We start from the raw sequence: 230,686 nt of genomic DNA, 5'->3' as shown, positions 1-230,686 counted from the left end.
GACTGTGGCCTACCAGTGCACCTACCAATCAACCCTCAACAACCCCGATGGCGGAGCTCTGGTAGGCGACATGATCACTTTCACCGACACCGCACTCGCAGATCTCACTAAGTCGTTCAATACTGCCGGTCAACCCAGCATGAGTTGCCCGCCAGATCGAGAAGACCAACTAGTCCAGAACATGCAGTTCAATTTCGTTTACCCCGACGGCGGTTCCGCCATCGTGGACCAGCTAGGAGCAAACTGCTCAACGATTACAAATGGCACGCTGACGAAACAGGCACCAAACATGCCGTCGTCGACCCAACCAACCCCCTGATATTCCGCCCGGGCGGCGAGCCATCCTGTGCGAATGGGTGATCTCGTGGCGATTTGTTCAAACATTCAGCACCAGACAGACATAGACAGAGGCGCCCGGACAACGAAAAGCGGCCAGGTGCCGATATGGTCGTCTGGTGTCGATTCCCTCACCGGTCAGTGCTGCTGTATTCGATTGCGACGGCCTACTCCTCGACACCGAAACGTGTTGGTCCCGGGCTGAGGCTTCGCTATTTGCCGACTGTGGTTTCGGTTTCGGCGCTGCGGAAAAGGACCTGCTCATCGGACGAACCCTGGAGACCGCGTGCGCCAACATGGCGGACTACTTCGGCCGGCCGGGGACAGGACCCGAGTTACACGTGCAGCTGCTCCCGGGGGTGGAAGCCGAACTGTCGGCGACGGTCGAGTCGATGCCCGGTGCTCGCGAGTTGCTCGAACTCCTGTACGGGAAAGTGCCTCTCGGGGTCGCAACCTGTCTATTACATTCGACCAGCGCCGTGGAGTTTCCCTGGTTTTGTTCGCAGCAAATGTCGTACTTCGCGCACACGAGCCACGGAAATCTGCGTTGTCACTCACCGGAGGAAATTCGTCTGGCGAGTTGGTGCTGGGTCAGCACTGCGGCAAGACCTGCTGCGCCCACTGCGTGATGTGCGGATCGGCGAGTGTTGTTGCGACATAGTCCGGTGCCGCGCCCATTGTGCACCATCACCTACCCAGATCCCGCGGAGCCGACCCGCGTCGAGCGATCGATCGTCACCACCGCTCCGACCGGTGCCGGGAAGACCACCTTCAGGTTCCATACCCTTTCCACCACCCGTGCGGCCTACAAACAGGACGCGAGTGTGATTTGGGCGAACCTGGACACCGGGCTCAGCGGCGGCGGGTGGGATTCCATCCGGTCGGCGTCGGTGGACCGCGGCTACACCCAGATCACGCTGCCGGTCCAGAACGTCGGCAAGGGCCGCATCACGGTGGTCGCCTCGGTCACGAACACCGCCCCCAACGGTTGGATGAGCACCCTGGACTGCACCAACGAATACACCGCTCGCTAGCACCTGCCCGCTCCCCATCCGGTCGTCCCGCATCGCCGCGCATTCGCATACCAGACCCTGACCAGCGCGCCCTTTAAACCACTGCGGGTCAACAATTTTTCGAACATTGCGGATAGGAACTGTTGGCCGCGACCGGAATTGGCGATCGTGGCGATCTGGTCGCGTTGATCAACAGCGTTCTACAGCACTCGTCATGTCAGGACAGACTGACAGCGATTCGGGGCGGTCGATGCAGATTTGCCGGCCACCGAACCAAGCACCCCGACGTTCAGTGGAACAGCGATAGCGTCCGATGAAACACCGCCAAAATGACTGCGTAGCCGGTGTTACCGCCGGACTGTGCGAGAACTATTGCAGCACAATCAGTTTTGTCGTGAGTGACAAAACGTAAATTGAATTCCGCCCTACCAAGACCTCCGATCATTCACCCAGCACGGGTTAATTCCGCACAACCAACGCCGTTGAAATGACAGACTGAACGCCGTGATCAACTTCGTCGAACTGGAGCCCCGAGAGCAAGTCTTGACGGCCATGTGGACACCCAAACGGGGCGTTGAGATCGTGTCGTCAGATCTGCCGGATGCGTGGATCGGGGCACTGCTTCGGCTTGGACGCGATCTGCGCGTACGTCACTACGGCGGCTCAATAGAGCAGATCGACTGGGTCGCAGAGTATGAGGTGAACACCGGCGGAGTGGTGCTGCTGAGCGCTGTCACCGTCGCTGGATACGGCCGCGACGGTTTCGGCATCAACGGCGGAGCCCCTCAAGTCGACGACGACGAAGAGTCGATCCTCGCCTGCATCGCCGACCTTGTTCAAGATCAGGTAGCCCGAGCGCATGTTGCGTGGCCGTGGGGTGATTCCGGGGGCTTTATGTCACCCCGACTTGAGGACGGGCTCGCAGCGTGGTGCGACAAGAGCCGTCGAACTTCGATCGGAACACTCTGACCAGTGCCGTCCTCGCACGCCGGTACACCTCCCCCACCAGCAATACAGGGTCGACACCCGACGTAATCTCCAGCATCGACGAAATTGATTGTCGTACAATATATTTTCGCCACCGGTAACAAAGCGTCGCCTACTCTAGTGCCTTCGCGCTTGATCGCTGCCTCGGTCAACTCAAGTCGGGAGGCTCTCGCCCCAGGTCACTCCAACATAGAGTTGCTAGTGCGGGTGGCGCGCCTCGCACCGCACGGGGCCCGATGGTCTTCTCGCGCAGCTTCTTCGGCACCGGGCCATCGAAGGGATCGGCTTTTCACGAACTACGGACCGCAGGCGCCTTTGACGGGTACCGTCACGCATCGTGACTTCTTCAAAGGTTATCGTGGCGATCCGAAGTGGCGGATTGTCGCGGGCGAGCACCGCCGACCTCGTCAATCGGTGTGCCGCGTCGGGTGCCACTCGTGTTCAGGTCAACATCAGCGACGAACCGGTATCACCGGCCATGCGAATCGACCAGCTCGATCCCCCGATCCAAGCCGTGGTGACATTCTGGGCCCCAGACCCCGACAAGTTGCTCGCCGCCCTCTCTGAGGACATCGACGGGCCCATCGCGGCCTGGGAAGTCGAGGCCCGCACACCGCTTGACCCGCCACTGCCCGCCGACGGATCGCGGATCGACGCGTTGTCCAACATCGCGTTCCTCCGTCGGCCGGCCGAGCTCGATCACGCCGAGTGGCTCGAGCGGTGGCTCGGACACCACACACAGGTGGCGATCGACACCCAGGCCACCTTCGGTTACGTCCAAAACATAGTCACTCGAGCGCTGCTCGACGACACCCCGCGCGTGGACGGCATCGTCGAGGAGCTCTTCCCAATGGCGGCAGTGAACGACATACACGCGTTCTACGGCAGCGGCGGCGACAAGGACGACCTTGATCATCGAATGACCCTGATGCTCAACAGCGTTGCCCGTTTCGGTGCCGACCGGAACCTCGACGTGGTGCCGACGTCGCGCTACGACTTCGACCTCACCCGCGGCGCCTGACAAGATCAGAACTGCACAGCCACCACCTCGCATCAGTACAACCCACACTGCGCCGTCCGCCGGCCAAAGTTGAAAAAAGCTCAACCCGTGTGGCGGGGCGGACTATATTGCAGAGTGAGCCAACTGGGGAGGGTTGTGTCCATGGGGAGATCGTTGCCGGATTCGCTAGCGGGAGTGGGGCTATCGGCAATCGGGGTGGCGCTGATTCGCGCTCGCGAGTCGGTGCGCGAGGATGCGTTGTTCGACGATCCGTACGCGCAGCTTTTTGCGCAGGCGGCCGAAGAGGCGTTCCACGCCGAGACCGCTCCGGAGGGCGCGGTCAGCACGTGGGAGCAGATGCAGCACCTGGTCGACGACTTCTACGACGACCGCGTTCTGGCTACCAGGTATTTCGATGACTACCTGGTCGCAGCGTGCGAGCGCGGGTGCGAGCAGATCGTGATCTTGGGCGCCGGGCTCGATACGCGCGCTCTGCGATTGCCGCTACCGACGCACACACCAGTCTTCGAGATCGACCTCCCGCCGATGTTCGACTTCAAAGAGCAAGTGTTAGCGAATGTCTCGAAACCCAGGCCTATGCCTCGGCATGTCGTCCGTACCGACCTATGCGGGCCGTGGGAGCAAGACCTGCGCGCATCCGGGTTTCGTGACGACACACCGACTGCGTGGCTCGAAGAAGGCGTGCTCCCCTACCTACCCGACAACATCGTCCAACGGGTGTTGACGACGATCACCGAACTCTCCACTCAGGGCAGCCACCTCGCACAGATCGCCCAACTCGCAGCGACAACCTCTCAAACTACGCCTGAGCGCTACCGGAAACTGAAAACGCTCGTCAGCACGAACGAAGCCGCAACCACCGGACGAAGCAGCCGCGGCACCTCCAACCAACTCGACCCCAACTGGCAAACCACAATCGCCAGCCAATCTGATCTGCAAGACCGTTACGGCCGACTCACTCCACACCCCGACGGCACCCACTACCTGACCGCAGTCCTCAAGCCATCGCCCTCGCACCACCCGCGCAAAACACAGCAACCGAACATGACGTAGTTGGCACGATCGGCTGCTGTTCCTGTCTAGCAGCACTGTCCCCTGGCACGCAGAGGGTACGCAGCGGCACCTGAGCCACGATTTCACTTGCATTGAATAGCGACATTTTCCGCTGAATGCCATACTCCGCGACGACTACAGGATGTCGAACTGCACATGCTCTGCGATCACCGCTGCCTCGGACAGCTGCGCGCTCGCGCCGTCTCAGGGCAGGGTCGGCGCGGGTTGCGGGAGAGGATTGGCGCCTTCGGGGCGGAGGCCATCGAAGATGATCGCGAGGTATCGCTTCCATAGCTCGGGATCGGGATGGGAGAGATTGCTGACGACATGAATCGGTGCGCACATCAGCAGGAAAATATCTGCCCCAGTCACATCAGGGCGGATAGTGCCGGCCTGACGGGCACGCTCAACAAGCGAATCGATGGCCAGGTGCAGGCGGTCTCGTAGCTGCGTCACCCTTATATCGCCGTCGCTGACCGCCCACAGGAAGTCGACGTCATGCTGTTGCCGCTCGTCGGCCGCCACGGTCAAGAATTCCAATAGCGCAGCCCCCGGGTCGGTCGCACCTGCCAGCTGTTGCGCATGTGCGATGAGAATGTCGAGATGGCCGGTAACGATTGCAACCATGAGATCCTCTTTGCTGGCGAAATGCCGAAAAACCGTACCTTTACCTACGCCCGCCCGACGAGCAATCTGGGCGACCGAGGCCGACAATCCGCGCTCGGTGAACTCCTCTTCGGCTGCGGCCAACAGCAATTGCCGATTTCGAGCAGCATCTACGCGCAAGGGTCGGTCAGTTGGCATCTCTCAATGCTAGCAAGGTGACCGCCCGGTCCGATTCGTGCTAGCTTCACAGATGTAAGCGGACCGATGGGTCACCTTATCGGCCCGGAACAAGCACCTGGAGGACAGATGGAACTTTCGACCGCAACAGCCCTTGTCACCGGCACCAACCGAGGACTTGGCCACGCCTTGGCAAGCGAGTTGGTGCGCCGAGGCGCGAAGGTTTACGCGACTGCACGGCGGCCAGAACTGATCGACATTCCCGGCGTCGAGGTTCTCCGCCTAGATATCACTGACCAGGCGTCGGTCGATGCTGCCGCAGCGGCCGCCGGCGACGTCGATGTGCTGATCAACAATGCTGCTTTCACCGGCGGCGGAAACCTGGTCACCGGTGAACTCGACGCCATCCGCGCCGTGATGGATTCCAATTACTATGGCACCCTTGCCGTTATCCGAGCGTTTGCACCGATCCTCGCCCGCAATGGTGGTGGCGCGATCCTTAACGTCCTGTCCGCCGCGGCATGGAATACCGTCGACGGCAATACCGCCTACGCCGCCGCCAAGTCCGCGGCATGGGGCCTGACCAATGGCGTACGAGTTGAACTAGAGGGACAGGGAACACAGGTCACCGCGCTGGTGCCCGGCCTGATCGCCACCCAGACCCTGCTCGATTACGCAGCACAAGCAGGCATGACATTGCCTGAAGAACTGCTGAACCAGCCGGCCGATCTGGCACGTATTGCTCTCGATGGATTGGTAGCAGGAGACCTGGAGGTTCTCGACGATTTCGGCAGACAAGCCAAAGCCAGCCTTGCAGGACCCCCGCAAGCTTTTGCGCTGTAGTCAAACAGTGCGCAAAAGAGCTGTTCCACAACAGGTTGAAGGGGCCGCGGGCAGAGCTTGGGGTGGGGACAACGCGTCCATGGAGTCATTTACCGCTTCCCTTCAGAAAGACGTCCCCGGTCGGTAACGCTGGCCCACCCCGCGGGAGGCTCACCTTCCGAATCGGAAGGTGTACCGGATTGGTTCCGCCGCAACCGATCCGGTCGGCAGCAGACCGGAGAGCCCCAGTGCGCCTGACGCCTATTGGCAACGCCACGAAGTCCAGGACCTCAGCGACGTTGCCGCCCTGGCACGACTCTTGTTCCGGCAGTGGGTGTCCCACCACGATTCGCGACTCAACAGTCGCTGTCAGGTCAGGAGCGCTGGGCTGGCCCGAACTCCGGGATCACCTGCTGCTGCAGCTGATCCATTGCGCGATGTAACACCACGAGCACCAGTTCCGACATATGACGCACGTTACAAAGGCGTGGCGACCACCCAGCCCAAACTGCGGGCCCGAAGATGTCTTCGGGAACACTTCCGCGAACGACGAAATAGGCAGCGTCCACCGCCAATCGGAGCGAATGTGTTGCAATCAGCGGCACATTTACCCCTCACGTCCTTGTCAAAGGATCAACCCGAAGCGACTGTATCCAAGCGACCCGCAACCGCAAGAGGTTCTAAGAACGATGAAGTGGACGGAACGCGCAACAGATAGGACTGTCGGTGAGGGCCGCGGGTGTCAATGTCGATCCGCCGCGTGGACAACTTCAGATTGCGTAGGGTCGAAGTGTGGATGTCATCGCGTCGAAGCAACGCAATCAGCCAGCGCCACCAGGAATTCTCTATGACGATCTCGTCGAACCGAACCGCCAGCCCAGTCGACCTTGGCTGCATCTTCTGACAGACGAGGTACCACCCGTCGTCCTGGAATCCGACGAGCCCTCACGTGTGGTCTGGTCGTCGCTGTGGATCAAACGCCCTGATGCACAGATCGCATTCGACCTACCCGCCGGCGGCGGCGGGACAAACCTACGGTGGACTCTGTTGATCCAGCCGCCAGCTCCCGACGACCGACAGTTCCGCCACATGTGTCAACGCATCGGCACCTTGATCAACGCCAACCTGCGTTACACCTATGGGCAGTAAGTACTGCCCACTATTCGACTGCAGCACTGCTGTTTTCGTGTCCCCCCAACGCCACCTACCGATGAGATTCATTGGTTTACGTTCGAAATGTTAAACCTCGGGAATACAACATCGTCGCCTCGGCATTACCCATGAGTTGCGGGAGCAATCTGAGCAACCATGTCCTGATATCCCTCTCGGACCCTGTACGGGCGCGGGACGGCGCTGAGGGGCAACAGAATTCGGATGCGGCTGATATCCATCAATGGCATTGCCCCACGACTACAATCGGTTTCAATGATCAACAGCAATCCCGGCTCATGGCAGCTCGGCCATACCGACGGCATCTCGAACCAAGCCCTCTTCGGCCCCGCCGGCAACACCGACCTCGAGGTGGTGCTTGCCGGAGCCGACACCTCGAAGGTGGTTGCCGGTCTCCTCGACCGCCTACCGACCCAGCGATGGCGACTGGTGAGGGACGAGGGCGTGCCCCACGGACGCGCAACACGTAAAGAAGTGTGGATCGCGCCCACGGAGACAGACACTTGGTGGGTCCTGATCACGACCCACGTCGACGGTGTGCGCCACATTCTGGTTCATCCCGAACCGCACACCCCCGTTCCCTCACGAGAGGACCGCCGATCTGGCCTAACGTTCGATTGGGTAAGCAACGCAGTCACACTCGTCGAATCAGCAACAACTCAACATGAGTTTGAGTTCATCGTGCGAAACACCAGCGGGACCGAATGGTCCAACGTCGCGAACGACACCAAGGTCATCACGATCGTGCCGCGTGCCGAACCACGCTTCTACACCGACAACGGCGACGACCGGCAACTTCCACGACTGCCACCCGGCGCCGCGACCACAATCCACGCGCGCATGGCCGAACCCCTGCCGGTCGGCACCTACGAAGCAAGCGCGGTTCTCCTTGACCTCAACCTCGCCACATCAGCGACCGCCACTCTGACGGTCACCGCCGGCTAACCTCGCTAGACAGGAACCAAAAAGCAGATCCGCCCGTTCTGAAGGTCCCTGCCAGCGTTCCGTCGAAATGGGATTATCACCGTTGCGGCACAACATAGTTGGCTACGATGCCGGAATGTTGTTTTGGAAGTGTTCGCCAGCAATGGATTTCAGACCTGAGATTCGCCGCCGTCGACGAACATCTCGCTGCCAGTGATGAAGCTCGCCTGAGGCGACGACAGGAACAGGACGGCGTCGGCGATCTCCGAGGGCCGCCCGAGCCGACCAAGCGGGACGCGGCTTGCCTCCCGCTCCAGCAAGGCGCGAGACTCCTCGGGATCAGAGGCCAGGCCGGCAAGCCCGGGAGTTTCGGTAGGTCCCGGCGTCACGGTGTTGACCCGAATTCCTCGCTCGGCGAGCTCGACCGCCCACACTCTGCTGAACTGACGTATCGCGGCTTTACTCGCCGAGTAGACACCGAATGCCGGCGTTGCCCGAGCCGCCGAGGTCGATCCGGTGACCACGATCGACGCTCCGGGATTGAGCAGCGGCAGAGCCTTCTGCACCGTGAACACCGTCCCGCGGACATTGATGCCAAACGTGTGGTCGAAAGCCTCGGCCTCGAGGTCGGCCAGGGCGGCAAACGTGCCTCCCCCGGCGTTGGCGACGACAACATCGAGGCCACTTCCCCGTTCGGCGATCATCGCGTACAACCGGTCGAGGTCATCGAGATCGGACACGTCACTGCGCACACCGGTGATCCCCTCGCCCAATTCGGCGCCGAGCGCGTCGATTTCGCCCTGGCGGCGACCGGTCACGAAAACATGCGCCCCTTCGTCGACCAGCCTCGTGGCGATCGCTCGTCCGATACCCGAAGTTCCTCCGGTCACCAATGCGGTTCGCGAATCCATCTGTCCCATGACTTCTCCTCAGCTGAGTTATTGACTTTCTAGTCCAAAATACACTTATGGACCAAAACGTCAAGAACGGCTAATGTAGATCGGGTGGCGCGTCCCAGAAAGTTCAACGAAGACGAGGTCATCGCATCGGCCGGCGAAGTATTCGCGCACAACGGGTACGGCGGCACCACGATGGATGACCTGGTCAAAGCGACGGGACTCGGAAAGCAGAGCCTGTACAACACCTTCGGTGGCAAACACGAACTGTTCCTGAAGGCGCTGTCGGCGAGCGCCATCGACGCGGTCGCCGCCGTGGACCAGGCATTGGGCGGCCCCGATTCCACCCCGCTCGAACGGATCAGGGCGCAGATGCTGAAAGTCGCCTTCGCGCTGACTCAAGAGAAGCGCCAAGACTCGCTTTTCACCAAAGCCATCGTCGAACTCGGCCACCGAGACACTGACGTAGCCACATCAGCGCTCGAGGGATTCACCAGACTCGAAGCGATCTACTGTCAATGCATCATCGACGCCCAGGTCAGCGGAGAGATCGACGCCGCGGCGGACCCCCATACCCTGGCCGCCTATTTTGTGGCCGTCACACGCGGGATGGAAGTGCTGGCCAACGGTGGCGTCGGCCGACCCGAGTTGACTGCGATCGCGACGACCTCGCTTGACGCGCTTCCCCTTTCGGGCTGATCCCTCCCGAGAGTCGCGCACCGTCTCCGACGGATTCAACCAAGTGCCAAATCATTTTGAGCACTGCAACTTTCGGAACCCTCAGGTACCTCATCGGCGATAAACCAGAAAGTAGAAGTCCCGGGAACGCTATGTATCGTCGCCGCTAAGGCGCAGGGAATCGATCATGCTCCGCAAGATCCGAAATGCACCGGACCGCTCGGTCTCAGTCATGCCGGCCAGCATTCTGACCTCGACGGACCGGACGGCCACGGTCGCCTTTTCAAGACTCCGTCGACCGCGAGGCGTGAGCCGAGTGGGAAGAACCTTCCCGACGGCCGCCTCTGCAGGCCTGGTCACATAGCCATCTCGTTCCAGGGCCTGAAGCAGCACGTTCATCGACTGCCGCGTCACGAACGCACCCCGCGCGAGCTCGGAGTTCGACAAGCCCGGTCGCTGAGCCAGCAACTCGAGGCACGAGTAGTGCGTCACGCTCATCCCCAACGGCCGCAACACTTCCTCCATCGCTGCACGGAGGGCGCTCGAAGCCTCTTTCAGCAAGTAGCCCAGCGAAGTCTCCAGATCAACACCGTCTTGACTCATGTCAGTATTCTGACATATTGTTCTCCGTGTCAGCTAACTGACACGAAAATAAGGAGCATCATCATGCCCGCCACCGGCCCCGATTTCCTCTCGCTCCAAGCGCGTGACCTAAGCGTTTCGCAGGCGTTCTACGAGCAGTATCTCGGCCTCGTCCGCTCGCAGGTCGGACCCCCGCACGCCGTCGTCTTCGAGACGAAACCGATCGCGTTCGCACTGCGCGACGTCATTCCCGGCACCGACCTCGCATCCGTTGCCCAGCCCGGCATCGGTGCCGCGATCTGGCTCCACGCCACAGACGTCCAGGCCATTCACGATGCTCTCGTCGCCGACGGTCACACCATCATTTCTGCACCGATCGACGGCCCCTTCGGTCGGACATTCACCTTCGCCGACCCCGACGGCTACCAGATCACCCTCCACGACCGCGCCTGATCGCCTAACGCCACCGGCCTACGCTCACCTTCCCAATCCCAACACCAGGTGAAGAAAACCGGCCCCCACTCTCACCACCACAACCGCGCTGAGGCCTCGAGTGACCTTCTGACTGGTATGACGGCTGAGGAAGATCGGATGGCCATTCAGGAAAACAGGTACATCACTACGGCTTCAAACGACGCCAGTTGCGACAACGTTGATGCATGGCTGCTCGGTCGTGGTACGGATGATTGAGCCAACGGGCCATCGGCAACTGCTCACCGTCATCGAACAACTTGCGTTGGAGGACGGATCCCATTCGCCACCTATTGCACTGTTGGACAAGGTATTTGAGATCATCGTTGACCCGGAAGTTTCTGCGAACGAGAAGGTAGCGTTGTTGGAGGACACCGCCGCCCTTGGCCCGCCGCCCAATCCGTTCAGCGACATCACGTCGGATTACCGATTACCTGCCGCGCCCACGAAGTCGACGTCTTTCTACCTGAGTAGTCGACTACTCAGGTAGAAAGCGCCGCGACGGTATAGCGTACATAGCATCTCGAATAGTCGTCCGGTCTTTCACGCCAACGATCGAGGAACCCGATGGGATACTTGACCGCATTCCAGGTCACCGAGGCGCTCACTGCTCTCGCCACCACGTTCCCTACGCTCTGCACCATGAGTCAGCTGACCGCGACGGTCGGCGGCAATCCGGTTAATGTTGTCGTACTTCATGATCCAGCTGTTCAGGACCGGATTCCCGTCCTGGTGATCGGCGGCGCACACGCCCGCGAATGGGCACCGCCGGACGCTCTGATCGGACTGGCTACGCGGCTGCTCAACAGTCGGGCTTTGAATACCGACATCGTCTATCCCGAGTTCGTCAGCGGCGGTGTCCCCTACAGCGACCCCAACTACACGATCGCGGCCGCCGACGTCGCCGGGATGTTCGACAAGCTCGAGTTGATCTTCGTGCCGCTGATCAATCCTGATGGCCGCGACTTCAGCCTCCAGGCGAGCACCCCCGCCAGCCAGCTGTGGCGGAAGAACCGCCGGGTATCACCGACGAACGCAGCGTGCGTCGGGGTCGACCTCAACCGGAACTTCCCCATCGCCTGGTTCCATCGTGATTTCTACAATCCGGCAGCAGCAGCAAAAGCCGCGGTCTCGGAGAACCCGTGCGAGCTCCAGATATACAAGGGTCCGAGCCCCGCATCCGAGATCGAGACGCAGAACATCGTCACCCTGGCCACCGACCGCAAAGTGCAGGCATTTGTCGATGTGCACATGAGCGGGCGCAGCATCACCTACCCATGGGGACTCGACCGCAACCAAGAGACAGATGCAACCCAGCGGTTCGACGAGGCCGCACTGAATCACTTCCCGAATCAGCCGACGAGCGGTCGCGACGGGCTACTCGGCTCCGTCTACGGCGAGTTCATCCCGACCCAACTGCATCAGCGACTGCGCACCTTGGCGGGCATCATGTCTGCCGAGATCCTGGCGTCAGCGGGAAGTTCGCCGATCGCAAAGAATCGGTCGAAGTATGCGGTGTCGCAGACACTGGACACCGGTATCCTGCCGAAGGAGACCTTTGTCGGCTGCGCAGACGACTTTGTGTTCAGCCGACAATTCGTCGATCAAGACATGCCCGAGTGTGTCGCGTTCACGATCGAATGCGGTCTCGATGCCGGCCAGAATGAAAACAATCCGGACGAATCCGACGGTGGATTCTTTCCGCATTTCACCAAACAGTTTCCGAAAATCGAGCGGGAGATCCACGCCGGCTTGTTCGGGCTGTTCCGAGCCCTCCTCTGAGGAGCACGCCATGGAGAAAGTGATCGTTCGCGGCACCGACGGCCAGCTCGCGACGCTGCGTGGGCGATCCGGGGTGAACCTCATCGGCGGGCAATCCGATGATTCGGGCACATGGTTTGTGGTCGCATATCTCGACGACAACATCCGCGCGGCGCTCACCGCCGAAGGGATGCAGGTGACCCTGCTCGCCGATGCCGCAACCACCGGAACGAAACTCGAGGCCGCTCGGGGTCAGGTCGGCACCGGACCGATACCAGCCGATGTCCGGATCCGAGGCGAGTTCTCTGCCGAGTTACTTCAATCGGCCCTTGTTTTCGTTCGAGCGCGGCTGAACGCCTTCGCGATCGACGCACTCGCCTCGGCAGACAGCCTGGCCGCAAAGCTCGGTGCTGCCGGTGGCGGCGCGACCATCGCCGGGGACCATTCCAGTGCACTCCTCTCGATCGACAAGTTCTCCGCAGTCCTCGAAGACGGCCTACTCCACCCGAATCCCAATTTCATCCGCGCCGCGATCGCACCTTTGGCCTCGGCGATCGGTGCACTCGACACCGCTGCCATCAAACTGGGAGGAAATCTCGCGGCCCTCCTGACCGAGACCTTCGCCGTCGCCCTCCCCGGCTCCGGCATTCTCAGCCAACTCGGCCTGCCTGCCGGCCCCGGCGCACTCACCGCAAGCAGCGGCACGCTCGGGTATTCGGTGCGCGCCAACAGCCCCGAGATTGTCGGGATCGGCGTCGACTCGGTGGAACTCGCTGCCGGACTGCGGTTTCGGGGAGCAGCACCGGCGCTCGGTGTGACCGTCACAGTGACCGGGGCGCATATCTCGATTCCGGGCGCAGGTGAACTGCTGTCGGCCATCGGCCTGGCCGGAAGTGGCGTGACCGCCGATATCGCGGTCACGGTCGACAGCACATCCGGCGTCACGATCGGCGGCGCGACGCAGGGACGAATCGCCCTGCCCGCGCGTCCGCAAGCCGGGCCGATCAAAGTCAAAGGGCTCGCACTGGATTTCGGGCGTGACGGGGAACGGCTGGTGTTCGACCTGGTCGCAATGATCCAGGGCAACCTCGGACCACCGCTCCAGCTCACGGTGGACGGGGCCGGACTGCGGTTTGTCATCGACCCCGCGAACCCGCATCCGCTGCAGGATGCGACGGCCAAGCTGCCGACCGGATTCGGTGTTGTGCTCGATGCCGGTCCGGTGCGAGGCGGCGGATACCTCGACATACGCAGCGTCCCCGGACGTCCCGACTGGACTCGCTACGGCGGTGCGTTGCAGTTGCGGATAGGTCCGGTGGACGTCAAGGCATTCGGCGTGATCACCGACAAACCCGGCGGATTCTCCATCGTCGTGGTGATGTCGGTGGAAATCAACCCACCCGTCGAACTGGGACTGTTGTTCACGCTCAACGGGGTCGGCGGCATCGTCGGTATCGAGGTGGCTGCCAATACCGAGGCCTTGCGTGCCGGCCTGCGAACCGGCGCGCTGGCCAATCTGCTGTTCCCGAGTGATCCGGTCGGCGCCGCACCGACAATCCTGGACACCTTGTCCTCGGTGTTCCCGCCCACCAAGGACGGATTCGCGATCGGTCCGATGGTGAAACTCGGTTGGGGCCGCCCGATTTCCTTTGTCACCGCCGAATTGGCGCTGATCCTCTCGCTTCCCGACACGAAGGTCCTGCTCCTTGGTCGTTTGCGGATGGCGATTCCGCTGCCCGAACTGGCGCTGATCGACCTGCGGGCGGAAGTGTACGGCGAGTTCTCGGCAGACCGAATCCTGGTGATCGCCAGCCTGTCCGGATCGCGGATCGGGTTCTTCGGCATCGGCGGTGATGTCGGCTTGCTGCTCCGGTTCGGAGACGACGCAACATTCGCTCTGTCGGCGGGTGGCTTCCACCCACGCTATGACCCGCCCAGCGAGCTGGCATCACTCCAACGTCTCAATGCCGAGCTCTCCCCTCCCGGGCTGCAATTGCGGCTCGAAGCCTATGTGGCGATCACCAGCAATTCGGTGCAGTTCGGCGGGCATCTGCAGGTGGCCATCGCGATCGGCGACACCGGCGTGTTCGGGTATGTCGGACTCGACGCGCTGATCCGGTTCGCTCCCCGATTCGGGTTCCTGGTCGATGTGGAAGCCGGAGTGTGCGTTCGGGTCTTCGGGCTCACCCTGGCGTCGATCGACCTGCACCTGCACCTCGAAGGACCCGGTCCGTGGAAGGCCTGGGGCACCGGAGAGGTGTGTCTGCCGTGGCCGCTGCCCGACGTGAGCCTCGATGTCGGCCCGATCACCTGGGGTGACGACCCGGCCACCGAACCGGCGAAGGTATCGCCGCGCAAGCTCGTTCGCGACGCACTGGCGAAGGAAGCGGCGTGGCGGGCCGCCCCGGCACCCGGTCGGGAGCAACCGGTCCACCTGCACGAATTACCGGCCGGCCCCTCCGACGGTCTTCCGGTCGAACCGTGGTCGCTGCTTCAAGGACTGCAGTCGGCGGTGCCGTTGGATACGGACATCGCCCGCGTCGGTGCCAGCCCGGTTGTTGACGGCGAACATCGAATCAGTTTGGGCGAGCCAGTTTTCGAAGATGTCAGTGGAGGTGGCGCACTCACCGGGGCGGCCCGGTCACCGGTCGCCGATCGGTTCGCCGCAGGCCAGTATCTCGATCTGTCCGACGACCAGCAGCTGCGCCGGCCCTCGTTCGAGCAGTTCCCGGCGGGGCTCAGGATCGATCCGCAGGGTGTGGCCGATCCGGCGGCGGGAGCAGTCGAGGCGGATCTGCGATACGAGACCTCGTATCCGCATCGGCCACGCAAGCGGTTCACGACCGAGCTGTACACCTTGACCGGCGCCGACGCCGTGCTCGCGGCGTACGCAACCGCGGCCGGACACAGCAATCTGCGGGCCGGCGACCGCTACGCCACCCTGTCGCCCGGTCTGCCCATGGCAGGGTCCGACCAGGCCGTTGTTCGCAGTCGCAGCGACCTCACTGTGGTGGCGGGGGTTTCGAGTGCGGTCATGACCTGGACCCATGCCGAAGCGGCGGCGGCCGCCGCCCCCGCAGCCCTGCAAGTTGTCGCACTCGGAGGCGCCTGATGGCCGGAAAAATCGTGGCGGACGCCTTTCGCGTACACCTGCCGATCGAACCCGAAAAGCTCGTCTTCGACTCCTACACGCTGCTGCCGCACTACCGCACCGGTATCGCCGCCGCATTGCGCCATCCGTTCAGTCCCACCGCACCCGCCACGGCAAAGGTGGCCCTGCGGGTGCCGGTGGTCGCCGCGGCCGGGACCGACAACGCCGAAGTGACGCTGCGCCTGCGTGGTCCGGGCGCGGTGGCGTCGCTGATCGGAAAGCAGGTGATCCGGAGGTACCCAGAACCCGGCACCGCCAATGCCGAACCGAGCGACCTCGCGCACATCGAATTCGATGCGCCCGACCTGCCGTGGCAATTCACGCCGGCTGGCCCGGACGCGAGCGGGTACCTGCCGCCGTGGCTGCGCCTGGTGGTCGTCGATGCTGCAGTCTCCAAGGTTGTCGCCACCACATCGGGTGGGCTACCGGTGTTGACGACTCCGCGTTCCGAACTTCCGCCGACCGGCGAGGCCTGGGCCTGGGCGCACGCGCAGGTGATCGGCAAAATCGCTGCGGCACAAACCATTGCGCAACGCCTCGCGCCCGCCACACCGTTGGCAAATCTGTCCCGTCTTGTCGCCCCGCGTCAGTTACCGGCATTCCGGAACTGGATCGCCTGTGTGGTGCCGACTTTCAAGGTCGGCGCGCAGGCGGGGCTCGGCAATGAACCCACTGAACAAACGCTGGCGTACGCCTGGGGCGACGGCGCGGGTGGTGTGGTCACACTGCCGGTCTACGACCATTGGACCTTCTCGACGGGCCCGAACGGTGACTTCGAAACCCTCGCCGAACGATTGTGGCCGGTGATGGCGACAGGCTCGGTCGGCGAGCGCCGCGTCGATGCCACTCACCCCGGAAACGGCATTCCTGTTGTCCCCGCCGATGCGGAAGGCGGCGACCGGCGGGTCCGGGGCGCGCTCACCCGGCCCAACGCGCCCAACTCCGACGGCAAGCACTGGCCGACCGGCACCACCGACCACCTGCGCCACCAACTCGAAGCCGCCGCCGAGCACAAGTTCGGCGCCCCCGCCGCTGACGACCCAGCTGTTGGTCCCCCGATCTACGCGGGCGCGCACACCGCACGCTCGCGGGTCCCGGACGCACCGGCGTCCTGGTTTCGCGATCTCAACCTCGACCCGGCCGACCGCATCGTGGCGGGCCTGGGCACCCGTGTCGTTCAGATGGATCAGGAATCCCTGATGGCCAGTGCGTGGGCGCAGGTGGCCGGGGTCGAGGACGCGAACCGCGCGCTGCGGTTGGCCCAATTCGCCCGCTACACAGCCCAATCGCTGCACCGTCGCCACCTCGGCGGCTTCGACGCGGCAAACCTGCTCGCCGTGACGCAGCGGGTGTCGAGCCGGATTCTGGCTGAACCGGGCACAACGCTGAGCGCGCACATCGGGGCGAGTGTGCTGCCCAGCGGCGCGGTGGCCGGGACCTTGCGGCGACTCGCGGCACCACGCGGCAAGATCACCCGGTTCGTGCGGTCGCCCGACGGCGAATTGCCCGCGGTATCCCGTGCGCGGGCAGTGCGCCGCCTGGTCACCGACGATGAAGGCAACGCCCGCAATTGGGTCCGCACCTATGCCGATCCCGACGGAGTGACTGACCTGCACCCCGCCGGTCTGGAACTCCTCCCTCCCGGTCTCGGCGACCTGGTCGCCGCCGGGTTGGCCGAACCCGCCCTCCCCGACGCGCTGACCGCCGCCGCCGACGACGGATCACTGTCGGACCTGCTCGAAGGCGACCCACCCGACATCGCCCGAGATGTTGTGGCCACCATGCTCGATGCCCTGCTCGCCGCACTCCCGACCCGCGACGAGATGGAGCGGAACCGTGATGCGGCCGCCGGTGTCGGCGACATCCTGCGTCAACTGTTCGCAGTTCTCGACGTCGGACAACGATTCGGCCAGACCGACTGGATCGTGCAGGCATCGACTGCTGCCCGCACCGGCATCGGACGTTCGGTGGGTGACGGTTTGGCCCTGGTCAATGTCAACGAGGTGGAGTCCTACGCCCGCGCGGTGGCGGAATGGGCCCGCGAGGCCGGTTTCCCGGTTGAAGTCGCCGCCGACCCCGAGGTGATCGATGTGCTGCTCGTCGCCATCCGCCACAGTGAGCCGCGTGGCCTCGCCGACGACTACCGGTTGTTGTCCGACGGCCTGACCCGTCCCGGCGGATTGCGCGACATCGACCGCAGCAACTTCGCCGTGGGCAGCCTCGACCTGCTGGGCAAGCTCGACCCGAAGGAAACACTCACGCGACGCGTACTCGCCCGGCTACCTGCGCCCAACCTCTGGCCGCCATGGCTACCGCGAGACTGGTTCGGGGACAAAAGAATCGAACAGGTGCTGGCCGCACCACGCTTCGACCACCCGATGTATGAGGCGCTCGACCGGTATGACCGGGAATGGTTGATGCCAGGTGTTGGCGCGATGAAACCGCACGAGATGGTGACACTGCTACAGACCAACGCCCGCTTTGCCGAGGCATTCTTGGTCGGCGCCAACACCGAATTCGCTCGCGAACTGGTGTGGCGGGGGTACCCGACCGACGGGCGCGCGACGTCCTTCTACTCGTTCTGGACGCCGGCAGCCGAACTTCTGGCTCCCGTCCACGCCCTGGACGACCAGTCGCTCGGCGAGCACATCGACGAAAAGTTCGCCGGCGCACTCGTTCTGCTCGTGCGCGGCGAACTGATCCGGCGGTATCCGAATGTCCTCGCGCATGCCGTCAAGCAGACAGCTGATGCCGATCCGCCCACGGTGTTCGCCAAGGATCCGGCGAAGACGCTGTTCCGCCTCCACCTCGACCCCGACCTGCTGCTCATCGGTTTCGATCTCAAAGCAGCCGATGTGGCCGCGCCGCCACCCGGGAAGGCCGGCGCCTACTGGTTCACTCTCAGCGAGCACATCGGTGAGCCACGATTCGGGCTCGACGAAGTGGACGAACCGGCCGCCAAACATCCCGACGGGGCCTTGGTGAAACGCGACGACCTGCAATGGGGTGATCTCATGCAAGACGCCAACGGGTTCCTGCTAACCACCACACCTCGGGTGAAGATCGATGTGACTGGCGGCTATCGGCCCGATGCCGCGTTCCTGGCATGGTTGCTGTTCCAGCAACCATCGCGGGCGGCGTTCGCGGCCACCGACATCATGGACAAGGTGCGGTGATGGACAACTGGGAAGCCGTGGATCCGGCCGTACCAATGCTGTTGCTGCCAGTGCGAATCGAAACCCGTTCAACGCCGGATCGCACCGCGCTGCGCGTACGGATCTATCCCGACGACGTCCATGTCGACATGCTCGATACCGCAGTGAACCCCGACGAACGCGTGGCAGGCGTCCGTTACTGGCAAGAACGTTGGCCTGTCGATCGACCGGTCGATGCCTCCGACCCGTGGACCGGACTGGTCGGTGCAATCGGTGCGCGGCGGGCGGCCTGGGTCGCGGCGGCCCTGACGCCGGTGAATCTCGCTGCCCGGCCGGACGATCCGCCGGAGTTCCCGGATGTCCCCGATGCGCCGGACGTCGACGGTGTGTGGGCGCGGTTGCTGCCGGACTGTTTTCGCGTCGTGGTTGATCAAGCCGGTGTCCGGACGTCGACTCCCGGCGCACCGATCGCACGCGAAGGCCTCGCGCTGGGCCCCGGATTGGATCTGCGAAAGCCCGGCGCGACAGAGAAGCTCGGTGCGATGGTCGACAGCCTGCGGGGGCAACCGGGCATCGAGCCGGATCCCGACATCGCTTGGCTCACCGACTACGACGCCGCCGAAGCCGCAGGTATGGCCGTGACGGTGCCGCTGACCGATCCGTTCGCGCGTATCGACCGGCTGTACGTGATCGGTGTACGTGCTGCAGAATCACCCGAGACGACGGCCGACGAGCTCGCACATCTGTTGCGTGCACACGCATTCGGCGACGGACTCGCGTTTGTCGCACCGGGGACGGTCACCAACAACACCGCCTCCTCGAAGTCGGCATGGAGTCGTGCTGCCCGGGCGCCGGGTGAACCATCGATCGGCGTCGCGTCGCCGGATCCGGCGGCCAACGCCCAGGTGCTGGCCACCGCGTTCGGCATCAGTCCCACCGACCTGATCGGACTCGATGACGCGAACCGCACCGACCAGGCGACGGCGGCGGCGTTTGCCACCGCACTGTGGCCGGTCACGTGGGGAACGTTCCTCGACAAATCCCTGACCCCGAATGCGGCAGGCGGCGCGGTACCCGCGGCAGCTCGCGAAACCGTGCGTGAGCATGCAGCCGCACATGTGCGGGGGCTCGGTCCGCTGCCGACGATGCGAATCGGCAAGCAGCCCTATGGAATTCTTCCCGCCACCACACACGGGGCGTGGTGGAAGCCCCGAGCAGGCGACTACATCGACCAGTCGCTGGCTGCGCTGCTGTCACGAATCCGGCCGCTGTGGACGCAGGCCGCTCACTCGGTGCCGACGGTGACCTCGGGCGATCTCGAGAAGGACCTACCGCACATCCTCGGTCACGCGCCGCTCTCGCGCGGCCTACGAGTGCGTAGCGCCGTCGACGCGCAGACGGCCAAACCGATCACGCCCAACCTCGGGACCGCAGCCAACTCGGCGGCGCAACATGCGGTCACCGTGGCCATCGAGACTCTTATCGGCACCACCCCCGGTGTTTTTGTGCCGCCCGACCTACTCGGGAAATCCACCCGCAACCTGGCGTTGCCGATGGCACATGACAGCGACGCCGACTTCTGTTCAGCGATCCTGCGGATCGAACAGCTCCCCGAGGTACACAGTGTCCTGCAGGCACTACTCGGACTCGCCGAGGCAAAGGCCCGCCACGAGGTAGAAGAGTTTTTCGAGCGGGAACGGCTGCAGCAGTTACAAATCCGGCTGGGTGCCGCCCAAGATTTTGTCAGCCAAGACGCGATCGACCTGGGACTTGCTGCTCTACAACGCCTCTCGGATCGGTCCTGGGATGAGCGTGAGCTCTACCGGGATGCTGCGTCTGCCCTGGAAAGTTACGTCGGCCCGTTCGAGCCGACACGGTTCGCGGCCCGCTTCCCGATCGTCTCGCTGCGCCCGCACCTCACGGAGGCCATCGGCGATGTCATCGAAGGTGTGCGTGCAGCGGCCGCAGCACTTCGGGCTGCCCAGCGGTTCAGCGAAATTCGCGCTGCCATCACGACCATTGCCGGGATCGAGAGCATCACCGACCGTACGCTGTTCCTGTCCGGCACCCTTGACTGCACCTCGCACCGACTCGACGCCTGGCTGACTTCCCTGGCCGCTCGTCGGCTCACTGCCGCCCGCACGAGTGGGGTCCGGGGAATCGTCGTCGGCGCCTACGGCTGGGCCGACGGATTCGACTTGGCGCCGCCGGTTGATGTCGACGTACCCGGCCTGGAGGGACCGGTGTTCCAGGCATCGCGCGACGGCGGCCACATCCTTGCCCCGAGCCCTGCCCACGCGGCAACGGCCGCCGTACTGCGCGGCGCGCATCTCACCCACGATCCCGGCGACACGGGCCGTTCGGCATTGAACATCGACCTGTCCAGTACCCGGACGCGCGCAGCGATGTCGGTGCTCGACGGAATTCGGTCCGGTCAACCGATGGGGGCACTGCTCGGGTATCGGTTGGAGCAGTGGCTACACATCCGGACGCCGGAGGGTCACGCACTGGATCGGTTCATCTATTGCCTGCGATCGCTTGCACCGATTGTCGCCGCGAAGGCGACCGACCGGGCTCCCGCGGGTACCCCGGTCCCGGAATCGCTGGAGTCGATCGCCGCCTCCGAGGTGACCGATGGGCTCCGCCTGCTGGAACTGTTTCGGGCCGACCCGGATTCGGTACTCGCCCGGCTCAACACACCTCCCGCCGCCTACAAGAACTACATCGTGAACTGGGCACTCCCGACTCCCGACGAGATCACGGCGGTGAGCGCCGCGATCGAGCGGCTCGACCGGTTGCACGACGCGATCGCCGACCTGCTGCTCGCCGAGTCGGTGCATCAACTCGTGCTCGGGTCTGCGCCGCGGGCGGCCGCCGCGATGGATGCACTCTCCGGCGATGGCATGCCCCCGATCCCCGATGTCGTGAAGACACCGCGCTCGGGTGTCGGCCTGACACATCGAATCCTTGTGGGGGTGCCCGATGGTGCTGTTAGCGTTGTCGATGGCTGGGCGGTCGCGGCCCGCGCAAAAGCCCACCCCGCCTGGGAGATGTGGGCCCGCGAAGGGTTCGGGCGAGCCGATCTGATCGTGCTCGGGCCCGGAATCACCCTCGCGGACGCACACCTCTGTGCCCTCGACTTCCTTGTCGCAGCAGGCAACAACCCTGCACCGTTCTGGGCACTTCTTCGTCGGCGCCTACCCGGTCTCGCTGTCGAGCCCGAACCGGTCCGTCCGGCCGGACTCCCCGCGAACGCCCTGATCTTCACGGAGGCATGGTCGCTCGCCGGTTCGCTCCGGAATCTGATCGTGGGAACCCGCGCCCTCGGGCCCGAGGACCTGGTGCCACCCGGGGAGGCCGGATCGACGAGCACCACACAACGTCGGACCATTGATCTCGCCGACCTTCATACGCGCGCCGAGGCCGCGGTGACCGCGCTCGGGGCGCTCATCGACGCCGTTGAAGAACCCATCGCCCGAGTGGACGCCTTCGCCCTGTTCGGACTGGGTATGTCTGGTGACCCGACAATTCTGCCGGACAACGAACTCGCGGCACACATAGCTGGGTTGAACGCCGGAGCGCAACGACGGTTCGCGGCGGCCGATGCACTGCTCACCGCATTCAACGGAGAGCCACCAGAAGATGATGCCCGAGCGCAGGCCGCGCTGGCCGAAGTGATCTCGCAGGTATTCGACGACAAGCTGCCGGTATTGCCGGTGATCGAGCAGGGCCCCGACCCGGTTGCAGTGAGCCTCGCCGCCGGAGTCCGTGTGCTGCAGGAGAATCGTGAGGTATCCGACGGCCGAGACGTGCGGCCCTGGCTCACCCGGATCGCCCGGGTGCGACCCGCAGTGGCCCGCTACACCGAGACCTTGCTCCTACGAGAAGCATTGGGGCAGCGGGTACCGCTGCGCGTGGGACAACTACCGGACGGCGCCTTCGGCACCTGGATCGGCCTCCCGTTCGGCAAAGATACTCTGCCTCCGGATGTTTCAGTGACCGGGTTTGTTGTCGAGACGACTGCGGATGCGGTACCGGGACGGCTTGCCGGGTTTGTCGTCGACGAATGGACCGACGTGGTGCCCGGACGAGTATCCGTGCGCGACCAGGCCACCGGAGAGCCGACCGGTGCGCTGCAGGAAGTCGGCACCGCCGGACTCGCGGTCAATGCCAACGGCCCCAACGCCCGTGCGCCGCAAGTCCTGTTGCTCGCGGTGAGTCCGGACGACGCGCCGTGGTCGCCGGAAAAGGTGATCGATCTGCTGCGCGATACCTACGCGCTCGCACAGGAGCGCGCGGTCACCCTGGAACGGCTTCCGCTGGCCGGCCGGCTGCTTCCGGCCGCCTACGTGCAGGACTGGTCGCTGCAGGGCGAACCGGTGCTGGACGTCGCCCGGCTGGTGATGAACGCGGGCGTCAAAGAAGCCATACTGACCCACGTCGCAGAAAAGAGCTGAGATGGCCGATCTGATCGCAACGAAGGCCTGGACCGCGACGATGGCGCCGCTGCTTCTGCGACCACCATCCTGGACTCGGCTCGAACCGCAGTCATTCTCGGGTGATCCCGGGCCGGGTTTGTCTGCGGCCGTGAGTGATCCGCTGTGGTTGTTGACGCGACAGTGGCAGTTCGGCGAGTTCGCGGGCGAGGATGCGGGAACCCCGCTGGCCGTACGCGTGGACGCGACAATTGCACCGGTGACGCGGTGGCAACCCGGCGATTGGACGGCAACCGAACCACAAGCCGTGCGGGACCTGACCAACGAACCGCTGGACGTGTCGGTCGAACGCGAGCCGATCGCCGGCCGCCCGGGCCTGCGAGTTCTTGCCCAAGCAGGTGCAGCCCTGCTCACCGCCCTGCGCGACGCCGGGCTGTCCGCAAGCGCCGACAGTCTGATTCGTGAGGCGCCCCTGCCGTTCGGTGACAAGACGGGTCCCGGCTGGACCGGCCCCGACCTCCTCCTGCGTGGACGGGCCGTCGACGCCGAAATTGCCGCCGTCGCACTCGAACAAGCAAGTCCGAACCTGCCCGCCCGGCTCGACGGACCGCAGCGCACGGAGATCCTCGAGGTCACCAACCGATGGCGGCAGTGGTACCGCAGCGAGATCGCACCCTCCACCGACGCGTCGTCCTGGGTCGGCCGTCGACTCGAACACCGTTACAGCGTGGGCATTTCGACCGGTACAGCCCTGCGCGCCCCGGAAGCCGCCGGCGGCGCCGCCGACTGGTGGACATTTGACAGCGACCCCACCGACCTCGGCCCACGCACCGACCCACAGTCGTTCACCCACCGCTCGGTGGCAATTCCACTGCGGTTCCCTGGCATGCCCGCCGACCGATTCTGGGAATTCGAAGACGCCCAGATCGACATCGGCGCACTCGAATCCGACCCGCACGACCTGGCCCGCCTGCTCGTCGCCGAATGCGCACTCATTTTCGGCTGCGACTGGCTCGTCGTTCCGATCGACCTGCCCACCCGGTCGCTGGCCACAGTCACAACAGTGACCTACCGCAACACCTTTGGCGAAACGTATCTCGCGGCGAACGCGCCGGACCGCGATCGGATCCTTCCCGAGGATCCATGGCGGATGTTCACGATCACCGGACCGGACAAGGCTTGGGAGAACCGCAGCGGTACACCCGGGTTCGACGGTCTGTTCGTCCCCCCCGCCTCGATCAGCTGCCTAGAGGGGCCGGCTGTCGAAGAGGTCCTTTTCCTGCGTGACGAAGCCGCCAACCTGGTCTGGGGTGTAGAGCGGATCGTCGAAGATCTCGCGGGCGACCCCCACCTCCGAGAAGCCGACCACCATACCGTCGAACCCCCTCTCTCCGGGCGTATCCCCGATGCCGAACTCGACTATCTGCTGCAGACGTCGGTCCCCGAATGGTGGATTCCTTATGTCGCCCGCATCGAAGTCGACGGACCGGTCCGACTGGCCCTTGTTCGTTCCGCGCTGCTGCGATTCGGTGAAGGTCTACCGCCCGATGGTGTGCCGATACGCGGAATCGGTCGTCTGCTCAACGAACCCGGTCACGCTGTACTCGATGATGCCGAGGTGCCCCGCGAAGGTGTTCGAGTACAGCGGGTGCCCGTGCTTGCACGGCGGTCCGACGGGTCCTATGACAATTGGACTGCTCGCCGAGTCTCTGTGGGGCGCGGCGAAGGGCGCAGTGGGCTCGAATACGACTCGGCCACTCCACGACGAAATGTATGACCCTCGGAAACCTGACACGACTTCCGCTCGCGAAATCGCAAGTGCGTAGATACTGGGCAACGTCCCTGCCGACTGCCCAGTGAGCTATGCGCCCAAGGGTTTACAGGGTCCTCGTGGCGTACATCGTTTCTTCCAGCTGCCACGTGTGTCCGTCGTCCACCGAAACCTCGCCAGTCCATGTGAACGAGCGCGCGGTGATTTCAGTGAATCGCCAACGCAGTAGCGGATCTTCATCGCGACTGATGAGTTCGATGCTGCCGCCGCCGCCGTTGTGTCCGATGAACTTTCGCACTCGCGAGTTGATTGGCTCCACCCAGGTGGATCGCCATGCATCGATCGCTGGATCGTAGAACCGGATCGTGGAACCGTGGAACGCACGGACACCTCCCGTCATCGCTGTCGCCCCGGTTCTGGGCACGATCCATACATCCTGAATCGCTCGACCGCCCAGCACCCAGCCGAAGTGCAACTCCCCGTCGAGTGTGTCCAGCTCAGTTGCCGCCGAGACCCACCGCAAGTGCCACGAGCCGATAAATTGCCCGAACGTTTGCAGCTTGTCAGCGAGATCCTCATCGGGTGCAGGCGCATGCAGGTTCGTTCTCAACGCTTCCGCATTGGTCAACATGCTGACAGGCTGTCATGGCAGCAACAGATTGTCAGCCCATTGACATAATTTGTGTACTATCGCCATGTGGACAGGGCCGAGATGTACCGACTTTTGCTCGCCGACGTCTACGAATTAGCTGGTACATCTCGTCGTACCAGCGAGTCGATCGCGCGGGGCGCGAACCAGACAGTTGCCCGGTGGCATGCCTTGAGCGTGTTATCCGAACCAGCCACCGCGGCCACCGCGGCCCGGCGTCTGGGACTGTCTCGCCAGAGCGTGCACCGGGTCTGCAGTGGCCTGATCCGAGACGGTCTCGTGGAGACCGTGGACAATCCCGACCACCAGACTTCGCCGCTCCTGCAACTCACCCCCGAAGGTCACCTGGTGCTTGAAGAATTGGTCGAGCGGGCAGACACCGATCGGGCGCGTCTCCTTGACCGCGCCGCTATCACGGCCGAACAACTCGCCAGTGCACGCACAGTGATCCAGGCTGCAATTTCGGCTCTCAACGAAACCTGAGATCACCGACCCAGCCAGCCGCACTAGCAGTGCAAGGTCATGGAGTAGATATCGCGTAAGTGTCTGTACTTCAACACATTTCGTAGACACCGAAATTATCGACCCGACTGGGCAACGCGCGCACGCAATGGCATCGATCCTTCGATGCCAACGGTGAGCGGACCCACTAGCCGATTGCGCTCAGAGCGTCTGCGCCGCGACCGATATTTCTGCCAGGAGCTCGGCTTTGCGGGCATCGTCCGCGAACGAACCTGTGACCGAGTTTCTCGCCAATGTCACAAGATCTTCGGGATTCAGGTCGAGCGCGTCGCGGACCCCGTTCAGGTTGTCGTCGACGTACCCCCCGAAATAGGCGGGATCGTCAGAGTTGACGGACACATTGAGACCCTTGCGAAGCATCGTTCGCAGCGGATGGTCAGACAGCTGATCAATCACTTTTAGGCTGACATTCGACAGCGGACACGCGGTCAACGGAACACGGTCCTCCACCAGGCGTTTGACGAGCCTCTCATCCTCAAGGCACCTGATGCCATGGTCGATGCGTTCGACACCGAGCAGGTCCAAAGCCTCCCAGATGTACGCCGGCGGGCCCTCTTCACCCGCATGCGCGACGAGGTGCAGACCTTCGGCGCGCGCCTTCGCGTACACATCCACGAACTTCGACGGCGGGTATCCGACCTCCGCGGAGTCGAGTCCGATCCCGAGCATCGGAGTTCCGAGCGCAAGCACGTCGTCGAGGACGGTCATGGCCGACGCCGCACTATGGTCACGCAGCATCGAAACGATCAGGCCGGTGCTGACACCGTGATTTTCAATGGAGCTACTGAGCGCCGAGGTGACTCCCTCCATCACTTCTTCGAGTGCAACACCCCGAACCAGGTGGGCCTGTGGGTCAAGGAACACCTCCGCATGTCGTACACCGGCGAGCGCTGCTCGCGCCAGGTAGGCATTCGTCATCTCGGCGAAATCGGCCGCGGTCCGCAACGTCGACATGTTGGCGTAATACAGATCAAGAAATGACTGCAGATCCGCAAACTGGAACCGGCTCCTCAGTTCATCGACGTCGGCGTAGGGCAGGGTGATCTTGTTTCGTTCGGCGAGACTGAAGATGGTCTCGGGCTCGAGGGTTCCCTCGAGGTGGAGGTGAAGTTCGGCGACCGGTAGGGACGTCATTTGCGGTCCAATCATGTTGTGCAGGTGTCGAAGTGGCTCAGTGAGCGAAGTCCAGGGCGTTCGGTCATCGCATTCCTACTCGGACCCGACGAACGGTCCACACTACCATTCGTGGTGTCGCCGGCCGGCCGGCCGGCTCGCACATGGACTGCTCCCCGATACGTCGCCTACTAACACGACGAATTCTGTCGAAAGGGGCGTGCTCGCCCTGTCAGTGTCACGGGGCACTCGGCGACCCAGACGGGGCCTCTATGCTGGCATTGTGTTCTTCATCTTCGGTTACGGCATCAAGCGGCAACACCTCGGCCCGGGTCAAACCCGAACGTGCCCGCACTGCCACAACACCACGCAATGGACACGCATCCAGCAATTCAAACAATTCACGCTGTTTTTTCTTCCGATCGCACGTTGGAAGCATCGTCAACTCGAGCAATGTGGCATCTGCGGCACCATCACCGAGGTTTGAGCGCCTGGCCCGCGCTCTGCACGACCGACAGAGTCGAACGCGTACACGGCGCTCTCCTGTACAACTTGACCATGACAAGCCGCCGCGTATTCCCGCTCGCGCGCATCACGGGCCATGTCGCGTGGTGGATCTTTGTGGTCGCAACACTGTTCGCCGGCGGCATCAGCTGGACGGGCGCAAGCAATCGCTTGAACGGCAGCTTTATTGACGCCTCTTTCACCGCGCGATCAAGTCGGTGGACCGCCTACACCCCGCTGACCGACTCGCCGGTGGGCATTGCCAACTTCAGCGCTTCGGCGCCATATGACCGATGGACCGATCCGGAGTTCTGGTCGATGGTTGCGTTTGTTGTGGTGCTCATCGCCGCTGTGGCCGAAGCAATTTCGGCTCGTCGGTTGCTACCGGGGCTAGTTACGGTAGCCGCCCCGTGTGTGGCGTTGGGGCTACTGCTGCTGGCTACCCCAGGCATCCTCGACAGCGTCGAACTCGACACCATGTCCGCGATGGGTGTTGTGCTGGTCGCGATCGCGGCCCGAGAAGTATGGGCACGCCAATTCGCGCCCCGCCCACCGCTACCCGACTGAACGAGTTGTCTCAAGCTTCATCTGGCAGGGGCATCTCAACTCGATAGACGAATGACCGTCGGATAGTCGATTGCGGCCCAGAAATTTACGTCACCACCGAAGGATCGCAGTTCTGGTCAAATGTCCAGGCATCGGTAAGCTTGCGCGATGGATCTGGTCACGCTTGTTCTGGCGTCACCTCGGGGGCGTTCTTTCTGCGCCGCCATCGCGTACTTGTGCAGCCCAGATCAGCGAGTTGCGGCCAGACGCCGACCCCAGACAGCGGCCAACGTTCGCGAAGTCATCGAGGCGGTTGATCTTCAAGCGATCCCCAAACTGTCCGAACTCGAGTTGATCGAGGCTCTGGAGTTCGCCGCGAACTGCGCTCACTACTGGCAAGAACCAGACGATGAAGATGTGATCTTCGCCCGCCCGGAAATAACTGCCGCTCTACGCCCGGTAGCCGCCACTGTCTTGGCCGCGGCGCATACCGCTTGATGGGGGGATGCTCCCCACTTAGTCAAGGAGTGCTGTCATGGCCGCTGCGCAGGGTGCTGGCCCGAAGTCGCCCCGTCCCATGCGCGCCGATGCCCGGCGAAACCGCGACGCCATCCTCAACGCCGCCCGCGAAACATTCGATGACGAGGGTGTTCTCGCATCTCTCGATGGCATAGCCCTGCGCGCCGGTGTGGGCAATGCAACGCTCTATCGCAACTTCCCCACCCGCGATGATCTGCTCGCGGCCGTCATGGAGACGAACACGGAAGCAGCGCTCAACGAGGCAGTGGAGCTGTCTCGATCGTCCACTCCACGCGAGGCACTTGCCGAATGGCTATTCCGTCTGACGTGGCAGATGCGCATCTGGCACGACCTGCCCTACTGCATTTCCACAGCCCGCGAAGACCCGTCATCATCGATGAACACGGCCTGCAATCCCCTATTCACCCAGACAAGCACCCTTCTCGATGCAGCGAAATCCGCCGGCGATGCGGTCGAGTCCATCACTGCGGACGAGGTGTTCGAGTTGATCACCGCACTGTCATGGGGTGTGGATCGCTTCCGTGACGACACCGAAGCCGCACGCCGCCGCGTTGCCATTGCGACAGCGGGCATCTTCACCCGACCTGGATAGTGGCGATGTTGCCTAACTGGGCCGGTGCGTAACGTGTGTTACGGTCACACATAACGCATGTTACGTATCACCGGGACGGGATCATCTATGACCGACGGGCCGACACAAGCTGTAGTCGACCGGATCTCCGCCGCTGTGTGGGCTGTGGCGGCCGACTGCGGCTTGGAGAACGTTTCGCTGCGTGCGGTCGCTGTCCGCGCAGACTGCACCACCGGCCTGATTATGCACCACTTCGGTTCGCGCACAGACGTTTTAGTTCACGCCTGTCGGACGATGTACAGCCGCGTCGTCACACGCGCCGACGCAATCCAGGAAGGCCGCAAGCCGAGCATCGACGTGCTTGTGGACGTCCTATCGGCCGTGCTGCCACTGGATCACGACCGGGTCGACGAGGTCCGCGTGTGGGCAGGCTTCGCCGCGACCGCCCTGGCGGAGCCGCAACTCAAAGAGGTCCACATCAACCACCACCGCCAGTGGGTCACACGCATCACCGCCCTGGTCCAGGACCTGCGTTCAGACGCCACCGAAAACGACGTCGAAGATATCGCGAAGTCGCTGTCCGCCACAGTCAATGGTCTCGCCTTGACGGCCATCTTGGACACCGAGACATATCCGCCGCGAACGCAGCTACGCCTACTCACAATGTGTGCCGCCGAGGCGCTCAACTCGCTGACAACAACGGACTGATCCACATCCGAAAAGCCCGGCGAAGCAGAACCATTCCGCGTTTCGCCCTCCGATCGAAAAACGAGTTCAACGATGATTGACCCCCACTTCGTCCTGTTCGGCGCGCTGCTGAGCCTGGTCGGCTGTTCCTTCTACATCCGCGCAGTGCTGACAGGCTCGGCCAGTCCGAACAGGGTCTCGTGGTTCCTCTGGGCTGCAATGCCCGTCATCGCTTTCCTCGCGCAGATCGACGAAGGTGTCGGACTATCCTCAGTCCTCACCCTGTCCGTCGGCCTGGGACCGGCGTTCGTCTTTGCCTCGTCGTTTGTCAACCGGGAAAGCTACTGGCGCATCACGACGTTGGACGTAGTCTGCGGCGCGATCTCGGTGGCCGCCATCGCGGCATGGCTCCTACTGGACAGCGCCACGATGGCGCTCGTCATGGTCGTGATCGCAGATTCTGTCGCCGCACTGCCCACCATCGTGAAGAGCTGGAGGTCACCGCACACCGAGAGGTCGGACTACTACGTGCTCGCCGGACTCAACGGAGGGATCGCGTTGCTGACTCTGGACTCGTGGCGCATTGTCGACTGGCTGTTCCCCGTCTACGTTGTCGCCGTGACCACCACCATCGCTGCCACCATCGCGATCCGGCGCCGAGCGAACGCCACTCCGGTTGCTGTCACCAACTGACCGGCCCCGGGAGCACTCGCGGCAACAACACGATCAAAGGCGACCGGTCACCGTGGACCGAAGACTTCTACTCGTTCCACATCACATCCCCCGCTGCCGAGTGAATAGACCCTCGAGGAGGTGAGAGACAGAATCGGATAGTCCAGCGGCACACGCACCGAAGGCTGCTCGAGCTATTTCGGGATCGAAATGCTCACCGCGCCCGTACTTTCTGCGGCGTCTCCCACCCCGCGCCGGTCCCGTCCACGTGCTGCACGTCGGCTTCCCATGGCAACCGGTAGTCGCCCGCTACGAGATCCTGCATGAACGTGTAGGGACAATCTGTGGCCCCTCCGTCGACTGCTGTGTAACCGCGGTGCCCGAGTTGGTAAATGTTGTTCTCGACACCCCAACCCCGGCGCGCCTCATCTGCCCGGGCGGGGACGACCTCGGCGGTGACGACACGATCTGGCGATCCGTCACCCCGCACCAGCACGGTGCCATCGATGTCACACACCATCGCCTCACCCTGCGACCAAATGTTGTTCTCGTCCGGGCCGGCGAGCGCCACCGAGGCCGTATAGGCGAGGTTGTGAAAGGCGTTGGTCTGATTGGTGATTCGCCATGACTGCTGAATCGGGTAGGTGTATCCCGCCGTGCGCAGGATGACGTTGGCGCCCTTGTACGCTGCCTCCCGGGCCATCTCGGGCAACATTCCGTCGTGGCAGATGATGAGCGCGATCCGGGAACCGGACGGGCCGTCGCAGACCGGGATCCCTAGATCTCCGGGCGCCCATGGCTCGGCGGGCACCCACGGATGCATCTTCCGGTAGTAGAGAACCTCCTCGCCCTTGTCGTCGATGATGATGCCGCTGTTCCACGGCGCACCGGACGGATTGCGTTCCATGATCGAAAAACACCCCCAGACCCCGGCCTCACGGCAGGCATCGGCGAGCAGCGCCATCTCGGGTCCGTCCCGGTCACAGAGCATCTCGTTGTCGAGCCAGGTGTCCGGGTCAAGACCGTTTATGCTGTACTCCGGCATCACGACCAGGTCGAGCGTCGGCATGCCCTTCTTCGCACCCTTGACGACACTGGCGAGTCGTTCGGCGGTCGTCTTCAGGTCTGCCGGGGTCTTGATGATCGGCACCCGGGCCTGCACCAGTCCCAGGACCAGCGCCCCAGGCGTCGGATTGAGTCCATCGAGTCCACTCATGGTTGTTGGTTCCTTACTGTCGCGGTGGAGAGCGACGACAGTTGTGGCCATCGCCCTCCGAATGGTCTGACACTCACGAAAGTTGCTGCAGCATCGCCCAGATGCGGGCATCTGCGCGGTGGTCAGCCTTCGGCGGACCATGGACTAGCGCAGCATCGACCGCAACGGCCTGGGCGCGAGCGGCGTCGTCGGTGCGTTCGACAAACGCGTGCAGATGATCGTCGAGCCTATTCATCTGTGCAAGTGCGGCTTCGGCGATCTCGACAGCGGTCACCGACGGGGAACGGACCGCTGCCGAGACCGCGGTGGCCGTCATTCGGGTCAGGTCGACGTCGGCCGGGAGCGTCATACAGCGACCTCGATCTCCGCCGCGACATCGTCATTCACCTTGGCAGGAGCAGCCGTCGGCACGAACTTGTCGATGATCAGATAAGCAATTGCGGCACAGACCATTCCGACGATCGCTTCGCTGAACTGCGGAGCCCAGTGATGCACGGCGTAGGCGCAAACGGCGCCAATGATCCACGCCGCGAAGGGTTGTACGCGGAACGCGGTGATGCCCCGTGTGGCGGCCCGGCGGGTGATGAGCTGATCCACGATCAGCACCGCACCGATCGACGGCACGAAGATGCCGAGCAGATTGAGCCAGGTCGAGAAGTGACTCCACACACCAGCCAAAGCGATGACCAGGCCGATTGCGCCGAGGATGAGCGTGAGCACCCGCATTTTCGAACCGGTGAGCTGGCTCCACCCCACTGCGCCGTTGTACAGGCAGTGTGAGCACACCGAACCGAGGTTGACGAACACGAAGAACACCGCGAGCGCAGTCAGGAAAGCGCCATGATCGACGAGGATGGGCATGAAGTCGCCACCGTCGGTTGCCGGGTTGAGTGCTCCCCCCGCGGCCACGATCACCGCCCCGGTCACCATCGCGATGAGGTTGGCGACCGGAAAGGCGCTGAAGGTGGCGATCACGGCTTCTCTGCCGCCGCGTGACCACCGCGTGAAGTCCGCCGCCATGGTGCCCGAGTCGATGAAGGTGGCCACGACGATCGTCACTGCCGCACCGATCGAGAGAACGGTCGCGTCACTGGCACCGCCCTCATAGGAGGTGATCGCACCCCACCCGTTGCTCCGGGCTACCAGGACGATCGACACGACGCCTAGTGCGATGAACAGTGGTGCGGCAATCATGCCGATGACGGTCAATGCGCGGATCCCGATGAAGGTCACACCGATGTACAGCAGCCCGCCGATCAACGCGACCAACGTTTCGTTCCAGCCCAGCGACGTGTTCAGGGTGGCGCCAGTCAAGCCGGTCTGGAAAGCGAACCAGCCGATGACGACGGTCGCGAGAAAGCCGGTGACAATCTTGGATCCGTGATGCCCGAACGTCTCAGCAGCGCTGAGTGCGAAGTTCTTCCCGGTTTTGCCTGCGATGAATGACAGTGCGCCGACGTATCCGAACAGGACGAGGTTGCCGATGATAATCGCCGCGATGCCCTTCCAGAACCCGAGGCCATAGACGATGGTGCCACCGAAGATGGCACAGGTGAGGACCATTGGGAACCCGAACCACACCGCGGAGACCGACAGCGTCGATCGACGGTGCGAGTCAGGAACTGGCGAGTTCTCGAACTCTGAGTCGAGATGCAGTGTGCCGTGGTCGGGCTCTGCATTGGATTTGGCGGAGGTTGTCATGAAGCACCTTCTGGCATGGTTGCCGGCAACTGTGAATGTGCCGTGATGGATTCCCTGGGCACCGATGACGAGGGAGAAGTGAATGAGTAGCCCGCATCGACGAGGGCTGTTCGCAAGTCAGCGAGTAGTGTTGGCGCGCTGTGTGAGTCGCTGTGTACGCATACCGATCGGGTGCCATGATCGCTTGGCCTGGCCAGTTGCGCCAGCGTGCGGGCGATCACTTGATCGACACCACCTATGCGATCAGCGGTGCGTTGGTACATCTGCACCTGGCCATCGCGATAGGGCCGGTCTGCGAAAGTCTCGCTGACCGTACCTAGACCGAGTTCTGCCGCCCGGGACTGCAATTCGGAACCGGGCAGCACATAGACGAGCAGTGACGGATTGAGTTCGGTAATCGCAGCGCACACCGCATCGGCCAGATGCGGATCACGATTGACCATCATGTAAAGCGACCCATGGAGTTTCACATGCTGCATGGTGCAGCCGCGGACCCGGACAAACGAGTCCAGCGCACCGACCTGGTACAGGCACAGGTCGTACGCCTCCTGAGGTGTCGTCGGGATCTCGCGACGCCCGAACCCGATTCGATCCGGGAGTCCGACATGGGCACCGATCGCAACTCCATGGCCTGCTGCCAGATCAACACTTCGCCGCATGACCGCGGGGTCGCCGCCGTGAGCACCGCACGCGATGTTCGCCGAGGTGATCATGGGCATCATCTCGGTGTCGGCGCCGTACTCGTAGACGCCAAAACTCTCACCGAGGTCACAGTTGAGGTCGAGGACCGGCATTGATCATCCCTCCACGTCTGCGGTCAGAGCCGCAGGTCGCCGAGGGTTCACTGCCAGTTCCCACGCACGCGCGAACCTCAGCAGACTGCGCTCGGACAAGGGGCGGCCGAGTACTTCGAGTCCGACGGGAAGTCCACCGTCGGTGAAGCCTGCGGGGATACTCATGGCGGGCAGCGACGTCTGTGAGGCGATGACGGTGTTGGTCGGGAAATCCAGGGCAGTCCAGCGCTTTGCAGCAAGCTCTTCGCGGGTGGGTGCCGGTACCTGGACCGTCGGGTAGATCAGGAAATCTACATCGGCATCGGCCATCATCGAGATCAATGTGCGTCGCCATTCGTCTTGACGCAGACGGCGCGGGAAGTATTCGGGATCTTCCTCGGGCACAGATGGACCATCAGCGATGTCGGCGATCAGGTCGGTGAGCGGATGGAATCCACCGTCAACGATCTCGCGGAGCGTGGTGACGGGCGCACCCGTCCGTGCCTGCAGAAACTCTTCGATGTCGGTTTTCGACTGGATCGTGTACAGCGAAGTACCTGCCACCCATGCCGGCAGATCACCGAGTTCCAAACCGTCGACCACGGCAACCCCCCGCTGATTGAGCTGGGTGATGGCGGCTCGCACAACAGAATTGGTGAGATCTTGATCTACACCCTCACCAAAACCGTCCGTAAGCACGCCGACCCGGAACGACGAGAGGGAGTCGGCGTCGACGTCGGCGATCGCCTCGCGGTAGTTCCCGACATCCGAGGTTGTGGTGGCGATGGAGGTGTAGGCATCGGCCGGGTCGTACCCGACGATGACGTCAAGGATCGCGGCAAGGTCGGGCACATTGCGCGCCATGGGTCCTGGCGTGTCCTGGAAGTGCAACAGCGGCGAGAAACCAGTGCGCGGGATGAGCCCGGTGGTAACGCGGAGACCGAACAGATTGGTGAACGAGGACGGCAGGCGAATCGATCCACCGGTATCTTCCCCGATCCCGACGAGGCAGAGGTTTGCGGTCACGGCTGCGGCCGTCCCAGCACTCGATCCCCCGGTCTCGCGATCGAGATCGTAGGGGTTCTTGGTGTGCTCGGTCCGTGACGAGAACGAGAACCACCCCGCGGCAAAGTCGCACATCGCCGTTTTACCGAGGATCACCGCGCCGGCCTTACGGAGCCGATCGATGACAGTGGCGTCGGCCTCGGGGATGTACTCAGCGAATGCTTTGTTACCGAACGAGGTTGGGATACCTTTCGTTTCCCCTTGGTCTTTGACTAGAATCGGCACACCGTGCAATGGGCCGACCAGAGTACCGGTGCGTGCGTACTGGTCATCGATCCGTGCGGCGTCCTCGAGTGCCGCCGGGTTCAGTGTGACCACCGAATTGATCTGCGGTCCGTCGGGGTTATCGGCTGCGTCGAGGGCCGCGATCCGGTCGAGGTACCACGCGGTGAGACCGGCACTGGTCGCATCGCCCGTCTCGATCATTCCGTGGAACGAACTCACTGACAGCTCTTGGTAATTCACCTGTTTCTCCTTGCCCGTACCGGCATCTGTTCCCAGTGCTCCGACGATGGTTTCTGCCGTGTGTTCGAGGTGATCTCGGGTGGCATCGAGGAGTGCGTCGAGGTCGCGAGCAAGCATCAGTTGATACATACGCTCGTGCTGGCGGTCGGCTTCCTCGAAGTTGTGCATGGCTGTCGCATAGATCGCCATATAGGGCTGGATACGATCCCAGATGTTGTGGATGAGCTCCATCAGGTAGCGACTGTTGCCACCGGCATAGAAGGTCTGATGAAACTTGCGATTCAGCTCGCGCCACTCGTGAGGGGTGATATCCGGATCGGTCATCTGATCGAGAACCGAACGCAGGGCCGCGATTCCGTCGTCGTCGAGTTCGTCTAGCGCCCACTCCGTGGCAAGGGACTCGAGTGCCAACCGGATGGTGAAGAGTCTCCTGATCTCGCTCGGCGTCAGCGTGGTGATCGTGACAGCTCGGCGATCGAACGCCACCAGACCCTCAAAGTTCAGCCGTTTCAGAGCTTCTCGTGCCGGCATGGTCGAAACCCCGACCGATTGGGCGAGTGAGCGGATGGACACACGTGTCCCCGGAGCTATTCGGCCTTCAACTATGTTGCGGCGGATCTGTTGATAGACGCTTTCCGCCAACGTCGGCGGCGGCAAGACCTCGACTGCCATGTGATATCAACTCCATCCCTGATCCAACTGTGATCACACATGAAGGTTTCCGGTTGCCGATGACGGCTACGTTGTTGATTTGTTGCGGCTGTATGACGTCATCGCGGTCTCGTTACGTCCTGATGACGAGGTCTCAAAAGGGGGGAGAATGACTACGCAGTGCGTAGGTCTTCTCGGGCGGGAACCGAAGAATCATGGTCAGCCCCGAACTCGTGCTGGACGAGTTTCTCGGACGTATCCACCACCCAACCCTTGCAAATCGGTGAAGCTGCCGCCGAGACCATCGGGTACGCAGGAACTTCCCGACGTCGCCATCTGGCCGGGATACACGCCTACGAGTGCGACGAACACCGAACAGCACTGTGTGGGTCGCATGGCTGAGCTCAACGCCGTTACGTTCGGATATGAGCCTTGTCTCCATGCGGGCCGAACAGATGGAGTATCTCGATCACCTGATCGTCAGCAGGCCCAAACCAGTGCGGCTCATTGGTATCGAACTCCGCTACTTCACCGGGGCCTAGTAGAACTTCATTGGCGCCGAGAATGAGCCGCACGCTTCCCGCGAGAACGTAAAGCCATTCGTATCCGGCATGAGTGACCAGCTTCTGAGGGCGAGGACCGATCACCTGCTTGAAGACCTGCACGCGCCCCGGATAACGCGTCAATGGAACCACGGCGCTCCCGTTACCACTGCGCCGCGGCGTGAGATGGACTCGGGGATCGCCGGTGGCAGGTGCACCGACAAGTTGGTCGAGAGCCACTCGATGCGTTCGAGCCAGCGGCACAAGCAGATCGAGAGTTGGGCGGCGCTTCCCGGACTCCAACCGCGACAACGCGCTGACAGATAGACCAGTGGCGTCGGCCAGCGACTCGAGCGTCATACCGCGATCACGACGAAGTGAGCGCAAACGCGGCCCTATGTCGGCGAGCATCTGTGCAAGTTCGGCGTCCATAGCGTCCATTTTTGCACTTTTCGCAAATTCTCTATCGGGTTCGGCGGAGCGACTGCGACTATTCGCCCGACGAAACAGCCCACGACGATAGGAATCGATCATGAGTCCGCCAATCCGGCAATCCAAAACCAGCACGGCGCCCATCGATTACGCGGGAAACACCCAACGCCGCTGGGGAGTGCTCGCAATCTGCTCCGTTGGCATTTTCGTGGTCGGTCTCGACACAACGATTGTGAATGTTGCCCTGCCGTCAATAGGCGAGGATTTCGACGTCGGAACCAGTGGTCTCGAATGGGTCGTCAACGCGTACACACTTGTACTCGCGAGTTTGTTGATTTCATCCGGTGCGATGGCCGACCGTTTCGGGCGGAGACGGATCTTCCAACTCGGGCTAGTCGTTTTCGGTGTGGCTTCGGCGGCCTGTGCACTCGCGCCGTCTATCGGCGTTCTGGTCGCAGCACGTGTAGTTCAAGGGATCGGTGGATCGATGCTGAGCCCGGTCGCACTCGCCATCGTGGTCAACGTGATGACCGAACCCAAGGAGCGGGCCAAGGCGATCGGCGTGTGGGCTGCGGTATTCGGAATCAGTATGGCCGCAGGGCCGGTCACCGGCGGCCTCCTCATCGAGAATTTCGGTTGGCGGTCCGTGTTGTGGATCAACGTGCCGGTGATCGTTGTAGTCCTGGCCCTTAGCAGAGCATTTGTTCCGGAATCGCGTGCCCCACAGCCGAGAAGACTCGACGTACCTGGTCAACTGTTGCTGACCATAGTGATCGGCGGGATGGTTGCGCTCCTCATCGAAGGACCACAAATCGGGTGGACATCACCGGGTTCACTGGCCGGATACCTCCTCACGGCCGTGGCGTTGGCGGCGTTCACGCGGATCGAGTCACGGCGTAGCGAACCGCTCATCGATCCCCAACTATTCCGGCACACAGCGTTCTCTGCCGCCGTTGCAGGCGCCGTGGTGGTGTTCGTGTCTCTCAATGCGACATTGCTTCTCGGCACTCTCTACCTACAACACGCGCGAGAAATGACCCCAATGGCCGCGGGCGCCATCACTCTCCCGATGGCGATCGGCGCAACCGTCTGCGCGCCGTTGTCCGGGATGCTCGTCGGTCGTGTCGGCGCGCGAAGGCCACTGTTGATCGCCGGTGGTTTCACCACCCTCGGCGGCCTGTGTCTGGTCTCGCTCGACAACACCACGAGCACAACGACATTGCTCGTCGCCTACCTGTTTCTCGGCATAGGATTCGGCTTCTCGAATGCACCCATCACCACTACCGCTGTCAACGGCCTACCGTCTTCGCGCGCGGGTCTAGCTGGTGGAATAACCTCCAGCGCCCGCCAATTGGGAGCAGCGCTAGGCATCGCATTGGCCGGCGCAATGATAGCCGGCAGTGCACCGACTGACCTGGCACAAGCATCTCGGTTGGGGTGGATGCTCGTCGTGGTGTGCGGACTACTGCTCCTCCTGATTGCCCGCATTTCACCAACATCCGGCACGCAGAACTGACCAGCCGTCGACCGCGCCGATCCGGGTGAACCACGTGTCCCCAGACGCTCACACTCGTCGTCCAACGAGAACCACTCGTGTCACCCAAATCCTTACAGGGCATGGGTTATGAACTCCGGATCGACGCCAATCCATCGCACTGTTGATGGTGACCAGGCTCGCGACGCCCAGCAGGTCACCGAATACCGGTCACAGCCAGCAACATCTGTTCCCAGTGCCGCAGCGGTAACAAGTGCCCTTCGTCCTTGTAGAGGACCAGTTTGGCATTCGACAACTGCTTTGCGAGCCATTCGCCGTTGTTCTGAGGCGCCATTTCGTCTCGGTCGCCGTACCAAAGGTGGACCGGTGCAAAGACGTCGGCGAGGTCGAAACCCCATGGACCGACGAATGCAACGTTGTCCCAGGCAATCGCCATGGGGCCCTGCCGCAATGCCTCTTGAAAGGAAACGAAGATCGCTTGTCTCGCTGCGGGATCGGCGACCACCTCAGGATCACTGGCTCCCCACATCCAGTCGATCCACGGCGCCTTCTGGTCATCCCGTACCGACATCATGGCATCGAGGAACTTCTCGTTGCCGGCCAGGAACTGTTCGGCTGCACGGGTAGGTTCGGCAGGCAGGTAAGAAAGCGCAGAGAGGTCGTTCTCGGTTAGAGCATCCATCGCACCAGGCATCTGCTGCACGGGCCCGAGTCCACCCGACACACCGACCCGGGTCACACGATCGGGCATCGCGGCTGCCGTCGCCAAGGCGAACGGTCCGCCCCCCGACCAACCCAAGGTGGCGAACCGGTCGACTCCGAGTTCGTCAACGATGGCCTCGACGTCCGCTGCAACCCGCCCGAGGCTGCTCGCAGCGGCATCGGACCGGCCGTAGCCGGGGCGGTCGAAGCTGATCACGCGTATGCCCATCCGGTGGGCGCGGTCGGCTCCGAAATCGACCTCTAGCCGCGATCCAGGTGTGCCGTGGAAGTGCACAACAGGCGCACCCGTCGTATCCCCGGTGTCTCGAACCATGACCGAACGGCCACCGACTACGACTTCGAACTCCATCATGGTGGCAGCGTACGGTGCAGCAGAGAGTTGCTCAGCTTGTCGAACCGATAGCCGAGTCCGAAATCCGTTCTTCTCCAGGTGAAGTGAATGAGCGCCGGGCACGTCAGATTCGATCCGCGCCTGCAGCGGGCGTTGTTCACTTGACCTTTGATTCGGCGACCATCAATATAGATCTATGTCGAAACAGAGGTTGCCAGTCACCGATGTCGCCAGCGAGGAGTGCTGCTCACCGTTGATTCGCGAACCGTTGTCCGCACCGTGGGCGGGTGATCTGGCGCGGATGTTCAAGGCGCTTGGCGATCCGGTGCGCCTGCGGCTGCTCAGTTTGGTCGCCAGCCACGCCGGCGGTGAAGCCTGCGTCTGTGACATTTCAGATTCGTTCGATTTGTCCCAGCCGACGATCTCCCATCACCTCAAGGTGCTGCGTGAGGCCGGCTTGCTCGATTGTCAAAGGCGCGGAACCTGGGTGTACTACTGGGTGATTCCAGCTGCCCTGCAGCAACTCTCATCGGTGCTCAGCGCAGCTGACCCCACCTGTGACGACGCCCCGCTGGTCACCGCGTGAGTACCGCCGCAAGTACCGCCGAGCATCCGGCAGTCGTCGGAAAACTATCCACTCTCGACCGTTTCCTACCGGTCTGGATCGGCGTGGCGATGGTTGCCGGCCTCCTGCTCGGACGATTGATCCCCGGCCTGAACGACACTCTGTCGGCAATCTCTGTCGACGGCGTTTCCCTACCCATCGCGATCGGGCTGCTGATCATGATGTACCCGGTGCTGGCGAAGGTCCGGTACGACCGCCTCGACACCGTCACCGGCGACAAGAAGCTGCTCATCGGGTCGCTGGTACTCAACTGGGTGCTGGGGCCTGCTCTGATGTTTGCCCTGGCGTGGATCTTCCTGGCTGACCTTCCGGAGTACCGGACCGGTCTGATCATCGTGGGTCTTGCCCGCTGCATCGCGATGGTCATCATCTGGAACGACCTCGCCTGCGGCGATCGCGAAGCGGCTGCGGTCCTGGTGGCCATCAATTCGGTGTTCCAGGTGATCATGTTCGCCGTCCTCGGCTGGTTCTACCTGTCAGTGTTGCCGGGCTGGCTTGGCCTCGAGCAGACCGAAATCGACGCCTCTCCATGGCAGATCGCCAAGTCCGTCCTGATCTTCCTCGGCATCCCTCTGGTCGCCGGATTCTTGTCGCGCTATTTCGGTGAGCGGTCCAAGGGTCGCGACTGGTATGAAGCGAAGTTCATCCCAAAGATCAGTCCGTGGGCTCTCTACGGTTTGCTGTTCACCATCGTCATTCTCTTTGCGCTACAGGGTGATCAGATCACCTCCCAGCCCCTCGACGTGGTCCGCATCGCGATCCCGCTTCTGATTTACTTCGCGGTGATGTGGGGCGGTGGGTACGGCCTCGGCGCGGCAATGGGGTTGGGCTACGAACGCACCACCACCCTCGCGTTCACCGCGGCCGGAAACAACTTCGAACTCGCCATCGCCGTCGCCATCGCCACCTACGGCGCCACGTCCGGCCAAGCACTCGCCGGCGTCGTCGGCCCGCTCATCGAAGTACCGGTCCTGGTCGGCCTTGTCTATGTATCTCTAGCCCTGCGTAAACGGTTCACCCCACAACCATCGGTGACGGCAGCGACAAAGGGGTCTTGATGTCCGAATATCCCGGGCGGGTACACGTCAGGTCTGCCGGGTCTGCACCGACACACGAGATCAATCCCACCGTCGTCCACGCGATGGCCGAGATCGGTCTCGATCTCGGTGCGGAGTATCCCAAACCGCTCACCGACGATGTGGTCGCTGCCGCTGATGTAGTGGTGTCAAAGGGTTGCGGCGACGCATGCATCAGCCGACTCCTCACCGAGTTGACCTCCACCATTTCCGCCTGACCACCAGCCTCCGACTCACGAAGGGCCTTCATGTCCAACACTCCCAGCGTGCTGTTTGTCTGCGTCCACAACGCCGGACGATCGCAGATGGCTGCCGGTTTCCTCTCTCACCTCGCCGGCGACACCATCGAGGTCCGCTCTGCGGGCAGCGCGCCGGCCGCGACGATCAATTCCGCCGCAGTCGAAGCGATGGCCGAAGCGGGCATTGACATTTCGGCCCAATCACCGAAGATTTTGACTCCCGCTGCAGTGGAAAGCTCGGATGTCGTCATCACCATGGGATGCGGCGACGCATGCCCGGTCTTTCCTGGCATCAGCTACCGCGACTGGGCACTGCCTGATCCAGCAGGCAAGGGCGTCGAGGCAGTACGCCCGATCCGGGACCAGATCAAGATTCTCGTCAAAGACCTGATCGCCGAACTCGTTCCAGCACGATCAGATACCAGCCGATGAGCACACCAAGCGTGTTGTTCGTGTGCGTGAAGAACGGCGGCAAATCGCAGATGGCTGCCGGTCTTATGCGCAAGGCAGCCGCAGACGCAGTCGAAGTCCACTCGGCGGGAACCCGGCCCGGCGGCTCGCTCAACGCATTGTCGGCACAATCACTGATCGAGGTCGGCGTCGACATCACCGCCGAACAGCCCAAACCTATTGATCCCGCCCTGCTGGCCCGGATGGACTATGTGATCACTTTGGGCAGCGAAGCCACCATCGACCGGATTGATGGTCCGAGGTTCGAGAACTGGGACACCGACGAGCCTTTCGAGCGCGGTATTGACGGTATCGAGCGGATGCGCCTGGTCAGAGATGATATCGCTGCCCGCGTCGACGAACTCGTAGCGAGACTGCGTCGCTGATCCGTTGAGCGCAAGCAACAGCGAGGTTCCAATCTCCACCACCTCGACCGATGTGGTCGTCGTCGGTGGCGGTCAAGCTGGATTGGCCGCCGGGTACTACCTGCGCCGAACCGGGCGCGACTTCGTCATCCTCGATGACCAACCTCGGCCCGGTGGTTCATGGCAACAGTATTGGCCGTCGTTGCATCTGTTCTCCCCCGCCGAGTACGCACGGCTGCCAGGCTGGCCGATGCCGCCCTGGCCCGACGGCTTTCCACCAGCATCACACGTCGTGAACTACCTCACCACGTACGAAAAAAGGTACGCGCTGCCCGTGCAGCGTCCTGTCACCGTGACCGGCGTCCACCGCACCGCCAACGGATACCGTGTGGACAGTGCCACCGAATCCTGGACCGCCGCAGCGATTATCAACACCACCGGAACATGGTCACGACCGTTTTGGCCCAGCTATCCCGGAATGCGCGACTACCGAGGTACTCAACTGCATGCCAGCAACTACCGCACCCCCACTCCGTTCGCCGGCCAACGCGTGGGCATCGTCGGCGGCGGCAATTCCGCCGCACAGATTCTCGCCGAAGTCTCCACCGTGGCCGACACCGTGTGGTTCACCGCGCATCCACCAAAGTTCCTACCCGACGACGTCGATGGACGGGTCTTGTTCAAAGTCGCCACCGAGCGAGCCCGTACCCTCGCCGCCGGCGGCACCGATTCCGGTGGCGTCGCCGGGCTCGGCGACATTGTCATGGTCCCGCCGGTCAAAGAAGCCCGCGATCGCGGCGTGCTCCACGCACGGCCGATCTTCACCACCCTGACCGCTGACGGGGTCAGCGACGGTACCAGCACCGAAAAACTCGATGCGATCATCTGGTGCACCGGCTTTCGTCCCGCACTGCGTCATCTCCAGCCGCTGCATCTGCGCTCGGACGGCTCAGCAGGCATCACACTGGATGGCAATCACGCGCACGGCGAGCCGTCGTTGGTGTTCCTGGGCTATGGCGATTGGACCGGCCCGGGGTCTGCCACGCTCATCGGTGTGGGACGCACCGCCCGCGCCGCCGTCATCGACCTGGTACACGATGTCCTCAAGTGACCATCGTCGGTGGTACGAACAGATACCGAAACGGTCACGACCACGCTATATCGATGACTGTCAATGTTGCTTATATTGATAACTGTCGATACAGTGGGCCGCAAGTACTGATCCTCGTCAATGGAAGGTTTCCCATGAGTTCCGAGTACCCCGTCGCAGTGGTAGGAGCCGGCCCCATCGGCCTGGCCGCCGCCGCACATCTGACCGAAACCGGTTCTGACGTCATCGTTCTCGAACGTGGACAGTCCGCCGGCAGCGCTGTCGCGGAGTGGAACCACGTGCGTCTGTTCTCTCCGTGGTCCGAAGTCATCGATCCCGCCGCAGCCCGCCTGCTCGCTCCCACCGGATGGACCCCACCCGAGGGTGAAACCTATGCGACTGGCCGGGAATGGGCTCGCGACTACCTCGAGCCACTCGCCTCTTCCCTTGGTGAGCGTGTCCGGTTCGATTCCGAGGTCATCGGCGTCGCCCGCCGCGGTCGCGACCGTGTCGTAGACGCCGGCCGCGATACCGAACCCCTCTCGGTCCACGTCCGCCACTCCGACGGCAGCGAGGAACGCATCCTGGCCCGTGCGGTCATCGACGCCTCGGGAACGTGGGGTTCACCCAATCCACTGGGCAGCGAAGGACTTCCAGCAATCGGCGAACGTGCTGCCGCCGTCCGGATCAGCTACCGCGTCCCCGACCTCACCGATGAGGCGACCCGGGCCCGGTACGCGGGCAAGCACACCGTCATTGCCGGCAGCGGGCATTCAGCCCTGACCGCCATCATCACCTTCGCCGAGCTGGCCGCCGAACATCCGGGCACCACGTTGACCTGGGCGGTACGCCGGCCCGTCACCGATTCTGTCTTCGGTGGCGGCGCCTCCGATGAACTCGCGGCGCGCGGAGCGCTGGGTCTGCGGGCCAAGAAGGCCGTCGATGACGGATACCTGCAGATCGTGTCCGGATTCCGGACCGAAGCCGTTGATCGTCAGGGTGAGCAGCTCACCCTTGTCGGGGACACCGCGGCCCGTATCGACGGTGTTGATCAGGTGATCGCCCTGACCGGTTTCCGGCCCGACCTGTCCTGGCTGTCCGAGGTGCGGCTCGATCTTGATCCCACGCTGCAGGCACCCAAGTTCTTGGCGGAGTTGATCGATCCGAACATGCATTCCTGTGGAACCGTCTACCCCCACGGCGTCGATGAGCTCACCCAACCCGAACCTGGCCTCTACCTGGTCGGAATGAAAAGCTATGGCCGCGCACCGACGTTCCTGGCGATGACCGGCTACGAGCAAGTGCGTAGCATCGCTGCAGAACTCGCCGGAGACCACGACGGCGCGCGCAAGGTCGAGCTGACCCTGCCCGACACCGGAGTCTGCGGCGGCGCCGGACTGTTCGACGATCCGAGCGCCGAAAGCTCTGCCGGCGGCGGCTGCTGCGCCGCGCCCTCCGCCGAGCCGGAACTGATCAGCCTGAGCTCGCCCACCTCGGGTGACTGAGTCGATCACCGATCCAACGTCACTACGGGAAATACCTCACCCCGGGCGACGCCGGGTCCTGTCGGTTCTGTGTGTCACCGAGATCACCAGCTGGGGCATTCTCTACTACGCGTTTCCTGTTCTGTCCCCATCGATTTCGGCCGATACCGGGTGGTCGACAAGTGCCGTCGTGGCCGCGTTTTCGATCAGCCAACTCGTCGCGGCCCTGGTCGGAATCCCGGTTGGACGGATCCTCGACCGGCACGGCCCGCGCTGGGTCATGACTGCCGGCTCGGTCATCGCCGTCCCCGCCGTGGTCATCATCGCCACCGCCGAGCACCTGGCTACCTTCTATTTCGGTTGGATCATCGCCGGAATAGCCATGGGCGCAGTGTTGTACCCACCGGCGTTTGCAGCATTGACCCGATGGTGGGGCTCCGACCGTGTCCGCGCGCTCATGATCCTCACCCTCGCCGCAGGATTGGCCAGCACCGTTTTCGCGCCGCTGACCGCACTATTGGTCGATCACTTTGATTGGCGGCAAACCTATGTCATCCTTGCCGCAATCCTGCTCGCCATCACGGTCCCAGCCCACTACCGCGGCCTCCGCGGCAGCTGGCCCCTCATCCCACACCAAGATCCCGCCACCTCCCCCGCCGACACAAATGACACCACCCGCAGCCGGCCGTTCATCGCACTCACCGTCGCCCTGAGCCTGGCCGCATTCGTCGCGTTCGCCGGGGTCTTCAACCTGGTACCGCTACTCCTCGAGCACGGTGCCGATCCCACCGTCGCTGCCACCGCACTCGGCCTCGGCGGTGTCGGACAAGTCCTGGGCAGAGTCGGATACCTTCCGTTGCAACGCCTCACCGGAACCAAGGGACGAACCGTCGGCGTCATCGCGGCCGTCGCGACCACCACGATCGCCCTGGGATCTACCACCTCGGTATTCGCGCTGGTACTGGTTGCCGTCGGCGCTGGACTCGCGCGCGGCATCTTCACTCTCATCCAGGCCACCGCCATCACCGACCGGTGGGGGCCGGCGCGCTACGGGCACCTCAACGGCGTCATGTCCGCGCCCATTGTCATCACCATGGCCTTCGCACCATGGGCAGGGGCACTACTTGCAGACTGGACAGGAAGCTACTCAGGCGCTTACCTCATCCTCGGCATTCTCGCCCTGGCAGCCGCCGCTCTCTCCGCAGCAAGCATGCCCCGCCGATCCAACGACCAAGTCACCGCGAAATAGACCAACAATCGTGCACACTCGCCGTCAACTCGGCTTCGCGCGATACTCGCCACCAGGCTCGTCGACAACCCCACCGCGACATTCACCGACGACGGCACAGTCGCCTGGTGACAGGCGAAGATTCGACCCACCCACGTTTAATCGTCAGCTGCCCTCCTCGGCAGTGTCGAACTTCAAGCGAGCTCGTTCGATGTCCGGCATGTGCGCAGTAGCCCATTGAAGGATCACGTCGACCGGTGGCCGGAGCGTCTTTCCCAGCGGCGTAATCCGGTACTCAACCGCGACCGGACGCGACCTGAGTAGGTTCCTTTCGATGATTCCGTTCCGCTCGAGCTTGCGCAATGTGGCGGTGAGCGACTTCTGAGTCACGGTCGGGATTGCCCGCCGCAGTTCGTTGAAACGGCAGGGGCGCTCACAGAGTTCGTTGAGGACCGCCAACGACCACTTGTCGAGCACCTGATCCAGCAATTCGCGGTGTGGTGCGCTGACCGTGAGCTCAGCCGGCGTCCTATGGGTTTCGGTCATGAAACCTAGTCTCCTTGAAGTGTCCTTGATATACCAGGTATCAGTTGTATACCCACTCGATTTCATTTGAAGGAGAACATCTTGTCCGTCAACTACTCCACCCCCGAAGGCATGATGCAACCCACGCCCTACCACCACGTCGCGGTGGGTACGGGGTCGCGCCACGTGCACGTCAGTGGCCAGATTGCGCGATTGGCCGATGGAACACCTGTGGCCCCAGACGACCTGGCCGGACAGGTCGCGCAGGCTCTGCGCAACACTTCGACCGGACTGGCCGGCGCAGGTGCCACGTTCGCCGATGTACTCAGACTGACGTTTTTCGTCACCGACTGGACGCCGGAAAAGATCACCCCGTTCATGGCCGGCGTCGAACGCGTTGCCGCTGACATCGGACTGCCACTTCCGATGCCCCCCGCCTCATTGATCGGCGTCGACTACCTCTTCGAACCCGACGTACTCGTGGAAGTCGAGGCCACAGCGATCCTCGACTGACCGGGCCCACCCCGCGCTCTACGCGCGGGGTGAACCAACCGGACGCTTCCCCTCGAAGGACAGTTGGCTCCCGCACCGCTCACTTGTCGGGCGGCTACTTTTCGATTTCGACGACGAAGCAATACGACAATGGTTCGGAGCCGACATGCTCGCCAATGTCGTGACCGCACTTAACCTCTCCGAGGTTGACGAGCCATGGGCACGAACTATGAGCGGTGCGTGATCGGGAGACCGACTCGGTCTTGACTCGAGGCCAAGTGCGTTTTTCGCGGCGGCGTGGGTGCGGGTGCGTTCGATATCACCCGGTTGCAACCCTCACTCGTGAAATCAGTTTTGGAGGATGAGGCTCACCAAGGCAATGTGCCCGCTTCGTCCTGGAACGTCCCGGTAGGGCCTTCCGGTCCGAGTGTCGCCCAACGCACGACGACCCGTGCGCTCTCGTCAGCAGGCCGGCCGATCCCGAAGGCGGCGGTCAAGTCCGTTGCGGTGGGTCCCGGCTCGACGGCATTGAACTTGATGCCCGGCTGCGACTTGGCGTACTGCACTGTCAGCATGGTCGCGGCAGATTTGGACGCCGAGTAAAGCGCGAGAGGCAGGTTGAACTCCGCCCGCTCGGGGTTGTTCACCGCCCAGAACGATCCAGCGCTGCTGGATACGGTGACCACGGTGGGATTGGACGACTTGCGAAGTAGCGGCAAGGCCGCCTCGGTTACTCGCACGATGCCGACCGCGTTCGTGTCGAACGATCGTAGCGCCGCAGGTCCGTCGAGCTCGGTCTCCAGGATGCCCGCATTGTTCACCAGAACGTCAAGGCTGCCTTCGGCCTCGTCGATCACCGCCAGTGCGCTGCGCACCGAGCTTTCGTCAGTCACATCGAGCTGAACGAATCGTGCGCCGATCGATTCCGCCGCCTTTTCTCCTCGCTCGACATCACGCGCGCCGATGTAGACGACGTGTCCGAGGTCGAGAAGCTGCTTGGCGGTTTCGAACCCAATGCCCTTGTTGGCGCCGGTAATCAAAGTGACGGTCATGATTTTCCCTTTTTCGAGATCAGTTGCGTGGGGTGGTCAGGCGGCGAGCTGGGTGCTCAAGGCGTCGGCATCGTGCAGCGCCGACATGTGCAGAAACTTCCCGTCTCGGATTGTGTAGATCGCGAACTCGGCAAGTTCGATGGACTTTCCGGTGGGTGCGACACCGAGCCATTCCTTCACAGGTGTGCCCGTGTTGGTCAGACGTGCAGCCAGCCGATCGCCATAGGCAACGAGTTCTTGTACCTCCCAGTGGAAGTCAGGAACCGCGTCAACTATTCCGTTCAGGTCGGCGACGAGAGCGTCTCGGGAGCCCGGTTCGCTCTGCAACGTGACGTGATCGTGAACGAACTCGTGCATGCGGTCGAACCGATGAGCGTTGAGCGCCTCGATATAGCTCGTATAGAACTCGCGGGAGTCAAAAGACATTGGATTCCTTTCTGGGCGAGGCAAAAGCCGGGCAACCCGCCCGAGCCGACTCTCCGAAAGTTATGCGCGGACAAGTCCTTCGACCAGAGTCCCGTCGTGCCCAGGGTGTGACAGGACCCCCTCTGACTGTGTCGCAGCGACCTATGCTGATCCGTATGAGTGAAACGACAAATGCTCTCGGTGCGTACCTGCGTGCTCGACGCGAATTGGTGACGCCGCAGCAGGCGGGTATTCCCGACGGCGGTGTGCGACGCGTGCCAGGGCTGCGGCGTGAGGAAGTCGCCATGCTTGCCGGCATCAGCGCCGACTACTACCTGCGACTGGAACGAGGACGCGACCGCAACCCCTCACTACAAGTGCTCGAGTCGATCGCACGCGTACTGCAACTCGACGACGAGCATCTGGCCCACCTGATGACGCTGGTGGCGGAGGTTCCCCGTCGCCGCAAGCGCCGCAAGCGTTCGGTGACGCCGCCGGCCGGTGCACTCAAACTGCTGCATTCACTGGTGCAGCCCGCGTTCATCGAAGATCGGTACTTCGACATCGTCGCCGCGAACAGCCTTGCGCAAGCCCTCTCGCCCGGTCTGACCGTCGGAGGAAATCAGTTGCGAGGCATGTTCCTCGACCCCGCCGAGCAGGCCCTCTACCCGGAATGGGAGGCCGTCACAGAATGCTTCATCGCGAACCTGCGGCAGGCCGTCGGCAATGACGTCGATGATTCTCGGTTCATCGAGCTCACCGGCGAGCTGTCGCTGGCGAGCCCAAGGTTCCGACAGCTCTGGGCTCGGCACGAAGTCCGGGGACAGCGTGGGGTGCCCGTCCGGTTCGATCACCCCCAGGTCGGTGAGATGACGCTCAACCGTGAACGGCTCGCCATCAGCGGAACCGAGGACCTCATGCTGGTCGTATATCACCCGGACACCGGTTCCACTGCTGCGGAGAAGCTTTCACTACTGGCTTCAGCCGGGCTGCCCGCTTCGGGTGCGGTACACACTGTAACGAGCCAGCTGTGACGACCATAGGGATCATCGGCGCAGGAGAAGTCGGAAGCCAGATCGCCCGCGCCGCAATCGCTCACGGCTACACGATCGTCATCGCCAATTCGCGTGGACCGGAAACGCTCGCGAGCCTTGTCGCCGATCTGGGACCAGCGGCCCGCGCCGCACGCGCGGATGAAGCCGCAGCAGCAGGCGATTTCGCCGTCATTGCCGTGCCGCTCACGCTGGTGAACAACATGCCCGTCGACGCACTCGCCGGAAAGATCGTGCTGGACACGAACAACTACATGGCCTGGCGCGACGGCCACTTCCCCGTCATCGATTCCGGCCAGAAGACGATTCACGAGCTGCGGCAGGAACAACTGCCCACATCGAAAGTCGCGAAAGCCTTCACCCACATCCAAGCACCGAGCCTGTTGAAGTTCGCACGCCCCACCGGCGCCCCCGACCGTATGGCATTGGCCGTCTCCAGCGACTACCCCGAAGCCATTGAGCTCGTCGCGCGGCTGTACGACGAGTTCGGCTTCGACACTGTTGACAACAGCCCACTGCGCGAATCCTGGCGATCCGCACCCGGAACACCCATGTGGAACTTTCACGACACAGGGCAGACCCGCGAAGAGCTCGTGCTCAATCTGGCCCGAGCGCAGCACGTCAACAACTCGTGACGCCGGCGGTCATCCAGGGAGCATCAAAACATCTGTTGTTGAGTGTATTTCAACACTTGTGACATCCACAGCCTCAACGCAGGTCGCTCATGTCGAGTACGAAGCGATACCGAACGTCGCCGCTTTCGAGACGTTGAAGAGCGGTCTGCACCGCGGCCGATGGCATCACCTCGATGTCGGCGGTGAGGTCGTGCTCACCGCAAAAGTCGAGCATGTCCTGGGTATACCGGTGTCCCCCGCTGCCGGCCGAACTCAGCGACTTGCGACCACCGAGAAGTTCGAGCGTGTCTACTGAGATGGGTCCCAGGAAACCAACCGAGCACAACGTTCCGTCCAGCGCGAGGCATCTGAGGTAGGGAGCAAGTTCGTGCGTGACGGGTATGCAGTCGATGATCAGGTCGAGCGTCCCGAGTTGTGCATCCATGGCGCTCTGGTCGGTAGACAAGACTGTGGAATCCGCACCCAGAGCCTTGGCCTGATCTGCTTTCTCTGCCGACGTCGTGAACACCGTCACCTCTGCGCCGAGTGCGTGCGCGAACTTCACAGCGAGGTGACCGAGACCGCCGATTCCAGCGACGCCCACCCGCACTCCCGGTCCGACGTCCCAGCGCCGCAACGGTTCCCAGACCGTGATCCCCGCACACATCAGCGGCGCGACCGCAGCGGGATCGAGACCGGGCGGGCGGTGGTAGACGAAGTGATCGTCGACGACGTACTCACTCGAAAATGCCCCGAGTGTCGTCGTTCCATCGATGCGATCGCGTCCGCCGTAGGTAAGTGTCGGGAACTCGCGACAAAAGTTCTCTTGACCTGCCCCGCACATATCGCACCGACCGCAGGAGTCGACGATGTTGCCGACAGCCACGGGGTCGTCTATCGCGAACCCGGTGACGGCATCGCCGACAGCGGTCACCACGCCGACAAACTCGTGGCCGGGCGTGACAGGGAAACTACCCGCCGGGTCCTTCATCGCGTGCAGATCGCTGTGGCACACCCCGCAGTGCGTTACCTGCACCGCGACGTCATGTGCACGTAGATCGCGCCGCTCAAAGTCCCACCGTTCCAGTGTCGATCCGGCGGAAAGTGCTCGATATCCGGTTGTCGGCCTCATGTGTCTCCTTCACCCTTCATTTTCCAACCAACTAGTTGGATACTGACTGTAGACGATGTGGGACGAGATGCAACCAACTGGTTGGTTTGCCGATATGCTGGGCCGATGGGAGACGCAGCGGCCACAAAAGTGCGGATACTGGCAGCAGGAACGACCGAGTTCGCTCAGTACGGCATCGCGGGAGCCCGGGTGGACCGGATCGCAGCACGTGCTTCGATCAACAAAGCCCAGATCTATAGCTATTTCGGCAGCAAGGAGCAACTGTTCGACGCAGTTTTCGACCATCGGGTCGACGTCGACGTTTCCACCGTCCCCTTGGACGCAACCGATCTCCCCGGCTATGTGACAGCGCTGTACGACATGTACCTCGGTGACCCGGACTTGGTCCGCTTGCTGACGTGGGCACGATTGGAGCGCACTCCGACCGGCGCCCTGTTCGGCCAACGAGGTGACCACGATCGAGACAACCTCGCAGCGCTCGCGGACGCACAAGAACGCGGTCTAGTGGTCAATGACATTGCGCCACAGGATATGTGGGCAATGATCATCTCCCTCGCCGCGACCTGGGCGCAGGCCGCGATCGTTCATGTCGCCGACGCGGACGAACCGGCTGCGGTCCACGAACGACGGAAAGCCGCCCTCGCCGCCGCGGCTCGGCGTGCTTTCTGCCTACCGTGACCGTCCGCCTCGCACAGCAGCTGACCGCATCGCGCTAACTTCGGGGTTCTCGGTGTTCCCTGCCACACGGCACGGCAAGAGGTTTCCGTTCTCGACCAACGGGCTATGCCTACCGGCGACGAACACCTGAAAGCACGGCCGATCCTCACCGAGAGTGACCAGCAGTGCTTTCGGGCCTGCAACCAGGAGACGTGAATGACGGCCGACGCCGATTCGGGAACACAAGCAACAGGCGATGAGCCCGCATCAAAACTGAAGCGAAAGATCACCGGCCCTCTGCTCTTCTTCTTCATCTTGGGCGACGTGCTCGGGGCGGGCATCTACGCACTGATGGGGGTGCTCTCTGAAGAGGTCGGTGGCGCACTCTGGGCACCGCTCCTCGTCGCACTCCTGCTCGCACTACTCACCGCGGGTTCTTACGCCGAATTGGTGACCAAATATCCGCGGGCAGGCGGCGCCGCCATCTTCGCCGAGCGGGCATTCAAACGACCGATCGTGTCGTTCCTCGTGGGCTATTGCATGCTGGCCGCTGGGGTGACCAGTGCGGCCGGACTTGCCCTCGCGTTCTCCGGCGAATATCTCAGTACGTTCATCGATGTGCCGGCCGTCCCGGCCGCCATAGTATTTCTCGCGCTGGTGGCCTGCCTCAACGCCAGGGGTATCAGCGAGTCGGTGAAGAGCAACGTCGCGATGACGATCATCGAGCTCAGCGGACTGGTCATCGTCATCGTCGTCGTCGCGATCATGCTCGGCGACGGAAACGGGGACATATCCAGGGTGGGCGACTTCCCGGACGGATCAACCCCCGCAATGGCCGTCCTCAGCGGGGCCATCATCGCCTACTACTCGTTCGTCGGGTTCGAGACCTCCGCCAACGTCGCCGAGGAGATCCGCAACCCGAGCCGGGTGTATCCGTTGGCACTCTTCGGCTCGTTGGCCACGGCCGGAGTTGTCTATGTCCTGGTTGGGCTCGCGAGCTCGATCGCCCTGCCGGCGAGTGACCTATCCGCTTCGTCTGGTCCTCTACTCGCCGTGGTCGGGGAATCCGGCGTCGGCATCCCGGACTGGGTTTTCAGCCTGATCGCGCTCATAGCAGTGGCCAACGGCGCTCTGCTCACGATGATCATGGCGAGCCGATTGGCTTTCGGCATGGCCGAACACAAGCTTCTGCCGGGCGTGCTGGGAAAGGTGTTGCCCAACCGCGGCACTCCATGGGTGGCAATCGCCGCGACAACGCTGGTCGCCATGTTGCTCACGCTCACCGGCGACCTGTCGACATTGGCCGAGACAGTGGTGTTGTTGCTGCTCTTCGTCTTCATCTCGACAAATATCGCCGTACTGGTCCTCCGGCGTGATCGAGTGGAACACAAACACTTTCGTATCCCTACGGTCGTGCCGGTACTCGGGGTGGCGTCATGCGTGCTACTGCTCACCCAGCAGAGCGGTGAAGTATGGCTGTTCGGCGGCATTCTCCTTGCGGTGGGCGTGGTACTGCACTACAGCGCAACGTGGGTACGGCACCGCGCGTCCTGACGTTTCATCGAAGGCCCATACCCAAATATGCGGATGGCAAACGTTGCCGCATTGCCGAACTTCCGGCAGTGTCGAGGTATGAGCGACAATACGAAGGTCACAGTTGAACGCACCATTGAGGCGCCCGTCGACGCAATTTTCGATGTCCTCTCCAACCCCGAACGACACCAGGAACTCGACGGCTCCGGGTTCATCCGCGGCGTGGACCACGCCGATCGGATTCAGAAAGTCGGCGAGGTGTTCACGATGAACATGCAAGGCGATCACATGGGTGGCGAGTACAAAACCGACAACCACGTTTCCGGTTACGCGAAAGACAAGCTGCTGGCCTGGAAGACCGCACCCGCCGGCACCGAGCCTCCCGGATGGGAGTGGCTGTGGGAGTTGGAGTCTCAGGGACCCAATGAGACGTTGGTTCGCCACACCTATGACTGGTCGAAGGTCACTGACAAGAAACTGCTCGAACAGGTGAAGTTCCCTCTCGTCACCAAAGATCAGCTGGAAGATACGCTCGGTCGCCTTGCCGCCGCGGCTGCTTCCTGATCAACCCTCCCGACTCCGCCGACATCGCGGCTCCACCACGACCATCGACATGATCGGATGGACCGCGGTGCCGGCGCAGGGGCGGTGGCCCGTCGCTATGCCGGCTCTCTCATCACACCGACATGGCGCACCGTCCCGGAAAGACCGGGAAGCACTTGCACCGGTGACCAGGTGCGCAGCCCGTCGCTGCTGTCGGTATAGAGATATTTTCCTGCGCGATAGGCGTCGAGATATAGCCGCCAGGAACCGTTTGGCAACTGAACCACGGCTGGGCCCTCCACCATCGAACCCCAATTACCAGGTGGGACAAATGAATAGGGCCCCGTCAGCGACGGCGCGACCGCATGTTCGACGACCTTCTTCGTCTCGTTCTTGGTGAACGCATGATAGGCCGATCCAACCTTGACCACGGTGGTGTCGATGTGGTCCGCACCGATCCCGGCGAGCGGAGTAGGCAGGTCCCACAACCGCAGCGATGGTTCCAGCGCCGTCATCAGATACGGCACAAATCCCCCGCCTGTCGACATCGACAGGATGACGTGGACACGGCCGCCGTCCACAAACCATTCAGGCGCCCAGGCTTTCGTGGTGAACGGCGACAACGACGGTCCGTCCTCGAACCCGGCCGACCCCGAGGAGCCCGGTGGGCTCGCAGGACCTGTGCCGGCACCGGTGCCCGGTAGAAATGCACAGCAGAACGGAACCGGGTAGGTCGCCAGGAACGTCCAGTTGATGCGGTCGCTGCTGCGCGCGAAGCCGATATTCGCCCCGTTGGCCGTTGTGTAGGTGAGGTAGTACAACCCGTCTGTGTGCCGGAAGATGCTCGGGTCACGCACAACCCCTGACGGGGGCCGATACGCCGAAAACCGGACGGGTTCGAATTGAGTGGCGTCCCCCGATTCGTACACGTCCATGTCCCGGTCGCTGGTGTTGCTGAACGCCACCATCGTGTATCGCCAGGCGGGCGGTGCGGCACCACTGCTCCCCGGGACAGCGACCAGTAAACCTGCGACCGCGAGCACCACGAACGAAATGACGGAAACGCAGGTTCGTTTGGCCAGCATCATTGGTGCAGTATCTGTCATAGCCGCCGTACGATGCGTAACTTTGGCAAAAGAGCAGCGGATTGGTTGGCGTTGGCGGTGTATTGACGCCGTACATGAGTGCGGGGAAGCCCGCTGTACTCAGGAATTCAAAAGGACATTCCGGGCAAGAGCACATACTGCGCGAGATGGCATGAATGCCTCTCCCCCACTGGGCAATTCACACATCATCCAGAATCACTGCAATCATGCGGGCTCGAATTGCCTTTGCTTATCGAGATACCGGCCCCCGCACGTCTGACACCGGCAAGACAACCATCTCGACAAGGCCATCGCCGAGGTCCGACAGAGCCTGCTGCACCTCGGTGAGTGACTGTGCGGGAGTCAAGATCTCGAGGCGGACCCGAGGCGTCATCGTCACCCGGCGGGACTGCCCCCGGACCTTGTGGTCGACCGGGCTCGCTGACGTCACGAACACCTCTGACACCACGGCGCGACGGGCTCCGGCGGCGAGTACCTCCTGCTCCGCACCTTCGGTACCCGCAGAAGTGATGACTGCGGTGACGAGATAGAGCCCCTCACCGGCGACGACCGGTTGCGCTGCGACGGGCGTGGCGGCGGGATCACCGGAGGGAATCGGCAGAACCGGATCATCGGTGTACGCCGACATCCCCTGCTGGACCTCATCGAGACGTTCTTCGTCGTCGGGGTCCACGCGAAGTCCGATCGTCTTCTCGATCACGATTGCGAGCACGAGAGTAAGCACAAACGCGTAGGCGATGGCCGAGGCAAGGGCGATGACCTGTTCGCCCAGCAACCCCCACCCTCCGCCGTGGAAGACGCCATCATTGCCGATCGAATTGATCGCTTTCTCACCGAAGAACCCGACGAGAAGAGTACCCAGGATGCCGCCGACGAAATGAACTGCGAGAACGTCGAGTGCATCGTCGAGACGGGCGAGGTCCTTGAGTCCGAGCGCGCTTTGACAGACTATTGCGGCGAGAACCCCGATGATGACAGCCGCGTATGTGTCTACGTAACCGGCTGCGGGAGTAATGGTGGCCAGGCCCGCCACCGCGCCGGTCACCCCGCCGAGCACGGTCGCATGCCCCTCTCGGAAGCGCTCGATCACCAGCCACACCACCATCGCACCTGCCGCCGCCACCTGGGTGTTGACCAACGCCTGAGCCGCAACTCCGTTGGCCTGCAGACTATCTCCGGCATTGAACCCGAACCAACCGAACCAAAGAATGCCCGCACCGACGATGACCAGTGGGATCGAGTGTGGCAACGGCGCCCTGTCGGGCCACACCTTGCGTCGTCCGAGGACAATCAGCAGCGCCAGCGCGGCCGCGCCTGCCGTTGAGTGAACGACAATTCCGCCGGCCCAGTCCTGAGCTCCGCGCTCTGTCAACCATCCAGTCGGCGCCCACAACCAGTGGGTGACCGGTGCGTACACGATCACCGACCAGATGGCGATCAACACCGCCCAGCCGAAAGGCTTGAGCCGGCTGGCGACAGCACCGGTGGCCAAAATAGGGGTGATGATCGCGAACATCAACTGATACGCGAAGAATGCCAGTGTCGGTATCGCGACCGTCCCGGTCACCACATGGAGGTTCGGATCAGGTGCCTCGGCGATGTCCTTGAGTGCGACGAAGCTGAAGTCGGCGATGAATCCATTGGCGCGATCGTTACCGTACGCAAAGGTGTAACCGAAAAAGAACCAGGTGAGAGTAATGATCCCGAGCGCCACCATGTTGCGCTGGAGCATTGCCAGGGTGTTGCGTCGACTGACCATTCCGGCGTAGAAGAATGCGAGACCCGGTGTCATGAACAGCACAAGGGCCGCACATACCAGTACCCACGCGGTGTCGCCGCTGTTGATCGTTGCCGTTTCGGCCAGCGTCGTCGATGTCATCGGAATTACCTCCGTGTGCCTACTGTGGATCGGCTTTCGTGGGAACCTCTGGTTCGCGGGGGAAGATACGGTAGGCCAGAATCGTTCGCGCAGAACCCGAAGTGCCCACTTGTCCGGCGCCACTGCACTCGGTCTCGGCAAAGCGCAGGAGACCGTGGTTGGAAATCAGCGAGGACCACGGCCTCGCAGGGTCAACACGCATCGCGACCTCCGATCGTGACGCCGATCCGGTCCACTGTCGTTCGCGGCACGCAAAGCAGTCTCGGCTCGTTGCTGAAAGGCGACTGTTGCGATCCGAATCGACACTACGCGCACGATTAATCATCGGTTGCGGAATTGCAAGACTTGATTGGTGGCTGAACTCGCGCGTTTATCGATGTCAGCTTCGGACGATGAATCTGCACACACCAAAGTGGGCTCCGCTAAGCGCTTGTGGTCTATCTGATCTCTATCGGAGCGAAGTTTCATGTCCTAGTTTCAGCGGGGGGCAAACGCAGATGTGGAGACCGAATACGGCCGAGTTGATTCACTCCGGCACTGCCTTCCCACTCTGAAGCTGAAAACCACAGCAAACAAACCAGATTCAGTCGCTGCCATGCACCCAGCGACGCCTTCGGGAGCCTTTCGCACCCGAACCCGAGACGATCGATCTCAAAGGAGAACAGCCATGTCCTTGCCACCCGATCTACCCCCGCCGCCGCCCGAGTACTCACAGCCTCAATATCTGCAGTCTGCGCCGAAGAAGGCGAAGAAGTGGCCCTGGATTGTTGCTGGAATCGTCGTGTTGCTGGTCATCGTAGGCATCGCCGGCGGAGGAGGCGAGGACGACTCGAAGACCACTACCGCTGCAAAGACTTCGACCGCCACTGCCACCACGACGCCCGCAGCGATCGCACCACCTGCCGCGACGACGCCCACAATTGTCGCACCACCGGCAGCTCCCGCCCCGACATCCACCAAGGCGGTGGTGGTGCCGCCCGCACCTGTGGTCACCAGGGAAGTCGCACCTGCCCCGGCCAAGCCGCAGATCAGTTCCAGTCAGCGGAATGCCGTCCGGTCCGCCGAGCAGTACATCGACATGAGCGGCTTCTCCCGCAGCGGACTGATCGATCAGCTTGCATACGAGGGCTTCTCCACCGAGGATGCGACGTACGCGGTGGACAGTTTGAACGTGAACTGGAATGAGCAGGCTGCGCGAAGTGCCGAGCAGTACCTCGACATGACGTCGTTCTCCAAGTCAGGCCTGATCGAGCAACTGGAGTACGAAGGCTTCACGAGCGCTCAGGCCGAATACGGTGCCAACGCAGCGTACTGATCGGTCCGGCCTGAACGTCGCAGGCACTTGCTCCGTGAACCTCCGAAACATGTGAATGCCGCGGGTTCTCGTCCTCGGTCATGGGTCGTCCCATCATCCCGACACTCGGGCTGATGGGACGACAGTGCACTCCTTTTGGCGGGGAAGGTCTGTCTACACCCTCCGCGGATGGTGTCGGTCAGTCGCGGAGTTCACAGAGCCGTCGCAACCTGCCACGCAGTGTGGATCGCACCCTCGATGTAGTCGACACTCACCGCGTCACCGACTACGTGCACGTCGGGTACAGAACCAATCAGTGCCTCGGCGAGTGGCGCCTTGGCCGATACGCCCGAGGCCACTACAACCATGTCGGCCGGTGCTGTCATCGACTTGTCGCCGACGCGGAACTCGACGTGCCCCTTCGTGATTCGCTGCACCGACGCATTGCGGTGGATCTTCACACCCTTCTCGTTTGCGTGCCGGACAGCAGTCCAACGCCGAGGCATCGCCATCGGTACACCAAGTTGCTGCCCCTCCTCGAGCAACGTGACGTTGCGGCCCCGCTCGGCAAGGAACTCTGAAAGCTCGAGTCCGACAAGGGAACCACCGATCACGACGACATCTTTGCCCATCGGCAGAATTGTGCGGGTGACGGTCCTGATCGCCGCGGGGCTTTTGGTGATGCCAGACAGCTTGCCCAACCGGCCCATGGTCCGCAGGAACCAAGGCACCTGGGAGACATCACCGGACCCGGTCATCAACGCGCGCAGCGTATCCCCCGTATGTACGTGCGGCAGATCGCCGCCGGGAACACTGGGACGGTCGCGGACGGCGCCGGTGGCCAGGACAACCACGTCGGGATCGAGTGCCTTGATCGATGCAACCGTGGCTTCGGTCTTCAGTCGGATCTCGACGCCGAGGCGCTCGACTTCCGCCTTCAGCCACCTCAGAAGTCGCTGGTTGTCCGGCGTCGTCAGGCTCGAGAACCACAAAGTTCCGCCGAGACGATCGGACTTGTCCAACACGGTGACTCGGTGTCCACGTTCGGTGGCCACACGTGCGACCTCGAGGCCGCCCGGACCCGCTCCGACGACAACCACGTGCTTGGGGGCGGCCGTTCGCACAAACGGGAGCAAGGTCTCGTTGCCCAGCGCAGGATTGACCGCGCACAGCGGCGTCGCGTCCCAGAAGTTCTCCTGAACACAGACATAGCAATTGATGCAGGGGCGGATGCGCTCCGGCTGGTGGGCTTTGAGCTTCGACACCAGGTCGGGGTCGGCCAGCAGCTGTCGGCCCATCGCGACAAAATCAGCTTTGCCCTCGGCAAGTGCCTTCTCGCCGACATCGGGGAGCACACGGCCCACGGTGATCACCGGGACCGACACGGCTTTCTTCACCTCACCCGCCAACTCGGTGTACGCGCCAACCTTGTCCGGCAGCGGTCCGTCGGTGAAGTTGGAAAACGGGTTACGCCCCCAGCCGGTGACGTGGATGCCGTCGGCGCCGGCGGCCTCGAATAAGGCGGAAGCCTGGGCGGCTTCCTCGGTGGTGAGGCCGTCATCCTCACCGAATTCTCGGCCTGCCACGCGGACGAGGATGGCCAGGGAGTCGCCGACCTCAGCCTTGACCGCCCGGATGACCTCGCACGTCAACCGCGCGCGATTCTCGAGCGATCCGCCGTATCCGTCGGTGCGCTTGTTGTCGGCGCGGCTCAAGAATCCACCGAGGACGTAGCCGTGAGCGCAATGAATCTCGACAGCGTCGCCGCCGGCGGCCTTCACTCGTCCCGCTGCCTCCGCGAAGCAGCGCACCAACCAGTCGATGTCATCCTGGGTGGCCTCGTGATAGGTGGCCTGCTTGCCGCCGGACACAGCAGCCATCTTCTTCAGTTCTTCAGGTGTGTTGTCAGCCAGCGCAGACATATCGCGCGCACCGCCCGGCGTCGAGGCGACCAGAAGCGGGCGCTCCTCGATCGTGTCGATCCGAGCCACCTTGCCGTGGTGCGTCATCTGCACGCACAACTTGCTACCGGTCGCATGGATGGCGTCGGCAAGTGCGGCCAACCCCGGAATGAACCGATCTTCGGACAGACCTGGTTCCTTGGTGCTGGCGCACCCGACCGGGTAGGCGACAGCGCAGCACCCGGTGATGATCAGCCCGGTGCCACCGGCCGCACGGGCGACGAAGTGGTCGATGTCGCCCTGTTCGATTTCCCCGTCTTCACACAGGTTCATGTCCATGGCAGGCAGCACCACCCGGTTCGGAACCGTCATCGGGCCGATGGCCCCTGGTGCGAGTAGGTGCGGAAAGGTCTGGCTTCGGATCGTCACCTGAAGACAGTAGATCTCGAGGGCACTAGTTCGTCGGCGCGTTCCCAATCATCGAGACCTCAGGGTGACTCCCGGTTGGCCGCCGGCGCGGTTTCTACCGCGTGTAGTGGCCGACGAGCAGTGTGAACAACGCAGCTCGCCGCTCACGAGCAAGCTCGGCATCGGGCTCGATCAGGCACTGCACGAGGGTGCCGTCGTGCACTGCGACCAACGCCGGCCCCAATGCCGCAGGATCAGTGATCACAAGCCCGACCTGGGCGAGTAACTGCTCGATCAGCGGCATGAGCGTGGCAAGGATCGCCTGTTCGCGCGCAACAAGCACCGGCTTGAGTGCGGGATTGCGCAACGCGTGGGCAGTGAACTCGGCGCTCACCCGATACCACCCGTCGTCGACGGGCACCACTGCCAACACACAGTCGACAACATCGCCCAGCGAGCGCACTCGCGGTTGATTTTCCGGAGAGAGCAGCGCCTCGACGCCGGCCAGCATCTGCGCCGAACGCTGCTCCCACACCGCGAGGAACAGCTCGTCCAATGAGGTGAAGTTCGAATAGAAAGCACCTCGGGTGAAACCCGCACGATCGCAGACATGCTCGATACTGCTGTTGCCGAAACCTCGCTCCACGTACACCTCGAGCGCCGCGTCGAGCAGTCGCTGCCTGGTCACGCTGCGGCGACGTTTCGCTCGATCTGTGGCGTCGGCCATGTCCACACCCTAATTGTTTCGATGCACTTGTGTATTCAATGCGATACCGTATCGATTTGAGTTTCACATCTCACCAACTCGCGAGACTGATGCACGTCACACCGACGGTGGAAACGACAGGAGCGGCGCAGTGGCTGTAGAACGGCGAGTATTTCGGGTGATCCGGTCGGCCTTGGCAACGGTCTGCCTGGTTGGCGCGCTCGGTGTGAGCATGGCGGCGCCAGCCGTTGCTGAACCCGTTGGCCCCGCATTGTCAGTGCCGCAGGAAACACTCGATCAATCGGTGCACTGCACTCCTGACGTGACCCCCACGTCCGGTAAGAAAGCCGTGCTGCTCGTGCAAGGAGTGGGCTTCGATCCCGCCGATGCGTGGAGCTGGGGGTATGCAAAGGCGTTGCCGCGCGCCGGTTTCGGCGTGTGCGAGGTGGTGGTCACCAACCACGGCCGCGGCGACGCCACGATCGGAGCCGAGTACGTCGTCAATGCGATCCGTTATGCGCGAACACAGTCCGGGCAGAAGATCGACGTCGTCGCTCACAGTGGCGGACCGATCTTGGCAATGTGGGCAATGAGGTTCTGGCCGGACGTGGCCGACTCCGTCGACGACATGGTCTCCCTCGCCGGGCCCATCCACGGGGGCATCTTTGTCAACGCCGCGTGTGCCGTGGGCATCTGTCCAGCGCTGGCCCATCAACTGTCCGTTGGGTCCGATTTCACCGCGGCGCTCAACAGGGTCCCGCTGCCGTCCTCGATTTCGGTGACCTCGGTTTTCAGCCTGCTCGATGAGGGCATTCAGCCTGCTCGCGAAGTCAGCAGCTATCCGGGTGGCGCGAACATCGCCTTGCAGGACCATTGCCCGGGCCGACTGGTCGAGCACGTCGGACAGTTGTACGACGCCGCGGCATACCGCCTGGTGCTCGACGCGCTCACCCATCCCGGCCCCGCGGTACCTGCGCGGATCGCGCAGTTGTGCGATGACATCACCCTGCCAGGCTTCGAGCTCCCCGGATTCGCGTCTTCGACCGTCAGCGGCGCGATCAAGTACCTGGGAATCCTGGGCGAACCCTTCCTGCCCACCGCTCCGCCCCTACCCGCATACGCGCTGCATGGCTAGCACGCGAAAGTGCCTGCGCCGCAAATCCGTTCCCGTGAGGTGCACATGAGAATGCCCGACCAGTTCCCACAGCTCGCGTCCACGTCCGATACCACCGCAATGCGGTGCGCCTTCCTCGGCACGTCCAGCGTGGTTCTGCGCGACCACGACACCACGGTGCTGACCGATGGGTTTGTGACCAGGCCGCGGATCGCCCGGGTAGCACTCGGAGCGCTACGCCCTGATCGCCAGCTCATCGCGAGCACCTTCGCCGGGCTCGGTATCGCAAATGCGGCATCGGTCGTGGTGACGCATTCCCACTACGACCACGCACTCGATGCGCCGACGGTCGCGACCACACTCAACGCTGACCTGATCGGTTCACACTCCACACAGGAAATCGCAAGCGGCTACGGCTTCGACCTCGGCCGCTATAAACTTGCCGACCCCGAACTGCCGTTGAGTTACGGGGATTTCACCATCTCGATCCGAGAAAGCGAACACAGTCCGGGCGACCGATGCCCGGGCGAGATCTCCGGACCGTTGACGCCGCCTGCGAGGGCCGGCCGGTTCCGAACCGGAGAGACGTACTCGGCGCATTTCGCCCACCCGGCCGGCGACGTGATCGTTCACGGTAGTGCCAACTATCGCCCAGATTGTCTGGCCGGACTACACGCGGACGTGATTTTCCTCGGCGTCGGGTTGCTGGGCCGGCAAGACGATGCGTTTCGGCGGCGCTACTGGAATGAAACCGTCGTAGCCGTTGGCGCCCGCCGTGTGGTCCCAGTGCACTGGGACCGATTCTGGCGACCGCTGACTGCGCCGATGTTGCCGATGCCGCGTCTGGTCGACAACCTCCGATCGACCGCCCGATTCCTACGCGATCGTGCCGAGGCAGACGGCGTCGAAATCGCCATCGCCCCCGCATCAACCTGGTGCGATCCGTTTGCGCCACTACTCGACCCATGAGATGGCCCAGGCCGTGCCCACCGGGAATCAGTCGCCTCGGTGGATGCGGGCCCGGGCAGATCCGAGCGCGAAGAGATTCGTCGGCGCTGGATAGGACGAAATCGACACACCGGCAAAAGGACAGTGCCACAGTGAAACCATGGCCTCGACACCTGCGACGCCGATCACGGTCCGTCAGCTGACCGCTGACGAGCGAAAGCTGATCATCAACTCAGACCCCTGGAAGTTCTGGAAGACGGTCAACGCGATCGAGTACACCGGCGGACGCGGCGAACATTTCTACATCGAACCCGGGTTTCAGACCGATTTTGCGTCCGTACCAAGAGTTTTCGCATGGTTCCTGCCACGCTACGGTCGCTACACCCGGGCAGCGATTTTGCATGATCATCTGGCGGCCCGCGCACGCAAGACCGAGTTTTCTTGGCGCGACGCCGATGGAATCTTCCGCCGCGTGATGCGCGAGGACGGCGTCCCGTTTTTGCAGCGCTGGGTGATGTGGGCCGGCGTCCGATGGGGTTCGGTCACCCAGTTCCGCACCGGCGGGCTGCTGGATTGGTGGCGCGATGCGCCCCTGATACTGGTGACCTCAATCGTGGCCCTACCGGTGTTGTTGGGTCCTGTCGTCGCTATTGCCCTGTCCTACTTGCTATTTCTCATCTACGAGACAACGGCATGGGTCGTACTGCGCGTCGGTCGACTCATGAAGAGGGCCATTGGCCGCACTCCCGAGAAACCACTGAACAGGCCACTATTCAGTAGTCATACCTGAGCTGCGGTCAGCGTGATACTCGATGCCCACGTACGGCATCGGGTATCTGGACCGCGACTAGTCGGGAGGTTCACTGGTGCCGGCTCCCCCATCAGCGATGTCGTCGGTCCCATCGTGGGTCGCAGAGGCTGGGTCTATCTCCGGTGCGGGATCCGGGACGCTGACGTGTTTGTCTTCGAGATCGTCGACTAGTTTTTCAAGATCTGTGCGACTTTCTGAACGATCTTTCTCAGACAATTCTCCACCTTCCAGCGTCGACTGCTCACCGCGCCGAAACAGCCGGTACCGCAAAAATTGCGGTACCTGACTCATACCCAACTCGGCGCAGAGGAAACCCCCCGATGACGCGAGAGGATGCTGGAGTCGCTCATGTCGTCCGCGAGTGTCCACCTTCGGGCTCTGTCCAGCGTTGCGTTTGTGTCAGCCGCAACAGGTAAGCAAGGGCAGGTAGAACGACGACGGCTGCCACACCCACAACGATGAGCAGTCCGACCAAGGTCGCATCGGCACCGGCAGCTTCGTTGATGGTCATCTGGTCGACGAGCATCCACGGATACTGCCCGACACCCCAGCCGGCAACCACCGACCCAACGGCCACCGCAGCAGGCAACCGCGCCAGCGAATATCGCCGCTGATAGAGCAAATACACAGCGGCCAGCCCGGCAACCGCCGCCAACACCAACAAGGGTGCTGCGGCACCGAGGAGTCCATCACTGAGAGTCGGCGCGTCTTCCAGAATGGGATAGAGCCCGGCGAAGACGACCACACCCGTGACGACACCGACCACAAGAGTCCGAAACCGTAGCTTCTCGGTGAGCTCGTGGATTCCGGCACGAGCGGCGTCCGCGGTGAGAAATACGCCGGCAAGGAATACACACGTCGTGACGGCCAGTACGCCACCGATCAGCGAGGTGGGATTGACCCAAGAACTGATTCGGTCCCCGTAGCCCCCGGCAGGCACACGGCCCGAAGCGACACTGCCGGCGACGGCGCCGAGGAAGAACGGGGTGATCAAAGACGAGCCCGCAAAGATGGCCCCGAACAAGCGCGCCTGCGCGAGGGTTTCCGCATATTTCCGGAAAGCAAACGTTGCGCCACGCAACACGATTCCGACCAGAGCCAGAGCGAACGGGATGAACAGTGTTGTCATCGTGTCCGCGAATGCGGCCGGAAATCCGGTCCACCAGATCACCAGGACATAGATCAGCCAGACGTGGTTCGCCTCCCAGACCGGGCCGATACTGTGGTCGATCAGCGTCCGCAGTTGACTACCGCCTCGACTGCCACCGGCAGTGAGATCGTAGAAGCCGGAACCGAAATCGGCGCCGCCGAAAAGTGCATAGGCGATCACTCCGACAAAAAGGGCAACAGCGACGACCGCGGCAAGTGTCATGGCAAGGTGCCCTTGGACTCAGCGGACGCGTTGTCGCTCTCACTGTCGGCAAAACTGTCAGGTCCGTAGGGGCTGGGTAGATCATGTTCTCCCGCTCGCCACCGTCTGGCCATCGATCGCAGGACGACGAATGCACCGATCGTCATGCCGAGGTAGATAACCAGAACTCCGCCGTAACTCCACCAGAGCCCGCTACTCCTACTCGCGGCGTCGGTGGTCCGGAGGATCTGCCACACCGTCCACGGTTGCCGTCCCACCTCTGTGGCGATCCAGCCGCACTCGAGCGCGATGATGGACAACGGACCGGCGACCACCGCGAAGCGCAGGAACCAGCGGTTATCGAGGAGGTCGGTCTTGCGCCAGCGGAACAGCCAGTAGAGCACCACGGTGACCGCCAAGAGCGTTCCGATGCCAACCATCGCCTGGAAGGCCAGGTGCGTGATATTGACAGGCGGCAGATCTCCGGGCGGCACCTCATCGAGTCCGGGGACGGGCGCGTCCAGTGAGTTGCGCGCAATGATCGAGCCGAGGCGCGGGATTGCCAATGCCCAGCGCACTTCTCCGTCGATCCATAGCCCGCCCAATCGCAACGGCGCCGGACCTTCAGCCGTGGGCGACAGCTCGAACGCAGCGAGCTTGGCCGGCTGGCTGTCGTTGACGCGCATACCCAGAAAATGGCCGATGAACGGTTGTGCGATCGCGGCTACCGACGCGAACGTGAACGGAATCGTGAAACCCAGGCGATGGTGCCGGTCGGTACGCCCGCGCAACATCCCCGCCGCGTACACACCGGCCACCACCAGGCCGACGAGCATGAAAGCGCCCACCCACATGTGTAAGAACTGCAGCCAGACACCATCATTGAACATCGCGCGCCAGGGATTGACGTCGGTGACCACTCCATCGACGATCCGGAAACCGGTGGGATTGTTCATCCATGCGTTGACCGAGACGACACAGAACGTCCCGACCACACCCGCTATCGCCATCGGGATGAGCATCGCCAGGTGCCGACGCGGTGGCATCCGGCCCCAGCCGTAGAGGTAGATGCCCAGGAAGATCGCCTCGACGAAGAACGAGAGCCCCTCGAAGGCAAAGGGCAGGCCCAGGACGTCGCCGAAACGGCCCATGAGTCCGGGCCACAGCAACCCCATCTCGAAACTGAGGACCGTGCCGGAAACGGCACCGATGGCGAACAGGACCGCTGAAACCTTCGCCCACCGTTTGGCCAGGCCCAACGCAACCGGATCATCACGCACCAATCCGCGCCTGTGAACCACGTAGATCATGGACGGAAACGCAACACCGAAGCAGGCCAGAATGATGTGCCAACCCAGCGAGACCGCCATCTGTTGACGCGCGGGCAGCAGCCCGGGCGGTTTGTCGCCCGACGCAACATCGAACATCGACATGACTTCAACGATCATGGCTGGTCCCATGCTCGAGCTTGGCTATCGGATGATCACAGTCGCAGTACAGCTATCCGAGTTCCCATCGGCATTCTCCTCCAAACAGAGGCGCGAAACAGCCGTCTCAAGAAGAACGTCTATGGTTTGGCACGAAATCAGCAAGACCTTGTGGCACAGAATGTTTCGCCAAGGCTGGAACTTGCAGCGACATGCCTCAGTTCGTCCCGCACCGATACATCACGTGCAGGCACTGGTGATTGCGTGGTGGAGCTGCGCATGATCGTCGAAATAGGCGGTATTCGCTCCGAACCTCTGAACGGTGTCGCTGCCACGGCCCGCCACCACCAGCACGTCGCCCGGACCCGCGGCCGCCACCGCCAGGTCAAGGGCCGTCCGCCTATCGGGTTCTTCGACCACGCGAGCGTGGTGCGCCTGCCGGGCACCAGAGAGGACCTCTGACCGGATGACTGCGGGGTCTTCATCTTCCGGGCTTTCGTCGGTGATGATGAGCAGATCCGCGTGGATTGCGGCGTACCGACCCAGCGGATGCCGCTTGCTGCGATCGCGGCCCCCGGTGGCGCCGGCCACCACAATCAGGCGGCCCCTCGCCAGTGACCTCAGATACGGCAGCAACGCTTGCTGTCCGGCGGTGTTGTGCATGTAATCAACGATGGCGGTGAACGATTGCCCGGCATGGACCGGTTCACACCGGCCGGGTATGGCGTGCAGAGACGATATGCCCTCGACCGCAGCAACAGCGTCCACCCCGTCGGCGACAAGGGCGGTCAGTGCGACCAGCGCATTGCTGACCTGATGCGGGCCCAATACCTGCAGCCGCACCGGCACCTGCCCGTTCGGTGTGTGCGCTACGAAATGGGAACCCGTCGCGGTCGACGACATCCCGTCGGCGTAGACATCAGCGGTCCGGTCGCCGGTCGAACACGTCCAGACCTCTGGGGTTGTTGTGGTGGCAGCCAGACGAGCACCGTAGGAATCGTCGATGTTCACCACCGCTATGTCGGTGCGCTCGGGAGTGAACATGGCCGCTTTGGTGCGGTAGTAATTTTCCATCGTGCCGTGGTAGTCGAGATGGTCACGACCGAGGTTGGTGAAAGCCATCGCCCGATACCGGATGCCATCGACTCGCCGTTGATCGATGGCGTGCGAGGAGATTTCCATCGCGCACGCGGTCACCCCCTCGCGGCGAAAGTGCGCCAGTGTTCGATGCAGCGTCGTCGCCTCGGGTGTGGTGCGCTCGGGCACCAGATCACAGCCCGGTCCCCTGATTCTGGCGCCGGAGATCAGCCCCACCGCTTCCCCGGCGGCATCGAGTCCGGCATCGAGAAAGTGTGCGGTGCTGGTCTTTCCGTTGGTGCCAGTGACGCCGAAGACCTGTAGTTCAGCGGTCCGCGTGCGATGAAACCATGCACACAGCGGGCCGATGACTGCTCGCGGATCGTCCACGAGCACACTCGGTAGCACCGCAGAGGGCCGGTCACTGACCACGACCACCGCACCGGCGGCCAGGGCTTCCAGTTCGAAATCCAGCCCATGCCAGCGCCCACCGCGGAAAGCGACGTAGGCATCACCTGCACATAACGTGCGCGAGTCGTCACCGACGTCCCGCACCACCGCGCGACCCGCACCCGGATCGCCGACAAGCCTGGCCCCCAGGAACCCGGCCAGAGCCGACACCGTGATCTCAGCATCCGCGGCAGGCGCCGCGGCGGGATGGCCGGTGAGCTCACTCATCGAATTCCGACCGGTCGACCCGTGTTCGACCTGGTCAGGGGGAAGGCGGCCACCGTTATCGCGCTATCGCGCCGAAAGAGGCCAAAAGTGAATGTCCGAGTCGCAGGGCTGATCAAAACCCCAGTGTCGATCACGCCGCATGCCCGCGGTGTCATCGACTGCTTCATCAGCGAGCGATACCCACCGTCGAAGCATCGCAAACCAGCCGCGTACGCCCCTGCGACCAACCGGCCGCGCGAGACGACGAACACACCCGGCACTTTGGAATACATGCCCATCAATGGCGGTTGTAGAAATCGACGGTGCCCGGTTCATTGCCCCGGGTCCTACACTCTGCCGCCACGAGCGGCCTTTCGCCGAGAGGCGCATTGACGGGCATCGTCCTCGTGCACAGAGCCGCTGACCTCACCGTCAGCGGCTCTGTCATTGGTGCAGATGGCCCGACCACATCGGCCATCCGGTTCACTCGTGCGAGAAATCGCCAGGTTCAGACTGCAACCCGGGTCGAGGCCGACGACGACGCCTCGGCAATAGCGCGGGTGCGCTTCACGGCGAAGATGATCAACGCGGCCGGAATGAGCCAGTTCAGGAGAAGACCCCCGGGATGGTTCCCGGCGATGATGGTGGCTTCTGCCAACATCCCAGCGACGGTATGAGCAACCGCGGTCGCGAACACGACTGCAGTCCACAGCAAGCTGATGGAGCGGTTCTTGGCCCGGAAGATCGGCGAATGCCATAGTGCCGCGGAGTCGTTGATCTACACAGCCGTCATACACCAGCTCGTGACCATCGACAACACCTTCGCGTTGTCGAACGGAGTATCTCCATTCAAGTATGTGTACATCGTCGACGGGATGGCACCGCGCAGCCCTGAGCTGTCGCTCAACGCTGAGGGTGGGCCGTTCAGCGACAGCCTGAAAAGCGAAATCATGAGCCAATCCAAAGGCCTGCCGCCCGTAGAGTTCATTCCCATCCCCAAACTGAAGATTGATCCCGACCCCCAGGGCGTCACCGGGGTGGACAACCACGGCGTCATCATCGGACTCGGTCCGATCAAGCATCTGGGAGACGACGTCGTGCATGTTGGCGCCGGATTCTATTGCGGAAACGTCTGCGGCCACGGCCTCACCTACGTAGTGAAAAAGATCAACGCGCAGTGGCAGGTCGCAGGCACAACAGGATCGCGAAGCATCTCATAGCCTGACTCAATGATCGTTTCTCGCTGAATCCGCGTACCACCCGGCTGTGTGATCGCCGCGGCCTGGAATGTCGATGACGCGCCAACCCCGGGCGTGGGCGCGGTCGAGAATCAATCGCTCGCAGCGCGGCCGGTCAGCCGGAGTGGATCTCCACTGCTCGACGAATGCAGCAACGTGAGACAGAACGGTCATATGCCTGCCGCCATCAGAGCTCGGTAGCGGCGCCGCGGGAAGATCGCTCCACAGGTGGCCCCCGACGACAGGGTGAACGAAACCATCACCGATTCGCGCCGACATCATCTTGCCGAATGCCCTTGTGCCCGCGCCATTCACACCGTCGCCGTGGTCACCACCCAGTGTCAGCATCAGTTCCTCACCGAGCAACTTCTGATACTCGGTGGTTTCCTGGTGCCCCTCCAGAATTGGCTCGTCGCGCTCCTTCCTTCGGAACCGCGACAGGATCTCGGCGACCGCTTCGGCCACGTCAGGCGGGATCAGCGGCGGCACCTCGAATAGGCGCCGGTGCATGACCTTCAGATACCGCTGGCTTCCCAGGACAAATGTGTCCCAGGTGCCCTCACCGACCGCACATCGAGTTGCCCGGCGGAGGAATTGATCGAAGGCGTCGCGGTGAAATGGCGCCGTGCGACGCATACTGTCCATCTGCGTAACGGTCATCGACCCGAATACGAACTGTTCGAGGATCGCGTCCATGAATCCGCTTGTCCTCGGGTCGGTCCTGTGGCATCCTGCTCGTCGTGTACCTGCCGATGTCGTTGCCCGATGGGCGTCAGGAGGTTGCCGGCGTGATCGTCGGCAACAACTGACTTCGTCGCCCCGCAGACGCGTGTGCCTTTCCCATGGCCCGCGTCGGCTTTGCCACACCCATCGGCGAATACACAATGATCAGGACACTCATGCAACCCTTGACCGACCAACAGGTCCGCAACTCTCTCGTGAACGCATCCGTGCGCGAACGCAAAGCTCTGACACTTCCATCGAACTTCGATGAGATCGACTGGGACGAACTGGATTTTCTCGGCTGGCGGGATCCGAAATTGATCCAGGCCGGCTATATGGTCATTCCGGTTGACGATGAGATGGTTGGCATCATGCTCAAACTCGGTGGTCGACAACCGCACCGACGTCCGCTGTGCTCGTTCTGTCAGGACGTCCAGTTACCCAACGAGGTGGCGTTTTACAGTGCGAAGCTTGCCGGGACGTCCGGACGCAACGGCAACACCGTCGGAACTTTGGTCTGCACGCACTTTCAATGCTCCGCGAACGCCCGGGCACGTCAACCGAAGATGTTCAGCGGTGACGATCCAGAGATCGTGAAGCAGCAGCGCATCACGACCCTCCAAATACATCTATCCGGTTTCGCCCGTCGAGTCCTCAAGGGGTAGAGCTCATCCCAGGGTGCTCGGGACGGGCTCTCGCAAAGGCGAAATGGAGTGCAGCCGGATCAGAGGTCAGGAATTCGGAGTAACTGGCCGACCTTGATGACGTCCGGATCTGGAATGTGATTCGCCGCCGCGATGAGTGCGTACATCGAGGTATCCCCGTAGAATCTGTCCGCCAATTCCGACAGTGTGTCCCCAGGGACCACTTTGTACTTCTTGGTGAGTCCCGGGATCAACAGAATTTGACCGGTCCTGATGAAATCCGGGTCGGGTAGGCCGTTCGCGATCACAATCACCTCGAAAAGGCTGGCATCGCGATAGAAACGGTTTGCCAATCCCGACAATGTGTCACCGGCGGCCACCTTGTATTTCTTTGCCATGATCGTTCCTCTCTTCTGGGATTTCCGCGCCGCTGATGAACGGCGCGCATGGCATCAATTCTGTTCGGACCACAGACCGCAACAACGAGTAGCGCGCTACGCGAATCCTTGGCCGTGAAACGCGCGACGACGAGTAGTGGTGTCGTAAGCGCAGCAATCGAAAAGGGACACAGCCACATTCCCTCGTGTGGTGGAATACCCACACTTCAGTTCATCGCCGACTTCCGCAGCTTGCCACCGCCTATTGGGACAACGGATGAACGCGACCGATTCGAGTAGTGCAGTACTCGCGACACCGCGTCACACCCGAACCTACGGTCTTACCGACACCTTCTGATGCACGAACGGAGATCGCAATGACTCGTCCACTGACCCAAGAGGATCTGGAGCACGCCACGTCGATCGATGCTGATCCACCAAGTGATGCCAGCATCGAAGTCCCCCTTATCGACATCGATCCCGACGCGACCGGCGATCTCACGATTCAGCGCTCGGAGCGCAGCGTGAGGGTGGTCGGCCGAGTAGGCACCCGCGGCTGGCCCGACGTGCGCGATCACTTCCGTCCCGAGGCCATCCCCCTGTCCCGAACACATCTTGACAATGCGGACTTCGCGTCCGAACTGCCCGGTTTTCGCCCCGGCGGGGTGGAGACCGTCTTCAGACCGACAAGGGCACCGCATGTGTGGCGCGATGTGCCGACTGGTGAAAAGTTGCGCAGGCAGGGTGGGTCGATCTTCGACGCCGATGATCGCTACCTGTTCCACGACCAGACATTTCCCTGGCGAATCACGGGAAAGGTTGCCACAGCCGGCGGGTGGGGATCCGGGACAGTGATCGGGCCGCGGTACTGGTGTTCAGCGAACGAATCGGTGATGTCACCGGATACGCGGTTTATCGCTCGTACGACGATGATTGGGACGGCGAGGCATACTGGCAATCATGGCCCCGGGTGGTCGGCGTCGGCAGCACGATCGGAGACACCATGGTCAAATCCGCCGCGACGGGGACATCCGAAAACGACAACAACTATGGCGGCGGACCAGCGCTGAGTGCACTGATCGGGTGGGCCCGGACAAACCACCCGTAAGCGTGGGTCCTACACCGGGTCAGCCGAGTCCCTCCACCAACTCCAAGGTGTTTCCGTCGGGATCGGAGAAGAACGCAAGTCGTTGCGCGGGACCGATCTCGATTGGTCCCATCTGTAGCCGACCGCCGGCGGCGATGCCTCGTTCAACGAGTTCGTCGAGTCCGCCCGCGACGTAGAACGAGAGATATCGCAAACCGGTTGCAGCGAGGAACGAACCCGACGGTTCGACCGTCGTCGGCGGTTGCGTGGGCACCATCACCTTGAGGACCGTGCCGCCCGCCCCGAGCCGGTGCACTGTTCCCGAACCTGCTTCGGTGACTTCGAGCCTGTCCATCTCGAAAACGGTTGCATAGAAGTTCACCAGGGCGTCATTGGCGCTGACGAGCCCCACCTCGATCCGGTCCAACACCATGTGGCTCCAATCCTTGGCTCGCGCCGGCACGGAATGAGCGACGCAAGAGCAACAGTTCCACAGTGGACAATGATATTCTGCAATTTCAGAACATGATTCTTGACGCTCGCCAAGCCGGAACAGTTGCACGGCCACGGGGAGTTCGTCGGGGCCCATCGAAAGCGAGAAGGCAATGGAGCGACTAGGAATCGAGATGCTCAGCGTCTTCGGGTTGCCGCCCGTCGAACACATCGAGCTGGCGGCAGACCTCGGCTGCCGCCACATCTCGTCGGCTTTGACGTCGTTCCCGTACGACGCACCCTTTTATCCACCATTTTCGCTGCGCGACGATCCTGCTCTGCGGCGGGAGATGCGCGCAGCCATGCGGGACAGGGGGGTGACCATATCCCTCGGCGAGGGGATGTCGATTCGTGGCGGCATGGACATCCGAGACAAAGCCACTGACTTGGCGTTCATGGCCGAACTCGGGGTCGCCCGGGTCAACACCGTCTCGCTCGACCCAGATCTGAGCCGCAGTATCGATCAATTCGGCATCCTCGCGGAGATGGCAGCCGAGAGCGGGATCGAAACGACGGTCGAGTTCAGTCCAGGGACAACCATTGGCGATCTGAACACAGCCTTGTACGCAGTCAAAGCTGTTGGCAGAAAAGACTTCCGGATCCTTGTTGACACCATGCACCTCGTCAGGTCCGGGTCCGGCGCAGATGACCTCGCCACAGTTGATCCAGACCTCATCGGCTACGTCCAAATCAGTGACGCACCACGGGTCCCGGTCATCGACGATTACATGGAGGAGTCCATGTTCGAGCGGATGTGTCCGGGAACCGGCGAGTTACCGCTCCTCGACATCCTCGCCGTCCTGCCCCGCGACCTCGTCATCAGCCTCGAGTTGCCCATTCGCTCGGCGATGCAGGCCGGTGTGCCACTCTCTGCACAGCTCGGTAAGGCCTTGGAAGCAACCCGCAACATGCTCGCACAGATCGATCACATCAATTGACGGAGAACACACACATGACGCGTATCGGCACCTCGGACCTCGATGTCTACCCACTGGTCCTGGGCGGCAACACCTTCGGCTGGACCAGCGACCCTGTCACCTCCTTCGCCGTGCTCGACAGCTACGTGGCGGCAGGTGGCAACTTCATCGACACCTCGGACAGCTACACCCAGCCCGGCAAGACCGATGGTGACTCGGAAACGATTCTCGGACAGTGGTTCCAGAAACGTGAACGGCGCGACGACGTCGTCCTCGCGACCAAGGTCGGCCTGCGGGCGGAGACCTTTGGTCTGGCTCCAGACAACGTGGCCCGGGCCGCGGAGGCCTCGCTGATACGTCTGAATAGCGACTACATCGACCTCTACTACGCGCACTACGACGACCCGAAAACACCGCTGGTCGAAACGATCGCCGCCTTTGATGCTCTGGTCCAGTCGGGGAAGGTCCGACATGTCGGGATCTCGAACTACTCCGCAGACCGGGTGGCCGAGTGGCTGTCGGTGTGCGAAGACAACGGATTTGCCAAACCCATTGCCCTGCAGCCCAACTATAGTTTGGTAGCACGTAAGGGCTTTGAGGCAGAGATGCGGCCACTCGCCGAAAAGTTCGACCTCGCCGTGTTTCCGTACTGGGCATTGGCCAGTGGATTCCTCACCGGCAAGTACCGAACCGAAGCAGACCTCGAGGGGGCGGCACGCGGACCATTGGCAGGCCGGTTCTTCAGCGCCGACGGGCTCGCGGTGGTCGCCGAACTCGACACCATCGCACAGGCCCATGACGTCGCGATCGCGACCGTTGCCCTCGCGTGGACGAGGCAACAACCGACGATCGTCGCACCCATCGCCAGCGCCCGTATCCCGGAACAACTCGATGCCCTACTCGCCTCGGTCGATCTCACTTTGACCGCAGCCGAACTAGATCGGCTGGACAGCATCTCTTCGGTCGGCTGAAACCGACAACTCCGCCGACGCCAGTCACCCACGAAACCTGAACTTCCACGACGTTCCCACCTTCGATGGCGGCAGTCTGAGTCGGGCTGGGGGTGCCCTCGGACACCCCTGTACCCGGACGCGCGAACGCCTTCATGGCAAGGCTCAACTCTTGGACGAGGGCAGAAGTTATACCCACACAACAAGAGTGGCCTGGTACGTTGCTTCTCGACTGCAGCTTCCTCTCGATCCAGACCGCGAGTTAAGGACCGATACAGTGGCACCTACGGAATCCACGACCGACTTGACCGAGTCGTCCGTCGAGCGGATGCTCGACATCTTCGATGTCGAGGAGGCGGGGCCCGACTGGTTCACCGGCACCAGCGACGGCGGGGCGCGACAGGTGGCCGACGGCACGCAATTGCTCGCCCAGGCGATCGTGGCGACCGCCAAGCGTTTTCCCGGCAAGTCCATCAGGTCGGCCCGTGCGGTCTTCACCCGACCTGTCGATGCCACACTTCCAGTCGAGTTCGAGGTGGACGTGATCCACGAAGGCCGATCGATGGCGAGCGCCAATGTGGCGGTGTGCCAGGGCGGCCGGCGATGCGCGATGGTGTCGGTGCTCGCCGATGTACCGACAGAAGACATCATCCGACACTCGGCTCCCCGCCCGGATGTGGCGTCACCCGCCGAGTCCAACTGGCGTGACATGCCCATGACCGGACGCGAAGTCCGCCTCGTCGACGTCGTGGACGTCAACAGCCCCGACGAGGTGGGTCCACCCGAGTTATACGCGTGGCTCAATTACGACCCAATCCCCGACCGCGACGACCTGGCGAAGGCATTGCTGGCGCACTTCACCGGCCATCTGTCGGTTTCCACGACCATGCGGGCGCACGCCGGGATCGGCACGAGCCAGGCGCATCAGACCGTATCCACGGGAGTGATGACTGTGACCATCGGCTTCCACGAACCGGTGGCGTGGGACGGGTGGATTCTCTACTCACATGAGAGCACGCAGGTCGGTGCCGGGATGACCTACGTGCGCGGGCAGGTGCATACCGAAGCCGGCGAGTTGCTGGCCTCCTTCACCCAGGAAGCCATCATCCGGCCGATCAGATCTGCGGACGCCGGCATTCCATCGGCGAAACGACTGTGAACCGCAGACGCACTGGCAGATCCGGCCTGTGATCGGCATTGCCATTCCTTCCCCAGGAGCCCATATGACAACACAGCACATCAGCGCCTTCAAAGACAGACCCGACTATCGCGTGGACATCCTCGCCCGCCGAAATGTCGTGACGGCGTCTGTCGGCGGTCGACCGCTGGCGCAGACGTCCCGTTCGCTCCTCGTCGACGAGCAAGACCATGGTTTGGTCTTCTATTTCCCCCGCACCGACATTCACGTCGAGCTGACCCTCGACCCCGATACAAAGAGTCGCTGTCCGTTCAAAGGTGAAGCCACACACTGGCGTTTCGACGATGATGGCGATTCCACGATCTGCTGGAGCTACGAGACCCCGTTCGAAGAGGTAATGCAACTCCGCGGATACGTTGCGTTCTACCAGGATTCGGTCGACATCCGCGTGGGGCAGGCGCATCCTGCGGTGTCGTGGCGTCCACCGGTGACAGGCAAATAGCGGCTTTCCTACCGTCGTCCGGGCATCACCTGGAGCGACGATCGTTGAACGCGATGAGGTTCATTGCCGTGAGATAGCCACCCTCGAGATGTCTTCCGGGTCGATGAGGTGGGAATGATCGTCGTCGCCGACATCGATCTGGACCACATCGATGTGGCCGTTGAATTTGCTTGCGCCGGCGTAGGCAGCGCTGACGGGCAGACCGTAGTCATCACCGATGTCGGTGGTCTCGTCCGCAGAAAAGATCAGCGGTTGAGTCTGTTCCACCCGACCTTCCCCGACGACGGCACCGTCATAGAACAGCGTCACCCCTCCGCCCTTGGCGAGTCCCCCGCCGTCATAGACGAATTCGACGCGAATCTGGTGACTGCCGGCGGGAAGTACTTTATCGGCCACGACCGTGAACTCGGCCATTCCCAACAGGTTGTAGACAAATGCGGCGGCCCCATCCTTCATATACAGCGCCCAGCCACCGAATCGGCCACCCTGGGCGATGATCACGCCGCTGGTGGTACCGGAAGTCGCACTGTCAATCGCCGCGGTGACGCTGAACGACCGGTTCTTGATGTCGATCACGCTGTGTTCGCTGAGGCGTTTCATCCCAGGGAACAACACCTGGGTCGTGCCTTTGATCAGTTGCGGCCGGCCGGCGATTGTCGCGTTCAAACGTTCGAATCGGCGGTCATCGATGGGCAGGACGTTGTACTTCACCGCCTCGATCAGCCATAGCCGCTGCAGCGCGGCCAGCCGCTCCGGCTGCTCTTGTGCGAGGTCGTGCGCCTGGGTCCAGTCCTTGGCACCGTCGTAGAGCTCCCATACGTCGTCGTCGAGAGCAACAAGTTCTTCGGCTGGAAGCCAGGGAGTGCTGTGGCGGGTCACTGCGCTCCAACCCTTGAAATAGATCCCCCGGTTACCGGCCATCTCGAAGTACTGCAGATCGTGACGCTCGGGCTCCTCGGCCGCATCGAACGTGTACGCCATGCTGGTGCCTTCGATCGGCGCCTGCTGCACGCCGTTGACAAACGTCGGTTCAGGCAGACCTGCAGCCTCGAGAATTGTTGGTGCCACGTCGATCACATGAGTGAACTGCGACCGAACCTCGCCCTTGCTCGATATCCCGGCCGGCCAATGCACGATGGTTCCGTTGCGGGTGCCACCCCAATGCGAAGCAACCTGTTTGGTCCATTGCAGCGGCGCACACATCGCCCACGCCCAGCCCACCGAGTAGTGGTTGTAGGAATCGACGCCGCCCAGTTTGTCCTTCATCTCCGCCATGAACTCTGGTGTTTCGATCGCGGCAAGCCCGTTGAAATTCGCCATCTCGTTGAACGCACCGTTGACTGTGCCCTCGGCCGAGGCACCGTTGTCGCCGATGATGTAGTAGATCAGCGTGTTATCCAGCGCGCCGACCTCTTCTACGGCGTCAACGACCCGGCCGACGTGAAAGTCGGTGTGCTCGAGGAACCCGGCATAGATCTCCATCTGCCGCTCCAAGACGGGTTTGAGCTCATCACTCATCTCATCCCACGACGGGATCGCGTCCGGACGCGACGTGAGCACGGCCTCGGCGGGGACCACGCCGAGGTCCTTCTGCCTCGCGATGATTGCCTCCCGCTGCGCATCCCAGCCGTCGGCGAACTTGCCGGCATATTTATCGGCCCACTCCGGGGGCACGTGGTGGGGTGCATGGGTGGCGCCCGGCGCGAAGTAGAGAAAGAACGGTTTCTCGGGAGCAAGCGCCTTTTGGGTCCGCATCCAGTCGATTGCGCGGTCGGCTAGATCTTCGGTGAGGTGATAGCCCTCTTCCGGGGTCTTGTCGGCCTCAACGGGTGTGATCCCGTCATACAGTGCCGGGTAGTACTGATTGTTCTCACCGCCGATGAAGCCGTAGAAGTGCTCAAAGCCCCCACCTCCGGTCGGCCATGCATCGAACGGGCCCACCGGCGAGGTTTGCCATGGCGGCACTTCATGGCACTTCCCGAACTGTGCCGTCGAATATCCGTTGAGTTTTAACGTCATCGGCAGTGCTGCCTTGGTGTTCGACCGCACTCCCGACGAACCCGGCGCCGACGTGGCGGTCTCGGTGATCATGCCCATCCCGACCGAGTGATGGTTGCGGCCGCTGAGTAGCGCAGCCCGAGTCGGCGCACACAGCGCCGCCGTATGAAATCGGTTGTAGGTCAGCCCACCGGCCTGAAGACGCTCCGCCGTCGGTGTGTTCGATGGCCCGCCGAATGCGCTGCTGGCCCCGTAGCCCACATCGTCGAGCAGGATGACGAGCACATTCGGTGCACCCTCGGGCGGCAACAATGGTTCGATCGGCGGAAAGCTGGTGTCGGGATCCTTCGCGTCGTACGTCACCAGTCCCAGATACTCGCGATCTGGAATCGGAAGACTCCCGCGGCCCGCGCTCAACTTGTCCACCATCGTCGACTCCTCGTCGTGGCCGATCACTGCGCGGACGCCGCTCAGGACACGAGCCGCCGATATCTCACCGGAGTGGAGATCCAACTCAACTACTGCTGCCGCCGCTCAAGTCTGCAAGGACATCCCACGTCTGCGCCTCACCCGAGATGGGTGAGAAGCCCCCGGAATCGGAACGATATCGTCGCGCTGGGCCAAAGCCATGCCAAAGCAATCTGCGCAGGGGTGACACCCACGTCGTTTGCGATCGCCGTGACCTCGTCGGCCGGTCACAGATTCCGCTGAAAGTTCTCTCCGGTGAAGCGCGGATTGGTGGAACGAAAGTCGTTCGCATCGAGGCCCTTGATGGCCTTCCCGACGAGCTCTTCGTTGATGTACGGACCATAGATTTCGGCAACCATTCAGCGCGCGGCTCGAGTCGAATGGCGCGCGCGTTCTCGAGAAGTCGCGGCAATGAACCACAGTCCACACAATCGGCTAGTGGGCTTGTCGATCGATGGCTGAAAATGGGTAAAACAGCGATCCAAGGATCACACCGCCAAGACGGAATACGGTGAGTACACCCGACGGATATCAGGAGCCCCGTATGCCAAAGCTGGAGATCAAACGGACATCTACGCTTTCTCGCAAGCAGGCGTCAGAAAAGCTGATCGCGCTCGGTCGAGCATTGGCCGAGGGAGTCGAGGTCGAACTCGGCACCGGCGGCGACTCCATCACTGTCGAAGTCGCGGACCAAGTCCAGTTCGAGCTCGAAGTCGAAGTTGACGGGGACGAAACCGAGATCGAAATCGAAATCAGCTGGCATGACAGCGGCCCGAACACTTCGGAGAGCGCGCCCCCGGCAAAGCCGGCCAAAGCGCAATCAAAGACGACTCGCCGCGCGGCCCCGCGCAAAGCAGCGGGCAAGTAGACCGCGGCGCCGACAGTCTGCAACGATCTCCCCTATTGCGCCTCACGCGAGACGGGCGAGAATCTCGCTCCGCGGATGGATACCGAATTTTCCACGTACACAGAGGCTTTGGTCGCCAAATCGCCACGTCCGCGCCGGACGTGGCTTGGTCGATCAGGATCTAAGTGTCGAGGACCGCGTCTACGCGTTCGTCCAACCCATCGAGCGCTGTCACGTCGATACCGAAGCGTAGATCGAGGACCTCGATCACCTCGGCGGCAGACTCGAATCTGGTCCGGGTGGACGTCCCATCCCGATGATGGACGGTCAGGTTTCGCCCCCGGAGATTCCACCGGGCATCATCGGTCACTCGCGCGACGGTCATTCCCACGACGAATATCGAGTCAGGGTAGGTGGACACGTACCAGCTGCCGACCTGGAGATCGATCTGCGGGACCGCTTCTCGCGAGAACGTGTACAGCGGATGCCAACTTCCACGGAGGTATGCTTCGAGCTGGTATTCGTCTGCGGCCCTTGAGATCCGGTAAGGCTCGTGCCGCGTCGATTGGACCTCGTCGACCACCATCCGAATCGGGGACGACAACGTCTGGCCACCAAAACCCACGTCCACGAGGTATTCGACACCGGTGTCGGGAACGGTCACCGACAATACGTGGTGTGTCCGGGCCGGTACGGGAGCATCGGCGCCGAGCATCCACACCACACGACCGGCCAACGGCCGAACGTCGAAACCCACCGCCTCGAGGGCGTACCGCATGAGTCCGTTGTGTTCATAGCAATAGCCACCACGACGACGGAACACAAGCTTCTCGGTCAGCGCTCGCGCGCTCAGATCCACCACCGGTATGCCGAGCAGTGGGTCTAGATTCTCGAAGGGAATGGTGCGGGTGTGGGCTGCGACCAGCGCGTGCAAGGTCTGCGGTGTCGGATCAACCGGCTTGTGGACGTCGATGCGAGCGAGGTAGGCGTCGATGTCGACGGACGGTTCAGCGGTGTCGAGCTTCCCGGATATGACCATCTCTCGATGATTCGCCCTCAACCCCACTTGAAGTCAAGCCCCTGCGAGCCACATATTCGATGGGGGCGAATACTCAATTGCCGACATCTGGAACGATCTGCAACCGGGGTCCTGGGTTGGCATGACTTCGATCGGGGAAGCCGTCGTCAGTTCGGCGTACCGAATATCAACAGCGAGGCCAGACCGGCGAGGACCGCCACCACGGTCAACCATCCCATCCACCCTGGGCCGGGCTCCTCATCGCGCAGACGACTATCGGCGTGCAGCACGGGCGATGTCCAGGGCAGTGTCGAGGGGTCGTGGCTCATATTTCTCCCCTTTCGGATGGAACGTTTGCTACGCCGCGGGAAACTCGAGATTCATCTTCGGGTGGTGGCGACCGCGAGGCTGCAAGGCCCCGACCCAGAGTCCGTTGACCACACTCGCGACGAAGATGCTGCTGTCGACCTGGACGGTGGTTCCTAGATACATTCGCCCGTTGACGACCATGCGTCCTCGGCCGAGGATCGGCAAATAGTCTTCTGGCGGACCGGGATTGGACACCACGTCTGCCACATCCCATGGGAATGGATCACTATCACTTGCGTCACGGACCATACGTACCGAGTTCTCGAGTAGTAGCGCGGGGTACAGCCGGCGTTCCAGTGGATCAGCATCAGGTTGGGCCGAGGAATGCGTCGAGATCGTCGTCATCCAGATGCGGTTGTCGTCATCGTGAGCCCACCGGGTCACATCCTCGGTGCCGGCCGTCTCAAGAGGACGCCATCGCACCATCGGGTCTGTAAACCACACGCTGGGAACGACTTTGAGACGTGTGGCGCCGGTTGGCTCTTGGTATGAGGTCGTCATACTCCTCTCGCTCTCAATCACTGCACCAACAACCGGCGTCAATCAACACAAGACACCAGTCGTTGTTGGTGGTGACTGTCCAGGGTGGTGCCGCCCAGGAATGTCACTGGGCGGCACCACCTGCGGTCAAGGGTTGGTCGCCTTTTCGGCGACTCTGTGTGGGTGGTTGTCTCCAGAGGTCGCCAACCCGTAAATCGGGCGGGGACCTCGGACTCCATCAGCTAACTCGATAGGCACCTCCTCGACATCATTCAGACATAAGGTCGGGAACACCGCAGCGTCGGCGCGAGCTAGACGACTGCGCGTAGCGCAGGTCAGTGCTCGCTCGTCAGCCGGATACGGTTTCGATGGATCTGGCAATATCCGAAGGTTCGATCTCGATAAGCCACCTCCTACGTCACTCGCGGGCCGCCACCCTGGTGGGCGACCAATCTGCGCAAGAACAGTTTTAGCACTCTGATCTACCGACTGCAACAACCCCCTCAAGAGACTTGCCGCACACGAAAGTTGTTGGTGTACAGGACTACTGATCCCGAATTAGAGACCGCGCGCCACGACGATCAAGGAGCCGTTGATGATGACGATGCGGTATACAGCTCGAGACGTCGGTCGTCGAACACATGGTTGACGGTGGAGATCTGCCTGTCGCGAGCTGTTGCCAGAGACAGTTGAGCGCCCGCGAACCCGTCGGCGTCCGGTCTGTCGAGCACCCATCCAGCCGTGTCGATGATGGCCGAGCCGCCGGTGAAGTCCTGGTCTCGCTCACGGCCGGCGCGGTCGGCACAGGCAACGTAGGCGTGATTGATCCGGAGATCGGCACGCGACTGTTCGATCGATCGACGAGACGGGTCGCGCTGACGCCGGCCGGGGCGGCGTTTGCCGAACGCGTGACCGCATCACTCGCGATTCTCGAGGACGCAGTCGTCGAGGCCGCAGACTTCGGTGCCGGAAAACGAGGCCGGGCGCGGGTCGGTTTCATCAGTTCCGCCAGCGTCGCCGTCCTTCCGAGCGCGGCATGCTTCTGACCACAGACGCTCTCGAGGCCGGCGGAGCACACCCTGAATTGATAGCGAAGGGTTGAGCAGGTCGCACGGTGGTTACCCTCGAAAGATGGCTGCAATCCCGGATTCCACAGTAGGCACGAACACAGCGTTGGCAGGCCTCGAGAGCACCTTCGCCGGCGAACTCGGCGACCTGGCGGTGCCGTGGCAGGGCGCCGCAGCTCCTGACCCCACGTTGCTCGTGTTGAACGAGCAACTCGCGGTGTCACTGGGGTTGGACGTAGAGACACTGCGCAGCGAGGATGGGGTCGGCGTGCTGTCCGGATCGACGGCTCCGGTCGGGGCCAAGCCGGTGGCGATGGCGTATGCGGGCCATCAATTCGGCGGGTACACACCGCTGCTCGGGGATGGTCGGGCGTTGTTGCTCGGTGAACTGGAGATCAGTGATGGCCGCCGAGTAGATCTGCATCTCAAGGGCTCAGGGCCCACACCGTTCTCACGGGGCGGCGACGGGTTCGCAGTTGTCGGTCCGATGCTGCGCGAATACCTGGTCAGCGAATCCATGCATGCCCTCGGCATTCCCACGACGCGCGCGCTGTCGGTGGTCGCCACGGGCCGGGACGTTCGCCGAACCGGCGCCGAACCCGGCGCCGTTCTCGCCCGCATCGCGGCCAGTCATCTGCGGGTGGGCACCTTCGAATACGCGGTCCGTCGCGGCGAGATCCTGCGGCCGCTCGCCGACTACGCAATCGCACGCCACTATCCGGAGCTGACCGACCTGCCGGCGAGCAATCGTTATCTGGAGTTCTTCGCCGCGGTTGTCGAGGCGCAGGCGTCGCTGGTGGCACAATGGATGCTCATCGGTTTCGTTCACGGGGTGATGAACACCGACAACACCACCATTTCCGGAGAGACCATCGACTACGGACCGTGCGCCTTCCTCGACGCATTCAACCCGGCTGCGGTATTCAGTTCGATCGACCACGGCGGGCGCTACGCCTTCGGCAACCAGCCGGCTGTCCTCAAGTGGAATCTGGCGCGGTTCGCGGAAACTCTGCTGACACTCGTCGATTCCACGCCGGATGAGGCGATCACCGCGGTTTCGGCGGTCCTCGACACCTTCGACGAGCGTTACGAAAGCCACTACGCGGCGGGTATGGCAGCAAAGTTCGGCTTGGCCGGCGCACCTGCCGATCGAGCCTTGATCGACGATCTGCTGACGCTGATGAACAAACATGGCGCCGACTGGACGGGCACCTTCCGCGCTCTCAGCGACGAGCTGCGCGGAAACCCTTCGCCTCTCGACAATCTCGTACCCCGCGAGCAGGTCGGGCCCTGGCTGGAACGCTGGCGCGCCGCCTTGACGGGACACCATCGCGGGGCAACCGAGACCGCGGACGCGATGGACCGCATCAACCCGCTGTACATCCCCCGTAATCATCACCTCGACGCTGCCTTGCGCGCCGCCACCGACGGCGACCTCGCTCCGTTCGAGAAGTTGCTGGACGTCGTCACCCATCCATACGACCACCGCGACGAGTGGTCCGACTACGCCACACCCGCTCCCGAGTTGTTCAGCGACTCATTTCAAACCTTCTGTGGCACTTGAGTATCACCTGATCGACAGCGCGCCCGCCATCATTCCCGCCAGAGGTGACGGAGGGAAGTGTGTCCTCGGCGGCAGCTGTCGGGGCCGACCACGGGAGGTTCTCAGCAAGAGGTCTACGTGTCGTTGCCGGACTCGTCGGACGACTGTCGGCGCTCGCGCAGCTGAGCCCAGTGGTCAAGACGTTGCCGGATGTGCCTCTCGTAGCCGCGATCTGTGGGTTCATAGAAGGTGCGACGGTCCATGTTGGTTGGGAAGTAGTTCGCGCCGGAGAATCCGTCGTCGGTGTCGGGGTCGTACTCGTATTCCTTGCCGTAGCCGAGATTCTTCATCAGCTTGGTCGGCGCGTTGAGGATATTGAGAGGTGGGGCGAGGGAGCCCGTCTGCTTCGCCGCCTTGATGGCTGAACCGAAACCTCGGTAGACGGCGATCGACTTCGGGGCGGTCGCCAGGTAGACGACGGCCTGCGCGATCGCGAGTTCGCCTTCGGGAGAACCCAACCGCTCGTAGACATCCCACGCAGCCAGTGCTTGGTGAATCGCTTGCGGATCAGCAATGGCGATGTCTTCGTTCGCAAACCGGACAAGGCGACGGGCGATGTACAGCGGGTCTTCACCACCGTCGAGCATCCGCGCGAGCCAGTACAGCGCGGCGTCCGGGTCCGAACCTCGCATCGACTTGTGCAGAGCGGAAATCAGGTTGTAGTGGCCCTCCTGGGACTTGTCGTACAGGGGAGCCCGTTTTTGAACCACTGCGGCCAGCGCGGCCGTGTCCAGGTGTTGTTCGGTGTCCGGGAGAGCGAGGAGCTGTTCGCACATGTTGAGCAGATACCGGCCATCACCATCGGCCAACGCCAACAATGCGGTACGGGCTTCTGCGTCGAGGGGTAGAGCTCTGCCACTGAGCTGTTCGGCACGCGTGACAAGCGCCTCGAGGGCGGGCTCGTCGAGACGCTTGAGGACAAAGACCTGGCACCGGGACAGGAGTGCGCCGTTCAATTCAAAACTGGGGTTCTCGGTCGTCGCACCCACGAGAATAATGGTGCCGTCTTCGACGTACGGCAGAAAGCTGTCCTGCTGGGCCCGGTTGAATCGGTGTATCTCGTCAACGAACAGCAGAGTTCCCTGGCCGACTTCTCTCCGCTTTTGTGCAGCCAGGAATACTTTGCGCAGATCTGCAACACCGGAGAAGGTCGCCGACAACGGCTCGAACACCAGATCTGTCTGTTGTGCCAACAGACGAGCGATTGTTGTCTTCCCGCATCCGGGCGGACCCCACAGGATGATCGACACCAGCCGCTGCTGGGCGACCATCCGCCCGATCGGCGCGTCCGCCGCAAGAAGATGATCTTGGCCGACAACGTCTTCGAGTAAGGTCGGCCTGAGGCGGTCGGCAAGTGGTCGGGACGTATCGTCCACCTCGAACAATGACGGCGGCGGGTTCTGCTCCATGGCCCTACCTCGTTCCTGATCAGTTCTCAACGGTGCCACGGCACCGGGCCGTCCACAACATCGCTGGTGGACGCGCCGCCGCCGGGCGCAGCGACCGGGAGTGCCCGAGCATTGACGCCGGTCCGGCGGGGCTGGATCGACAGCGGTTGCCTCCGTCGGTAACCATGGTGAATGGAGAGTCGTCGAGACCAATGGGTCGTCGACGTACGCTGGACACCTCCAACGGAATCAGGGAGAGATGAACCCAGACAAGCCCCATGAAATGCCGCCGTTGAGAGCCGAGGACTTGGTGATGTCCCCGGCACCTCCTGTGGACGCTTGGTGGTGTGTTCTCTCGGGTGTACCGCTTGGACTGCTCATCGGAATCAGTTGGTGGGCACTACCCGAAGCACTCGATATAACACGCCCGACCAGCGACCGAGAGCCAACTACCGCAGCGTGGCTCCTGTGGGCCTCACTTGCAGTCTTGCCCATTCTGATTGGACTACTCGCCGCTTGGCTCTCACCCACTGTCCGCCGAGCCGCACTCGCTTCCGTGTGTACATCGCTTCCGATCACGTTGTTCTTGATATCTCTGTTTTAGGGGCCGCAGACGCGGATCGCTGTTCAGCCAAGAGTGATACTGATACACGCCGGGGCAGCACCAAATAGGAGGCGCCATATGACGTGGAATTTGACCAAAACCACTGAACTCGCAGACGGAGTCGTGCGCTGGGAATCCTTCGGTGACGGTCCGCCGATCGTGCTTGTGCATGGCACGCCGTACTCATCGTTTCTGTGGCGCGACGTTGCGCTCGCACTCGCCCGCCGCGGACGACGCGTCTACGTCTTCGACCATCTCGGGTACGGACGATCCGATAAACACCACGGCCAGGACCTCACCCTTGCGGCACAAGGCCGCAACTTCGCAGAATTGTTGCGACAGTGGAACCTGCAGCGCCCCAGCGTCGTTGCCTGCGACATCGGCGGTGCGATCGCGCTACGGGCTCTGCTGCTCGAACAGGCCACCTACTCAGATCTGACACTCTTCGATGCCGTTACCGGAGGAGATTGGGAGCGGGGTCTTTTCGCGCTGATCCGCGAACACCACGACGTTTTCGAACAACTTCCCGCCTATGCCCACGAAGCCCTGGTGGCCGCACACCTGCGCAACGGCACGCATCAGGGTTACCGCCCGGGGGTCCTCGAAACGTATCTGGAGCCATGGCTCGGTCCCGACGGGCAAGCCGCTTACTATCGCCAATACCGGCAGCTCAGCCAAAGCGACACCGCCGATTACGAGCACCTACTCGGCACCATCGATATCCCCGTAACCCTGCTGTGGGGTCGCGAAGATCAGATCCTGCCCCCGCCTTACGGGCATTGGATCGAAGAACGAATCCCCAACCAGGGACTCACGTGGGTCGATGATGCCGGGCACCTACTGCCCGAAGACGCACCGGCCCAACTGATCGAGCGATTGACGGAGGTTCTGGGTACGTAAGCGGTCGGGATGCCGAAGACACCCACGAAACGAGGTCACCTACTCGGGCTCGAGTACGTGACCTCGTTCTCGCCGTTCAGCAAATGCGAGTCAGGCATCGCGGCGACGCAGGGCCCACCAACCCAATCCGAGAGCCGCAGCCGCCCAGGCTGCGGTCACCAGCAGACCCACCCAGGGCCCCGGGGAGCCGATCGGATTCTCGACGAGAACCTGACGACCGGCCCGGTCTGGCAGGTAGTCGGCGACGCCCGCACTGCTGGTGACATTGCCGAGCACGAAGGACAGCAGCAGCACAACTGGAATGAGGATTCCCAATGTGGCTGCGGTACTGCGCAATAGGTTTGCCACCCCGAAGGCGAACAACGCCATCAGGGTGAGGTAGATGGCGCACCCGATCATCGCACGAAACCCGGCCGGGTCGGTCCATTCCATTCGGTCTTCACCGAGCAGCCCTTGTCCACCGTAGAAGCAGGCCACGGCCGTCGCGAGGCCGATCAAGAAGGCCAGTCCCGCAACGACGGCCACACTGGCCAGGTACATCACACCGCGGCGGGGCACGGCGACGAACCAGATCCTTGTCCCGTTGTTCTTGTATTGCGCAGCCGCCACGAGGGCACCGAAGGTGATCGCGACGGCCTGACCGAAATTGATGCCGAAGAACGAGGTGATCAGTGGGTCGAAATCTGGTTCAGCAGCTTCCTCTTTGCCAAAGGTCGCGCTACCGAGCAGAGAGAATCCGACGGTGACGACAAAGAGCAGTGCGAGTGCCCCGCCGAGCGACGGCAATGTCCGGGTCTTGATCCATTCCGAATGAAGAACGGGCGCATACGTCATGGCTATACCTCCTGGGTGGTCGTGCCGGATATGTGAGTGGCCGCTTTCGCTGTCAGAGCCAGATAGGCCTGTTCGAGCGATGCGGGTTCTTCGGCCAGTTCGAGAACAGGTATGCCCGCCTCCGCCAGTAGCGGTCCGACGTCCTCGATCCGGGCACCGCCAACCATCCAGCGACCGCTCTCGCCTGCGACGGCGGTGAAGCCGGAACGGGCGAGCACATCGTGCGGACGTTCACCGACCGGGGTACGCAGTCGCACATGGGATTCGGCATGAGAACGAACGAAATCGTCGATACCGGTATCGGCCAGGAGCCGGCCCTTGCCGAGTACGAGCAGATGATCGGCGAACACGGCGGTCTCGCTCATCAGATGGCTGGAGACCAGGATGGTGCGACCCTCGCGAGCCAGCCGCTGCAGCGCCTCCCGAATCCAGATGATCCCCTCCGGGTCCAGACCATTCGACGGTTCGTCCAAGATCAGCACCCGCGGGTCACCGAGCAGTGCCGCGGCGATCCCGAGACGCTGACGCATACCGAGCGAAAAGCCCGAGACCCGTCGGCCCGCGTCCGCAGCCAGCCCGACCTCCTCGAGCACGACGCCAACGCGGGCAGCCGGCAGCTGGTTGCTCGCAGCAAGCGCGAGAAGATGATTGCGCGCGGTCCGTTTCGGGTGGGCAGAGGTGTCGTCGAGAAGCGCTCCCACGAGCGCCAACGGCCCGGATGCCTCGGCGAAAGGCGCGCCTCCGATCGTCGCGGTGCCGGATGTGGGCCTGTTGAGGCCGAGAATCATTCGCATGGTGGTGGATTTGCCCGCACCGTTGGGACCGAGGAAACCGGTCACCACGCCGGGGCGCACCGTGAATGTCACACGGTCGACCACCGGGGTCGATCCGTATACCTTCGTGAGCTCGTGAACTTCGATGGTGGTCATGACTTTCAGCCTCGTCGGAGGTGGCACCGTGGTCTCCCCCCACGGGCGGGACTCGTCTCCCCCGTTTCGGGGAGACGATTCGACTGCGGGTACTGGCACCATGAGGTCATGCTCCGCACGATCGGCCGGTTGGTGATCCGCCCGGCCACCTACACCCGCGGCCTTCATCTGTGCGTGCCACTGGCGTTTGCTGCGGTCTGGCTTTTCATCGACTTCGACCGGCCCTACATGCTCGCGCTGTTTGTCGTGCCGGTCGGATTGATTCCGGGGATGCGGTTGGCCGAGGGCGTCCAGGCGCGTCTGTTCCTCACCCCCGGCGAGGGTGCCGACGGTAGTGAGCCGTCCATCAGCGCCGCGCCGTCGGCACGATGGTCAGACCGCTGGCGCACTGTGCTCTGGCTCGAGGCGCGCCTGGTCCTCAGCGCGGTCCTGCTCGCCATCTGTGTACCGACGATATTTCTATGCGCGGACCTGATCGGCGCCGCGGCCGGAGCACCGCCCAGCGCCGAAACCATCCTGCGGATCGAACAACCACACTGGTTGTACGCGTTCCTGATCCCCATCCCCCTCGCCGTCATCATGGCAACCGTCATCGGCCTCGGGGAGTTGGCCACCAGACTGGCCCGCCGGCTACTGGGGCCCTCGCCCGCGGAGCGGATGAAAGCACTGGAAGCACGCACCGATCTGCTCCTCGAACACAACCGACTGGCTCGCGAACTGCACGATTCGATCGGTCATGCCCTCACTGCGGCGGTGTTGCAGGCCGGGGCCGCCCGCACGGCCGATGATCCGGAGTTCACAGCTCGCGCACTACGCGCCATCGAAGAAACCGGACGCGCCGCGCTCGACGACCTCGATCGAGTTCTATTGGTCCTGCGCGATTCCGGAGGTCCGGCAGAGCGCCCCACTCTCGCCGACGTGGATCGCCTGGTGGAGTCCGCACGATCCGCAGGCGCCGATGTCGAGGCATCAATCACCGGTTCGCTCGACCATGTGCCGGGACCGCTGTCCCGGGAGGGCTACCGCATCCTCCAGGAATCGCTGACCAACGTATTGCGGCACGCCGGTCCCGGGCCGGTGTCGGTCGGGGTGCGAGTGGAGGACACTCAGCTAGAACTCGACATCACCAACGCCCTCCCCCTCGACACTCCTTCCACCCGGGCCGGTAGCGGATTGCGTGGTATCCATGAACGTGCGGAACTACTTGGTGGCCATGCCTTCACCGGTCCCGTCGACGACCACTGGCAGGTCCGCGTGACACTTCCTCTCGATGGACTACGGTGATCGCCGGTGCCGATCACTGTGCTCCTGGTCGACGACGAACCCCTTGCCCGTGCGGGTCTGCGAGCGATCCTCGACGCGCAACCGGATATCGAGGTCGTCGGCGAAGCCGCTGACGGGGCCGCCGTCATCCCGCTGCTGCGGCAGTTGCAGCCGACGGTGATCGCCATGGATGTGCGGATGCCGCTGATGGATGGGATCGACACGACGCGCGCGATCCTGCGCGCAGTGCCGACGCCGCCGAAGATCCTGATCGTGACAACCTTCGAGAACGACGAGTACGTCTACCGGGCATTGCGGGCCGGCGCAGACGGCTTCCTGCTCAAACGTGCCCGTCCCGCCGAGATCGTCAATGCCGTCCGCACTGTCGCGGAGGGAGATTCACTGCTCTACCCCGCCACCGTTCGGACGCTGGCCGCAGGCCACGGAAACACTTCCGCCCGCGATCAACTCGAACACGCCGCCCTCACCGAACGCGAGTCGACGGTGCTGCGGTTGATGACCCGCGGCCTGTCGAATGCGGAAATCGCCACGCACATGTTCGTCGGCGCCGAAACCGTCAAGTCCCATGTCAGCGCGGTGCTGGCAAAGCTCGGGGTCCGGGACCGGACACAAGCCGTCATCGTGGCGTACGAATCCGGGTTCGTCACAACAACGTGAGGCGTTGTCGGTCACTCCAGCCCGGCGAGAAAGTGCTCCGCGGCGTCGTGCACGCGTGTTTGATCGCCACTCGCGAGAAGGTCGAGGAGCAACCCACGAATCGTGGCAATCACCAACGTGGCCATCCGGTTTGCCGTGGCCGGGTCGGTACCCGGCCCCTGGGCTTCACACAGGGTCGTCATCCAGTCGGTGCCCACCTGCTGCAGGAATTCCGCATAGGGCTCCGGTGCCTGCAGGGCGCTGCCATAGACGGCAAAGAATAGTCGAAACGTCGCCCACTGATGCTGATCCGAGCTCCATGTCCACACCGCGCGCGCCGCGGTGGCGAGGTCCGGCTGCTCACCGGACAGCTCACCGGTGGCCACGACAATGCGTTCGCGCAGCCGCCCGAGGATGGCCTCGAGTAGGTGTTCTTTGGTTCCGAAGTGGTGCACCAACGTCGTGGTCGACACCCCGAGGGCCGCCGCCATGGGCCGCCATGACAGATCAGCGAAACCCTGATCGGCGGCATAATCCACCGCCGCGTCAAGAAGTTTCGCTCGCCGTTGGTGGTCAACCGGTCGCCCGACCATGGTGTCCTCCGTACCCATCCCGACTTGACTTCATAGGACGATCGTTCTAGTAATTGTTATTAGAACGAACGTACAGGTAATCATGGCACAGCGATCGGCCACCACCGCCGACCCGCGAGAGGAATTCGATGAACAACGCAGACCAGGCAGTTGTAGACAACGGTCTCACCCATCCGACACCTGTTGTGTCAGTGAGTCCGATAGAGCTGCCGGCCCCAGAACGCGGTGCAGACCTGCAGTTACGCATCTCGGCTCCGGTCATCGGCGGCGATCTGCCCATCATCTTGTTCTCCCACGGCTTCGGATCGTCGATGAGGGCGTATGGCCCCCTGGCCGACTTCTGGGCAGCTCACGGCTTTGTCGTGATCCAACCGACGCACCTGGACTCTCGAATGGTCGGACTCGGACCAGCCGACCCGCGGCAAAGCCGGTTGTGGCAGTACCGGATCGAGGACATGAAGCGCATCCTCGACAACCTCCAGATTGTTGAGGCTGCGGTCCCAGGCCTGGATGGACGCCTCGATGACACCCGGATCGCCGCAGCCGGACATTCATTCGGCGGCCAGACCACCGGCAGTCTGATGGGCTTGCGTGTTCTCGATGCGGAAACCCAGCAAGGCCCCGACATGTCCGATCCGCGGGTCAAGGCCGGCGTACTCATCGCGACCGCAGGTCGCGGCGGAACCGACCTCCGTCCCGAATACGCCGCGCAAATGCCTTGGCTCAATGCCAGTTTCGATCACATGACCAAGCCGACCCTGGTCGTCGCAGGAGATGCGGATGTCAGCGTTTTGTCCACGCGTGGGGCGGATTGGTCGGCCGATCCCTACTGGCTCAGTCCAGGTGCCCAATCGCTGATCACCCTCTTCGGGGCTGAACATTCACTCGGAGGCATCCCCGGATACGAGGCCGCGGAAACCACCGACGAAGACCCTGCTCGCGTGGCAACACTGCAACGGTTGACCTGGGCATTCCTGCGCAGCACCCTCTATCCCGACGATCCCAGCTGGGCACAGGCAAAGGCCGAGTACCAGCAGAACCCGACGACGCCGGGCCGAATCGACTCGAAGTGATCGAGCCCTAAAGACGCTGGGCGGGTGCGGCACTCACCGAGGTCTCACCGATCCAGGTTTACTGAGGGGTCCAGCCGGGCGCGTCGACGCGTATCGCTTTATCCCCGACGAGGGCTGTCAGCGAGGCCTCGAGTCTCGCCAGTTCTGCAGCGCCGATCTGTTGTTCAAACTTTTCGCGCAGCTCGTCGAACACGTCCTCCCCCTGTCGCAGGACCTCGAACCCGCGTGGCGTGACCTCCAGTCGTTTGCGACGGGCATCTTCGGGATCGGCATCTCGCGACACGTAACCACGGTCGATGAGAACCGAAATCGTCTTCGCTGCGGCCTGTTTCGACACCGACATGCGGCGGCCCAGATCCGAGGCACTGTCCGCGCCCGCCGCGATGGCTCGGATCGCGAAGTCGTGGGCGGGACGAAAATCGTCGTATCCGCGCTCGGCGAGGTCGACCATCGCAGCGTCCACCAGTGTGCGGTAGCCACCCAGGAGAAGGAGCGCGAGATCGGCGCCAGATCGCGACATACATACAGGTTAGAGACAACACCTGGACAAAGACAACCAGGTTGCCTATTGTGAAAGACAACCTGGTTGTCGACCGAAAGAAACAAATGATGCAACCCACGGCCCCGAGCCCATCCACTCCCGGGATCACCCATCACAACGCGCAGGTGAACGGCGCGACGATCCACTACGTATCCGCAGGCACCGCCGGGTCCCCAATCCTGTTGGTCCACGGCTTTCCCGAGACCTGGTGGGCGTTTCACAAGGTCATCCCACTCCTTGCCGCGAAGCACCGCGTCATCGCCGTCGACTTACGCGGGTTCGGCGACTCGAGCAACGACGAGGGTGATTACGACAGTTCAACCTCAGCTGAAGACCTGCACCAACTCATCGAGCAGCTGGGGATGGGACCCGTACACATCACGGGCCAGGACATCAGTGGAGCCACCGTCTTCCGTCTTGCCGCTATGCATCCAGACGACATTCGCAGCTTGACCGCGATCGAGATGGGCCTCGCCGGCTTTGGCCTCGAACAGTTGGGTGATATCACCCATGGCGGCTCCTGGCATATCGGCGTCCTGGCCGCGCCCGGCATCCCCGAGATGCTCCTCGCCGGGCGCGAACGGGAGTTCTTGGAAGACTGGGCATTCCCGGCGATGAGCGCGGATCCGGGGTCGATCACCGCTACCGACATCGACGAGTTCGTTCGCACGTACTCCCGCCCGAACGGCTGGCGTGGCGCGGCCGGTCTCTATCAGTCGATGCTCATCGAAGGCGACGGCCTCCAGCAACTGGCCACCACCAACCCACTGACGTTGCCCGCCCTGGCGATCGGCGCCGGCGGCGGATCGTTCACCGCGGATACCGTCCGCCACATCGCGGCGGGAACCATCGAGACCGTGCAACTCGAAGGTGTAGGCCACTACGCCGCCCTGGAGGCACCAGAATCTCTGTCGACAGCAATCCTTGATTTCTTGGCGCGGGTCGACGCCGGCTGAGCCTGCGGATCAGCCCTGAAGTCTGGCGGATACGTGGCTGCCGAGGGCAAATATCCCTCGCAGCCCTGCTATTCGACAGGTTTCAGAGCTACGACCGCAGGTGTGCGAGTACCGCGAGCACCCGCCGGTGTCCGGTGTCCGTTGCCGTCAGCCCCAATTTGGCGAAGATGTTGCCGATATGTTTGCTCACCGCGGTATCGCTGACGAAGAGTTTGCGCGCGATCGCGGCGTTCCCGAGGCCTTCGGCCATCAATTGGAGTACTTCCGATTCACGAGGTGTCAGCGATCGGATGGGGTCATCGGCACGGCGCCGACTCATCAACTGGGAGATCACTTCTGGGTCCATCACAGTTCCGCCCGCAACCACGCGGTGCAGCGCGTCGACGAACTCCTCGACCTTGCCGACCCGCTCCTTGAGCAGGTACCCCACACCGGACGCACTGCCGGAGAGAAGTTCTCCGGCGTAGCGGTCTTCCACGTAGGCAGAGAGCACAAGGACCGGGAAGTTCGGGACCCTCCGGCGCGCCTCGATCGCGGCCTTGAGTCCTTCGTTGGTGAACGTGGGTGGCATACGCACGTCCAGCACCGCACCGTCAGGCGGGTCGGCGTCAAATGCGTCCAGGAACTGTTCGGCATCAGCGACCGCTGCGGTCACCTCGATGCCGACACTACGCAGCAAGAGCGCAAGCCCCTCGCGCAGCAGTGCGTCGTCTTCCGCGATCAAAATCCGCATGGCAGCTCCACTTCGAGTTTTGTCGGTCCGCCGGGCGGGCTGTCGAGCGTCATCGTTCCCTCGAATGCTGCCACGCGACGACGGATACCCGGCAATCCACTGCCCAACGTCTCGTCGGCTCCGCCCCGCCCATCGTCGAGTACTTCGATGACCAAGTTGTTGCCCGCCACACCGTTACGTGTGCTGATGGTCAGATGCACCGTGCCGGCACCGCTGTGTTTCACCACGTTGGTCAAGGCCTCGGCCACAACAAAATAGGCCGCGGCCTCGACGGCAGCGGGTGCACGGTGCAGTTTTCCGGCGTCGAGTACGCAGGTAACCGAGCATCGGCCGGCCAGTGCTGCCACTGCACCGTCGAGGCCGAGCTCATCAAGGATCGGTGGATAGATGTCGTGGACGAGTGTTCGCAGTTCCGACAACGCATCCGTTGCGGCGTCCTGGGCCCGAAGTAATTGCGGGAGGGCCTGTTCGGGGTCGACCCGCAGTGACCGCTCCGCGAGCCCCAACATCATGACGACCCCGACGAGCCTGTTCTGCGCACCGTCGTGCAGATCACGCTCGATGCGCCGCAGTTCGGCCGAGTGTGCGTCGAGGGCAGCGGCCCGACTGGCGGTCAGGGCCGACACCCTCTCGGAGAGTGCGGTTTCACGCCCAGGTGCCAACAACGCTGTCGTTATAGCCGCGACCCCTCGGGCCAACATCGGATTGAGCCACCACGTCAGCAACCCATACGCGGCCGCGACCAACGGCATCGTGGCGGCCAGTGCCCACGAGGTGACCGGGTACGGACTTCCTGCCGGACTATCGGCCGGCAATGCCCACCAGTAAAAGGGAGTCGACAGCGAATCCAGCGCCGCCAGCGGCAAAACCACGGCAACCAGCCCCGTGACCAGCGCTCCAAAAGCATGCAGGACCAACCAGGCAAGGTCGCGGCGAGTAGAAGCTGCCGACAGCATCTTCCGCACGTCGCCGAATCCAGCGGCCTCATCAATGGGTGGATACCACTCTGGGACCACAGTTCCCGTGTACCGCCCCGTGCGCAGCCGTGCCCGGCCCGCCCAGAGTCGCAACAGCCGCAGGTAAGTCGGGGCCACCAGCCACCCGACAATCAGAATCATCAGTGAAACGATGACCAACCCGGCAATCACCAGCGCCAACGACACGAACGCCGACACACCTTCGACCATCAGATAGCGAGATGCCCGCCACCAACGTGCGGCTTGCCCGGTTCGCCTCATCGCTCCAGGATGCCGTACGGCGCGGTCGTTGACGGTATAGCCCACTACACCTTTGACCGGTAGGCAGCGGGATGGTTCACACCACCGCCGATTCATAACGTTGCTGTCATGACCTCATACGCCCCGCTACGTCCATCGGCCGCCGTGACACCCCAGACGGCGATCCGACTCGATGACGTGACCAAGACCTACGGATCTGGCCGCACTCAGGTGACCGCACTGGACGCGGTGAACCTCACCCTGCCCGTGGGCGGTTTCACCGCGATCATGGGCCCATCCGGTTCGGGTAAGAGCACGTTCCTGCACTGTGCCGCCGGTCTCGACCAGCCCACCCGCGGTGCAGTGTGGCTGGGCGATACCAAGATCAGCGCACTGAAGCCGCGCAGGCTGACCACCTTCCGACGCGACCACGTCGGGTTCGTGTTCCAGGCCTACAACCTCATGTCGGCGCTGACCGTGGAACAAAATGTGACACTGCCCTTGCTGTTGGCCGGACGAACCGCCGACCGCGCACAACTCGAACACGTCCTGGAGTCGGTGGGCCTTGCCGGCATGCAGCTTCGACGCCCTGGCGAACTGTCCGGCGGCCAGCAGCAGCGGGTTGCCATCGCACGCGCGCTGGTCAGCCGCCCCCGCGTGTTGTTCGCCGACGAACCGACCGGCGCGCTGGACGGTCGTACCGGTCAGCAGATCCTGACCCTCCTGCGTCGAGCCGGCACCGAGCACGGACAGACCGTGGTGATGGTCACCCACGATCCCGTCGCCGCCGCACAAGCCGATCGCGTGTTGTTCCTCGCCGACGGACGTTTTGCGGGTCAGCTACAAGCACCCACGGAAAGTGCCATCGCACAGCGCCTGACCGACCTCGGGCAGTGGTGACCATGCCGAACACGCACTTGGGTGGTCTTGCCCGCGCCAACCTCCGCCGCCACCGCAACGGGTTTGTGGCCGTGTTCATCACGGTGTTCAGCGCCGCGTTGCTCGTCTGCGCTCTGGGGATCTTGTTCGAATCGGGTATTCGCGGCGGCGCCACACCACATCGATTCGCCGGAGCCGATGTCGTCGTGGGAGCACCGCAAACACTCGACACACGCGAAGACTTCGACCAGCCCTACATCGAGCGCGCACTGGTGCCCGCGTCTGCCGTCGACAAGTTGGCGGGGATGCCTGACGTCCGTTCCGCGGTCGGTGATGTCAGTATTCCGCTCACCGACGACAGCGGCCGACAGTTCGATGCCCACGGATGGTCCTCTGCCACTTTGGCGCCGTTCGCCTTGACTGCCGGGCAACCACCCACGGCTCCGGACGAGGTGGTGACAACCGACCGCACAACACTCGGCGACCGCGTGACGCTTCGGCATGGCGGCATCGGAAGCGAATACACCGTGGTTGGTGTCGCTGCCACGTCATCACCCGAAACCACCGCCCGTCCAGCCACAATCTTCTTGGAAGATGCACGTGCGCAGCAACTCTGGCCACATCCGGGCACAGTGGCCGCCATCGGTCTACTCGGTCACGACGGTGTCGACTCCTCATCGCTGGCTTCACGGGTCCATGCCGAGCTCGGTGACCTCGATGTCGTCACTTACATCGGCGACGCCCGCGCCGACGCCGAATATCTTGACCTCGGGGCAGCTCGCGGCGAACTGGTCGCCCTGACGGCTGCACTGGCAGGCGTGGCACTGATGATCGCCGTGTTCGTGGTGTCGAGCACGGTGTCGCTGTCCATTTCGCAACGTCGTCGCGACTTCGCCCTACTGCGATCCATGGGCGCCACGCCACGACAGATTCACAAGCTCATCGGATCCGAGGTGTGGGTCATCGCCTGCGCGGCGGCAGTGTTGGGTGTCATGCCCGGTTATCTGCTGGCGCAGGTCATCCGCAGCAAGTTTGCCGGCGCGGGCATACTTCCCGCCGACTTCAGCCTGGCCATCAGCCCCCTTCCTGCCCTCGCCGGCATCGCCACCGCGGTGATCGCTGCCCGACTCGCCGCCGCGATCTCGACACGTCGTCCGGCCCGCCTCGACCCGATCGAGGCGCTCCGCGAGTCGGCAGTCGAGACAGGTGCGATCAGTCGGACCCGCACCACCGGTGGCCTTCTCATCGGCCTCGGCGGCTTGGTGACCGCATTCTTGCCACTCGTTGTTCCCGGGCCCGATGCGCTCGCCGGCGCCGGCGTATCGGTGCTGCTGTTCATCATCGCGCTGGCACTTCTCGGACCGACACTGGCCTCGGGTGCGCTGCGTCTCATCGGTGGCCCCATGCGGCGCAGCCGCTCCGCCGCAGCGGTCCTCGCCGCCGCCAATCTCAATGCTCACGGACGTCGGCTCGCAACGGCAATCACACCCTTGGCTTTGGTGATCGCCTTCGGATCGGTCCAACTGGGAAGCCAGAGCACGCTGACCGCAGCGGCGCAACAACAGGTCGAACAAGGAATGACGGCCGATCTGGTTGTAACCGGGCCGGGCGGTGTCGAGCCGACACTCATCAGCACGATCGCGGCGATCGACTCCGTCGATGCTGCCAATCCCGTCACGCGGAGCCTGGCCTTTCACACCGCGAACAGGGCCGACGATCCCACCACCGAGGCATACCCCGTCCTGGGGATCGATCCGCTCGGGGTAGCCACCACCCTCGACCTCGACGTCCACAGCGGTGCGCTGACCGAACTGCACACCGGGACAGTCGCACTCAGCCAGGACGCCGCTGCGACCATGGGCGCCGGAGTCGGCGACACCGTGACACTCCGATTGGGCGAAGGCACCCTCATCACCCCCACCGTCATCGCGACCTACAGTCGCGGACTAGGTTTCGGTGACATCGCACTTCCAGACCAGGAGGTCCGCGAACACACCACCACCGGACTGGTCGACCACATCGTGGTATCGGCAGCGGCAGACCGGATCGACGAGACCCGGACGGCCATCGAATCGATCGGCGGACTCACGGTGATGGACGGCAACGGTTTTGCCGTCGCGAACCGGCAGGAACAGCGATCGCAAGACACGGTGAATGTTGTCGCACTGTCCGTCCTGCTCGGATTCCTTGCCATCGCGGTGGTCAACACATTGGTTCTGATGACCACCGAGCGCCGCCGCGAGTTCGCCCTGTTCCGTATGGTCGGTGCACAAACAGGTCAGATCCGCGGGATGGTTCGCTGGGAAGCCCTGGTCGCAGTCGCAGTCGCAGTGGTCGCCGGGACGATCATCGCCTACCCGCCGCTGGCTGGGATCGCAATCGCGCTGCCGGGCATATCCTTTCCCACCCTCTCCCCCTGGGCCTACGGATGTATAGCCGGCGTCACCAGCGTGTTGGGTTTCGGCGCAATCACCGTCACCGCATGGAAAGTGTTCCGCCACAATCCCCTCGATGCTCTGGGGTCGCAGGATTGAGTGACCTCCTACCGTCATCACTCGAGTCCTTGTCTTTTCGGGTGATGACGGCCTTTCCGGGTGATTGCGCGAAAAGACCGTTATGCCCGATCATGTTCGGGATCAATTCACCCAGTCCAGCCCGGTGAAGTACTTGCTTGGTTAGCCTGAACCTATGGACACCATGTGGCTCGTCCTGGGGATCGCCGTCCCGATGCACAAACCCGACATTTCGCCGGCCGGCGCCCACACGGAGAAGACCCGATGACGGCGCCGACCCGGCCCGCGTACCTGCAGGCCCCCAACATCGGCCTGGTCCTCGTAGGCGGCGCCATCGGTGCCGGATGTCGCGAGGGACTCTCTCTCGGAGTTCCTGATCTTGACGGTGTCCCCGTGGTGATCACGGTGGTGAACGTGGTGGGCGCCTTCCTGCTCGGCTACCTGTACGAGGCGCTCACACGTACCGCGCCGGGACCGACTAGGACCTCGCAGCTCAAACTGCTGCTCGGCACCGGATTCTGCGGCGGCTTCACCACGTACAGTTCGCTCGCGACAGACACCGCAGTGCTGATCGACCACACCCGCTGGGGCATGGCATTGCTGTATGCACTCGGGACCGTCATTGTCGGCGCGGCCGCGACCATCGCGGGCATCGCCTCGGCAGCGAAGATCCACGAAGCGCGCGGCACAAGCGGACAGCAGCGGTCATGACCTTCTGGTTGTTCGTGTTACTCGCTTTCGCCGGCGGCGTTGGCGCCGTGACGCGGTACGTCTTCGACGGATTCCTCCACTCCAAGATCAACTCGAAGTTCCCGTGGCCCACCGGAATCATCAACATGACCGGTTCCCTCGTCCTCGGCTTTCTCACCGGCCTGATCGTGAGCAGGATTGCCTCGACGGACGTGGGCGCGGTGATCGGAACGGGATTCCTCGGCGGTTACACGACCTTCAGCACGGCGAGCTACGAAACGGTGCAGCTCATCCGCGACAAGCGGTATGGGCTCACCCTCGCATACGGCTTCGGCGTGCTGGTCGTGTGTGTCGCGCTCGCGTTCGGTGGATATCGCTGGGGCGCTTCGCTATAGGCTGGGGCGCTTCGCTACAGGAATCATGTGCGTCGCAGCGTGGTTGGCACAAACGCTGCGATCACCAGCAGTACCCAGGTGGTCAGGATGTAGGGCCAGGTGTAGTGCGGACCGCCATAGTAATCGGTCATGAGGAGGGTCGCCACCGCCGTCAGCACTGTTCCGATTGCGGCATACACCCACGAGATCACGGTGTTCTGGAGGAATGTGACCGACAGGGCAATCGCTGTCAGAACACCGGAATAGCCGGCAAGGCCCTCAGCTATTGTCCCGGAGGTATCACCGAACGCCATTGCGCACAAGGTTCCGATCACGGTGCCCATCACCGCGGCGAGGCCGACCTTCCAGGACGCGACAAAGAGGCCCAGCAGGATGAGCGCTCCACTCCAGATGCTGTTGATCAGAACGACTTCGGAGACATTTGTGAGCAGCGAGCGCAGTATCGACTCGCCCGACCCGTCGGCGACATGATGGGGTGCAGACTTCTCGTGGATACTCTTGGTGACAACGAACATGACGCCCGCAGTAGCGCAGAACGGCGCCGTTGTCGAGGGTAAGTTGAAGCGGGCGAGAGGTTTTGACGCAAAGATCCACACCACGACCCAGGTGACGGGTGCACATACGATGCCGGCGATCACAGTCACCAGATAGGACCAGCCCTGATCACCGAGCGCGGTATAGACCGCAGCACCGATCAGTGCACCGTTGAAACCCTGCATCCCCATCCGGACGTTGTCGGCACCCACCTTCATCAGGGCACCGGTCACGGTGTTGCACACCGTGCCGATGACCACGAGCACCGCCATCTGCCAATCGGCGACCAGGAACGCGAGAAGGATCAGCAGACCGGTCCAGCTGTTGCTCTGGAAGAAGATCTCAGACACACCACGGGGCAACGTCGCCGACGCCTCAACCCATTTGTTCGGTGGCGCCGCTTCTTTACTGCTCGTCGACATGTCATCTCCCTGGTTCTTCGGTCGGGTCGTGTGACGGGACGCCCCCGGCCTTCATCGCACTGTTCAGGATTTTCGGATCGTCGGCGCCTCTCTCCCGGTGAGTAACAGACGTAGGGCGCTCCATGCGATCGTCGTGGCGCGCAGGATGGCCCGCGTGTCGTCGCCCAGCATCCGCACCCACACTCCGGCGTCGCCGGGAAGCGCGCTGACACCGAAGACGACGCCCGCTTCGGTCGACGGCGACAGGACGCTGTGCAGGAGGTCGCTGATCTCGGTGACGGTTGCGCGTGGGGTGAACACATAGAGCATGGAGAGCACATCGTGGTCGGCGAGAACCGCCAGGCCGCCGGTGTCCTCATCGACCGGGGTCAGTCGCACCCGATCGAGCGCGACCATGGCCCCGTCCGGGCGACGGACCTCGAAATCGGATGCGAGCGCGGTGTACCGATGACGCTCGTCGCGCGCCAGACGCCCGGCGATGAGGGTCTCGCCGGCGATGAGGGTGGCCGACGGCGCGAGTGTCACCCGCGTGCGCTGATACAGGCGCGCATCCGCAAACGCGATGACAGGGTCGGGAAGAAACTCGACATACGCATCCGCATCGACGCGCAGGTTCATCTGCGCGACTGCGTAATCGTGTTCCATCCGTAGGACTTTCGTGTACGCCGCGGTCGTCAGGTACGCGGACGTGCCCGTACCGAACACTAGATCGGTCCGGAGCCGGTCACCCTGCATGACGCCGGCCCCGGTGGACATGAGGTAGGTATATGGCATGTCGGGACGCGCGAGGTCGTAGTACAGCGGGCGCATGATCTGCAGCGGCGACTTCTGGTAGTGACCGACAAGTTCCGTCCCGCGTTCGTTCCGGCCGAACTCCAACTCCAGCACACCGACCTTTCCCGGGCTCCCGGTCGGCAGCGTGTCGGGTACACCTGAGAGACGGGCGATCTCACGAGGAACGCGGTCCGGCTGGTAGAACGCAGGGTCGAGCCGGTGCCCGCCGTACCGCTCCGACTGCGCCTCCACGGGTGGTACGACGGACATTCCGCCCGCCCGGCCGGTTCCAGGGGGCGGACCGGTATCCGCCGCCTGGACTGTCGCTGCGCTCATCGGGACATCGCAGCGGGGCGGGCATTCCAGAGCGCGAGGATGTGATCCTGCAACTCATCGATGCCTTGCCCCGTCAGGGAGTTGGTCAGAACCACGGGCTTACCGTCGCGCACCCGCAACGCGTCGGACTCCATGACATCGATGTTCGTCCGTACATACTGGGCGATGTCGATCTTGTTGATCACCAGGATGTCCGACTCGGTGATGCCTGGGCCTCGTTTGCGCGGCATCTTCTCACCTTCAGATGTATCGAGCACGAAGACGAAGACGTCCGCGAGCAAGGGTGAGTACGTGAGCGTCAGATTGTCTCCACCCGACTCGTACACGAGGGTGTCCACATCGGGGAACCGCTCGAGCATCTCGGCCCCGGCCGCGAGGTTCATGGTGGGGTCGTCGCGTACGGCGGTGTGTGGACATGCACCGGTCTCGACTCCGACGACGCGATCAGGGTCCAGCACACCCGCGAGTTCGCGGCGTACGTGCTGCGCGTCCTCCTGGGTGTAGATGTCGTTGGTGATGACCGCTGGTTGCCTGCCCGCGGCAATGAGCCGCGGCACAAGGGCTTCGGCAAGTGCAGTCTTGCCCGAACCCACTGGTCCGCCGATCCCGATTCGCAATACGCTACCGCTCATTCGATCACCTCATCTTTCTTGTTGGTCTGTGGAAGGGCTGGCGCCGTCAGCTCGCGAAGAGCCTCGCGTCCGCGCGCTCGTGTTGGGCGGACATGGCGTCCGCCATCGGGACACATCCCCCCATGTCCTCGAGATCGCGGTCCATCGCCTCGGCTGTGGCCTGCGCTATCACCGGGCCGATTGCACGCAGCATCACCTGCATCTGCAGGTGATCAGTGAGCCGAAGCCGCAGCGCCGCACCGAGAAAGCTCACCGAGAACGCGAACATGTCCGAGGCGACCGCCTGTTCGGCGCCCACACCCGCCGCGACGTAGGCCACAGCGGTCGCGACCGGCTGGCACCCGGGGGTCCGCTTGGACGCGATGGCCCGTTTCCATTGCTCGAGCTCCACACCTCCGACTGCCGCGAGGGCAACGTCTGTCATCTGGTGGCCACTACGCACCGCTGCCCTGCGCATCTCCGCATTGAGTTTGGCGGCGAACAACATCTCATCCACGAGATACACACGTTCCCAATCACTTTCCCGAGCCGCCTCGTGCGCCCGGGCCAGCGCTGTGGCATCCCCCGGACCGACCGAATGGAGCAGCAACCCCCGCAGGAGACCCTCCACGCCGTCCTTGTCGACCGCGCGAGCCTGGGCGAACCCCTCCAGCCCCTGCGACATGGTGAAGAATCCGCTGGGGAATGCGGAGTCGGAGAGTTGCAGGCTCACAAGAAGATTGCCCACATCGGTCGAGGTCATGTCAGGTTCCTCAGGCAAGGAAGAAGAGCTGGGACATAGGCAGCGTCTGCGCCGGGTCGATGTGCGCGGGCTTCCCGTCGAACGTCACCTTGTATGTCTCGGGATCAACGTCGATCAACGGCGCCTTGTCGTTGCGAACCATGTGTGCCTTGCCTATTCCACGGCATCGCTTCACCGGCAGCACCTGACTCTCGAGCCCCAGCTTCTCGGGCACACCGAGGTCGATGGCCGCCTGCGACATGAAACTGACCCGAGTGCTCTGCTGTGCCTTGCCGTATCCACCCCACATCGGGCGGTAGAGCACGGGCTGCGGGGTGGGCAGCGAGGCGTTCGGGTCACCCATGACGGCCCAGTTGATGAAGCCGCCCTTGATGACCATCCGCGGCTTGACCGCGAAGGCGTCGACGTTCCACAAAACGATGTCCGCGATCTTGCCGGCCTCAAGCGATCCGATGTAGTCCGAAACCCCTTGCGTGATAGCCGGGTTGATGGTCACCTTTGCCAGGTAACGCAGGACCCTGAAGTTGTCGTGACCATCGGAGTCCTCGGGGAGAGGGCCGCGCTTGTCCTTGCTGTGGTGGGCGGTCTGAAACGCGCGGGTCACCGATTCGCCGATACGTCCCATTGCTTGAGAGTCGGACGAGAACATCGAGAGGACACCTTCGTCGTGCAGCACGGTCTCGGCAGAGATCGTTTCGGCGCGCACCCGCGAGTCGGCGAACGCAACGTCTTCCGGGATGTCGTGCGAGAGGTGGTGGCACACCATGACCATGTCGAGCAGCTCGTCGACCGAGTTGACCGTATAGGGCAGGGTCGGGTTGGTAGACGAAGGAAGAACATTAGGGAGACCGGCAGCCTTCAGGATGTCCGGGGCGTGGCCTCCACCGGCACCCTCGGTGTGGTACGTGTGGATGGTGCGTCCGTCGATCGCCGAGATGGTGTCTTCGACGAAGCCCGCTTCGTTGAGGCTGTCCGTGTGTATGGAAACCTGGACGTCGTACTTGTCGGCCACGGTGAGGGCATTACGGATCACCGCAGGAGTGGCCCCGAAATCCTCGTGAACCTTCAGCGACGAGGCGCCGGCTTTGATCTGCTCCACGAGGGCCTCGGGAAGGGAGCCGTTGCCCTTGCCGTGGATTCCCATGTTCACACCGACACCTTCTGCTGCCTCGAGCATGCGGTGGAGGTACCAGGCGCCTGGTGTCGTGGTGACGCCGTTGGTCCCGTCAGTGGGCCCCGTGCCACCCCCGAACAGCGTGGTGATGCCGTTCGAGAGGGCCGCCTCCGCCTGCTGCGGCGAGATGTAGTGCACGTGCGTGTCGATGGCCCCGGCAGTCGCGATGCAGTGCTCCCCCGCGAGCAACTCGGTCCCGGGTCCGACAACAAGACGCGGATCCACGCCGCTCTGCAGGTGCGGGTTACCCGATTTCCCGATCCCGGCGATCTTTCCGTCCTTCACGCCGATATCACCCTTCACGACGCCGAGGACCGGGTCGAGGATGATCGCATTCGTGATGACCAGATCGAGCACACCCTGCGGACCGGTCGCCGCGGGATCGGCGGCCATCCCGTCGCGTGCGGTCTTACCGCCGCCGTACACGACCTCGTCGCCGTAATACCCTTCGCTGTAATCCTTTTCGATCTCGACGACCAGGTTCGAGTCGGCCAGATGGACTTTGTCTCCCGTCGTCGGGCCGAAGAGATCGGTGTACTGCTTGCGTGAGATTGTGGCCATCAGCTTTTCCTCTTCTTATCGGATCCGGTGCCCGGTTTCGGTTTCCCGTCTTTGAACCCGCCCTCGGTCATCCGCGCGAGCGCGTCGATCTTCGTCTGCTTCGAATCGAGGCCGCCGTTCACGAGTCCGTTGAAGCCCACCGCCCGGCGCGACCCGGAGTACGACGTCAATGTCACATCTCGTGTGTCGCCCGGCTCGATACGCACTCCGGTACCGGCCGGGATGTCGAGATGCATCCCGTACGCCTTTTCCCGCTCGAAGAGCAGTGCGCGGTTCACCTCGAAGAAGTGGAAGTGCGAACCGATCTGCACCGCCCGGTCGCCGGTGTTGCTGACCGAGATGGTGACGCTCTGATGGCCGGCGTTGATCTCGATGTCTTCGTCCTGGTGGTGATACTTGGGGCTGCCCAACATGGGTTGATCCCTCCACTATTTTTTCGCGGCGCCGCGATCTGCGTCGCCGGATGATGACTCAGTGAGGCGAGGTCAAGACCTCGACGTGAAACGGGTTGCCGTTGTCCGGCGTCTCGTGTCTGTGGGAATGGGGATGTGAGTGATGCCCGGGACCGTCGTTCTCGAACCCGTGCGAGTGGGCGTACCCGTGGCCGTGATCGGCGAGCAGACCGCCTGCGATCCCGTCTCGCCCATGATCGAGCTCGTGCTGCGCGGCGGCCACCCGTCGACGGATGACATCGAGGAGCGCCTGTTCAGAGAGCAAAGGCCCGAAGAAGCTCGCATGGTCGGCGGGTAATCCGGCGGGCGCGGTTCGGGCAAAGCCCGCCGGTGCGACGACCACGTCGTCGGCACCCAGCAGCCGCGACCGCTCGATGGCGCGGGTCAGCTCGCCGTGCTCCCCGACGCACGCCACCTCGACCTGGGTTCCGGCGCCATGGGTGCGGACCAGGTGGGCGATCCGGTGCAGCTCGGCGTCATCGAAAGGGTTCGACGACGGCGCGGCAATGATCATGCCCGCGCCCGGTCGCTGCCGGGCTGTATCCACGGCGGCTCGACGGAGCCATGCGATCAGATGGTCGGCCGTCCCGAACTCCGTGCACAGCGCGACACGACCCGCGCCGCCCTCGGCGGCGCTCCACCGGAGCGTCTTCGCGGTCTCGGCCACCATGACCGGGTCCCGACCCCAGGTCATCGGAAGAACCATCACCGGGCCACTGCCGTCGGCCAGGAGTCCGGACACCGCGTCGTGTAACGGACGCCCCGACGGGGTGATAACCGCCCCGGGCAACGTATCGAGCAGTGAAACCAGGTCAGCGCCGTGCGCGCTCTCGTGGCCACCGACAAGGACGGTGGCCACTGCATCTTGTCGCACGGCCGGCATGGCTAAGCACTCACGGGGTCGTGACACGAAACGAGTTTGCTGCCGTCCACGAACGTGGCTTCGACCTGAAGCAAAGCAAGACGCTCTCGCACCCCGGGCATGCAGTCGGCCTCCGACACCACATGTTTGCCCAGTTCCATGCACTGGGCAACCGACTTGCCGTCTCGGGCCGCTTCCAATATCGCCTCCGAGACCATGGCCTGGGCTTCGCTGAGATTCAGCTTGGTGCCGCGGTCGCGTCGTTTTCGGGCAAGTTCTGCAACCTGGTAGATGACGAGCTTGTCCATCTCGCGTGGAGTTAGATTCATGGCCTCGACGACCTTCCTGCTGTTACGGCCGGCGCCCTGATAAAACACTGGCCTCGGAGTGCAGTACTTCGGACACTATTCGAACTGCAACGAACCCTCAAGATTTTCGGAGAATTGCCATGCAGTAGAGATGATCTCGACTGTGGGCGAATTCCATATCACTATCCCACATGCCCAAATAGTCGCAATTCTGCTGCGGTACAACACTATTCGATTACCCAACGAAACCGGACATTTCAACTCTTCCCACTCAGCTAATGGGTATTCACACAAAGCCCGGACGCACAGCAACCTCGGGACATCGGCAATGACAACGTCACCGGCAACGTTTCATCGAATCCTACGAAAGGAATTTCTATGTCCGAATTCTGGCGCCAGAACCGTTAGGCCTGCTATGAAAAGGGGATTGCCCTTTTCATCACAGGAAGAGCACTATCCTTATGTGACTGAAGTTTCCGGTGTGCAGTCATTGACCAACGTCCGGGCAACACGCCTGACTCGGATGATCCTCGGCTCGATCTCATCCGGCGGCATCTGTGCTCGCGGACCTGCCGCCGTTCACGCTCGGCCTGTCGATCATCGCACCGATCACGTCCGCGTCTGCCCGGAATCGTCCTCCTCGGCACAGATCACGGACAAAAAACCAGGCGCCTTACGTGTACTCGTGCACACATAAGACGCCTGGTTGGTTCGAGATGAACTCGAAAGCGCGCTGTCTTACTTCTTGCCGGCCACCAGATCCAGCGCGATGTCGGTGATCAGGTCTTCCTGGCCACCGACAAGTCCGCGAGCCCCGACCTCGAGCAGCACCGCGCGGGTGTCGAGACCGTACTGCTTCGCCGCGGATTCAGCATGCCGCAGGAAGCTCGAGTACACGCCGGCATAGCCGAGTGTGAGAGTCTCCCGGTCGACCTGCACAGGCCGATCCTGCAGCGGACGGACGATGTCGTCGGCAGCATCCTGCAATCCGAACAGGTCACAACCGTGCTTCCAGCCCTCGATGTCCGCGACAGCGATGAAGGGCTCGATCGGGCAGTTACCGGCGCCGGCGCCGTGTCCGGCGAGCGATGCGTCCACGCGGGTCACACCTTCTTCTACTGCCACAACCGAATTGGCCACGGACAGCGAGAGGTTCTGGTGCGCGTGAATACCGATCTGGGTGTTCTCATCGAGCACGTCCCGATACGCACGGACACGCTGTCGAACTCCATCCATCGTCAACCGGCCACCGGAGTCGGTGACGTAAACACAGTGCGCGCCATACGATTCCATCAACTTCGCCTGCTCGGCCAACGCGGCAGGCTCGGCGAGATGCGACATCATCAAGAACCCGGACACATCCATCCCGAGTTCACGGGCCTTGGCGATGTGCTGAGCCGCGACATCGGCCTCGGTGCAATGGGTCGCGACGCGAACCGAGGTCACGCCGAGGTTGAATGCACGTTCGAGTTCGACAACGGTACCGACACCGGGCAGCAGCAAGGTCGTCAGCTTGGCCCGGTGGACAACCGATGCCGCGGCTTCGATCCATTCCCAGTCGGTGTTGCTGCCTGCTCCATAGGTCAGGCTGTGTCCGGCGAGCCCGTCGCCGTGGGCGACCTCGATCGCGTCGACGCCCGCCCGATCGAGAGCGCCGGCAATCCGGGCCACGTTTTCGGGTGAGATGCGGTGCCGGCTGGCGTGCATGCCGTCGCGCAGGGTCACGTCCTGGATGTACAGGGCCGCGCCATCGACCACGGAAGCTCTGTTGTCAGTTGTCATCGGGCCATCTCCACTGTTGAGTCGGTGAGTTTCGTTTCGGCGATGCGCTCGGCCACCTGCAGTGCCGCCGAGGTCATGATGTCGAGGTTTCCTGCATAGGCCGGCAGGTAGTGGGCAGCACCCTCGACCTCGAGGAACACCGACACCTTCCACAGGCCCGGACCGACATCGACACCGCCGGTCAGGGTGGCGACGGACTCCGCATCATCGAGCTTGGTGAACTGCACCTCCTGCTTGAGGCGGTATCCGGGAACGTAGGCCGACACCTTGGCGACCATGTCGAGGACCGACTGCCGGATCGCATCCTGATCCGGATCGGTGACCAGGGTCAGCACGGTGTCCCGCATGATCAGCGGCGGGTCGGCCGGATTCAGCACGATGATCGCCTTGCCGTATGCGGCACCACCGACCATCTTGATGGCCTCGGAGGTGGTTTCGGTGAACTCGTCAATGTTCGCCCGAGTTCCGGGTCCGGCCGACTTCGAAGCGATCGACGCCACGATCTCGGCGTAGTGAACCTTGGTCACAGCGGACACCGCCGCCACGATCGGAATCGTGGCCTGCCCGCCGCAGGTCACCATGTTCACGTCCGGTGCATCCAGGTGCTCTTCAAGGTTCACCGCGGGCACCACGTAGGGACCGATCGCGGCCGGGGTGAGGTCGATGAGCCGCTTTCCGTACGGGCGCAGCGCTTCTTCGTTGACGACGTGCGCTTTGGCGGACGTCGAGTCGAAGATGATCTCGATGTCGGCGAAGTCCGGGTGGTCGATGAGACCCTGCACGCCGGTGTGCACGGTGCTGATGCCCATCCGCTTGGCGCGGGCCAATCCGTCGGATTCCGGGTCGATTCCGACCAGGACCGCGATCTCGACGTTCTTCGCCACTCGCTTGAGTTTGATGACCAGGTCGGTCCCGATGTTGCCCGATCCGATGATCGCGGCCTTGATTGTGCTCATTGTTTTCTGCTTTCGGAGGGGTTGGTCAGGCACTGAAAACTGCGGTCGCGCTGCCGATGCCGGAAATGGTGGTGACGTAGGTGGAACCGGGCTTCGCAGGCACCATCGGCCCCAGCGCGCCGGAGAGGACAACGTCTCCCGCATAAAGGACGGTTCCGTATTCGATCGCGGTGTTGGCCAGCCACGCGAGTGCATTCCACGGACTTCCCAGGCAATCCGAGCCCTTGCCCTGCGACACCTGCACGCCGTCTTCGGTCATGGTCATCTGGACGCCGGCCAGGTCAGGAGCACTCTCGCGGTCGCATCGGTCGCCGAGAACGTACAGTCCCGATGATGCATTGTCGGCAACCGTGTCGGCCAACCTGATGTCCCAGTTGGCAATTCGACTGTCGACGATTTCAAATGAAGCATAGACATCGGAAACATATTGCGGTGCTTCGGCTTCGGTGATCGGGGCCGTGATATCCCGGGACAGCACGAAGGCGATCTCCGCTTCGACCTTCGGCTGGAGCAGCCGCGTGGAGTCCACCTCGGCATCACCGGTGCAGTCCATGTCGTCGAGCAACACCCCGAAGTCGGGCTGGTCGACACCGAGCTGCTTCTGCACCGCAGGCGAGGTCAGACCCGTCTTGCGGCCGACGATACGGCGACCCGATGCCACCAGCGCCTCGATGTTCAGGGTCTGGACCCGATAGGCCGCTTCGATGTCGTCGCTTCCGATCAGGTCGCGCACCGGTGCACACGGTGTGCCCGCACGAGTCGCGGCAGCCAGACGCTCGGCCGCAGCCTCGATCACATTCACTTGCGTTGTCATAGGGACGAAGATATTGGTCGGCCCAACCACTGACTAGGATTCATCCCATGCCACGGGACGGAAACATGTCGCAGCTCGAAAAGTCGGCGCTTCTGCTCGATTCTTTCCCCGGTGGTACCGCGCTCACGCTTGCCGAAGTCTGCACCCGAACCGGTATCCCCCGCTCGACCACCCACCGGCTGCTGGTCGAGTTGACCGACCTCGGCTGGATCCAGCGAACCGGAAACAAGTTCGAACTCGGCATGACGCTGTTCGAGTTGGGTGAGCGGGTCTCGGTGAAACACCGCCTCCGGGTGGCCGCCATGCCCTTCATGCAGGACCTGTTCGCGGTCACCGAACAAACCGTCCACCTCGCGGTCCGCGATCAATACGACGTGGTCTACATCGAGAAACTCCACGGTCACACCGCTCCGCCTTTGCCTTCACAGGTCGGTGGCCGGCTCCCCCTCACCTGCACCGCGGTGGGCAAAGCGCTTCTCGCTTATGAATCCGCGGAGTTCCAGACGGAGGTGCTCTCACGCCCGCTGCGGCGTTACACCGCGAACTCGATCACCGATCCGAGGACTCTCGAGCGCGAACTCGCCCACATCCGCGCCCGAGGTGTCGCGCTCGAACGGGAGGAAGCGGCCGAAGGAAGCTGCTGCGTCGCGGCCACGGTGCTGATCCGAGACGAGCCGATCGCCTCGCTGTCGGTGTCGGTGCCGAAAGACCGGTTCAAACCCGAACTCCTGGCTCCTGCCGTTCAAACCGCATCACTGGCCTTGAGCCGACTGTTGTCCCGAGCGGGGGCGAAAGGACAAAAATAGCCAATTGATACCTGGCGCGTCTATTCGCTGCCTAACGCTCGCAACCTTGCTAATGTGTGCCAACCCACAGTCCAGGCGCGGCGCTGTGTCACCCCTTCTACGGCAGGAGCGGAGCGTGCTCAGTCGTCGCGAGTTCTTCGTCAGGGCCGGCGCGGTCGGCGTGAGTCTGACCGCAGCAGTCACACTCCCGGGCGCCATGTCACGAATACGGGTTTATGCCAATTCGCTTCCGCCCGTGCGCGATACGATCAACGGGATCCTGTCGTTCATCGTTCCGGGCGATGATGAATACTCACGCGCGCAGGGTATGGCGACCGATCGGCCGGGTGGGGTGTCACCGGGAATCCCTGAGTCGCTGGAGAGAACGCTCGACCGGGCAGTCCCGATTCCGGTCCTCGGACCGGCATTCGGGATCACACTTCCGGGTGCTGCCGCAATCGCTGCGTTGATCAACATCTTCGCGGTGACGCTCAACCCGGGCTCGGTGCGTGGGCGCTTCGCCGCACCGTTCGCGAACCTCTCACACCGGGAGAAGGCCCAGGTCTTCGAGATGCTCGATACCAACCCACTGTTACCGGGATTGCCAATCAAGTTCGCGGTCAACGCCATACCCACCCTGGCCGCGTTCGCCGCCTATTCCGAGGTGTCCGCATTCGATACCGGCAGCAAGCGATTGACCGGACGCCCGGTTGGCTGGGAGCTGAGCAAATACGAGGGTGTGAGCGACGGCTGGGACGAGTTCCGCGGCTATTACCAAGGGGTTTCAACCATCGATTGACGTTCGGCATGAGGGGGTTCGATGACAGACATCATTGTGATCGGTGCCGGTGGCGGAGGGCCTGTGGTGGCGAAGGAACTCGCCGCCCGTGGCCTGGACGTGCTCGTCCTGGAAGCGGGTCCACGGCACGGCGATCCGGAGAATGAATGGACTCATTTCGAAGACGACGCAAACAATCCGATCACCGGATTCTTACGCGAGGGTCCCGGCGATCGGTCCAAGGGTCCGTGGTTGCGGGATCTGCCGCAGAGTTCGTTCGTCTGGCAGGTCAGCGGCGCCGGCGGTACCACCTTGCACTATTTCGGCAACTGTCCCCGTGCAGCACCCGGTGTGTTCAACGACTACGCCGGGGCGGATCGGCAGATGTACGACACCGCGAATCTGTTCCCCCTCGGCTACGAAGAACTTCGGCCCTACTACGAGTGGTGCGAGGCAACGCTTCCGATCCAGACCGCTCCGATGGGCACGAAAGAGGAGATCTTCCTGCGCGGGGCCGCAGCCATGGGACTACCGCACCAGACCTCACTCGACACCACCGGACCGGCACATCGGGCACAACAGAACGCGATCTTGCAGCCGGGCGGTACGGCGGGTCGCACTCGCGACCCGAATCGGCTGCGCTATCCCGAAGCGCAGGGATGCACGATGTGCGGGCACTGCTACGAGGGCTGCTACCTCCCCAAAGGTGCGCCCCGCAACCTCAAAGCCCGTCGCTCGACCGACAATTCATACATTCCGATGATGCTCACCGCCGACGCGTGGTCTCGCGGAGGCAAGGCCGCCAGGCTCATCACCGACGCGTTCGTGACCAGGATCCTGACCCACGACGTGAACGGCGAGACCACCGCCCATGGCGTGCAGTTCCGGACCGTGGACGGGTCGATACACGAGGAGACCGCGAAGGTGGTCGTTCTGGCGGCGGGCTGTATCGAGTCTCCGCGACTGTGGCTGCAGTCCCTGCTCCCCAACCCGAACGGTTGGGTCGGCCGAGGAATCACCGACCATCACATGGACTGTGTCTTCGGGGTTTTCGACGAATACACCGGCCAGACCAAGGGCGCGGGTTCCAATGCCCGCGTCGATTTTCCGGGCTACGGCGGCATCGAGCAGGTCTGCCTGCCACCGGCGTTGCAGGCGTATGCGATGAATTTCAGTGACTCGGGCATCGAGGGCTACGGCCGCGCGGGCAGCGTTGTCGATTCGGCGGGCGCCGACACCTACGGCCGTCTTGTCGGACGTGACCTCCTCACCACGCTCGACGACGCCAACAAAACACTCGCCGCCCTGGTCATCACAGATGACGACGTCGAACCCGGCAACCTCGTCTCGGTGCCCGGCATCCTCCCCCCGGACGAGAACGGCCTGGCGCCTCGCGTCACCATGCAACATCGCAACCGGTCGGCCCGGACCAAACGGAACCGGAAGTACTGCACCGAGAGGGCCGTGGAACTCATGCGGGCCGCAGGCGCCCACACAGTCCACCGCTGCGATTGGCCCCCACTCATCCTGCATTCACAGTCGAGCATGCGCATGGGTGAGGACGCCAACACATCGGTGCTCGACTCCGACGCCCAGGCCAGATGGGTCAAACGTCTCTACATCGCCGACAACTCTGCCTTGGCCAACTCCCTCGGTGGCCCGAACCCCACGCTGACAACCCAGGCGATCGGGACGCGAACCGCGGAAAAGATCTTCCAGACCTACTTCGGCGGGGAGAATTGGGTGACGAAGGAATCCCCTGTGTCATCGATCGACGACCGCGTCACCGAGGCGGTCATCGCCCGAAACCTGTAGATGCCGCTTGAAAACGATCCCGACGGGGTAACCGAGGACTGCGGTGCGAACGACCAGTCTGCGAAGAGGGAATACATGTCTGACGAAAACACACGCGAGAACGAACGTGACCTCGCGAACCTCGACATCGAAAAGCCCAAAACCCACGCGGCGGGACCGACTGCGGTCGCGGTGTCCATGAAACGGGCACTGGGGCACATGGGGCCGGTCCGGACCGCGAAGACACTGCTGAAGCTGAATCAGGCCGAAGGTTTCGACTGCATGAGTTGCGCCTGGCCCGATCCTGAACCGGGCCACCGGCACACCGCCGAGTTCTGCGAGAACGGCGCCAAGGCTGTGGCCGAAGAAGGCACCACCACCCGCGCGACACCCGCGTTCTTTGCCGCACACAGCATCGACGACCTGAACAGTCGCACGGAACATTGGCTCGGACAACAGGGACGTATCACCCATCCGATGGTCAAACGACCCGGCGGTACCCACTACGAAGCCATCGACTGGGACGATGCGTTCGGGCTCATCGCAGCGGAACTGAACGGTCTTGCCACACCTGACGAGGCCACTTTTTACACATCGGGTCGCGCCTCGAACGAAGCGGCTTTCGTCTATCAACTGTTCGCCCGCACGTTCGGCACCAACAACATGCCCGACTGCTCGAACATGTGTCACGAGTCCACGTCGATCGCCCTGCAGGAGTCCATCGGTATCGGTAAGGCCAGCGTCACCCTCGACGATGTGTACGAGGCCGAACTGATCGTCATCGCCGGTCAGAATCCGGGTACCAACCATCCCCGTATGCTCTCTGCCCTCGAGAAGGCCAAGCAGAACGGCGCGACGATTCTGACCATCAACCCTCTCCGTGAGGCCGGGTTGGTCAACTTCAAGAACCCCCAGACACCCCGCGGCGTGGTCGGACCCGGTACCGATCTGACGGACATGCATCTGCCCATCGCACTGAATGGCGACCTGGCCCTGTTCCAGGCCTTCGGCTCATTGCTCGTCGAATGGGATGCCCTCGACCACGAGTTCATCAACGCCCACACCGCCGGCTTCGACGCCTGGCGCGACCACGTCCGGAACGTGGACTGGGATGTGGTCACCGCAACCACCGGCCTGTCCCGGCGGCAGATCACCGACGCCGCGAAACTGCTACGCGATTCGAAGGCCACCGTCTTCTGTTGGGCGATGGGCCTGACGCAGCATCGCAATGCAGTGGCCACCATCAAGGAACTCACCAATGTTGCGTTCGCACAGGGCAACATCGGCAAACCGGGTGCTGGGCTGTTTCCGGTTCGGGGACACTCCAACGTCCAGGGCGACCGGACGATGGGAATCTGGGAACGTGTACCGGAGCATTTTCTCGACGCTCTGCAGAAAGAGTTCGGCTTCAACCCACCTCGCGAGCACGGCCTGGATACCGTCGACTCCATCCGGGCTCTGCGGGATGGCAAAGCCCACTTCTTCATGGGTCTCGGCGGGAACTTTGCTCAGGCGACCCCTGACAGTGATGTCACATTTCGGGCGTTGCGCAACGCGCGGATGACCGTGCAGGTCTCGACCAAGATCAACCGTTCCCACCTCGTCTGCGGACAGACCGCACTCATCCTCCCCACGCTGGGCCGGACCGAACAGGACGTGCAGGCCGGCGGACCCCAGTACATTTCGGTCGAGGACTCCACCTGCTCTGTACATTCCTCCCGTGGACCGCTGGCACCAGCGAGCCCACACCTCAAGTCCGAGGTCGCCATCATCACCCACATCGCCGAGGCGACCCTCGGTGACCGATACGGCATCGACTGGCGAGCGATGCGTGATGACTACCGCAACATTCGCGCTCACATCTCGCGCGTCGTGCCCGGATGTGAAGGGTACGAGGTCAACGTTCGCAAACCCGGCGGGTTCATACTCCCCCACCCACCGCGTGACTCTCGTACGTTCGAGACCGACTCGGGCCGTGGGGAGTTCGCGGTGTCACCGATCGACGTCCTTCAGGTGCCCGCCAATCACCTGATCCTGCAGACCCTGCGCAGCCACGATCAGTTCAACACCACGATCTACGGATTCAGTGATCGTTACCGCGGGATCGAGGGTGGCCGACGAGTGATCTTCATGCATCGCGAGGACATCACGGCCCTCGGCCATCGCGACGGGGACATCGTCGATATCATCACCCGCTGGGACGACGACGATCAGGTCCGGTGTGCACCGGAGTTCCGGATCGTCGAATACGGCACCCCACGTGGGTCCGCCGCCGCCTATTACCCGGAGACCAATCCTCTTGTCCCACTGGACTCCACCGCGCTCAAGAGCAACTGTCCGACTTCGAAATCGATCATCGTATCGCTGGTACCGGCGGGCCAAGGCACCGTCGAGTCCCACACCGGCAGCCAGCAGGCGACCGGATCCGACTGGGATCACAAAACGCATCCGCAACCGCATCACCTGAGCTGATGATGCTCGGCACGCCGAAGACCTGACCACTCGGCAGCCAGTCGTCAGTCAACGGGCGCGCGCATACAAATGTGAAATCTGGGTACACGACATCTGCGGCGCGGACGCCGCACATCCGATGCTCTTGCGGGCCAACATCCCCCGGCGAGAAAACCTGACAGGAGTCTTGAGTTGTTGCGTGTCGCGTCGGTGCCGTCCTCGCATGTCTATGTCCGACATCTCTCCCACATGGCTGCCAAAGGCGACGTCGAGCGCCTTCCTGACCCCGTTCCGACCGACGGGCGAAAGGTTCCCGGCGGCTGGTGGCCGCCACTCATGCTCGATCCGGGATGGATCACGCGCAATCACAAGGATTTTGACGTGTTCCACATCCATTTCGGTTTCGATGCCATCAACCCCGCCATCCTCGAAACAGTCATGCATGAGTTGAAGACGCATGACATCCCGCTGGTCTACACCGTTCACGACCTCCGCAACCCCCACCATCGGGAACCTGACGCACATACTGCACAACAGGATGTCCTGGTCAACGCTGCCGACGCGTTGATCACGCTGACCCCTGGTGCAGCCGAACATATTTCAAAGCGATGGAACCGCGAAGCCACCGTTTTGCCCCACCCGCACGTGCTCGACGGTCCCCGGATCGAGGCTCCCCGACATCCGTCGGAGGAGTTCGTCGTCGGACTCCACGCAAAGAGCCTGCGCGCCAACATGGATCCGTTGCCCGTCATGGAGGTGTTGGCGGAGACCGTGCGTGACCTGCCGAACGCACGATTGCAGATCAACCTCCACGACGAGATCTTCGACCCCGACAACCACTGGTATGCGCCTGACATGGGCCACCGAATACTCGACTACCGCGATCGGACGGGCGTCGAGGTCCGTGTCCACGAATACTTCTCTGATGACGAATTGTGGGACTACCTCCAATCATTGACGGTGTCGGTGCTGCCGTACCGATTCGGTACACACTCCGGCTGGCTCGAGGCCTGTCATGATCTGGGAACCGCCGTCATCGCCCCGAGTTGCGGCTTCTACGACCAGCAGCAGCCATGCGAGGTCTTCAGGTTCGACGAGCACGGTTTCGACGGCGGGACGCTTCGCACCGCTGTTGAGAATCTCCATGCCCGCTGGATCGGCGGGAACCCCCTGCCCCGTGCGACGTGGAGCAGGCGACAGGCGCAACGAACTGAATTGGCCGAGGCCCATCTGGCCTTGTATGAAGCAGTCCTGGCATGAATCCGTCCACGTTGCGAATCGCGCTGATCGCCTCGAACCGCTACCCGATCAGTCAGCCTTTCGCCGGCGGCCTCGAGGCCCATGTCTGGCACCTGGCCCGAGCGTTGTCGAGTCGGGGCCACGAAGTCGCACTCTTCGCCGCTCCGGGCTCCGATCGGGAGGCTCCGACCGAACAACTACGGGTCCGAGAACTGCACCTGAGTCCATCCGCACGTTCTGACCCGTCGATGCCTTCCGCCCATTTCATGGCCGACCATCACGCGTACCTGAACCTCATGATCGAACTCGCCCAGAACCGCCGATTCGACGTCATACACAATCACTGCCTGCACTATCTGCCGATCGCCATGGCGCCGACGTTGAGTACTCCGATGCTGTCCACGCTGCACACCCCGCCGACTCCCTGGTTGGAGTCGGCGATCGTCACCACCGGAGGTGACGGTGGCCAGTTCGTCGCAGTCAGCGAACACACGGCAGGCGCGTGGCGTCCGATCATCAGGGATGTCGATGTCGTCAGGAACGGTGTCGACCTCGACACCTGGCCAATGGGTCCCGGAGGTGACGAACTGATCTGGTTCGGCCGGATCACTCCCGAGAAGGGCCCGCACCTGGCCATCGAGGCCGCACGCAGAGCAGAGGTGCCGCTGGTGCTCGCCGGCCCCATCTCAGATGAACGCTACTTCCGGAACCTGGTCGAGCCGCAACTCGGCGGACCGATCCGGTACGCCGGACACCTGACCCAGCCGGCACTGGCGAAGCTGATCGGTCACTGCGCCGCCGCGTTGGTGACACCGCGGTGGGACGAACCGTATGGACTCGTCGTCGCGGAGTCGTTGGCCTGTGGGACACCGGTGGTCGCATTTGCCAGGGGCGGCGTCCCCGAGATCCTGAATTCGGCGGACTGCGGCGCACTGGTTCCTACGGACGATGTCATCGCCATGGCCGAAGCCATTCCCGCGGCTACCGCGCTGTGTCGCCAACGTGTCCGGGAGCATGCCCGCCGCCACTGCTCGGCCGACGGGATGGTGACCGCGTACATCAACCGGTATCGACGCATGATCTCGGCCGACCGAGGCCTCGGAGACACCGTGAAGCAGACGGCATGATCGGTTACTACATCCATCACCACGGACGCGGCCATCTGACCCGGGCCGGTGCCATCGCCGCACACATCGGACACGATGTCACCGCGCTGACCTCGATGACCTCCCCACCGGGTCCCGTGTACACCGACGTCGTGCAACTACCCCGGGACGACAACGATCCCTCGCCGATCAGTCCGACCGCAGGGGGACGCCTGCACTGGGCACCCCTGCACGATCCGGGCCTGGCCGAGCGCATGCACACGCTCGCCGACTGGATGCTCCACCGTCGACCGGCGGCGATCGTAGTGGACGTGTCAGTGGAGGTTGCTACTCTTGCAAGGCTTTTCGGCATTCCGGTCGTCGTCATCGCCATGCCTGGAGAGCGAACCGATCCGCCCCATGAACTCGTGTACGGTCTTGCCGATCACATCATCGCCGCCTGGCCCGGCGATCTGTACATCCCCACGTGGCTGACGCCACATGCGCACAAGACCACCTTCGTCGGTGGCGTGAGTCGGTTCGACGGTTGCCCGGTTCTGGAAACGCGCACCGACGACAGGCCCCTGGCATTGGTGCTCAGCGGAGCCGGTGGCTCAGATCTCACGATCGACACCGTCTCGAGGTGGGAGCAGTGCAACCCCAATTACCGTTGGCAGGCGTTGGGAGTCACCGGAACGACATGGATCGCGAACCCCTGGGCAACGCTGTCCGAGGCCGCGGTGGTGATCTCCGGCGCCGGCCAGAACACCGTCGCCGACATCGCCGCCGCGGGGCGTCCGGCCGTGATCGTTCCGCAGCCGCGTCCGTTCGACGAGCAGGACGCAACCGCCGGTGTCATCGAACGCAATGGTCTCGCCGTGGTGCGATCGTCGTGGCCAGAGGCGTATGAGTGGTCCGAAACATTGAAGGAGGCACGGCGTTTGGACTCCCGGCGATGGCAGCGTTGGCAGACCCGGGGCGCCGCGCAGCGAGCCGCTGTCGTCATCGACAGCGTCGCCGATCGGGCTGCCAGCGGGAAGAGCACCGGGTGAAGACCGCGATCATCACCCCGGTGTCAGGACGTGAACGCCATTTGCGCCGGCAGCTTGCCGCACTCGATCGCAGCGGTGTCAAACCTGACATCCATGTGGTGGTGGCGATGAACGACCCCTCGGTGACAGCCGTTGTCGCCGAACGTCGCTCGATTCACATCGAGCATGTCAGCGACTCCCGCAGTCGTCTGCCGATCGCCGCAGCGCGCAATGCCGGAGCTGCCACCGCGATGGCACTCGGCGCCGAACTCCTGATATTTCTCGACGTCGATTGCCTGCCCATCGACACCATGATCGAGCGCTACATCGCCGCGGCAATTCGACGTCCCACCGGCGCACTGTTCTGCGGGCCGGTCACATATCTGCCGCCGGCCGGACCCGAAGGCTATCGTCTCGATCGACTCGAATCGTGCATTGACCCCCACGCCGCCCGCCCTGATCCTGAGCCGGGTGCCCTGATCGAAACCGACGATCACGCCTTGTTCTGGTCGCTGTCTTTTGCCGTGACCCCCGCAACCTGGCACAGCATCGGCGGGTTCTTCACCGGCTACGTCGGGTACGGAGCAGAGGACACCGACTTCGCACAACTGGCTGCACGGCAAGGGCTTCCGCTGTGCTGGGTCGGTGGCGCGCACGCACTGCATCAACACCACCCCGTGTCCGATCCCCCCGTCGAACATCTCGACGACATACTGACCAACGGCGCTGTGTTCTATGACCGGTGGGGATGGTGGCCCATGCAGGGTTGGCTTGATGCGTTCCAAGAACTCGGACTCATCACGATGGACAACGGTGTGCCGGAACGGATCCGGGTGACGTGAGGCGTTAGCGCCGACCCGCTCGGCTCTGCCGGTAGGCAACCGTCCGGATCTTCGACAGCCAGGCCGGACCAGGACATACACCCTCGACGGTGTTGATCGTCGGGTCGAATCCGATGTCCGGGTGATCCGCTTCGTCCGAGGTGGCGGTCAGCGTCAGCTGCGCCAACGCCATGAACGGGCCTCGATGTTCTGCCTGTTCGATGTCGAAGACCATTCCGTCGCGGTCGATTCGTTCGGCCATGCGGTCCAGCGACATACCGACACCTGAGCCCAGACTCGCCGGCGCGAGTCGGGCACGCAGCCACCAATGCTTCGATTGGCAATCCAGCGGCTGAAGTGTCGTGAGGACCGCGTTGTCGATCGAACGTGCCGGAAAAGGGATCATCTTCGACCAGCCGCTGCCGCCGAGCGCACTGGCCAACAGCACGTCCCACGGCGTCGGGTCACCCTCGTGTGGATCCATGCGCATGGCCAGGCCGAGAACATCCGGCACCCCGCCCCGCGTGCCTATCCCCTTGGAAACGCGCGCAACCACATCGCCACTCTCAGCGGGCAAGCCCACGCCGACCGCGGCCATCCTCACCAGCGAGCCGACGGCAAGCACACCGTTCGGATGGAAGAGGCGAGCGCCACGAACTGCGGCACCCACCTTGATCGGGTACGCAGCCAGATCAGCTGGATTCATGGCGCTCCTGGCAGTCGGCTCCGGTTTCGCCGACTCAGTCGATCACACCGTCACTTGATCACGGCGTCGATGGTCTTCTTCAACGCAGACGGCTGGGCAGGTGAATGAGGTGCCTTCTTCTTCAGAGCGAGAAGTTGCTCACCGATCTCCTGCAGCTCTTTGCGTCCGAGGGTCTTTCGGACCTCCGGGAACCACTCGTCTTCCTCTTCCTCGATGTGGTGCTCCACTATTTCGATGAGGACCGTCGTCTTCGCGTCGAATCGTTCGTCCGAAGGTGTCATCCCAGCGAGTTCCATCACCAGCAAGTCCGCGACGTGATGCTCCTCGTACGATTCCAGGATGTCGTCCTCGACGTCGGGGACCGCTTTGCGCACCGCCGGATACATGCCCTCGTTCTCGATATAGGTGTGAACCGTCAATACCTCGATGATCTTGGAGACAATGTCCGACTTGGTCTTTGTCGCATTCGGACCGGCATTCCGGAAGTCGTTGAACAGCTTCTTGATTACCTTGTGATCCTCTTTGAGGATGACGATTGCATCTGTGGACATCAAAATCTCCTCGGGCGGGTAAGCGGTGGCATGGAGCCGATACCCGAGAGGATGCCCCTACTCGCTGCGCCCTAAACACCGAATACTGAAGTTGTTGCACGGTTGCGCAACTCGTTGACCATTGGCGAGTGCCACGCTTGCACTCATCAACCGGCGACTCCGGACTGACCGAGGTAGGCGCGTTCAATCCTGCCCACATCCTTTGAAAGCACCGCCGCATCGTCCTCCAGGTTCACCTGACCGTGGACCAGGACAACGGCACGGTCGGCGATCTCCAGCGCAAGCCGTACATGCTGTTCCACCAGCATCACCGCGGTCCGCTGGGTGGACGCGACATCACGTAGGACGGCCAGTATCGATTCGACCACGACGGGGGCCAACCCCATACTCAGCTCATCGATGAGCAGCACCTTGGGTCGCTGTACGAGCGCCCTGCCGATCGCAAGCATCTGTTGCTCGCCGCCTGAGAGCTGACCTGCCGCGAGGTTGAGACGAGGTTCAAGCGCTGGAAAGAACTGCAGCACTTCATCGATGGATGCGCGCGCCGATCGTCCACGTTCCCGAATGGCAAGACGGAGATTCTTCTCGACCGACAGCTTCTTGAACAATGCGCGATCGTCGGGCACCAGGACCATTCCCCCGCGCACCGCGGCGCGCGGATTCCCGGATCCGAGTTCGTCACCGGCCAACAGCACCGAGCCGCCGAGTCTGGGAAGCAATCCGGCCAACGTCATCAGCAGCGTCGTCTTGCCCGCACCGTTCGGCCCGAGAAGAGCAACGATCTCCCCTTCAGCGAGCACGAGATCGAGACCACGCACACACGGACTCGATCGAACGTAGCCGGCATTCAGATCGTGACAGGACAGGACGCTCATGTTGACACCTCATCCGTTGCGGCGGAGCCCACGGCCTCCGCCGAGTCATCGGGTTGCCTGGCAGGAGAACCGAGGTACGCGCGAATCACCGCGTCGTCAGACCTGATCTCGTCGGGCGTTCCAGTGGCGATCACCCCGCCGAGGTCGAGCACGATGACACGGTCGCAGATGCTGAGTACCAGTTCCATGTCGTGATCGACAAGGAGCATCGTCGAACCCATCGAGCGAGCCGCCTGCAATCGCTCGCCCAGCCACCTGCTCTCGGTGGTGTCGAGCCCCGCAGCGGGCTCGTCCAACAGGGCAACAACCGGTCTGCCTGCGAGCACTCGGGCCACCGACACCAACTGCCGCCTGCCCTGGGAAAGGTCAGCTGCCGCAACGTCCGCCAGGTGTTCGATCTGCAACAACCGCAACACCGCGCCGACGGTCTCTGACGTTTCACCGCCACTCCGGACCGCTCCGACCGTCACGTTCTCCGCGACCGAGAGTTCGTCATACAGTTCCAGGTCCTGGAAGGTGCGGCCCAATCCGAGGCGGCTACGACGGTGAGGTGCCAACCCCTCGATCTGATTGCCGTTCAATATGACTCGACCGCGAGAATCGGCAAATCCACTGATCGCGTCGATGAGCGTGGTCTTGCCTGCACCGTTGGGCCCGATCAAGCCGACGATCTCACCGGACCGTAGATCAAAGCTGACGTCGTCGACGGCGCGCACAGGACCGTAGTGAACACTCACACCCTGGACCGTCAGGACCACGTCGTCGCCGATATGGCCTTGGGGCGCAAGGGCAACCTCCTTGTCGACCACTGACGAGTCATCCGTTTTCGGCTGCGTCGCTCGACCTGCCAATCCGGGGATCCGGATCCGGTGCAGGTAGCCGGCAAGTCCATCCGGCGTGGTCACCACGACGACCACCAGCAGGATCCCACTCGAGAGCATGTAGTAGTCACCGAAATGCAGATACCGGTCGGAGACGTAGAACATGAGACCGCCGGGCGCCAGGATTCCGGCAAGGAGACCGCCGGACACCGAGGTCACTCCAGCCACGTAGAAGACGGCAAACAGGCCGATGCCGGCGAATACACCGAAACTGCCGGCGGTGGCCAGGGTTTGCTGATAGCCCAGGAGCGCACCACCGAGACCGGCCACAAAGGATGCGATCGCGAACGCAACAAGCTTCGTCATCCCGACGTTGATTCCCGCAGCCGCCGCTGACCGTTCGTTCGCACGGACAGCGAGCATCGAAGCACCGAGACCGCTGCGCCGCAGACTCGCAACCCCAAGTGCAACCAGTGCGAGGAAGACCAGACAAACGATTCCGAATGCCAGCCTCGGATAACCTTCACCGGCCCCGATCCCGAGGTCGATGCCGAACAGAGTCGGTGGCTCGATCGCTGCGCCCTGCATACCGCCGTTGAAGGTCGGGTTACGAAACCAGAAGGCCTCCAGGAAGACCGCAAGCGCGAGGGTCGCCACCATCAAAGGCAGACCGCGGACCCGGAGCGCAGGCAGTCCGACCGCGACTCCGATACCCATCGCGACCAGCGCCGCAAGGACCGGAGCGATGGGAAAAGGGATGTCCAGATCTGTGGTGAACCGGGTCAGGCTGTAGGCACCGACACCGGCAAGGGTGAGCTGCGCCAGCGACACCTGGCCGGCATACCCGGTGATCACCACCTGAGAGAGCGCGATGACAGCGAAGATCATCGAGCAGACCACCGCCAACCGAATGCTCCCCGACGTCAGGAGCAAGGCGAGCATCCCGGCTCCCAGACCGGCTACGGTTCCCAGCAGCAGTCGGCGTGGACGGGGCGATCGTCCGAGATCCTGACGGGTCACCGCACCCCGTCCCGGAAGCGGCTGCCCACGAACGAGCAGGAAAATCATAATCAGCAGCAACGGAACGGCTTCGGCCACGCCCGCCTGAGGGAACCAGTCGATCGTCGCCTGCAGATTGGTGGCCTCGGATTGCACCATCCCGATCACCAGCCCCGCGCCAACGGTCAGTGCGACACTCGAAAAATTGCCAACCAGTGCGGCGGCGAGGGCGGGAACGATGAACATCGAATAGGCAACCGGATTGAGCGGGACTATCGGTGCGATGACCACGCCACCGACGGCAGCGACCGCTGAGGACAGGGCCCAGTTGCTCACTGCGATCCGGTCCGGAGACAGACCGGTGACCAGCGCACCCTTTTCCGACTCGGCCGCGGCCTCCGTCTCGAGCCCAAAACGGGTGTAGCGCAGAACAAGACCGGCGCACACGGCCAAGGACACAACCACAACGGCCAACCACAGCCGATCGGTCGGGACCACGGTGTCGCCGATCGAAATGGTGTCGAGTTCGAAGATGGGTCCCACGGTCGGCGTATTGGTACCCACTCGCAACGCGATCAGTGCCTGGATCACCAGCATCAGGCCGATGGACGCGACCGCTTTTGCCAGAGCCGGTGCGGCGCGCATCTGGCGAAACACGATGAGGTAGAGGATGACTCCCAAGATTGCCGCGATGACAACGGACAGCGCCATCGCGGGGATCACGCCCCACTCAGCGCCGAGATCGATCCTCGCGGGCAGACCCGGAATCGGGTTGAGGAGTTCACCCTTTCGTAGGAAGGCGTAGGTGTACGCCGCGTAGAGGGCCACCGCGCCGGTGGCGAAGTTGACCACTCCGGAACTCTTGAAGGTCATCACGAGCGCGAGCCCCAGAGCGGCAAAAACGGCCCCGTTACCCAGGCCCAGAAGAAGAAACGAGAAGTGCTGTGTCATCAAGTGTCCTCGACCGGGGGCCGCAAACGAGACGCGACCCCCGGTCCGTTAGATCTAGCCGTTGTTGACTGCGACGGTGTTGGTGAACGCCCCGTCACCGGTGACGTCACTGACGAGAATTGCCTTGCTGCACAGTGCACGAAGCGGTGGGAACGCCTTGCCATCACAGGTGAAGGTCAAACCCGGTGCCGCGGGGAACGGTACGTCCTTGGCCGAGGCCAACGCCGTCGTGAACTGCTCGGGCGTGACCGGACCGGTGAGCGACTTGCCGACCTCACCCATCGACATGACGACCTGGTACCCGGTGTAACCGATACCTGCGGGATCGGTATCGGGGGCGTATTTCGCCATGACATCCTTGTAGAGCTTCACCGAAGGATCATCGGAGCTCAGGTTGACGGTGGTGAATGCCTTGGCACCGGTGATCGCCTCCATACCAACGCTATCGGTCACGCTTTTGTCGATGCACGTGGCAATCAGGTACTTCTGCACCGTCGGCGCCACCGTCTGCAAGGCTTTGAGAGACGTGATGCACTGCGATGAGTCGCCGAGAATCGTGACGGCGTCGGGCTTGTTCTGCAGGCCGGCGGTGATCTGGGGCGTGGGATCGGCCGTCCCGGTCGGGATGGTGACGACGTTCAGTTCGATGCCCGCCCGCTTGAACAGTGGGTCACCGAGCGCCTTCACCGACGCTGCCGCGTCGCCGCTGTCGCCGACGAAAACGGTGAACTTCTTCACGCCTTCCTGGGCGGCAACTGTTGCCTGGCCGGTCATCACCGCGATGATCCCGCCCGAGAGCATGAACGAACCGGGCGAGACCATTTCCACCTGCGAGACCGGAGCCTGAGCAACATACGGGATACCCGCGCCGGTGATGATCGGCAACATCACCGCACCCTGCGCACCCAGTGGCGTGACCACTGCGGCAACCTTCTGCTCGACCATCTCGTTCGCGCATTTCGTCGCCGACGCCGGCTCCTCCTGCTGCTTGCAGACGACGAGATCAACCTTGTGTCCGCCGATACCGCCACCGTTGTTGTTCAGGTACTCCGCTGCAGCCTCACCACCCTCACGAACCATGGGCAGATTGACGGTCCCGCCTTCCGGCGCGATGAAACCGAGTTTGATCGGATCACCCTCCGGCACATTCGATGGCAGTGAAACGCCCGCCGCATCCGCGTTGGTAGACCCGGATGACGAGTCGCTACAGCCCGAGACCAGCCCGAGTAGTAGTAACGAGGCCGCACCGTAAAGCGCGGCGTTACGGACCGTGTGCCGTCGTGCCTGTGTTGTTTTCAAGTGGGGTCCCTTCAGAGAATAGAACGCAGCTGACCAGGGCAATCCGGAGTCGGCGAGAAATCGAACGGCCAATGATAGGGGCGACCATACGAGGTCTCGGCAAGACTGTAACGCGTTACAGAACACGGAAATCGCGATTCGGCCAAACCGGACCAACTCCGATCGCAGCGGCATCATTGCGCCCTGTCGGCGAACCAGGGAGGTGCTATCTTTTTGACGTCGCGGGTCTTTCGTCAGCGCTCACTCGCGCCGATCAAAGATGGCCGGGCGTCGGGATGCGGTCCCTCTGCCCGAGGTTCTGGACACATCGACGACCAGCGCGCGAACGAGAGAGAAGGATGGCTACGGCGAAGTCCAGGAAGGCAGCAGGGATCCGCCGACCACGAGGATCGATCTCAGCAGAGGAGATCATCGCCGGGGCATTCGAGGTCGCCAACAAGAAGTCGTTGAGTCAACTCAGCATGGCTTCGCTCGCCAAGCACCTCGACGTCGGCGTCGCCAGCATGTACTGGTACTTCCGCAAGAAAGAAGACCTCCTCGACGCGATGACCGAACAGGCGAGCGAGGAGTACCACGCCGCAACACCTTCGGTCAGGGCCGACAATTGGCAGGACGCCCTGCGCAAGCACTTCCGGAAGATGCATCAGACATTCCAGAATCAACCGGTGTTGATCGAGTTGTTTCTTCTGCGTGCCAGGACGGGCCAATTGAGTCCGGTGTCGATCCGCGCGACCGCAACCAAACTCGACGCGATGATCACCGAGATGGTGGACGCCGGATTCACCCCATCTGAGGCACTCGAGGTGTATCTGTCGTTGTTGGCACATGTGTGCGGCGCAGCAATGATCGAACACCACGGGGTCTTCTCCGGCGACGGGGGCGGTGGGCCGCGCAGTGGCACCAACAGCGCATTGACCGCGCCGCTGTTCCAAGAGCTTTCAGAAAAGGGCCGCCGCATCGACGACGTCGAAGAGACGACCTTCGACTTCACATTCGAAGCGATTCTCGAGCATGCCCAGAAAATGATCGCGGACTGAGCGCGAGCCGGGCACCATCAATGAATGCCGCTCTTCACAATGAGTGGTCCGACAATTCTCTCGCAGTTCACCACACACGTTTGAGCAAAGTCTCTGGCGGGTAAACGCAGCCATGACACGACGCCTTGGCGTTGCCATCACCACCGTTGCGGTCGCGGTTGCAGCATCGACAATCCCCTTTGGCGCGAGCACGGCGTCTGCGACACCGACCGTAGCGTGCGGACAACCGTTGTCGAACACCGACATTCGTCGGATAATCGAACTCTCCGACACTGCGGATCGACGCGAGGCGACACCGCTGGCCAAATTGGACGGCGCGATTGCCGACCTCGCGTCCATCACCGAGATCTTGGTCGAACGCGGCGACCGTCGTGGATTGTTCGCGGTGGGTCTGTACAGCGTGGAGCGTGATGCCGTCGCGCCGCTTCAGCACACCAAGAATGCCTTCGAACATCCCGCGTGGGCTCCGGTGATCAGTTTGGCATTACTCAACCGTTTCCTCGATGCCCTGCACGCGGAGTTCAACGACGCACCAGTGCCACCTCAGTGGGAGCGCTACTTCGACTTCGCTCGTGACTGCAGCGCCTCCCCGGCGCGGACGGCCATGGTCGGCTACAACGCTCACCTGACGGTGGACCTCGCTTACGCAGTTGCTGACGCAAGATCGACTCCGGCACAGGCCCGCGACTACTTCACGATCGTCGACACCATCGCGATCCACGGCGACTCCATCGTCAATGACACCACCGCGGCCTATGGGTCGGCAGCAGATCTAGGTCCCCTGTTCCGCTTCTACTTCGTCGGCGAGGGGCTCGATCGTCTAGTCGGGGCAGGCGTGGCAACTGACGCGATGCTGCGTGCTGCCGACGTCGGCTACAACGTGTTGACGTTCACCAACGGGTTGGGCCTGCAGAATCCGGCAACAGCCCCTGAAACGCGCAACAACATCACAGCGCTATGGCAGAGCGCGGACAACGCCTTCACCGCGCTGACAGAGCTGGATCTACTCTGATCACCGGTTTCACAACCCACCATCGCGGGTACCTGTGGACATGGCCAGCACACGCGACGACAAAACGTTCGCATCCTCGACACCCGACCCGGACGATCCGCGCAAACCCGAGTCGCCGACAGACCTGACAAAGCCGTCTTTCTTCTATGTCTTACGCAAGGTGATTCGCGAGTTCTCAAAGGACCAATGCACGGACCTCGCCGCTGCACTCACCTACTACGCCGTGCTCTCACTGTTCCCCGCCCTCCTCGCCCTCGTCTCACTCCTGGGCATCTTCGGACAGGGCCAGAAGACGGTCGACTCCGTCATGCAGATGATCGATGACCTCGGACCGTCATCGGCGGTGGACACGTTGCGCGGACCGGTCGAGCAACTGGTCGATGCACCGTCCGCCGGCTTTGCACTGGTCATCGGTCTACTCGGTGCTCTGTGGTCGGCATCGGGGTACGTCGGCGCCTTTGGCCGGGCGATGAATCGGATGTACGAGGTCGAAGAAGGGCGTCCGATCTGGAAGCTGCGACCTCAAATACTGCTCATCACTCTCGTGGCGTTGCTGATGGCGGCAGCCGTCGGGTTGATGCTCGCAGTCAGCGGTCCCGTTGCCTCGTCGATCGGTGACGTCATCGGACTCGGGGACACGGCTCTGACGATCTGGAACATCGCTCGCTGGCCCGTTGTCCTGCTGTTCGTGGTGCTGACGGTTGCGATCCTCTATTACGCCACCCCGAATGTGAAACAGCCGAAGTTCCGGTGGATCAGCGTGGGGGCCGCCATCGCCATCGTCACCTGGATCGTCGCATCGGTGCTCTTCGCCCTCTACGTTTCGAACTTCGGTAGCTACAACAAGACCTACGGCGCACTCGCCGGCGTGATCATCTTCTTACTGTGGCTGTGGATCACCAATCTGGCGCTATTGTTCGGGGCCGAGTTCGACGCCGAACTCGAGCGCGGCAGGCAACTGCAGGCGGGCCTGGCAGCCGAAGAATCAATCCAGCTGCCGCCTCGCGACACCACCGTGTCCGACAAGAACGCCGAAACCGACGCGAAGTTCGTCGAGCGCGGCAGACACCTTCGGGCCACCCACGGTGACGAGGGAAGCGCCAAACCCTGACACCGAAGCTGGTGCGCGGGTGCACAACTCGCCAAAATTGTGTCTTGTCACTCGTGCCCGTCGAGTGCTAAAAATAGAGGGCACAGTGATTTGGTCGCCCGCCAGGGTGGCGGGCCGCGAAGATGTAGGAGGTGGGTTGCTGTGCTTCGATTTGATCCTTTCAGCGATGTCGATGCATTGACCCGTGGGCTGTTGGGGAATCAGGCAACAGGGTCGCCGCGAACTCCACGATTCATGCCGATGGATCTCTGCAAGATCGACGACCATTACTTGTTGACCGCCGATCTCCCCGGCGTCGACCCGGGCTCGATCGATGTCAGCGTCGACAACGGTGTCTTGACCGTTTCGGCGCAACGTTCCGCCAGTTCCGGAGGCGCACAATGGTTGACGAACGAACGATTCTTCGGAAGCTACCGTCGCCAACTGTCCCTGGGTGAGGGTATCGACCCGGCAGGAATCAGTGCACACTACGACAACGGCGTCCTGTCGGTCACGATTCCGGTTGCAGAAAAGGCCAAACCGCGGCGGATCGAGATCGGTCACTCGGATTCTCGAAAGTCCATCGAAGCCAGGTCCTCCGGCTGAGTCCTCGTCTTGCACTACACAGTTCGCCTGTCCTGAACTCTCCGGGCGAACTAAGTACTGACAAGTTCAACTGAGAGGAGACGACGTGAATCCAACCGACCAAGCGGTCGTGTGGCCTGATCCCAGCCCTCTGGAGAACTGGTGGGTCAGCGTGATGACCACCGACGAGTAAACCCAGTTCACATCCCTTCGCGCGCGGTGCCGCCCGGACACTCCCCAGTGCCGGGCGGCACAGCCATTCTCTGGCCAATTCGACGCCACCCGGTAGGTGACGACCTCTTCGGGGTACTCCCCGAGTGGAACCCGGATCGACTGCGTCAGGAGATGCCATGGATGGCGAGATGAGTGTTCCGACGTTCGGCGTCGAGGAAGAGTTGTTGCTCGTGGACGCCGACACCGGCGCGCCATTCATGGAGAGCACCGCCGTGAGCCACGTCGCGAAATCGCTCGGACTCGATCTCGACCTGGAACTGACGCCATGCCAAATCGAAACCGCAACACCCGTTCTGGATACATCAGCCGAACTGCGACAACACATTCTGAGCAGCCGCCGAACTGCCGCGACGGCGGCGCGGGAGATGAGCGGACGGGTACTCGCTTGTGGCGTTCCACCCGTTGTCGGTGACATCACCCCGGTCTCCCGAACCGCTCGTTACCAGCGTCTCGCCGAGAACTTCGGACTGCTGGCCCGGGAACAGGGCGTGTGCGGGTGCCACGTTCACGTGGAGGTACCGCACCGCGGTGAAGGTATCGCGGTGATCAACCGGCTGCGGCGCTGGTTACCGGTGTTGGCGGCGCTGACCGCAAACTCCGCGCTGCACAACTCAGCCGATAGCGGTTACAGCAGCTGGCGGACCGTGCTGTGGTCCAGATGGCCCACTGCCGGCGTGCCGCCACACTTCGAGTCCGAAAAGGACTACGACAACGCGGTTGCCCGGATGCGCGCTGTCGGCGCAGCGTTGGACACCGGAATGATCTACTGGGACATCCGTTACTCCGACAAGTTCGACACACTGGAGCTCCGCGTGTCCGACGTCCCGGCCACAACCGATGAGACCGTTCTGTACGCGGCCCTTGTCCGGGCGTTGGTGATGACCGAGCTCGACCATCTCCGGCGCAATGAGGCCGGTCTTCCCGACATCGACACCGACACCCTGCGGCTTGCCAAGTGGCGCGCCACCCGAGACGGGACCACGGGCATGCTCCCGGATCCGTTGAGCGGCAACATGGTCGGGAGCCGAACCGCGGTCGACCAGTTGGTCGAGTACACCTCGCCCGCCCTGGATGTCGTCGGCGACGGTGACATGGTCGCCAACGCGATCAAAAGAGTTTTCTCCTCCGGCAATGGTGCCGTGCACCAACGCCGGGTGTATCGCCGCGATGGCCTCGGCGCTGTCGTCGATCACATCGCCGCGCGTACGATCGCAGACAGGCTATAGCTCTCCGTAGACAAGCCCTTCGAGGCCGGAGGTAGACCAGATGCACGCATGGCGAGTGAGAAACCCGGGACCTGTCGAAGATTCGCCGATCGAGTGGGTGGACGAACCTCGGCCGATCCCGAACTCCGGTGAACTCCTACTCGCGGTCGAGGCGTGTGGGGTCTGCCGAACCGATCTCCATGTCGCCGAAGGCGATCTCCCCGTGCACCGCCGCGGCGTTGTCCCCGGTCACGAAATCGTCGGCCGCGTGGTGGAGATTGCTCCCGACACCACAACCGAGTTTCAGGTCGGCGAGCTGGTCGGCGTCCCATGGCTCCGATACACGTGCGGAATATGCAACTATTGCCGCCGGGGTTCTGAGAATCTTTGTCTGAGTTCGCTGTACACCGGGTGGGACCGCGACGGTGGTTATGCCGACTACGTGGTTGCACCTGCCGACTACGCCCTCGCACTCCCGACGGGCTATACCGCCACACAACTGGCGCCGCTGTTGTGTGCCGGCATCATCGGCTTCCGGGCATTGAAACGCGCCGCACTGCCGCCGGGTGGACGTCTTGGCCTGTACGGTTTCGGCGGCAGCGCCCACCTGGTGGCGCAAGTCGCGCTTCACCTCGGCGCAACCCTGCATGTGATGACACGCGGTCAGGAGGCACGGAATCTCGCTCTCGAACTCGGTGCCGCCTCAGCCCAGGGCGCCTATGACCCACCACCGGAACCACTCGACGCCGCAATCGTGTTCGCCCCCGTCGGCGACATGGTGCCCACCGCCCTCGAAGCCCTCGACCGCGGTGGAACACTGTCGTTGGCCGGCATTCACATGAGTGACACACCAGCTCTCAACTATCAGCGACATCTCTTCCACGAGAAGAACATTCACAGCGTCGAAGCCAACACGCGGGCCGACGCACGCGAGTTCCTCAACTTCGCCGACGAATACGAACTACAGATCGAAACGACCGAATATCCACTCACCGAGGCGCACACCGCGCTACGCGACCTGAAGGCCGGACGATTCGCCGGCGCCGCCGTCCTACGACCCTCACCTCAACAAGACTGAAAACAGCGGCCCTCCCACAAGACGGCACCGCATTTCACCGAGCCGTGGGCACAATCAGCACCGGGGTCTGCACGGTGTGCAGCACCGCTTGACTGGTGGAACCGACAAGCATCGTCGGCAACCCGCCACCACCACGGCTTCCCATCACGATCAACTGCGCCTGATCGGCTTCGCGCACCAGGTGACGTACCGGGCGGTCCCGGACCGTTTCCCGACGAATACGCACATCCGGGAACTGCTCCTGCCAACCGGCGAGGCTCTCGCCGAGCACCACGTCGTCGAGCGGGTCGGCGGGCATCTTCGGATCAGCGAATCCACCCGAGTTGGCGTGAGCGGGATCGAAATCGATCAGGGCATGAACCGCAACCAATTCGACGCCGCGGACCGACGCCTCGGCCAGCGCGTGGGCCAGCGCCGGCTCGCTGTGCTCGGTGCCGTCGAGCCCGACCACCACCGGCAACACAGACGGTCGGGCCGTGTGGTCACCCGACTTCACCACGGCGATCGGGCACCGGGCATGCGTGACGATGTGCGTGCTGACCGATCCGATGAGCCCGCCGGTGAACTCACCCAGTCCTCGTGAGCCGACCACGAGCATCACCTGCTGCTCCCCGAGCTTCAGCATCACGTCTGCCGCTTCGCCCACCTCGATCGCGGTGTTGACCTTGAGATCTCCGGCACCAGCGGCCTGCCGCGCCGCCTCGGCTGCCACTTCCAGTGTCGCCTCGGTCTTACGCCGAAGAAGTCTGGACCGGTCCGACCTCAGATTGATCGCATCGGCCAGGCTGGGCAATCGATCTCGCATCACCGTGACGATGGTCAAGGGCACTCCCCGGAGCGCAGCGTCGTAAGCGGCCCAGCGCACCGCCTCGAGCGAATGCTCCGATCCGTCAACACCAACGATGATTCGCTGAACCTGCGACATGGCAGCACCTTTCAGGCGAGCACATGTGTGACTCGCACGTGTGTATCGTGTGTCGTCTTCCCAGTGTCTGTGGTCGAGGCCCCAAAGCCAAGTGTCGTTGGTCCTTCACTGCGAGAACTCGCCGGGCCGATGCGGCGCGAGCACATCGGAATCCCCAGGGACTACGGTCGAATACATCGCGCGGACCGGACTCGGACGCCGGCTGATTTTGTCGAAGGGTCAGGAGGTCTGATGTCGGATACGGTCATTCGCATCGGACCCGTGCTCGTGGTTGCGATAGCCCTGTTGGCCGTCACCGCCGTACTCGTGGCCTATGCGGGACGAACCCGACTGCACTGGCCAATTGCCCGAGCGTCAGTTCGCGCAACGGTTCAACTGGGTGTGCTGGCACTCGTTCTGGGACTGCTGGTACGCAATCTGTGGGCGTCGGCCGGGTTCGTTCTCTTGATGGCGATCATCGCGGCATGGACTGCCGCCGGCCGGGTCACCGGTCACCGCCCCACCCTTCGCGAGATCTGGCAGACCTTGCTTCCGGTGGCGGCGATGACGATCGTCGTGGTCGGCACGCTGGTGCTGGTGGGGGTCCTGCCGGCGTCGGGTTTGGCCGTGATTCCGAGCGCGGGCATCATGATCGGTGGCGCGATGAACACCACGTCGTTGACCGGGCGCCGGGCGGCAGACGAGTTGAAGGCTCGTCACGGCGAAGTCGAAGCGGCACTGTCCCTGGGATTCTCCACATATGACGCGCGGATGGAGATCTGCCGCACGGCAGCGGCGACCGCACTCGTGCCTGCCATCGACCAGACCCGAACTGTCGGGTTGGTCACGATTCCGGGGGCGTTTGTCGGCATGGTGCTCGGTGGGGCGTCCCCGGCCGATTCCGCGGTCATGCAACTGTTCGTACTGATTTCGTTGCTCGCGGTGTGCTCGACCGCACTTGTTCTGACCACCGAACTCGTCGCACTCGGCAAGCTCTTCGATATCAATTCTCGGCTCCACCAAGAATTCTCACAGAGCAGACGTTGAGTTCGGCTGTGCGCTTTGGCAGTCCGATCAGCGTTGATGCCGGATGCGCCCGCGACCGATTCGAAACCGAGCCCAGCAGATCGCGAAACGGGGCGGACGTGCAACGATAGCTCGATGACGGATCGAGAAGTGTTGACATGGGAGCTGTTCGGCCATGCGAGCCGCGAACTGGCCCAAACGATTGCCGACTCCGGCTATGTACCCGAAGTTGTCCTCGGAATCGCACGCGGCGGTCTGCTTCCGGCCGGGGCGCTGGCCTACACCCTTGATTGCAAGGCACTGTTCACGATGAACGTCGAGTTCTACACGGGCGTGGGCACCACGCTGGACAGTCCGGTGATCCTGCCGCCGATCCTCGATGCCACCGAACTCGACGGACTGAGCGTCCTCGTGGTCGACGACGTCGCCGACAGCGGAAGAACCCTTGAACTGGTCCACAGCTTCTGTCGCGACCACGCGTCCGAGGTCCGCACAGCGGTGCTGTACGAGAAGCCGGCATCGGTGATCCGCGCCGACTACACCTGGCGATACACCGACAAGTGGATCAATTTCCCTTGGTCAACGATGCCACCCATCACGCCGAGGTAGGTCAGACCAGCGCTGCGACCGCGTCGATGTCGAGATCGTCGATCCCTGCGATGACCATCGCAGCCGGTTCGAGAGCATCGTCGGCGGGTGGATACTCGGGACGCGGTGCGGCGATCAGCACCAGTCCGGCGGCGGATGCCGAGCGCATACCGTTCGACGAGTCCTCGATGGCGGCGCAGGCAGCGGGCTCGGCGTCGAGCGCTTTCACCGCATGGAGATAGACGTCCGGCGCAGGTTTGCCCCGATCGAGTTCTTCCGTGGAGACCGTGACCGCGAAGAGATCCGTCCATCCCGCGGTGTCCAGGACCGCATCGATCAACCTGCGCGGCGACGAACTCGCGAGCCCCAGTCGCCACCGGCCGGCACATCGGCGGACCGCCTCATCGGCGCCCGCAAGCACCGGCAGGTGCTCTTCGTATCGCGCAACCATCTGGTCGATGACAATCTGCGCCACCTCGGCCGGCGGCTTTCCCACCCCGAGATCGGCGCTGAGGTAGGCAGCCCATTCCGGGGTGCTCATCCCCATCAACGCCGTTTGCGCTTCCGGAAGCCACGTCCCGCCGTATTCGGCGACCACCTCCCGCCGGACCTGTTCCCAGATCGGCTCGGAGTCGATCAGCACACCGTCCATGTCAAAAACCACTGCTTCGATCACCGGTCCATCATCTCCTGATCGTCAAGAGATGCGCAGGGCGGGCGACACACCGTGGCCCGTGGTCACCCGAGATCGACAACGCCCTGCCGGGGTTCAGCGGAGTACAGGTCGACGATCGTATCGGCGTATTTGTTCGCAATCGGCTTGCGCCGCAACTTCATCGTCGGGGTCAATTCGTCACCACCGGGATCCCACGCCGATGGCACCACCACAAACCGCTTGACCTGTTCAACCCGCGACAACTTCGCGTTTCCGGCCTTGACCGCTGCAGTGACCTCTTCGTTGATCGCCGGATGGGCGGCCAGATCCGAGATCTGTGCACCCGGGATTCCCAGTGATTTCGCCCGCAGGGCGGCCACGTCCGGATCGAGCACCACCAGCGCGGTGATGTACGGCTTGTCATCGCCGACCGCAACAACCTGGCTCACCAGCGACGAGAAGGCCTTCACTGCGTTCTCGATGGCACTGGGAGACATGTTCTTTCCCGCCTCGTTGATGATCAGTTCTTTCTTGCGATCAACGATGGTCAGGTTCCCGTCGGCATCGATTGTGCCCACATCACCGGTCGCCAACCAACCATCTGCATCGATCGTGGCGGCGGTTTTTTCCGGATTGTTGCGGTAGCCCCGCATCACAATCGGAGCCCGCACGAGGACCTCACCGTCATCGGCGATCTTGAGCTCCACTCCCCCGACGGGCCTGCCCACCGACCCCACCTTGAGGTTGTCGACCGAAGTTTTGGTGGCCGCACCGGTGGTCTCGCTCAAACCCCAGACCTCTGCGACCGGAATACCCAGTCCCACAAAGAATTCGATCACTTCGACCGGTATCGAGGCGGCTCCTGACATGGCAACCTTGAGTTCGTCCAGCCCGAGTGCCGCCCGCACTTTGGACAGGACCAGCTTGTCCGCGAGCTGATATTGCGCGTCCAGTAACCGACCCCGCGGACGCCCGGACAAGTCAGCCCGTGCCGCCTTGGCGGCGACGTCCAATGCCCAGGCCGCCAGCTTCGACTTGACCGGACTTGTCTCCTCGGCGATCTTGCCCTCGATCCCGGCCTTGATCTTCTGCCACACCCGCGGCACACCGAAAAAGACGGTCGGACGCACATCCGGTAAAGCAGAGGCGAACTCCCGAGGGTCGACAACCGACGTTATCTGCACGCCGCGCAACAGATTTGACCCATGCGTCGACACCCTGTCCGCAATATGCGCCGCGGGCAGATACGAGATGATCCGATCATCGAATCCCGCATCGATGTCGTCTGTCACCGACGCGGCGGCCGCGATCACATTGCGATGGGTGATCTCGACACCTTTGGGCGGACCGGTGGTACCCGAGGTGTAGATCAACGTGACCAGATCATCGGGTTCGGTTGCGCGCCAGGAAGCCTGGAAATCGAACGTCTCATCGGGCTGCGCTTCGACCTCGCGCAGTTCGATTGCCCCCTCGGCCGGACCATCGACGGTGATGATGTGCTCCAGTTCCACACCGGACTGTTTCACAACCGGCAGAAACGCCCGTTCGGTGATCACGATCCGGGTGGCGGCATCGGTGAACAGGTATGCCAGTTGTTCGGGAGCACTGGTGTTGTACACCGAGAACGGAACCGCCCCCAGGTGTGTGATCGCGGTGTCGACCAGATGGAACTCCGGCCGGTTCGCCAGCATCAGGCCGACGGTGTCACCGCGTTTGACTCCCAGCCGCGCCAGTCCCAGCGCTATCGCTTCGACCCGCTCGGCATATTCGCGCCAGGTGATCTCCTGTATCCCCCCCGGCGTGCGCAACGCCACCCGGTCGGGATGCATCTTGGCCGTTTCCTGAAAGGCTTCGACTGTGGTGCGGACAGCGGCCCCCGACTCGTGCTGGAAGACGGTGTCTGTGGTGTTCTCGTTCATCTGAACTCCTTGACGGTCCGGTCGACCGGACAGCTGACCCGGCACCGCATCCCCCGCGATGCCGTATCGGACAAGCCTGTACCAAAAACCTAGCCCCGACGACTCGTCGATACTGCCGGTTTCGGGTTACCCGCGATTCGACAAGACAGAGTTACCCGTGGGTAACATAGCTTCCGTGGGTTCTGGATCTCGCCTCACACTTGCATCAGGCGACACCGAGATCCGCGTACCGCATATTTCGTACCGCAGACCTGAAGGAGCACGTCATGTCCACTCCAGACACCACGTCCGGACCGACACCTCTGACCATCGCAGCCGACCCGGCAGCGAGCCCCGCCGCGGACGGTTCGGTCACGTACCGGGTCGAGCAGACGACCTTCGGTCCGGTCGCTCACGTGCAACTCAACCGGCCCGACAAACACAACGGCCTCACCCTCACACTGCTCGCCGGGCTGACCAAGGCCGCCAAGATGGCCGCGCAGGACAAAACACTGCGTGCGGTCATCATCAGCGGCGCGGGCAAGTCGTTCAGTGCCGGCCTCGACTTCGCCAGTCTCGCCGGCAAAGAAAAGAGCATCTACCGGACGTTTGTTCCCAATATCTTGTTGGGGTCCAACGGTTTTCAGGATCCTGCGTGGCAGTGGCGTCGGGTCCCGGTACCGGTGATCGCCGTGGTGCACGGCCATTGCTACGGCGGCGGACTGCAGATCGCTCTGGGTGCCGACTTCCGCTTCGCCGCCCCGGACGCCGACTTCTCGGTCCTCGAGGCCAAGTGGGGCCTGATCCCCGACATGTCAGCATCGGCATCGCTCTCGCAGCTCACCGGCATCGACATCGCCAAACGCCTGACCATGACCGGTGAGATGCTCTCTGCTGCCGAGGCCAAGGAGATCGGGCTCGTCACCGGGGTGGCCGACGATCCGCACGCTGCCGCCATGGACCTGGTCGAGAAGATCGCCGCGAGATCACCTGACTCGGTGTCGTCGACGAAGCGCCTGTTCGAGAAGACCTGGTCTCGCTCACCGCGCTTCTCGTTCCCTGTCGAGCAGGTCTTGCAGCTCCGCCTGCTACGCGGTGTGAACCACGCGATCGCCCGCAAGGCCGGGATGAAGCGCGAGACCCCCGTGTTCAAGGATCGTCAGGTCTGAACCCTGGTACGGCTCACGGCTCGAAGATGATGCCGCGCTCGAGTCCGTCTTCGGTGGTCTCATACCGGAAGGTATCGCCGACCTCCACCACATAGCGGTCGCAGCCTTCGGGGATGCCCGGGACCGAGAACTCGAGCCGGCATTTGTCGGCCGACAACTGTGGTGCGGTCAGCGATGACTGCTCGAGAATGGTCCGATCGGTGTCGAGGATCCGCACCCGGGCACCCGCCCTGATGTCTTCGAACTCGCCGGTGCCACCGCAGACATCGTCCGCTGATGCCTCGTACTGGCCGGCGGTGAGCACCACCGCACCCTCGGCAGTGAAATCTCGTGGCTGCGAACCGATCACGACCGCCCCGATCCCGACAACCGCGAGGATCAGACCCGCGACCGTGCTGATGACGATGACCGGTCCGCGGGTGCGCCGCTGCCAGTTGCGCGGCTCCAGATCATTCCCCGGGGCCGGCCAATACGGGGGCGCCGATTGCGCAGGCTGCATGGACCCGAGTCTGCCTGATCGGTGATCGCGGTGTCGATCAGTTACGGGGCGGGAAGTACTTGATGAGTGCTTCCTGGACGACGGTGGTCGCCAGCACGCCGTCACGGGTGAAGAAGCGGCCCGTACCGAGCCCCCGGGATCCGGCGGCCACCGGCGACTCGCTGGCGTACAGCAGCCAGTCGTCGAAGCGGAACTCACGGTGGAACCACATCGAATGGTTCACGGTCGCGGCGAACAAACGATCGATACCCCACGACAGTCCGTGGGTGGTGATGATCGAGTCCAGCACCGTGGTGTCGGATGCGTAACACAGCGCCGCGATATGGACCAGCGGATCGTCGGGCATCTGACCGTCGGTCTTCATCCAGACCCGGTTGTGCTCGAGTCGCTCGCCGGTTTCGCGGGCCTTCCAGCTCGGATCGTTGGCGAAACGGATGTCGATGGGATGCATCGCATTCACAAAGGTCGCAACCCGGTCTTCGTAGCCCTTGAAGTGCTCGCCGAGCGGCGGCAGATCCTCCGGGTACTCGACCTCGGGGATCTGCACCGAATGTTCGAGTCCGGCCTTGTTGTCCTGGAACGCGACAAGCATCGAGAAGATCTCTTCGCCCTCTTGCATCGCCGTCACCAACCGGTTGGCAAACGGCTTGCCGTCGCGCAGGCGGGTCACGTGATATTCCAGAGGTTTGGTCACGTCACCACCGCGGATGAAGTGCGCGTGGATCGCGTGGACCGGGGTCGGCCGGGGCACACTCCTGCCTGCGGCGATCACACCTTGGCTCAGGAGCTGACCGCCGAAGGTCCGAACACCCACCTGCGTCGGGTGCACCCCGATGTACAGATCCGGCTCGGGCTCCTCGAGATCGAACAGCGAGAGCAGCTTGGACAGGTCCGACGACGTACCGGGGGCATCACTCACAGGCTCAGACTGTAGAGGATGCCCCGCTCCGCCTGCCGGGTCAGTGGTCGTCTTCGCCGATCCGGTGGACGTGGATCAGGTTGGTGTTACCGACGGTGCCGGGAGGGGCACCCGCGACGATGACCACCTGGTCGCCGACCTTGAGCCGGCCGATTTCCAGGAGGGCCTTGTCCACCTGGCGGATCATCGCGTCGGTCGAGTCACATGAGGGGACGATGAAAGTCTCTGTGCCCCAACTCATCGAGAGCTGGCTGCGCACCTCTGGCAGCGGTGTGAACGCCATCACCGGAAGTTTCGTATGTAGGCGGGCCAATCGGCGGACGGTGTCTCCGGACTGGGTGAAGGCAACCAGAGCCTTCGCGTCCAGGCGCTCACCGATGTCGCGGGCGGCGTACGAGATGATCCCCCGCTTGGTCCGCGGCACGTGTGACAGCGGCGGAACCGTGCGTGGGCTGTTCTCGACGGCCGAGACGATGCGGGCCATCGTCTGGACCGTCTCTATGACGTACTTGCCCACCGAGGTCTCCCCCGACAGCATCACGGCGTCGGCACCGTCGAGCACGGCGTTGGCCACATCGGAGGCCTCGGCGCGCGTCGGGCGTGAGTTCTCGATCATCGATTCGAGCATCTGGGTGGCAACGATCACCGGCTTGGCGTTTTCGCGGGCCATCTGGATGGCTCGCTTCTGCACCAGTGGGACCTCTTCGAGAGGCAGTTCGACACCGAGGTCGCCGCGGGCCACCATCACCGCATCGAAGGCCAGGATGACAGCTTCGAGATTGTCGATGGCCTCGGGCTTCTCGAGCTTCGCGATGACCGGGACCCGTCGTCCGACCCGATCCATGATCTCGTGGACCAGTTCGATATCGGCAGGTGACCGGACGAACGACAGCGCGACGAGATCGACGCCGAGTGCCAGCGCGAACTCGAGGTCGGCCTCATCCTTGTCGGACATCGCAGGCACCGAGACGTTCATCCCCGGCAGGGACACACCCTTGTTGTTGCTGACCGGCCCACCTTCGGTGACCGTACAGATGACGTCGTTGCCCTCGACGTCGACCACGGTCAGGCCGACCTTGCCGTCGTCGACCAGCAGTCGGTCACCCGGCTTGGCATCAGCGGCGAGTTGTTTGTAGGTGGTGGAAACCCGTTCGGCGGTTCCGGCGCAATCCTCGACGGTGATGCGCACCTCTTTGCCTGCCGGCCATTGCACGGGGCCGTCGGCGAACGTACCGAGACGGATCTTGGGGCCCTGGAGGTCGGCGAGAATGCCCACCGCGCGCCCGGTGGCGTCGGAGGCCTTCCGTACCCGTTCGTACATTTCCCGGTGGTCTTCATGTTTGCCGTGACTGAAGTTCAGTCGTGCGACATCCATGCCGCTTTCCACCAACTCCTGAACACGTTCATCAGTGGCGGTTGCAGGTCCGAGGGTGCATACGATTTTGGTACGACGATTCACTCCTACAAGCCTAGTCCGCACCGTCGGACCGTTCTACGTGAGCCACCAGAACGTCACGAGTTGTTTTCTGCACCACACCTACGTCGCGGTTGAACGCATCAGATTCCAGACAGATCACCGCCGATGTCAACGGCACGGCCCGCTCACCGGGACACCGCTCCAGATCACCGGACAGACAAGGGCAGTGCTGCCGGATGTACCGGCGACGGCAGATCCGATTCACCCATCAAGAACTCGTCGACCCCGCGTGCGGCCGCGCGACCTTCTGCGATCGCCCACACCACCAGCGAGGCACCCCGATGTGCGTCGCCACAGACGAACACCCCCGGGGCGTCTGTCTGCCAGTCACTGCCGCAGCCCAGCGCGCCGCGGCGGTTGGGCGCAAGTTCCAGATCCGACAACAGCTGCATCTCCTCGACCCCTTCGAAGCCGATCGCAAAGAGTGCCAGCTCGCAGGGCAATTCGAACTCTTCACCGACAGGGACGATCGTGCGTCGTCCATCCTCGTCACGCTCGACGGTGACCTCGGCGAGCACCATCGCGGCCACGTTGCCGTGCTCATCACCGATGAACCGCTGCACCGCCACCTGGTATCGACGCTCTCCGCCTTCGACATGCGCCGACGAACTACGCAGGATCAGCGGCCACGTCGGCCACGGAGACCGGTCGTCGTCGCGCTCTTCGGGTAGTTCCGGGTTGTAGTCGAGCTGGGTCACCGAGGCCGCACCCTGCCGATGGGCCGTGCCGAGGCAGTCCGCACCGGTGTCGCCACCGCCGATGATCACAACGTGTTTGCCATGCGCGGAGATCGGCGAGGGCCCGTCGCCCTCGCACTCCTTGTTGGCGGGCACCAGGTGCTCCATCGCCAGGTGCACACCACCGAGGCCACGTCCGGGCACCGCGGTGTTGTCGCGGGCCTTCAGTGCGCCCAGGGCGAGCACGACGGCGTCGTAGCGCTCCCGTAGCTCGGGGACGGTCACATCGACGCCCACGTTGCAGCTGACGACGAACTCGGTGCCCTCATCCCTCATCTGCGCCAGGCGGCGCTCGACATCGGCCTTCTGCAGCTTGTATTCGGGGATTCCGTACCGCAGCAAACCGCCCAGGCGGTCGTCCCGTTCGTAGACGGTCACCGCATGGCCGGCCCGGGTGAGCTGCTGTGCCGCAGCCAACCCGGCCGGACCCGACCCGACCACCGCCACCGATTTCCCCGACGTGGTCTTCGACGTCAGCGGCCGGACGAATCCTTCGCGCCACGCCTCGTCGGCGATGGTCTTCTCGATGCGCTTGATGGTGACGCTGCCACCGGTGGTGGCCTGCGAGATCGACAGCACACAGGCGGATTCGCACGGCGCCGGACAGATCTTGCCGGTGAACTCCGGGAAGTTGTTGGTGGCGTGCAGCCGGTCACTGGCCACGTCCCACCGTCCCCGGCGGACCAGATCGTTCCACTCCGGGATGAGGTTGCCCAACGGGCAACCGGCGGTTCCGGAGTGGCAGAACGGGATCCCGCAGTCCATGCACCGCCGGGCCTGTTCGGAGACGTGGGCGATCTCGATGAGTGGATCTGCGTCGGCGTACACATCTCGCCAATCGTTGACCCGCTCGTACACCGGCCGGGTCACGGCCTCGGCCTTGTCGACCTCCAGAAATCCGCGCGGGTCAGCCACGAGCTGCCTCCATGATCGCCGAATCCACGTCTCGGCCTTCGGCTTCCGCCATCCGGGCCGCGTCGAGGACACGTTGGTAGTCGGTGGGCATCACCTTGGTGAACTTCCGGCTGCGCCGCGGCCAGTCGGCGAGCATCGAGGCACCGACGGACGAACCGGTCAGTTCGACGTGCTTGGTGATGCGTTCGTGCAAGAAGAGCAGATCGTCGGGGTCCGGGCTCTGCAGGTCGACCATCGCCGTGTTCACCTTGGACGAATCCAGTTGGTAGACATAGGCGATACCGCCGGACATACCCGCCGCGAGGTTGCGTCCGGTCGGCCCGATGATCACCACCCGGCCACCGGTCATGTACTCGCAGGCATGGTCACCGACGCCTTCGACCACCGCGACGGCACCAGAGTTGCGCACCGAGAACCGTTCACCGACGCGGCCGCGCAGGAACACCTCACCACTGGTCGCGCCATAGAGGATGGTGTTGCCGGCGATCACCTGATCTTCGGCGATGAAGAGTGCGTCCGGATCGGGCCGCACGACGATCTTGCCGCCGCACAAACCTTTTCCGACGTAGTCGTTGGCGTCACCGGTCAGGACCAGGGTCACGCCCGGCGGCAGGAACGCACCGAGTGACTGACCGGCCGACCCGAACAGGGCGACGGTGATGGTGTCCTCCGCCAGACCGGACGCGCCGTATCGACGGGTCACCTCCGAGCCGAGCAACGTGCCGACGGTTCGGTTGACGTTGCGGACCGGAATCTCCAGCGTCACCCGGTGAGCATCCTCGAGTGCACCCTCGGCCAGCTGGATCAGCGTCTGATCGAGCGCCTTGTCGAGCGCGTGTTCCTGGCCCCGCATCCGACGCTTGGGTGATGTCGTCTCCGGCACGGCGAAGATCGCCGAGAGGTCGAGCCCCTTCGACTTCCAGTGCGCCACACCCGGTGCCGTGTGCAGCGCCTCGGCATGTCCGATCGCCTCGTCGAGGGTGCGGAAACCGAGCATCGCCAAATGCTCCCGCACATCCTCTGCGATGAACTTGAAGAAGTTGATGATGTGTTCGGCCTGGCCGGTGAATCGCGCCCGCAGCTTCGGATTCTGCGTCGCCACCCCCACCGGACAGGTGTCGAGGTGACAGACCCGCATCATGATGCAGCCGGCGACAATCAGTGGCGCCGTGGAGAATCCGTATTCCTCGGCGCCGAGCAGCGCGGCCACCATCACGTCGCGACCGGTCCGCAACGCGCCGTCACACTGCACGGTGATGCGGTCGCGCAGCCCGTTGAGCATCAGGGTCTGCTGTGCGTCGGCCAGGCCGATCTCCCACGGGGTCCCGGCGTGTTTGAGCGATGTCAGCGGTGAGGCACCGGTACCACCGTCATGGCCCGAGATCAGCACCACGTCGGCATGCGCCTTGGAGACACCGGTGGCAACGGTGCCGACGCCCATGGCACTGACCAGCTTGACGTGGATCCGCGCCTGCGAGTTGGCGTTCTTCAGATCGTGGATCAGCTGGGCCAGATCCTCGATCGAATAGATGTCGTGATGCGGCGGCGGTGAGATCAACGCCACACCCGGCGTGGAATGCCGGGTCTTGGCGATCCACGGATAGACCTTGTACGCCGGAAGCTGGCCACCCTCACCGGGTTTGGCACCCTGGGCCATCTTGATCTGGATGTCGGTCGCGTTGATCAGATAGTCGCTGGTGACACCGAACCGGCCGGAGGCGACCTGCTTGACCGCGCTGCGGCGCATCGGGTCGTAGAGCCGATCGGTGTCCTCTCCGCCCTCACCCGAATTGGAACGTCCACCGATCGTGTTCATCGCGATCGCGATCGTCTCGTGCGCCTCGGCCGAGATCGAGCCGTAGCTCATCGCACCGGTGTTGAACCGCTTCATGATCTCTTCGATCGGCTCGACCTCGTCGAGCGGGACGGGCTCACGATCCGAGTCGAACTCGAACAGGCCGCGAAGTGTGCCGCCCTCACGGGAGAGCCGGTTCACCTCGTCGGTGTATTTCCGGTAGACCTCGGTCTTGCCGGATTTGGCCGCATGTTGCAGCAGGAACACCGTTTCCGGGCTGAAGAGATGGAGTTCACCTTCGCGCCGGTACTGGTATTCGCCGCCGACCTCGAGGGGACGGTAGGCCTGCTCTGTTGCGTTCGGTGGGTATGCCCGGTGATGACGGATCCGGACCTCTTCGGCTATCTCGTCTAGGCCGATGCCACCGATCCGGGTCTTCGTACGGGTGAAGTACTCCTGCACCAGATTCCCCGCCAGGCCCACGGCCTCGAAACACTGTGCGGCGGTGTAGGACCCGACAGTGGAGATACCCATCTTGCTCATCACCTTGAGCACACCCTTGCCCAGGCCCTGCAGATAGTTGCGTACCGCCTGGGACGGGGTGACACCCGTCAATTCGCCCTCGGCGACAAGGTCTTCGATCGTTTCGAACGCCAGATACGGATTGACCGCTGCGGCACCGAAACCGATGAGCAACGCGATGTGGTGGACCTCGCGGGCATCGCCGGTCTCGACGACCAGCGCCACCCGGGTCCGCTCCTTGGTGCGCACCAGATGGTGATGAACCGCGGAAGTCGCCAGCAACGACGGAATCGGCGCATTCTCACGCGTGGTCTCGCGGTCACTGATCACCAGCGTGGAGTATCCGGCCGCGATGGCCTCACTGGCCCGCGACCGCAGATCCGTCAGGGCACGTTCGAGTCCGGGGCCACCCTCGGCGACCGGGTAGTGGGCGCGCAACACCTTCGCCGACAGGCCACGGTGGTTGCCCTCGTCGTTGATGTGCACGATCTTGGCGAGTTCGCTGTTGTCCAGGACCGGCCACGGCAACAGGATCTGCCTGCAGGACGCAGCCGACGGATCGAGCACGTTCTGCTCCGGTCCCATCACGCGCGCCATCGAGGTGACGATCTCTTCGCGGATCGCATCGAGCGGCGGATTGGTCACCTGCGCAAACAGTTCCACGAAATAGTCGTAGAGCAACCGAGACCGCTGCGAGAGCACCGCGATCGGGGTATCGGTGCCCATCGAACCGAGGGCCTCGTACCCCGAGGCCGCCATCGGTGTGATCAGCACCCGCAACTCTTCCTCGGTGTACCCGAACGTCACCTGCCGTCGGACCACCGATTCATGGCTCGGGACAAATCGTGGACGTTCGGGAAGGCGTGCCAGTTCCAGCAGGCCGGCATGCAGCCATTCCTCATACGGCTCCTCGCCGATCAACTGTCCCTTGACCTCTGAGTCGGAAACAAGTCGGCCTGCCGCCGTGTCGATCAGGAACATCTTGCCGGGCTCGAGCCGTCCCTTGGCGATGATCTCGTCATTCGGGATGTCGAGCACACCGGCCTCCGAGGCCAGAACCACCTTGCCACCCGCGGTCTGCCACCAACGTCCCGGCCGCAGACCATTGCGGTCGAGCACGGCGCCCACCATCGTGCCGTCGGTGAAGGTGACGCACGCCGGACCGTCCCACGCCTCCATCAACGACGCGTGGAACTGCAGGAAAGCCCGGCGCCGGGGATCCATGTCGGTGACGTTCTCCCAGGCCTCCGGGACCATCATCATCACGCAGTGCGGAACGCTGCGGCCACCGAGATGCAGGATTTCGAGGACCTCATCGAGCGAGGCCGAGTCGGAGGCGTCGGGACTACAGATCGGGAACACGCGGGTGAGGTCGCCGGGGATCAGATCCGTTGCCAGCATCGCCTCGCGGGCCCGCATCCGGTTCCGGTTGCCACGCACGGTGTTGATCTCACCGTTGTGGGCGACGAAACGGAAGGGATGGGCCAGCGGCCAGGACGGGAACGTGTTTGTCGAGAACCGGGAGTGCACGATCGCGATGGCACTGCAGACCCGTTCGTCACGCAGATCGGTATAGAAGGCAGGCAGCTGCTTGGTGGTGAGCATGCCCTTGTAGACGATGGTCCGGCTCGACAGCGACGCGAAGTAGAGCCCGCTGCCGTCGGCCTCGATTTCCGGCGTGACCCGTTCGGCACGCTTGCGCAGCGGGTAGACGAGGCGATCGAGATCCAGGCCCGCAGGCGCGGTGCCGTCGGCACGCAACGGCGCGACGACGAAGAGCTGGCTCATGTACGGCATGCAGGCGCGCGCGGTACCGCCGATGTCGGCCGCGTCGACCTCGACCGGGGATTCGCGCCATCCCAGGACGGTGATGTTCTCTTCGGCGGCGATGGCCTCGACCCGGGCGATCGCACGGGCCCGCGCCTGCGGCTCCATCGGCAGAAAGCAGTTGCCGACGGCAAAGGTGTTGCCTGCGATCGGATCGGCGGGCGGCAGGACGAAGTCGACCACTTTACGCAGGAATGCATGGGGTACCTGGATCAGGATCCCGGCACCGTCACCACTGTTGGTCTCGGCCCCGGCAGCGCCGCGGTGGTCCAGGTTCTCCAACGCGAGCAGCCCGTCAGAGACGATCTCGTGGGTTCGACGGCCGTGAATATCGGCGACCATTGCGACACCGCACGAGTCGACTTCTGAGTCAGGGTCGTACAGACCCTGGGCTTTGGGGAGCTGAGAGAACAGCAAATCCGACCTCCACGCCTAGCCCTCGGACACCCGAGGGAACCAGCAAACAATCCTCAGGACGTCACTGGCCCGTGGTGTGAACACGCACCTGAGAATTGACGTTGGTGCGACTGCTAATGCTAGCAGTTAAGCCGAAAGACGGCTGATTCACATCGGGGTCAGACCTGGCGTTCGCCGGTCTCGCTTTCGGTGTCCGGCTTGGATTTACGTTCCTCGTCAGCAGAGTCCACCCGGTTGCGTGCCCGGTCATCGACCTCGGCGTCCGTCAGGTCGTCTTCGACGTAGCCCTCGACGGGATGCTCGCTCGGGCCGGACTCTGAATCCGGTGCTGCGCCAGGGTGATAGATCTCAGACGGGGTCTCGCGACCCTTCGGCGCGAGAACCACGTAGATCGCCGCACAGACGAACACCAGCGCAGCGGTGAACAGGTTGACCCGCACACCCCAGATCAGCGAGGCCGCATCGGTGCGCATCGTCTCGATGACAAACCGGCCGACGCAGTATCCGGCGACGTACAGCGCGAACAGTCGGCCATGCCCGATCCGGAAACGCCGGTCGATGACGACAAGCGCGATCACGATCAGGACGTTCCACAACAACTCGTACAGGAACGTCGGTTGCACGATCGCATAGACCACGCCGTTGGATTTGCCGTCGATCAGGCCCGGGCTGACATAGCCGGAAGAATCGACGCGCTCGTAGATCTTCAGGCCCCACGGCAGGTCGGTCTTGTCGCCGTAGAGTTCCTGGTTGAAGTAGTTGCCGAGGCGGCCGATGGCTTGCGCCAGCAGAATGGGCGGCGCGATCGCGTCACCGAAGGGCGGCAACTTGATGCCGGCCCGGCGGGCACCGATCCAGGCGCCCAGCGCGCCGAAGGCGACCGCACCCCAGATACCCAGGCCGCCGTCCCAGATCTTGAGGGCATCGATCGGGTCTTTGGGTCCGTCGCCGAAGTAGGTCTTCCAGTCGGTTGCCACGTGGTAGATCCGGCCACCGATGAGACCGAAGGGCACAGCCCAGATCGCCACGTCGAGGACTTCACCGTCGCGGCCACCGCGGGCGACCCAGCGCCTGTTGCCCCAGAAGATCGCCACGATGATGCCGACGATGATGCATAGCGCGTAGGCCCTGATCGGGAAAGGTCCCAGATCCCAGACCCCTTGGGAGGGACTGGGGATGTAAGCCAGCGGCTCGGTGTTCACGAACGAACCCCGGAGCGCGCCCGCACGCCCTCGGCCAGTTCGGAGGTCAGTCCGCGTAGTGCGGCATCACCCTGCGCCACCGCAGAGACCAGCGCCGAGCCGACGATCACACCGTCGGCATATTCGGCGATCTCCGCTGCCTGTGTCTTGCTTCGCACGCCCAGTCCGACACCGATCGGGATGTCGGAGTGCTTACGGATCCGGGCACACAACTCCGGAGCCATCGACGACACGTTGTCGCGGGCACCGGTGACACCCATCGTCGAGGCGGCGTAGATGAACCCGCTGCTCGCTTCGAGAGTCATCGCCAGCCGCTCTTCCGTCGACGACGGAGCGACCAGGAAGATCCGGTCGAGCTTGTGTTCGGTGGAGGCCGCCATCCAGTCGTCGGCCTCGTCCGGGATGAGGTTCGGCGTGATCAGACCCAGACCACCGGCACCGGCCAGATCGCGGGCGAAGCGATCGATCCCGTACTGCAGCACAGGATTCCAGTACGTCATCACCACGGCGCTGCCACCGGCGTCGGCGATGGCCTCGACCGCGGTGAATACGTCACGGACCCGGATCCCACCGCGCAGCGCCTGTTCGGCCGCGTCCTGGATCGTCGGGCCGTCCATGACCGGATCGGAGTACGGGACCCCGACTTCGATGATGTCGCAACCGGCTTCGACCATCGACCGCATCGATGCCAGCGAACCGGGAAGGTCCGGGTATCCGACCGGCAGATAGCCGATCAGCGCGCTGCGCCCTTCGGCGCGGCAGCGGTTGAACAGTGGTCCGAGCCGAGATTCGGCTTCAGGCATTGTCTGTGTCCTCGTCTAGAAGTCCGAACCATTTGGCCGCGGTGTCGACGTCTTTGTCGCCACGCCCGGAGAGATTGACGACGATGATCGCGCCCTCCCCCAACTCGACACCGAGCTCTAGCGCACCGGCAACGGCATGGGCCGACTCGATCGCCGGGATGATGCCCTCTTTGCGACTGAGCAGGGCAAGGGCATCCATGGCCGCGGAATCGGTGCACGGACGGTATTCCGCGCGGCCGATGTCCTTGAGGTATGCATGCTCGGGCCCGACACCGGGGTAGTCGAGTCCGGCTGAGATGGAATGGGATTCGATGGTCTGGCCGTCTTCGTCCTGCAACAGGTACGAGTAGGCACCCTGGAACGCACCCGGTGTTCCACCGGTGAAGGTCGCGGCATGGCGTCCGGTTTCCACACCGTCGCCTGCGGCCTCGTAGCCGACCAGGCGCACGTCTTTGTCATCGATGAAGGGATGGAAGATGCCGATCGCGTTCGAGCCGCCACCGATGCAGGCGACCACGGCGTCGGGCAGCCGGCCGGCAGAGCGCAGGATCTGCTCACGGGCCTCGAGACCCACCACACGCTGCAGATCGCGGACCATCACCGGGAACGGGTGGGGTCCGGCGGCAGTGCCGAAACAGTAATAGGTGTTGTGCGCGTTGGTGACCCAGTCGCGCATGGCCTCGTTGATCGCGTCTTTCAGTGTGGCCGAACCGGTATCGACGGCGACCACAGATGCACCGAGCAGACGCATCCGGGCGACGTTGAGTGCTTGACGTTCGGTGTCGACGCGACCCATGTAGACGATGCATTCGAGACCGAACATCGCACATGCAGTGGCGGTTGCCACGCCGTGCTGACCGGCCCCGGTCTCGGCGATGATGCGATTCTTGCCCATCTTCTTGGCGAGCAGTGCCTGGCCGAGAACGTTGTTGATCTTGTGAGATCCGGTGTGGTTCAGGTCTTCTCGCTTGAGGAAGATCCGCGCGCCACCGGCATACTCGGAAAGGCGCTTGGCCTCGTACAGCGGCGACGGACGCCCACTGTAGTCACGTTGGAGCCGATCGAGTTCCCGCAGGAACCCGTCATCGGTACGAACCTTCTCCCAGTTCACCGTGACCTCTTCGATCACGGCCATCAGGGCTTCGGGTACGTGGCGTCCACCGTAGACACCGAAATGTCCACTGCGATCGGGTTCGACCGATGTCCTGTTGACCAGACCGGCGCTGGCCTGAGGGAGTTCGGAATAGAAGGAAGCTGATGCAGCAGACGACGAGGTCATGATGAAGACAGGGGCCTAACGGACTGGTTTGGGGCAGGACGGGTGGGTTCCGGCGGTCACCAGTTCCGAGACGGCCGCACGAGGGTCACCAGAGGTGACCAAGCCTTCTCCGACCAGGACCGCATCGGCGCCGGCGCCGGCGTATGCCAGCAGATCGGCAGTTCCGCGAACCCCGGATTCGGCGACCCGGATCACCTTGGAAGGCAATCCGGGAGCAATCCGGGCGAAGCTGTCGCGGTCGACTTCGAGGGTCTTGAGATTGCGCGCGTTGATGCCGACCACGGATGCTCCGGCCTGCAGCGCTCGATCTGCTTCTTCCTCGGTGTGCACCTCGACCAGCGCGGTCATCCCCAGGGACTCCGTGCGGTCGAGCAGTGCGCTGAGCACGTTCTGCTCGAGGGCAGCGACGATCAGCAGGATGACGTCCGCGCCATGGGCACGGGCCTCGTGGATCTGATACGGGCCCACGATGAAGTCTTTGCGCAGGACCGGGATCTGGACCACTGCGCGAACGGCATCGAGGTCGGCGAGCGAGCCGCGGAACCGACGTTCCTCGGTCAGCACGCTGATGATCCGTGCACCCCCGGCCTCGTAGGCCTGCGCCAGGGCTGCCGGATCGATGATGTCGGCCAGGTCGCCTTTCGACGGGCTGGCGCGCTTGACCTCGGCGATGACACCGATGCCGGGCTCACGCAACGCTGCGGTCGCGTCGATGGGCTCCGGTGCTGCCGCGGAGGCGGCCTTGATGGCAGCGAAGTCGATCACAGACTCGCGTGCTGCCACATCGGCCCTCACCCCGGCCAATATCGAATCAAGGACGGTTTGCGTGCTCATGATCAACCCCTTTCTCACGCCACTGACGAGGATGTAGTCGGTCGCGCGAGACCCCAGCAGCTCGTGTTTCAGTAAGCAAAGGGTAGCTGCGGCCCGGTAGACGATGGATTCGGGGTACCGCCAAACGAAGTGAGAACCGTCACCTTTCGCGATCCGGTGGGTCAATCGTCGGATCATCACCGGTATCGAGGGCATCCCAGAGCATCCGTTCGTTGCCGTCGCCCGGGGTCGAGCCGGTGTCGCCAGGGGTCGGGGACGCCCCTTCGTCAGCGCTGCTTTCAGCCGCTTTGCGTTCGGCATCGCGCTTGGCGAAGACCTCTTCTTCGAGCTCGGCACGACGCGCCGCAGGTGACTTGTACTTCGAGGACATCGGCGCATCCCGGGATGCGGCCTGCAGCATCACAACGGCGCCGATCACAGCGGCCAGCGCTCCCGCGATCACGACCAGGCCCGGCAAGACGTTGGTGTCGACCTGTAGTGCCTCATAGCGCGACGGCAGGTCGATCACATCCACCGCGTAACTGACGTGGTCGTCGCCGGTCAGCAGCGTCAACGCGGGCACGAGACCGATGATCGCGACCGCCGCGACGACAAACGCGGTGATTCGCAACGCCCAGCCGCGCAGTGATGCCGCCGCCGCGATTCCGGCGAGCAACACGATCGCCAGCGGGGTCAACAGCGGTGTCCAGTCAGACCCCTTGACCGTGAACGTTCGCGGCGGCGCCATGCCGTCGGCGCCGATCAGTTCGGCCCAGGTCATCCGGGAGGCCGCCCAGAAGGCCAACGCGCCGAGCCCGAGCAGGACTGCGATGATCGCCAGCCGCCGGCCACGACCACTCGCTCCCCGAGCAGTTTTCGCAACGTTGCCTGCTGACTTGCTCTCACTCATTGTCGGTACCCGCGATCGGTGTCATCGTCTCGGCCGCCGCGATCGCCTTGAGGACCGCGCGCGCCTTGTTGCTGGCCTCGTTGTACTCGTAGTCGGCCTCGCTGTCGGCAACCACGCCGCCACCGGCCTGCACGTACGCGCGCCCCTCCTTGAGGACCGCGGTACGGATCGCGATGGCGGTATCGGCGTCACCCGCGAAATCGAGATAGCCCACGATGCCGCCGTACAGGCCACGCCGGGTCTTCTCGTGTTCGTCGATCAGTTCCATCGCCCGCACCTTGGGCGCACCGGTCAGGGTCCCGGCCGGGAAACAGGCGTTCACCGCGTCGAGGGCGGTCTTGCCGTCCTGCAATTGCCCCGACACCGTGGACACCAGGTGCATGACGTGGCTGTAGCGCTCGATGTGCCGGTAGTCCGACACCTTCACCGTGCCCGGCTCGCACACCCGACCGAGGTCGTTGCGTCCGAGATCCACGAGCATGAGGTGCTCGGAATTCTCTTTTTCGTCGGCGAGGAGGTCTTTTTCGAGCAGCAGGTCGTCGGCCTCGGTCTCCCCACGCCAGCGGGTACCCGCGATCGGATGGGTGGTGGCCACCGAATCCTTCACGGTGACAAGAGCTTCAGGACTGGAACCGACGATCGTGAAGTCGGGTCCACCATTACCCGGAACCCGCAGCAAGTACATGTACGGGCTCGGGTTGGTGGTTCGCAGCACACGGTAGACGTCGATGGGATCGGCGTCGGTCTGCATCTCGAAACGCATCGACGGCACCACCTGGAAAGCCTCACCGGCCTCGATCTCCGAGACCAGGCTGGTGACGATCGTCCCGTACTCCTCGCGAGTGCGCTGAGCGGTGAATTCCGGTTCTGCGGGGTGATAGGTCGAGACGGTCGACGGCGCGGGTGCGGCGAGCGCGGCCGTCATCGTGTCGAGGCGGGCCACTGCGTCGGCGTACGCCTCCTCGGCCCGATCGGCACTGCCGTCCCAGTTCACCGCGTTGGCGATCAAGGTGATGGTGCCCTCGTGGTGGTCGACGGCTGCGATGTCGGTTGCCAGCAGCATCAGCATCTCCGGCAACTGCAGATCGTTCACCGTCGTGTCGGGCAGACGTTCGAGACGACGGACCGCGTCGTAGGCCAGAAAGCCGACGAATCCACCGGTCAGCGGCGGCAGATCGGGGAACCGATCGGTGGCCAGGATTCGCAATGACTCGGCGAGGGCGACAAGTGGGTCGCCTCCCGCCGGTGCGCCGGCGGGCCGGGTCCCCCACCACTGCGCCTGGCCATCGACCGAGGTCAGCGCGGCGGGCGAGCCGGCGCCGATGAACGACCATCGGGACCACGAGCGGCCGTTCTCCGCGGACTCGAGCAGGAAGGTCCCGGGTCGGTCACCGGCGAGTTTTCGGTACGCACCCAGCGGTGTCTCCGAATCGGCCAGGACCTTGCGGGTCACCGGCACAACCCGATGGTCGGCTGCCAGCTCCAGGAACTGGGCCAGCGTTGTGGTGTCTGTGAAGCCGCCTGCAGTGGCTGCGGCGGTGGTCATGTTTGCCATCGTCTCCGATTGTCCCAGTCTCTCGCTATTGACCGAGCGGCTCCCCACCCACACCCCAGTGCGACCGTGGAACCTCGGTGATCGTCACCCATACAGAATCGGGATTTTTCCCGGTCGCACGGGCATACGCCTCGGTGACCGCGGCGATGGTTTCACGCTTGACCCGATCACTGAGTCCGGGTGTCTGGGAGATCTGGATGAGTGGCATGGAACGAATGTGCCACAACTCGGCTCGGTTCCGAGCGGGTGACCAGCCAGACGAGTCGCGTCAGACTTCGGCAGACGGGTGGCGAATCGATCTATTCCAAACCCAGGTGAGCGGCGCTGACGGCACACTTGAACCCATGTACATCGCCGGCGAGAGGTGGCTGCAGTGGTCGATTGGGATGGCGACCGATACGCCGACGTCAGTGCACTGCAGCGAATGGTGGCCGAGAACTCGATCGGAGACCTCGAACTGGCCGGCGATGAGCGTCTCCTCGACGTCGGCTGCGGCGACGGATTCATCACCATGCAACTGGCCCAGCGGTTGCCGGCGGGGTCGGTCGTGGGTGTGGATGCTTCCCACCGGATGATCGACAAAGCCCTCACCCGGGTGCCCATCGGCCTGCTCCGGGTGCAATTCCATGTCGATGACGCTTTGGCGTTGCCGTTCGAGCGCGATTTCGACATCGCGGTGTCGTTCAACGCCCTGCACTGGATCGGTGACCACACCGCTGCACTACAGGGCATTGCCCGCAGTCTGGACGATGGTGGCCGGGCTGTCATCCAGATCGTGTGTGCAACAGACCGTCTCAGCATCGAAGACGTGGCCATGGAGGTGGCGGCGAGCTCATCGTGGCGCGATCATTTCGTCGCCTTCGAGGCTCCGTACTTCCACGTCGAACCGGATCGGTTCCGCGAGTTCGCCGTGACCGCCGGCTTCACCGTCACCGATCTCGATGTGCAGGACCTGCGCTGGCAGTTCGACTCCACCGAAGCGTTCGCGCAATGGTTTTCGGTCGGCGGTACGGATTGGACCAGCAGACTCGACGCAACCGCCGTCAACGATTTCGTCGGTGACGTGATCGACCGTTACCAGCAGGTGATCGGCGAGCCCGCATTGCTGCGATTCAGTCAGATGAGAGCGTCGATGGCACTTGTGGATCGGTGAATGTGTCAAGCAGCCCGATAGGTTGCACGTTTCCATCCGAAATCGACGGCATATACCGGGGCGACCGGTGCTTCAGGCTTGGTCTCGAACGCCGTCCGAGCACGTTCGAGGAACCACGCGGCGTCGGCGTCGCTGTTCGGGTTCCACATCTCCGGGTTGGTGAAGTACTTGTCCGGGAAGTGAGTGTTGTTGGGCTGCGGCAAATCCAGGCTTCCGCGTTGGCGCCAGCCGATCCGGCCCTGCCAACCCGGCGGACCGGTATCAGCGTTGATGATCTCGGTGATCCATCCTGTTTCACCATCATGAACCTGCCCATGATCGGAATCGCACACCAACGTCAACACAGTGATGTCGGTCCACCCACCTTTGGACCATTCCCGCGTGTGATGGACCGCAACCTCAGTCGCGGGAGCATCACAACCCGGCCGCGAACAACCCCGCTCAGCGGCAATCAACGCCATCCGCTGATCAGCAGTCGCCAACCGTTGTTCACGACCCAGGTATAGCGGGCGGTGCTTGTCGTCGAGCAACGCCAGAAACTTACGGTTCACCCCGGCCAACCGGATGGCATCACGCACCGGCATGACCCCGCCCGAGGCGGTGGTCGCAACCCCGGTTTCCTTTTCGAGCTGATCCAGAGTCATGGTCACGATCACCCGAGCAGGCAAACCCCGGTGCCGACCCAGAGTTCCTTGCCCGACAGCCAACTCCAGCAACCGTTTGAATGCATCATGATTGCGCTGCCCCGGCGTGCGATTGTCACGTTTGGCTGCAGCCTGCACAGTGTCCCTATCGGCTTTATCGGCTGGTCCGGACGGCGATTCGGGATCGTTCGGGTTGTTCATCCCCGCCGCAGCCCACTTCGCGGCCACCACATCCCACAACGCCTTGGTCACCGGATCCAGGGTGCCGGCGATGGCGGCCATCTTGTCCGCACCCTGCTTGGACACCGACAACTCCCGTTTCTGCTGCCGATCCAGGTCATCAAAATCATCGAAATCACCATCCGGATCCAGATGATCACGCAAATACAGCCCGACCTTCTTCAGTTCGTCAGGATCCATCGTCCGAGCGGCCTCGGCCATCAATTACTCCCCCTCGGACCACTTCTCGAGGTCGCCGCGAATCGACCCCGGCAGACTGCGCAAGGTGTCGTGAATGACGGTGTAATGCGCCACCCCGATCGCACCATCACGCAACGCCAACCACGTATGCGGGTACACCGGCGCGATCACCTCACCCGACGGGGTATGCCACTGGCCCACGCGTTCAGCCCTTTTCGATCGGGCACTGGCCTGGGTCGCCGAAATCCGCAAATGATGGCGCAAAAACTTGTTGTGTTTGAAACCCTGCTTCGCGGCGACCGAGCGTTCCCGCAGCTCGACCGCCACCCGTACTTTGACGGCTTCATCACGGCGACTCTGCGCTTCGATCACTTGGGCGAGTTCGACAGCCTCCTTGTCCGACACGTTCGCCAACGAAATATCAACAAGCCTGCGGGACAACACTTCACGGACAGCAACGATCTCCTCCGCACCAAGAGCCATACCCTCGATACGGTCGATCAGATCTGCCACCCCCGCGGTCATGAAACAGTTCTATCAGCACCCACCGACAAGTCCTTGGCCGGCAATTTGACCGACACAGGTGGAGCCTATTGAAATACCGACCACCGTACGGGTAGTGCGGCCTCAGGCCGGTGCGGTGTACAGCACGTTGGCGTCGAAGCAGGTGTGGTCGCCCGTGTGGCAGGCCGCACCGGTTTGCTCGACCGTCATCAGGACGGTGTCACCGTCGCAGTCCAGGCGGAGTTCGATCACCTTCTGGGTGTGCCCGCTGGTCTCCCCCTTGATCCACTGTTTGCCCCGCGACCGCGAGAAGTACGTGGCCTCACCAGTTTCAAGGGTGCGGGCCAGCGCGTCGTCATCCATCCACGCAACCATCAGCACCTGCCCGGTGCCTGCCTCCTGCACCACAGCGCAGATCAGGCCCTCGGCGTTGCGTTTGAGCTGCTCGGCGATCCCGGTGTCCAGCGGCATTGTTGTCACTCCCGTATACGAAAACTGTTGGTGCAGTGCTTGAGTCAGCGCAGCGCAGGCCTCAACGGACGGGTATGTCCTCGGCGCGCAAGGCGTCCTTGACCTGCCCGATGGTCAGCTCACCGAAGTGAAAGACCGAGGCCGCCAGCACCGCGTCTGCTCCACAACGCACGGCGGGCGGGAAATGTTCCACCACACCGGCGCCGCCGCTGGCGATCACCGGCACCTTCACCGCAGCGCGCACTGCGGTGATCATCGCGAGATCGAATCCGTTTTTCGTGCCGTCCGCGTCCATCGAGTTGAGCAGGATCTCCCCGACCCCGAGGTCTTGGCCGCGGCGAGCCCATTCCACGGCGTCGATACCGGTGCCCTCACGGCCTCCGTGGGTGGTGACCTCCCAGCCCGACGGAGTCGGGGGCTGACCCTCCGGGACGGTGCGGGCATCGACCGACAGCACGATGCACTGCGATCCGAAGTGCCGGCTCATCTCGCCGAGTACATCAGGATTGGCGATGGCCGCGGTGTTGACGCTGACCTTGTCGGCGCCGGCGCGAAGCAGGCGGTCGACGTCGGCGACGGTGCGGATACCACCGCCGACCGTCAGCGGGATGAAGACCTGATCGGCGGTGCGCTTGACCACGTCGATCATCGTGCCTCGATTGCCGCTCGACGCTGTGACGTCGAGGAAGGTGAGTTCGTCGGCCCCGGCCTTGTCGTAGGCGGCGGCGAGCTCCACCGGATCTCCGGCGTCACGCAGGTTCTGGAAATTGACGCCCTTGACCACCCGGCCGGCGTCGACATCCAGACATGGGATGACCCGAATCGCGACCGTCATATGTACTTCTCCTTCGGAGGTTCAAAAGCCTGGGGATCCCCGATTCGGCCGATCAATTCGATCAGTTCCTCGTGGACCCCGGCACTGGCCGCCACGATCGACGGCGATGCGACCGACCACGGCCGCCCTTCGATGTCGCTGATCCGACCACCGGCCGCCAGGACCAATGCGGCGCCGCCTGCGTTGTCCCAGGCGTGGTGACCAAAGGTGACCGCGCCACCGAGCTGTCCACCCGCGGTGAGCGCAAGGTCGAATCCGGTGCTGCCGAACAGTCGCAGACGCGCTGTCCGCCTGCTCAATTCACCGAGCATCTCCACCCGGTACGCGCCCGGATACCGTCCGCGGCCGTTGATGTTGAACGCGCCGAATGCCAGCATCGCCTCGCTGAGCTTCTGCTCGGGCCGCGGCGGCACGGGAACGCCGTTGCAGAGCAGTTCACCGTCGACAAAACCCTGATAGTTCAAGCCCGACAACGGCAGCCACGTCAATCCGAGCACGGGCAGGCCGTCGTGGACCAGTGCCAGCAGCATGCCGGCGATCGGCAGTCCGGCCGAATAGTTGTAGGTGCCGTCGATGGGATCGACCACCCACACCGTGCCCTCGGTCAGGCCCGGTCCACCGAATTCCTCACCGTGAACGGCGATCTGGGTGCGCTGCTCCAACTCCGCAGAGATTGTGCGTTCCAGCTCGAGATCGAACTCGGTGGCAAAATCGTTATGGCCTTTGGAAACCGCACTGGGTGCACCGACGCCCGACAAAAACCGGTCGGTGCTCTGATCGAGAACCGCAGCAGCGCTGGCCAGCAACTGCTCCGGATCGAGATCGGGTGGGAGGGTCCCTCCGAGCGCCGAACTCATGACGCCGACGCGACCGCCGCAAGCGCCTCGACGAGGGTGAAGCATCCGGCGTAGAGCGCCTTGCCGACAATCGCTCCCTCGACGCCCGTGCCCACGAGTCCGGCGATCGCAACAAGATCCTCGATGGCGGAGACGCCACCGGAGGCAACCACCGGTGCATCCGTCTTGGCGGTGACCTCCCGCAGGAGTTCCAGGTTCGGTCCGGTGAGGGTGCCGTCCTTGGTCACATCGGTCACGACGTAGCGGCTGCAGCCATCACGCTCGAGGCGTTCGAGAACGTCCCACAGGTCGCCGCCGTCCGACACCCAGCCGCGGCCACGCAGGCGGTAGGACCCGTCGACCAGCTGGACGTCGAGGCCGACCGCGATGCGGTCGCCGTATTCGGCGATGGCGCGTGAACACCACTGCGGGTCTTCCAGTGCGGCGGTGCCGAGATTGACCCGGGCACAACCGGTTGCCAGCGCGGCCTTCAGGGAATCGTCGTTGCGGATTCCGCCCGACAGTTCCACCTTCACGTCGAGTTCACCGATCACCTCGGCCAGCAGTTCACGGTTGCTGCCGCGACCGAAAGCGGCGTCGAGATCAACCAGATGCACCCACTCCGCACCGTCACGCTGCCAGGTCAGGGCCGCCTCACGGGGCGAACCGTAAGAGGTTTCGCTTCCGGCGGCACCCTGCACCAGCCGTACTGCTTGGCCATCGGCCACATCGACCGCCGGGAGCAGCTCAAGTCGTGCATTCATGCTGGGGATCAGTCTCCTTCGATTTCTGATTGGTCTGCTTCTTCGCGCATCGCGCGGGCCACGCGGTCGACCATCCGGTTGGCAACAATACCCATCGCGACAATTGCCAGTATCAGCGCCAGAAGCGCGACGATCAGGGCGGCGAGCGGTGACACCTTCGCCAGTCCGATCACGATCACCGTAGAGACAGCCAGCACCACGACTCCGGCACCCACGGTGAAGAGGGCCAGCCGGGCAAACGAGAACCGTGGTGCGGTCATCATTGTGGCGCAGGGCTTGTCGCGGCGGTCACGTCAATGACCCGACCCAGTTGTTGAGCAGCCGGGCTCCGGCGTCACCGGACTTCTCCGGGTGGAACTGGGTCGCGCACAGCGGGCCGTTCTCCACCGCGGCGAGGAACCGTCCCCCGTGGGTGGCCCAGGTCAGTTTGGGCGCCTTGAACAGTGCGTCCGCGGGCAACTCCCAGCTCTGCGCGGCGTACGAATGCACGAAGTAGAAGCGCTCATCTTCGGGCATGCCCGCAAAGAGCATCGAATCGGGTTCTGCCTCAACGGTGTTCCAGCCCATGTGCGGCAGCACCTCTGCCTGGAGCTGGGTGACCGTACCCGGCCACTGTCCGCAGCCCTGCGCTTCGGCACCGAACTCGACACCGCGTTCGAACAGGATCTGCATACCGACACAGATGCCAAGGACCGGTCGGCCACCGGCGAGCCGGTCGTCGATGATGCGGTCGCCCTTGACCGCGCGCAGGCCTTCCATGCATGTCGCGAAGGCGCCGACACCGGGCACCACGAGACCGTCGGCCTCCAACGCGATCGCCGGATCGGACGTCACCGTGACCTGCGCACCGGTCCGCTCCAGGGCTCGTTGCGCCGAACGCAGATTGCCCGAACCGTAGTCGAGGATTGCGACCGTACGATCGCCGTTGCTGCCGGTCACAGGGCCCCCTTCGTCGACGGCACACCACTCACCCGCGGATCGGATTCTGTTGCGGCTCGCAGTGCGCGTGCCACAGCCTTGAACTGCGCCTCGGTGATGTGGTGCGGATCGCGGCCGTAGATCGTGCGCACGTGCAGCGCGATCTGGGCGTTCATCGCGAGGGTTTCGAAGACGTGCTTGTTGATGACCGTGTGGTACGGCACGCCGGGATTGCCGCCGATGGTGGTGGTCAGCATGTGCTCGGGCTCGCCGGTGAACACGCAGTACGGGCGTCCGGAGACGTCGACGATGGCCTGTGTCAGGGTCTCGTCCATCGGGATCCAGGCGTCGCCGAAGCGGCGGATGCCCCTCTTGTCACCGAGAGCCTTCGCGATGGCCTGGCCGAGCACGATCGCGGTGTCCTCGACGGTGTGGTGGGCCTCGATCTCGACGTCACCCTTGGCCGCCACCGTGAGGTCGAAGCTGCCGTGCGCACCGAATGCGGTGAGCATGTGGTCGTAGAACGCCACGCCGGTGGAGATGTCGGTGCGCCCGGTGCCGTCGAGATTGATCTCCACGGTGATCGAGGACTCCCGGGTGGTCCGCTCGATGCGGGCCACGCGCGGTTGTGCGGTCATTTCTGCTCTCCGATCAAGTGTGTCGGGCCTATTAGGTCAGTGCGGGCCAGTTCGGCGCTGCGGGCCAGCAGCGCGTCGTTTTCGGCGGGCAATCCGATGGTGGCACGTAGATGGCCCTCGATCTGCATGTCACGGATCAACACGCCACCATCGAGGTAGTTCTGCCAGCTCACGGTCGCGTCGGCGAACGGGCCGAACAGGATGAAGTTGGCGTCGGAGTCGACCACCGAGTAGCCCAACCGGGTCAGTTCAGCAGTGACGCGCCCTCGTTCGGCGACGATCGCGGCGACCCCGGCGAGGGTGTCGTCGGCATGTCGCAGCGCCGCCCGGGCGGCGGCCTGCGTGACCACCGACAGGTGGTACGGCAACCGAACGAGCAGCAGCGCATCGATCACGGCCGGATCGGCGGCCAGGTAGCCCAGGCGTCCGCCCGCGAAGGCGAATGCCTTGCTCATGGTCCGGCTGACCACCACCTTGGCGGGGAACTCCTCGATCAGTTCGACCGCACTCGGTGCCGCGGAGAACTCACCGTAGGCCTCGTCGACGATGACGATGCCCGGCGCCGCGGCGGCCACGGCGCGCACGTCGTCGAGCGAGATGGAGCCACCGGTCGGGTTGTTGGGTGAGGTCAGGAACACCACATCGGGCCTGCGCTCGGCGATCGCCGAGAGTGCGCCATCGAGGTCGAATGAGAAGTCGGCGTTGCGCTTTCCTTCGATCCAGGTGGTGTCGGTGCCGGTGGAGATGATCGGATGCATCGAGTACGACGGGACAAACCCGATCGCGCTGCGGCCCGGACCACCGAAAGCCTGCAACAACTGTTGCAGGACCTCGTTGGATCCATTTGCCGCCCAGAGGTTTTCAGCACCGAGTGCAACACCTGTCGCCGAGCTGAGGTAGGCGGCGAGATCGGTACGCAGCGCGACCGCGTCCCGGTCCGGATACCGGTGCAGCTGCGATGCGGCCTCGCGCACCGACTCCGCGACGTCATCGATCAGTGCCTGCGACGGCGGGTGCGGGTTCTCGTTGGTGTTCAGGCGGAACGGCACGTCGAGCTGCGGTGCGCCATAGGGCGACTGACCCTTCAGCGTCTCGCGCAACGGAAGGTCGTCAAGCCCGATCCTTCTGGTCGAGGAGGTGGGGGTCGAAGAAGTCACCGAAGATCCTCCGAACCTGCAAACCGCAGCCGGACGGCTTCACCGTGCGCAGGCAGATCTTCCGCCTTCGCCAAGGTCTGCACGTGTCCGGAGACCTCCTTGAGTGCGGCCTCGTCGTAGTCGATGACGTGCACGCCGCGCAGGAACGTCTGCACCGACAGACCCGAGCTGTACCGCGCCGAACCCGACGTGGGCAGAACGTGGTTGGAGCCGGCGCAGTAGTCGCCCAGGCTCACCGGCGAGTAGTCGCCGACGAAGATCGCACCGGCACTGCGTACTCGGGCAGCCACCGCAGCAGCGTCGCGGGTCTGGATCTCGAGGTGTTCGGCGGCGTAGGCGTTGACCACCTGCAGGCCCTGATCGATGTTGTCCACCAAAATGATTCCCGACTGCGGACCAGAGAGCGCTTCACGAACCCGATCCACGTGCTTGGTCCGCCGGACCTGGAGCTCGATTGCAACGTCCACGGCGTCGGCGAGCTCGGGGCTGTCGGTGACGAGGACCGACGCTGCCATCACGTCGTGTTCGGCCTGGCTGATCATGTCGGCGGCCACGTTCACCGGACTGGCCGAACTGTCGGCCAGGATCGCGATCTCGGTGGGGCCGGCTTCGGAGTCGATGCCGACAACGCTGCGGCACAGCCGTTTTGCCGCCGTCACGTAAATGTTGCCAGGGCCGGTGATCAGGTCGACCGGATCGAGGTCGGCGCCGTCGGTATCGGTGCCGCCGTAGGTCAGCAGGGCAACGGCCTGTGCACCGCCCACCGCCCAGACCTCGGTGACACCGAGCAGCGCGCAGGCCGCCAGGATCGTCGGATGTGGCAGACCGTCGAATTGCGCCTGAGGTGGCGACGAGACCACCAGGGATTCGACACCGGCCACCTGGGCGGGCACCACATTCATGACCACGCTCGACGGATAGACCGCGTTGCCGCCCGGCACATACAGACCGACCCGTCCCACGGGGATCCAGCGTTCGGTGACTGTTCCGCCCGGTGAGACCTCGGTGCTCACGTCGGTTCGACGCTGGTCGGCGTGAACCCGACGGGCCCGCTCGATCGCCTCCGACAGCGCGGCGCGGACATCGGGATCGATCTCGGCCAGGGCCTTTTCGATCTGCTCACCGGGGACCCGCACGGTCTCCGGTGCCACGCCGTCGAACTTCTTGCCGTAGTCGAGCGCCGCGGAGGCACCATGCTCGCGGATCGCATCGATCACCGGTTTGACCTGGCCCAAGACCGTGTCGACGTCGGTGGCGCCGCGCGGAAGGGTCCGGCGTAGTTGAGCGGTGGTGGCGTTGGCACCGCGAAGGTCGGTGCGGGCAAGCATGAGCACGAACTCCTGACGAATCGTTGGCGATCCACAGTTGCCCCTGGAATGGCCACTGCGGACTTACTTCTAAGGATATGCGTTCCGGCCAGCCGTTTTTACCAGCGCCCCTAGGATCTGATCATGGTCTTCGCCGCACGCCTCCTCATCAATGCTGTCGCCATCTGGATTGCGGCAGCCCTCATCAACGGGATATCGATCGCCACGGACGGCCGCGACACCGGCGCTCAGATCCTGGTGGTGCTGTTCATCGCACTGGTCTTCACCATCGTCAACACCGCGATCAAGCCGTTTGTGCAGCTGCTGTCGCTCCCCCTGCTGGTCCTGACGCTGGGACTGTTCACCCTGGTCATCAACGCGTTGATGCTGTTGCTGACGGCCTGGGTCACCGAGACCACCGACTTCGGCCTGAGCGTCGACGGATTCTGGACCGCGGTCGGTGGCTCGATTGTGATCTCGATCGTCAACTTCCTGCTCGGGGCACTGGTCCCCGACCGTCAAGACCGCTGACGTCGACGGGTTCGGTCAGAGCGTTGCGGTGTCGATCACAAATCGGTAGCGGACGTCCGAAGCCACCACCCGCTCGTAGGCCTCGTTGATCTGTGAGGCGTCGATCACCTCGATCTCGGCACCCAGGTTGTGCTCTGCGCAGAAGTCGAGCATCTCCTGGGTTTCGGCGATTCCACCGATCAGTGACCCGGCCAGCGAACGCCGCTTGGACACCAACGTCATGGCCGCCACCGAAATCGGGTTCTCCGGCAGGCCCAACTCGACCAAAGTGCCACCGACGGCAAGCATCGACAGGTACTTGTTGATGTCGAAGTTGGCGGAGACCGTGTTCAGGATCAGATCGAACTTTCCACGGAGTTCGGTGAACGTCTCGGGATTGTCGGTCGCGTAGTAGTTCTGCGCACCCAACCGGAGTCCGTCTTCCATCTTCTTCAGCGACTGCGAGATCACGCTGACCTCGGCGCCCATGGCATGGGCGATCTTCACACCCATGTGGCCGAGGCCACCGAGTCCGATGATCGCGACACGCTTGCCGGGTCCGGCGTTCCAATGGCTCAGCGGTGAATACGTGGTGATACCCGCGCACAACAACGGCGCTGCGACGTCCAACGGCAGCCCCTCGGGGATGCGTAGGACGTAGTTCTCGTCGACCACGACTTCCTGGGCGTAGCCACCGGTGGTGACCTTTCCATCCCGGCCGACCGCGTTGTACGTGCCGACCATGCCCTTCTCGCAGTACTGCTCGTCGCCCTGCAGGCAGGGCTCACACTCGCGGCAGGAGTCGACAAAACAGCCGACGCCGACGCGATCGCCGACCTTGTACTTCGTCACCTCCGAGCCGATCTCGGCGACTGTGCCCGAGATCTCGTGACCGGGCACCACCGGATACTGCGCCTGTCCCCATTCGTCGCGCACCGTGTGGATGTCGGAGTGGCAGATACCGGCGAAGGCGATGGCGATCCGCACGTCGGCCGGACCTACGTCACGGGTCTCGATTGTCATCGGGACCAGCGCACCCTTCGCAGATGGAGCGGCGTAGGCGTTGATGGTCGGCAAGATATACCTCCGAGAATGTGGGGATTGCGATGTTGAACCGCGCATTCAAGCGTACATACGCATATGTCCTCGGCTAACGAATGCGACGTGCACCACAGGTCCCCACCCACGCAGGTTTGTCGACAGTCAGTCGCCGATCCAGTCGAACCCGATATCGAGGGCGGTCACCGAGTGTGTGAGTCCGCCCACGGCGAGGTAGTCGACGCCGGTGCGGGCGTAATCTCCGGCGACGTCGACCGTCAGTCCGCCCGAGCTCTCGAGCTTGGTGGACGGCGACCGGGTGTTGCGCCGCTGCACCGCAACCTGGGTCTGCCAGAGCGGAAAGTTGTCCAAGAGAACAAGTTCGGCGCCCAGAGCCAGAGCTTCGTCGAGCTGTTCGAGACTGTCGACCTCGACCTCGCAGGTGATGTCCGGGGCAGCGGCACGTACTGCATTGAGTGCCGCGGTGACCGATCCGGCGGCTGCGACGTGGTTGTCCTTGATGAGCGCCTCATCGCCGAGACCCATCCGATGGTTCTGTCCACCACCGCAGCGCACCGCGTACTTCTGCAGAGACCGCATGCCCGGCAACGTTTTTCGTGAATCCCGAACCTTGGCGTGCGTGCCCTCGACCTCGGACACCCACACCGCGGTGGCACTGGCGATGCCGGACAGATGGCACAACAGATTCAGCGCGGTCCGTTCGGCCACCAGCAATCCGGCGACCGGACCGCGCAGTGTTGCGACCGCAGATCCGGCCTCGAGCTCTGCACCATCGTCTAGACGGTCGAGGACCTCGTAGTCACCGGCACCGATGACCTCATCGAACACCTGCAGCGCCACATCGAGGCCCGCGAGCACACCGGGCCGGCGGCTCGAGAGCACCGCGGTTGCCACGGCGCCTTCGGGAACCGTTGCAGCTGTGGTGATATCGGGTCCGTAGCGCAGATCCTCGTCGAGTGCGATCGCGATGAGCGCCTTGACCTCAGCGGTACCGGCGGGATTGCCCGTCACTCCCCCGACCCCGGGTTACCGATCTCGATCATCCGTTGGACGCTGCGGCGTGCCTTCTCGGCGACGTCGGGTGCCACATGAACCTCGTCTTTGCCCTCACGGAGGCAACGCAGCAGCGCAGCCGGGGTGATCATCTTCATGTAGGGGCACGACGCCCGGTCGTTGACCGCCTGGAAGTCGACATTCGGCGCGGCCTTGCGCAACTGATGCAACATGCCGACCTCGGTGGCGACCAGCACCTGCTTTGCGCCGGTCTCCCTTGCCGCGTCGAGCATACCGCCGGTCGAGAGGATCTTCACCCGATCAGCGGGTACAAAGCCCTCGCCTGCCAGGTACAAAGCCGATGTGGCGCAACCACACTCAGGGTGAACAAACAGCTCGGCGTCGGGGTGCGACCGCGACTTGGCGGTCAGTTCGTCACCGTTGATGCCGGCGTGAACGTGGCATTCACCCGCCCAGATCTGCATGTTCTCGCGACCCGTCTCACGTTTGACGTGAGCGCCGAGGAACTGGTCCGGCAGGAACAGGACTTCCCGGTCGGGGTCGATCGAGGCCACCACGTCGACCGCGTTGGACGAGGTGCAGCAGATGTCCGTCAGGCCCTTCACCTCGGCGGTGGTGTTGACGTACGAGACCACCACCGCATCGGGGTAGTCGGCCTTCCACGCCCGCAGGTCATCTGCGGTGATCGAGTCGGCCAGCGAACAGCCGGCCCGCTCGTCCGGGATGAGCACCCGCTTGTCCGGGCTCAGGATCTTGGCGGTCTCGGCCATGAAGTGCACACCGCAGAAGATGATCTCGTCGGTTTCGGCCTCGGCCGCTATCCGCGACAGCGCGAGCGAATCCCCTACGTGATCAGCGACGTCCTGGATGGCCGGGAGCTGGTAGTTGTGCGCCAGCAACGTGGCGTTGCGCTTCTTGGCGAGACTTTTGATCTCGGCGAACCATTCCGGCGTCGGCTCGACCCCGGTGTAAAGAGGCTCGGTCGATCCGAGAGTGAGTGACGTGGTTGTCATGACAACCACCTCCTGTTCCTGGCGCCGGTCGTCGGTGGCCGGCCTGGGCTATGGGCTGGGGTTTTCGACTGTAGATCGAAAACCTCCCCCGATCCTAGCACCCGGCATGTGCGCACCCTCACACTCCGCCCCTGCGATACCCCGGTCACGCCTGGTCCGGGGTGCCGCAGCGCACCCACTACACTCGCAGCCATGCCGTCGCCGAGTGTCTTCCATGAAGTCCTCTGTGCCGTGTTCCAAGTCCGCGAGCATCAAGCCGGCGAGCCGCCCGTGCTGTCGGTCTTGTTGTGGCAGCGCGCTTTTGATCCCCAGGCCGGTTCATGGTCGCTGCCCGGTGGCGGTTTGCAGGATGACGAGGACCTCAAGTCGTCAGCCTTGCGACAGCTCGCCGAAAAGGTGGACCTACGCCAGGTGGCCCACCTCGAGCAGCTGTCCGTGTTCTCCGAACCCGACCGCATCCCCGGACCGCGGGTGATCGCGTCGTCCTACCTCGGCATGGTGCCGTCGGATTCGCGACCGAACCTGCCGCCGGACACCCGCTGGCACCCGGTCTCAGATCTTCCGGAGATCAGTTTTGATCACCGCCAAATCGTCGAACGGGCGCGCTCGAGGTTGGCCGCCAAGCTCTCGTACACCAATATCGCGTTCGCACTCGCGCCCGCCGAGTTCTCGATGTCGGCCCTGAGCGACATCTACTGCGCAGCCCTTGGCTATCCGGTGGACTCGACCAATCTGCTGCGTATCCTCTCGCGCCGCGGCGTGATCACCGCGACCGGAACCGTCGGCCGAACCGGTCCGTCGGGTGGACGGCCGCCCGCTCTGTACCGCTTTGCCGACAAACAACTGCGCATCACCGACGAGTTCGCAACACTGCGCCCACCCATGTAGCCCCTCCAGTCGGGCCAAAGACGCTGTGTTACTTGCCCACCGGGCGTGTCTCCGGCTGCTCCCCCGCTTCGGCGAACAGGTCCGCCACGCGGTCTGCCGTCTGCAACGACTTCCTCGTGGTCGAGTAGATGCCGCTTGCCAGGATGATCGCACCCAGTCCGGCGGCGACCCACCACAACGGCGCCATGTCCGAAGCCGATGACGTCCCGCGGTCGCCCGCGATCACCGAACCCGCCATCGCACCCGACAACGCCACACCGATACTCACGCCGATCTGCCTGCTGGTGGATGCGATCGCCGAAGCCGCCCCGGCCCGATCCCTTGGCATGCCGCTGACCGCGCCGGTGGTGATGGGCGCGTTGACCATGCCGAAACCGATTCCGAACAAGCCAAAGGTGATGAGCAGCTGCCAGACCGGTGTCACATCGTCGATCGTCGACATCAATACGGACGCAACCGTCAGGAGTGTCCCGGCAGCGACCAGCGAGGGCCGGGTGCCGTAGTGCCCGACCAGCCGCCCGGACAGTGGAGAGAAGAGCAGCGTCCCCGCCGCCAACGGCAGGAACATCAGCCCGGTCTCGATCGGGCTGAATCCGCGGATGCTCTGCAGGTAGATCGACACCACGAAGAGGAAAGCCCCATAGGCCGCAAAAGCGCAGATCCCGTTCACCGTGGCGGCCGAGAACGGAATGCTGCGGAAGAACCGTAGGTCGATGAACGGGTCGTGGTGACGCAGTTCGTAGCGACAGAACGTCCCGAACGCCACCACCGTGATCGCAAAGATCCCGATCGTCGCCGGATCGGTCCAACCCATCGAGGGTCCTTCGATCAGCCCGAAGACCAGGCCTGCCATGAAGACCACCGCCAGCGTCTGACCGACCGGGTCGAGACTACGCACGTGCAGCGACTTCGACTCTGGCACAACAAGTGCGGTGGCCACCACCGCGATCACGCAGATCGGCAGGTTGATCCAGAACACCGCTTCCCAGCTGAAGAGTTTGATCGCGGTGCCGCCGACGATCGGCCCCAGAGCCATCGAGATACCCACCACCGCGCCCCACACCCCGACCGCCCGAGCCCTCTCCACCCGGCCAGGGAAGGTGTTGGTGATGATCGACATCGCGACAGGGTTGAGCATCGAACCGCCGATGGCCTGGACGAAGCGGGCCGCGATCAGCACCTCGATGCTCGGGGCCAGACTGCAGAGCAGCGAACCGAGCGCAAAGGTGGTCAGACCGATCTGGAACACGCGACGGCGACCGAACTTGTCGGCCATCGTCCCGGCCAAGAGCAGCAGGCTGGCCAACACCAGGGTGTAGATGTCGATGACCCATTGCAGCTGCGACGCACTGGCATCAAAATCCGCACGTATCGACGGGATCGCCACGTTGACGATGGTCGCGTCCATCGTCACGATCAGCAGGCTCAGACAGCAGGTCACCAGAATCGCGGTCTTACGACGAGGACTGAGCACCGTTGCTGAGGTCACCCAGTAATTGTGCTGCTGCTCGACCATCGCCTGTGCGGCGGGTCACCCTGCCGGCGTGTCATCCGACACGGACCGCCGGTGCGTCCAGCGCGATCGTCTCGTCCGGGAATCCCAGATCACCGGACCGATTCATGACCACCAGCACCACATAGGTCAGCATCGCGGTCAGCGGTGCGATGACCAGCAACGCCCAGGAGAACCCGATCCCTCCCCCGAAGTCGAGGTAGGCCCCCGCGATACGCAGGCTCGGTGCCTGCGTGAACTCGTCGCCGACGGCCACCCCGTCGCGCCCGGGGAAACGCTGACGGGCCACCAGGTCTCCGACCCAGACCGCGACCACACCGGAGGCGATCGCACCGAACGCCAAACCGGTGACACCGGCAGGCCCCCGCAGTCGCGGCGGCATCCAGAAGACCACCGCTAGGACCACGCCGGCGATCAGGGCGACCGAGAAGTACAAGCCGATGGCCGTGAACTCCGACGTGGCATCACCCGTTGCGACAGCGCGATCCGGCGCGACCATGCGCCCTTCGATGCCCGGGGTCAACAAACCCCAGATCAGACCCCATAAAATCCCGGCAAGCACCACACCTGCCGAGACAAAGCCCACAGACCGAACCCTGCCGGTCAACGTTGATACAGCTCCACCGAATCGACGGTACCGTGCCGCGAACACCGCGCCGACCAGCCGTCAGGGCGAACCTGGACCACCATCCGCCTGCCACACTGTCCGCAGTAGCGCGGTGGCTCGAGCCCGAGCTGCGCCGCCCGCGGAATCGAATCGGGGTCCTCGACATCGAGCTTCACCCCGGTGTACACGCCGTAGACCATCGGGACGGCCAACGGAGTCGGGATGTCGCTCATCGTCTGATCGCTGATCAAATCGAGTCGTTGAGTGCCTTGATCGGCATCTGCAGCTCGTCGAGCAGATCCAGATCGGTTTCGGCAGGACGGCCCAACGTGGTCAGGTAGTTGCCCACGATGACTGCGTTGATCCCGCCAAGGATGCCCTGTTTGGCACCCAGATCACCCAGCGTGATCTCGCGTCCTCCCGCGAAACGCAGGATGGTGCGCGGAAGTGCCAATCGGAACGCGGCAACAGCCTTGAGCGCTTCGGCCGCAGGCAACACATCGAGGTCGCCGAACGGGGTTCCGGGACGCGGGTTCAGGAAGTTCAGCGGAACCTCGTCGGGATCGAGTGCAGCCAGGTCCGCGGCGAACTCGGCGCGCTGCTCGAGGCTCTCACCCATTCCGAGGATGCCGCCGCAGCACACCTCCATCCCGGCCTCGCGGATCATCTTCAGCGTGCCGAAACGCTCTTCCCAGCTATGGGTGGTGACCACGTTCGGGAAATGCGACCGCGCGGTCTCCAGGTTGTGGTTGTAGCGATGGACCCCCATCGCCTTGAGCTCATCGACCTGTTCCTGGGTCAGCATGCCCAGGCTGCACGCGATCTGGATGTCGACCTCGGCCCGGATGGCCTCGATGCCTGCGGCCACCTGCGCCATCAGGCGCTTGTCGGGTCCACGTACGGCGGCCACGATGCAGAACTCGGTGGCACCCGATTTGGCGGTCTGCTTGGCGGCTTCGACCAATGCCGGGATGTCGATCCAGGCACTGCGAACCGGCGAGGCAAACAGTCCTGATTGTGAACAGAAGTGGCAGTCCTCGGGACAGCCGCCGGTCTTGAGGGAGATGATGCCTTCCACCTCGACCTCTGGACCGCAATGCTTCATCCGTACGTCATGAGCGAGTTGCAGCAGATCGGTCAACCGGTCATCGGACAACTGCAATACCTGCAGCGTCTGCTCCTGGTTGAGCCCCTCCCCGCGTTCCAACACCTGCTCACGTGCGACGTCGAGTATGTCGGTACGTACTGGCGCCTGGGTCACGTGGGGCCTCCCTTTTGTCGCGAACGTTGAGGTCTCAGTGTGCATCATCACGCACACCGGGTACCCGGCAGTGGGTCACAGACCCGCAAGCCAATTCGGATCAAACCATCCAGATGCCTGCGAAGTAAAACTACTGCGCGGTAGGCTTCCGGCTCCCGCGGGGATCCGCCCGACCACCGGGACCCCCGTCAGGGCCGGCAGGTCGTCGAGGTTGCACAGTTCGGCCAGACCCGGCTGCGATGGCCACGAGCCGATGACGATGCCGGAGCACTCGAGGCCGGCGGCCTTGATCGCCGACGTGGTGAGCTCTGTGTGGTTGAGCGTGCCGAGCCCGGCAGCGGCGACAACCAGCAGCGGCGCACCGATCCCGGCCGCAACGTCGAGCATGGTGATGTCAGGTGCCAGCCGTACCAGTACCCCTCCGGCACCCTCCACCAGCGTGAGGTGGTGCGAATCCAACCGGCGAATGCCGTCGATGATCACCTGCAGATCCACCGGTGCGGCACCTTCACGTGCGGCCGCACGAGACGGTGCCAGCGGATCACGAAAGCGGTAGAGCTCGGAGGTGGCGGTGACCCCCGCGAGCCGGATCACCTCGTCGACATCGCCGGGTTCGCCCGGCCCGACCCCGGTCTGCGCCGGTTTGCACACGGCCACGCTCGCCCCCGCAGCCATGGCCGCAGCTGCCACCGCGGCGGTTGCCACGGTCTTACCGACCTCGGTCGAGGTCCCGGTGATCACGAGTCTCACAGTGCGCCCTCAGATCTCGGCGAGTACGGCCGTGACGACCTCGGCCACTCGGGTGATGTCGTCATCGGAGAGATCTGCGCGAACGGTCAGACGCAGCCGCGACGTGCCCGGTGGCACCGACGGCGGACGGAAGCACCCGACAAGCACTCCGCGGTCGCGACAACGTTGCGCGGCCGCGTACGCCTTGGCCGGATCGCCGATGATGATCGAGACAACCGCCGCCTCCGACTCCGTGCCCCCACACAGGCTCGCGAGCCGGGCAGCGTTGGCACGCACGCGAGTTGCCAGATCAGGCTGCGCGCGCAGAACTCGCAACGCGGCCTGCGCGGCACCGGCTGCGGCGGGCGCCAGACCGGTGTCGAAGATGAATGTGCGGGCGCGATCGATCAGATGATCGCGGACCATCGTCGATCCGAGGACCACACCGCCTTGCGAGCCAAGCGATTTCGAGAGAACCGCGGTGGTGACGATGTCGGGGGCGCCGGCAAGTCCGGCTTCGTCCAGAACCCCGCGACCGCCGGTGCCTCGAACCCCAAAGGCGTGGGCCTCATCCACCAGCAGCACCGCACCGTTGGCGCGGGCCGCTGCATACAACTCGGCAACCGGGGCGATCGCACCATCGATGGAGTACACGGAGTCGGTGACCACCATCGCCCGCTGCTCGCTGCGCCCTTCCAATTCCCGTCGCACCGCCGCGTGGTCACCGCGGTCGACGACGACCACCCGGGCCCGCGACAGACGGCACCCGTCGATCAGTGATGCGTGCGAACCCCCGTCGGAGACGATCAGGTCGCCGCGACCCATCAGCGCCGACACGGCCGCGATGTTGCCGAGGTAGCCGGACGAGAACACCAGGGCCGCTTCATAACCGAGGAAATCCGCGAGGTCGTTCTCGAGCGATTCGTGGATCTCGGTGGTTCCGGTGACCAGACGCGACGATGTCGATCCGGCACCCCACAGATCGAGCGCTTCGTGTGCGGCCGCGATGACGTCCCGATGGCGGGACAACCCCAGGTAGTCATTGGACGCCAGGTTCAGCAACCGGTCGTCGGTCCCACGCGGCACCAACGTCCGGTGCAGGCCTTCCGCCGCGCGAACGTCGGCGGCCTCATGGAGCCAGTCCAGCGCGGTGTCGATATCGGCGGAGTTCGGCGTCAGCGGGTTCACTGTGAGAAGCCTCTCATAGAGCCAGATGTTGTGGCATGGCCCGCCACCGCGGCGCGTACGGACGCACTCACTCCACCGATCAGTGTGTCGATGTCGGCTTCGGTACAGATATACGGAGGCATCGTGTAGACGAGGTCGCGGAACGGTCGCAACCAGACGCCGGCATCCACGGCAGCATCCGTCGCAACCGCCATGTCGACGGGGTCGTCGACCTGCACCACTCCGATGGCCCCGAGGACGCGTACCTCCCGCACCCCTGGCAGCTCCGACAGCGGCGCCAGCCCGGTGGCCAGAGCCGCCGATATCCGGGCGACCCGATCGCGCCATGGCGATTCGAGCAACAGTTCGGTCGAGGCGACCGCGATGGCCGACGCCAAGGGATTGGCCATGAATGTGGGGCCGTGCGCGAGCACTCCGACGGCCGAACCCGAGATGGTGTCGGCAATCTCACGTGTGCACAGAGTTGCTGCCATCGACACATAGCCGCCGGTCAACGCTTTGCCGACGCACATGATGTCGGGCGAGACGCCCACGTGGTCGGCGGCGAACAATTCTCCGGTCCGACCGAATCCGGTGGCGATCTCATCGAAGATCAGCAACACCCCCTGCTCGTCGCAGATTCGGCGAAGCTCGACGAGGTAGTGGGGGTCGTGGAAACGCATCCCTCCGGCACCCTGCACCACCGGTTCCACGATGACCGCGGCCAGCTCGTCCCGATGCGCGATCACCAGCTCTTCGAACTCGCCGACGTAGTCGGCCTCGAAATCGGCAGGCGGCGCGGGCGCAAAGACCTGCCGGGTCAGCACGTCGGTCCACAGTGAGTGCATCCCACCTTCGGGATCGCAGACGCTCATCGGTGTGAACGTGTCACCGTGATAGCCGCCGCGCCAGGTCAAGAGCCTGTTTCGACCTGTTGTGCCCCGAGCCCGCCAGTACTGCAGAGCCATCTTCACCGCGACTTCGACGGACACCGATCCCGAGTCCGAGAAGAACACGGTGCGCAATGTTTCCGGGGTGATCTCCACCAGCAACTCGGCCAATCGGGCCGCGGGCTCGTGCGTCAGGCCACCGAACATCACGTGCGCCATCGAGTCGAGCTGGGTGCGCGCAGCATTGTCGAGCACCGGATTGCGATAGCCGTGGATCGCCGCCCACCACGAACTCATCCCGTCGACCACCGTGGTCCCGTCGGCGAACGTCAGTCGCACGCCTTCGGCCGAGCGCACCACCCGCGGGACCGGCGCCGAATGCGGCATCGTGCCGTACGGATGCCAGATCAGCTCGGAATCGAGCCTGCTGATCTCCGCTGCGGAGCGCGCAGCCGATTCGTTCGAAGTGTCGGGAAAGTTGGGCACGGATCCACACTAGTGAGGGCGCGCGGTGGATCTGAGCCGGGGATTCTGATCTAAGGCAGGTACATTACGTGGCTGGACAGCCGAACGAATTGCTGCGTTCCGACTAACGCGCCGCAGACCCCGAACAAACGAGATACCAGACCATTGACTGCTATGCCCAGCGTTGACACGCGGAACGCCACGGTTCCCCCCGACACGGTGCCGACCTACCGCACCGACCTCGACGGACTCCGTGGCCTCGCGATCGTCCTCGTGGCCTGCTTTCACATCTGGTTCGGCCGGGTTTCCGGTGGCGTCGATGTCTTCCTGACCCTCTCGGGCTACTTCTTTGTCGGCTCGCTCCTGCGGCACACCATCGTCAGCCAGGACGAGCGGACCACACTGTGGGAGACCGTCAACCCGGTCCAACGCCTGACGCGGCTGGCCCGACGCCTGCTACCCGCAATGGTGGCGATCCTGATCGTCATCAGCCTCGGGATGCTGCTGATCTTCCCGGAAACCCGGTGGCTCGCCACCGGACGTGAGGTCATCGCGAGCCTGTTCTACTACCAGAACTGGTTCCTGGCCTTCAATTCCCAGGACTACACCGCGGCAAGCTCGGCCAACAGCCCGTTGCAGCACCTGTGGTCGATGTCGGTGCAGGGTCAGTTCTTCGTGGTCACGATGCTCACCGCGCTCGCATTTGCCGGTGCCATCAAGTTGCTGGTTCGGTCCGGATTCAAGAAACTTGCCGACCCGACGGTGATCCGGGTGGTCATCGGTGTGGCGATCCTCGGCGTTGCCGCGGTGTCGTTCTACTGGGCGCATATGCGGATGGGCGTGAACCAGCAGTTCAACTACTACGACACCATCTCGCGCGCCTGGGAGCCGCTGGCCGGCGGCCTGCTCGCCGTGTGGATGCCGAAGTGGCGTGTCCCCAACGCGATCCGCAACCTGGTCGCGATCGTCGCACTCGGCCTGATCATCAGCTGCGGCTGGTGGATCGTGGGTGTCGAGCAGTACCCCGGACCGTGGGCCCTGGTTCCGGTGCTCTCCACGTTGGCGATCATCTGGTCCGGCAACAACGCGGTCCGGCGTGGGTCGTCGGTCGACCGACCCGCGGTCAGCAATGCCCTGGCCGGCCGGCAGATGGTCTGGCTCGGCTCGATCTCGTATGCGCTCTATCTGTGGCACTGGCCGCTGCTCATCTTCTATCTGAGCTGGCGCGACAAGAACGACGCATCGGTCCTCGAGGGCACCGCCCTGATCGCGCTCTCGATCGCGTTGGCCTGGCTGACAAAGCGTTACATCGAGGATCCGCTGCGGGCACCGCGTTCGGTGTCCGTTCACGGACACGGAACCGGACAAGGCGCTGGGAAGAACAGCCCACCGTCCGAGGGGACGCCCCCGCTGCGCCATCAGCCCGCCCACGCCACGCCAGTGCGCCCGTGGCGTAGTCGTCTGCTGAACTACTCGACGATCGCAGGCAGCCTCCTGCTGGTCGGCGCCATCGTGATGACTGCCGGGATCAAGGCGTGGGAGAGCCACGCGACCAATCTGACCGTCGACACCACGAACCTCGATACTCGCGTCTACCCCGGTGCACGCGCACTCCTCGACGGTGTCGCAGTACCCCACGTCGATCCGCAGCCCTCGCCGCTGGCAGTTGTCATGGACCTGCCCGCAACCTCGTTCAACGGGCACATCAGTGACTTCGATGACGGCGACGTCCACATCGGTGAGTACGGAGATCTGCAGGCCACCAAAACAATTGCGCTGGCAGGCGGTTCTCATGCCGAGATGTGGATCACTGCACTCGACATCCTCGGCAAGCAGAACCACTTCAAGGTCAGGACCTATCTGAAGATGGGGTGCCCCCTGACCGCCGAGGCAGAACCCAAGCAGTCCGGAGTCCCCTACCCGCAATGCCGCGCGTGGGTCGACAAGGTGATGCCGATGATCATCGCCGACCGGCCCGACGCGGTGTTCACCAACTCGACCCGGCCTCGCGACAACGATCCCGGCGACTGGGTTCCCGACGACTACCTGCCGATCTTCGCCCAGTTCGCCGCCGCCGACATCCCGGTCCTGGGCATACGCGACACCCCCTGGCCGCACAACGATGACGGAGCCATCAACACCCCGGACTGCCTATCGAAGAGTTCCAACGACGACTGCAGCACGTCCCGCGCGTGGGCATTGGCGCCTACCGATCCGGCGCTTGACGTGGTGCCCGACTACCCGAATCTGCATCCGCTCGATATCACCGCGGGATTGTGCGACGACACAACATGTCCCGCTGTCGTGGGAAACATCACCGTCTACAAGGATTGGCACCACCTCAGTGCCACCTTCATCCGTAGCCTGATCCCGGAATTGCAGCGTCAGATGCAGGCCGCCCTACCCTGGACGTAACCAGCAGGTTGCGCCACGGTGCTGCCCTGTGCTCCGAGTGCCGCTCGGCCCGCGTCCCAGTAGGGTCATGGACATGAGTAAACGAGAGTGCAGATGACGACGCCTGACGGTGGTGCGCTCACGGAGGACGCCGGCGACAAAGTATCCACCGAGGTGAGTACGCCAGAATCGGACACACCGACCGCGATGCCCGCGCAGAGCGGCGCCGCCATCACCGAAGAGGTCGAAGAACTCATGGTGTGGCCGGGTACGGCCTACCCGCTCGGCGCCACGTTCGACGGCACCGGAACCAACTTCTCGCTGTTCTCTGAGGTTGCGACCAAGGTCGAGCTGTGTCTGATCAGCAAAGACGGCTCAGAGACGCGTATCGAGCTCGAAGAGGTCGACGGCTACGTCTGGCACGCATACCTGGCCACGATCTCTCCAGGGCAGCGATACGGTTACCGCGTCCACGGACCTTACGATCCCCGGCAAGGTCTGCGATGTGACCCGTCCAAGCTCCTCGTCGACCCGTATGGCAAGTCGTTTCACGGAGAGTTCGACGGCGATGCGTCGCTGTATTCGTATCCGATCGCTCTCGATCCCCCGGCTCCCGAACCGGCCGCTTCCGAACCTTCGTCCGGGGAATCAACCGGAGACGAAACCGACTCGTCAACAGATGAATCCGTCGCCGAGACCATGGCCGCCAGTGCGGTCGAGGTCCAGGTCACCGACACCGCGACCGAACTCTCGAGCGAATCCGAAGACCTCATCGACACCGCGGAGGTGGCAACCGCCGAGACCGACGCCGAGGACGCCGTTGCCGAGCCCGAGGCAGAGCCGGAATCCGAGCAGCCCGACCCACTGTTCGGAGATCCTCCGCGCCTGGATTCGTTGGGACACACCATGACCTCGGTCGTGATCAACCCATTCTTCGACTGGCAGAATGACCGCGCGCCCAACCGTCCGTACTACGAGACCGTCATATACGAGGCCCACGTCAAGGGTATGACGGCCACCCATCCCGAGGTCCCGGAACAACTCCGCGGAACCTATGCGGGGCTGGCGCATCCGGCGATCATCGACCACCTGACAAAGCTCGGCGTCACAGCGATCGAACTGATGCCGGTGCACCAGTTCCTGCAGGACCAGACGCTGCTCGATCAGGGCCTGCGAAACTACTGGGGCTACAACAGTTTCGGATTCCTGGCACCCCACGCCGACTATGCGTCGAACAAGCGGGCCGGCGCCGCGGTGCCCGAGTTCAAGGCCATGGTCCGGGCATTCCACGACGCGGGTATCGAGGTCATCCTCGATGTGGTCTACAACCACACCGCCGAGGGCAACCACATGGGACCGACGATCGCCTTCCGCGGCATCGACAATGCCGCCTACTACCGGATCGTCGATGACGAGCCCTGGGCCTACATGGATTACACCGGAACAGGCAACAGTCTCAACGCCCGGCATCCGCACACCCTGCAGCTGATCATGGACTCCCTTCGGTACTGGGTTCTCGAAATGCATGTCGACGGATTCCGTTTCGACCTAGCCTCGACCCTGGCCCGAGAACTACACGATGTGGATCGCCTGTCGGCGTTCTTTGATCTCGTGCAACAGGATCCGGTGGTCAGCCAGGTCAAACTCATCGCCGAGCCGTGGGATATCGGCGAAGGCGGCTACCAGGTCGGCAACTTCCCGGGCCTGTGGACCGAATGGAACGGCAAGTACCGCGACACCGTGCGCGACTACTGGCGGGGCGAACCGGCAACTCTTGGCGAGTTCGCGTCCCGGCTCACCGGTTCATCTGATCTCTACGAGGCGACCGGACGTCGCCCCAGCGCCAGCATCAACTTCGTCACCGCGCACGACGGCTTCACGTTGCGAGACCTGGTGTCGTACAACGAAAAACACAACGAGGCGAACGGCGAGGACAACCGGGACGGCGAGAGTCACAACCGGTCGTGGAACTGTGGGGTCGAGGGTCCGACCGATGATCCGGTGATCGAAAACCTGCGGGCTCGCCAGCAGCGGAACATCCTGGCCACCCTGATGCTCAGCCAGGGCACCCCGATGATCGCCCACGGAGATGAGATCGGCCGGACGCAACAGGGCAACAACAACGTCTACTGCCAGGACGGCCCTCTGGCCTGGATGGATTGGTCTCTGGCAGAGACCAATTCCGAACTTGTCGATTTCACTGCCCGGGTCATAGAACTCCGCAAAGAGCATCCGGTGTTCCGTCGTCGGAGGTTCTTCGCGGGACGGCCCATCCGTTCCGGGGACGAGCCTCGCGACATCGCGTGGCTCACCCCGTCGGGCCACGAGATGACCGAAGAGGATTGGGACAGCGGTTTCGGAAAGTCCCTCGCGGTGTTCCTGAACGGTTCGGCCATCGGCGAGAAGGACATTCGTGGACGGGTGGTCCAGGACAACGACTTCCTGATGTGCTTCAACGCGCATTACGAGCCGATCGCATTCCAGCTCCCCACAACCTTCTACGCCAACGAGTGGGCGGGTGTACTCGACACCGCGCATCCCCTCGGTGACAGCGCGGTCATCGCCAAGGCCGGGACCCCCGTCCTTGTCACCGGAAGGTCGTTGCTGGTCCTGCGCAAGGTGAACTGATGATCCTGCCTCCCACCGCCACTTATCGCCTTCAGCTGAACAGTGGTTTCACATTCGCCGACGCCGTCGGAAATCTCGATCATTATGCGGCATTGGGGATCAGCCACCTGTACCTGTCGCCGGTGCAGACCGCTCAGAAGGGATCGGCGCACGGTTACGACTGGGTGCCGCCTCCCGAGGTCTCCCCCACACTCGGCGGCATCGACGGTCTCCGGGAATTGCGTCGCGCAGCCGCCGATCGCGGCATCGGGTTGATCATCGACATCGTGCCCAACCACACCGGCGTCGAGGACCCGCGGCAGAACCCGTGGTGGTGGGACGTACTACGACTGGGTGCCAACTCTGAGTTCGCGCCGTATTTCGACATCGACTGGTCGACGGACAACGGGGCCGACGGCAAAATCGCTCTGCCCGTTCTGGGTTCACCCGACGACCTCGATGCCCTGGAGGTCGATACCTCCGGCCCGGAGCCCGAGCTCGCGTTCTATGAACACCGCTTTCCACTCGCTCCCCGAACCCACGACCCACAGGCGCGGGAATCAGCGGTCGCAGTGCATGACAGACAGTCATATCGGTTGGTGCCGTGGAACATCGGTGTCCTCGGTTATCGCCGCTTCTTCTCCGTGAACGGGCTCGCCGGACTGCGGCAAGAAGATCCGGCCGTGTATGCGGCCACCCACACCCTGGTCCGGCAACTCATCGAGGAAGATCTGGTCGACGGGATCCGGGTTGATCATCCCGACGGTCTGGCCGACCCGCAAGGTTATCTGCGCAACCTCCGCGACGACCTCGGACCGGACCGCATCCTGCTGGTCGAGAAAATCCTCTCCAAAGGTGAACCGCTCGATCCGTCGTTGCCGGTGGACGGCACCACCGGGTACGAGATGTTGCGTTCCGTCGGAGCTGTTCTCGTCGACCCGAATGGCGAAGAGCCCCTGGGTGATCTCCATCAACGGTACGCGGGCGACCGCGGTGACCACCGATGGATCGAGGCCACCGAGCGGCATCTGAAGTTGTCGATCCTGTCCGACACCTTCCCTGCCGAACGTGCTCGGCTCCGGCGCACACTATTGGCCTTCGCAGCCGGCACATCTCCCGATACCCCGGCACCTTCCGCGGCCGAAGTCGACTCCGCGATCGGCGCGGTGATCGCTTCCCTCGGCGTATACCGCAGCGACTACCCGGTTCTGGCCGGAACCCTGGAGTCTGTACTGACCACCGAAAAGCAACGGCTACCCGCGTTGAGTGGAGCGTTCGACCTCATCGGTGCGGCCGTCGACTCCGACGCCGAGGCGAGAGCACGTCTGGCGCAGGTCTGCGGTGCCGTCACCGCCAAAAGTGTTGAGGACTGCCTCTTCTACCGGACCGCCCGACTGGTGGCCCTGCAGGAAGTCGGCGGCGATCCGGGCACATTCGCCGACTCGATCGAAGAGTTCCACCGCATCAACGTCGAACGGGCCGCCGCCTGGCCCCGGGCCCTGACCACACTCTCGACACACGACACCAAACGCAGCGAGGACGTCCGCACCCGTATCGGCGTGCTGTCCCAGATCCCCGCGCGCTGGACCGAATTGGTGGATCGATCACAGACCCGTAACCCGGCGCCCGACGGAGTCACCGGACTGTTCCTGCGGCAGAACCTCTTCGGCATCTGGCCCGTGGACGGCGTGATCACCGACGACCTGCGAGACCGCTTCCATGAATACGCGACAAAGGCCATCCGTGAAGGTGCGGTCGGCACAACCTGGACCCAGGTCGACACCACCTTCGAGTCGGCAGTGCATGCGTGGATCGACAACATCTTCGACGGGCCCTGCGCCAAAGACCTGACCGACCTACTGGAAGTTGTTCGATCACACGTCGAATCCGACGCGCTCCTACACAAGGCGCTGGCCATGTTGACGCCGGGAGTCCCCGACGTCTACCAGGGCACCGAATGGTTCGACGATTCACTCGTTGATCCCGACAACCGTCGCCAGGTCGACTACACGCAGTCGGTCGACCACCCCAAGGTGGTGATCGTGCGCACCGCAGCACAATTGCGCCGCCGACGTCCTGAGGTGTTCACCGCAGGCGAGTACCACCCGTTGTCGGCGGACGGACCCGCAGCCGCGCACGTCATCGCATTCGGACGCAGCGAACCCGGCGCGGACGTCTCGGTGATCCTGGTCGGATGCCGCTGGACGGTGAGCCTGGACCAACAGCATTGGGAACAGACAACACTCGATCTACCCCCCGGTACCTGGCGAGAACTCCTGACCGGCAGCGATATGTCCGGAACCGTGCAGATCGCGCGCTTCGGAACCGCGGTCGCGATCCTCGAACGGATCTGATTCGGGGAGTACCTGTCCGATCAACCGGCCGGAGCGGGCGCCGGTGCGGGCTCGGTGGTCGGAGCCGGCGCGGTGGCACCAGGATCCACGCCTGCGTTCGGATCCGCTGAACCGGCACCGGTGCTGGACGGACCCGGATCCATCTGGGACACCAGCCATTTCCCGTCGTGCTTCTCCAGGGTCAGCTGGAACATGCCCAGGTTGGTGACCGGGGTGGTCGCGACACTGCTGGTGCCGGTGATCTCGGCGACCACCAGGGTTGTCGCCGTATCAGTCGTATTCGACACCACACCCGACGACCAGATCTCGGGCGTGATCTTGAGTTGCATCGACGCGATGTCGGTCTGGGTCTTCTCCCGCTCGTTGAGCAGGTTGTCCCGGAAGGCACCTACGGTCAGCGGCGACATCCGATTGACGTACTCGCCGGCGGTGGTGGTGTTCATCGAATCGAGCAGCTGGGTGACGAAGTAGTCAGACGCGGACTTGGCATCTGATGCGGCGTCGAGCTTTGCCTTGTCCGACTTCCAGTTGATGCCGAAGAAGATCACGGCCCCCAACAGCGCAACAACCACAGCACCGGCAAGGATCTTTCCGACAACCGCAACGCTGATGGTGATCTGCTTGCCGCTCTTCGTATTCGATTCGCTGACGACGCGCCCCGGCACTGCGGTGTCAGCCGGGACGTCGGCCTCAGAACCCACCGCTTTGCGGCGCGGCTTCCCGGTCGGCTTCTTGCTCATCGAGACACCCTCGGTGGACTCAGCTTCGGATTCGGGCTTGTTGTTCTCGGCCATAGGGCGTTTCTACCTCATAACAATTTTCGGACGGCGGCGCGTGGTGTTCTCGCCGCTCAGCCCAACGGGGCGGTACGTGCATTCGGATCGAAGTTCGGGGGCGGTCCGGCGGTGTCGTCACCGGGCGGACGTGGGGCGTTGGACGCTCCCCGGATCTGCTGTGTCTCATCCTCTGTCACGCAGTACAGATTGACCGGCACCGATGCCTCGAGGATCTCGGTCGGCGGTTCCGGCAACACCGGATACTCGCAATACGGACGTGGATAGATCGACCCGTAGGCCCACCACGCACCGTCGTGGAACATCGACTGCGAGGTGATTGCCCCGTCGCGGATCGCCGGGAACAGATTCACCAGGGCCGGAGCACGCAATGCGCCCTGCTCGGCGATGTCGAGGAACTGTGTGAGCACACCCGACAACGGATCGGTCAGCTGGTTGAGCGATCCGCTCAGGGTTGTCAGCTGCGCAGGCGCCTGGCCGAGGAAGGTACGCAACTCCTGATCCGAGGCGACCAGGGCGTCGATCAGTTCACTGATGCCGGTGGTCAGGGTACCCAGATCAGGCTGGATGTCGGCCGTAGTCTCCAAGATCGTTCCGGTGTTCTGGATCAACGTGACCGTTTCCGGGAGTACCCGATAGAGATCGGCGAAGATCACACCGCCGCTGTTGAACAGCGCCCGCAATTGGTTCTTTCCACCGCTGTCGAGCGCGACGTCGAGCTCGTCGATGGTGATGCTCAGCTTCTCCGCGTCGATCTGGCGGACCACGTCGAGCGACGACTCGAGCAGCTTGGGGAACGCGACCGTCGACGACGTCTGGGTGGTCGAGATCTTGTCACCATTCGAGAAGTACGGCCCGTCAACGGTACTCGGCTGAAAGTCGACGTATTGCTCTCCGACGGCAGACAACCCGAGCGCGGCGACGTGCGAATCCTTGCTGATCTTGTATTCGGAGTCGATCACGACCGTCACCTCGACCGAGGTCGGAGTGGTCCGGATCTGGTCGACCGCGCCGACCCTGGCCCCGCGCAACGTCACGTCCGATGTGCTCTGCACACCACCGGAATTGGCGAACTCGACGGTCAGCTCGTACGTCTCATCGAGCGGCCGCCAGCGCAGCACGCCCAGACTCAGATAACCGAGGCCCACAAGCATCACGAGTACCAGGGCGAAATTCGAGAGCATGATCTTGTGTTTCAGCAACCAGGCTGTCATCGCTGCCCCCTCACCCACAACATCCGCGGGTACCGGTCAGACGTGCCAGCACCCTGGTCAGTGTCTGTTCCAGGCTGCTGACACCGTTGGTGAGATCCTCCATCTCGGGAAGCCTGCTGCGGGAATCGAATCCGAATCCCGGCGACAGGTACCAGACCCTGGCGGACAGGGTGGCCGCGCTACCGGGTGTCGCGTCGACCCACTTGGGGGTCAGCACCCTGAGCTTGTCGGCCAGCGGACCGAGTTCACCGGCGGCGCGACCGAACGCCTCGACGTCAACCGCGAGGTTGTTCGCCAATTCGATCGTGTTCTGGCCCTGGCTGTCCAGGAAGTCGTTGAGCGCATCGGTGACTGCCTTGGTCTTGTTCATTGTCGTCACGATCGACGGGATCTGGCCGTTGACCACGTCCAATGCCGGGCCCACCGTGCCGATCGACGCCACCAACTGATTGCGGCCGTCGGCCAGGTCGGTGGTCACCGCGTTCAACGACGCCAGCGAGGTGTCGATCTCCTCTGTGTTCATCGCAAGACGGCTGACACCGGTGGTCAGTCCCTGGATCACACCGGTCAGATCCTCCGATTTGCCGCCGATCGCGTCAGAGAGTTCGTTGATGATCTCGGTCAGATTCTTGATCGCGCCGCCGTCGACGAACGCGGTCGCGGTCACGAGCAGATCTTCCACCGTGGCGGCCTCGGTCGTCTCACCGGTGAGTGTGTCACCCGACGACATCAACACTGCTGAGGCGGCCTCGGCCGGCGGCAGCAACGCCACGAAAACGTCACCGAGCGGGGTGGCCTGGCGGAGCTGGGCGCCGGTGCCGACCGGCAACTCGATGTCCTTGCGCACGCGCATCGTGACATCTGCCCGGTAGTTGTTGGCGGTGATCGTCTCGACCAGGCCGACGTCGTTACCGTTGAGCTTCACCTTGGCCCGCGACGGCAGATTGAGTGCGTTGCCGAACGAACCCTTGATCTCGTAACCGTCACCGACGCCACCCGGTGCGGGCATCGGGATCTGATCGATGGTCAAGCTGGGGATCGCACCACAACCCGACAACAACATCATCGCTGCCAGGCCGGCGATCACGGTGGTCCGCAACCGCTTTCCGTCGTGTTTCACGTTTCTCATTTGCTCAACTCCACCAGTGCCGAGAACACACCGAGGTCTGGTCCGAAGCCGGTCAACCTACCCGTGCGGCAACCGTCCGCCTGCAGGTTGATCGCCTCACAGAACGTCGCGAGCAGCTCGTTGTCGAGCAGCGACTTGTCAACGAGAACCTGCGCGCGCCATGCCCGTTGTTCCGTCGACACCGAGTTCGCCAGGTTTTCGAACGCCAACGGCGCAACATCGATGGTGTCGACCAGTTGGCGCGAGTAGTCGCTCAGGTTGCTGATCAATCCGGCCAGCCTGCCCATCGCGCCACCGAGGGTGTTGGTGTTCGCCTCCAGGAACGTGGCGGTGTTGTTGAGTGTCTGGTTCAGCGCTCCGAGTGTGGCCTGCAGGCCGATCGACTGGTCACCGAGCATCTGCGACACCTCGGTGAGCGATGCGGAGAACGCGGTCATCTTCGGGTAGTTGTCCACCAGGGCGGTGGTCAGCTCCGACATGTTCCTGATCACCTCGACCAACGCATCACCGTTGTCCACACCAACCTGAGCGAACTTGCTCAGCTCATCGATCGCAGTCTTCATGCGCTCTCCGTTACCGCCGAAGATGCCGGACGTGATCGTCAACATGTCACCGAGTGGGCCGTTGCCATCCGGGTCGGAGGCGAACTCCTGCACCAGGTTGTCGACGGTGTCGAACAGGGTGCCGATCTCCACCGGCGACTTCGCGTTCGCCAGCGTGTCACCTTCTTCGAGTTTCGCCCCTTCGACATACGGCGGCGACAACTCGACGTGTCGGGTGGTCACCAACGAGGTGTTGATGATCGCGGCGGTGGCGTCGGCGGGAATCGGGATGTCACTGTCGACGGTGAACTCGACCTTGACGTGCTCGCCCTCCGGAGTGATCGACAGAACCCGGCCAACCGGCATCCCGAGCACCGAGACATCATTGTCGATATACAGGCCCGCGACGCTGTCGAAGTAGGCTGTGAGCTTGATCGACTGTCCCGCAGCATGTTTCAGCCCCTCGGGGATCAGCGAGCAACCAGAGCCCACCAAGGCCGTGGTGAGCAGGACCGCGATCAGGACAATAGCGCGGCGCACCCGTGCCCCCGGCATATGGTCATCAGTCCGTTTCAGCATCCGGCCACCACATTTGCTGCGCAGAGCCAGTTGTCGGGGAACAGACCCCATGGGAGATAACCCATCGCGTACGGACCCGAACCCGTGGTGTTCGCGATCACGCGCACCGTCAGCGGCAGCACCTCGAGCAGATGCCGCAGGTTGTCCCGGTTTTTCTCCATCCCCTCGGAGATCGTGTTCAGGTTCATGACCAGGGGCGCGAACTCATTGTTGTTCTCCGCCGCCAGCGCCTCCATCTCGTTCGACAGCTCGGCAACGCCGTCGAGCAGGCGCATCACCATTTCCTGCCGGGTGGCGATCTTCTGTGCCAGCAGCTGACCCTGCCCGACGATCACCGACAGCTGGTACTGGGTGCTGGTGATCACATCGGTCACCGTCTCGGTGTCCTGGATCAGCAGGTTGATCTGGTCGGTGCGATCGGTGATCACCTGCGACATCTGTGTCAGCGCATCCAGCGTCTGTGTGGTGACCCCGGGCGCATCGGCCAGCTGCTTGTTCAGTGCATCGACGCTGTCGGCGAGCTCGCCGGCGTTGACGCCGGCCAGCACCGGCGTGCCGCGTTCGATCGTCTTCTGCAGGTCGTAGGGCACCTGGGTGTTCGGGATGCGGGATCCGCTCAGCGCCTCCGTCGAATCCCCGACCTTGAGGTCGATGAACCGCTGACCCAGCAACGTCGAGAGTTTGATCTCTGCCGATCCGTCCACCATCATCTCGACGTCGTTGTCGACCTCCATGCCGATCTTGACGTGGTCACCGGCGAGCTCGGTCGAGGACACCTCACCGACATCGATACCGGCCACCCGGACCTTGTCGCCGGTACGAATACCTCCGGCTTGCGAGAAGTCGCCGGTGTATTCACGCTTGCCGATTCCGGAGTCGGACAGCACAAACGTCGCCATCACAACAACCAGCAACGCCACTGCACCGAGCACACCAAGCCAGATGAACCGGCTGTTTCGCCAGCTCGTTCGCATGCGATCCCGATTGAACACGCTCATCGGCACACCGCCGAATGTTCTGAGCCACCGATCTGGCTGATCAATCCCGGCGGGAAGAGCACCCCACCGATCGAGACGTCCAGGTCGCAGGCATAGATGTTCAGGTATGTGCCCTGACCCATGACCATCGGGAAGTGCACCAGGAACAGTGGCAGGTCGATGGCGAGCTGATCGAGCTTGGCGCCGACGCCGATCAGTTCGCTGGTGGTGGTGCGCAGGCCGCTGCCGATCGACTCGACATCCGGACGGATCTGACCGAGCAGCCCGCCGAGACGGTCGGTGGCACTGCCGATGCTGTCGACTGCGGCACCCAGCGCGGGCGAGTTGGCATTGAGGCCCTCGATCAGGCCGGCCAGATTGTTCACGAGCTCCTGCATTTGTTCGCCCTGCTTGCTCAGATCACCCATGACCGCGCTGAGGTTCGTGATGACGGCGGAGATCACCTGATCACGGTTGGCAAAATCAGAGGCGACCTCACCGATCTGGGCGATCGTGTAACTCAGTGAGACCTCGTTGCCCTGGAATGTCTGGACCAGACTCTCCGAGAGCTGGTTGACCTGTTCCGGTTCGAGGGTGTCGAACACCGGCTGGAATCCGGCCAGCAGAGCGGACACGTCGAACGAGTCCTGAGACGGTTCCTGCAACGTCGAACCCGCCTTCATCCGCTGCTGCTCGGAATCGTCGACCAGTTCCAAGCCGAGGTATCGCTGTCCGATGAGATTCTGATATTTGATCGAAGCGCGGGTGTTGGTGAAGACCGACTGGTCGTTCTGGACCTCGAACTGCACTTCAGCACGGTTGCGGTCGAGTTCGATCGACGCCACCCGGCCCACCCGGACGCCTGCCATCCGAACGTCATCACCTTCGTGCAGACCTGCCACGTCATTGAAGTGGGCGGTGTACTTGTTCGTCTCACCGGAGACCGACCGCTCGAGCGTCGACCAGATCGTCCAGGTCAGCACGAGTGCCAGGACGGCAAAGAGACTGAACCCGATCAGCGGCTTGCGGTAACTCATCTCCCACCTCCCTGAACCTGGACGGATTGCACCAGTGGGCCCAACATCAAGGTGTCGGCCGCCGACGGCTCCCGATCCAACGCGGCCTGCAGTGTCTTGTTGTCGGTCGCGGTGGTGACCACGCCCGGCGCAGTCGCCGGGCCGGTGTCAGTGGTTGCGCTTGGCGTGGTCGCGCCGGCGGGGGTGATCGCCAGCGGACCCGAACTGGTCGGTCCGGTTGCGGTGCCGGGGCCGGTACAGCCCGGCCCGCGGGTGATGCCGTACTCCCCGCCGTTGTACACCGGGCAGTTCTGATGCTTGTACATCTGGAACGGGCTGAAGCTGACACCGATGTTGAGCATGGGTTTGCCATTGGTACCCGTGAACACAGTCAGCACCTTGGCGGCGAGCACGTTGAGCGCACGCAGGCTCTGCGGCAGTGCATCGGCATCGACGGCAATGGCTCCGGTCATGGTGTTCAGATCGTTGACGATGCGGATCCCGCCATCACCGTTGGCCGCGAACAGTGTTTGCAAGCCGTCGATCATGCCCTGTGCAGCGGTCAGGGTGCTCACGAGTTCACGCTGGCGCTCGATGATCGTCAGCGATGGCACAACCGCACGCCCCATCGCGTCGAGGAGTTCGGGCGTGGACTCTTCGATCCCCTGCATGGACTCGTTGAAATTGTCGAAGCCCGGCGGCGCCCCGTCGGGGAACTGCGCGTTGATCTGTTCCCAGTACTGATTGAGGGTGCCGACGAATGCGCTGAACACATTGCCACCACCACGCAGCGCCTCGGCGATCGTCGCCAGGACGCGACCGATCTCCTCCGGCGGTACCGCAGTGAACAGTTCACGGAGTTCGTTCTGCACCGACTGCAGGGCGATGGTCTCCTTGGACTCGTCCGCGACGATCTTGCTTCCGCTCGACAGATGACCGCTCGGATCGGCAGGCGGGATGAGCTCCACCGAGTTGACCCCGAAGAGGTTGCTCGGGACCGTCCTGGCGGTCACGTTGGCCGGAATACCCGGTGCCTGTTCGGGAATGATGTTGATGTTCACGTCCGACAAGCTGGTGTCGGTGACATCGATCGAGGTGACAGCACCGACGATGAGCCCGTTGTAACGCACATCCGCCTGGCTGACCAGACCGTCCCCGATGTCCTCGAGACTGGCGGTCACTTCCACCTTTTCGTCGAACGCCCCCTGGTACCGCAATGCGAGCACCGCCAGGATCAGGATGAGGACGATCACGAATGCGACGCCACGCAGTAGGTACTGCGTCGCCGATGGGTTACGCCCGGTTGTGTCCACATTCATGTCGTCACCCCGAGATCCTGATGCCGGGCGACAGACCCCAGAAGACCAGTGTCAGCAAGAGATTCGCGAAGACGAGCACGATGATCGACAACCTGATCGCGTGTCCGGCAGCCACCCCGACACCCTCGGGACCACCCGAGGCGAAGAAGCCGTAGTAGCACTGGATGAACGTTGTCAGCATGACGAAGATGACCACTTTGATGACGGAATAGACCATGTCACGCGACAGGATGAACTGGTAGAAGTACGACAGATAGACACCGCTGCCCTGACCACTCTGCACCTGGAACATCACCTGGCAGGCAATGTAATTCGCGGCGAGCGAGACCGAATACAGCGGGATGATGCAGATGACGGCCGCGATCATCCGGGTGGTGACGAGGTACGGCATCGGACGGATCGCGATCGACTCGAGCGCGTCGATCTCCTCACTGATGCGCATGGACCCCAGTTGCGCGGTGAACCTACAGCCCGATTGCGCGGTGAATGCCACCGCCGCGAGCAGCGGGCCGAGTTCGCGGGTGGTCGCGAACGCCGACACGGCACCGGTCACCGGCGACATCCCGAGCAGGTTCAGCGCGGTATAACCCTCGATGCCCACCGTGGCGCCGCCCATGATGCCCAGCAGGATGATCACGCCGATCGTGCCGCCGCCGACCACGATGGCACCGTTGCCCCAGGTGACGTCGGAGAGCAGGCGCCAGATCTCTTTGCTGTAGTGCTTGAAGGCGATCGGGACAGCGCCAACCGACCGGACCAGGAACGTGACCTGGTGACCGATCAGAACCAGGATGTCGCGGGGTCCCTCGTAGACCTTCTTGCCCCACTCGACCGGCTTCAGTACCGGGGGCGTGTATTTGGAGGCAACCATCTCAGACCACCCTCGTCGGGACGAGCACGGCGAAGATCTGGGTCAGAATGACGTTGACGGTGAACAGCAGGATCACCGAATTGACGACGGCGGCGTTCACCGAGTTCGCGACGCCGGACGGTCCGCCTTTGGTGTTGAGACCGCGATCGCATGCGACCACGGCAACGATCGCACCGAATATCACCGCTTTGAGAATGGCGAATGCGAGGTCGGCCGGACTGGCAAAGGACGCGAAGGTGCCGGTATAGCTACCCGGCGTACCTCCCTGCGCGTAGACGTTGAACACGTAACCGGTGACAAATCCGATGAAGCAGACAAAACCACAGAGCAGGAAACTGACGACCATTGTCGCGAGCAGTCGCGGCGAGATGAGCCGTTGGGTCGGGTTGACGCCCATCACCCTCATCGCGTCGATCTCATCGCGAATCGTGCGAGAACCGAGATCGGCCGCGATGGCCGAACCGACGGCGCCGGCGAGCAGCAGCGAGGTCACCAACGGCGCACCCTGGCGAATCACGCCGAGGCCGGTGGCCGCACCCGAAAACGAGGTGGCACCGATCTGATTGGCGATGTTGCCGACCTGAATCGAGACGATCACGCCGACCGGGATCGCCACCAGCAAGGTGGGGATCACCGACGTGTTCGCCATGAACGCACATTGACGGATGAACTCACCGAACGGGAACCTCCGCTTGACGATGTCGACAAAGAGAACTTTGAAGACCTCGAGGAAGAGCGTCATCTGACGGCCGAAGGTCTCGAACGAGGCAACGATGTGCTCGCGGAACCACCGCGTGAGCGGTGCCAGCTTCCTGCGCGTCGCGGCAGCCCCCCCGGTGCCTGCCGTCACGGATTGTGTGATCACACCCTGCCTTCGTTGTCCCCGTCACACGTAAACGCATCGTGTGAGTTCGCTCATAGTGCCACATGGATATCGAACCACCCAACGAACACGCCTGGTCCCCCCGAAAAGCCGGTTCCGTAGAGCAACTCGTGCAATACGGGACTCCGGCAAACTCACCCGAGAAATCGATGCGTGCGTAGTCACACTAGCCCAAGCCTCGATACGGATCGGCACCCGGTGCGATTGCCCGTTAACTTAGCTCATCGAGCCGGGCGCAACCAGAAGACTGCACGAACAGCGTTCTCGGCTCCGAGGACATACGGTTTGGGAGTGACAATCCTCCCGGTGTGGGCGCCTGCCGCACAGAAGATGCGTGTGATCATCGACGGCAAGACCCACGAGATGCGCCCGCGCCCGGGTGGCTGGTGGGAATCTCCGGTCAGCGCCGCACCCGGCGCCCGGTACGGATACCTAATCGACGACGCCACCGAGCCACTCCCCGATCCACGTTCGGCACGACAACCGGACGGCGTCCACGGACTCAGTCAGGTCCACGAGATCGCGGAACAGGTCTGGACCGACACCGATTGGACGGGCAAGCCGGTCGCCGGAGCGGTCATCTACGAGCTGCACATCGGGACGTTCACGGCCGGCGGAACCCTGGATTCGGCGATCGACAGACTCGATCATCTGGCTTCACTCGGCGTGGAGTTCATCGAACTGATGCCGGTCAATGCCGTCAACGGCACCCACAACTGGGGCTACGACGGCGTCGGCTGGTACGCGGTCCACGAACCCTACGGCGGCCCGGACGCACTGGTTCGGTTCGTGGACGCAGCCCACGCGCGCGGGCTCGGCGTCATCATCGACGCCGTCTACAACCACCTCGGACCATCGGGCAATTACCTCCCGAACTTCGGCCCGTATATGACCTCCGGCGCCAACTCGTGGGGTCAGGCGGTGAACCTGGACGAGGCCGACTCCGACGAGGTCCGCGAGTTCATCCTCGGCTCCGCCCTGCGATGGATGGAGGTCTTCCACGCCGACGGCCTACGGCTCGATGCCGTGCACGCCCTCGTCGACCGGACCGCACTGCATTTGCTCGATGAACTCCAGATCCGCACCGACGAACTCTCGGCGCGGGTGGGGCGACACCTGTCACTGATCGCGGAGAGCGACCTCAACGACCCCCGGCTGATCACCCCTCGCGAGTTCGGCGGCTACGGTCTGGCCGCGCAATGGTGTGACGACGTCCACCACGCGATCCACACCGCGGTCTCGGGCGAGCGTCAGGGCTACTACGCCGACTTCGGCAGTCTCGAATGCCTGTCGAAGGTTCTGCGGGAAGGCTTTTTCCACGCCGGGACATACTCGTCCTTCCGCCGTCGCAGGCACGGCAGGCCGATCGACCCGATGCTGGTCAAGGCCACCTCACTGGTGGTCTACACGTGCAACCACGATCAGATCGGCAACCGCGCGGTCGGCGACCGGCCCGGCGAGTACCTGAACGCCGGACAACTCGCGGTCAAGGCGGCGCTGGTCCTGACGTCCGCATTCACCCCGATGCTGTTCATGGGTGAGGAGTGGGCGGCGAGCACGCCGTTTCAGTTCTTCACCTCGCATCCGGAACACGAACTCGGTGAGGCGACCGCGAACGGTCGCAAGGCCGAATTCGCCGAACACGGCTGGGATGCCGCCGAGATCCCCGATCCGCAGGATCCGGCGACCTTCGAGCGCTCCAAGTTGCGCTGGGACGAGGTCGGCGTCGGCGAGCACGCCCGGGTGCTCGACTTCTACCGCGCATTGATCGCGCTGCGTGCCGGCGAACCCGATCTGACCGAGAACACCTTCGATTCGGTGGCCACCGATTGGGCCGCCGACGACACCTGGTTCGCCATGCACCGCGGCGCCATCACCACGGTGGTGACGCTGACCGGGCAGTCGGTCCCCTTGCCGTTCACCGGCACCGTCTTGCTGGCCTGGGAACCGCCCACCCCGGACGGCACGATGGCCGGACACAACGCGGTGATCCTGCGCCGGACCTGATCCCTCGCCTGAATACCAAACGCTCCGGTTATACGAGGATGCTCCACATATTTGTGGAGCATCCTCGTATAACCGGAGCGTTTGAGTGGTGGGGTCCGGGTCAGGTGAGGTAGCGGTAGACCGGCGATCCGGGTTCGAGACGCTCACAGGTCAGACGCGAGTTGTCCATCCGACCGAGCAACGGGCCCAGACCGTCCGGCGAACCGAGTTCCACACCGACCAGCGCGGCACCGGTCTCGCGGTTGTTGCGCTTGACGTACTCGAACAGCGTGATGTCGTCGTCCGGGCCGAGCACCTCGTCGAGGAATCCCCGCAGGGCGCCGGGTTCCTGCGGGAAGTCCACCAGGAAGTAGTGCTTGAGCCCACGATGGACCAGCGATCGTTCGATGACCTCGCCGTACCGCGAGACGTCGTTGTTGCCGCCCGAGAGCAGACAGACCACGGTCCAGCCCGGCTCGATCGGCAGGTCGTCGAGCGCGGTCACCGACAGCGCACCGGCGGGCTCGGCGATGATGCCCTCGTTTTGATAGAGCTCCAGCATGGCCGAGCAGATCGCACCCTCGTCGACATGTGTGATGTGCGAGCCGCCGATGGGCAACTTGTCGACGTCGTGATGCACGGTGCTCGCAGGCGGCAGGTCCGGATGCGAGGCGACTGTCGCGCCGGCGGCAACCATGACCTGATGCCCGATGTTCCCGATGCGCCTGACGGCAGCACCGTCGACGAACGAATCGATCTTGCTCAAGGTGACCGGACCCCCGTCGACCAGAGCTGCGGACAGCGAGACCGCACCGGTCGGTTCGACACCGACGATGCGCACCTTGTCACTGTGCGCGCGCAGATAGGTCGTGATGCCGGCCAGCGCACCACCACCGCCCACCGGCACGACCACCAGATCGGGCATCACCCCGAGTTGGGCGATGATCTCCTTGGCGATGGTGCCCTGTCCGGCGGCGGTGCGAGGGTCGTCGAACGCATGGATCCAGGTGGCTCCGGTGGCCGCGACATCGGTCAGCGCCGCGGCGGCCGCAGCGTCGTAGGTGTCTCCGACGGCGATGAGTTCGACGAACTCCCCACCGTGCCAACGAATCCGGTCGCACTTTTGTTTGGGCGTGTTGGTCGGTACGTAGATCCGGGCCCGAATCCCCATGGCGCGGGCCGCGTAAGCGACGCCTTGCGCGTGGTTGCCTGCGCTGGCGGCGACCACACCGGCGTCACGTTCGGCGTCGGTCAGCTGTGCCATGACGTTGTAGGCGCCACGAATCTTGTACGAGCGCACCGACTGCAGGTCTTCGCGCTTGATGTAGACCGTTGCGCCGGTGCGCGCGGACAACCGCTCGCAGAGCTGCAGCGGAGAGGCGACAACCACGTCACTGATGCGCTCGGCCGCCGCGTCGATCGCGGCGGCATCGAGCGATGTGGCGATGGTGTTGTCGGTCGGAGATCCACTAGTCACGTCCGCAATGGTCTCACTCCACCAAAACTCGGCTCCCGCCGCCACACCTGCCCGATTACTGCGCGGGTTCGAGCACGAACACCGGGATCTGGCGATCGGTCTTCTTCTGGTAGTCGGCGTACGGCGGGTATGCCTCGACCGCGCGCTCCCACCAGATCGCCTTCTCCTCACCGAACACCTCGCGGGCGACCATGTCCTGGACCTTCGGGCCGTCCTGGAGTTGGACCTGCGGGTGGGCGACGACGTTGTAGTACCAGACCGGGTTCTTCGGTGCTCCGCCCAACGATGCGACGACGGCGTACTTGCCGTCGTGCTCCACCCGCATCAGCGGGGATTTACGGAGTTTGCCGGACTTGTTGCCCACGGTGGTGAGAACCACCACCGGCATACCCTCGAGCTCGGTGCCCTTGGTACCGCCCGACTCTTCGATCTCCTCGGCCTGCTTGCGCGCCCAGTCGGAAGTACTCGGCTCGTATTCACCCTGTAGTGGCATCAATCCTCCATATGTGTTCACGTGCACGAACCGCGTGCACGAATTCCGGTCAACCTCCCCCGCCGGGCCGATATTCCTGCTGCCCGGTTGGGGGTCTAAACGCTCAAACAGGACGGTCCGAGCAACGCCTTGAGGTCACCCATCAGTGCCGACGTCGGGTTGACGCGGAGCTGATCGTCGAGTTTCAGCGTGGTCTCCTTGGAGCCGCTGGTCAACCGGACGTGGACGTCGGAGGTTCCGGGATGACGGACCAGCACCTGCTTGAGCGCGCTGACCCGGTCGGCGGTGCACAACCTCGTCGGCATGATCAACGACACCGGCTTGGCGACTCCGACATGCGAAAGATCAGGCACGGCAAGATCATTCGCAGAAATCATCATGCTGTCATCGCGTAGGTTGACGCGCGCCTTCACCAACACCACCGCATCGGCGGCGATGTCCATGCCAAATGCCTGATAGGCCCGCGGGAAGAAGTAGACCTCGACGCCACCGACCATGTCCTCGATCTGGACAACGGCGTACGACTCGCCCTTCTTGTTGACACGTCGGGTGACGGCCGAGATGATGCCGCCGATCACGATCTGCGCGCCGTCTTTGGCGTTGCCTTCGAGCAGCGAGGTGATCGACGTGTCCGTCTGGGCCGAGATGACGTGCTCGACACCGTTGAGCGGATGTCCGGAGACGTAGAGCCCCAACATCTCTCGTTCGAGTGCGAGTTTGTGTTTCGTATCCCACTCTTCGTCCGGGACCTTCACCGCGAACGCATCGTCGGTGACACCGCCCCCGCCATCACCACCGGCGTCACCGAACAGGTCGAACTGTCCGATCGCCTCGGCCTTCTTGGTGCCAAGGACCGCGTCAACCGCGTCCGCGTGGACCAGGAACAAGCCCTTGCGCGGATGATTGAGCGAATCGAAGGCGCCTGCCTTGATGAGCGATTCGGTGACCTTCTTGTTGCAGGCGGTCACACTGATCTTCGCCAGGTAGTCCGAGAAGCTCGTGAAATTCGACTTCTCTTTGCGCGCTTCGATGATCGAGGCGACCACGCCGCTTCCGACGTTGCGCACCGCGGCCATACCGAACCGGATGTCCTCACCGACGGCGGAGAAGTTCTGCTGCGACTCGTTGACATCCGGTGGCAGCACCGTGATCCCGAGGCGTCGGCAGTCGGCCAGATAGATGGCGGCCTTGTCCTTGTCGTCGGCCACAGAGGTGAGCAGGCCCGCCATGTACTCGGCCGGATAGTTGGCTTTGAGATACGCGGTCCAGAACGAGACCAGACCATAGCCGGCCGCATGCGACTTGTTGAACGCGTAGCCGGCGAACGGCAGAATCGTGTCCCACAGCGCCTTGATCGCGGCCTCGGAGAATCCGTTGTCCAGCATGCCCTGCCGGAATCCGGCGTAGGCCTCCTCCAGCACCGAGAGCTTCTTCTTACCCATGGCTCGACGCAGGATATCGGCCTGTCCGAGGGTGTACCCGGCCACCTTCTGCGCGATCTGCATGATCTGCTCTTGGTAGACGATCAGACCGTAGGTGTCGCCGAGGATCTCCTTGAGCGGCTCTTCGAGCTCCGGATGAATCGGGCTGACCGGCTGCCGGTTGTTCTTACGGTCGGCATAGTCGTTGTGGGCGTTCATGCCCATCGGACCCGGACGGTAGAGCGCCAGCACCGCGACGATGTCACCGAACCCGGTGGGCTGCATGCGTTTGAGCAACTCCCGCATCGGCCCACCGTCGAGCTGGAAGACGCCGAGCGTGTCGCCGCGCGCCACCAACTCATAGGTGGCCGGATCATCGAGCGGCAATGCATCGAGGTCGATGTCGATGTTCCGGTTGAGTTTGATGTTGTCGATGGTGTCGCCGATGACCGTGAGGTTGCGCAACCCCAAAAAGTCCATCTTCAACAGACCGATGGCCTCACACGACGGGTAGTCCCAGCCGGTGATGATGGCGCCGTCCTGCGCGCGCTTCCACACCGGGATCGCCTCTGTCAGCGGCTCGGACGACATGATCACCGCGCAGGCGTGGACGCCGGCATTACGGATCAGACCTTCGAGGCCGAGGGCGGTGTCGTAGATCTTCTTGACATCCGGATCGGTCTCGATGAGCGTGCGGACCTCGCTGGCCTCTTTGTACCGCTCATGGCCGGTATCGGTGATACCGGCAATCGTGATGTCCTTGGCCATGATCGGCGGCGGTAGCGCCTTGGTGATGCGGTCGGCGATCGCGTAACCGGGCTGGCCGAACTGGACGCGGGCCGAGTCCTTGATGGCGGCCTTGGTCTTGATGGTTCCGAAGGTGATGACCTGGGCGACCTTGTCGCTACCCCACCGTTCGGTCGCGTACCGCACCATGTCGCCACGACGACGATCGTCGAAGTCGATGTCGATATCGGGCATCGACACACGCTCGGGGTTGAGGAACCGCTCGAACAGCAGGCCGTACGGAATCGGGTCGATATTGGTGATGCCCAGCGCCCAGGCCACCAGTGACCCGGCGGCCGATCCACGGCCCGGACCCACCCGGATGCCGACCTCGTTGGCATGCCGGATGAGGTCACCGACCACCAAAAAGTATGCGGGGAACCCCATCTGGATGATGACGTCGAGTTCGTAGCTCGCGCGGTCGAGGTACTCCTGCGGGACCTCGCGGTTCGGGAACCGCCGGGTCTTCAGACCTTGTTCGACCTCTTTGCGCAAAAAGCTCGGCTGCGTCTCGCCTTCGGGCACCGGGAAGATCGGCATCCGGTCACGATGCTCGAAGACCTCGGAGTAGCTCTGCACCCGCTCGGCGATGAGCAGCGTGTTGTCGCAGCCGCCGGGGACCTCCTGGTCCCAGAGCTCGCGCATCTCGGCGGCCGACTTGAGGTAGTAACCGTCGCCGTCGAACTTGAACCGCGTCGGGTCGGACAGCGTTTTGCCGGTCTGCACACACAGCAGCGCTTCGTGGCTGGAGGCGTGGTCTTTGGTTACGTAGTGGCAGTCGTTGGTGACCAGCGGCGGGATACCGAGTTTGCGTCCCACCTCGAGCAGACCGTCGCGGACCCGGCCCTCGATCTCGAGGCCGTGTTCCATCAGCTCGAGGAAGAAGTTCTCTTTGCCGAAGATGTCCTGCCACTTGGCGGCGGCTTCGAGGGCTTCGCGTTCATGGCCGAGTCGCAGTCGTGTCTGGACCTCGCCGGACGGACAGCCGGTGGTCGCGATGATGCCTTCGGAATGCTCCGCGATGATCTCGGCATCCATGCGGGACCACTTGCCGAGCTGTCCCTCGATCGACGCCCTCGACGACAGCTTGAACAGGTTGCGCAGACCGGTGGCATTCTCGGCCACCATCGTCATATGGGTATAGGCGCCGCTACCCGAGACGTCGTCGCCCTTCTGGTCCCGGCTGCCCCACAGGACGCGTTTGGTGTTGAGACGCGACTCCGGTGCGATGTACGCCTCGATACCGATGATCGGTTTGACGCCCATGTCGGTGGCGACGTTGTAGAACTCACTGCCGCCGAACATGTTTCCGTGGTCGGTCATGCCGATCGCGGGCATCTCCAACCGGGTGGCCTCGGTCATCATCGGTTTGACCTTGGCGGCCCCGTCGAGCATCGAGTACTCAGTGTGGTTGTGCAGATGGACAAACGAATCCGACACGCGCTACCTCTCAATTCGAACTCTCGAACACCACGCCGACACCACCGCCGAGAGCGGGCCGCGGGCGCAAGGTCTTCAGTCTAGGCGGGGGTACCGACGAGCTCGGACAGGCGCGGCGGACACCTCGTCAGGAAGTGACGGATGTGCCTGTTGTGACGGGATGTGACCCCGTCATGCGACGCACTGTGACCCCGTCATGCGACCAGGAAGATCGCCACCACGATCGCGATGGCCACGACGACCAACCCGATCAGCAGGGCGATCATCACCGCGTTGGAATCCGAGGTACCGGCACCTGAGGCGTTGGCTCCCGATGGATTCCGGGCGGGATGTCGTGGCTGCGAGTATTGCGGCGAGACCTGGTGCGCGGGCGCCGGCTGCTGGTACGGCTGCGGTGCAGCGCCCTGCCCCGGCTGCCGGCCCATCGGCCGCTGCCCGAACGACTGGGGTCCGGCGGATTGGGTGGGCGGTGGGGTCGGGTGCCGCGGCTGCGGCGTCACCGGACCTGCCGGGTGGGAGGTCACCGATGGCCGGGCCGATACCGACGGCGAGTATGCGGAGTGGCCCTGGCGTAGCGCCGATTGCAGCGCGTCGGTGAACTGTCTGCAGGTGGCGAACCTGTCGTCGGCCTCCTTGGCCATGGCCTTGGCGATGACCGAGTCGACTGCGGGCGGCACCGCAGGGACCATCTCGGACAGCCGCGGTACCGGCTTGCTCAGATGTCCGGCGATGACGTCGGCGGTGCCCTCACCCTTGAACGGAACCCGGCCTGCCAGCAGATGAAACGTGGTGGCCGCCAAGGAGTACTGATCTGTTCGGGCATCAACCGGCAGCCCTTTGAGCTGCTCCGGTGAGGCATAGGACAACGTCGCGAGCACCGTTCCGACGACGGTCAAGGATTCCGTCTCATTGGCGGCTTTGGCCACACCGAAGTCGGTCAGCAACACCCGCTGTTCATCGGCATCGGTGGTGTAGCCGCGGTCGATCCCGTCGCCGAACTCGCTCGACTCGTATTCCGACAGCAGGATGTTGGCCGGTTTGATGTCGCGATGCAGTAAGCCGCGCCGATGGGCGTAGTCGAGGCCACGGGCGATCTCACCGGCGATCCGGACGACCCGCTGCGGCGGCAAACCCACCTGCGCGCCGGCCTTCTCTTGCGCCCGCTGCAATTCCTGGGCACAGTCGGTGCCTGCGACGTACTGCATCGAGATCCAGAGCATGCCGTCGTTGCGGCCACGGTTGTAGATCGTGACGATGTTGGGGTGGTCCAGGCCGGCCGCCACCTCGGCCTCGCGCAGAAACCGTTTCCGGAACTGCTCGTCCTCACCGACCTGCTCACCGAGAACCTTGATGGCATCGCTGCGTGGCAGTTCGGGATGTTTGGCCAGGTACACCGCGCCCATGCCGCCACTACCGAGGGCACGCTCCACCCGGTACCCGGCAATCCAGGACCCCGGCTGCAACATGGTGACCCCTCCCACAACTCACGAATTGTCTAGGGCACACCATATAACGAGCTAGCTCGCCGGAATGGGTCCATCGTCGGGCACCGGCTCGACGACATCGACCATTGACGGGAGCAACGGAATCACGGTGAACATGCCCGCCGAGGCATCCCCTGGCAATGCCTCAACCGCCCGGACCCCCGGAGCGGTGGCGACCTGCTCCAGGACGGCGAGCCGATCGCGGACCACCAGACCGATCAGGCAACTGCACCCGGCCCGCAGCCGCGCGGCAGCCACCGCACCGACCTGCTCGGCGCGATCGGTGCCCACCGACCTGACGGTCACCTGCTCGGCACCGATCTGCTCCGACCAGTAGAAAGAATCCTTGGTGTTGCCCGTCGCGGCCCGCACAGTCGGTGTCTGAACTCTGTCGATCTGCACGTTGAAGATGTTCTGCGACAGCAACATCGACGGATATGCCGTACCCAGATCCCAGCCCTGGTCGAGTGAGTTCGCCTCCGACAACGAGATCAGCGCCCACCGGTCGGTGTCGGGTCCGGACAACGACTCCTCGGCGCGGGCCAGGTAGCCGGCGACCTGCTCCCCGTTGTCGGGGCCCAGGACGTCATCGGTGACGAGGGGCTTCGGGACCGGATTGACCACACCGACCACATACAGGCCGGCCACCAGCACCACGATCGCGGCCAACAGGCCAAGTGCGGTGCGGACGGCCGAACTCATGACTAACCGGCCCGGAGAATGTCCAGCGCATGCTGCAGATCCGCCGGATAAGGACTCGTGAACTCCACCTGTCGACCGTCAGCCGGATGAGCGAACGACAACGCCCTGGCGTGCAGCCACTGCCGCTCCAGCCCGAGCCTGCCTGCCAGCACCGGATCGGCGCCGTACGTGATGTCGCCGCAGCAGGGATGGTGCAGGGCCGAGAAATGCACGCGGATCTGGTGTGTGCGGCCGGTTTCCAGGTGCACATCGAGAAGGCTTGCCGACCGGAACATCTCGACGGTGTCGTAGTGGGTGATGCTGTGTTTGCCCGAGGCCGAGACCGTGAACTTCCAGTCGTTTCCGCGGCTTCGGCCGATCGGGGCGTCGATCGTCCCACTGCGCGGATCCGGATGTCCCTGGACCACAGCGTGATAGCGCTTGTCGACGGTCCGCTGCTTGAAGGCCCGCTTGAGCGAGGTGTACGCGCGTTCGGAGGTGGCGACCACCATCACGCCCGAGGTACCCACGTCCAGCCGGTGCACGATGCCCTGCCGTTCATGGGCTCCCGACGTCGAGATACGAAATCCTGCCGCCGCCAGACCACCGATGACGGTCGGTCCGGTCCACCCGACCGATGCGTGGGCCGCGACCCCGACCGGCTTGTCGACCACCACGATGTCGTCGTCGGAATAGATGATCTCCATGCCTTCGACCGGTTGTGCCTCGATGGTCAGGACCCGCGCCGGTGCAGGCAGCACCACTTCGAGCCATTGACCACCGACCAGCTTGTGGGACTTTCCGACCGGCGCGCCCTCGACGCTGATGTCACCGTCGTCGGCGAGTGTGGCCGCAACCGTCCGCGACAATCCGAGCATCCGGGCGACGCCGGCATCGGCTCGCATTCCGTCGAGACCGTCCGGGATCGGCATGGACCGTGATTCCCGGGTCATGCGTCGCGGCCGTTCTCAGTTGGATCATCCGTGCTCACGTTGTCGTTCACTGCCTTTGTTGTTGTCGAGGTGTCTGGATCGTCGTCACGGTGGTCGTTGTCGGGGTGGTCGTTGTCACGGTGGTCGGCGGCGCGGGTTCCGTCGAACTCGAACCCGAAGAGGGTCAGACCCACCAGGAGGACGGCGCCACAGACCACCGCCGAGTCGGCGACGTTGAACACCGGCCACCATCCGACCGACACGAAGTCGACGACGTGCCCTCGGAGTACGCCGGGCGACCGGAACATGCGGTCGATCAGGTTGCCGACGGCGCCACCGAGCACCAACCCGAGACCGACGGCCCACCACACCGAACCGAGCCTGCTGCTGTACCGCACGATCCCGACCACAACGGCAAGCGCGACGATCGTCAGGATCCACGTGTAACCGGTGGCCATCGAGAAGGCCGCGCCACTGTTGCGGACCAGTTTGAAGGTGACCGTGTCGCCGATGATCTCGATCGGATCACCGGGTTCGATCACCGCGACCGCGATGATCTTCGTCACGAGGTCGGCGATCAGGATCACGACGGCGACGATCACCAGGGTCACCCAGACCTTGGGCCGGGCCGGTTGCGGGGTTACGTCAGCGGTCGAATCGCCGGCTGACTGGGGGGTGGGCTCGCTTGTCACCTGTCCATCATCCATGAGCGACTCGATACGCTGGCGGCCGTGTCCTCTCCTGCTCCGCTCCGGTCATCGACCCGAGTCCGATTTCTGCCGATTCCCCACCTTCCCCGGTTGTCGCGACCGGTCGGATCCCTCGCCGCGGCCCTGATCCTGACCGTCGGCCTGGCCGGATGTGGATCGGACGGCGAAAACACCCCTCCTCCCGCACCGACGGGATGCGCCACCGATAGCACCGCCGGTTCAACGGACGCGGCCCTGCTACCGGTCCCGCCCGCGCAGGTCACCCTGGAAACCGCAGGTGGCGAGCCCCTCGAGGCTGCTCTGAGCGCGTTCGACCGGGCCAGCGCGCAGCCTGCCAAGCTCGTGACGACGTCGACGTTCGCCTCCCCGGACGGCGAGGGCGCCGCGTCGTCGGCGACCACGGTCGACCTACCGATGACCGCCCGCGTCAACTGCACCGATGCCACCGACATCGACCTGCAGATCGGTGCCGCCGGTTCCCCCGACACCGCACTGAACGAAGCACTCAAAGCCCAGGACGGCTCCCGGGCCGGCATGAGCATCGGTACAGGTATGGCACCCATCTCACTTCGGATCCTGCCGGGCAAGGATGCGGACGACAACGCACGTCAGGCGGTCGAGGAATCACTCGTCTCCACTTTCCAGCGGTCCGTAACCCTGCCCACCGAGCCGATAGGTGTCGGGGCACGGTGGGAGGCCGTCCGGACCGTCAACGCCGGAGCCAGTGTGCGCCAGACGATCAATGCAACACTCACCGCGCGTGAGGGTGACCGGCTGACGATCGAGTTCACCATCGACGAATCACCGAACAACTCGGCGTTCCGGCTTCCCGACGGCGGCACCCTGAACATCGAGAGCTATTCGATGACCGGCGGCGGAACGGTTGTCATCGATCTGACCCGGGGTGTGCCCGTCTCCGGTCAGATGAATATTTCTGGTGGTCGCACCCTGGTCGGCGGCGATGGAACCCAGTTCCGGCAGCTCCTCGGTTTCAACTCGACGTGGTCGCAGTAGCGCTGATCGCCGCACGACCCAGCACACACAGCAGCACCGGCGCCGATCGCGAGATATTCGCGTTCGGCGCCGGTGCTGGATTTGTATCTGTTGTCGTCCCGATCGCTCAGGTCAACGTGTGTCCTAGCTGGTGGCCGGGCACATCGGGCTGGTCTCGTTGGCAGCCGACAGGAGCAGGCAGACCGTGGTCGAGGACAGCTTCCAGGTGCCCTGATCGAAGACGATCAAAGCCTCGAGCTGCTGCTCCGGGGTGTCCGGGAGCTTGACCTTGACGTTGGCCTTGGCCTGGTCCTTGCCCGCGGGACGGACCGGGGCAACGATCTGGTAGTCCAGGTCCGGGTTGGCCTGGGCGGCCTCGACCAGCTTGTCGAAGAGTCCGGGATCCTTGTCGGAGTTCTGCACCAGCTTGGTCTTCTCGCTGGCAGGCACATTCGGATTCAGCGCCGTCTCCAGCATGGTGTTGAGCTGCGCGGCGGTCGGCGGCTTGCTGGAGTCGGTCAGCCCGCCCTCGCCCGGGGCCTCAGAACTGACAGACGACGTAGTCGTGGTGGTGGTGGGCGAGCCGCCGTCGTCGTCGGAGCAGGCAGCAATGGACAGGAAGGCGCATACTGCGACTCCGGCGGTCACGAACTTACGAAGCTTCAAAATCCGTCCTTCTCATTTCACAACCGGTCACCGCAAGTGACAGGTGCATCTGGTCGTTTGGGCCAAATCGGCATCGGTCTCGACCCACTATGCCAAATGCTTCCGGATTTGACCCGTACGGTCGGGGAGTCAAAGCTGGCCTGCATGGCGTACAAGCAGGCAGTGGTGTCGATTCTCACCACCGGCGGGACCATCGCGAGTCGCCGCTTCGCCGACGGAGCGCGTCCGGATGTCGGTGGTGCCGAACTCATTGCGACGGCAGCACCGGACGAGACCGAACTGCGGGTCCGCGACGTGGTGCAGGTCGATTCCGGGGCACTGCTCCCCACCGATCAGGATGCGATCCGGCAGGCGGTGGCATCCGAACTCGCCGATCCTGACGTGAGCGGGGTTGTGGTCACACACGGCACCGACACCATGGAAGAGACCGCAATGCTCCTCGACCTGATGCACGCCGACCCGCGGCCGGTTGTCGTGACCGGCGCGCAACTACCCGCGGACTCCCCCGATGCCGACGGTCCGGCCAATATCGACGCGGCCATCGCAATGGCCCTCGACCCCGCTTTGCGCGGGCGGGGAGTCCTGATCGCCATGGGCGGCGAGGTGGTCGCTGCACGCGGCGCGTCCAAGTTCGACACCCGAACGCTGATGCCGTTCCGGCAGGTTCATCCGGGGCTACCCCGTCGGCTGGTGCCAACCGCGACGATCGCCGGTGTCCGGGTCGACATCATCGCCCTCTATCCGGGCGTCGATCCACAGATTCTCGACTGGGCCGCCGATGTCGGCGCCGCCGCAATTGTGCTGTCGGCCAGCGGTTCCGGGAACACCCATTCCGAAGTGGTCGCGGCCGTCGGTCGGGTGATCAAACGCGGTCTGCCGGTGATCGTGTGTTCGCGGGTCCCGCTCGGTGAGGTGGTGCCACTCTACGGGGGCGGTGGTGGCGCAATCGATCTGATCAAGCGTGGCGCCGTGATCTCGCCATGGCTTCGCGCGTCCCAGGCACGAATCGCGGTGCAGGCGATACTCGCCGGAGGCGGTGGCCGAGAGGAGATCTCCGACTTCTTTGCCACCGTCTGAACCACAGCCGGTCAACCGGGCATCTTCAGAGCACGGCTTGGGTCTGCGTGACCTTCCCGATGAGCTTCCCGGCATCGTCATGGATTTCCGTTTCGACCACGATGAATCTGCTTCCGGCGTGCAACGGTGTCGCCGACGCGATGGCATGCCCCGACCGCACGGCGCGCAGGAAGTTCGTCTTCGATTCGACCGTGGTCGTGCCCGCTTTCCCCGCGGGCAGATTCAGGTAGGCGCAGACCGCGGCCGTGGCATCGGCCAGCGACATCAGTGCCCCGCCGTGGAGCGCTCCGCCCAGCGTGCACAGGCTCTCGTCCCATGCCAGCCGGCTGCGAACCAGATTCGGACCGTGCTCGAGCACCTCGATCCCCAGCTTCTCGGTGAACGGCATCGTCGTATGGAACAGCTGGGTTCCCTCGGTATCGATCATGGCCACCAGCGTGCACCCGGCAGGTGCACACAGTCCATTACCTGCCGGGTAATGCTGTGTGTGTGCTCGGCATGGAGTCATCGACCGAAACCGGATGCACTCGTTCGGCGTTCAGTCCTCCTCGTGCACCGGACGCAGATACTCATCCGGCCAGTCGAGGCTGAGCAGCGAATCGGCACTGTCCAGTTCGGGATCGTCGAGGGAGAACGTGTGGGCGAATCCCGGACCAGTGGCCCGGGTTTCGAATCGGATCGTCACCCGGCCGTGGCCGCTGCCCTGTACCCAGCCGTAGCCGTGCTGCCGGTGGTGGACGTCATCGCCGGTGGTCCAGCGCAGCCGGTCGGCGTCCGGAGTGCGCCCGCCGGGATAGGATTCTTCCGCCGACGTCGCATCACCCTCGCCAGACTCGGGCCCGGCGAACTCGTCCAATTCCGGGAACATCGAAAACTGTTGCACCGCCGTCAAACCGGAGTATCCGACGCCGACCAGGCGGATCGGTCCGATCTCCTGCGGGTCGAGCACGAGACGTTGGGCAGCTGCGGCGAGGACCGGAAACTCTGTGGTGGCCGCGGTCAGCGTGCTCGACCGGGTGAGTACCGACATGTCGGACTTCTTGAGTTTGACCACCACCGTGCGTGATCCACGTCCATCGGCGAGCAGCCGGCGATGGGCCGAGGCCGCGGACCGTTCCACCGCACCACGTAGTTTCACCAGATCCGTGATGTCCTCGGCGAATGTCGATTCGGCGCTGATCTGTTTGGCCGAGGCCCGCTCGGCGACGGGCCGGTCGTCGACACCCTGCGCAAGCAGGTGCAGTCCGGGACCAACCGTGGCGCCCAGCACCGACGAGACCTCCATCGACGACATTGCCGCCAGGTCACCGATCGTGTCGATACCCAAGCGCTGCAACCGTTCTCCGGCGACCGGCCCGATCCCCCACAGTTTGCGCACCGACAATCGGGCCAGGAACTCCCGTTGCTCGTCGGGGCGGACGACCACCACGCCGTCGGGTTTGGCCATGCCGGACGCGATCTTGGCGATCTGCTTACCGGTTCCGAAACCGACGGATGCGGCCAGGCCGACCTCGTCGCTGATCCGCTTCCGCAGTCGCTGCGCGAACGCTTCCGCGGCGGCGGCATCGGCCCCGGCCAGTTCGGCGGGCTCCCCGAATGCCTCGTCGAACGAGAGGGTTTCGATCACCGGGATCATCTCGCGCATCAGGCCGAACACCCGCCTGCTCACCGCGCCGTACACGGACCCCCGCGGCGGCAACACCACCGCACCGGCGCCGACCAGCCTGCGGGCCTGATGCATCGGCATCGCCGAGCGCGCACCGAATACCCGAGCCTCATAGCTCGCGCCTGCGACCACGCCCCGCCCGCCCATGCCGCCGACCATCACCGGCCGCCCGCGCAATGTCGGCCGGGTGAGCTGCTCGACCGAGGCGAAGAAGGCATCCATGTCGATGTGCATCACCCACCGGGAACTGCTGCTCCCGCCCTGTTGTTGCACACCGGCAATCGTATGCCCCGGCCACGACACCAGAACCGACGCGGGCGTCAGGAAGTGGCGCGCAACTCAAAGACCGGAATGATCCTTCCCGCGGCCACCAGCTCGTCATCGGAGGAGTCCGCGCTGATCTTGACCGGCATCAACGAGGCGACTTCCCACCCCCAGCGCTTCAGGTACGGACGCAGCAGCGTGGGCTTGTCCACGGCGTCGACTTCCGAGACCGAGTACGTGGTCGCGGTCCGGCCACCGCGCAGTGTGCAGGTGCCTGCCGCCCGTACGTTGCGGGCCCATTGGGTCTCGCCCCGCGCTCCGATCAGATAGGTGCGACCTTCGATCCGCAGCGGGTTGACCGGGATTCGTTGCAGATTGCCCGAAACCCGGCCGCGCACCTCGAGCGTGCGCGCCCCGGCGAGCGTGATCCCGCGGTCGGCCAGCCACGAGACGATGCCGTTGAAGAAGTGCACGCCCTTGCCTGGCTGGTTGTAATGCGTGATTGCGGTCATGACCTGCTCCTCCACTTGTTTTAGAGAGCACTGCTCTCGCTTGATGTCGAGTGTGCACCACTGCGGCGACAATTGCAAGAGCACTGCTCTCAGTTGTGGCAGGATGAGGGTATGACCGACAAGCTGACACCACGTGCGCAGGCCCGGATACAGACGAACCAGCGCATCCTCGAGGTGGGCCGCGAGCATCTCGCGAAATATGGCGCGGCAGCGCTGTCATTGCGGGCGATCGCCCGGGAACTCGATCTGGTGTCTTCGGCGGTGTACCGATACGTCGCAAGCCGCGACGACCTGCTGACGATCTTGGTGGTCGACGCGTACACCGAACTCGCCGAGAAGGTCGGCGCCGCGCACAACACCGCACCCTCCGACGACCCGAGAGAACAGATCCGGCGCAGCTGCATGGCATTCCACGACTGGGCGGTCGCCGAACCCGCACGGTACGCACTGCTCTACGGCAGCCCGGTCCCCGGCTATCAGGCACCGGCAGAGAAGACCACCGAACCCGGGACGCGGGTTGTCGCACTATTGATGCGCACCATCCTCGACGCCGCCGCGTCAGGCCGGATCGCGCCGCAACCCTCGTCTATCGAGTCGAATGTCAGCGCCGTCTTCGACGGCATCCGAGAAGAGTTCGGCCTTGATCTCGACGACCGCCACCTCCACAGCGCAATAGCCCTGTGGGCAGGCACCGTCGGCCTGACAAGCCTGGAGGTATTCGGTCAGTTCGGCGTCGAGTCACCCACCGACATGCAGCGGTTGTTCGCACTGCAGATCGATGGGCTCCTCGATCGGATCGGACTGATACCGGCTCCAATGACCTAGCCGGCCTTGGTGACCGTCGCCTGGACTCCGTCGCCGAGTTCGACCCACTCCCCCGATGCGGCTTCCTTACGCCCGTCGACCAACGTCAGATCCACGGCCAGGATCTCGCCTGCGATGAGATCGGCGTGCCGCCTCGCCCACTCGAGGTGCTCGGCAGGCACCGCCAGGACAACCTTGATCCGGTCGGAGACATCCAGGCCTGCGCTGCGACGCGCTTCCTGCAGTTCCCGGATCCGGTCCTTGGCCCAGCCCTCGGCTTCGAGTTCTTCGGTGACCGTGGTGTCGAGTACCACGAGCCCGTTGCCCGACGGCAGCTCCGCAGTCGATTCCGGCTTGACCGCAACGAGTTTGCGGGTGAACTCACCTTCGAGCAATTCGATACCGTCGGCACTGACCACCTCGGCGCCGTCGCGTTCGGTGATGGTGACGTTCCCGGACTTGACGGCCTTGATGACCCGCTGGACGTCCTTGCCCAGGCGCGGACCGGCCACCCGGGCATTCACGGACAACTCCACCTTGCCGTACTGATCCGCATCGTCGGTCAGGTTCACCGACTTCACGTTCATCTCGTCGGCGATGAGATCGGTGTACGGAGCCAGCCGCAGCGCATCGGGCGAGGCAATGGTCAACGCAGGCAACGGAAGTCGAACCCGCAACTTGTTGGCCTTGCGCAGGCTCGATGCCACCGAACAGACCGACTGCACGTCGTCCATCGCCGCGACCAGTTCCGGATCAGCGGGGAGTTCGTCCTCGGCGGGCCAATCGGTCAGATGCACCGACCGCTCGCCGGTCAGCCCACGCCAGATCGCCTCGGTGGTCAGCGGCAGCAGCGGCGCAGCCAGTCGGCAGGCCACCTCCAGTGCCGTGTACAGCGTGTCGAACGCCTCCGGCGCCTCGTCCTGACCGGCCCAGAAACGCGAACGCGACCGGCGCACATACCAATTGGTCAGCGCTTCACAGAAGTTCCGGAACTCGTCACAGGCACCGGCGACGTCGTAGGTCTCCATCTGCTCGGTCATCGCATCGCGGGTGGCCGCAGCCTTCGCCAGGATGTACCGATCGAGCACGTTGGTGGACGCGGTGCTCCACTGCGCGGGCCGCTCGGCGTACAACTGCAAGAAGCTATAGGCATTCCACAACGGCAGCAATGCCTGCCGGACGCCTTCCCGGATCCCACGCTCGGTGACAACCAGATTGCCGCCGCGCAGGATCGGAGAAGCCATCAGGAACCACCGCATGGCGTCGCTGCCATCCCGGTCGAACACCTCGTTCACATCGGGGTAGTTCCGCTTGGACTTCGACATCTTCTGGCCGTCGTCGCCGAGCACGATGCCGTGTGCGGCCACGGTCCGGAATGCCGGACGATCGAACAGTGCAGTCGAGAGCACGTGCAGGTTGTAGAACCAGCCGCGTGTCTGCCCGTTGTATTCGACGATGAAATCGCCTGGGCTGTGGCCTGGTTCGGTGTCGGTGCCCTCGAACCAGTCGGTGTTCTCGAAGGGGTAGTGCACCTGGGCGAACGGCATCGATCCGGATTCGAACCAGCAGTCCAGGACCTCGGGCACGCGGCGCATGGTCGAGCGCCCGGTCGGGTCGTCGGGGTTGGGGCGGGTCAGGTCGTCGATGTACGGCCGGTGCAGGTTGTCCGGGCGGACACCGAAATCGCGTTCGAGTTCGTCGAGGCTGCCGTAGACATCGGTGCGCGGGTATTCGGGGTCGTCGGAGACCCACACCGGGATCGGCGCACCCCAGTAGCGGTTGCGGCTGATGTTCCAGTCCCGCGCCCCTTCGAGCCATTTGCCGAACTGGCCGTCGCGGATGTGTTCCGGGGACCATTCGATCTGCTTGTTCAGCTCCACCATCCGGTCACGGAAGGTGGTCACGGCGACGAACCACGACGGAACGGCCATGTAGATCAACGGTTTTCCGGATCGCCACGAATGTGGGTAGGAGTGCTCGATCGTGTCATGGCGCACGATCTTGCCTGCCGTCTTGAGGTCTTTGATGATCATCGGGTTGGCATCGAAGACCATCTGCCCCTCGTAGGGCGGGACCATCGAGGTGAAACGGCCACCCGGATCGAGCGGTTGCACGACCTCGATCCCGGCGGCCGTGGCCAGCTCCATGTCCTCTTCGCCGAAAGCCGGTGCCAGATGGACGATTCCGGTTCCACTCTCGGTGGTGACGTAGTTGCCCAACAGGATCCGATGGGCGCCTTCGTGCCCGACGAAGAAATCGAAGGGCGGCCGGTACCTGATGTTCTCGAGCTGCGAGCCGGTGTAGGTGCCGAGTACCTCTGGGTCCGAACCCAATTCACGCGCGTAGCTGCCGAGCAGCGCGCTGGCGAGCAGGTACTCCTGCCCGTCCTCGCCGCGAACGTGGCTGTACTCGGTGTCGGGATGGACGGCCATCGCCAGGTTCGAGGGCAGGGTCCAGGGCGTGGTGGTCCAGATCAGGGCGTTCACGCCGTCGAGCTCGGCAGGGCCGGAGTCCTTGGTTGTCAGGGGCATCCGCACGGTCAGTGCGGGATCCTGACGCATCCGGTAGGCGTCGTCGAGCTTGCTCTCCTGATTGGACAGCGGTGTCTGCTCATACCAGGAGTACGGCAGCACGCGGTAGCCCTGGTAGACCAAGCCCTTGTCGTGCAGTGTCTTGAATGCCCACATGACCGACTCCATGAAGTCGATGTCGAGGGTCTTGTAGTCGTTGTCGAAGTCGACCCAACGCGCCTGGCGGGTGACGTACTCGCGCCATTCATCGGTATACCGCAGCACCGACGAGTGACAGTAGTCGTTGAACTTCGCCACGCCCATGGTCTCGATCTGGGCCTTGTCGGTGATCCCGAGTTGCCGCTCGGCCTCGAGTTCGGCAGGCAGGCCGTGTGTATCCCAACCGAACCGGCGATCGACCTTTTTGCCGCGCATGGTCTGGAAGCGCGGCACGAGATCTTTGACGTAGCCGGTCAGCAGATGGCCGTAGTGGGGCAGGCCGTTGGCGAAGGGCGGTCCATCGTAGAAAACGAATTCCGGCGCGTCCGCCCGGTTGTCGATCGATGCCCGGAAGGTGTCATCGGACTTCCAGTAATCGAGCACCCGCTCCTCGACCTCGGGAAATGAGGGCGCTCCGCTGCGGGTGCCGCCTGCGAGATCAACCAACGGGTACACCCGCCCGGTTGCATTCTGTCCCGCCGATTCCTGTCCCGAAGAACCCTGCGCTGCCGATTCGTGTGAACTCACTACCGTCTCCTCGTGCTCTGGCGTATCAGCCGGCACGGGGACGAACCGATGGTTTCATCGGCCGCGGTACCACCCCGCTTGCGCCTCGAATCGGCGCCACTCCATCGATTGACCGGCACACTCCTGCCGGTAGTCGCCGAGGCTTTGACGGACCTCATCCGCCCGGTTCTACTGAGGACCTCGCGGTCCCGTTCTTCCGGGTGCTCCCCGGTGATGGCCGGATCAATGCGTCTTCAAGTCTAACGTGGTTTGTCCAGAAAGATTTCTTCGGTCGGCGGATCATCATCCCGACCGTGTTTCGATATCCGAGGGATCACACCGGTGTCGGCGTCAGATCCTGCGTCATTGCCGCCCGCATTGCGGGTCTGGCCCTCGGACGAGTCGCCGGCTGCGGGATCTTCCTCATGTTCCGCCGTGGCGGACCAATCCCCAGCCTGCTCCTGATCCGAGGTCCCGACCTCGTCATCACTCACATCACCGTCGGCGGTGTCGCTGCCGGTAGCGCCACGGTCAGCATCGCTGCTGTCGGGGCCATCCGCGTCGGTTCGGGTTGAAGCAGAAGAACTCCGCCCCAGTCCGAGTAGGTCGGCAATCAGAAATCCGACGCCGATCACGCAGACGACCACACAGGCAATCGCCAACCAGAGAACACCACTGAGCAAAGCCGCCACCAGTAGGACAAATCCCACCAGGGTGGCCGACAGCGCCAAAACCAACACTTTGAAGCGTCCTGGTTACCCGGTCGCGTCAGTTACTCGGCTTGGAGAATCCGCCCGTGTTGGTGAAGCCGCCATTGCCCGGATCGGACGAGAACGCATCACCACCGCGTGCATTGTCGACCGGTGCCGCACTGCCCCGTTGCTGCAGCTCTTCGAGCTGCGACTCCAGGTAGGTCTTGAGCCGGGTCCGGTACTCGCGCTCAAAGGTCTTGAGCTGCTCGATCCGGCCTTCCAGCACCGTGCGCTGCTGGTTGATGGTGCCCATGATCTCGGTGTGCTTGCGCTCGGCATCCGCCTGCAGGGCAGCTGCCTTCTCCTGAGCCTGACGCGTCTGCGTCTCGGCGCGGGTCTGCGAATCGGCGAGGATGGCCTCGGAGCGCTGACGCGCGTCGCTCAGCATCGCCTCGGACTTCGATCGGGCATCGCCGACCAGCGCATCTGCGCGGGCGCGGGCGTCGGCCACCATCGACTCGGACTCACTACGAGCATTGTTGGTGAGTCGATCGGCGGTCTCCTGAGCCAGACCCAGCACTCGGGCGGCCCGGACGCTCTGGTCGTCGTTCTGCGGTGCCGCCGGCGGCGCTGCCTCGGGGGCCGGAGCCGCCGGTTGTGCTGCCGCAAACGCCTGCGTGGCAGGTTCTGGAGTCGGTGCCGGCGCGTTCTTGGCCGCAGTGACCTCGCCCTCGAGCTCTTCAACCCGCTGTTTCAGGTCAGTGTTCTCTTCGATCAAACGCGCCAGCTCGGCTTCGACGAAGTCGAGGAACTGATCTACCTCGTCCTCGTTGTAGCCGCGTTTGCCGATCGGCGGTTTGCTGAACGCGACGTTGTGCACATCAGCTGGTGTCAGCCGCATTGGTCGGTCCCCTTATACCTTGTGTCGAACTTCGGTCTTCTACTTATCGGGCAGATGCTGGCTCAGCGTGTCCGCCAAACCGTGAGCGTCCTTCATATTATTCACGATATGCACACAGGCTGTAACTGGCGTCCATCCTGTCACACTAGAACCGTTCGTTGCACCCTATGGATGCCATGTCGAAATCAAACAGCGGTCAAAACGCACCATTTAGAACGGCGCGCCGTGAATCCGTGACCCGTTTGTTATCAACCTACTCGATACTAGTGCGTCCCACGCCAGTCGAGGTGATCCGGAGCGTCATCGCCCTGTTCACGCGGAGTGTCTCAGAGTGTCTGCGCCGCCCACGCACCGCAGATCCCCCGCGAATTCGGCGGGTGGATACGAGTGTTCGGGCAAAAGAATCCGGGCGGGCCGAACTATCCGGCAACCACGGTCATCGCTATCAACACCAGGATCATCGTGATCATCAGGGACAGGTCCAGACGGACCGGACCGAGCGGGATGGGCGGAAGGATGCGCCGCAACGTCTTGATCGGCGGATCGGTGGATGTGAAGACACCCTCGATGACCACAACCGAGGCGCCGGTCGGGCGCCATTCCCTGGCAAATGTACGGACCAATTCGATCACCAGCCGGCCCAGGAGCAGCAGCCAGTAGATGAAGAGGACGTAGTAAATAATCTCTCGCGCGATCGTCACGCCATAACTCTGCCCGAATTCGCGACGGTTTGGGAAAACCGCAGCACTGGCGGCCTGTTGCCGGTGTCCTACTGGTGGTTGTAGAAGCCGGTCTCGGCGATCTTGCGGCGATCCTCGGCCGAGACGTCGATGTCGGCGGGAGCCAGCAGGAAGACCTTGGTCGCGACCTTGTCGAACGATCCGTGCAGAGCGAACGCAAGTCCGGCCGCAAAATCGACCAGGCGCTTGGCGTCGGCGTTGCTCATGTCGACGAGGTCCATGATGACCGGGCTGCCGTCGCGGAAACGCTCACCGATGGTGCGCGCCTCGGCGTAGCTGCTCGGCCGCAACGTCGTGATCTTGCCGAGTGGATTGTCTTCCTCGAAGACGCGGTCCAACTCGGCGCGGGAATCGAGAGCGAGTGCACCACGAGTGCTCGTGCCGCCACCGACGGTGGTGGTACGCGTGGCCGCAGGCCGGGTGTTGCCGAGCGGCTCGAGACGGGCCGAAGGCCGGGCAGGCGCCGGTGCGGCGGCGTAGCGATCGGCCGATTCGAACTGGGGGCGACGAGCACCGGCGTAGGCGTACTCCGGAGCGCGCTCGTATTCGGCGCCTGCGAACTCGGCCTCGCGGTAGTCACGGTCATCGACCTCGTCACGATACGGACGGGCGGCACCGGCTTCGTCACCGTAGAACGGCTCGCGGTAGTCACCATCGCGGTAGTCGCGCTCATACCGGCGAGCCCGGGCGGGGGCCGGATCCTCCAAGTAGTCGTCTTCGTAGTCTCCGGGCGGGACCATGCCGAAGTACGCCTTGAACTTGTGGATGGTGCTCATCGCATTTCCTCTTTCAGTCGCAGCTTGTACTCGACAATCTTTGTTAGCCATGTTGCTCGTGTTACTCGTGTGACTAACTGTTAGGGCGAGATTACTGGCCGTTGGCCCATGATTGCGGTACCGACACGCACGCATGTCGATCCGTACTTGACAGCGACCTCGAGATCGTCTGACATACCTGCCGACAATTCGGTTGCCGCCGGGTATTGCGTGACAAATCCCTGGTGGATGCGCGCCGCCTGCTCCAGCCACTGTTCCGCCGAACCACCGAGCGGAGCGATCACCATCAGCCCGCACAAGTCGAGATTCACTGATTCGGCGATGGCGTCGGCCAGGCCCGGCAGTTCGTCTGCCGATACCCCTCCGCGTCCCTTGGCCTCGTCGTCATCGAGGCCGATCTGGATGAGGACCTCCAGGGCTCCGGCGCGCGCGCCGTCCTCCCGGGCAGTTCCCACGGCACGGTCGAGTGCCTGGGCGAGTTTGAGACTGTCGACCGAATGCACTCGATCGGCCCAGCGGGCCACCGACTTCGCCTTGTTGCGCTGCAACTGACCGATCATGTGGAACCGCAGATCGTCGCGCCCGGTCGAGGCCCGAACCTGCGCGGCCTTCTCCCCTGCCTCAGGTTCACGCGACTCACCGAACTCGGTGGCGCCTGCGGCAACCAGCAGAAGCACGTCCTGCGCGGGAAAGAACTTGGTCACGGGCAGCAACTGCACCTCCGCCGGTGAGCGATCCGCCGCGAGACAAGCCGCGTCGACACGACTGCGGACACGTGCAAGATTCGCGGCGAGTTCTTCTCCGCGCTCGGATGTCCGGTCAGAGCCCTCAGGCACCGCTGTCCATCCAGATGACAGAAGCGATCCGTCCCGTCGGCGCGCTGCGCCGGTGACTGAACAGGGCCTGGTCTTCGATCGTGCACCGAGGATCCTGCGCGACCGCATTGACCCCGGCCTCCAACAGCTGGCGGCGGATCCCGGCCCGAAGATCGAGCCCGGGAGTGCCCTTGAGCGTCGTGGTGGCGCTGCCGGGCAGGTGCGCCTCGACATCGGCCTGCATGTGCGCGGGTACCTCGTACTGCCGACCACTGGCGGCCGGCCCCATGAATGCACCGATCCTGCTCACCACCGCGCCTGCGGCTTCCATCTCGGCGAGCACCCGCGGAACGATCCCGATCCGCGCGCCGACCCGTCCGGCATGGACCGCCGCGATCACACCCGCCGCCTCATCACTGAGCAGCAACGGAACACAGTCGGCCGAGAGCACGGCCAACGCGAGATCCTTGGTCGTGGTGACCAACGCGTCGGTGGCAGGCACCGGCTCGGACAGCGGACCGTCGACGGTCACCACGTTGCGGCCGTGGATCTGTTCCATCCAGACCACCCGGGAGGCACCGACGCCGATCTCGTCACCGAGTCGGATCCGGTTGCGTGAGACCGCCTCCGGATCGTCACCGACATGATCACCGAGATTGAACGAAGCATAGGGGCCGGTCGAAAAGCCGCCTGCCCGCGAGGTGGTCACCCGCCTGACGCGAAAACCCACTGCCACGCTCAGCGCTTCATGAACGGGGGAACGTCCACCTCATCGTCGGCCTCGTCCATACCGTGGGCCGGACGCGAGGTCTGGCGTCCCTGGCGATCATCGGCGAAGGGGTCTCCGGCAGGAGCCTGCGCGAACAGCGAGTCGCGGCGTTCGGAGTCGGTGCCCTTGGACACGACACCCGAGCGTCCGGATCCCACCGAGGCGCTGCGAGCGGCGACCGTGGCCGCGGACTCGACCGGCTTACGGGCCGGTGATCCACTGTCGAAGCCGGCTGCGATGACCGTGACGCGCACCTCGTCGCCGAGGTTGTCGTCGATCACGGTGCCGAAGATGATGTTGGCGTCGATGTGGGCAGCTTCCTGCACCAGAGTGGCCGCCTCGTTGATCTCGAACAGACCGAGATCGCTGCCACCGGCGATGGAGATGAGCACACCGTGCGCGCCCTCCATCGACGCCTCGAGCAGCGGCGAGTTGATCGCCGACTCGGCGGCCTTGGTGGCACGATTCTCGCCACGCGAGGAACCGATACCCATCAACGCGCTACCGGCATTGCTCATCACACCCTTGACGTCGGCGAAGTCGACGTTGATCAGTCCGGGTGTGGTGATCAGGTCGGTGATGCCCTGAACACCGTTCAGGAGCACCTCGTCGGCACTGCGGAACGCATCCATCAAACTGACGGCGGCATCGCCCATCTGCAGCAGCCGGTCGTTGGGGATGACGATGAGGGTGTCGCACGACTCGCGCAGGGCGGTGATGCCGACCTCGGCCTGGCCTCCGCGGCGCTTACCTTCGAACGAGAACGGACGGGTGACCACACCGACGGTCAGCGCACCGAGCTTGCGCGCAATGCTCGCGACGACAGGTGCGCCACCGGTTCCGGTGCCACCACCCTCTCCGGCGGTGACGAAGACCATGTCGGCGCCCTTGATGAGCTCCTCGATCTCGTCTTTCGCGTCTTCGGCGGCGCGGCGACCGACCTCGGGGTCGGCGCCGGCGCCGAGACCACGGGTGGAGTCGCGACCGACGTCGAGTTTGACGTCGGCATCACTCATCAGCAGGGCCTGGGCATCGGTGTTGATGGCAATGAACTCAACACCTTTGAGTCCCTGTTCGATCATGCGGTTGACGGCATTTACTCCGCCGCCGCCAATACCGACGACCTTGATCACGGCAAGGTAGTTGTGCGGGGGCGTCATGGCGCTCGCCTTCCTTTTGGTCTGTTCGAACCAGTTTGGTTCTACGGCACGGCCGCTTCGCGAAAACCCTCAACCTAAACCATAGGCTTAGAGTTATGTCAAGTAGTCGTGTGCTGATGGAAACGCTAGGCACCTTCGGACACCGGAGCCAGCAACCGGCGCGGCGTGTCGGGAAAGAACTGTGCGAATTGCACCAAATCGGCTATTTGAACGTCGGATTCGACGGGCTGGACACATTGTATTCGGTTCCCGGTTGCGTCAGCACATGGCGCAGGGTCTCCGCTTTCTCGGCGTTTCGACTGTCGTCTCCCCACACCACGGTCCGGTTGTCCTTGAGTACCAACACGATATTGACCGGAGAACTGACCTCGATCGCGGCGATTTGTTCCGACACATATGGGGGAACCTGCGCCATCATCGTCAAAGCGGCCCGTGTCGAGGCGTCACCCGAACCCGGATTCCGGGTACGCAGCTGGGCCAGCCCGGGCGGCGGATCCTGTTGCGCGAACTCGAATCCCAGCTTGTCCATCAAGTACTTCTGTCCGTCACGTTCGGTGAAGACGACGGCGACACGTTCGACCACGGAGATACTGATGGTCGAGGGGTACTCACGCTTGACCCGGACCGAGGCGATCCGCGGCATCATCGATACCCGCCGGGCCGCGGCCGCAGCATCAACCTGAAGAAGCGGCTCGCCCGCGGGAATCGCTGCCGCGGAGGTGATCTCCTCCATCGGCACCGCGGAATTGCCCGTCACGTCGACGCTCCGCACCGACATCAGCGGCGTGAAGTACGCAACCAGGAACAGTGCGATGACCGCCGCTATGACACCGATGGTGCCGACCAGCACGCGCATGCCGCTGATCGCCGGCCGGGCGCGACTACGACCATTGCTTGTGCGACCACGGCTTTTGCGACCACTGTTCTTGCGACTCAGCCAACTGAACCTGCCTCGGCCGAACCGTCCGCCGCGATCCCTCGCCGACGTTCCCCTGCCGTCCGAATCGTCCGATCTGCCGGAGTCGTCGACGTCGCCGCCGGTTTCGATGTCGTCGGCGTCCACGTCATCACCGAACTCGTCTGGGTCGAACTGTTCTTGGTCGAACTGTTCTGGGTCGAACTGTTCTTGGCCGTACTCGTCCCCGACGAAATCATGTGGGCCAGGGACTTCCGCGTCGATGTCTGCTGGGTCGATCTCCCCTGGGTCGCGGCCGCCCGGACCGAGCTCATCTGAACCGACGTCCCTCGCGCCGCCGGTACGCCGCGACTTCTCATCGCGGCCGGGCCGACCACGCCCGCTCATTGTTCGCCCCGCGGGATCCGGTCGTCCTGATTCACCCGACCGGCATCGCGCAACGCTTTGACGATCTCCCCTGCCTGCATGGTCACGTCACCGGCACCGATGGTGAGGATCACATCCTGCGGCTGGGCCAGTTCGACCACCTGACGCGGGAGCGCCGAGACATTTGGCTGGAACGCAACGGGTTTGCCGATCCGTTCGGCGATCGTCACGCCACTGATGCCCGGGATCGGTTGCTCACGGGCTCCGTAGACGTCGAGCACGATGACCTGATCGGCGAGGTCGAGTGCGCCGGCGAACTCGGTCGCGAATGTTTGTGTGCGTGAGTACAGATGGGGCTGGAAGATGGCCACCACACGGCCACCGTCGACGTCCACCATGTCGCGCGCCGCGGTCAGCACCGCCCGTACCTCGGTGGGGTGATGTGCATAGTCGTCGAACACCCGGATTCCGCCGACCGCACCGCGCAGCTGGAATCGGCGGTGCACACCGGTGAAACCCTCGACGCCTCTGATCACATCGGAGATCGGCGCCCCGGCAGACTCTCCGGCGAGTACCGCGGCCATCGCGTTGAGCGCCATGTGTTTACCGGGGACCGGCAGATTCATCTCGTGTTCGACGACCACCCCGTCGCGGTCGGTGAATCGCACCTGCGCGATACCCCCACCGGCGCGGCTCTGCCAGGCCAACAGCTCGGCAGCGAGCGGAACACCCGGAGCCAGATCGCGATGCACCCCTTCGCCGTAGCCGCGGACCGATATCCCCCGCGCGACCAACCGTTCGTTCACCCGGCCCGCGAACGCCGCCGAACCCGGATCGTCCAGGCAGACCACGAGGGTCCCGCCATCGACGATGCGGTCGGCGAAGTCGTCGAACACCCTCACATAGGCCTCTACGGTCCCGAAGAAATCGAGATGATCGGACTCAACATTGGTCACCACGGCCACGTCCGGCGTGTATTCCAGGAGCGATCCGTCGCTCTCGTCGGCCTCGGCCACGAACAGCTCGCCCGAGCCGTGGTGGGCGTTGGTTCCGGATTCGTTCAGCTGTCCACCGATGGCAAACGACGGATTGAGACCACAGTGCTGCAGCGCGACCACCGTCATCGAGGTGGTGGACGTCTTGCCGTGGGTGCCCGCGATCAGCAGATTGCGATGCCCTTCCATCAACGTCGCCAGCACTCCGGGCCGCAGCAGAATGGGAATCCCGCGCTCGCGTGCGGCCACCAGTTCGGGGTTGTCCTTGGGGATGGCGGCCAGCGTGGTCACCACCACCGTCGGACCGCCGTCGAGCATGTCGAGTGCGGAACTGTCATGTCCGATGTGGATCTGGGCACCACGAGTGCGTAGATCGACCACACCCCGCGATTCCTTCGCGTCGCTTCCAGAGACCTGACCGCCACGCGCCAGCAGAATCCGTGCCAGCCCGGACATACCCGCGCCACCGATCCCGACCATGTGCACGCGCGAAAGTTGTGCAGGCAATGGTTGTTTCATATCTCCGGCGATCGGCTCGTTCATCGGCTCGCCGCCGCACGCCGGGCTTGCGCGAGTTCGATGCCGGCGGCGGCAACAGCCTGCGCGGCACCCCTGGCACCCGATCCGGCGGCCGCAGCGGCCATGGCCGACAACCGCTCGGGATCGGTCAACAGCGGCGGAAGGGTTTGCGCCACATAGTCCGGCGTCAGATCGGCATCGTCGACCATCAGCCCACCGCCGGCCTCGACCAGTGGAGCCGCGTTCAGACGTTGCTCACCGTTGCCATGCGGAAGCGGGACATACACCGCGGGTAGACCGGTTGCCGAGACCTCGGCGACGGTCATCGCGCCGGACCGGCAGATGGCCAGATCCGCTGCCGCGTATGCGAGGTCCATCCGCGAGATGTAAGGCAGGCCGACATACGGCGGTGTCGCGTCGAACGGCTCGAGGGTGTTCTTCTTCCCGTAAGCGTGCAGAACACCGATTCCGTTGTCCGCCAATGTCTGTGCCGCGCCACGGACAGCGGTGTTGAGACTTTGCGCACCTTGTGATCCACCGAAGACCAGCAGGGTCGGCGCATCGGGATCGAGCCCGAAGAAGGCCCGGGCCTCGGCACGCAACGCACCACGATCGAGATCGGAAATTGCTGCGCGCACAGGGATTCCGACAACGTCGGCCGCCAAGCCCGATCCGGGAACCGCAGCCAGCACGCGCTGGGCCAGCCGCGCGCCCACCTTGTTCGCCACGCCGGCGCGCGCGTTGGCCTCATGGATGACCACCGGGATCCGTGCACCCGAACGGCTCCGCAGGCGGGCCGCCAGATACGCGGGCAACGCGACGTATCCGCCGAAGCCGATGACCACGTCGGCGTCCACCTCATCGAGGATCCGACGCGTGGCTGCAACCGACTTGGGTAGCCGCAGTGGAAGTTTGGCCAGATCCGCATTGGGTTTGCGGGGCAACGGTACCGGCGGGATGAGCTCGAGGCGATAGCCGCGCTCGGGCACCAAGGTCGTCTCGAGTCCCCGCGCTGTACCCAGCGCGGTGACCTTGATCGTCGGATCGATCTCGATCAACGCATCCGCGACGGCCATCGCCGGTTCGATATGACCGGCTGTACCGCCACCTGCCACCACAACCGACAGCGGCCGGGTCGATTCACTCATGGCTTCATGCCCCATCCGCCTGCGCCCCGTCCAGATTTCCATCCGGCGGTTCGCTCACCGCCTCGGTCGCGGATCGCGGTATCGGCGGTCGTCGCCGTAGGCCGGACGGGCAGAGGTATTGCTGCCGCGACGGATATCTCGCGGCTGACGATCATGGGCATAACTGTCATTGTTACGCAGTGACTGCGACCGGCGCTGCGGCGGGCTCGCAGTGCCGTCATAACCCCAATCCTGGGGTCGCTGAACCCGCACGCGCCTGGTGTCCTCACGCGCTGGATGGCTGCGTGGAGGCTGTCGTTTCTGGGCCGGTCGCCGCGCTGGTTCGGTGGCCGCGGCGCGGCGCGCGCGTCCCACCGGACTCGGTGCGCGCTGCACCCGTCGCCGGTCCAGGCGGTCGCGCAGAACCTCGGCACGGGTCTGAGCGTACGGAACCGGATTGGGCAGCCGGAGCATTCGGCCGAACCTGCCGTCTCCACCCGATGCCAGTGCCGCGACCGCTTCCGGTTCGTGCCGTGCCGCGTTCGCCAGCAACCCGAACATGATCAGTGTGGTCAGCGTCGAGGTGCCACCGGCCGACAGCAACGGCAGCTGGATACCCGTCACCGGGAGCAGACCCACGACGTAGCTGATGTTGATCAGTGCCTGCGCGGTCACCAGGATCGTGATGGTCGCGGTGAGCAGCCGCAGGAACGGGTCCACCGAGCGAACCGCGATCCGCAGGCCGACAAAGGCGAACAAACCGAACAGCAGCAGCACGAGGACGCCACCGACGAGTCCGAGTTCTTCGCCGATGATCGCGAAGATGAAGTCGTTGTGGGCGTTGGGCAGGTAGTTCCACTTCGCCCGGCTCTGCCCGAGCCCCTCACCGAACGGACCACCATTGGCCAGGGCATACCGGGCCTGCCTGGCCTGATAACCCGCACCCTGCGGATCGTTGTCCTGACCCAGGAAGCTGAGCACCCGCGCGCTGCGATAGCCGGCCGACATGGCGAGCACGGCGGCCAGCGCCACACCGGTGAGCGCGAAGAAGCCGAAGACCTTCATCGGCAAACCTGCAAACCACAGCAGTGCGCCAATGATGATCGCGATCGTGATGGTGGTACTCAGGTTCGGTTCGAGGATGATCAGGCCACAGATCAGGATCGCGACCGGGATCAGCGGGATGAGCAACTCACGCAGTTGCGCGTTGTCCCGGCGACGGGAAGCGAGCAGATGGGCACCCCAGACACAGAGTGCAACCTTGGCCAGCTCTGAGGGCTGTACCGAGAGTCCGCCGATGACGAACCACCGTCGGGCACCCTGACTCAGGGTTCCGATGCCGGGCACCAGGACCAGCATCAGCATGATCGTGGTGATGATGATCGCCGGGGCGGCCAGCCGTCGCATGATCCGCACCGGCATCCGTACGGCGAAGTAGAACAGCACCACACCCATCGCGGCGAACACCAACTGCGTGGTGAACATGCCGTATGACGAACCGGTTTTTGAATAACCCTCCACCGACGATGCCGACAGCACCATCACCAACCCGAAGGCGGTCAGCAGGACGGTCAGGGTCACCACGAGATGAAACGACGCCAGGGGCCGGCTCAGGACACCGGCGACCCTGGTGAGAATCGAACCGATCCCCTCGCCGAGGGAGATGACCCGGCGATCCGGCGTGGACTTGGAGGTGCCGCGAGTGCCTGCCGCGGTCGAACCGGCGGGCTCTGCCTTGTCGTCGGAGTCGCCACCGATGTCGACGCCTTCCAGATCCCCATCGTCCTCGAGGTCCACGCCGCCCAGGCTTGTTTCCGGCTCGGAGTCGATATCCGAATCAATATCGTCAGAGTCCGCGTTGATCCGGTTCTTTCGCATCAGGATTCCCCCAGCACCTGCGCGCCCGGGAGAGCGCGGGCACTCGCGGCGAAGCTGTCGCCGCGGGCTCCGTAACCGGAGAACATGTCCAGCGATGCCGCCGCCGGGGCCAACACCACTGCATCAGGGGTATCCGGGTCGGCTGCGCAGAGGTCCCAGGCAGCCCGCACCGCGCTGTCCATGACCGCGTCGGCGGAGACCGGATCTACAGAAGCCGGGGCGATGTTCACCGACCCATCTTCCCCTGTTACTCGTGTGACTGTTGGGACCAAAGGGGCGTGTCGTGCCATTGCATCTCTGATGATGTCGCGATCGGCTCCGATGATCACCACCCCGGCGAGCCGATCGCGGACGGCGATGATGAGTTCGTCGACCGAAGCACCCTTGAGCAATCCCCCGGCAATCCAGATCACTCGGCGATGTCCCAGGATCGAGGCCTGCGCGGCGTGGGGGTTCGTCGCCTTCGAGTCGTCGATGAAGGTGGTTGTCCCGACGATGGCGACCGGCGCACTGCGGTGTCCGGCGACGGTGAACGCTTCGAGCCCTTCGGCGACGGCTTGCGGGCTCACCCCGACCGCCCGGCACAGCGCCGCCGCCGCCAGCGCATCGAGGACGCCGGACGGACCTTGCGGCCGCACCTTGTCGGCGTCGATCAGGGCAACGACATCGGTCAACGGGATCGGCCGAGAATCGCCACTCGCGTCCCAGTCGACCCGGTCGACCAATCGGCCGTCGAGGACACCGAGTTCATCCGGCTCCGGGACCCCGAGCCGGAATCCGAGTGTGCGGCCCTCCGGATCCGAGCCGGTGAGGTTGCCTGCCACCGGGTCGTCGCGGCCGACAACCGCAACCGGTCCCGACAGGGCGATGGCCTTGGCCTCGACGTAGGCATCCATCGAGCCATGCCAGTCGAGGTGGTCTTCGGCGATGTTGAGCACCACACCCGCGGTCGGACGTACCGACGGTGCCCAGAAGAGTTGAAACGACGACAGTTCCACCGCGAGCTGCTCGACGCGGGGCTCTGCGACCAACGCGTCGAGCACCGGCAGGCCGATGTTGCCGCAGGCCATGACCGAGGCGCCGGCAGCGGACATGATCGACTCGATCATCCCGGTGGTGGTGGTCTTGCCGTTGGTACCGGTGACCACCAGCCATTGACGAGGCGGGCCGGTGACGCCGGATCGGTCCACCTGCCAGGCCAATTCGACCTCGCCCCACACCGGTAGCCCCGCGGCCGCGGCCGCAACCACCAGTGGGTTGTCGGGGCGGAAGCCCGGCGATGCGACGACGAGGTCGAAGTCGGCGGTCCAGTCCGAGGTGGCGGTCAGCGTATCCGGGGACACCGCCGCAGCACCCGCGGCGACCAGCGGTTCGAGCGCGGCAGGTCGGTTGTCGCAGACGGTGACCGCCACACCATGGTTCAGCAAGAACCGCGCGGCGGACGCTCCGGCAATACCGGCGCCCGCGACCAGAACCCGCTCACCCCACGGTGCCTGCACCGTCATCGCCTATCCCCCACTTGAACTGAGGAACTCGCTGTAGAACAGCGACAACCCCAGGGCGCACGCGATGGCGGTCAGCAGCCAGAACCTGATGATCACCGTGGTTTCGGCCCACCCGGACAGTTCGAAGTGGTGATGGAACGGCGCCATCCGGAACACCCGCCTGCCGGTGGTCCGGAAGACCGCGATCTGGATGACCACCGAGATGATCTCAGCGACGAACAGCGCGCCGACGACGACAGCGAGGAGTTCGGTGCTGGTGGTGATCGACAGGCCGGCGAGCAACCCACCGAGCGCCAGAGAACCGGTGTCGCCCATGAATATCTTGGCCGGGGCGGCATTCCACCACAGGAATCCCAGGCAGGCGCCACCGCCGGCCACCGCGATCAACGCCAGATCGAGCGGGTCACGCACGGTGTAGCAACCGGGCTCGGCAGCTTTGGGCCCACCGACACAGGCATTGCGGTACTGCCAGAACGTGATCAGCACGTAGGAACCGAGCACCATCGCCATCGAACCCGCGGCGAGGCCGTCCAGTCCGTCGGTGAAGTTGACCGCGTTGGACCACGCCGACACCACCAGCCACACGAAGATGATGAAGACCACCGAACCCATGGCGATGGCGTCGATCTCACGGACGTACGACAACTTGGGGCTGGCCGGCTGGTAACCGGCTTCGTTGCGGAACTGCAGCGCCAGCACACCGAACAGCAATGCGGCGATGAGCTGACCCACCGACTTCGCGGTCTTGTTCAGTCCGAGGTTGCGCTGCTTGCGGATCTTGATGAAGTCGTCGAGGAAGCCGACGAGCGCCAACGTGGTCGCCAGCGACAGCACCAGGATGCCCGAGGCGGTCGGACCGCTGCCGTCCGTGATGTACCCGAACAGATGCGATCCCCAATAGCCCGCCCACAGTGCGGCCACGATCGCCACGCCGCCCATCGACGGGGTGCCGCGCTTGGTCTGGTGGCTTGCGGGCCCCTCGACCCTGATCTCCTGACCGAAGCCTTGACGCGAAAAGACCTTGATCAGCACCGGGGTCAGCAAGATCGCCACCGCCAGCGAGATCACGCCCGCAATCAGGATCTGCCTCACCTGAACATCCCTATCTGTCGAGTATCAAAGCTGTGATCGAAGACGTTCACGCAGGATCGCCACCCGGAGTCGGGCGGCCGCCGTGGCCGTCCAGGAATTCGGTAAGGCCGAGTTCGCGCCCACCCATCACCAGCACCACATCGTGCTCGCCGAGTTGCGCGTCCAGTATCTCCGCAGCCTCCTGTGGAGTGGACACCAGGACCGCCTCCGAACCCCACGAACCCTCCATGACCGCACCCTGATGAAGTCCGTGGACGGCTCGAGAGGTACCCACACAGATGACCTGACCGATGTCCAGGCGCACGGCCAGCCGGCCGAGTTCGTCGTGCGCGACCACCCAGCGCGTCATCGCAAGCCGATCATCGGCATCGAGATCCGGTGGGAGGTCCATCTCACCGAGCACCGCCCAACTGCGCCGCTCCGGCGCGGCGTGCACGGCATCGGCCAGGTCGCGCAGGGCGGCACGTACCGCCCTGGTGTCGACCCGGTCCACCTGCTCGGCCGGGCCGCTATCGGTATTGCTCACTGTGATGACTCCGTGTCGGTTGTATTCTGTTGCGTTCCAAGCTCATCGATGGCCTGGGCCAGGACGACCCGATCGTCGAAGGGATGCTTGACGCCGCGGATCTCTTGACCTGCCTCGTGTCCTTTGCCTGCCACCAGCACCACGTCACCGGGCCGCGCCCAGCGGACCGCGGCCCCGATCGCCTCGGCCCGGTCGCCGACTTCCCGGACCGGCTCAGCGCCCGAGGGGCGCTCGGCAAGCGGTACGGCCGCGGCTCCGGCGACCACCTGCGCCCGGATCTCGGCGGGTACTTCGGATCGCGGATTGTCGTCGGTGACGACAACGAACTCGGCGCCGCGCGCGGCCGCCTCACCCATGATCGGACGTTTTCCGGTATCGCGGTCGCCACCGGCTCCCACGACAACGGCGATCCGACCCTTGCTCTGGCCTCGCAGCGTGTCGATGACGGCCTCGAGCGCGGCGGGTTTGTGGGCGTAGTCGACCACGGCCAGGAACGGCTGCCCGCGGACGATGCGCTCGACTCGTCCGGGTACCGCGACACCACCGATCGATGCGATCGCCGTCGGCACCGGAACACCGGCACCGGCCGCGAGCGCAACAGCGGTCAGCGCATTGGCGACGTTGTATCTGCCGGGCATCGGGACAACCATCTCGTGCGACCGGCCGTCGGGCCCGGTCACCGTGACGTGCTGTGCACCGTCGGCGGCCACCTCGGATGGTCCGGCATGCCAGTCGACACCCTCCCCTGACCCCGACGTCGACACACTGATCGCGCCCGGGCCGGCGATCTGCAACATCTCGCGTCCCCAGTCATCGTCGACACAGATCACCGACGCCTCGGCGTGAACCGGCGAATCCGGCTGGAACAGCAGCGCTTTGGTGTTGAAGTAGTCGCGCATGGTCGGATGGAAGTCGAGATGGTCCTGCGAGAGATTGGTGAAAGCCCCCAGCGCGAACCGACTGCCGTCGACACGACCCAGATACAAGGCGTGACTGGAGACCTCCATCACCACCGAATCCACACCCTGCTCGAGCATCGCGGCCAACAAACCCTGCAACTGCGGGGCCTCGGGCGTGGTCAGTGCACTGGGCTGCCGAATCCCGGCGATCCGGGTCTCGACGGTGCCGATCAGTCCCACCGAGTGCCCGTCCGCCATCAGCGCCGCCTCGGTCAGGTAGCTCGTGGTGGTCTTGCCCGAGGTTCCGGTGATACCGATCAGCGTCAGGCGCCGGGACGGGTGACCGTATATCTGGGAGCTGAGGTCGCCGAGGATCTGCCGCGGCTGCGGATGAACCAGAATCGCGCAGTCGTGGGCTCCATCGAGAGCGGCCACGATGTCGCGTCCGGCGGGATCGGTCAGTACCGCCGTCGCACCGGCAGCCAGTGCATCCGCGGCGAATTGCGCACCGTGGAAATGGGTGCCCGGTAGCGCCGCGAACAGATCTCCTGGGCGAACATCCTGGGCCCGAAGGGTCACACCGCGCACAGCGCTCTGTGCTGTTGCCGCGCCGATCAGATCAATCTGTGCGTTGCCGGTCGCTGCGAGATCCTCCACCGGGGTCGGGGTGACCAGGGCAGGGCGCAGCACCGAACTATCGGGAGCAGACATTTTCTCAACAT

212 protein-coding genes and 3 pseudogenes are annotated in these 230,686 nt (G+C 63.6%); 88 read left to right on the top strand and 127 right to left on the bottom strand.

Annotation, left to right across the window (positions count from 1 at the left end):
• The first annotated feature begins 455 nt into the window (after positions 1–455).
• The 5 genes from AC56PL_RS07740 to AC56PL_RS07720 all read left to right on the top strand — a co-directional run bounded on the left by AC56PL_RS07740 (position 456) and on the right by AC56PL_RS07720 (position 4,410).
• On the top strand, positions 456–965 hold the full coding sequence (locus tag AC56PL_RS07740; protein ID WP_497153411.1) for an HAD family hydrolase: 510 nt from the start codon (positions 456–458) through the stop codon (positions 963–965).
• 15 nt (positions 966–980) lie between these two features.
• The gene (locus tag AC56PL_RS07735) at positions 981–1,370 is read left to right on the top strand and encodes a hypothetical protein (RefSeq protein WP_495515750.1); all 390 of its coding nucleotides are present in this window, start codon (positions 981–983) and stop codon (positions 1,368–1,370) included.
• Positions 1,371–1,853: 483 nt separating this feature from the next.
• On the top strand, positions 1,854–2,318 hold the full coding sequence (locus AC56PL_RS07730; RefSeq protein WP_497153410.1) for a hypothetical protein: 465 nt from the start codon (positions 1,854–1,856) through the stop codon (positions 2,316–2,318).
• A gap of 355 nt (positions 2,319–2,673) precedes the next feature.
• Positions 2,674–3,357, top strand: coding sequence for a hypothetical protein (locus AC56PL_RS07725; protein WP_497153409.1), 684 nt, complete (start codon positions 2,674–2,676; stop codon positions 3,355–3,357).
• 174 nt (positions 3,358–3,531) lie between these two features.
• Positions 3,532–4,410: an SAM-dependent methyltransferase gene (locus tag AC56PL_RS07720; protein WP_497153408.1), complete on the top strand. Its 879-nt coding sequence runs from the start codon at positions 3,532–3,534 to the stop codon at positions 4,408–4,410.
• Between the two features lie 204 nt (positions 4,411–4,614).
• Here AC56PL_RS07720 and AC56PL_RS07715 read toward each other — a convergent pair whose 3' ends face one another.
• Positions 4,615–5,214, bottom strand: a complete 600-nt coding sequence (locus AC56PL_RS07715) for a TetR/AcrR family transcriptional regulator (RefSeq protein ID WP_497153407.1) — start codon at positions 5,212–5,214, stop codon at positions 4,615–4,617.
• Between the two features lie 108 nt (positions 5,215–5,322).
• Between AC56PL_RS07715 and AC56PL_RS07710 the strand changes: the two genes are divergently transcribed.
• From AC56PL_RS07710 to AC56PL_RS07700, 3 genes are all read left to right on the top strand, one after another.
• Positions 5,323–6,036 (top strand): SDR family NAD(P)-dependent oxidoreductase, encoded by a 714-nt coding sequence (locus tag AC56PL_RS07710; protein WP_497153406.1) that lies wholly within the window; start codon positions 5,323–5,325, stop codon positions 6,034–6,036.
• Between the two features lie 771 nt (positions 6,037–6,807).
• Entirely contained in the window at positions 6,808–7,164 is a 357-nt protein-coding gene (locus tag AC56PL_RS07705) for a hypothetical protein (RefSeq protein ID WP_497153405.1), read from the top strand.
• A 276-nt stretch (positions 7,165–7,440) separates the two neighbouring features.
• Positions 7,441–8,130 carry a hypothetical protein gene (locus tag AC56PL_RS07700; RefSeq protein WP_497153404.1) on the top strand — a complete coding sequence of 230 codons (690 nt, stop codon included), beginning with the start codon at positions 7,441–7,443 and terminating at the stop codon, positions 8,128–8,130.
• A 149-nt stretch (positions 8,131–8,279) separates the two neighbouring features.
• Here the strand turns inward: AC56PL_RS07700 and AC56PL_RS07695 are convergent, their stop codons facing one another.
• Complete coding sequence (locus AC56PL_RS07695; RefSeq protein WP_495515744.1) at positions 8,280–9,029, bottom strand: SDR family oxidoreductase; 750 nt, start codon at positions 9,027–9,029, stop codon at positions 8,280–8,282.
• 84 nt (positions 9,030–9,113) lie between these two features.
• Here AC56PL_RS07695 and AC56PL_RS07690 point away from each other — a divergent pair, with 84 nt between their 5' ends.
• Positions 9,114–9,704, top strand: coding sequence for a TetR family transcriptional regulator (locus AC56PL_RS07690; protein ID WP_495515743.1), 591 nt, complete (start codon positions 9,114–9,116; stop codon positions 9,702–9,704).
• Positions 9,705–9,833: 129 nt separating this feature from the next.
• Here AC56PL_RS07690 and AC56PL_RS07685 read toward each other — a convergent pair whose 3' ends face one another.
• The gene (locus tag AC56PL_RS07685; RefSeq protein WP_495515742.1) at positions 9,834–10,286 is read right to left on the bottom strand and encodes a MarR family transcriptional regulator; all 453 of its coding nucleotides are present in this window, start codon (positions 10,284–10,286) and stop codon (positions 9,834–9,836) included.
• A 63-nt stretch (positions 10,287–10,349) separates the two neighbouring features.
• On the opposite strand from AC56PL_RS07685, the gene AC56PL_RS07680 reads away from it, so the two are divergent.
• From AC56PL_RS07680 to AC56PL_RS07650, 7 genes are all read left to right on the top strand, one after another.
• Entirely contained in the window at positions 10,350–10,718 is a 369-nt protein-coding gene (locus AC56PL_RS07680) for a VOC family protein (RefSeq protein ID WP_497153403.1), read from the top strand.
• Positions 10,719–10,947: 229 nt separating this feature from the next.
• Positions 10,948–11,226: a hypothetical protein gene (locus AC56PL_RS07675; protein ID WP_497153402.1), complete on the top strand. Its 279-nt coding sequence runs from the start codon at positions 10,948–10,950 to the stop codon at positions 11,224–11,226.
• 77 nt (positions 11,227–11,303) lie between these two features.
• The gene (locus AC56PL_RS07670; protein WP_497153401.1) at positions 11,304–12,518 is read left to right on the top strand and encodes a M14 family zinc carboxypeptidase; all 1,215 of its coding nucleotides are present in this window, start codon (positions 11,304–11,306) and stop codon (positions 12,516–12,518) included.
• Positions 12,519–12,528: 10 nt separating this feature from the next.
• Positions 12,529–15,609, top strand: a complete 3,081-nt coding sequence (locus AC56PL_RS07665; protein ID WP_497153400.1) for a DUF6603 domain-containing protein — start codon at positions 12,529–12,531, stop codon at positions 15,607–15,609.
• A complete protein-coding gene (locus AC56PL_RS07660) occupies positions 15,609–18,824 on the top strand; it encodes a hypothetical protein (RefSeq protein WP_497153399.1) in 3,216 nt (1,071 codons plus the stop codon). The genes AC56PL_RS07665 and AC56PL_RS07660 overlap by 1 nt, the downstream gene beginning before the upstream one ends.
• The gene (locus AC56PL_RS07655; protein ID WP_497153398.1) at positions 18,824–23,260 is read left to right on the top strand and encodes a hypothetical protein; all 4,437 of its coding nucleotides are present in this window, start codon (positions 18,824–18,826) and stop codon (positions 23,258–23,260) included. Before AC56PL_RS07660 ends, AC56PL_RS07655 begins: the two co-directional genes overlap by 1 nt.
• 1 nt (position 23,261) lies before the next feature.
• A complete protein-coding gene (locus AC56PL_RS07650) occupies positions 23,262–25,016 on the top strand; it encodes a hypothetical protein (RefSeq protein WP_497153397.1) in 1,755 nt (584 codons plus the stop codon).
• Between the two features lie 100 nt (positions 25,017–25,116).
• On the opposite strand, the gene AC56PL_RS07645 is transcribed toward AC56PL_RS07650, so the two are convergent.
• Complete coding sequence (locus tag AC56PL_RS07645) at positions 25,117–25,641, bottom strand: hypothetical protein (protein ID WP_495515735.1); 525 nt, start codon at positions 25,639–25,641, stop codon at positions 25,117–25,119.
• A gap of 66 nt (positions 25,642–25,707) precedes the next feature.
• On the opposite strand from AC56PL_RS07645, the gene AC56PL_RS07640 reads away from it, so the two are divergent.
• A complete protein-coding gene (locus AC56PL_RS07640; protein ID WP_495515734.1) occupies positions 25,708–26,142 on the top strand; it encodes a MarR family transcriptional regulator in 435 nt (144 codons plus the stop codon).
• A gap of 180 nt (positions 26,143–26,322) precedes the next feature.
• Here the strand turns inward: AC56PL_RS07640 and AC56PL_RS07635 are convergent, their stop codons facing one another.
• Positions 26,323–27,315 (bottom strand): adenosine deaminase, encoded by a 993-nt coding sequence (locus AC56PL_RS07635; RefSeq protein ID WP_495515733.1) that lies wholly within the window; start codon positions 27,313–27,315, stop codon positions 26,323–26,325.
• Between the two features lie 259 nt (positions 27,316–27,574).
• On the opposite strand from AC56PL_RS07635, the gene AC56PL_RS07630 reads away from it, so the two are divergent.
• The 6 genes from AC56PL_RS07630 (at position 27,575) to AC56PL_RS07605 (ending at position 30,835) form a co-directional block, all read left to right on the top strand.
• Positions 27,575–27,781: a zinc-ribbon domain-containing protein gene (locus AC56PL_RS07630; protein ID WP_497153586.1), complete on the top strand. Its 207-nt coding sequence runs from the start codon at positions 27,575–27,577 to the stop codon at positions 27,779–27,781.
• 71 nt (positions 27,782–27,852) lie between these two features.
• Positions 27,853–28,365: a hypothetical protein gene (locus tag AC56PL_RS07625; RefSeq protein WP_482141694.1), complete on the top strand. Its 513-nt coding sequence runs from the start codon at positions 27,853–27,855 to the stop codon at positions 28,363–28,365.
• A gap of 147 nt (positions 28,366–28,512) precedes the next feature.
• Positions 28,513–28,842 (top strand): hypothetical protein, encoded by a 330-nt coding sequence (locus AC56PL_RS07620; protein WP_497153396.1) that lies wholly within the window; start codon positions 28,513–28,515, stop codon positions 28,840–28,842.
• 37 nt (positions 28,843–28,879) lie between these two features.
• On the top strand, positions 28,880–29,476 hold the full coding sequence (locus AC56PL_RS07615; RefSeq protein WP_497153395.1) for a TetR/AcrR family transcriptional regulator: 597 nt from the start codon (positions 28,880–28,882) through the stop codon (positions 29,474–29,476).
• An 87-nt stretch (positions 29,477–29,563) separates the two neighbouring features.
• Positions 29,564–30,163: a TetR/AcrR family transcriptional regulator gene (locus AC56PL_RS07610; protein WP_482141688.1), complete on the top strand. Its 600-nt coding sequence runs from the start codon at positions 29,564–29,566 to the stop codon at positions 30,161–30,163.
• Between the two features lie 72 nt (positions 30,164–30,235).
• Positions 30,236–30,835 carry a hypothetical protein gene (locus AC56PL_RS07605; protein ID WP_482141686.1) on the top strand — a complete coding sequence of 200 codons (600 nt, stop codon included), beginning with the start codon at positions 30,236–30,238 and terminating at the stop codon, positions 30,833–30,835.
• Between the two features lie 193 nt (positions 30,836–31,028).
• Here AC56PL_RS07605 and AC56PL_RS07600 read toward each other — a convergent pair whose 3' ends face one another.
• From AC56PL_RS07600 to AC56PL_RS07575, 6 genes are all read right to left on the bottom strand, one after another.
• Positions 31,029–32,030: a formamidase gene (locus tag AC56PL_RS07600; protein WP_497153394.1), complete on the bottom strand. Its 1,002-nt coding sequence runs from the start codon at positions 32,028–32,030 to the stop codon at positions 31,029–31,031.
• Between the two features lie 73 nt (positions 32,031–32,103).
• Positions 32,104–32,379, bottom strand: a complete 276-nt coding sequence (locus tag AC56PL_RS07595) for a hypothetical protein (RefSeq protein ID WP_497153393.1) — start codon at positions 32,377–32,379, stop codon at positions 32,104–32,106.
• A complete protein-coding gene (locus tag AC56PL_RS07590; protein WP_495515724.1) occupies positions 32,376–33,731 on the bottom strand; it encodes a cytosine permease in 1,356 nt (451 codons plus the stop codon). Before AC56PL_RS07590 ends, AC56PL_RS07595 begins: the two co-directional genes overlap by 4 nt.
• Entirely contained in the window at positions 33,728–34,525 is a 798-nt protein-coding gene (locus AC56PL_RS07585) for a 5-oxoprolinase subunit PxpA (protein ID WP_497153392.1), read from the bottom strand. Before AC56PL_RS07585 ends, AC56PL_RS07590 begins: the two co-directional genes overlap by 4 nt.
• Positions 34,526–34,528: 3 nt before the next feature.
• On the bottom strand, positions 34,529–36,706 hold the full coding sequence (locus tag AC56PL_RS07580; protein ID WP_497153391.1) for an amidase family protein: 2,178 nt from the start codon (positions 36,704–36,706) through the stop codon (positions 34,529–34,531).
• 392 nt (positions 36,707–37,098) lie between these two features.
• Positions 37,099–37,659 carry a helix-turn-helix domain-containing protein gene (locus AC56PL_RS07575; RefSeq protein ID WP_495516078.1) on the bottom strand — a complete coding sequence of 187 codons (561 nt, stop codon included), beginning with the start codon at positions 37,657–37,659 and terminating at the stop codon, positions 37,099–37,101.
• Between the two features lie 100 nt (positions 37,660–37,759).
• Between AC56PL_RS07575 and AC56PL_RS07570 the strand changes: the two genes are divergently transcribed.
• A complete protein-coding gene (locus AC56PL_RS07570) occupies positions 37,760–39,175 on the top strand; it encodes a DHA2 family efflux MFS transporter permease subunit (RefSeq protein WP_495515721.1) in 1,416 nt (471 codons plus the stop codon).
• A gap of 175 nt (positions 39,176–39,350) precedes the next feature.
• On the opposite strand, the gene AC56PL_RS07565 is transcribed toward AC56PL_RS07570, so the two are convergent.
• On the bottom strand, positions 39,351–40,229 hold the full coding sequence (locus AC56PL_RS07565; RefSeq protein WP_495515720.1) for an alpha/beta fold hydrolase: 879 nt from the start codon (positions 40,227–40,229) through the stop codon (positions 39,351–39,353).
• A gap of 175 nt (positions 40,230–40,404) precedes the next feature.
• On the opposite strand from AC56PL_RS07565, the gene AC56PL_RS07560 reads away from it, so the two are divergent.
• From AC56PL_RS07560 to AC56PL_RS07525, 8 genes and pseudogenes are all read left to right on the top strand, one after another.
• A complete protein-coding gene (locus AC56PL_RS07560; protein WP_482141670.1) occupies positions 40,405–40,794 on the top strand; it encodes an ArsR/SmtB family transcription factor in 390 nt (129 codons plus the stop codon).
• Complete coding sequence (arsB, locus tag AC56PL_RS07555; RefSeq protein WP_482141668.1) at positions 40,791–41,891, top strand: ACR3 family arsenite efflux transporter; 1,101 nt, start codon at positions 40,791–40,793, stop codon at positions 41,889–41,891. Before AC56PL_RS07560 ends, arsB begins: the two co-directional genes overlap by 4 nt.
• A gap of 11 nt (positions 41,892–41,902) precedes the next feature.
• Positions 41,903–42,082, top strand: a pseudogene (locus tag AC56PL_RS07550) (arsenate reductase/protein-tyrosine-phosphatase family protein); the annotation flags it as partial.
• A gap of 75 nt (positions 42,083–42,157) precedes the next feature.
• Positions 42,158–42,580, top strand: coding sequence for an arsenate reductase/protein-tyrosine-phosphatase family protein (locus tag AC56PL_RS07545; RefSeq protein WP_495515719.1), 423 nt, complete (start codon positions 42,158–42,160; stop codon positions 42,578–42,580).
• Positions 42,577–42,984, top strand: a complete 408-nt coding sequence (locus tag AC56PL_RS07540; protein WP_495515718.1) for an arsenate reductase/protein-tyrosine-phosphatase family protein — start codon at positions 42,577–42,579, stop codon at positions 42,982–42,984. Before AC56PL_RS07545 ends, AC56PL_RS07540 begins: the two co-directional genes overlap by 4 nt.
• Positions 42,985–43,015: 31 nt before the next feature.
• Complete coding sequence (locus tag AC56PL_RS07535) at positions 43,016–44,074, top strand: ArsO family NAD(P)H-dependent flavin-containing monooxygenase (RefSeq protein ID WP_497153585.1); 1,059 nt, start codon at positions 43,016–43,018, stop codon at positions 44,072–44,074.
• A 134-nt stretch (positions 44,075–44,208) separates the two neighbouring features.
• Positions 44,209–45,558: an FAD-dependent oxidoreductase gene (locus tag AC56PL_RS07530; protein WP_495515717.1), complete on the top strand. Its 1,350-nt coding sequence runs from the start codon at positions 44,209–44,211 to the stop codon at positions 45,556–45,558.
• A complete protein-coding gene (locus AC56PL_RS07525) occupies positions 45,551–46,786 on the top strand; it encodes an MFS transporter (RefSeq protein WP_497153390.1) in 1,236 nt (411 codons plus the stop codon). Before AC56PL_RS07530 ends, AC56PL_RS07525 begins: the two co-directional genes overlap by 8 nt.
• 144 nt (positions 46,787–46,930) lie before the next feature.
• Here the strand turns inward: AC56PL_RS07525 and AC56PL_RS07520 are convergent, their stop codons facing one another.
• A complete protein-coding gene (locus tag AC56PL_RS07520) occupies positions 46,931–47,311 on the bottom strand; it encodes a winged helix-turn-helix transcriptional regulator (protein ID WP_482141658.1) in 381 nt (126 codons plus the stop codon).
• 81 nt (positions 47,312–47,392) lie between these two features.
• Here AC56PL_RS07520 and AC56PL_RS07515 point away from each other — a divergent pair, with 81 nt between their 5' ends.
• A complete protein-coding gene (locus tag AC56PL_RS07515) occupies positions 47,393–47,803 on the top strand; it encodes a Rid family hydrolase (RefSeq protein ID WP_495515715.1) in 411 nt (136 codons plus the stop codon).
• Positions 47,804–48,150: 347 nt separating this feature from the next.
• Here the strand turns inward: AC56PL_RS07515 and AC56PL_RS07510 are convergent, their stop codons facing one another.
• A complete protein-coding gene (locus tag AC56PL_RS07510; RefSeq protein WP_495515714.1) occupies positions 48,151–48,834 on the bottom strand; it encodes an SDR family NAD(P)-dependent oxidoreductase in 684 nt (227 codons plus the stop codon).
• A 36-nt stretch (positions 48,835–48,870) separates the two neighbouring features.
• Positions 48,871–49,260, bottom strand: coding sequence for an ester cyclase (locus tag AC56PL_RS07505; RefSeq protein ID WP_497153389.1), 390 nt, complete (start codon positions 49,258–49,260; stop codon positions 48,871–48,873).
• 155 nt (positions 49,261–49,415) lie between these two features.
• Here AC56PL_RS07505 and AC56PL_RS07500 point away from each other — a divergent pair, with 155 nt between their 5' ends.
• Positions 49,416–50,273 (top strand): helix-turn-helix domain-containing protein, encoded by an 858-nt coding sequence (locus AC56PL_RS07500; RefSeq protein ID WP_497153388.1) that lies wholly within the window; start codon positions 49,416–49,418, stop codon positions 50,271–50,273.
• Positions 50,270–50,926: an NADPH-dependent F420 reductase gene (locus AC56PL_RS07495; RefSeq protein ID WP_497153387.1), complete on the top strand. Its 657-nt coding sequence runs from the start codon at positions 50,270–50,272 to the stop codon at positions 50,924–50,926. The genes AC56PL_RS07500 and AC56PL_RS07495 overlap by 4 nt, the downstream gene beginning before the upstream one ends.
• 73 nt (positions 50,927–50,999) lie before the next feature.
• Here AC56PL_RS07495 and AC56PL_RS07490 read toward each other — a convergent pair whose 3' ends face one another.
• The gene (locus AC56PL_RS07490) at positions 51,000–52,037 is read right to left on the bottom strand and encodes an NAD(P)-dependent alcohol dehydrogenase (protein WP_482141646.1); all 1,038 of its coding nucleotides are present in this window, start codon (positions 52,035–52,037) and stop codon (positions 51,000–51,002) included.
• Positions 52,038–52,142: 105 nt separating this feature from the next.
• On the opposite strand from AC56PL_RS07490, the gene AC56PL_RS07485 reads away from it, so the two are divergent.
• The 3 genes from AC56PL_RS07485 (at position 52,143) to AC56PL_RS07475 (ending at position 54,791) form a co-directional block, all read left to right on the top strand.
• Positions 52,143–52,715: a TetR/AcrR family transcriptional regulator gene (locus tag AC56PL_RS07485; RefSeq protein WP_482141645.1), complete on the top strand. Its 573-nt coding sequence runs from the start codon at positions 52,143–52,145 to the stop codon at positions 52,713–52,715.
• A gap of 195 nt (positions 52,716–52,910) precedes the next feature.
• Positions 52,911–54,248 carry an APC family permease gene (locus tag AC56PL_RS07480; RefSeq protein ID WP_497153386.1) on the top strand — a complete coding sequence of 446 codons (1,338 nt, stop codon included), beginning with the start codon at positions 52,911–52,913 and terminating at the stop codon, positions 54,246–54,248.
• A 78-nt stretch (positions 54,249–54,326) separates the two neighbouring features.
• Complete coding sequence (locus AC56PL_RS07475; protein WP_495515710.1) at positions 54,327–54,791, top strand: SRPBCC family protein; 465 nt, start codon at positions 54,327–54,329, stop codon at positions 54,789–54,791.
• A gap of 95 nt (positions 54,792–54,886) precedes the next feature.
• Here the strand turns inward: AC56PL_RS07475 and AC56PL_RS07470 are convergent, their stop codons facing one another.
• Together AC56PL_RS07470 and AC56PL_RS07465 are read right to left on the bottom strand one after the other, a co-directional pair.
• Positions 54,887–55,858: a glycoside hydrolase family protein gene (locus AC56PL_RS07470; RefSeq protein WP_497153385.1), complete on the bottom strand. Its 972-nt coding sequence runs from the start codon at positions 55,856–55,858 to the stop codon at positions 54,887–54,889.
• A 247-nt stretch (positions 55,859–56,105) separates the two neighbouring features.
• Positions 56,106–57,755, bottom strand: coding sequence for an ammonium transporter (locus AC56PL_RS07465; RefSeq protein ID WP_497153384.1), 1,650 nt, complete (start codon positions 57,753–57,755; stop codon positions 56,106–56,108).
• Between the two features lie 667 nt (positions 57,756–58,422).
• On the opposite strand from AC56PL_RS07465, the gene AC56PL_RS07460 reads away from it, so the two are divergent.
• Positions 58,423–59,070 (top strand): Ltp family lipoprotein, encoded by a 648-nt coding sequence (locus tag AC56PL_RS07460; RefSeq protein WP_495515707.1) that lies wholly within the window; start codon positions 58,423–58,425, stop codon positions 59,068–59,070.
• A gap of 191 nt (positions 59,071–59,261) precedes the next feature.
• Here the strand turns inward: AC56PL_RS07460 and AC56PL_RS07455 are convergent, their stop codons facing one another.
• Together AC56PL_RS07455 and AC56PL_RS07450 are read right to left on the bottom strand one after the other, a co-directional pair.
• Positions 59,262–61,379 carry an oxidoreductase gene (locus tag AC56PL_RS07455; protein WP_495515706.1) on the bottom strand — a complete coding sequence of 706 codons (2,118 nt, stop codon included), beginning with the start codon at positions 61,377–61,379 and terminating at the stop codon, positions 59,262–59,264.
• 94 nt (positions 61,380–61,473) lie between these two features.
• Positions 61,474–62,085, bottom strand: a complete 612-nt coding sequence (locus AC56PL_RS07450) for a TetR family transcriptional regulator (RefSeq protein ID WP_495515705.1) — start codon at positions 62,083–62,085, stop codon at positions 61,474–61,476.
• A gap of 130 nt (positions 62,086–62,215) precedes the next feature.
• On the opposite strand from AC56PL_RS07450, the gene AC56PL_RS07445 reads away from it, so the two are divergent.
• From AC56PL_RS07445 to AC56PL_RS07435, 3 genes are all read left to right on the top strand, one after another.
• A complete protein-coding gene (locus AC56PL_RS07445) occupies positions 62,216–63,199 on the top strand; it encodes an esterase/lipase family protein (protein ID WP_497153383.1) in 984 nt (327 codons plus the stop codon).
• Between the two features lie 51 nt (positions 63,200–63,250).
• Complete coding sequence (locus tag AC56PL_RS07440) at positions 63,251–64,147, top strand: MBL fold metallo-hydrolase (protein ID WP_497153382.1); 897 nt, start codon at positions 63,251–63,253, stop codon at positions 64,145–64,147.
• Positions 64,148–64,286: 139 nt separating this feature from the next.
• The gene (locus AC56PL_RS07435; protein WP_495515702.1) at positions 64,287–64,916 is read left to right on the top strand and encodes a DUF1353 domain-containing protein; all 630 of its coding nucleotides are present in this window, start codon (positions 64,287–64,289) and stop codon (positions 64,914–64,916) included.
• Positions 64,917–65,283: 367 nt separating this feature from the next.
• On the opposite strand, the gene AC56PL_RS07430 is transcribed toward AC56PL_RS07435, so the two are convergent.
• The 4 genes from AC56PL_RS07430 to AC56PL_RS07415 all read right to left on the bottom strand — a co-directional run bounded on the left by AC56PL_RS07430 (position 65,284) and on the right by AC56PL_RS07415 (position 70,110).
• On the bottom strand, positions 65,284–66,309 hold the full coding sequence (locus AC56PL_RS07430; protein WP_495515701.1) for a cytochrome d ubiquinol oxidase subunit II: 1,026 nt from the start codon (positions 66,307–66,309) through the stop codon (positions 65,284–65,286).
• Positions 66,306–67,736 (bottom strand): cytochrome ubiquinol oxidase subunit I, encoded by a 1,431-nt coding sequence (locus tag AC56PL_RS07425; RefSeq protein ID WP_497153381.1) that lies wholly within the window; start codon positions 67,734–67,736, stop codon positions 66,306–66,308. Before AC56PL_RS07425 ends, AC56PL_RS07430 begins: the two co-directional genes overlap by 4 nt.
• A 219-nt stretch (positions 67,737–67,955) precedes the next feature.
• Positions 67,956–69,470, bottom strand: a complete 1,515-nt coding sequence (locus AC56PL_RS07420; protein ID WP_495515699.1) for a UDP-N-acetylmuramoyl-L-alanyl-D-glutamate--2,6-diaminopimelate ligase — start codon at positions 69,468–69,470, stop codon at positions 67,956–67,958.
• A 487-nt stretch (positions 69,471–69,957) separates the two neighbouring features.
• Positions 69,958–70,110: a hypothetical protein gene (locus AC56PL_RS07415; RefSeq protein ID WP_495515698.1), complete on the bottom strand. Its 153-nt coding sequence runs from the start codon at positions 70,108–70,110 to the stop codon at positions 69,958–69,960.
• Positions 70,111–70,252: 142 nt separating this feature from the next.
• Between AC56PL_RS07415 and AC56PL_RS07410 the strand changes: the two genes are divergently transcribed.
• Entirely contained in the window at positions 70,253–70,669 is a 417-nt protein-coding gene (locus AC56PL_RS07410) for a hypothetical protein (protein WP_497153380.1), read from the top strand.
• 6 nt (positions 70,670–70,675) lie between these two features.
• Here the strand turns inward: AC56PL_RS07410 and AC56PL_RS07405 are convergent, their stop codons facing one another.
• On the bottom strand, positions 70,676–71,383 hold the full coding sequence (locus tag AC56PL_RS07405) for a hypothetical protein (protein ID WP_497153379.1): 708 nt from the start codon (positions 71,381–71,383) through the stop codon (positions 70,676–70,678).
• A gap of 203 nt (positions 71,384–71,586) precedes the next feature.
• Between AC56PL_RS07405 and AC56PL_RS07400 the strand changes: the two genes are divergently transcribed.
• Positions 71,587–72,075 carry an FBP domain-containing protein gene (locus AC56PL_RS07400; protein ID WP_497153378.1) on the top strand — a complete coding sequence of 163 codons (489 nt, stop codon included), beginning with the start codon at positions 71,587–71,589 and terminating at the stop codon, positions 72,073–72,075.
• A gap of 59 nt (positions 72,076–72,134) precedes the next feature.
• Here the strand turns inward: AC56PL_RS07400 and AC56PL_RS07395 are convergent, their stop codons facing one another.
• On the bottom strand, positions 72,135–72,452 hold the full coding sequence (locus tag AC56PL_RS07395) for a LysM peptidoglycan-binding domain-containing protein (protein WP_495515694.1): 318 nt from the start codon (positions 72,450–72,452) through the stop codon (positions 72,135–72,137).
• Positions 72,453–73,266: 814 nt separating this feature from the next.
• Between AC56PL_RS07395 and AC56PL_RS07390 the strand changes: the two genes are divergently transcribed.
• Positions 73,267–73,539 carry a hypothetical protein gene (locus AC56PL_RS07390; protein WP_497153377.1) on the top strand — a complete coding sequence of 91 codons (273 nt, stop codon included), beginning with the start codon at positions 73,267–73,269 and terminating at the stop codon, positions 73,537–73,539.
• A gap of 19 nt (positions 73,540–73,558) precedes the next feature.
• Here AC56PL_RS07390 and AC56PL_RS07385 read toward each other — a convergent pair whose 3' ends face one another.
• Complete coding sequence (locus AC56PL_RS07385) at positions 73,559–73,951, bottom strand: VOC family protein (RefSeq protein WP_497153376.1); 393 nt, start codon at positions 73,949–73,951, stop codon at positions 73,559–73,561.
• 172 nt (positions 73,952–74,123) lie between these two features.
• Between AC56PL_RS07385 and AC56PL_RS07380 the strand changes: the two genes are divergently transcribed.
• The 4 genes from AC56PL_RS07380 to AC56PL_RS07365 all read left to right on the top strand — a co-directional run bounded on the left by AC56PL_RS07380 (position 74,124) and on the right by AC56PL_RS07365 (position 77,517).
• Positions 74,124–74,948, top strand: coding sequence for a sugar phosphate isomerase/epimerase family protein (locus AC56PL_RS07380; protein ID WP_497153375.1), 825 nt, complete (start codon positions 74,124–74,126; stop codon positions 74,946–74,948).
• Positions 74,949–74,962: 14 nt separating this feature from the next.
• Entirely contained in the window at positions 74,963–75,898 is a 936-nt protein-coding gene (locus AC56PL_RS07375) for an aldo/keto reductase (protein ID WP_495515690.1), read from the top strand.
• Positions 75,899–76,205: 307 nt separating this feature from the next.
• Positions 76,206–77,036, top strand: a complete 831-nt coding sequence (locus tag AC56PL_RS07370; RefSeq protein ID WP_497153584.1) for an acyl-CoA thioesterase — start codon at positions 76,206–76,208, stop codon at positions 77,034–77,036.
• A 64-nt stretch (positions 77,037–77,100) separates the two neighbouring features.
• Complete coding sequence (locus AC56PL_RS07365; RefSeq protein ID WP_497153374.1) at positions 77,101–77,517, top strand: DUF427 domain-containing protein; 417 nt, start codon at positions 77,101–77,103, stop codon at positions 77,515–77,517.
• 60 nt (positions 77,518–77,577) lie between these two features.
• Here the strand turns inward: AC56PL_RS07365 and AC56PL_RS07360 are convergent, their stop codons facing one another.
• On the bottom strand, positions 77,578–79,932 hold the full coding sequence (locus AC56PL_RS07360) for an arylsulfatase (RefSeq protein WP_497153583.1): 2,355 nt from the start codon (positions 79,930–79,932) through the stop codon (positions 77,578–77,580).
• A gap of 278 nt (positions 79,933–80,210) precedes the next feature.
• Positions 80,211–80,342 (bottom strand): hypothetical protein, encoded by a 132-nt coding sequence (locus AC56PL_RS07355; protein ID WP_495515688.1) that lies wholly within the window; start codon positions 80,340–80,342, stop codon positions 80,211–80,213.
• A gap of 185 nt (positions 80,343–80,527) precedes the next feature.
• Here AC56PL_RS07355 and AC56PL_RS07350 point away from each other — a divergent pair, with 185 nt between their 5' ends.
• Positions 80,528–80,851 carry an amphi-Trp domain-containing protein gene (locus AC56PL_RS07350; RefSeq protein WP_495515687.1) on the top strand — a complete coding sequence of 108 codons (324 nt, stop codon included), beginning with the start codon at positions 80,528–80,530 and terminating at the stop codon, positions 80,849–80,851.
• Between the two features lie 160 nt (positions 80,852–81,011).
• Here AC56PL_RS07350 and AC56PL_RS07345 read toward each other — a convergent pair whose 3' ends face one another.
• The 3 genes from AC56PL_RS07345 to AC56PL_RS07335 all read right to left on the bottom strand — a co-directional run bounded on the left by AC56PL_RS07345 (position 81,012) and on the right by AC56PL_RS07335 (position 82,601).
• A complete protein-coding gene (locus tag AC56PL_RS07345; protein ID WP_497153373.1) occupies positions 81,012–81,869 on the bottom strand; it encodes an arylamine N-acetyltransferase family protein in 858 nt (285 codons plus the stop codon).
• Between the two features lie 146 nt (positions 81,870–82,015).
• Positions 82,016–82,177, bottom strand: a complete 162-nt coding sequence (locus tag AC56PL_RS07340; RefSeq protein ID WP_497153372.1) for a hypothetical protein — start codon at positions 82,175–82,177, stop codon at positions 82,016–82,018.
• Between the two features lie 28 nt (positions 82,178–82,205).
• Positions 82,206–82,601, bottom strand: a complete 396-nt coding sequence (locus tag AC56PL_RS07335; RefSeq protein WP_497153371.1) for a hypothetical protein — start codon at positions 82,599–82,601, stop codon at positions 82,206–82,208.
• Positions 82,602–83,386: 785 nt separating this feature from the next.
• Between AC56PL_RS07335 and AC56PL_RS07330 the strand changes: the two genes are divergently transcribed.
• A complete protein-coding gene (locus tag AC56PL_RS07330) occupies positions 83,387–83,743 on the top strand; it encodes a hypothetical protein (RefSeq protein ID WP_497153370.1) in 357 nt (118 codons plus the stop codon).
• A gap of 85 nt (positions 83,744–83,828) precedes the next feature.
• The gene (locus AC56PL_RS07325; RefSeq protein ID WP_497153369.1) at positions 83,829–85,328 is read left to right on the top strand and encodes a protein adenylyltransferase SelO; all 1,500 of its coding nucleotides are present in this window, start codon (positions 83,829–83,831) and stop codon (positions 85,326–85,328) included.
• 113 nt (positions 85,329–85,441) lie between these two features.
• Here the strand turns inward: AC56PL_RS07325 and AC56PL_RS07320 are convergent, their stop codons facing one another.
• Positions 85,442–86,776: a replication-associated recombination protein A gene (locus AC56PL_RS07320; protein WP_497153368.1), complete on the bottom strand. Its 1,335-nt coding sequence runs from the start codon at positions 86,774–86,776 to the stop codon at positions 85,442–85,444.
• Between the two features lie 661 nt (positions 86,777–87,437).
• Between AC56PL_RS07320 and AC56PL_RS07315 the strand changes: the two genes are divergently transcribed.
• Complete coding sequence (locus tag AC56PL_RS07315; protein WP_495515680.1) at positions 87,438–88,259, top strand: alpha/beta fold hydrolase; 822 nt, start codon at positions 87,438–87,440, stop codon at positions 88,257–88,259.
• Between the two features lie 90 nt (positions 88,260–88,349).
• Here the strand turns inward: AC56PL_RS07315 and AC56PL_RS07310 are convergent, their stop codons facing one another.
• Positions 88,350–89,093 (bottom strand): hypothetical protein, encoded by a 744-nt coding sequence (locus AC56PL_RS07310; protein ID WP_497153367.1) that lies wholly within the window; start codon positions 89,091–89,093, stop codon positions 88,350–88,352.
• 2 nt (positions 89,094–89,095) lie between these two features.
• Complete coding sequence (locus AC56PL_RS07305; RefSeq protein WP_497153366.1) at positions 89,096–90,022, bottom strand: ABC transporter ATP-binding protein; 927 nt, start codon at positions 90,020–90,022, stop codon at positions 89,096–89,098.
• A 108-nt stretch (positions 90,023–90,130) separates the two neighbouring features.
• Between AC56PL_RS07305 and AC56PL_RS07300 the strand changes: the two genes are divergently transcribed.
• Both AC56PL_RS07300 and AC56PL_RS07295 read left to right on the top strand, forming a co-directional pair.
• Positions 90,131–91,306: a sensor histidine kinase gene (locus AC56PL_RS07300; RefSeq protein WP_497153365.1), complete on the top strand. Its 1,176-nt coding sequence runs from the start codon at positions 90,131–90,133 to the stop codon at positions 91,304–91,306.
• Positions 91,307–91,312: 6 nt separating this feature from the next.
• Positions 91,313–91,963, top strand: coding sequence for a response regulator transcription factor (locus AC56PL_RS07295; RefSeq protein ID WP_497153364.1), 651 nt, complete (start codon positions 91,313–91,315; stop codon positions 91,961–91,963).
• A gap of 11 nt (positions 91,964–91,974) precedes the next feature.
• Here AC56PL_RS07295 and AC56PL_RS07290 read toward each other — a convergent pair whose 3' ends face one another.
• On the bottom strand, positions 91,975–92,535 hold the full coding sequence (locus AC56PL_RS07290) for a TetR/AcrR family transcriptional regulator (RefSeq protein WP_497153363.1): 561 nt from the start codon (positions 92,533–92,535) through the stop codon (positions 91,975–91,977).
• Positions 92,536–92,663: 128 nt separating this feature from the next.
• On the opposite strand from AC56PL_RS07290, the gene AC56PL_RS07285 reads away from it, so the two are divergent.
• Complete coding sequence (locus AC56PL_RS07285) at positions 92,664–93,608, top strand: alpha/beta hydrolase family protein (protein ID WP_497153362.1); 945 nt, start codon at positions 92,664–92,666, stop codon at positions 93,606–93,608.
• Between the two features lie 58 nt (positions 93,609–93,666).
• Here AC56PL_RS07285 and AC56PL_RS07280 read toward each other — a convergent pair whose 3' ends face one another.
• Entirely contained in the window at positions 93,667–94,128 is a 462-nt protein-coding gene (locus tag AC56PL_RS07280) for a MarR family winged helix-turn-helix transcriptional regulator (RefSeq protein ID WP_497153361.1), read from the bottom strand.
• Between the two features lie 86 nt (positions 94,129–94,214).
• Here AC56PL_RS07280 and AC56PL_RS07275 point away from each other — a divergent pair, with 86 nt between their 5' ends.
• Positions 94,215–95,105: an alpha/beta fold hydrolase gene (locus AC56PL_RS07275; protein ID WP_497153360.1), complete on the top strand. Its 891-nt coding sequence runs from the start codon at positions 94,215–94,217 to the stop codon at positions 95,103–95,105.
• Between the two features lie 88 nt (positions 95,106–95,193).
• Here AC56PL_RS07275 and AC56PL_RS07270 read toward each other — a convergent pair whose 3' ends face one another.
• Together AC56PL_RS07270 and AC56PL_RS07265 are read right to left on the bottom strand one after the other, a co-directional pair.
• Positions 95,194–95,838, bottom strand: coding sequence for a LuxR C-terminal-related transcriptional regulator (locus AC56PL_RS07270; protein ID WP_497153359.1), 645 nt, complete (start codon positions 95,836–95,838; stop codon positions 95,194–95,196).
• On the bottom strand, positions 95,826–97,076 hold the full coding sequence (locus tag AC56PL_RS07265; protein WP_497153358.1) for a sensor histidine kinase: 1,251 nt from the start codon (positions 97,074–97,076) through the stop codon (positions 95,826–95,828). The genes AC56PL_RS07270 and AC56PL_RS07265 overlap by 13 nt, the downstream gene beginning before the upstream one ends.
• A 108-nt stretch (positions 97,077–97,184) precedes the next feature.
• Here AC56PL_RS07265 and AC56PL_RS07260 point away from each other — a divergent pair, with 108 nt between their 5' ends.
• The 4 genes from AC56PL_RS07260 to AC56PL_RS07245 all read left to right on the top strand — a co-directional run bounded on the left by AC56PL_RS07260 (position 97,185) and on the right by AC56PL_RS07245 (position 101,532).
• Positions 97,185–97,955: an ATP-binding cassette domain-containing protein gene (locus tag AC56PL_RS07260; RefSeq protein ID WP_495515662.1), complete on the top strand. Its 771-nt coding sequence runs from the start codon at positions 97,185–97,187 to the stop codon at positions 97,953–97,955.
• Positions 97,956–97,957: 2 nt separating this feature from the next.
• Positions 97,958–100,468: an ABC transporter permease gene (locus tag AC56PL_RS07255; protein ID WP_497153357.1), complete on the top strand. Its 2,511-nt coding sequence runs from the start codon at positions 97,958–97,960 to the stop codon at positions 100,466–100,468.
• A 243-nt stretch (positions 100,469–100,711) separates the two neighbouring features.
• The gene (locus tag AC56PL_RS07250) at positions 100,712–101,158 is read left to right on the top strand and encodes a CrcB family protein (RefSeq protein ID WP_495515660.1); all 447 of its coding nucleotides are present in this window, start codon (positions 100,712–100,714) and stop codon (positions 101,156–101,158) included.
• Complete coding sequence (locus AC56PL_RS07245; protein ID WP_495515659.1) at positions 101,155–101,532, top strand: CrcB family protein; 378 nt, start codon at positions 101,155–101,157, stop codon at positions 101,530–101,532. Before AC56PL_RS07250 ends, AC56PL_RS07245 begins: the two co-directional genes overlap by 4 nt.
• 23 nt (positions 101,533–101,555) lie before the next feature.
• On the opposite strand, the gene AC56PL_RS07240 is transcribed toward AC56PL_RS07245, so the two are convergent.
• From AC56PL_RS07240 to AC56PL_RS07190, 11 genes are all read right to left on the bottom strand, one after another.
• Positions 101,556–102,488 carry an urea transporter gene (locus AC56PL_RS07240; protein ID WP_495515658.1) on the bottom strand — a complete coding sequence of 311 codons (933 nt, stop codon included), beginning with the start codon at positions 102,486–102,488 and terminating at the stop codon, positions 101,556–101,558.
• Positions 102,489–102,551: 63 nt separating this feature from the next.
• Positions 102,552–103,598 (bottom strand): urease accessory protein UreD, encoded by a 1,047-nt coding sequence (locus AC56PL_RS07235; protein WP_495515657.1) that lies wholly within the window; start codon positions 103,596–103,598, stop codon positions 102,552–102,554.
• The gene (gene ureG / locus AC56PL_RS07230; protein ID WP_495515656.1) at positions 103,595–104,230 is read right to left on the bottom strand and encodes an urease accessory protein UreG; all 636 of its coding nucleotides are present in this window, start codon (positions 104,228–104,230) and stop codon (positions 103,595–103,597) included. The genes AC56PL_RS07235 and ureG overlap by 4 nt, the downstream gene beginning before the upstream one ends.
• 46 nt (positions 104,231–104,276) lie before the next feature.
• Positions 104,277–104,972, bottom strand: coding sequence for an urease accessory protein UreF (locus AC56PL_RS07225; protein WP_497153356.1), 696 nt, complete (start codon positions 104,970–104,972; stop codon positions 104,277–104,279).
• 10 nt (positions 104,973–104,982) lie between these two features.
• Complete coding sequence (ureC, locus tag AC56PL_RS07220) at positions 104,983–106,707, bottom strand: urease subunit alpha (protein ID WP_497153355.1); 1,725 nt, start codon at positions 106,705–106,707, stop codon at positions 104,983–104,985.
• Entirely contained in the window at positions 106,707–107,120 is a 414-nt protein-coding gene (locus AC56PL_RS07215) for an urease subunit beta (RefSeq protein WP_495515653.1), read from the bottom strand. Before AC56PL_RS07215 ends, ureC begins: the two co-directional genes overlap by 1 nt.
• Before the next feature lie 58 nt (positions 107,121–107,178).
• Entirely contained in the window at positions 107,179–108,033 is an 855-nt protein-coding gene (locus AC56PL_RS07210; RefSeq protein WP_497153354.1) for a sirohydrochlorin chelatase, read from the bottom strand.
• A gap of 11 nt (positions 108,034–108,044) precedes the next feature.
• A complete protein-coding gene (locus AC56PL_RS07205) occupies positions 108,045–108,350 on the bottom strand; it encodes an urease subunit gamma (RefSeq protein ID WP_495515651.1) in 306 nt (101 codons plus the stop codon).
• A gap of 717 nt (positions 108,351–109,067) precedes the next feature.
• The gene (gene dmpG, locus AC56PL_RS07200; protein WP_495515650.1) at positions 109,068–110,111 is read right to left on the bottom strand and encodes a 4-hydroxy-2-oxovalerate aldolase; all 1,044 of its coding nucleotides are present in this window, start codon (positions 110,109–110,111) and stop codon (positions 109,068–109,070) included.
• Positions 110,108–111,067, bottom strand: coding sequence for an acetaldehyde dehydrogenase (acetylating) (locus AC56PL_RS07195; RefSeq protein WP_495515649.1), 960 nt, complete (start codon positions 111,065–111,067; stop codon positions 110,108–110,110). Before AC56PL_RS07195 ends, dmpG begins: the two co-directional genes overlap by 4 nt.
• A gap of 25 nt (positions 111,068–111,092) precedes the next feature.
• The gene (locus AC56PL_RS07190) at positions 111,093–111,881 is read right to left on the bottom strand and encodes a fumarylacetoacetate hydrolase family protein (protein ID WP_495515648.1); all 789 of its coding nucleotides are present in this window, start codon (positions 111,879–111,881) and stop codon (positions 111,093–111,095) included.
• Between the two features lie 47 nt (positions 111,882–111,928).
• On the opposite strand from AC56PL_RS07190, the gene AC56PL_RS07185 reads away from it, so the two are divergent.
• The 8 genes from AC56PL_RS07185 to AC56PL_RS07150 all read left to right on the top strand — a co-directional run bounded on the left by AC56PL_RS07185 (position 111,929) and on the right by AC56PL_RS07150 (position 121,886).
• Positions 111,929–112,687 (top strand): IclR family transcriptional regulator, encoded by a 759-nt coding sequence (locus AC56PL_RS07185; RefSeq protein ID WP_497153353.1) that lies wholly within the window; start codon positions 111,929–111,931, stop codon positions 112,685–112,687.
• Positions 112,688–112,802: 115 nt separating this feature from the next.
• A complete protein-coding gene (locus tag AC56PL_RS07180) occupies positions 112,803–113,465 on the top strand; it encodes a hypothetical protein (protein ID WP_495515646.1) in 663 nt (220 codons plus the stop codon).
• A 21-nt stretch (positions 113,466–113,486) separates the two neighbouring features.
• Positions 113,487–115,259 (top strand): GMC family oxidoreductase N-terminal domain-containing protein, encoded by a 1,773-nt coding sequence (locus tag AC56PL_RS07175; RefSeq protein WP_497153352.1) that lies wholly within the window; start codon positions 113,487–113,489, stop codon positions 115,257–115,259.
• 75 nt (positions 115,260–115,334) lie between these two features.
• Positions 115,335–117,710, top strand: a complete 2,376-nt coding sequence (locus AC56PL_RS07170; RefSeq protein ID WP_495515644.1) for an FdhF/YdeP family oxidoreductase — start codon at positions 115,335–115,337, stop codon at positions 117,708–117,710.
• Between the two features lie 228 nt (positions 117,711–117,938).
• Entirely contained in the window at positions 117,939–118,949 is a 1,011-nt protein-coding gene (locus AC56PL_RS07165) for a glycosyltransferase family protein (RefSeq protein WP_497153351.1), read from the top strand.
• Positions 118,946–120,055, top strand: coding sequence for a glycosyltransferase (locus AC56PL_RS07160; protein WP_495515642.1), 1,110 nt, complete (start codon positions 118,946–118,948; stop codon positions 120,053–120,055). The genes AC56PL_RS07165 and AC56PL_RS07160 overlap by 4 nt, the downstream gene beginning before the upstream one ends.
• A complete protein-coding gene (locus AC56PL_RS07155) occupies positions 120,052–121,065 on the top strand; it encodes a glycosyltransferase (RefSeq protein ID WP_497153350.1) in 1,014 nt (337 codons plus the stop codon). The genes AC56PL_RS07160 and AC56PL_RS07155 overlap by 4 nt, the downstream gene beginning before the upstream one ends.
• Complete coding sequence (locus AC56PL_RS07150) at positions 121,062–121,886, top strand: glycosyltransferase family 2 protein (RefSeq protein WP_497153349.1); 825 nt, start codon at positions 121,062–121,064, stop codon at positions 121,884–121,886. The genes AC56PL_RS07155 and AC56PL_RS07150 overlap by 4 nt, the downstream gene beginning before the upstream one ends.
• Before the next feature lie 4 nt (positions 121,887–121,890).
• Here the strand turns inward: AC56PL_RS07150 and AC56PL_RS07145 are convergent, their stop codons facing one another.
• The 5 genes from AC56PL_RS07145 to AC56PL_RS07125 all read right to left on the bottom strand — a co-directional run bounded on the left by AC56PL_RS07145 (position 121,891) and on the right by AC56PL_RS07125 (position 128,067).
• Positions 121,891–122,571, bottom strand: coding sequence for a phosphodiesterase (locus tag AC56PL_RS07145; protein WP_497153348.1), 681 nt, complete (start codon positions 122,569–122,571; stop codon positions 121,891–121,893).
• Positions 122,572–122,621: 50 nt separating this feature from the next.
• Entirely contained in the window at positions 122,622–123,122 is a 501-nt protein-coding gene (locus tag AC56PL_RS07140) for a hemerythrin domain-containing protein (RefSeq protein ID WP_497153347.1), read from the bottom strand.
• A 146-nt stretch (positions 123,123–123,268) separates the two neighbouring features.
• Positions 123,269–123,997 (bottom strand): ABC transporter ATP-binding protein, encoded by a 729-nt coding sequence (locus AC56PL_RS07135; protein ID WP_497153346.1) that lies wholly within the window; start codon positions 123,995–123,997, stop codon positions 123,269–123,271.
• Entirely contained in the window at positions 123,994–126,768 is a 2,775-nt protein-coding gene (locus AC56PL_RS07130) for an ABC transporter permease subunit (protein ID WP_497153345.1), read from the bottom strand. Before AC56PL_RS07130 ends, AC56PL_RS07135 begins: the two co-directional genes overlap by 4 nt.
• A 54-nt stretch (positions 126,769–126,822) precedes the next feature.
• Positions 126,823–128,067: an ABC transporter substrate-binding protein gene (locus AC56PL_RS07125; RefSeq protein WP_495515635.1), complete on the bottom strand. Its 1,245-nt coding sequence runs from the start codon at positions 128,065–128,067 to the stop codon at positions 126,823–126,825.
• Positions 128,068–128,405: 338 nt separating this feature from the next.
• Between AC56PL_RS07125 and AC56PL_RS07120 the strand changes: the two genes are divergently transcribed.
• The 6 genes from AC56PL_RS07120 (at position 128,406) to AC56PL_RS07095 (ending at position 134,308) form a co-directional block, all read left to right on the top strand.
• The gene (locus AC56PL_RS07120; protein ID WP_495515634.1) at positions 128,406–129,104 is read left to right on the top strand and encodes a TetR family transcriptional regulator; all 699 of its coding nucleotides are present in this window, start codon (positions 128,406–128,408) and stop codon (positions 129,102–129,104) included.
• Positions 129,105–129,216: 112 nt separating this feature from the next.
• Positions 129,217–130,116 carry a DUF5995 family protein gene (locus tag AC56PL_RS07115; RefSeq protein WP_497153344.1) on the top strand — a complete coding sequence of 300 codons (900 nt, stop codon included), beginning with the start codon at positions 129,217–129,219 and terminating at the stop codon, positions 130,114–130,116.
• Between the two features lie 40 nt (positions 130,117–130,156).
• Positions 130,157–131,227: a YihY/virulence factor BrkB family protein gene (locus AC56PL_RS07110; protein WP_497153343.1), complete on the top strand. Its 1,071-nt coding sequence runs from the start codon at positions 130,157–130,159 to the stop codon at positions 131,225–131,227.
• Positions 131,228–131,368: 141 nt separating this feature from the next.
• The gene (locus AC56PL_RS07105) at positions 131,369–131,812 is read left to right on the top strand and encodes an Hsp20/alpha crystallin family protein (RefSeq protein ID WP_497153342.1); all 444 of its coding nucleotides are present in this window, start codon (positions 131,369–131,371) and stop codon (positions 131,810–131,812) included.
• 341 nt (positions 131,813–132,153) lie between these two features.
• Complete coding sequence (locus AC56PL_RS07100; RefSeq protein ID WP_497153341.1) at positions 132,154–133,251, top strand: carboxylate-amine ligase; 1,098 nt, start codon at positions 132,154–132,156, stop codon at positions 133,249–133,251.
• A 40-nt stretch (positions 133,252–133,291) separates the two neighbouring features.
• Positions 133,292–134,308: a zinc-binding alcohol dehydrogenase family protein gene (locus AC56PL_RS07095; RefSeq protein WP_497153340.1), complete on the top strand. Its 1,017-nt coding sequence runs from the start codon at positions 133,292–133,294 to the stop codon at positions 134,306–134,308.
• Between the two features lie 34 nt (positions 134,309–134,342).
• Here AC56PL_RS07095 and AC56PL_RS07090 read toward each other — a convergent pair whose 3' ends face one another.
• Positions 134,343–135,233, bottom strand: a complete 891-nt coding sequence (locus AC56PL_RS07090; protein WP_497153339.1) for a universal stress protein — start codon at positions 135,231–135,233, stop codon at positions 134,343–134,345.
• Positions 135,234–135,464: 231 nt separating this feature from the next.
• Here AC56PL_RS07090 and AC56PL_RS07085 point away from each other — a divergent pair, with 231 nt between their 5' ends.
• Together AC56PL_RS07085 and AC56PL_RS07080 are read left to right on the top strand one after the other, a co-directional pair.
• Positions 135,465–136,259, top strand: coding sequence for an ABC transporter permease (locus AC56PL_RS07085; protein WP_497153338.1), 795 nt, complete (start codon positions 135,465–135,467; stop codon positions 136,257–136,259).
• Between the two features lie 114 nt (positions 136,260–136,373).
• Entirely contained in the window at positions 136,374–136,847 is a 474-nt protein-coding gene (locus AC56PL_RS07080; RefSeq protein ID WP_495515626.1) for a phosphoribosyltransferase family protein, read from the top strand.
• A gap of 1 nt (position 136,848) precedes the next feature.
• Here the strand turns inward: AC56PL_RS07080 and AC56PL_RS07075 are convergent, their stop codons facing one another.
• Both AC56PL_RS07075 and AC56PL_RS07070 read right to left on the bottom strand, forming a co-directional pair.
• Entirely contained in the window at positions 136,849–137,502 is a 654-nt protein-coding gene (locus tag AC56PL_RS07075; RefSeq protein WP_497153337.1) for an HAD family hydrolase, read from the bottom strand.
• Between the two features lie 62 nt (positions 137,503–137,564).
• The gene (locus tag AC56PL_RS07070) at positions 137,565–139,400 is read right to left on the bottom strand and encodes an AMP-dependent synthetase/ligase (protein ID WP_497153336.1); all 1,836 of its coding nucleotides are present in this window, start codon (positions 139,398–139,400) and stop codon (positions 137,565–137,567) included.
• 266 nt (positions 139,401–139,666) lie between these two features.
• Here AC56PL_RS07070 and AC56PL_RS07065 point away from each other — a divergent pair, with 266 nt between their 5' ends.
• Positions 139,667–140,548, top strand: a complete 882-nt coding sequence (locus AC56PL_RS07065) for a crotonase/enoyl-CoA hydratase family protein (RefSeq protein ID WP_495515623.1) — start codon at positions 139,667–139,669, stop codon at positions 140,546–140,548.
• Positions 140,549–140,561: 13 nt separating this feature from the next.
• On the opposite strand, the gene AC56PL_RS07060 is transcribed toward AC56PL_RS07065, so the two are convergent.
• From AC56PL_RS07060 to AC56PL_RS07005, 12 genes and pseudogenes are all read right to left on the bottom strand, one after another.
• A complete protein-coding gene (locus AC56PL_RS07060) occupies positions 140,562–141,047 on the bottom strand; it encodes a hypothetical protein (protein ID WP_497153335.1) in 486 nt (161 codons plus the stop codon).
• Between the two features lie 37 nt (positions 141,048–141,084).
• Positions 141,085–141,966, bottom strand: coding sequence for an acyl-CoA thioesterase (locus AC56PL_RS07055; RefSeq protein WP_497153334.1), 882 nt, complete (start codon positions 141,964–141,966; stop codon positions 141,085–141,087).
• A 40-nt stretch (positions 141,967–142,006) separates the two neighbouring features.
• Complete coding sequence (pyk, locus tag AC56PL_RS07050) at positions 142,007–143,425, bottom strand: pyruvate kinase (protein ID WP_495515620.1); 1,419 nt, start codon at positions 143,423–143,425, stop codon at positions 142,007–142,009.
• A gap of 164 nt (positions 143,426–143,589) precedes the next feature.
• Positions 143,590–145,095: a glutamate synthase small subunit gene (locus AC56PL_RS07045; RefSeq protein WP_495515619.1), complete on the bottom strand. Its 1,506-nt coding sequence runs from the start codon at positions 145,093–145,095 to the stop codon at positions 143,590–143,592.
• On the bottom strand, positions 145,088–149,656 hold the full coding sequence (gene gltB / locus AC56PL_RS07040) for a glutamate synthase large subunit (protein ID WP_497153333.1): 4,569 nt from the start codon (positions 149,654–149,656) through the stop codon (positions 145,088–145,090). The genes AC56PL_RS07045 and gltB overlap by 8 nt, the downstream gene beginning before the upstream one ends.
• 215 nt (positions 149,657–149,871) lie before the next feature.
• Positions 149,872–150,858 (bottom strand): annotated as a pseudogene (gene lgt, locus AC56PL_RS07035) (prolipoprotein diacylglyceryl transferase); the annotation flags it as partial.
• Complete coding sequence (gene trpA, locus AC56PL_RS07030; protein ID WP_495515617.1) at positions 150,855–151,661, bottom strand: tryptophan synthase subunit alpha; 807 nt, start codon at positions 151,659–151,661, stop codon at positions 150,855–150,857. The gene trpA and the pseudogene lgt, both read right to left, overlap by 4 nt.
• Positions 151,654–152,940: a tryptophan synthase subunit beta gene (trpB, locus tag AC56PL_RS07025; protein WP_495515616.1), complete on the bottom strand. Its 1,287-nt coding sequence runs from the start codon at positions 152,938–152,940 to the stop codon at positions 151,654–151,656. Before trpB ends, trpA begins: the two co-directional genes overlap by 8 nt.
• 15 nt (positions 152,941–152,955) lie before the next feature.
• A complete protein-coding gene (gene trpC / locus AC56PL_RS07020) occupies positions 152,956–153,774 on the bottom strand; it encodes an indole-3-glycerol phosphate synthase TrpC (RefSeq protein ID WP_495515615.1) in 819 nt (272 codons plus the stop codon).
• Positions 153,775–153,913: 139 nt separating this feature from the next.
• Complete coding sequence (locus tag AC56PL_RS07015; RefSeq protein WP_497153332.1) at positions 153,914–154,663, bottom strand: Trp biosynthesis-associated membrane protein; 750 nt, start codon at positions 154,661–154,663, stop codon at positions 153,914–153,916.
• The gene (locus AC56PL_RS07010) at positions 154,656–156,218 is read right to left on the bottom strand and encodes an anthranilate synthase component I (protein WP_497153331.1); all 1,563 of its coding nucleotides are present in this window, start codon (positions 156,216–156,218) and stop codon (positions 154,656–154,658) included. Before AC56PL_RS07010 ends, AC56PL_RS07015 begins: the two co-directional genes overlap by 8 nt.
• Before the next feature lie 25 nt (positions 156,219–156,243).
• Positions 156,244–156,426: a tautomerase family protein gene (locus tag AC56PL_RS07005; RefSeq protein WP_028462844.1), complete on the bottom strand. Its 183-nt coding sequence runs from the start codon at positions 156,424–156,426 to the stop codon at positions 156,244–156,246.
• A 165-nt stretch (positions 156,427–156,591) separates the two neighbouring features.
• Between AC56PL_RS07005 and AC56PL_RS07000 the strand changes: the two genes are divergently transcribed.
• Positions 156,592–157,371, top strand: a complete 780-nt coding sequence (locus tag AC56PL_RS07000; protein WP_497153330.1) for a class I SAM-dependent methyltransferase — start codon at positions 156,592–156,594, stop codon at positions 157,369–157,371.
• 5 nt (positions 157,372–157,376) lie between these two features.
• Here AC56PL_RS07000 and AC56PL_RS06995 read toward each other — a convergent pair whose 3' ends face one another.
• The 11 genes and pseudogenes from AC56PL_RS06995 to hisD all read right to left on the bottom strand — a co-directional run bounded on the left by AC56PL_RS06995 (position 157,377) and on the right by hisD (position 165,886).
• Positions 157,377–157,832 carry an HNH endonuclease signature motif containing protein gene (locus AC56PL_RS06995; RefSeq protein WP_497153582.1) on the bottom strand — a complete coding sequence of 152 codons (456 nt, stop codon included), beginning with the start codon at positions 157,830–157,832 and terminating at the stop codon, positions 157,377–157,379.
• Positions 157,833–158,918 (bottom strand): annotated as a pseudogene (locus AC56PL_RS06990) (DUF222 domain-containing protein); the annotation flags it as partial.
• 144 nt (positions 158,919–159,062) lie between these two features.
• Positions 159,063–159,410, bottom strand: coding sequence for a phosphoribosyl-AMP cyclohydrolase (gene hisI / locus AC56PL_RS06985; RefSeq protein WP_482142157.1), 348 nt, complete (start codon positions 159,408–159,410; stop codon positions 159,063–159,065).
• Between the two features lie 61 nt (positions 159,411–159,471).
• Positions 159,472–160,245, bottom strand: a complete 774-nt coding sequence (gene hisF / locus AC56PL_RS06980) for an imidazole glycerol phosphate synthase subunit HisF (RefSeq protein WP_495515610.1) — start codon at positions 160,243–160,245, stop codon at positions 159,472–159,474.
• A complete protein-coding gene (locus AC56PL_RS06975) occupies positions 160,242–161,102 on the bottom strand; it encodes an inositol monophosphatase family protein (RefSeq protein WP_495515609.1) in 861 nt (286 codons plus the stop codon). Before AC56PL_RS06975 ends, hisF begins: the two co-directional genes overlap by 4 nt.
• Positions 161,099–161,845, bottom strand: coding sequence for a bifunctional 1-(5-phosphoribosyl)-5-((5-phosphoribosylamino)methylideneamino)imidazole-4-carboxamide isomerase/phosphoribosylanthranilate isomerase PriA (gene priA / locus AC56PL_RS06970; RefSeq protein WP_497153329.1), 747 nt, complete (start codon positions 161,843–161,845; stop codon positions 161,099–161,101). The genes AC56PL_RS06975 and priA overlap by 4 nt, the downstream gene beginning before the upstream one ends.
• Before the next feature lie 8 nt (positions 161,846–161,853).
• On the bottom strand, positions 161,854–162,108 hold the full coding sequence (locus tag AC56PL_RS06965) for a hypothetical protein (protein WP_495515607.1): 255 nt from the start codon (positions 162,106–162,108) through the stop codon (positions 161,854–161,856).
• A gap of 25 nt (positions 162,109–162,133) precedes the next feature.
• Entirely contained in the window at positions 162,134–162,784 is a 651-nt protein-coding gene (gene hisH / locus AC56PL_RS06960; RefSeq protein WP_495515606.1) for an imidazole glycerol phosphate synthase subunit HisH, read from the bottom strand.
• Positions 162,781–163,401: an imidazoleglycerol-phosphate dehydratase HisB gene (gene hisB / locus AC56PL_RS06955; RefSeq protein WP_495515605.1), complete on the bottom strand. Its 621-nt coding sequence runs from the start codon at positions 163,399–163,401 to the stop codon at positions 162,781–162,783. The genes hisH and hisB overlap by 4 nt, the downstream gene beginning before the upstream one ends.
• Positions 163,398–164,558: a histidinol-phosphate transaminase gene (locus tag AC56PL_RS06950; protein ID WP_495515604.1), complete on the bottom strand. Its 1,161-nt coding sequence runs from the start codon at positions 164,556–164,558 to the stop codon at positions 163,398–163,400. The genes hisB and AC56PL_RS06950 overlap by 4 nt, the downstream gene beginning before the upstream one ends.
• Positions 164,555–165,886: a histidinol dehydrogenase gene (gene hisD, locus AC56PL_RS06945; protein WP_497153328.1), complete on the bottom strand. Its 1,332-nt coding sequence runs from the start codon at positions 165,884–165,886 to the stop codon at positions 164,555–164,557. Before hisD ends, AC56PL_RS06950 begins: the two co-directional genes overlap by 4 nt.
• 123 nt (positions 165,887–166,009) lie before the next feature.
• Between hisD and AC56PL_RS06940 the strand changes: the two genes are divergently transcribed.
• On the top strand, positions 166,010–166,396 hold the full coding sequence (locus AC56PL_RS06940; RefSeq protein ID WP_497153327.1) for a phage holin family protein: 387 nt from the start codon (positions 166,010–166,012) through the stop codon (positions 166,394–166,396).
• A 15-nt stretch (positions 166,397–166,411) separates the two neighbouring features.
• On the opposite strand, the gene AC56PL_RS06935 is transcribed toward AC56PL_RS06940, so the two are convergent.
• From AC56PL_RS06935 to nadA, 3 genes are all read right to left on the bottom strand, one after another.
• Positions 166,412–167,452 (bottom strand): alcohol dehydrogenase catalytic domain-containing protein, encoded by a 1,041-nt coding sequence (locus AC56PL_RS06935; RefSeq protein WP_495515601.1) that lies wholly within the window; start codon positions 167,450–167,452, stop codon positions 166,412–166,414.
• 126 nt (positions 167,453–167,578) lie between these two features.
• Complete coding sequence (gene nadC / locus AC56PL_RS06930) at positions 167,579–168,445, bottom strand: carboxylating nicotinate-nucleotide diphosphorylase (RefSeq protein WP_495515600.1); 867 nt, start codon at positions 168,443–168,445, stop codon at positions 167,579–167,581.
• A complete protein-coding gene (gene nadA, locus AC56PL_RS06925; RefSeq protein WP_495515599.1) occupies positions 168,442–169,461 on the bottom strand; it encodes a quinolinate synthase NadA in 1,020 nt (339 codons plus the stop codon). Before nadA ends, nadC begins: the two co-directional genes overlap by 4 nt.
• Positions 169,462–169,653: 192 nt before the next feature.
• Here nadA and AC56PL_RS06920 point away from each other — a divergent pair, with 192 nt between their 5' ends.
• Positions 169,654–170,349 (top strand): NUDIX domain-containing protein, encoded by a 696-nt coding sequence (locus tag AC56PL_RS06920; protein ID WP_495515598.1) that lies wholly within the window; start codon positions 169,654–169,656, stop codon positions 170,347–170,349.
• A gap of 28 nt (positions 170,350–170,377) precedes the next feature.
• Here the strand turns inward: AC56PL_RS06920 and AC56PL_RS06915 are convergent, their stop codons facing one another.
• The 7 genes from AC56PL_RS06915 to AC56PL_RS06885 form a co-directional block, all read right to left on the bottom strand.
• Complete coding sequence (locus AC56PL_RS06915) at positions 170,378–171,865, bottom strand: MFS transporter (protein WP_497153326.1); 1,488 nt, start codon at positions 171,863–171,865, stop codon at positions 170,378–170,380.
• Between the two features lie 31 nt (positions 171,866–171,896).
• Entirely contained in the window at positions 171,897–172,448 is a 552-nt protein-coding gene (locus AC56PL_RS06910; protein WP_497153325.1) for a DUF2567 domain-containing protein, read from the bottom strand.
• 17 nt (positions 172,449–172,465) lie between these two features.
• On the bottom strand, positions 172,466–172,702 hold the full coding sequence (gene bsaP / locus AC56PL_RS06905; protein ID WP_482145730.1) for a biotin synthase auxiliary protein BsaP: 237 nt from the start codon (positions 172,700–172,702) through the stop codon (positions 172,466–172,468).
• A 14-nt stretch (positions 172,703–172,716) separates the two neighbouring features.
• Positions 172,717–173,730, bottom strand: coding sequence for a biotin synthase BioB (gene bioB / locus AC56PL_RS06900; protein ID WP_495515595.1), 1,014 nt, complete (start codon positions 173,728–173,730; stop codon positions 172,717–172,719).
• A 75-nt stretch (positions 173,731–173,805) separates the two neighbouring features.
• Positions 173,806–174,471, bottom strand: coding sequence for a dethiobiotin synthase (gene bioD, locus AC56PL_RS06895; RefSeq protein WP_497153324.1), 666 nt, complete (start codon positions 174,469–174,471; stop codon positions 173,806–173,808).
• An 18-nt stretch (positions 174,472–174,489) separates the two neighbouring features.
• Positions 174,490–175,638 (bottom strand): 8-amino-7-oxononanoate synthase, encoded by a 1,149-nt coding sequence (locus AC56PL_RS06890; protein ID WP_497153581.1) that lies wholly within the window; start codon positions 175,636–175,638, stop codon positions 174,490–174,492.
• Positions 175,639–175,643: 5 nt separating this feature from the next.
• Entirely contained in the window at positions 175,644–177,002 is a 1,359-nt protein-coding gene (locus tag AC56PL_RS06885) for an adenosylmethionine--8-amino-7-oxononanoate transaminase (protein ID WP_495515593.1), read from the bottom strand.
• Between the two features lie 153 nt (positions 177,003–177,155).
• Between AC56PL_RS06885 and AC56PL_RS06880 the strand changes: the two genes are divergently transcribed.
• From AC56PL_RS06880 to treY, 3 genes are all read left to right on the top strand, one after another.
• Positions 177,156–179,396, top strand: coding sequence for an acyltransferase family protein (locus tag AC56PL_RS06880; protein WP_497153323.1), 2,241 nt, complete (start codon positions 177,156–177,158; stop codon positions 179,394–179,396).
• A gap of 186 nt (positions 179,397–179,582) precedes the next feature.
• A complete protein-coding gene (gene glgX, locus AC56PL_RS06875; protein ID WP_497153580.1) occupies positions 179,583–182,003 on the top strand; it encodes a glycogen debranching protein GlgX in 2,421 nt (806 codons plus the stop codon).
• Entirely contained in the window at positions 182,003–184,336 is a 2,334-nt protein-coding gene (treY, locus tag AC56PL_RS06870) for a malto-oligosyltrehalose synthase (protein WP_497153322.1), read from the top strand. The genes glgX and treY overlap by 1 nt, the downstream gene beginning before the upstream one ends.
• A gap of 20 nt (positions 184,337–184,356) precedes the next feature.
• Here the strand turns inward: treY and AC56PL_RS06865 are convergent, their stop codons facing one another.
• Genes AC56PL_RS06865 through AC56PL_RS06825 form a run of 9 tightly spaced genes read right to left on the bottom strand, consistent with a single transcriptional unit; the run spans position 184,357 to position 193,519 of the window.
• Positions 184,357–185,130, bottom strand: a complete 774-nt coding sequence (locus AC56PL_RS06865; protein ID WP_497153321.1) for a hypothetical protein — start codon at positions 185,128–185,130, stop codon at positions 184,357–184,359.
• A 56-nt stretch (positions 185,131–185,186) separates the two neighbouring features.
• On the bottom strand, positions 185,187–186,344 hold the full coding sequence (locus tag AC56PL_RS06860) for an MlaD family protein (RefSeq protein ID WP_497153320.1): 1,158 nt from the start codon (positions 186,342–186,344) through the stop codon (positions 185,187–185,189).
• 10 nt (positions 186,345–186,354) lie between these two features.
• Positions 186,355–187,473: an MlaD family protein gene (locus AC56PL_RS06855; protein ID WP_497153319.1), complete on the bottom strand. Its 1,119-nt coding sequence runs from the start codon at positions 187,471–187,473 to the stop codon at positions 186,355–186,357.
• Positions 187,470–188,594, bottom strand: coding sequence for an MCE family protein (locus tag AC56PL_RS06850; RefSeq protein WP_497153318.1), 1,125 nt, complete (start codon positions 188,592–188,594; stop codon positions 187,470–187,472). The genes AC56PL_RS06855 and AC56PL_RS06850 overlap by 4 nt, the downstream gene beginning before the upstream one ends.
• Positions 188,588–189,592 (bottom strand): MCE family protein, encoded by a 1,005-nt coding sequence (locus AC56PL_RS06845; protein ID WP_497153317.1) that lies wholly within the window; start codon positions 189,590–189,592, stop codon positions 188,588–188,590. Before AC56PL_RS06845 ends, AC56PL_RS06850 begins: the two co-directional genes overlap by 7 nt.
• Positions 189,589–190,608, bottom strand: a complete 1,020-nt coding sequence (locus tag AC56PL_RS06840) for an MCE family protein (RefSeq protein WP_495515585.1) — start codon at positions 190,606–190,608, stop codon at positions 189,589–189,591. The genes AC56PL_RS06845 and AC56PL_RS06840 overlap by 4 nt, the downstream gene beginning before the upstream one ends.
• A complete protein-coding gene (locus AC56PL_RS06835; protein WP_497153316.1) occupies positions 190,605–191,906 on the bottom strand; it encodes an MlaD family protein in 1,302 nt (433 codons plus the stop codon). Before AC56PL_RS06835 ends, AC56PL_RS06840 begins: the two co-directional genes overlap by 4 nt.
• Positions 191,907–191,910: 4 nt before the next feature.
• The gene (locus AC56PL_RS06830) at positions 191,911–192,777 is read right to left on the bottom strand and encodes an ABC transporter permease (RefSeq protein WP_495515583.1); all 867 of its coding nucleotides are present in this window, start codon (positions 192,775–192,777) and stop codon (positions 191,911–191,913) included.
• 1 nt (position 192,778) lies between these two features.
• Positions 192,779–193,519, bottom strand: coding sequence for an MlaE family ABC transporter permease (locus AC56PL_RS06825; protein ID WP_482142155.1), 741 nt, complete (start codon positions 193,517–193,519; stop codon positions 192,779–192,781).
• 432 nt (positions 193,520–193,951) lie between these two features.
• Between AC56PL_RS06825 and treZ the strand changes: the two genes are divergently transcribed.
• Positions 193,952–195,667: a malto-oligosyltrehalose trehalohydrolase gene (treZ, locus tag AC56PL_RS06820; RefSeq protein WP_497153315.1), complete on the top strand. Its 1,716-nt coding sequence runs from the start codon at positions 193,952–193,954 to the stop codon at positions 195,665–195,667.
• A 100-nt stretch (positions 195,668–195,767) separates the two neighbouring features.
• Here the strand turns inward: treZ and ilvA are convergent, their stop codons facing one another.
• From ilvA to lspA, 7 genes are all read right to left on the bottom strand, one after another.
• Complete coding sequence (gene ilvA / locus AC56PL_RS06815; RefSeq protein WP_495515581.1) at positions 195,768–197,123, bottom strand: threonine ammonia-lyase IlvA; 1,356 nt, start codon at positions 197,121–197,123, stop codon at positions 195,768–195,770.
• 55 nt (positions 197,124–197,178) lie between these two features.
• Complete coding sequence (locus AC56PL_RS06810) at positions 197,179–197,616, bottom strand: nitroreductase/quinone reductase family protein (RefSeq protein ID WP_495515580.1); 438 nt, start codon at positions 197,614–197,616, stop codon at positions 197,179–197,181.
• A 95-nt stretch (positions 197,617–197,711) separates the two neighbouring features.
• A complete protein-coding gene (gene dnaE, locus AC56PL_RS06805) occupies positions 197,712–201,263 on the bottom strand; it encodes a DNA polymerase III subunit alpha (RefSeq protein WP_495515579.1) in 3,552 nt (1,183 codons plus the stop codon).
• Between the two features lie 194 nt (positions 201,264–201,457).
• The gene (locus AC56PL_RS06800; RefSeq protein ID WP_495515578.1) at positions 201,458–202,729 is read right to left on the bottom strand and encodes a protein kinase domain-containing protein; all 1,272 of its coding nucleotides are present in this window, start codon (positions 202,727–202,729) and stop codon (positions 201,458–201,460) included.
• 51 nt (positions 202,730–202,780) lie between these two features.
• On the bottom strand, positions 202,781–203,449 hold the full coding sequence (locus AC56PL_RS06795; protein ID WP_497153314.1) for a hypothetical protein: 669 nt from the start codon (positions 203,447–203,449) through the stop codon (positions 202,781–202,783).
• Positions 203,450–203,451: 2 nt separating this feature from the next.
• Positions 203,452–204,381 (bottom strand): RluA family pseudouridine synthase, encoded by a 930-nt coding sequence (locus AC56PL_RS06790; RefSeq protein WP_495515576.1) that lies wholly within the window; start codon positions 204,379–204,381, stop codon positions 203,452–203,454.
• Positions 204,378–205,067, bottom strand: coding sequence for a signal peptidase II (gene lspA / locus AC56PL_RS06785; protein WP_495515575.1), 690 nt, complete (start codon positions 205,065–205,067; stop codon positions 204,378–204,380). Before lspA ends, AC56PL_RS06790 begins: the two co-directional genes overlap by 4 nt.
• Positions 205,068–205,160: 93 nt before the next feature.
• Here lspA and AC56PL_RS06780 point away from each other — a divergent pair, with 93 nt between their 5' ends.
• Positions 205,161–206,084 carry a hypothetical protein gene (locus AC56PL_RS06780; RefSeq protein WP_497153313.1) on the top strand — a complete coding sequence of 308 codons (924 nt, stop codon included), beginning with the start codon at positions 205,161–205,163 and terminating at the stop codon, positions 206,082–206,084.
• A 123-nt stretch (positions 206,085–206,207) separates the two neighbouring features.
• Here the strand turns inward: AC56PL_RS06780 and AC56PL_RS06775 are convergent, their stop codons facing one another.
• Positions 206,208–206,729 carry a WKL family lipoprotein gene (locus tag AC56PL_RS06775; protein WP_497153312.1) on the bottom strand — a complete coding sequence of 174 codons (522 nt, stop codon included), beginning with the start codon at positions 206,727–206,729 and terminating at the stop codon, positions 206,208–206,210.
• A gap of 144 nt (positions 206,730–206,873) precedes the next feature.
• On the opposite strand from AC56PL_RS06775, the gene AC56PL_RS06770 reads away from it, so the two are divergent.
• Positions 206,874–207,806 carry an asparaginase gene (locus AC56PL_RS06770; RefSeq protein WP_497153311.1) on the top strand — a complete coding sequence of 311 codons (933 nt, stop codon included), beginning with the start codon at positions 206,874–206,876 and terminating at the stop codon, positions 207,804–207,806.
• A 25-nt stretch (positions 207,807–207,831) separates the two neighbouring features.
• On the opposite strand, the gene AC56PL_RS06765 is transcribed toward AC56PL_RS06770, so the two are convergent.
• From AC56PL_RS06765 to AC56PL_RS06755, 3 genes are all read right to left on the bottom strand, one after another.
• Positions 207,832–208,233 carry a hotdog fold thioesterase gene (locus AC56PL_RS06765; protein WP_495515571.1) on the bottom strand — a complete coding sequence of 134 codons (402 nt, stop codon included), beginning with the start codon at positions 208,231–208,233 and terminating at the stop codon, positions 207,832–207,834.
• A gap of 111 nt (positions 208,234–208,344) precedes the next feature.
• On the bottom strand, positions 208,345–209,706 hold the full coding sequence (locus AC56PL_RS06760; RefSeq protein WP_497153579.1) for a DNA polymerase IV: 1,362 nt from the start codon (positions 209,704–209,706) through the stop codon (positions 208,345–208,347).
• Between the two features lie 86 nt (positions 209,707–209,792).
• Positions 209,793–210,248, bottom strand: coding sequence for a PNPOx family protein (locus AC56PL_RS06755; protein WP_495515570.1), 456 nt, complete (start codon positions 210,246–210,248; stop codon positions 209,793–209,795).
• A gap of 111 nt (positions 210,249–210,359) precedes the next feature.
• Between AC56PL_RS06755 and AC56PL_RS06750 the strand changes: the two genes are divergently transcribed.
• Positions 210,360–211,073, top strand: a complete 714-nt coding sequence (locus AC56PL_RS06750; protein ID WP_497153310.1) for a TetR/AcrR family transcriptional regulator — start codon at positions 210,360–210,362, stop codon at positions 211,071–211,073.
• Here the strand turns inward: AC56PL_RS06750 and ileS are convergent.
• The 16 genes from ileS to AC56PL_RS06670 all read right to left on the bottom strand — a co-directional run bounded on the left by ileS (position 211,070) and on the right by AC56PL_RS06670 (position 230,675).
• Positions 211,070–214,309, bottom strand: coding sequence for an isoleucine--tRNA ligase (gene ileS, locus AC56PL_RS06745; RefSeq protein ID WP_497153309.1), 3,240 nt, complete (start codon positions 214,307–214,309; stop codon positions 211,070–211,072). The two genes, AC56PL_RS06750 and ileS, sit on opposite strands and share 4 nt — an antisense overlap.
• 239 nt (positions 214,310–214,548) lie before the next feature.
• Positions 214,549–215,028 (bottom strand): hypothetical protein, encoded by a 480-nt coding sequence (locus AC56PL_RS06740; RefSeq protein ID WP_497153308.1) that lies wholly within the window; start codon positions 215,026–215,028, stop codon positions 214,549–214,551.
• Positions 215,029–215,056: 28 nt separating this feature from the next.
• Positions 215,057–215,881, bottom strand: coding sequence for a DivIVA-like cell division protein Wag31 (wag31, locus tag AC56PL_RS06735; RefSeq protein WP_495515566.1), 825 nt, complete (start codon positions 215,879–215,881; stop codon positions 215,057–215,059).
• Positions 215,882–216,300: 419 nt separating this feature from the next.
• Positions 216,301–216,582 carry a YggT family protein gene (locus AC56PL_RS06730; RefSeq protein ID WP_482142073.1) on the bottom strand — a complete coding sequence of 94 codons (282 nt, stop codon included), beginning with the start codon at positions 216,580–216,582 and terminating at the stop codon, positions 216,301–216,303.
• Positions 216,583–216,650: 68 nt separating this feature from the next.
• Complete coding sequence (locus AC56PL_RS06725; RefSeq protein ID WP_497153307.1) at positions 216,651–217,397, bottom strand: cell division protein SepF; 747 nt, start codon at positions 217,395–217,397, stop codon at positions 216,651–216,653.
• Between the two features lie 80 nt (positions 217,398–217,477).
• Positions 217,478–218,233: a YggS family pyridoxal phosphate-dependent enzyme gene (locus tag AC56PL_RS06720; protein WP_495515564.1), complete on the bottom strand. Its 756-nt coding sequence runs from the start codon at positions 218,231–218,233 to the stop codon at positions 217,478–217,480.
• Complete coding sequence (pgeF, locus tag AC56PL_RS06715; RefSeq protein ID WP_497153578.1) at positions 218,226–218,942, bottom strand: peptidoglycan editing factor PgeF; 717 nt, start codon at positions 218,940–218,942, stop codon at positions 218,226–218,228. The genes AC56PL_RS06720 and pgeF overlap by 8 nt, the downstream gene beginning before the upstream one ends.
• A gap of 8 nt (positions 218,943–218,950) precedes the next feature.
• The gene (ftsZ, locus tag AC56PL_RS06710) at positions 218,951–220,141 is read right to left on the bottom strand and encodes a cell division protein FtsZ (RefSeq protein ID WP_497153306.1); all 1,191 of its coding nucleotides are present in this window, start codon (positions 220,139–220,141) and stop codon (positions 218,951–218,953) included.
• 202 nt (positions 220,142–220,343) lie between these two features.
• Positions 220,344–221,444, bottom strand: a complete 1,101-nt coding sequence (locus tag AC56PL_RS06705; RefSeq protein WP_497153305.1) for a cell division protein FtsQ/DivIB — start codon at positions 221,442–221,444, stop codon at positions 220,344–220,346.
• Entirely contained in the window at positions 221,441–222,961 is a 1,521-nt protein-coding gene (gene murC, locus AC56PL_RS06700; protein WP_495515562.1) for a UDP-N-acetylmuramate--L-alanine ligase, read from the bottom strand. Before murC ends, AC56PL_RS06705 begins: the two co-directional genes overlap by 4 nt.
• A complete protein-coding gene (gene murG / locus AC56PL_RS06695) occupies positions 222,958–224,085 on the bottom strand; it encodes an undecaprenyldiphospho-muramoylpentapeptide beta-N-acetylglucosaminyltransferase (RefSeq protein ID WP_497153304.1) in 1,128 nt (375 codons plus the stop codon). The genes murC and murG overlap by 4 nt, the downstream gene beginning before the upstream one ends.
• Before the next feature lie 54 nt (positions 224,086–224,139).
• Positions 224,140–225,942 carry a putative lipid II flippase FtsW gene (ftsW, locus tag AC56PL_RS06690; protein ID WP_497153303.1) on the bottom strand — a complete coding sequence of 601 codons (1,803 nt, stop codon included), beginning with the start codon at positions 225,940–225,942 and terminating at the stop codon, positions 224,140–224,142.
• Positions 225,942–227,447, bottom strand: coding sequence for a UDP-N-acetylmuramoyl-L-alanine--D-glutamate ligase (gene murD, locus AC56PL_RS06685; protein WP_497153302.1), 1,506 nt, complete (start codon positions 227,445–227,447; stop codon positions 225,942–225,944). Before murD ends, ftsW begins: the two co-directional genes overlap by 1 nt.
• Before the next feature lie 3 nt (positions 227,448–227,450).
• Positions 227,451–228,539, bottom strand: coding sequence for a phospho-N-acetylmuramoyl-pentapeptide-transferase (mraY, locus tag AC56PL_RS06680; protein WP_495515558.1), 1,089 nt, complete (start codon positions 228,537–228,539; stop codon positions 227,451–227,453).
• A gap of 46 nt (positions 228,540–228,585) precedes the next feature.
• Positions 228,586–229,065, bottom strand: a complete 480-nt coding sequence (locus tag AC56PL_RS06675) for a UDP-N-acetylmuramoyl-tripeptide--D-alanyl-D-alanine ligase (RefSeq protein ID WP_497153301.1) — start codon at positions 229,063–229,065, stop codon at positions 228,586–228,588.
• Complete coding sequence (locus AC56PL_RS06670) at positions 229,062–230,675, bottom strand: UDP-N-acetylmuramoyl-L-alanyl-D-glutamate--2,6-diaminopimelate ligase (protein ID WP_495515556.1); 1,614 nt, start codon at positions 230,673–230,675, stop codon at positions 229,062–229,064. Before AC56PL_RS06670 ends, AC56PL_RS06675 begins: the two co-directional genes overlap by 4 nt.
• Positions 230,676–230,686 lie beyond the last annotated feature (11 nt).

Source organism: Williamsia sp. Y721, from assembly GCF_059683565.1.
The sequence above is the reverse complement of the archived record's forward strand: the minus strand, read 5'-3'. Positions and strand labels throughout refer to the sequence as shown.

What these genes read in the sequence shown, in the direction of transcription:
- AC56PL_RS06840 (WP_495515585.1), bottom strand. Translation starts at nt 190,608, where the DNA reads ATGAGTTACCGCAAGCCGCTGATCGGGTTCAGTCTCTTTGCCGTCCTG.
- AC56PL_RS07115 (WP_497153344.1), top strand. Translation starts at nt 129,217, where the DNA reads ATGACACGACGCCTTGGCGTTGCCATCACCACCGTTGCGGTCGCGGTT.
- AC56PL_RS07600 (WP_497153394.1), bottom strand. Translation starts at nt 32,030, where the DNA reads ATGAGTGGACTCGATGGACTCAATCCGACGCCTGGGGCGCTGGTCCTG.
- AC56PL_RS06845 (WP_497153317.1), bottom strand. Translation starts at nt 189,592, where the DNA reads ATGAGCGTGTTCAATCGGGATCGCATGCGAACGAGCTGGCGAAACAGC.
- hisB (WP_495515605.1), bottom strand. Translation starts at nt 163,401, where the DNA reads ATGACCGCACAACCGCGCGTGGCCCGCATCGAGCGGACCACCCGGGAG.
- AC56PL_RS07155 (WP_497153350.1), top strand. Translation starts at nt 120,052, where the DNA reads ATGATCGGTTACTACATCCATCACCACGGACGCGGCCATCTGACCCGG.
- AC56PL_RS07415 (WP_495515698.1), bottom strand. Translation starts at nt 70,110, where the DNA reads ATGTTGGCAGAAGCCACCATCATCGCCGGGAACCATCCCGGGGGTCTT.
- AC56PL_RS06670 (WP_495515556.1), bottom strand. Translation starts at nt 230,675, where the DNA reads ATGTCTGCTCCCGATAGTTCGGTGCTGCGCCCTGCCCTGGTCACCCCG.
- AC56PL_RS07560 (WP_482141670.1), top strand. Translation starts at nt 40,405, where the DNA reads ATGTCGAAACAGAGGTTGCCAGTCACCGATGTCGCCAGCGAGGAGTGC.
- AC56PL_RS07185 (WP_497153353.1), top strand. Translation starts at nt 111,929, where the DNA reads ATGCCACGGGACGGAAACATGTCGCAGCTCGAAAAGTCGGCGCTTCTG.
- AC56PL_RS07470 (WP_497153385.1), bottom strand. Translation starts at nt 55,858, where the DNA reads ATGATGCTGGCCAAACGAACCTGCGTTTCCGTCATTTCGTTCGTGGTG.
- AC56PL_RS07635 (WP_495515733.1), bottom strand. Translation starts at nt 27,315, where the DNA reads ATGACGTCCCTACCGGTCGCCGAACTTCACCTCCACCTCGAGGGAACC.
- AC56PL_RS07235 (WP_495515657.1), bottom strand. Translation starts at nt 103,598, where the DNA reads ATGAGCGCAGCGACAGTCCAGGCGGCGGATACCGGTCCGCCCCCTGGA.
- AC56PL_RS07005 (WP_028462844.1), bottom strand. Translation starts at nt 156,426, where the DNA reads ATGCCACTCATCCAGATCTCCCAGACACCCGGACTCAGTGATCGGGTC.
- AC56PL_RS07395 (WP_495515694.1), bottom strand. Translation starts at nt 72,452, where the DNA reads ATGGCAAAGAAATACAAGGTGGCCGCCGGTGACACATTGTCGGGATTG.
- AC56PL_RS07010 (WP_497153331.1), bottom strand. Translation starts at nt 156,218, where the DNA reads ATGGCAAACATGACCACCGCCGCAGCCACTGCAGGCGGCTTCACAGAC.
- AC56PL_RS07625 (WP_482141694.1), top strand. Translation starts at nt 27,853, where the DNA reads ATGACAAGCCGCCGCGTATTCCCGCTCGCGCGCATCACGGGCCATGTC.
- AC56PL_RS07290 (WP_497153363.1), bottom strand. Translation starts at nt 92,535, where the DNA reads ATGGTCGGGCGACCGGTTGACCACCAACGGCGAGCGAAACTTCTTGAC.
- AC56PL_RS07090 (WP_497153339.1), bottom strand. Translation starts at nt 135,233, where the DNA reads ATGTCGCAGGTTCAGCGAATCATCGTTGGTGTTGACGGATCGGAGCAT.
- AC56PL_RS07070 (WP_497153336.1), bottom strand. Translation starts at nt 139,400, where the DNA reads ATGAACGAGAACACCACAGACACCGTCTTCCAGCACGAGTCGGGGGCC.
- AC56PL_RS07505 (WP_497153389.1), bottom strand. Translation starts at nt 49,260, where the DNA reads ATGTCTTTTGACTCCCGCGAGTTCTATACGAGCTATATCGAGGCGCTC.
- AC56PL_RS07440 (WP_497153382.1), top strand. Translation starts at nt 63,251, where the DNA reads ATGCCCGACCAGTTCCCACAGCTCGCGTCCACGTCCGATACCACCGCA.
- AC56PL_RS07275 (WP_497153360.1), top strand. Translation starts at nt 94,215, where the DNA reads ATGATGCAACCCACGGCCCCGAGCCCATCCACTCCCGGGATCACCCAT.
- AC56PL_RS07265 (WP_497153358.1), bottom strand. Translation starts at nt 97,076, where the DNA reads ATGAGGCGAACCGGGCAAGCCGCACGTTGGTGGCGGGCATCTCGCTAT.
- AC56PL_RS07250 (WP_495515660.1), top strand. Translation starts at nt 100,712, where the DNA reads ATGACGGCGCCGACCCGGCCCGCGTACCTGCAGGCCCCCAACATCGGC.
- AC56PL_RS07240 (WP_495515658.1), bottom strand. Translation starts at nt 102,488, where the DNA reads ATGTCGACGAGCAGTAAAGAAGCGGCGCCACCGAACAAATGGGTTGAG.
- AC56PL_RS06750 (WP_497153310.1), top strand. Translation starts at nt 210,360, where the DNA reads ATGACCGACAAGCTGACACCACGTGCGCAGGCCCGGATACAGACGAAC.
- AC56PL_RS07650 (WP_497153397.1), top strand. Translation starts at nt 23,262, where the DNA reads ATGGCCGATCTGATCGCAACGAAGGCCTGGACCGCGACGATGGCGCCG.
- AC56PL_RS07450 (WP_495515705.1), bottom strand. Translation starts at nt 62,085, where the DNA reads ATGGCCGACGCCACAGATCGAGCGAAACGTCGCCGCAGCGTGACCAGG.
- AC56PL_RS07300 (WP_497153365.1), top strand. Translation starts at nt 90,131, where the DNA reads ATGCTCCGCACGATCGGCCGGTTGGTGATCCGCCCGGCCACCTACACC.
- AC56PL_RS07365 (WP_497153374.1), top strand. Translation starts at nt 77,101, where the DNA reads ATGACAACACAGCACATCAGCGCCTTCAAAGACAGACCCGACTATCGC.
- AC56PL_RS07065 (WP_495515623.1), top strand. Translation starts at nt 139,667, where the DNA reads ATGTCCACTCCAGACACCACGTCCGGACCGACACCTCTGACCATCGCA.
- AC56PL_RS07715 (WP_497153407.1), bottom strand. Translation starts at nt 5,214, where the DNA reads ATGCCAACTGACCGACCCTTGCGCGTAGATGCTGCTCGAAATCGGCAA.
- AC56PL_RS06855 (WP_497153319.1), bottom strand. Translation starts at nt 187,473, where the DNA reads ATGAGAAACGTGAAACACGACGGAAAGCGGTTGCGGACCACCGTGATC.
- AC56PL_RS07615 (WP_497153395.1), top strand. Translation starts at nt 28,880, where the DNA reads ATGGCCGCTGCGCAGGGTGCTGGCCCGAAGTCGCCCCGTCCCATGCGC.
- AC56PL_RS07190 (WP_495515648.1), bottom strand. Translation starts at nt 111,881, where the DNA reads ATGACAACGCAAGTGAATGTGATCGAGGCTGCGGCCGAGCGTCTGGCT.
- AC56PL_RS07255 (WP_497153357.1), top strand. Translation starts at nt 97,958, where the DNA reads ATGCCGAACACGCACTTGGGTGGTCTTGCCCGCGCCAACCTCCGCCGC.
- AC56PL_RS06705 (WP_497153305.1), bottom strand. Translation starts at nt 221,444, where the DNA reads ATGAGCGGGCGTGGTCGGCCCGGCCGCGATGAGAAGTCGCGGCGTACC.
- AC56PL_RS07120 (WP_495515634.1), top strand. Translation starts at nt 128,406, where the DNA reads ATGGCTACGGCGAAGTCCAGGAAGGCAGCAGGGATCCGCCGACCACGA.
- AC56PL_RS07520 (WP_482141658.1), bottom strand. Translation starts at nt 47,311, where the DNA reads ATGACCGAAACCCATAGGACGCCGGCTGAGCTCACGGTCAGCGCACCA.
- AC56PL_RS07355 (WP_495515688.1), bottom strand. Translation starts at nt 80,342, where the DNA reads ATGGTTGCCGAAATCTATGGTCCGTACATCAACGAAGAGCTCGTCGGG.
- AC56PL_RS06860 (WP_497153320.1), bottom strand. Translation starts at nt 186,344, where the DNA reads ATGACAGCCTGGTTGCTGAAACACAAGATCATGCTCTCGAATTTCGCC.
- AC56PL_RS07175 (WP_497153352.1), top strand. Translation starts at nt 113,487, where the DNA reads ATGACAGACATCATTGTGATCGGTGCCGGTGGCGGAGGGCCTGTGGTG.
- AC56PL_RS07325 (WP_497153369.1), top strand. Translation starts at nt 83,829, where the DNA reads ATGGCTGCAATCCCGGATTCCACAGTAGGCACGAACACAGCGTTGGCA.
- AC56PL_RS06795 (WP_497153314.1), bottom strand. Translation starts at nt 203,449, where the DNA reads ATGAGTTCGGCCGTCCGCACCGCACTTGGCCTGTTGGCCGCGATCGTG.
- AC56PL_RS07675 (WP_497153402.1), top strand. Translation starts at nt 10,948, where the DNA reads ATGATTGAGCCAACGGGCCATCGGCAACTGCTCACCGTCATCGAACAA.
- AC56PL_RS07585 (WP_497153392.1), bottom strand. Translation starts at nt 34,525, where the DNA reads ATGCCGGTCCTCGACCTCAACTGTGACCTCGGTGAGAGTTTTGGCGTC.
- ureC (WP_497153355.1), bottom strand. Translation starts at nt 106,707, where the DNA reads ATGGCCACAATCTCACGCAAGCAGTACACCGATCTCTTCGGCCCGACG.
- AC56PL_RS07135 (WP_497153346.1), bottom strand. Translation starts at nt 123,997, where the DNA reads ATGAGCGTCCTGTCCTGTCACGATCTGAATGCCGGCTACGTTCGATCG.
- AC56PL_RS07460 (WP_495515707.1), top strand. Translation starts at nt 58,423, where the DNA reads ATGTCCTTGCCACCCGATCTACCCCCGCCGCCGCCCGAGTACTCACAG.
- lspA (WP_495515575.1), bottom strand. Translation starts at nt 205,067, where the DNA reads ATGGATGATGGACAGGTGACAAGCGAGCCCACCCCCCAGTCAGCCGGC.
- hisI (WP_482142157.1), bottom strand. Translation starts at nt 159,410, where the DNA reads ATGCCGCTGGACACCGGGATCGCCGAGCAGCTCAAACGCAACGCCGAG.
- wag31 (WP_495515566.1), bottom strand. Translation starts at nt 215,881, where the DNA reads ATGCGGCTGACACCAGCTGATGTGCACAACGTCGCGTTCAGCAAACCG.
- AC56PL_RS07340 (WP_497153372.1), bottom strand. Translation starts at nt 82,177, where the DNA reads ATGAGCCACGACCCCTCGACACTGCCCTGGACATCGCCCGTGCTGCAC.
- AC56PL_RS06865 (WP_497153321.1), bottom strand. Translation starts at nt 185,130, where the DNA reads ATGGCCGAGAACAACAAGCCCGAATCCGAAGCTGAGTCCACCGAGGGT.
- AC56PL_RS07215 (WP_495515653.1), bottom strand. Translation starts at nt 107,120, where the DNA reads ATGTTGGGCAGCCCCAAGTATCACCACCAGGACGAAGACATCGAGATC.
- AC56PL_RS07645 (WP_495515735.1), bottom strand. Translation starts at nt 25,641, where the DNA reads ATGTTGACCAATGCGGAAGCGTTGAGAACGAACCTGCATGCGCCTGCA.
- AC56PL_RS07605 (WP_482141686.1), top strand. Translation starts at nt 30,236, where the DNA reads ATGATTGACCCCCACTTCGTCCTGTTCGGCGCGCTGCTGAGCCTGGTC.
- AC56PL_RS07510 (WP_495515714.1), bottom strand. Translation starts at nt 48,834, where the DNA reads ATGACCGTCACTTTGATTACCGGCGCCAACAAGGGCATTGGGTTCGAA.
- AC56PL_RS07490 (WP_482141646.1), bottom strand. Translation starts at nt 52,037, where the DNA reads ATGAGGCCGACAACCGGATATCGAGCACTTTCCGCCGGATCGACACTG.
- AC56PL_RS06760 (WP_497153579.1), bottom strand. Translation starts at nt 209,706, where the DNA reads ATGCACATCGACATGGATGCCTTCTTCGCCTCGGTCGAGCAGCTCACC.
- AC56PL_RS07660 (WP_497153399.1), top strand. Translation starts at nt 15,609, where the DNA reads ATGGCCGGAAAAATCGTGGCGGACGCCTTTCGCGTACACCTGCCGATC.
- AC56PL_RS07580 (WP_497153391.1), bottom strand. Translation starts at nt 36,706, where the DNA reads ATGGCAGTCGAGGTCTTGCCGCCGCCGACGTTGGCGGAAAGCGTCTAT.
- AC56PL_RS07205 (WP_495515651.1), bottom strand. Translation starts at nt 108,350, where the DNA reads ATGAATCTAACTCCACGCGAGATGGACAAGCTCGTCATCTACCAGGTT.
- AC56PL_RS07320 (WP_497153368.1), bottom strand. Translation starts at nt 86,776, where the DNA reads ATGGAGCAGAACCCGCCGCCGTCATTGTTCGAGGTGGACGATACGTCC.
- AC56PL_RS07475 (WP_495515710.1), top strand. Translation starts at nt 54,327, where the DNA reads ATGAGCGACAATACGAAGGTCACAGTTGAACGCACCATTGAGGCGCCC.
- AC56PL_RS06765 (WP_495515571.1), bottom strand. Translation starts at nt 208,233, where the DNA reads ATGATCGATACCGAGGGAACCCAGCTGTTCCATACGACGATGCCGTTC.
- glgX (WP_497153580.1), top strand. Translation starts at nt 179,583, where the DNA reads ATGCCCGCGCAGAGCGGCGCCGCCATCACCGAAGAGGTCGAAGAACTC.
- AC56PL_RS07245 (WP_495515659.1), top strand. Translation starts at nt 101,155, where the DNA reads ATGACCTTCTGGTTGTTCGTGTTACTCGCTTTCGCCGGCGGCGTTGGC.
- AC56PL_RS07130 (WP_497153345.1), bottom strand. Translation starts at nt 126,768, where the DNA reads ATGACACAGCACTTCTCGTTTCTTCTTCTGGGCCTGGGTAACGGGGCC.
- AC56PL_RS07305 (WP_497153366.1), bottom strand. Translation starts at nt 90,022, where the DNA reads ATGACCACCATCGAAGTTCACGAGCTCACGAAGGTATACGGATCGACC.
- AC56PL_RS07110 (WP_497153343.1), top strand. Translation starts at nt 130,157, where the DNA reads ATGGCCAGCACACGCGACGACAAAACGTTCGCATCCTCGACACCCGAC.
- AC56PL_RS07405 (WP_497153379.1), bottom strand. Translation starts at nt 71,383, where the DNA reads ATGGACGCGATCCTCGAACAGTTCGTATTCGGGTCGATGACCGTTACG.
- dmpG (WP_495515650.1), bottom strand. Translation starts at nt 110,111, where the DNA reads ATGACAACTGACAACAGAGCTTCCGTGGTCGATGGCGCGGCCCTGTAC.
- AC56PL_RS06810 (WP_495515580.1), bottom strand. Translation starts at nt 197,616, where the DNA reads ATGCCACTACAGGGTGAATACGAGCCGAGTACTTCCGACTGGGCGCGC.
- AC56PL_RS07310 (WP_497153367.1), bottom strand. Translation starts at nt 89,093, where the DNA reads ATGACGTATGCGCCCGTTCTTCATTCGGAATGGATCAAGACCCGGACA.
- AC56PL_RS07280 (WP_497153361.1), bottom strand. Translation starts at nt 94,128, where the DNA reads ATGTCGCGATCTGGCGCCGATCTCGCGCTCCTTCTCCTGGGTGGCTAC.
- hisF (WP_495515610.1), bottom strand. Translation starts at nt 160,245, where the DNA reads ATGACGGTCGCGATTCGGGTCATCCCATGTCTGGATGTCGACGCCGGC.
- AC56PL_RS07530 (WP_495515717.1), top strand. Translation starts at nt 44,209, where the DNA reads ATGAGTTCCGAGTACCCCGTCGCAGTGGTAGGAGCCGGCCCCATCGGC.
- AC56PL_RS07665 (WP_497153400.1), top strand. Translation starts at nt 12,529, where the DNA reads ATGGAGAAAGTGATCGTTCGCGGCACCGACGGCCAGCTCGCGACGCTG.
- AC56PL_RS07425 (WP_497153381.1), bottom strand. Translation starts at nt 67,736, where the DNA reads ATGATCGTTGAAGTCATGTCGATGTTCGATGTTGCGTCGGGCGACAAA.
- AC56PL_RS07285 (WP_497153362.1), top strand. Translation starts at nt 92,664, where the DNA reads ATGAACAACGCAGACCAGGCAGTTGTAGACAACGGTCTCACCCATCCG.
- AC56PL_RS07350 (WP_495515687.1), top strand. Translation starts at nt 80,528, where the DNA reads ATGCCAAAGCTGGAGATCAAACGGACATCTACGCTTTCTCGCAAGCAG.
- AC56PL_RS07080 (WP_495515626.1), top strand. Translation starts at nt 136,374, where the DNA reads ATGACGGATCGAGAAGTGTTGACATGGGAGCTGTTCGGCCATGCGAGC.
- AC56PL_RS06975 (WP_495515609.1), bottom strand. Translation starts at nt 161,102, where the DNA reads ATGAGTTCGGCGCTCGGAGGGACCCTCCCACCCGATCTCGATCCGGAG.
- AC56PL_RS06790 (WP_495515576.1), bottom strand. Translation starts at nt 204,381, where the DNA reads ATGACCCGGGAATCACGGTCCATGCCGATCCCGGACGGTCTCGACGGA.
- AC56PL_RS06725 (WP_497153307.1), bottom strand. Translation starts at nt 217,397, where the DNA reads ATGAGCACCATCCACAAGTTCAAGGCGTACTTCGGCATGGTCCCGCCC.
- murC (WP_495515562.1), bottom strand. Translation starts at nt 222,961, where the DNA reads ATGAACGAGCCGATCGCCGGAGATATGAAACAACCATTGCCTGCACAA.
- murG (WP_497153304.1), bottom strand. Translation starts at nt 224,085, where the DNA reads ATGAGTGAATCGACCCGGCCGCTGTCGGTTGTGGTGGCAGGTGGCGGT.
- AC56PL_RS07670 (WP_497153401.1), top strand. Translation starts at nt 11,304, where the DNA reads ATGGGATACTTGACCGCATTCCAGGTCACCGAGGCGCTCACTGCTCTC.
- AC56PL_RS07095 (WP_497153340.1), top strand. Translation starts at nt 133,292, where the DNA reads ATGCACGCATGGCGAGTGAGAAACCCGGGACCTGTCGAAGATTCGCCG.
- AC56PL_RS06835 (WP_497153316.1), bottom strand. Translation starts at nt 191,906, where the DNA reads ATGAATGTGGACACAACCGGGCGTAACCCATCGGCGACGCAGTACCTA.
- AC56PL_RS07380 (WP_497153375.1), top strand. Translation starts at nt 74,124, where the DNA reads ATGGAGCGACTAGGAATCGAGATGCTCAGCGTCTTCGGGTTGCCGCCC.
- AC56PL_RS07345 (WP_497153373.1), bottom strand. Translation starts at nt 81,869, where the DNA reads ATGGTCATATCCGGGAAGCTCGACACCGCTGAACCGTCCGTCGACATC.
- trpC (WP_495515615.1), bottom strand. Translation starts at nt 153,774, where the DNA reads ATGAGCACGCAAACCGTCCTTGATTCGATATTGGCCGGGGTGAGGGCC.
- AC56PL_RS07565 (WP_495515720.1), bottom strand. Translation starts at nt 40,229, where the DNA reads ATGATGGAGTTCGAAGTCGTAGTCGGTGGCCGTTCGGTCATGGTTCGA.
- AC56PL_RS07400 (WP_497153378.1), top strand. Translation starts at nt 71,587, where the DNA reads ATGCAACCCTTGACCGACCAACAGGTCCGCAACTCTCTCGTGAACGCA.
- AC56PL_RS06880 (WP_497153323.1), top strand. Translation starts at nt 177,156, where the DNA reads ATGCCCAGCGTTGACACGCGGAACGCCACGGTTCCCCCCGACACGGTG.
- hisD (WP_497153328.1), bottom strand. Translation starts at nt 165,886, where the DNA reads ATGCTTGCCCGCACCGACCTTCGCGGTGCCAACGCCACCACCGCTCAA.
- ureG (WP_495515656.1), bottom strand. Translation starts at nt 104,230, where the DNA reads ATGAGCGGTAGCGTATTGCGAATCGGGATCGGCGGACCAGTGGGTTCG.
- AC56PL_RS07610 (WP_482141688.1), top strand. Translation starts at nt 29,564, where the DNA reads ATGACCGACGGGCCGACACAAGCTGTAGTCGACCGGATCTCCGCCGCT.
- AC56PL_RS07375 (WP_495515690.1), top strand. Translation starts at nt 74,963, where the DNA reads ATGACGCGTATCGGCACCTCGGACCTCGATGTCTACCCACTGGTCCTG.
- AC56PL_RS07595 (WP_497153393.1), bottom strand. Translation starts at nt 32,379, where the DNA reads ATGACGCTCCCGGCCGACGTCGACCTGACCCGAATGACGGCCACCGCG.
- AC56PL_RS07260 (WP_495515662.1), top strand. Translation starts at nt 97,185, where the DNA reads ATGACCTCATACGCCCCGCTACGTCCATCGGCCGCCGTGACACCCCAG.
- AC56PL_RS07100 (WP_497153341.1), top strand. Translation starts at nt 132,154, where the DNA reads ATGAGTGTTCCGACGTTCGGCGTCGAGGAAGAGTTGTTGCTCGTGGAC.
- AC56PL_RS07685 (WP_495515742.1), bottom strand. Translation starts at nt 10,286, where the DNA reads ATGAGTCAAGACGGTGTTGATCTGGAGACTTCGCTGGGCTACTTGCTG.
- AC56PL_RS07085 (WP_497153338.1), top strand. Translation starts at nt 135,465, where the DNA reads ATGTCGGATACGGTCATTCGCATCGGACCCGTGCTCGTGGTTGCGATA.
- AC56PL_RS07480 (WP_497153386.1), top strand. Translation starts at nt 52,911, where the DNA reads ATGACGGCCGACGCCGATTCGGGAACACAAGCAACAGGCGATGAGCCC.
- nadA (WP_495515599.1), bottom strand. Translation starts at nt 169,461, where the DNA reads ATGACAACCACGTCACTCACTCTCGGATCGACCGAGCCTCTTTACACC.
- AC56PL_RS07430 (WP_495515701.1), bottom strand. Translation starts at nt 66,309, where the DNA reads ATGACACTTGCCGCGGTCGTCGCTGTTGCCCTTTTTGTCGGAGTGATC.
- AC56PL_RS07680 (WP_497153403.1), top strand. Translation starts at nt 10,350, where the DNA reads ATGCCCGCCACCGGCCCCGATTTCCTCTCGCTCCAAGCGCGTGACCTA.
- AC56PL_RS07060 (WP_497153335.1), bottom strand. Translation starts at nt 141,047, where the DNA reads ATGCAGCCTGCGCAATCGGCGCCCCCGTATTGGCCGGCCCCGGGGAAT.
- AC56PL_RS06915 (WP_497153326.1), bottom strand. Translation starts at nt 171,865, where the DNA reads ATGGTCGAGCAGCAGCACAATTACTGGGTGACCTCAGCAACGGTGCTC.
- AC56PL_RS07590 (WP_495515724.1), bottom strand. Translation starts at nt 33,731, where the DNA reads ATGACAACCTCCGCCAAATCCAATGCAGAGCCCGACCACGGCACACTG.
- AC56PL_RS06850 (WP_497153318.1), bottom strand. Translation starts at nt 188,594, where the DNA reads ATGCTGAAACGGACTGATGACCATATGCCGGGGGCACGGGTGCGCCGC.
- AC56PL_RS07145 (WP_497153348.1), bottom strand. Translation starts at nt 122,571, where the DNA reads ATGAATCCAGCTGATCTGGCTGCGTACCCGATCAAGGTGGGTGCCGCA.
- AC56PL_RS07485 (WP_482141645.1), top strand. Translation starts at nt 52,143, where the DNA reads ATGGGAGACGCAGCGGCCACAAAAGTGCGGATACTGGCAGCAGGAACG.
- ftsZ (WP_497153306.1), bottom strand. Translation starts at nt 220,141, where the DNA reads ATGACGCCCCCGCACAACTACCTTGCCGTGATCAAGGTCGTCGGTATT.
- AC56PL_RS06830 (WP_495515583.1), bottom strand. Translation starts at nt 192,777, where the DNA reads ATGGTTGCCTCCAAATACACGCCCCCGGTACTGAAGCCGGTCGAGTGG.
- AC56PL_RS07695 (WP_495515744.1), bottom strand. Translation starts at nt 9,029, where the DNA reads ATGGGACAGATGGATTCGCGAACCGCATTGGTGACCGGAGGAACTTCG.
- AC56PL_RS06770 (WP_497153311.1), top strand. Translation starts at nt 206,874, where the DNA reads ATGGCGTACAAGCAGGCAGTGGTGTCGATTCTCACCACCGGCGGGACC.
- AC56PL_RS07655 (WP_497153398.1), top strand. Translation starts at nt 18,824, where the DNA reads ATGGACAACTGGGAAGCCGTGGATCCGGCCGTACCAATGCTGTTGCTG.
- AC56PL_RS07435 (WP_495515702.1), top strand. Translation starts at nt 64,287, where the DNA reads ATGGCCTCGACACCTGCGACGCCGATCACGGTCCGTCAGCTGACCGCT.
- AC56PL_RS07500 (WP_497153388.1), top strand. Translation starts at nt 49,416, where the DNA reads ATGAGTGAAACGACAAATGCTCTCGGTGCGTACCTGCGTGCTCGACGC.
- AC56PL_RS06800 (WP_495515578.1), bottom strand. Translation starts at nt 202,729, where the DNA reads ATGTTGCAGCCGGGGTCCTGGATTGCCGGGTACCGGGTGGAGCGTGCC.
- AC56PL_RS07160 (WP_495515642.1), top strand. Translation starts at nt 118,946, where the DNA reads ATGAATCCGTCCACGTTGCGAATCGCGCTGATCGCCTCGAACCGCTAC.
- AC56PL_RS06825 (WP_482142155.1), bottom strand. Translation starts at nt 193,519, where the DNA reads ATGACGCTCTTCCTCGAGGTCTTCAAAGTTCTCTTTGTCGACATCGTC.
- AC56PL_RS07015 (WP_497153332.1), bottom strand. Translation starts at nt 154,663, where the DNA reads ATGAGTGAGAGCAAGTCAGCAGGCAACGTTGCGAAAACTGCTCGGGGA.
- AC56PL_RS07540 (WP_495515718.1), top strand. Translation starts at nt 42,577, where the DNA reads ATGAGCACACCAAGCGTGTTGTTCGTGTGCGTGAAGAACGGCGGCAAA.
- AC56PL_RS07165 (WP_497153351.1), top strand. Translation starts at nt 117,939, where the DNA reads ATGGCTGCCAAAGGCGACGTCGAGCGCCTTCCTGACCCCGTTCCGACC.
- AC56PL_RS07545 (WP_495515719.1), top strand. Translation starts at nt 42,158, where the DNA reads ATGTCCAACACTCCCAGCGTGCTGTTTGTCTGCGTCCACAACGCCGGA.
- murD (WP_497153302.1), bottom strand. Translation starts at nt 227,447, where the DNA reads ATGACGGTGCAGGCACCGTGGGGTGAGCGGGTTCTGGTCGCGGGCGCC.
- AC56PL_RS07710 (WP_497153406.1), top strand. Translation starts at nt 5,323, where the DNA reads ATGGAACTTTCGACCGCAACAGCCCTTGTCACCGGCACCAACCGAGGA.
- AC56PL_RS07195 (WP_495515649.1), bottom strand. Translation starts at nt 111,067, where the DNA reads ATGAGCACAATCAAGGCCGCGATCATCGGATCGGGCAACATCGGGACC.
- AC56PL_RS07170 (WP_495515644.1), top strand. Translation starts at nt 115,335, where the DNA reads ATGTCTGACGAAAACACACGCGAGAACGAACGTGACCTCGCGAACCTC.
- trpB (WP_495515616.1), bottom strand. Translation starts at nt 152,940, where the DNA reads ATGACCTCGTCGTCTGCTGCATCAGCTTCCTTCTATTCCGAACTCCCT.
- AC56PL_RS07315 (WP_495515680.1), top strand. Translation starts at nt 87,438, where the DNA reads ATGACGTGGAATTTGACCAAAACCACTGAACTCGCAGACGGAGTCGTG.
- AC56PL_RS07370 (WP_497153584.1), top strand. Translation starts at nt 76,206, where the DNA reads ATGCTCGACATCTTCGATGTCGAGGAGGCGGGGCCCGACTGGTTCACC.
- AC56PL_RS07140 (WP_497153347.1), bottom strand. Translation starts at nt 123,122, where the DNA reads ATGTCCACAGATGCAATCGTCATCCTCAAAGAGGATCACAAGGTAATC.
- AC56PL_RS06755 (WP_495515570.1), bottom strand. Translation starts at nt 210,248, where the DNA reads ATGACCGCAATCACGCATTACAACCAGCCAGGCAAGGGCGTGCACTTC.
- AC56PL_RS07225 (WP_497153356.1), bottom strand. Translation starts at nt 104,972, where the DNA reads ATGACCTCGACCGATGTGGGCAATCTTCTTGTGAGCCTGCAACTCTCC.
- AC56PL_RS06940 (WP_497153327.1), top strand. Translation starts at nt 166,010, where the DNA reads ATGGTCTTCGCCGCACGCCTCCTCATCAATGCTGTCGCCATCTGGATT.
- AC56PL_RS07420 (WP_495515699.1), bottom strand. Translation starts at nt 69,470, where the DNA reads ATGAGTGAGCTCACCGGCCATCCCGCCGCGGCGCCTGCCGCGGATGCT.
- priA (WP_497153329.1), bottom strand. Translation starts at nt 161,845, where the DNA reads ATGAATGCACGACTTGAGCTGCTCCCGGCGGTCGATGTGGCCGATGGC.
- AC56PL_RS06920 (WP_495515598.1), top strand. Translation starts at nt 169,654, where the DNA reads ATGCCGTCGCCGAGTGTCTTCCATGAAGTCCTCTGTGCCGTGTTCCAA.
- treY (WP_497153322.1), top strand. Translation starts at nt 182,003, where the DNA reads ATGATCCTGCCTCCCACCGCCACTTATCGCCTTCAGCTGAACAGTGGT.
- AC56PL_RS07270 (WP_497153359.1), bottom strand. Translation starts at nt 95,838, where the DNA reads ATGCGGATTTTGATCGCGGAAGACGACGCACTGCTGCGCGAGGGGCTT.
- ftsW (WP_497153303.1), bottom strand. Translation starts at nt 225,942, where the DNA reads ATGCGAAAGAACCGGATCAACGCGGACTCTGACGATATTGATTCGGAT.
- AC56PL_RS07575 (WP_495516078.1), bottom strand. Translation starts at nt 37,659, where the DNA reads ATGGACGCCGAACTTGCACAGATGCTCGCCGACATAGGGCCGCGTTTG.
- AC56PL_RS07385 (WP_497153376.1), bottom strand. Translation starts at nt 73,951, where the DNA reads ATGGTGTTGGACCGGATCGAGGTGGGGCTCGTCAGCGCCAATGACGCC.
- AC56PL_RS07700 (WP_497153404.1), top strand. Translation starts at nt 7,441, where the DNA reads ATGATCAACAGCAATCCCGGCTCATGGCAGCTCGGCCATACCGACGGC.
- trpA (WP_495515617.1), bottom strand. Translation starts at nt 151,661, where the DNA reads ATGCCTGAAGCCGAATCTCGGCTCGGACCACTGTTCAACCGCTGCCGC.
- AC56PL_RS07465 (WP_497153384.1), bottom strand. Translation starts at nt 57,755, where the DNA reads ATGACATCGACGACGCTGGCCGAAACGGCAACGATCAACAGCGGCGAC.
- AC56PL_RS07570 (WP_495515721.1), top strand. Translation starts at nt 37,760, where the DNA reads ATGAGTCCGCCAATCCGGCAATCCAAAACCAGCACGGCGCCCATCGAT.
- AC56PL_RS06965 (WP_495515607.1), bottom strand. Translation starts at nt 162,108, where the DNA reads ATGATGACCGCACCACGGTTCTCGTTTGCCCGGCTGGCCCTCTTCACC.
- AC56PL_RS07620 (WP_497153396.1), top strand. Translation starts at nt 28,513, where the DNA reads ATGGATCTGGTCACGCTTGTTCTGGCGTCACCTCGGGGGCGTTCTTTC.
- AC56PL_RS06995 (WP_497153582.1), bottom strand. Translation starts at nt 157,832, where the DNA reads ATGGCGTTGATTGCCGCTGAGCGGGGTTGTTCGCGGCCGGGTTGTGAT.
- bsaP (WP_482145730.1), bottom strand. Translation starts at nt 172,702, where the DNA reads ATGAGCGACATCCCGACTCCGTTGGCCGTCCCGATGGTCTACGGCGTG.